This is a genomic window from Solibacillus kalamii, from assembly GCF_002174535.1.
GTDB lineage: Bacteria > Bacillota > Bacilli > Bacillales_A > Planococcaceae > Solibacillus > Solibacillus silvestris.
The window spans coordinates 1-206,193 of record NZ_NHNT01000004.1; the positions used below are offsets into that span (position 1 = coordinate 1).

Below are 206,193 nucleotides of genomic sequence, written 5' to 3' on the forward strand. Positions count from 1 at the left end.
CTGGTTAGAGCGCACGCCTGATAAGCGTGAGGTCGATGGTTCGAGTCCATTTAGGCCCACCATAGTATTATTCCGAAGTAGCTCAGTTGGTAGAGCATCCGGCTGTTAACCGGCAGGTCGCAGGTTCGAGTCCTGCCTTCGGAGCCATTGGCCCGTTGGTCAAGTGGTTAAGACACCGCCCTTTCACGGCGGTAACACGGGTTCGAATCCCGTACGGGTCATATACACTTGAAAGAAAACACATTGCAGATTTTGCAATGTGTTTTTTGTTGTTTAAAAATGAAGTCAACATAGGGAATTATTTGAAATACTGAATGTTAAGGAATTTGAATAAATGAGTATGATAGCCTATATAGGCTTTAATTTTCCGATAAAACTAAATGAAGGTGATGTAGAACATGAATATGAAGTTGACTATGTTTGCCCCGATGCAGAACATCTTAACATAGTTAAACAAAAGCATTTTACGACACCCTATATCTTTGAGATTTTACAATTTGCAAATCCTATTTGGGAATTGACGGACTATAATAAGGCTTATTCTCCACATAACTATGAAAAATCCAAAAAAAAATTTCTCAATTTATGTCATTCTCTAAAAGAATTGCTCCTGAAAGGTGATATTTGTGAAATATACATCTGCTGGGACGGAGAAGAAAATGAAGACCTTGAAGTTGAATTGAAGATTAATTTAAATGATTTACAAATTGAAGCCATTGAAATATATGAAAAGTGCTTTATTCGTGTAGAAAACTAAAGGTTAAATTAGAGTATGAGTATTGTCATGGAAGGAAAATAATTAGAGGAACTTAATTTGTTGAGCACCTCTAATTATTTATTTCAAAATCAACAATTAAATTTAACTGAGCCTTTTATTTAGCAAAGGGAGGGCCATCAATAAAAATGAAGGTTATCTGGTAGACTGTCCAACTGTAATGAGGCCATACAAATAGTAAATCATACAGCTATTACAACTTTATACTTTAATAAAAAACATCCTACAGACAAATCGCTTTCGGCATGGACGATTTATCGATGTAGGATGTTTTTTTGAGATATATTATAAAAGGGATGCGTGGAAAATTGTTCAAAGTTCAATTGTTATACTATGTGATTATAAATGAAGAATTTTACGTTCTATAAAAATTGGGCAGAATTTTTATAGATGCTGCATTAACGGAATGCAGCTTTAAATTCGCCGGTCACTTCCTGGTGACCATTATTCGACTCATACGCTTGCTCGATCTCTAATTCAAAACGATCCATAATCGGAATATCGTTTACAGAAAATAAGTACGAATCTTTTGAAGCATAGTGCTCATACCAAGCCCAGTTTGGAACGACAAAGTAATCGCCTTTTTTCCAGTCAAAGCGTGTACCGTTAATAACTGTATAGCCTTCACCTCTATGCACTTGATAAACAGTAGAATGCGTATGGCGTAAAGCTTTTGTATGCATGCCAGCTGGTAAGTGCTGCATACGTGTACCTAATGTCGGGTTAGCTGCTTTACCTGTAGAAGGGTTAATATATTCAACAGCAAAACCATGATGGGGGTCCGGATCAAATTCCATTAAGCCTTTAATTCCTTCAACCGTACGATCCCATTTATAGTTGGCAAGTGGTGCTACTGTATACTTGTCATCTCCGACAGGGCGTACCATTCCTCCACGATAACGCTTTTCCGTGAAGTTATCCGGAATATTCGGCTCTTGTAAACCGCCTTCATAAGGATCGAAGAAAGTACCGCCGATTCCGTATAAAGTCGGGATATCCAGCGCGTCTGTCCATAACATCGGCTCATCGCCAACGTGTTCATGCCCGTGCCATAAACCTTTAGGTGTAATTAAAAAGTCGCCTTCCTCCATGAAAATACGTTCGCCTTGTACGATTGTGTAGGCGCCTTGTCCTTCAGAAATAAAGCGCAATGCTGATTGAGAGTGACGATGAGATGGGGCTTTTTCACCCGGTAACAGCATTTGTACCGCTACGTAAATCGTTTGTGTAGTAGATGCCCAACCCCATGGCTGACGATATGTTAATCCTGGATTTTGGAAATAGATTGCACGACGTTCTCCACCACGATCTGGTGTAAAGATTTGTGCTGCTTCGCCCATTTTCTTTTTAATTAGTTCATCACTCCAAAGGTAAGCTTGTGCTTGTGGCTTTGGTGTATGATTCATAATTTCCGGAATGGCTTCCCAAAGTGGACCTAAATGATATTGTTCAATATCTTTCGTAAAATCTTTTACCGTGTCACTTTTCATAAACTCTTTTACTTCTTCTGATACTCCTGCCATACATCTTCACTCCTTTAATAGTAATTGTGCATAAAGAATACTAGACCGTATTAAAAGGTTATACACTTACTGGCACATTTGCAGCTGCTACTTTATTTTCCAGTGCACCAACTTTATCGATTTCGATACGGACAACATCGCCGTCTTTCAAGAAAGTCGGAGGATTCATTGCAACACCAACCCCACCTGGAGTACCTGTTAAAATTACATCACCCGGCTCTAATGTCATTAAGTTAGATAGGAAAGCAACTAGCTTTTGTACAGAAAATACTAAGTTAGCCGTATTCGTTTGCTGGCGTACCTCACCATTCACTGTCAATACAACAGATAACCCTGATGGATCCGGTAATTCATCAGCTGTTAATAAATAAGGTCCCATCGGTGCAGAACCGTCTACTGTTTTACCTTGCAGCCATTGTAATGTACGACGTTGGATATCACGGTAAGTCACATCGTTCGTAATTGTATAGCCGGCTACGTAATCCAGGGCGTCTTCTTCTGAAACATTACGGGCTTGTTTACCAATAACAAATGTAAACTCTGCTTCATAATCAAGCTGTTCAGAAATCGGATAGAATGGAATATCATCATCAGGCCCTAAAAGTGTATTTGCAAATTTAGCGAAAATAACTGGATGTGTTGGTAACTCACGGCCCATTTCCAGAATATGCTCACGGTAATTGTGACCTACACAAATGATCTTTCCTGGATTTAATACTGGTGCTCCAACATGTACTTCGTTACGATCAAAAACCGCTTTTGTAATAGAAGCGTTTGGATTCTCTAAAATGAAGTCGACAGCTTGTTGCGCCAATTCAATAGATTTTTTCCCGCCTTCATAAATACCATCTGTAGTTGCCGGCACATAAGCATGGGCAATCTCCTTATAACGGTATTCACCTTCTGCTTGAAGTTTTGCTTCAAAAGCATGGTTTAAATCGATTACTTGTTCCTTCACAATCGCTCCAGCACGTGTAATACCGTTCATTGTATAGTTGACTAATTTCATAATTATCCTCCTTTATCGAAATAGAATACAAAGTTCTCTATTTAAAGAAAATATAAAGTACTTTAGATAGTAAAGTCAATATTTTTCAGAAAAATCTTTTAAATAAGTGATTTAGGACCTATTAAAATCAATAATTATCAGTAAATTTAGAAATATTATTGACAAATGCTTCACTTTTACGATACATTTTCATTATTGGTAAACAAAGTTCTCTATTTATAGAATTGGAGGTAATGAAATGACAAATATTAGCGATGTAATTGTAGTTGGTGGGGGAATTGGTGGTTTAGCGACAGCGCTTTCAATAGTACAACGCACAGATAAAACGGTAGCAGTATTAGAACAAGCACCTGCATTCGGAGAAATAGGAGCAGGTATCCAATTAGCACCTAACGCACTGCATGTATTAGACCAATTAGGTGTTAAAGAAGAAATATTGAATGTAGCGGTCGTACCGAAGCGCTTAGTGCTAAAAGATATTTATACGGCAAAGGAATTAGCTGTACTTGATTTGACTGACGGTTTCCAGGAGCGTTTCAAGCAGCCGTACGTTGTATTGCACCGCTCGGATCTACACCGTGTTTTATATGAAGCATGTTTGAAAAATAACCGTATTTCATTTAAAAACGATGAGCAAATCCAAACAGTATCACAAACGCCAGGTCAAGTAACGATTACAAACCAGCGTGGTGAGTCCTATACAGCAGAAGCAGCAATCGGGGCAGATGGTATTAAATCAAATGTACGTAAGCTATTTTCTCAAGACGAAATGATCTGTTCAGAGTATGTAGCATACCGTGGGACATTACCGATTGAAGAGATTACTGCTGAAGGCGATATTGCAATGGATGATGTGATTATGTGGATTGGACCGAACTTACACTTAGTACAATATCCTGTTCGTCGCGGTGAGTTATATAATCAAGTCGTTGTTTTCAAAACATATGACTATAAACCGGAAGGCGACTGGGGTACTCCGGAAGAAATGCAACAACGCTTTGAAGGTGCACATCCGGATGTAGAGCGTGCGTTAAAATATATTTCGACTCAATTCCGTTGGCCGATGTTCCACCGTCTGCCAATAGAAAACTGGACAGATGAAAATGTAACGCTATTGGGAGATGCAGCTCACCCGATGCTTCAATATTTAGCGCAAGGCGGTGCACAAGCACTTGAAGATGCATATGTATTAGGAGAAGCTTTAGAAAATGAAGCAACGTACAATGAAGCATTTTTACGTTATCAAAAAGAGCGCCAACCGCGTTCAGCAATGGTACAAAATTCAGCACGTCGCTGGGGTGAAATTATTCATGCAGATACAGCTGACGACCTTGACCGTGCGCTTGTGTTATTACGTGATCATTTATTCGGCAGTCACAAGGAAACAAACTATGATGTAGCAGACTTTTTATATAATTACTTCAACACACGCAAAAGTGAAGTTAAGAGCTGAATATCGGAAAATTAAAAAGAGAAAGGGGATTAGTTCCCTTTCTCTTTAAAGCCATATACAGTCGACATTTCTTTACTCATATCAATAATTTGCTGCATCATTTCAGATGAAGTGTCTGTAGGTACGTCCTCTTCAAAGCCAACAACCGTAATAGCGCCGACAAGCTCATTTTTGTAATTGAGTATTGGTAAACCGATAGAGGAAACATGACGGACAAGGGGCTCATGTGCAAACGAAAACCCGTTTTTGCGAATTCCTTTCAGCTCGCGTTGAAAAGCCGCAACATCAAAATTGGCAAGTTCATTTTGCTGAGCTTCAATCCAGTTCGTAATTTCCAAGGAATTAGCATAGGCCGCAAAAATTTTTCCTGTAGATGAATTAATCGGCAGTTTCGTACCGACTTGCGCACCGATACTTAAGCCAAAATTCGTATTCCAAATATTTGTGATAACTGGGGAATCATTCACCCAAAGAGATAGTAGCGTCGTCATATTTGTTAAATTGCTAAGTTCTTTAAAATAGGGTGTAAGGCGTTCGATAAAATCGTCGTTTTGCATGGCAGCATTCCCGTATTCCAAAAATTTATAGCCGAGTGAATAGCTACCGGTCTTTTGATCACGATAAAGCAAATCTAACTGGATAAGTGTATTTAAATATTTATAGAGATTACTTTTAGAAATGCCTGTTTGTTCCTGAATATCGGAAAAACGTAGTGGGTGGTCGCTTTGCGCAACGACATCGATAATTTGAATACCTAATGCTAATGATCCGATTGTAGTACTGCTTGACATAGTATTCTATTCACCTTTCTTAAAAAGTCATTCAAAATAAGGAGATTATATCATGAAAACTAATGTTATGGAAAAGAAGTTTGAAAGTTTCGAGAAAAGCATCAATAGTATGGTTGATCTAATAAGTATAACAGAGACGGAAGTGCTGTATAAAAAACCGTCCGAAGAAAAATGGTCGGTTATGCAAATCGCTACACACATCATCGAAGCAATCGAGTTTTGGGTAGCCGACTTAGAGGCACTCCTAGTCGTACCAGGAGCGAAATGGGGACGTAACCATGAACATGTCCGTCGTTTAGCTGCGGTAGATGAAAATTATGTAGCGACTGTTTCAAAGGAAAAAGCGATTGAAAGGCTCAATGCGCTCATTCCTTTAGTGAACGAAAGCTTTGCAAAAGTGCAACAGGAAGATTTAGAAAAAACAGCACCTAGCTACAACCCGAATTTTGATGGCAAGCCGTTATCATTTTTAATCAACCATCTAATTGTATTGCATGCTGAAAGTCACGTAGGGCAAATGCAGCGTCATTTAGAATTGGTACAGCCGCAAAAGGTCGAGTAATAATGGAAGTATCCACTGTTTGATGTGCGTATAGTAAGGTATTATAAAGATACAATAGAGGGGCTGTCTGGAATGAATTTCGGGGCAAGCCCTTTCTGCGTATAAAACAGTGGAAGCAGGTGGAAAAGTGGATGCAATAATAAAAACAGGGAATAAAGCAGTCTATCCGATTATTTTCCCTTCTGACTATAGTGGATTGGGGAGTATTAACTGTTATGTCTACCAAAATGGAGAAGACTATACATTAATCGATGCGGGCATTAAAAATGAGGAATTTGAGCAGTTTTTTTATCGGAAATTGAAAGAATATAATATAGAAATTAATCAAATTACCCGTATTATTTTAACTCATTTTCATAATGATCATATCGGGGTAGTAAATCAAATTACGAATGAGTACCCGATTCCTGTCTATGCAAGTGAAATTGCCATTCCTCGTTTGAAGTGTGAGGATGATTATTTACAGCAGAAGCTTAGCTTTTACTATGATTTGTATGAGCAATACGGCGTACCGGAATTTGCCCGTGAACGAATGGCAAAAATGGAGAATACTCTTCACAATAAAGAACATGTGATGATCTATCCGCCGATTATGAAACTGGAAGAAGGGCAAGAAATCGGAGGATTACGTGTAATGGCTGCTCCTGGCCATTCACCGGATTCAATTTGTTTGTTTGATGAGGAGACAGGATGGCTATTCGCGGGGGACTTTTTATTGGCTACTGGTATGACGAATGCGTTAATCGATCATGACGAATCAGGAGACATAACGAACCCGATTAGCCAATATATAGACTCGATTGAGAAAATGAAAGCATACAATGTGCGCACCGTATTTGCCGGACATAAAGAGATTTATGAAAACTTGAATGAAGTGATGGAGAAAAGCTTAAGTAAAATAGAATACAAGCTGCAAAAGGTTGTATCCAAAATTAGTGAAGGAAATCATACGGCAAAACAATTGGGAGAAGCAATCTATGGTGCCCGTTTTGCGAAGTATTTTACATTTATAATTTCTGAAATTATCGGATTAACGCTCCTGGCAGAACAGCGCGGTTTAATTGTGCGTGAGTTGCGGGGCGGGGATTGGTGTTTTTCAGTTACAAGTTTGATTGATCAATGAAAACAGCTGCCCGGGAGAGGCAGCTGTTTTTGTTATAGCGTATTATTTCCATCTCACATAAAGTGTCGTCGGAGTCGTTTGAGGTTGATTCCATTTTGCGAAAGCTTTTGTATACTTACTCGTTGTATAAAGATTGTTCAGCGGTTTGTCTGCTACTCTACAGTGAGCGTTCCACTATATGTCGTTCCTTTATCACGGCCGGCTTCACAATAAAACTCGGTTGTTTTAATTGTCTTAATAGTAAGCCGTTCGAATTCAATAACACACCGATCACCATCCGCTGTTTTGGATAACCGCGCTTTTGTATCGGCTGTGAATGTCGCTGTTCCTTCAATCGTGCCGGATGCCCAGCCGTCATACGTATAATAGGTCAACTGGAAACCGGTTTTCGTACTATTAGAGATTGTTAATACACGCCCCTTTGAATCAAGGTCCCCTTTACCGTAAGTATGAAAATACGTATACTCGCCATTCCAAGATTTATTTGGCTTCTTGTCGGCAGTAGGGGACCAGTTTGCACCTGTGCGCAATGATTTATCAAGCATACTGCGGGCGGAAGAAGCACGTTCATAAAGCGGGCTATTACTAGCAAAGCCCTCTTCTGCCATGTCAGAACGATAAAAGAAGTTTTTATTTTGCATGTTATAGAAAAACAGAACAAGCTGTGCACGTGTTAAATTATTTGTTGTACCGAAAAAATGCTGTAAATTAGTTTGCTCATACTTTGCGTTTTGTCCGTTAGAAATATCATGATCCAGTAAAAAACGGATTGCTTTATTTAAAGTCGTTTGTCCATCCGCTATATAGGCAATCGCCTGTGCAACAGTTCCCCGTTTTACAGCTGCACCTCGAATACTGTTATGGAAATAGCCGTTTAAAGGTACTTGATAGGCGGCAAGCGTATTATAGTTTGCATCGGATGGAATCTCTTTCTTTGTGAACTTATCCAGTTCTTCCAAAACAGGTTCCAAATCAAAATAGCTAACTAAAATTTGAGCAAATTGTTGTTCTGTCACGGGTTGGTTTGGACGGAATGTACCGTTAGCATAGCCGTTTATAATATTAAAATCATATGCCCATTTAATTGCGTCATACGCATAATGGTTTGTCGGGACATCTTTAAACACTTGCTTCGCTGCCACCGAGTTAGTTGGAGAAATAAAAAAAGACAGCCCTACAATAATAGAAATAATTGTGAAGTAGAAGCGTTTCATAAAAAAACCTCCTTTATAATTGGATTATTTTTACTTTACCATGACTGCCTCCTGTTTCCACTTACTTTTTATTCTAAAATATGGGATAAGAGCCGATATAATAGATATGGTATATAAAATGAGAGTAGGTAGTGATACATATGAATAAATCAAAGTTAATGCTAGCTGCATTGGCCGCAATCCCGGTAAGTATTGGGATGATAGGGGAAGTAGAGGCAGAGGGAGCAGCTGCGGCTGATATTGTCGCAGCAGATAAAGTCAGAGAAATGATTCAAACGTTAAACGACGAGTCGACTCCTACTGAAATCAGTGCAGCACGAAAAGCATATGATGCATTAAACAGCGAGGCGAAAAAGCTAATTGAGAAACAAGTAGTTACAAACCTTGAATACTTCGAAAGCCGGTTAGCTGTTCAAAAGGCACAAGCTGAAAAAGAAGCGAAAGTCGTGATGGACCGCATTAATCGTATCGACAAAATGAAATATACAGAAGCACAAATTAAAAGTATACGTATGGCGTACAATGCGCTAAGTGATCTTGCGAAGTCGTCTGTAACAAACCTCCACATTTTAATTGATGGTGAGAATTATATTATTTATCAAAATACTGTTGTGAAGCAGGCAAAGCTTGATGCCAACGCATTTGATATATATATGAACAATATTAGTCGCAGCTCGACGACACATGAAATTGCGAGAGCTCGGTCACTATACAACAACTTATCGGCAGAAGCGAAAAGACATGTAACAGCTTTGGAAAAGCTTGTTCGTCTTGAAACAATGTGGAGAGATCCGTATTATATTGAGCTTGTGTATACGTATTATCCTGATTATATCCATGAAATAAAGCCGGGCGGAGTAGTCATTGAGAAGCCGGCATATGATCCGCTTTACATTCCGGATGATTCAAATACAGTTGCGACAACGATTCCGAAAACGCCAACTTGGTCACAATATGAAACGATGAGCTATCAAAATGGCCGCTATACAACGCAAATTACCACTTCTCAAGTGAAAAATATTACAGACCGGAATATGCGTTTAAAAGCGGGAGATATTGAAATCGTTATTCCTACATCGGAAATAAAGTCTTCTACAGCTACTGTTGGTGTGTCTGTAAATGTGGCGAATAATCAGCTACACATCCAATTTACAGAAGGAAATCGTGCAAAAACTTTTGAAAATACAGTAGAAGTTCATGTTCCGGTCTCTAAATTAAAGGCGAATACTTCACAAGTAATTCAACGTGTTCTATCAACTGGTACATCACCGGCATCATTTAAGGTAGATGGCTCGAAATTCATTATCCGTACAGCCACAGGTGGTACATTTAAAGCAGCGAATAGCAGCGTTATTTATACGGATATTCCAAACAATGACCAAGGACGTGCCATTCGAGAGCTGGCAAAGCGCGGCATTCTATTTAATACGAAAAGCCGTCTAGTTCAAACCTATAAACAAGTAAGCAAACTCGATGCAGCGGTAATGATTGCATCGGCACTGGATTTATCAAGTAACGCCAAATCGAAATATCTGGATATAGCAAATGCGCAGCAATTAAAACTAGTCCAGGGGTTATTGGAAGCAGGCATCATGAGTGGTGCAACATCGAGCCGTTTTACACCTAATGCTTCGGTGACAAAGCAAGAAGCAGCCATTATTATTGCCAACATGTACCGCTATTTAAATCAGGATTTGGCGAAAGTATACAATGAATTAAACATTAGCTATCCGGATATTGCAAACCTGACATTTGAAGCGCGTCAAAGCATTGCAATTCTAGAGCTGTTTGGTGTTGTCGATGGGCAAGGTCCATTTAGTCCTGAGAAAACATTATCACGCGGCGAGTTTGCCGAACTTATTTACAATGCGTTAATAGCAATCGACTATTTATAAAATTGATTGGTCCCGGAATGGAAATCAATTTTTATGTACATCGAAAAAACCTCCTTTTTCTCACAAAGAAAAAGGGGGTTTTTGGGGTATGTCTCGCACAGAGTGGAAAATTAGCAATAATAGGTTTGACTGCTAAGCTGAAAACAGAAAAATCCGCAGGAACTTCTGACAATTCCTTTACAAATACGCTATAATTAACTACTACAGCACACATGCACAAAAGGAGTTTTCGCATGGTCTATTTATCGATGATTTTCTTCAAAATTGTTGCACCGATTTTAATTTTACTTATTATAGGTGCTATTTTACAGCGCAAGTTTCAGTTTAACCTTAAAGCATTATCCCACCTCATTACATACTGTTTCATGCCGGCTGCGGTATTTATCAATATTTATGAAACATCCATTGAAATGAGCGTGCTTGGACAAATTACGATTTTTATTATTTTGTTTATCGGTGCGCAAATGCTGTTAAGTCAGCTGCTCACAAAGTTGTTAAAACTTGATAAAAAGGAAGCGGCTGTTTTTAAAAACAGTGTTGTCCTTATAAACTCCGGTAACTATGGGATCCCGGTTGCACAAATGATTTTCGCAACCCAGCCGATCGGGGTAGCGATTCAAGTTATTCTTGTTATTTTTCAAAATATGACGACGTATACATATGGCTTGTATAATTTAATCTCATCAACAAAATCAGGATTAGCGATTGTCCGGGACTTTTTGAAAATGCCGATCGTTCATGCGCTAATTATTGGTGCGGCATTAAATTATTTTAGTGTACCGATCCCGGAAACGTTTAGTATTCCGCTGGAGCATATTGCAGACGGATTTGTGGCGGTTGCACTTATAACATTAGGTGCGCAGCTTTCTACAATCGAAATGCGCTCGATGTTCAATAAAACGATTTTTGTCAGCTGCTTTACACGATTAATAGTCGGCCCGGCAACAGCACTTGTTATTATTTTTGCATTGGGTCTGGACGGGGTAGTGGCACAATCGCTATTTATCGCAAGTGCATTCCCGACATCAAGAAACAGTTCCAGCTTAGCACTTGAGTATGATATTGAATCGGCAACAGCTGCCCAGACAGTGCTGTTTTCAACGATTATCAGCTGTTTAACCGTGACGTTTGTTATTTATTTATCGACGATTTTATTTGTATAGAAAAGGGAATCAAATAGAATTAAAAGTTTGATTGGAAAAGGTTAAAACGAAACGGATACTTTTAAAAATTGATTGGAATGAAGGGCGACTCCAGCGGGAATAGCAAAATTTATTTTGCGACGAAAGCGAAGCGACAGGAGCACCGACGCCTGAGACTTAAGAACAAAAGCTAAGAGCGCCACGTCCTGTGGCAACGCTTTTGTGACCAACATCGTGTTGGCCTAACGCCGTGCCCGCGGAAAGCGTCCCGGAATGGAAATCAATTTTTACGCACAGCTAAAAAACCCATTTTTCTCATAGAGAAAAATGGGTTTTTGGGTTATGTGGCAGCCCTTTTTTCATAAAAAAACCGCAAGTATCCCCTCAGATACTTGCGGCTGTAAGCGATTATAGTTGGATATCAATAACGCTTTCGTAATCTAGTAAACACTAAATTAATGAAAAGCTAGTGAATTTAACAATTTGAGCAAGAAGCTAAATTCATAGAGTACATCTTAGTACATACTTACCGTATTAGAGTATGGGTTTGAAAGGTCCATACCATCTAATGAAAGACCCATTGCCTTCGCTACACCTTCACCATATGCTGGATCAGCTAAGTAGCAGTGTAAAATGTGACGACGTTTGATGAATTCTTCAACACCGTTCATTTCTGCAGCAGTTGTTTCGAATAAACGTTGTTGCTGTTCCGGTGTTTGAAGACGGAATAATTTACCTGGTTGCTCGAAGTAGTTGTTGTCATCTTCACGGAAGTCGTAGATGTCAGCTGGACCATCAAGAGCTAATGCAGGGTCTTTATATTGTGTTTGACCTTGTAATGCGCCATAGCTATTTGGATAGTAAGTAATTGCTGAACCACGGTTTCCATCAGCACGACCTTGACCATCACGGTGATATACCATGAATGGGCATTTTGGTGTGTTTACTGGAATTTGGTGGTGGTTAACACCTAAACGGTAACGAGTTGCATCTTGGTATGCGAATAAACGAGCTTGCAGCATACGGTCTGGTGAGAATGAAATACCAGGTACAACGTTTGATGGAGCGAATGCAGCTTGCTCAACATCAGCGAAGTAGTTTTCCGGGTTACGGTTTAATTCGAACTCTCCAACTTCCATTAATGGGTACTCAGATTTGTACCAAACTTTTGTTAAGTCGAATGGGTTGTCCTTAGAGTTGCGCGCTTGCTCTTCAGTCATCACTTGAATGTACATTTTCCATTTCGGGAAATCGCCTTTTTCGATTGAATCGAATAGGTCACGTTGTGAAGATTCACGGTCTTTACCGATAATTTCAGCAGCTTCTGCACCAGTCAGGTTTTTAATACCTTGTTGTGAACGGAAGTGGAATTTCACGTATACACGTTCGCCAGCTTCGTTGATCATTGAGTAAGTGTGGGATCCGAAACCGTGCATGTTGCGGTAACCTGCTGGAATACCACGGTCAGACATTACGATTGTTACTTGATGTAAAGCTTCTGGTAAAGAAGTCCAGAAGTCCCAGTTCGAGTTGCCGTTATGCATGTTTGTTTTTGGATCACGCTTAACTACGTGGTTTAAATCCGGGAAGTGTAATGGGTCACGGAAGAAGAATACAGGTGTGTTGTTACCAACCATATCCCAGTTACCTTCTTCAGTGTAGAATTTTAATGCGAAACCGCGAATATCACGCTCAGCATCAGCCGCACCGCGCTCACCTGCTACAGTTGAGAAACGTGCGAACATTTCTGTTTGCTTACCAACTTCAGAGAAAATTTTTGCTTTTGTATATTTTGTGATGTCATGCGTTACAGTAAATGTACCGAATGCACCAGAACCTTTTGCGTGCATACGACGCTCAGGAATTACTTCTCGGTTAAAATTCGCTAATTTCTCAATTAGGAATACGTCTTGTAATAAGATCGGGCCACGGCGACCAGCTGTTTGCGAATCATCGTTCGATACTACTGGAGCACCAGTAATTGTTGTTAAACGTTCGTTTGTCATGTATAGTTCCTCCTAAATCTTTTTGAAAAACTCTTCATAAATAATATAACAAATCTAAATCGTAATTTCTACTAGATTATAATAATTCTTTTTAAGTAATCTTTATATTAAAGAACTAGTTATTATATATGGACATTAATGAAAATTCCGATAATATAGTTTTCTAGTAAATTATACCTTTTTCCAGCTTAGAAAGATAAAGATTGCTCCGCATTTTTGGTCAATAACTACTTTTTACTTGTTTATCGACAAATATGGGTAGTTCTTCTATTATTACCTATATAGTAGAGGCAATTACTTTACGAAAGGACATAAGCATGCAACTAACATTAACTTTTATTATTTTGGCAGTTACAATTCTTCTATTTACGACGAATCGATTGCGGGCAGATCTTGTCGCAGTAATGGCGTTATTATCATTTGTCATATTAAATATTTTGACTCCCGCTGAAGCGCTGGCAGGATTTTCGAATTCTGTCGTCATTATGATAGCAGGACTATTTGTTGTCGGGGCAGGTATTTTAAGGACGGGTCTTGCAGGAATGGCAGGAAACCTTCTCTTGAAATGGTCGGGGGATAATGAGCTCCGTCTCTTCATTTTGCTTCTTGTCATTGTCGCAATTGTCGGGGCGTTTATGAGCAATACAGGTACGGTTGCATTAATGCTGCCGATTGTAGTTTCGATAGCAATCAGCATCAAAGTAAGCCCGTCCAAATTTTTAATGCCGCTTTCGTACATTGCGAGCATGTCGGGGCTGATGACATTAATTGCATCGCCGACAAACCTGATTGCTTCGCAAACACTCGTTGATCATGGCTTTGAAAAACTAGGATTTTTTACGATAACTCCAATCGGAATTATCGCAACGATTACCGTCATTATTTATTTAGTATTAGTACGCAATGTGCTGTTGCCGAATGAGGATAACCGTTCGCAATCAAGTGCGGGGTATAAGCTTTCTCCCAAAAAAATTGCCAAGGAATATGATTTACATGATAAATTGTTCCGCGTTGTCGTAAGCGAGCATTCGACCATTTCGGAACAAAAGCTTGCTGATTTGAAACTTCCGGCAACCTATCATATTTATATTATGAAAATAAAACACGGTGCTGTGCAGGAAGGGCTTAATTTACGACCGATGACGTACCAGGAACTTGCGGGTCCGAATAGTGTTATTCATGTAGGAGATGAATTGTATGTTCAAGGTTTTGCCGATGATGTAGCACGGTTTGCCCATGATTTTGCGTTGACGGTTCAGCCGTTCGAAGATCATGCAAAAGAGCTCGTCACGAAAAAAATTGGTGTAGCGGAAGTATTGCTAACACCGCAGTCACGTCTTATCAAGGAATCTGTCAGTAAAATCGGGTTCCGTGAAAAGTACAATTTAAATATTCTGGGAATCAACCGTAAAGGTGATTACTTATTGAAAAACATGGCCGACCAGAAGCTGCGTTTTGGGGATGCGATTTTAGTGCAGGGAACATGGGATGAAATCGAGCTGTTGTCCCGAGAAACGCATGATGTTGTCGTAGTGGGGCAGCCGCGCGAGTTAGCGGGAGCAATTGCAGCAAATGGAAAGGCTCCGATTGCTGGTATCATCATGCTGCTGATGATCGGACTCATGGTATTTGAAGTGTTTGACGCCGTAATTGCTGTATTAATCGGGGCCGTTCTTATGATTATTACAGGCTGTCTGCGCAATATGGATGATGCTTACAGCAAAATGAACTTTGAAAGTATTGTGCTCGTAGCGGCCATGCTTCCGATGGCGACAGCACTCGAGAAGACAGGGGGAATGACGATTCTCGCGGAAGGGATTATCAGTTTGCTCGGAGATTTCGGATCATATGGTGTATTGATGGGGATTTATTTATTAACAGTTGTTTTCGGGCAATTTGTTAGTAATACTGCGACAGCGGTACTGTTTTCGCCGATTGCCATCACTGCAGCACTTGCTATGGATGCGAACCCGTATACATTTATGATAGGGGTAGCAACTGCTGCGAGTATGGCGTTTGCGACTCCGATTGCATCTCCGACAAACTCTCTTGTATTAACAGCGGGCGGCTATAAATTTATGGATTTCGTCAAAGTCGGTGTTCCATTACAGGTTATTATGTTTATCGTCATGATGATTACAGTACCGTTACTGTTTCCATTTTAGTAGGTATAAAGGGGGTATTTGAATGGGATTGTCATTCAAATACCTCTTTATTTTATTGTAACAGCCTGTACAATTTTATTTTCCTGGACGCCTAAATCAATGACACCATCTTCACTTTTAATTTCAAGGCGCATCACATCACCAGGCTGTAAATAGCCGTTATCTTTTTGAGAATTGTAGAACGCCTCTATTTTTTCTTCATAAGGGATGGAGTTATCATAAATGTTTCCTAAAATCTCAGCATTCAGACGTAGACCTACACCAGCAGGAGTACCTGTTAAAACAAGGTCACCAGTTTTCAAATCAAAAATACTCGACATTTCGGTTAATGTTTCAGTCGGTTTAAACAATAGCTGATCTGTTTTCACCTGTTGGCGCGTTTCACCATTTACAGATAAATGGAGCTCTAGCCTTTCTAAATAATCAATCTCGCCGTCTTCCAGTAAATAAATATACGGTCCAGTAGGGCAGAAGCCGCGGTAGCTTTTCCCTTTAAACCATTGTTGTTCAACGATTTGTACATCCCGTGCGGAAACGTCATTCGTATTAACGAAACCGGCTATATAATCTTTTAAATTATGCTCCGTCACTACAACCGCTTCCGTTACATCCTGCTTCATAATAATGCCTAGCTCAATTTCATAGTCGAGTAAGCGAACATGTGCAGGGCATACGATATTTGCTGTTGCAGAAGTTAACGTACTTGGTGCCTTAGTAAATAGTAGATTGTATGGCGGCTTTTGCTGTGAAAAACCGGCTTCGATACGGTGTGCGCTGTAGTTTGTACCCTGACAGTAAATGTTTGCATCATCTGTTACAGGCGAAAGAATGGTAATGTCAGATTGATTGACGATTTGACCTGTTTGTTTTGCAGTAACGACATCCTCCATACCCGTTGTTAAAATATCCCGTAATGTTCGGTAAGAACCATTGACTATATAAAGTTCATCCTCTAAAACACCCCATTGAATCGCATCATCTTGCTGAAAGCGTACTAATTTAATTCCCATTGAAACCCCTCCTTAATAATAGATTACCGTCATTTTATTTTAAAATTTTGGAAATAGTTAGTGGTTAATTAATGGATTTGCGATAGAAAATCAGTAAAAATTAATGAAAGTTTCACGCGGCATCCTAGGAATGCGAATGGTGCGTTGTTTTAAATATCGGCTTAATTAATTGTTGATAATAGTGGTCAATCTCCATTGCCTGAAGATGATTTGCCTCCTGTATCCAGTAGTGATCCAGTGTAAGTAAAGTGGCACGTAAATGTTCAATAAGTAATTGTTCAGGGATGTTGAGATTCGTTGTATATTGCATGGACTTTAAATCTAGAGAAATCGCTTCATACATTAACGGTTCAATGAAGTCTTTCATCGTTTTTGATTTTCTTGATAATTCGGTGGCAATATGTAAAGCATGCACCTGTTTTAGCTCAGCAGAGATACGAAATGGTTCGTAAATACGTTCGACAATCGAATAGTTCATACGTTGCTTTGTTAAAGTGCGGTATAAATATTGAAACAGCGCAAATTTATCCGAGAAATGGGTGTAAAATGTTGTCCGGTGTATGATAGCCTGTTCACAGATTTCATTAATGGTAATCGATTCAAATGAACGCTTTTGGTTATTTAGTAAAGTCATTAAAGCACTACATAATAAATGCTTCGTACGATTTTTAGATGTAATCATCTACAATTCCTCCTGAAATGTATAATTTTTCTACAAATCTATTAATTTGATTCTACCTTCATGTCCCTACGTCCATATATATTTTAAAGAGGGAGGGTAACCAAAATGAAATTACAAAACAAAGTAGCCATCGTAACGGGAAGTACATCTGGTATAGGAAAATATGCCAGCTTTGCACTTGCAAAAGCAGGTGCGCGTGTAACGGTAACCGGCCGTCGTAGTGAAAAAGGTGAACAAGTTGTACAAGAGATTAAAGCAAATGGCGGTCAGGCAATTTTTGTACAAGCAGATATGATGCATGAAGAAAGTTATGAATATTTAGTCAATGAAACATTACAAGCTTTTGGTCAGATTGATATTTTAGTGAATAATGCTGGTAATATCATTGAAAAGTCATTTTTAGAGTTAACGGTAGATGATTTTCAACAATTCATTACGTTAGACGGTTATGCATATTTTCGTATGATGCAAGAAGTCATTCCACATATGAAAAACGGCGGTAGTATTATTAATGTGACTTCACTTGCAGCAATTAATACGATTCCAACCCATTCGCTGTACAGCTTTGTTAAGGCAGGGGTAACACAAATGTCAAAAGGGGTAGCCCAGGAATTTGCTGGACAGAATATACGAGTCAATTGTTTGTTGCCAGGAGCTGTAGATACGGAAATGGTAGCGGGTAACCCAAACAGTGATTTTATCCGCAGCCTAATTCCGATGCAGCGTTTTTCAACACCTGAAGAGCAAGCAAACATAATAGTTTTTTTAGCATCTGATGACTCATCTTACATGACGGGTTCGTCCATCGTTGCGGATGGCGGAGTCCGTGGAATATAAAAGGAGGCAGGAAACATGTTAATTGAACAGAAAGTTGCAATAGTAACAGGTGCAGCAAACGGTATGGGAAAAGCAACTGCCCAGCTTTTTATTGAACATGGTGCAACGGTTGTGCTCGTTGATTATCAGGAGCAACAAGGAATTAAGACCGCGCAAATGTTAGGATCGAATGCATATTATTTCAATCCAGTTGATATCACTAAGCCAGTTCAAATTCAGCAAGTAGTACAAAAAACGATTGCCAAATTTGGCCGTATTGATATTTTAGTTAACTGTGCTGGAGGTGTAATGTCGCCAAATGGTTCGTCCAGCAATATTGATATGAGTGAATGGCAGGCAATGATTGAGTTGAATTTAACTGGAACAATGAATGTTATTATGGAAGTACTTCCTCATATGAAAGAGCAGAAAGCGGGTAAAATCATTAATTTATCATCTCTTGGTGCATTAAATCCATATGTTCCAGTACTTCATTATCATGCTGCCAAAGCTGGAGTTGAGTCGATTACAAAAAACCTCGCCTTTGAATTGGCAAGTAAGAATATCCATGTAAATACAATTGCACCCGGCCCGATTTTAACACCATTTTGGGATAAATTGATGCCACCGGGTGAAGAGCGAGAGGCAATGATTACCGAGCTTGCAAAAAAAGAAGTACCGCTTGGTCGAATTGGGCAACCGGAAGATATCGCCGGCGTCGCACTGTTTTTGGCCTCTTCTTTATCCGACTTTGTAACAGGTCAAAAAATTAATGTCGGGGGAGGCATAGGGAACATAATTTCCATGAATGGTACCTTTACAAACTCACCGGGCAACAAAGAATTTGCTACTTGAAAGTTTTGTGTGAAATAGATAGAAAGGTTGTTCAATAAGGAGCCCTCCTTAATTGAACAACCTTTTATGTTGAGTAATTTTATGCGATTTCTGTCTGACCGTCCGTATCGTTTACTGTTACAGGTGATTTTCTAACTGTTATAATCGCCCAAACAACTGCTAAAACAAATAGACCGATAGAAGCGACAAGCAATGTAGATCTTCCGCCTTCCAATCCAAAAATGCCTAGAACAGTTGCAAACATATAAGGGCTCACAATACCGCCTAAACCTTGACCGGCTGCAGCAATCCCAACGTAAGAAATCCCTTTTGCTAAATTGGATAACTCAGAAACACGTGCCAACACACCTGGAATCACAATTCCCAAGCCCATGCCGCCAAGGACACTTGCTACAAAAATCATTGTTAAGCTGTCCACTGTTGAACACCATAAAATACCTGTAGCCGTAAAAAGTACACCTATTGGAACAATTAGATTAGGCAACATCGAACGCAGTTTACCAAACATGAAGCCCGTTATTAATGTACCTGTTGTAAAGAGTGAAATTGCCAATCCGGCTTCCGTTGCATTCCCTAAGCCTTCAGTTTGAACAATAATAGAGATATTTGTTACATAACCGAAAACAAAAGCTGAAAAAATGATCTGTCCAATTGTAAAGCCGTAAACTGTTTTAGGTGCTTTAAATAAAACATCTTTAATTGACGCATTTGGTACATCCTGTTTTTTCGGTTCCGGTAAAAACATGAACGTAATAGCTAAAATCCAAATAGGGAATAAGTACACTAGGAATCCATAATTCCAACCGTAAGCGTCTGCCAGCATACCACCAACTACTTGGAAGAAGATTGCACCAACACATGCGATTGTCGATGTACCGAATCCGATCAGGAAATCACGTTCACGGCCATCAAAGAAACCAGTAATAATATCAATGGATAAAGGTAAAGTGATACCAACACCAAGGCCTAAAATACCACGGAAAACAATAATTGCGAATAGATTGCTTAAGAAGAATGGCATGATTCCGCCAATTATGAATAAGATTAAACCGGTCGTTAATAATGAACGTTTTGAAAATTTATTCGCTAGCTTACCATAGAAAAGGGAAGGGAAAATTTGAAGCAACCCGGGTATTGTCGCAATTAACATAACAGTAGTAGGGCTGAACTCCGGGAAGGCTACAATAAGGTCTGCCATAATCGATCCAGCTACACCGGCAGCTACGTCTTGGAAGGCAATCAGGACAATTAAAAACTTTAAAAAACCTCTGTTGGATGTTGGAAACATGAAATACCCCCTAATTTTTTATTTATTTGGAACTTAAAAACACAGCATGTTGTGCAAAATACCCCCTCAATCGATTGAATATTCAGATATTATCATGTAAGCCCTTTCACAGGAACGATAATAATTTACGGAAAAGTATTTTCTAATTAAACAAAAATTGTTAAATACCGGAAAAATAATGTTGGCTGAATCAGCTTTTGGCGTATGAAATTAACAATTAATAAAAAAAGTACAAAACTACGGAAATTCCGCTGTTTTGTACGTGAAATTCGGTTATTCTATTTCAATTTCACCTAGAACGATTAACGACTCAATTAAAAGAATTAATTCAAAAAGATTTTTTGAGCTGCGCAGGTTCCGGTCAAGCAGTTCCTCAATTTTTTGAATACGGTAAACAAGCCCGCTCATCGATAAATTCAAGTCAACCATTGTCAAATTAAGGTTTCCGTTATGATTTAAAAATGTGTATAAAGTCTTCAAAAATTCGTCTCTTTTATTTGGTTTTAATGACAAAATGGGATCCAGCTCACGTTGGGCCAATTTCACAATAATATCGCTGTTTTGATGGTTAATTAATGAGCCAAGTATATTCGTATTTTCAAAATATACGATTGTATCCCGCTTATTGATATTTAACGACGAAATTGCCTGGCGATGTGCTTCCGCAATGTCATCAATATCATTAATTACGCGGCTTAAACCAATGCGGAAATCATAATTTCTGAATTTACGCTGTAAGTGCTTCAATATATTTTGATAAATATCCTCGGTATCATCCTTTTTAGGGAACAGAAATACAATTTCATCCTGGAATTCTGTAATGAAAATCGATGTTTGATGCATTTCCAAATAGACGATGACCGACTGAATAATTTTAGAAATGGTGGAAGCTTCATGAACAGGTATTCCCTTTTTGGAGACGCCAAGATTGCCGATATAAAAATCTTCATTTAGATCAATTTGTAGGAGGTAACTGCGGCTGATCATACTTTTCTTCGAAGTATACTGCTGCTGCAGTAACTGTTCAAAAAAGTATGCTTTAATATTTTCAGTCGCTTCCAGACTCGATTTTTCATTTAAATAGCAGAGGGAGATGGAAACGGCTGAGCGTTGTAAATAATGCATTTCTTCTTTATAATTCGTATCCTTCGAAAAATAGATGAAGGAAATATAACCAATAATTTGCTTCTGTACGATTATCGGACTAATTAGCCGCGTATGATTCGGACAATCTACCTGACTTGGCTGCATAGGGTCGATAGGCTGAATTAAAATTTTTCCTGACTTTGTTTGGGGCATTTGCTGAATAAAGTCCTCTTTAATAAATTCCAGCTGTTCCTGTGTCATCCCAATCGAGTGATGTGTATTAAAGCTTAAGTCCTGTACGATAGCAGGTATGTTCAGCGTATTGTAAATTGTTTCTAAAATCTGGTCGATGTGCATTCCTTGTGAAATACCAAGTGTTAGGTTGTTATGGAAAGTTGATACTTTTTCTGTATGTTTCTTCTCTTCGAAAAGCTCCATATATGTTTTGTTCAAGTCATCTATCATACGTGTCTGACTAATTTTCTTTAAGTCGGCTTGAGTTTCGGGATCCCAGTGCTCCAGCATGCGCATTTCAAATGCACAATGTTCATCGCCCTTGGCACGGCACGTCATTTCTACAATATATACTTCTTTTTTCGTTAAATAAGAGGTATAGCCACTTGAATAACCGGCCAGTGTATGGCAAATACAGGAATCACTTTGACTGAAATGTTTCAGGTGTTCTTCAACTTCATAAGAATTTACCCAAATTCCTTTAGCGTACATATACTTCACCGTATCATCAGGGTTTAAATGTAAAACTCTTTCTGAAAGAAGATCTGTAATTTGCCCGGATGCAAGGTGGTATCCGACAGCACTATTTAATTTTTCGGTTAATGTGAGTGGTAAATAATCAACTTCTTTAGCATGAGTAATACCGATATTCCAGCCGTAACGCTGTAAAAAAAATTTTGCGTATTCCAGGCCTAAGCTTTCAATCAGTTCTTTCCTTAAAATTCCAAATGTATTAGTAGTAGTATACAACGCTTTATCTACATAAGATGAGCCAGCCATTTTCAACCTCCTGAATATTCGGAATATTATCTATTTTAAAATGAAACATACCATACTTTACATAGAAATGAGAAGATACTTTTTAATATTTATTAAAAATTAGTAAAGAAATTACTATTTTTAACTTAATATTATTTTCTATAAAAAACTTAAATTTGGTCTGTTATTCCTGCTTTTTGTAATATAACTAAATGAAATTATTATGTCGGAAAGCGGCTTTACACAGAAAAAACGTTTATTTTAATTGGAAAATCGTTTTCCATAAAGATGAAACAAAAAGATTTGAACAATCCATAAAAACCGTATTTTTTATACGAGTGGACGTTTGCTGTCTGATCAAGATTCGTTAATTTTTACTTATATTTGATTGTAAATTCCATAGATATTCACCATATTATTCGAAATTTAAAACCGTAATATTGGATTTAACAAATATAAGGAGTTGAAATGATGACGACAGCGCTTACAGAAAGACAAATTGAAGTAATGAATAAAATGCAGGAGATTGCAGCGAATGTTCGTAAACGTGTAAAGGAAACAGAGGAGATTAGAAGAATACCAGAAGCGACAATGCAGGAATTGAAAGATTCTGGCTTAATGTATATTTTACGTCCGGAACGATACGGCGGTTTGCAAGCAAATGTCGAAACTTACAGCCAGGTCATTATTGAACTATCGAAAGCATGTGCTTCAACTGGATGGATTGCTTCTCTATGTGCGATTCGCGATATTATGGTGGCGGAGTCATTCAATGAAAAGGCCCACTTGGAAATTTTCTCTGACAATCCGCAAGATGTATTATTTGCGGGTGTTTACGAACCAAGATCTTGTACGGTCCGTAAAGTGGAAGGCGGTTACCTTGTAGAGGAAGGTCACTGGATGTTCTGTTCTGGTTCACTGCATGCGACGTGGGGTTACTTTGGCATGTACACAAAAGATGAGAACGACAACATTTTAGAGCAGCTGTTAATGACAGTGCCGTTTGATGTACTGGAAATTGAAGATGACTGGCACACACTAGGTCTTCGTGGAACGGGCAGTAATGCTGTGAGAATGAAAAACGTCTTCGTACCGGAACACCGTGTTACGTCATTTGTGAAAATTTTAGACGGAGATTTCCAATCACTTCATTTACGAGATATTCCGTTATATAATTCTGCACTATTCCCATGTTTAATTTTATCTTTAGGTTTACCAGGTCTGGGTGTTGTAAAAGAGATGCTCGATAATTTTAAACAATCATTGCCATACCGTACCGCTCAGCATATGGGTGTGAAAATGATTAAAGATGCGGCGAGCACACATCATTTATTAGCAACAGCCGAGTTAAAAGTAGAAACTGCTGAACTTTACTTTATGAATTTAGCAAAATCGATTGATGAGTGGGCAGCAAAGGGCGAGATTATGCCAAAAGATTTGCGTCTGAAAGCTTTGGCGGATATTGGCTATGCAAATGAAATGTTAAACGATGCGGTTCAAGTACTTTTAAGAGCGAGCGGATCCGGATTTGTATATGATGCAAGCCCGATGCAGCGTCTCATTCGTGATTTCTTAACATTAAATTCCCACCGTTCATTGTCTCCGGTTATTACGAGAGAAAACTATGGTAGACAATTAGCAGGTTTACAGCCAAATCAGATTCGTTATTAAGTAAAAATTTACTAAATTTTTAGAAAAAACAAAAAAACTTTCTCGTAGTTTAGTAGTGGTGAAGTAAAGTACAGTTACTTTTAAGTAAGGGGGCTAAGAGAATGAAACCAGCAATAGCAAAATTAGGGTATGTAGCGTTACAGTCTTCGAACGTGGAAGCATCATTGCATTTCTTCCAAGATGTTATCGGCCTTGAGCTAACAGAACAGATTGGAGATACGTATTACTTACGGGCGTGGGGGGACTTCCAGCACCATACGCTTTCCATTGCGCCAGGTGAAGCAGGTCGAGTAACTCATATCGGTTTTCGTACAAAGCGCAAAGAGGATGTGGCATTATTCGCGGATCAATTAGGCGGCAAAGGTTATGAAATTGATTATATCGCTGCCTGGGCAACACCAGGTATCGGTGAAGCAATCCGTTTTACGGCACCATCAGGACACCGGTTGGAGCTTTATTATGATATTGAAAAACCGGTTGTGGAAGAAAGCCGTCGCTCTGTCCTGAAAAACCAAACGTATAAATCATACAACAAAGGCGCATCTCCTCGCCGTCTGGACCATGTCAATCTTCATACGGATGCGGATTCAAGTGCCACTTATAAATTCTTTACGGAAGAACTAGGCTTCCGGATCAATGAATGCATTGAAACAGAAGAAGGGGATATTTTAGCCGGATGGATGAGTGTAACACCTTTAGTACATGATGTCGCTTTAGTATCGCATGAAAAACTTGAAACAACAGCGCGATTCCACCACATTTCTTACTGGCAAGACAACTCCGGTGATTTACTGCGAGCTGCAGATATTTGCAAAGAGCACGGACTGCAAATTATAGGACCTGGAAAACATAGCATTTCACAAGCAATTTACTTATATGTAATCGATCCTGGAAGTGGTTGCAGAGTGGAACTGTTTACTGGCGGTTATTTAATTTTCGAGCCGGACTGGGAAACAATCGTATGGCGTCCCGAAGAACGTGCATTTGGAAACACTTATTGGGGGGACAGCATTACAGGTAATCCGCTTATCCAGCCAACAATTGATGCCACAGGGATTAAAGAGACAAAAGCAGTTCCAGCATTAGAAGTATAGGAGGATGGAAAATGACAGTAGCAAATGAAGTGAAAATTAAATCAGGTCACGTGAAAACAGGTAAATATACATCATTTGTCCATGAAGCAGGTTCAAAGACAAATGAAACGATCTTATTTTTACACGGTTCAGGTCCTGGTGTAACGTCAATCGCCAACTGGAGTTATGCATTAAATGACTGTGGGAATGACTTCCACTGTTTAGCACCTGACCTATACGGCTTTGCGGATAGTGATCATCCGGATGAACCGCTTAAAAACCGCCAATTGTGGATGGATTGCTGGGTAGAGCAATTAATTGAGCTGCTAGATTACTATGAAATCGAAAAAGCCCATGTAGTAGGGAACTCGTTAGGCTGTTCCATTGCGCTAGAACTGTTGCTTGAATATCCTGAACGGTTTGACCGCGTTGTATTAATGGGTCCAGGCGGCACACCTAATACGAAACTAAGTTTAGAGTTGGCACGCGCAAAATCGTTCTATGACAATCCTTCTAAAAAACGTCTACAGCAAATTATGGGCTGGTTCGTTTACGACAAGGATGCGATGCAACCGGTTATTGACGGTCTAACAGATGCACGCTATGCCAATGCGATGCGAGAAGAAGTAAAGCGCTCAAATAACTCGATTTTCTCGACAGCAGCTGTACCGATTCCAGTCGTAGCGTTAAACCGCATCAACCATCAGATTTTATTAATCCATGGTCAAAACGATAAAGTATGCTCAATCGAATCAAGCTATTATTTAGCAGAACATATTCCAAACGCACAATTGCATGTATTTCCTCAATGCGGTCACTGGACACAAATTGAGAAAAAAGAATCATTCAATTATTTAATTCAACAATTCTTTAACCGTAAAATTTAATTCCTTCTAAGTGTTTTCCGCTGAATGAAAATAAAGCGCTTACAAAATGAAGTGGAAGTGATTTGAAAATGTTAAATGAACAAGCAGATATCGTCATAGTAGGTGCCGGAAACGCCGCGTTATGCGCGGCCATTTCGGCAGCGGAACATGGCGCAAAAGTAACGGTACTGGAAATTTCCTCTGAAGAAGAAAAGGGAGGAAATACGACTTATACGCACGGATCTATTCGCTTTGCTTTTAAAGATGGAGAAGAGGTTCGGCAATTGCTTCCGGATATGACGGATGAAGAATTTGCGATGACGGATTTCGGCAGCTATCCAAGTGAACAGTTTTTTGACGACGTCTGTACGATGTCAAACTTTCGTACAGATTACGATTTAACATCGATTATGACCGACAAGAGTTTTGAAACGATGCAGTGGTTACTCGATCACAATATTAAATTCATCCCGATCTATGGTCGCCAAGCATATAAAATAGACGGAAAATTCAAATTTTGGGGCAACATGGTCATTGAAGCAGTCGGCGGCGGAAAAGGCTTAGTTGATGCATTACATAATGAAGCCAATCGTTTAGGGATTACTATCCATTACAACACAGCTGCTGTTGATTTAGTAACGGAGCAGCGTAAAGTAAAAGGGATTATCGTCCGTCACGCAGGTGAAGAGCGTCAAATTGACTGCCAGGCGATCGTGCTGGCAAGCGGCGGCTTCCATGCAAATGTGGAAATGCGTACGAAATATTTAGGGCCTGGCTGGGATACGGTTCATACGCGCGGTTGTAAATTTAACGTGGGAGACGGATTACGAATGGCGATGCAGCTTGGTGCCCGTACAACAGGAAACTGGTCTGGTGCACACGCAGTTGGAGGCGACCGTTATTTACCGGACTATAAGGAAGGCTTCCAAAAATTAAGCTATCCATTCGGTATTCTCGTTAATAATGACGGCAAACGCTTTATAGATGAAGGCTCTGATTTTCGAAATTATACGTACGCCAAACTTGGACGTGAAATATTAAAGCAGCCGGGGCAATGTGCATGGCAAATTTTCGATGCCAAAACAAAATCTTTCCTGCGCGAAGAATACGAAGGGCGTCACGTATCGAAAGTGTCCGCACCTACTCTGGAACAATTAGCCGAAAAAATGGACGGCATCAATAAAAATCGTTTCCTGCAGGAAGTTCATGCATTTAATGCAGCTGTCAACCGTGATGCGGTATTCAACCCTAATATATTGGACTGCAAAGCAACAATTGGTTTGGACGTACCGAAGTCCAATTGGGCAAACCCGATTGAAGAAGGTCCGTTTGAAGCGTATGCCATCGGGTGCGGTATCACATTTACGTACGGCGGTTTGAAAATCTCGAAAAAAGCGGAAGTCATTCATAATGATTTCACAATAATAGATGGTTTGTATGCAGCAGGTGAAATTGTCGGTGGTTTGTATTACGACAATTATCCGGGTGGTGCGGGTTTAACTTCCGGCGCGGTATTTGGCCGCATTGCAGGTGAACAGGCCGCAAAATATAGCCGAAGAAAAATTACGATTTAAGGGAGGAAGTTTTATGACAATTATAGAGCGCAAAGTAAAAACAGGCGATTACGAAACATTCATTATGGAGGGCGGTATCGGAAATAAAGATGCGGTTATTTTAATTCACGGATCTGGCCCTGGAGCAAATGGTAAAGCGAACTGGCAATTTGTCATCGATGATTATGCGGAAGATTTCCATGTAGTCGCCCTTGATCTATTCGGTTTCGGCAACACGGACCATCCGGAGGAATATCCGGAAAACGGTGTGCAATGGATGTCGGTACGCGTGAAGCAAGTACTCGACGTAATGGATGCGCTGAACATTGAAAAAGCAAATCTGATCGGAAACTCATTAGGAGGCGTAGTAGCAACATATTTAAATATGGCTGCTCCAGAGCGCTTCAATAAAATTGTGCTAATGGGTGCGGGTGTTTCATTGTCACAGCCAACACCGGAGCTATCAAAACTGGCAAACTTCCATTTAGACCCGACAAAAGAAAACTTGCGAAACTTACTGAGCTGGTTCGTCTATGACTTGGAACGTATGCAGGACTTTGTGGATCAAGTAGTAGAGGCACGTTGGGAAGCATTCCAACGCCCGGAAATTCAGCGTTCTTACCGTGAAAACTTTACACGTTCAACAATGATAGAATTCCAAATTCCGCAAACGGCACTAGAGCGTATGCAAAATGAATTTTTATTAATCCATGGTTACCACGACCGTTTCGTGCCAGTACAAAGCAGCCTTTATGCGCTGGAACACTTACCAAATGCAGAGCTGCACATCTTAAAAAGATGCGGTCACTGGGCAATGATCGAACAGCGTGAAGAATTTTTACACGCGACAAAGCACTATTTCACAAAGGATAAAAAAGAAGTACATTCTTAATCATAATAGGGGGCTATATCATGGGAGAAACAGTAGTAAGTACATTGTCTGTAAGCGAAATGCTTGTTGAGAACGCTCGCCAGCTCATTCCGAAATTACGTGAAGCAACATTGGAAATTGATAGAAACAGCCAAATTCCAAATGAAATCATTCAGGAAATGCGTGAAAAAGGATTATTGAAGGTTTTACGACCAAAAATTTTCGGTGGACATGAAACAAGCATGCAAAATTACTTTGATGTCGTAACTGAAATCAGCCGCGGAAATCCGTCTGCCGGATGGTTCACAGCGTTAAGCAATATTCGCGATTACATGATTTCCTATGTATACGGCGAAAAAGCGCTAGCAGAGATTTTTGGACCAAACCGCGATAATGATGTGATTTTAGCAGGTAACTTCAAACCGATCCGTATCGATATTGAAAAAGTTGATGGCGGTTACTTCATTAAAGACGCACAGTGGCCTTTCGTATCAGGTGCTCCGTATGCTGACTGGTTCTACTGTGGCGCACCGGTTGACGATGGCAATGGCGGAATTGAAATGGCTATTTTAATCGTGCCTCGTGAAGATGTAACAGTTTTGGATGACTGGGATGTAGTCGGATTAAAAGGATCAGGCAGTAACAGTATCGTCATTAAGGAAGTGTTTGTCCCGGATCACCGCATTTCATTAGACCGCTTAGCTCAGCAGCGTCATTATATGATTGATGAATTAAAAGACAATCCGTTATACCGCACACCATTCGTACCGTCACTGACATTATCAATTGCAGCACCGGTATTAGGCACAGCTCTTGGCGGATTTGATGTCCATATGGAACGAGTGAATAAAGCGGGTATCGGCAATACATTCTACAACAAAATGTCAGATGCCCCGCTGACACATTTACAAATAGCGGAAATCGATCTGAAGTTGGAGTGCGCAAGATCGTTATTCGAAAATGCGATTAAAATTTTGGACGATTACTCAACGAGCGGCAAGGAATTCACGCAAAAAGTAAGTATTCGCATTAAGGCACAGTACGGCTATGCCAACCAATTATGTAAGGAAGCCTATGATTTGATGCTGGCGGGATCAGGTTCGGTATTTGCTTACAATAACAACGTATTCCAAGCATTTTACCGCGACTTTATTACGATGCACTTACACGCATTCATTACACCGTCAAGCTTGCTTGAAACACATGGACGTTTAATGGTGGATCTAGAGCCAAACACATATTTTGCATAGATAAATAAATAATCAAAAAAGGGGAATGCACTATGACAAATCCGGAAATTTCAAAACTTGGCCACTTTGGTTTAGTAAGTACAGATTTAGAAAAATCACTTTGGTTTTTTAAAGAAGTTATCGGTCTTGAAGAAACAGAAGAAGCAGACGGTGTTCACTATTTACGTGCATGGGGTGATTTCGAGCATCATACATTAACACTTCGTGCCGGTGAAGAATCTCGCCTTGATCATATTGCATGGCGTACAAAACGACCTGAAGATGTAGATGCTTTTGCTGAAAATCTGCAAAAAGAAGGAATCGAAATCAACTGGGTAGAGGAAGGCACGGAAAGAGGCCAAGGAAAAGCTTTCCGCTTCCAGCTGCCGAGTAAACATACTTTCGAAATTTACTTTGATATGGAGAAAACATTGGCTGCACCGGAAACACGTTCCGTATTAAAAAATCAGACGCATAAATCATGGAATAGAGGCGTATCACCGCGTCGTATTGACCATGTGAATCTATTAAGCTCTATACCTGCAAATGAATTTTCAGATTTTATGATACAACACTTAGGCTTTAACTTACGTGAATATGTGGAAGCACCGGACGGCAGCTATTTAGGCGCATGGTTAAGTGTAACACCACTCGTACACGACATTGCATTCAGCTTTGACCCGCATTCCGCTTCTACACACGAAGTACACCATATTTCATACTGGTTGGATAATGCTCAGGATTTACTGCGTGCAGCGGATATTTTAAAAGAAAACGGTATTGAGTTTAAAGGACCAGGAAAACACGGTATTTCACAGGCGATGTACATTTATGCAATTGACCCTGGTAGTGGCGTACGTCTGGAAATCTTCACAAATGGCTACTTGATTTTCGAGCCGGATTGGGAGCCAATTCGTTGGACATTAGATGAGATGAGCTTAGGTTTCACTTATTGGGGCGATCAAATGGACAATAACCCAGAAAATAACCCGACAATTAAAGCGTAACAATGTTTCGCAGCAAAGCGGATAGTTTACGAAGTGAAAATATGATCTGCAAAGAGGGGGCTTCATTATGATGGATGATCGTTTATTTAGAAATGCGATGGGTAAGTTTGCGACAGGTGTTACCGTCATTACAACAGAGCACGATAAACAAGAGCATGGTATGACAGCGAATGCATTCATGTCTGTTTCTTTAGAGCCGAAACTGGTTGTAATTTCAATCGGAGAAAAGGCACGCTGCCTGCCAAAAATTAAAGAGAGCGGCATTTTTGGTGTAAATATTTTAGCTGAAGATCAACAAGATTATTCAATGGTTTTTGCCGGTCAAAAGAAAGATGAAGTAGTAGAGGTAACTTTTGAGCGATTGGCAGGGGTACCGGTTTTACAAGGGGCCATCGCACAGATCAGCTGTGATGTTGTATCGGAGTATGTCGAAGGTGACCACACATTATTCATCGGCAAAGTACGGGATATTAAGCTGGATGATTCGAAAGAGCCATTATTATTCTACGCGGGCAAATACCGTTCATTAGAAACAATTACTGTATAACAGGGGGATTCAAATTGGATATTCAACAAGCTGCAAGTGCCTTATTAACTGCTGAACGTTCGAAACAGCCAATTGAACCTTTCACGTCGTCAACTGATATTTCAGTTGACGACGCTTATCATATTCAGCTGTTGCAAATTAAGGAGAAATTGAAGGAAGCTGAATTGGTAGGCATGAAGGTTGGATTAACGAGTGAAGTCATGCAAAAAATGTTTAATGTAGATACACCTGATTTTGGCCATATTTTGAGCACGATGGTATATGAAAATAACAGTACTATTTCGAAATCACAATTTATTCAACCGAAAGTAGAGTTCGAAATTGCTTTTTTGTTAAAGGAAGATTTAAAAGGGCCGAATGTGACTGTTGAACAAGTATTACAAGCAACAAAAGCGATTGCACCAGCAATTGAAATCATCGATAGTCGCATTATGGACTGGAAATTTAAATTTGAAGATACGGTAGCAGATAATGGTTCGTCTGCCGGGGCAATTATTGGCACACCATCTGATTTACCATCTTTTGAAGAGCTCGCGAACATTCCGATAGTCGTGAAGAAAAATGGTGAAGTGGTCGATCAAGGTGTGAGCAGCGCAGTAATGGGGAACCCGGCGAAAGCAATTGCCTGGCTTGCCAATATGTTAAGTGAATATGATATCTCACTGAAAGCAGGTCAATTCATTTTAGCAGGCGCAATTACAGCAGCAGTATTTTTCGAAGTGAATGACGAGTTTGAAATTGATTTCGGTAAGTATGGACAGCTAAAAGTACGATTTACAGATTAAGGATTGAGGTGAGCAAATTGACGAAATTAAAAGTAGGCATCATCGGTTCAGGGAATATCGGTACGGATTTAATGTATAAAATTGAGCGTTGTGATGCACTGGAAATGGCGGTTATGGTTGGTATTGATCCGCAATCAGAAGGTTTGGCACGTGCACGTGAACGTGGCTATATAGCAATCGAAAATGGTATTGAAGGATTTAAATCACAGTTAGATCTAGTTGATATCGTTTTTGATGCGACGAGTGCCTATGCTCACAGAGAAAACTACGAGGTAATTAAAGCTGCAGGTAAAAAGATGATTGATTTAACGCCGGCAGCAATAGGACCATTCACTGTTCCGCCAGTAAATTTGAGTGAGCACTTTGAAAAAGACAATGTCAACATGGTAACGTGCGGCGGTCAGGCAACGATTCCGGTTGTGGCAGCAATTTCCCGTGTTGTGCCTGTTGACTATGCCGAAATCGTCGCAACGGTCGCAAGTAAAAGTGCGGGCCCGGGAACACGCGCAAATATCGATGAATTTACACGGACAACGGCAAATGCAATCGAAGTAGTCGGCGGTGCGAAAAAAGGGAAAGCGATTATCATTTTAAATCCTGCAGAACCACCAATTATGATGCGTGATACCGTCCATGCGCTCGTAGCCGAGACTGGGAAAGAAGAAGAAATCCGCGCTTCTATAAAAGAGATGATTGAGGAAGTAAAAACATACGTCCCGGGCTATCGTTTATGCGGTGAACCAATTTTTGAAGGCAATAAAGTATCAGTTCTATTAGAAGTCGAAGGGATTGGCGATTTCTTCCCGCCTTATTCGGGAAATTTGGACATTATGACGGCAGCTGCTGCACGTGTAGCAAATGAATTAGCCAAAAATCTAATAGCGCAAGGAGCGGTTGTGCGATGAGAGACATTCATATTTTAGATGTATCGTTACGAGACGGCAGTCACTCCATGAAGCATCAATATTCCGAGCAACAAGTACGTGACATTGCCAGAGGATTAAATCAGGCAGGTGTAGAATATTTTGAAGTCGCACATGGTGATGGCTTAGGAGGATCGAGCTTGCAGTACGGTCTATCTGCTGTAGACGAACTGAAGTTAATCGAAGCAGCTGCCAATGAATGTACCGATTCAAAAGTAGCTGTCTTACTTATTCCCGGCATCGGGATTAAGGATGATTTAAAAAATGCCGTGAATGCAGGCGCAAAAATGGCACGTGTTGCAACACATGTGACAGAAGCGGATATTTCAGCACAGCATATTGCCTATAGCCGTGAATTGGGACTGAAAACTGCCGGGTTTTTAATGATGGCACATATGGCGCCGACAAGTGTCATTGTCGAGCAGGCAAAATTATTTGAAAGCTACGGCGCCGAAATCGTGTATGTGACGGATTCAGCAGGTTACCTTTTACCAGACCAGGTCACGGAACGTATTCGGGCACTGAAAGAAAACATCGGCTGTGAAATCGGCTTCCACGCACATAATAATATGTCACTGGCGATGGCCAATTCTTTGGCAGCAATTGAAGCGGGCGCTACTTATATTGACGGATCATTGCGTGCACTGGGGGCAGGCAGCGGCAATACGCAAACCGAAGTGTTGGTTGCTGTATTGCAGCGGATGGGCATTCAAACAGGTGTTGATTTATATAATATTATCGATGTCGCAAATGACATCGTCGCACCAATTTTACCTCGTCCTCAGGAAATATCAGGTTCGAGCCTAATTATGGGATATGCAGGCGTGTATTCAAGCTTCTTGCTACATACAGAAAAAGCTTCCAAGCAATTCGGTGTAGATGAGCGCGATATTTTAGTTGAGCTTGGCCGCCGTAAAACAGTCGGCGGACAAGAAGATTTAATTTACGAAGTGGCACAGAGTTTGCGTAAGTAATGAAAAGCTCTGTTGATATTACGATGATAAATGAAATAAACCGATAATGTTGAATGCTACCTTAATATAAATGAGGTAGCTTTTTATTCATCAACTATTTTTAAATACTTTTATAGATAAAGAAGGTGAGTGCATGAAGATTTGTGGGAAATACCGCGCGAAATTTGCAGATGGCCCAATCTGGCATCAGGCATACGGTGTGATTTGGCTCGATATTGCGAATAAAAAAATTATAACTTTCAACCCGGAAACGGAAAAAGAAGATGTGTATGATGCAATGGGCTGGATTCAATCAATCATCCCGACAGCAGAAGGTCAGTTTATTGGAGTTTATAAAGACGGCCTCTATTTAATCAATTTTAAATTAGGCCTGAAAAAACCGTTTGTTTTGCCGCCAGATCTGTCTGAATTACATTTTTTAAATGATTCTAAATGTGGACCAGATGGACGACTATGGGTGGGCTCTTCAGACGGTTTTTTTAAAAAGTTTAAAGAAACACCGCAAACTGCATTTTCTAACTATCCATTCGAAAATGCGAAATTAATTTCCGTTGATGCAGAAGGCGAAATTCAGACGCATCTATCGAAAGTAGCGATATCAAATGGTTTGGAATGGGATCGCAAAACAAATAAATTTTATCACATTGATTCGTCGAAGCATGCAATCTTTCAATATGAATTAACAGAAAGGGGACAGCTGCTTTTTGAAAAAGTTGTTTACACGTTCAAAATGGTCGAAGGGTATCCGGCCGGTATGACGATCGATAGTGAAGGTAATTTATATGTAACGTTATTTAAAAGCGGTCTTATGGCAAAAACAAGTAAGGAACAAACCCGTGTGGTATGTATCAATCCACAGGACCAGCAGATCAAAGAAGAATTTATCATACCCGTCTCCCATGTCACTTCCTGCACAATCGGCGGGAAAAATTTGGACAACTTATATGTAACAACAGCTTATGAATCTTTGCCGGAAGCGCGTATAAAAGAAGAGCCGCTAGCAGGCTATTTACTGCAGTTTCCGTTAAAAACGACAGGTGTATTACCTTACGAGTTTATGTTGGCTAGCAGCGGAAACGATTAGTAAAATTCAGTAATTTTTTACTAAAAGTTAGATTTTTCTGAATAAAAGTTTCCTAGATATCAAAAAGTACATTTTGTAACATTGAAAACAATAAGAAGTTATTCATATACATCATTTTGAGGGGGAATTACAGTGGCACCAGAAATCGCTAAATTAGGCCATGTTGCTTTAGTGTCAACAGATATGGAAAAGTCATTAGTTTTCTTTAAAGAGATTATTGGTTTGGAAGAAACAACGGAAATTGACGGTGTTCACTATCTACGTGCTTACAGTGATTTCCAGCACCATACATTGAGCATTGAAGCCGGTGAAAATGCTCACGTAAAGCATATTGGCTGGCGTACAAAAACAGCTGACTGTGTTCTAGGATTCAAAGAACTTTTAGACGAGCAAGGGATAGCTGTTCAGGAATATCCAAAAGGCACAACACCGGGCATCGGTGATTCGATCCGTTTTCAATTACCAAGCGGACATACATTTGAACTTTATTATGAGGTTGAAAAATCTAAGGCTGCATCAGATAAAGCTTCGATTCTAAAAAACCAAGTATATAAATCATGGAATAAAGGGATTTCGCCTCGTCGATTTGATCATGTAAACATTCATACGACGACAGATGTAGATGAATCCTATGAGTTTTTAATGGAAGTGCTCGGTTTCAATATGCGTGAATATGTACGTGGCGATGACGGTATATTGGCCGGCTGGATGAGTGTGACACCACTTGTGCATGATGTGGCGATGATAAAAAAGGAAACGCTTCCAACACCAGCCCGACTCCATCATATTTCTTACTGGCTGGATGATACACAGGATATTTTACGTGCTGCAGATATTTTAAAAGAAAATAATCTGCCATTTATCGGTCCAGGTAAACACGGTGTATCTCAGGCGATCTACTTATATGTAATGGATCCGGGAAGTGGTTGCCGTGTGGAATTATTTTCGGGGGGTTACCTGATTTTCGAACCAGATTGGGAACCGGTTGAGTGGACATTGGAAGAACGGGCCTTAAGCAATACATATTGGGGCGACAGTGTGCAGGATAAAGAATTAAACAATATTACGATTGAAGCAAGGTAAGGTCTAAAGTGCATAAACCACTAAATTACGCCATCATAGAGAGGTTGTGAAGGAGCATGAAAATAATTATCGTAAATGAAAATAATCTACCGATTGTCCAGCAAAATAGCGAACCGGCAGTAATGGCATTAGGATTTTTTGATGGTGTGCATAAAGGCCATCAGGAAGTGATTTTAGCAGCCCGAAAAAAAGCCCGGAAAAATGGCTTGAAATTGGCTGTGATGAGTTTTTTCCCCCATCCGAAAACGGTCTTTTCAAATGAAGAAGTGGACTATTTAATGCCGATGGAGAAAAAGGCCGAACGCTTTCAGTCCTTAGGTGTCGATCTGTTCTATATTGTGGATTTTACGAAATCGTTTGCTGCTCTTCAGCCGAAGCAATTTGTACAGCAATATTTAGTGGGGCTTCAAGTGCAGTATGCTGTAGCAGGTTTTGACTATACGTACGGAGCTAAAGGAGCCGGTACGACTACTACGATTCACTCTGACAGCGACTGCAAAATTATAGTCGACATTGTGAAGCGTTTTTCCATTTCAGGTAAAAAGGTGAGCTCGACATGCATTCGGGAAAAATTGAAACGGGGCTATGTCGAAGAAGTAACAGCGTTATTAGGAAAGCCGTACAGCGTCCAGTACTCGGTGAAAAACGGTCTGCATGATTACTATACACTTCCTCAATGCGGAGAATACTACGTCACGATTTTAGCCGGCAAGCGCGCTATCTCGCAAAAAGTGTATGTGAAGAATACCGAGGACATTATTTTTTACCATGATTTAAATATTGATGATTGTTCGATTTACTTTCATCAACGCGCAACCCAAAAATACCAAGAAATTAGTTGAGAGGCTGGTTAAACTTGAAAAAAACAGAGATGTTTCAACAGTTATTAGCAAGTAAAGACACATTTATATTACCGGGCGCCTTTGATGCAATGACGGCCCGCATTATCGAAGAAACCGGGTTTAAGGCCATTTATGCAACAGGAGCCGGCATTTCAAATGCGCAGCTTGGCTGGGCGGATGTCGGACTGACGACTTTAACGGAAATCGCCCAGGTTGTTTCCTGGATGAGTGAAGTGACAACGGTTCCGATTGTCGTTGATGCCGATACAGGCTTCGGCAACGCCATCAATATGCAGCGAACAGTAAAGGTACTGGAAAAAGCTGGTGCAGCTGCATTGCAGATTGAAGACCAGGTCATGCCGAAAAAATGCGGTCATTTCAACGGGAAAGAAGTAATATCAAAGGATGAAATGGTCGGCAAAATTAAAGCTGCTCTTGACGCACGTACAGATGATCAGCTAGCGATCATTGCGCGTACGGATGCGTTAGGTGTCCTTGGTTTCGATGAAGCAATTGAACGAGCAAATGCTTATAAAGAGGCAGGTGCACATGCAATTTTTGTGGAAGCGCCAACTACGTATGAGCAATTGTCCCGTATTACAAAAGAGGTACCTGGTATCCCGCATATTATTAATCTTGTAGAAGGTGGTAAAACGCCTTTAGTATCACGTCAGGAAGCACAAAATTTAGGCTTCCAGATTATGCTGTGTGCCAACTCGGCTTTACGTGGTGCGATTAAAGGTGCTACCGATGCAATGCAAATTTTAATGCGGGATGAAAGTCAGGAAAACATTCATGATGTCATTTGCACATGGGAACAACGCCAAGAATTGTTTAAATTAAAAGAAATTCAACAACTGGAAAAACAATATTCTTAATATTCAGAAAGATGGTGTGGATATGAGTGGAGTGGACTATGATTTAGTCATTGTTGGTTGCGGTGCAGCAGGAACAGCATCTGCATTAGCTGCAGCTGAACGAGCGAAGGAACAAAATGAAAATTTAACGATTGCCATTTTAGAGCGTGCACCTTTTGAACAGCGCGGTGGTAATACACGCTGGACGGCTGCTTATATGCGTATGGAAAATATCGATAAGCCGGCAGATGGTCTTGTTGAGGATATGGTCTCATTTTCAGATTCATTCATGGATCGTACCTATGCCGAAACATTACGTGATGAGGCGGGAGAAACATTGCGCTGGGTAGAGTCAAAAGGTGTTGATTTTGACTACCTACCTACGATGTTTTTAACAGCATCAAGACCCCGCCTGTTACCGATTGGCGGAGGACGCGCGATTATTGATGCACTCACTTTACGCGCACGTGCTTTAGGTGTGGAAATCATTTATGAAACAACTGCTTGGGATTTAACGCTCGATGATGAAGGTGCGATCAATGGCATTAAAGTACGTATGGCTGACGGAACATCAATCGTACTGAAAACAACTGCGGTCATTTTAGGTGCAGGCGGTTTCCAAGGAAACAAGGAAATGATGGCACAGTATATCGGCCGCCATGCACATAAAATTCCGCCGGTATCTGAAGGTGGCCTGTTTAATAAAGGCGAGGCAATCCGCATGGCATTAAATATCGGTGCTGCCGGAAAAGGGCAGTTTGATGCTTTCCATGCAGAAACAGTAGACCCGCGCAGTAAACGCGAAGAAGCGGGCGTCATGCTGTTCCCGTATGCCATCCTCGTGAATAAGCAAGGAAAACGCTTTACGGATGAAGGGGTTACAACAATTGATGAACAGTATGAAGAAGTAGCACGCAAAATTTTTTACGAATGTGAAGACCATATTGCTTACATGATTACCGACCAAAAAATGTATAACATTCCGAATTATGAAGAGGCGCTGCAAACCGATATCCCGGCAATCGTCGGAGAAACAATTGAAGATATTGCAAATCAAATTGGTGTGAATGCAGAAAACTTAAAGCACACAATCGATGAATTTAATGCAGCTTGCCCGACAGGTGAATTTATCTACAACCGTGTCGATGGCCTTGCAACAACTGGCTTGGCATTAAATAAATCGAATTGGTCCATTCCGATTAACGAAGGTCCGTTTATTGCATATCCGATTATTTGCTGCAACGTATTTACGAATGGCGGGTTAGCTACAGATTTAAACGGCCGTGTCCTAACGGGTGATGAAGTAGCGATTCCTGGTTTATATGCTGTAGGGGAAACTTCTGGTGTATATTACGGCAAATACCCGGGTGGTACATCGGTACTGCGTTGTTTAGTATTCGGTCGCCGAGCAGGGCATGATGCAGTGCGGTATATCGGGGAAAGAGAAAAGTCGTATCAATAGGGAGGTTTATATGGAATTACTAGGTAAAGTAGCGCTTGTGACAGGCGGCGGTCGGGGAATCGGTAAAGAATCTGCCTTATTACTAGCTTCAAAAGGTGCGAAAGTTGCTGTTTGTGCGCGCAATGAACAAGAATGTGCAGAAGTGCAGCAGCTGATTGAAACAAAATATAATGTCCCGTCCATCGGAATTAAATGCGATGTTTCGGATTATGCACAAGTCCAGGAAGCTGTAGCAGTTGTCGCAAAGGAGCTTGGACCAATCGATATATTGATCAATAATGCTGGGGCGATGGCATTGAAGCCATTTACGGAAACAACGCCCGAAGAATGGATTAAAATGCACGATATTAATGTACATGGCCCTTATTACTTCTGCTATGAAGCGGTTCCTTCGATGATTGAAAGACGTACAGGTGCGATCATCAATATTTCTTCAATATGGGGGACGAAAGGTGGTCCGAACCGTAGTGCCTACATCTCGTCCAAACATGCGGTAATCGGTTTTTCAAAAGCATTGGGTGAAGAGTTAAAGCCATACGGTATACGAGTAAATGCCGTTTGCCCAGGCCCGGTTGATACACAGATGACCAATGAACTTGGAGCAAACTTGAATAAAGACGGCTGGTTGGATGCCATTGATATTGCCAATGTCATCGTGGATCTTGTACTGCCGAAGAGCCGCGCGATTACTGCCACTTCAGTAGAGGCATTCGGATTCGGTGCACCAGTTGGATTAGCTAAATAACAATTAAAAGGGGATATTAAAATGACAGAATTAACGTATTCATTCCAGCAAAACACAGTGACTTTAGATTTAGCGAAGAAAATGTTAGAGAAAGCAGAGATAAAAGGGAAAGAGCTAGGCATGAAGTTCGCAATTTCTATCGTGGACAAAGCCGGAAATTTAAAAGCATTTTCAGCTATGGACGGTGCGCCGGTATTAGCGCTGGAAATCGCACAAAATAAAGCATTCTCGGCAGCAGCATATAATCGTGCTACACATGAATGGTACGACCGACTAAAAGATGATCCACCACTAATGGAAGGTCTTGTTCATACAAATCGTCTCGTTATTTTCGGAGGGGGTTATCCGATTCAATTAAATGGTGAATGCATCGGAGGAATCGGTGTAAGCGGCGGTCACTATACACATGATATGCAAGTCTGTGAAGCCGCTCTTGAACTATTGGCCGAAACAGTTAAGGAGGCGTAGTGCGGATGAGCCGTGACCATCTTATAATTGTTGGTGCGGGTATGGCAGGACTTTGTGCAGCAGTGGAGGCTTCTGCTGCTGGCGCAAAGGTCATTGTCCTGGAAAAACAAGCTGAAATTGGCGGCAGTTCCTTATTAAGCGGCTGTTTTATGGCCTTCGCCGAGACGGATTTTCAGAAGAAGCTCGGTATTGAAGATACGACAGAAAGCTTAATGGAAGATTTCCTAGCTGTAGGTCAATATAAAAACAAACGTACACTCATTGAAGCATACGGTAAACATCAGCTTGCTACATACAACTGGCTTGTCGAACAGGGTGTCCAATTCCAAACATGCCAAGCTGTAAGCGGACATTCCAACCCGCGCGGACATACGATCATTCCTAGCCAGGCAATTGGCCAATTACGTGCAAATGCTGAAGCAAATGGCGCAATAATTAAAACCAATGCACCCGTTGTACGTTTAGTAAAAAATAATGAGCAAGTAGTTGGTGTTGTATACGAAGAGAACGGTGAACAGATCGAACTTACTACGGATTATGGTGTCATGTTAACAGCGGGCGGTTTTTCTCAAAGTGAAGAGCTGCTGGCACAATTTGCTCCGCAGTTAGCGAATACTGTTCGTCTCGGTGGGGCGGGTAATAAAGGCGACGGGATAAAACTTGCGGCTTCGGCAGGTGCATGGCTCGAAGATTTTACTTATTTGAAGGGCACATACGGCTTCCACCCAACATCGACAAATGATAAGAAACGTCAGGCCCATACGTTTTATAAAGGCGGCATCATTGTGAACGAGCTCGGTAAGCGCTTCGTGAATGAATCCATTTCGTATAAGCTGCTTGGTGATGCAGCACTACAACAACCAAATTGCCGGACCTTTCAAGTATGGGATCAGACGGTCATGGACAAAGGTGTCGAAAATGATGCACTTTATGATTTTGATTTACTTTACAAAGAAGGTTTAATTGAAAGCTTTGACACAATTGAACAGTTAGCAGAGAAAGCAGGTCTACCGATAGACGCGCTGCAGCAAACGATTTCCACGTATAATTCCGATGTGAAAAAGGGGCAGGATACAGCATTTGGCCGTACATCGCTCACACATAAATTCGGTACACCAACGGCAATCGAAACAGCTCCGTTTTATATAATGGAAACTGCAACAGCGATGCTTGCTACGTATGCAGGTGTCCAAGTTGATGAACATACGCATGTGCTCAATCCATTCGATGAACCAATCCAAGGTTTATATGCAGCCGGCGAAATGGTCGGAGGTTTCCACGGAGCGGGTTATATGACGGGCAGTTCTTTAGGAAAAGCCGCAATTTTCGGCCGTATAGCTGCAAGAACAGCAATACAAGCCAAAAAGCAGGAGGTACTTAAATGAAAATTTGGCACCAAAGCTTAACATCAATTGAAGATATTCAGGAATATCGCGATGCGGTCATTCAGCATATTTTAAAAATTGCGCGTCCGGATGTAGATGTCGTCCTTCACGGTATGACGAATGATACGTACCCGGAAAATTATCCCGGTCACTATATTACGTACAACTATTTACAAAGCCTGCATAAGGAGCAGTTTATCCGCAATGCATTAATCGCGGAAAAGGCGGGTTATGATGCAGTGTTTATTGGTACGATTCCGGACGTTGGCTTAATCGAGGCACGTGCGCTTGTTGATATCCCGGTGATCGGTTACGGTCAATCGTCGATGCATATGGCATCAATGCTTGGATCGAAAATAGGGATTGTTAACTTCCTGGCACCGTTAGCCGATCAGCTGCGCTTCAATGCACAGCAATACGGGTTATCACAAAAGCTTGGACCGATCGTACAGGCGGACATCGGCTTCTACGATATTATGGAAGGCTATAAAAATCCCCAGCCAATTATCGATAAATTTATTGCAGCTGCTGAAACTGCAATTGCGCAAGGTGCGGATGTTATTATTCCTGGTGAAGGGCCGATGAATATTTTCCTGGCAACCCATCATATTCACCATGTCGGCAATGTCCCGATTATCGATTCTTTTGGTACAGGAATTAAAACGTGTGAATCGCTTGTTGATCTGCAGAAGATAAGCGGTATGACGGTGACACGTGTAGGCTATTACAACGAAAAACCCCCAACGGAAATTGTTGAAAAGTTAAGAGACTATTATAATTTGAAACAAGCAGCAGCTGATATGGATTTCGGCCTATCTGTCCGCGCTACGGCATCTGTATAATTTCTTTTATTTCTCAAAAGTATTTAATTAAATTATTGAAAACCGGAGAAATCAATTGCTATAAGGATTGATTTCTTTTTGTGTGAGGGAGAAAGAAAAAACTGATTGAATAAAGAAAAAAACTAAGTAAGAAAAGGCTATTAAAATTGATTGGAATGGAGGGGCGACTCCTTGGGGATAAGCGTGACGCCTGAGACTACAGGCTCAGGCCACGCCCCCGGAAAGCGTCCCCGGAATGGAAATCAATTTTTGGCTGAGCCGACTGTTTTCCTCACCTTCAGACGGTAGCGGTATGGGGTTAACTGATAGTATTCCCGAAATACTTTAGTGAAGTAATTGCCGTCCGTGAAACCGACCATTTCCGCGATTGTCCCTATCCCTAAACTCGTTTCTATTAATAGCTTTTCGGCTTGCTGTACGCGGTACTGCTGTAAATATTTCCGGAACGGAATACCTCGTTTTTTTGAAAATACATTGCTCAAATAGTTGGTGCTTATATTTAATTTATTCGCTGCATGCTGTAATGTCAGCTCAGCACTTTTATAGTCCCGCTCAATTATTTCGACAGCCAACTCCGTATAGTCAGCAATTTGCTGTAGCTGTAAATTTTTCCGCGCATCCATCAACCGCTGTGTAAATAAAATAAACTCCTGTACAATCGCATATAAAATTGGGTGCTCTAATATAAAATGGAACAGTGCGCGGTATTGCTGTTCGATTTTTGCTTGCTGCTGCAGATGATACTTCATCATAAACCGGCGAATTTGCGCTAAAATACTCGTCAAATGAATACGCACATCATCCTGATGATAATAGGTAGAACTTGTTGTGAGCATATATAAAAAAGTCTTAATTGCTTTTAAATCACCGTTTTCAAGACTCGTAATCCAAAGCTGCTGTTCTTCAGGGGTTAAAAGCGGATCAAGCCTTGTCACATGAAGTGTTTGTGAGCTTTTAAAAATATGGGAATACCCTTTATAAAAGCGCTGAGCCAATTTTTTTTTACATGCCTGATACATTGTCAGCAAAGTTGTCTCCTCGCCGTCATAAACAGCAATATTCAGCGATTCCCCATTGAATTTCTCCCATTCCTGACTCATGATTCTAAGCTGCCTGAATAGATTGGTAAAAACATCGATTTCAGCAATACAAATCACACGGTTTTGCAGCGGCAGGGCTAATAGATTATGAAAAATAGGCAATTCAATGAGCCACTCATACAGCATTAAGTTATGCTCGTAGTCTGCACACTCAATTAAGAAGAAAGACTTTCCATCTAATGAGAAATTCCCAGGCTTATTTAAAAACAAATCCGAATATAATTGAGTTTCGACTGGAATGGTACTGCTTGAAGTTTCTGCCCGCCTAGTCGAAGGGATTTTCAGCAATGCAGACTTTAGCTGCTCCAATGGAACGGGCTTCACAAAAAGATCTATTGCCTTTAAGCGGATTGCTTTCATTGCCTGCTGAAAAATAGGTTCCGCTGTTATTCCGATAACAGGGATCGCCTGCTTTTGTAAAAATTGCTCTATGGATGGAGAAACAAGTTCCATTTCAATAAGTAGTACTTCCGGCCTCGCTTCTTCAAAAGCTTCAATTATTCTACTGCCATCTATTACGCCAATTACTTCAATATCCCGCATAAAATAGTTTTTTAAATACCACTCAATTCCGGCGATTTCCTCAAAATCCCGCTCAGCAATTAAAATTTTCAATCAAACACCACCTTTAAAAATTACTAATTCATATATAAATTCTAAAAATCATTCAAATTAATTTTACTTTATTCAAATATTACTATAATCGATGTTTTTATTCTATTTATTCGGAATTGAAAGAAAACTAAACTGAAAATAACAAAGGGGTGGTTGAATGACAAAGTACCAGGAAGAACATGAACTGTCGAAAATAGGACAGTTTGAAATGAGCATTTTAATTAAAATGGTGATTTGCAGTTTAATCGGGATTTTTAGTTTTTTTATCACATTTGAATGGAATGGGAAAACATCGATTTTAATTGACCATGTTGTAAGCGCTCTCACAACATTTGCACCCGCGTTAGTAAATGGATATGTGTTGATTCTTTTAGTACTCGGCGCATTTTATCCATTTGTCACGAAGAAGTGGAAGACTTCAAAAGTTAACATGGTGCTGTCCATTTTTAAATTAGGCGGACTAGTTGCTGGGGTAATGCTTATTTTTGGATTTGGTCCTGCCTGGTTGTTTAATCCGGATATCGGTCCATTTTTATTAGAAAAACTTATTAAGCCGGTAGGGTTGGTCATTCCGATTGGGTCGGTTTTCTTAGCATTGCTCGTTTGCTATGGCTTGCTTGAATTTATAGGGGTGTTCATGCAGCCGGTAATGAAACCGATTTTCAAAACACCTGGCCGCTCAGCAGTCGATGCCGTAGCTTCATTTGTTGGCAGCTATTCGGTCGGCTTAATATTGACGAACCGTGTGTATAAGGAAGGGAAGTATACAGCGAGAGAATCAGCCATTATTGCTACGGGCTTCTCTACAGTGTCAGCTACCTTTATGGTAGTCGTCGCGAAAACACTGGATTTAATGGAATACTGGAACCTGTTTTTCTGGGTGACATTAGTTGTGACATTCATCGTTACAGCTATTACTGCCCGAATTTATCCGCTAAATAAAATTAAAGATGAGTATTATGAAGGTTCAACTCCTCAGCCTGAAAAGGTTGTAAAAAACGATCGTCTAAAAGTGGCCTGGACAGAAGCGGTGGAAGCAACTAAAACGAACCCGTCTTTACCTAGAAACTTATACATTCATTTAAAAGACGGTTTTATTATGGCGATGGGTGTCATTCCTTCCATTTTATCGATTGGATTATTAGGAATGGTATTAGCAATTTATACACCGCTATTCGATTGGCTGGCATACATTTTTGCGCCATTTACGTATTTACTGCAAATTCCAGATCCGATGCTGACAGCTAAAGCATTGTCATTATCGATTGCGGAAATGTTTCTACCCGCTATGATCGTAACTGAGTCGGTACTTGTAACGAAATTTATCGTAGCCGTCGTTTCGATTTCAGCTATTTTATTCTTCTCAGCTGTCATTCCGGTTATTTTATCGACAGACATCCCGTTATCAATTCGCCAAATGATCATTATCTGGTTTGAGCGAGTTGTCTTAACACTCATTTTCGTTACACCAATAGCATTTATCTTATTCTAACTTCAAATTAAAGGAGAGATTTCTTATGGTATATAAAACAAACATCCGTGCACCACGTGGTTCTGAGCTTTCATGTAAAGGGTGGACACAGGAAGCGGCAATGCGCATGCTGATGAACAATTTAGATCCGGAAGTAGCGGAAAATCCGGATGAGCTAGTTGTATATGGCGGTATCGGGAAAGCGGCACGTGATTGGGAAAGCTATGAAAAACTCATTGCGACATTAAAAGAACTGGAAAATGATGAAACGATGATTGTGCAGTCAGGTAAACCGGTCGCAGTATTTAGAACACATGAAAATGCACCGCGCGTACTGATCGCCAACTCGAACCTGGTGCCTGGCTGGGCGAACTGGGACCATTTCTATGAACTGGAAGAACGTAACTTAATGATGTACGGGCAAATGACGGCAGGCTCCTGGATTTATATTGGGGCACAGGGAATTCTCCAAGGAACATATTTAAGTTTTGTGGAAGCAGGGAAAAAGAAGTTTGGAACAGCCGACCTTCGTGGTAAGTGGATACTAACTGGTGGTATGGGTGGCATGAGTGGTGCCCAGCCATTAGCAGGAAAAATGGCGGGTGCGGTCATTTTAGTTGTTGAAGTGGACCGTGCGCGAATCGAACGGAAAATAAATGAAGGCTACTGTGATTACCTTGTCGAAACAGTAGATGAGGCGATAGAACTTGTAAATAAGTTAACGGCTGCTAAAGAACCAGCATCAATTGGTTTAGTAGGAAACTGTGCGGACATTAACCGTGAGCTGTTGAATCGTGGCATGATTCCGGATTTTGTTACAGACCAGACATCTGCCCACGACCCGATTAACGGCTATATTCCAAACGGGATGACCTTGGAAGAAGCACTTCAATTGCGCAAAACCGATGTGAAAACATATGAACGCCGTGCAAAGGAAACGATGGCAGAGCATGTGCGAACAATGCTTGAATTCCAGCAGGCAGGAGCGGAAACATTCGATTACGGAAACAATATCCGCGCCTATGCAAAGGAAATGGGTGTGGAAAACGCTTTTGACTTCCCGGGATTTGTACCGGCATATATCCGCCCGCTATTCTGTGAAGGAAAAGGACCGTTCCGCTGGGCAGCACTGTCAGGTGACCCGGAGGATATTTACAAAACAGATGCTTTGGCAAAAGAAATGTTTGCTGAAGACACAGCATTAGTAAACTGGATTGATATGGCACAGAAAATGGTGAAATGGCAAGGATTACCTGCCCGTATTTGCTGGCTGGGGTATGGCGACCGCCACCGATTTGCACTAAGAGTGAACGAGATGGTTGCAAACGGTGAATTGAAAGCGCCGATTGTATTCGGCCGTGACCATTTGGACTCCGGATCAGTCGCTTCACCAAACCGTGAAACAGAGGGGATGCAGGACGGATCCGATGCTGTATCAGACTGGCCGTTATTGAATGCGCTCGTCAATACAGCAGGCGGTGCGAGCTGGGTGAGCATTCATCATGGTGGCGGTGTAGGAATGGGGTATTCCCAACATGCCGGCCAAGTACTTGTTGCTGACGGCACAAAGCTGGCAGCAGAAAAAATCAATCGCGTGCTTATTTCAGACCCGGGTATGGGGGTTGTACGCCATGCAGATGCAGGCTACGACATTGCAGTTCGCACAGCAAAAGAAAAAGGTATCAATATGCCGATGCTAAAAGGATGATGAACTTTGGCTATTTTAATAAACAATGCAAATGAAGTATTAACTATGGAAAGTGATGTAAAATTACCTCGCCGTCGTGAGCAGATGAGCGAGCTCGGCCTAAAAACAGAGGTAAGTGTACTAATCGAAGGAGATCGCATTGCAATGATTGCGCCTCTTGATGAAATAAAACAGGAATATCCGCATCTAGTAGGTAGTGCCGAGGTTATTGATGCACGAGGGAAGATTGTCATGCCAGGCCTTGTTGACTGCCATACACATTTAGTGCATGGGGGAACACGTGAACATGAGCTGAATATGCGTCTTGCCGGAAGGTCCTATATGGATATTATGAATGAAGGTGGCGGGATTCACTATACAACGACAAAAACACGTGAAGCGAGTTTTGATGGTTTATACAATAAAACCGTTCAGCACTTAAACGAGTTTTTGCGCCACGGCGTTACGACGGTTGAAGCGAAATCTGGCTATGGTCTTGATCTTGAAAACGAAATCAAACAGCTGTATGTTGTGAAAAAACTGCAGGAAGAACATGCGGTGGATATTGTCTCGACTTTTATGGGCGCACATGCCGTTCCGAAAGAATATAAAGGCAATGAAGATGAATTCGTGAAAATTATAATAGAGCAAATGATTCCAAAAGTGGCGGAGTTAGGGCTAGCGGAATTCAATGATGTCTTTTGCGAAAAAGGAGTGTTCACACCTGCACAATCCCGTCTTATTTTGGAAGCAGGCAAAGCATACGGACTGACACCGAAAATCCATGCAGATGAAATCGAGCCATATGAAGGAGCGGAACTCGCTGCAGAAGTCGGTGCCATCTCCGCAGAGCATTTACTCGTTGCTTCGGATGAAGGGATTGCTGCAATGGCAAAGGCAGGGACAATTGCAGTACTCTTGCCGGGAACCGCATTCTTTTTACGCGCACCGTATGCAAGAGGTCGCCTCATGGTTGATAGTGGTGTACCTGTAGCTATTTCAACGGACTTTAATCCGGGTTCTTCGCCGACAATCAGCTTGCCGTTCATTCAAAATTTGGCGTGCATGAACATGGGAATGACGATGGAAGAAGTGCTTTGTGCAACAACGATCAATGCTGCTCATGCGATAAAACGAGCAGATGAAGTCGGTACACTAGAAAAGGGTAAACAGGCCGATGTACTGATTTTAGATGTTCCGAATTATAAGCAGCTTCAATATTTTTACGGGATGAATCATACAGATACTGTAATTAAAGCAGGAGATGTCGTTGTGAAAGGTGGCAGCTTACTGTGAGCGAGTTTCTAGTAAGCCCGGCAACGTCTTGGAATCGAGTGGAATCTGAAGACATGAAGGTAAAAGACTGGGTAGAACCAAGTTATGGGGAGCTTTCAGAATCCTTTGATGTGGTCATTACCGGTGTCCCGCTGTCCCGTTCGTCAATTAGTGCTTCAGCAGCTTCGGAATATCCGGATTTTTTCCGCAAAAGCTGGAATCTGTTCACAACGTATTCGATTGATGAAGATGTAGATATTCGAGCACTTCGGATTGCTGATGTCGGCGATGTGAAAATGCACGGAACGAATATTTTGCAATGTCATGATAATATCGAACAGGCGATGACAGATATATTGAATGGTTGTCCGGAAAGCTTCTATGTACAGATTGGCGGGGATCATTCGATTACTGCGCCAGTTGTAAGAGCATTTGCCAATTCTTCTGGGCAACGAATCGGTATTTTACAGTTCGATACCCATCTGGATTTACGGGCAACAGAATCGGATGGCCCGACAAACGGTACACCAATCCGCCAGCTGCTTGATGCTGGTGTAGTGAAGGGTGAAGATGTGTACAACATCGGGCTGCACGGTTTTTACAATGCCCCGAGTCTCATACGTGCTGCAGATCATTATGGTGTAAACCGCATTACATTAAAAGATTTCCGTCGTCGTGGCGCGGAGTCGGTAATAGCAAATGTAATGGAGGAGCTTTCCAAAAAAGTAGATGTTGTGTATGTGACAGTAGATATGGATGTACTTGATATTGCATATGCACCGGGAGTCCCTGCCTCTACACCAGGTGGTATGCGGACAGATGAGCTGTTTGATTTGTTGTATGAAGTGGGGAAATACGGGATCGTAAAAGGTATGGATTTCGTCTGTATTGACCCGCATCGTGATACGAAGGAACTGCAAACAGTAAAAGCCGGCGTATACGCGTTTTTAACGATGATGGTATCTAGGTATGTTCATTTGAAGTAACAAAAAATTGGACTGTTTGAAAAGTTTACACGCTTTTCGAATGGTCTTTTTTAATTAAGAGTGGCTTGAGTTTTCTAATAAGTTTGCGATTCATTCTAATATCCGTGCCCAAGTGTCTAATAAAATCGTTATTTTCTAATAAAGCACACGGATTTTCTAATATCGAACCCCGATTTTCAAATATATGGTCAAAAGTTTCAAATACCGTCCACCAGTTTTCTAATATACTCCACTTTCTTCTAATAAAAAGCTAACTGCCATACAGGAAAAATTTATGAAACTTCTCCTCACCCCCACTCGTAAATAGTAACAATTATGTTCGCAAAAGGAGGTTCGGTATGAAACGTAATATCCTGTTCGCATTCATCGGGGCACTGCTCTTACATATTCTATATTTTGCCGCACAGCTGTTAATCGGATTGATTCAAACTTTTTTCTACAAACCGCAATTTGCACCTGATACAGTTGTACTGCAATCCGAAATGGCCTTCGGATTTGTTAACCAAGATTCTCCGATATTTCTGCTTGGAAGCTATATTGGAGTAGCACTTCTTATATACGCTGTACTCAGTTTAAAAAAGAAAGGTGTGAACAGCATTGATTGAGATTAACGGAAAATATACAAACGCTAAAATTTATACGAATACCCCACAGGAAGTTGCGATTCAGCAAATTGATGAACTCGTCAATCAGTCATTTATGGAAGAGACAAAAGTTCGAATAATGCCTGACTATCATGCCGGGAAAGGCTGTGTAATCGGCACAACGATTCAGTTGAATGACCGTGTTGTACCGAATCTCGTCGGTGTTGATGTAGGGTGTGGGGTGCTCGTTTCAGAAATCGGCAAAGATGCAATTGACTTTAATGAACTTGATACAGTAATCCGACGTTTCGTACCGAGTGGCAATGAAATCCATGAAACTGCGCTAAATATAAAGGGGGCTGAACTTTTTGCAAATGAAAATTTCATTGCACGTGGCTTGCAAAATGAATATACAGGACGCTCGCTAGGCACATTAGGAGGCGGCAATCATTTTATTGAGCTTGCAAAAGATGATGCCGGTGTTCATTATTTATTGATCCACACGGGCTCGCGATATGTCGGGGCAAAGGTGGCGAACTGGCATCAGAAGCGCGCATTTGAGTCGTTGCAGCGCGAAGATTTAACCGAAAGAATTGCAGCACTGAAAGAAGCCGGTAACAGCAAGGACATTCAGAAAATGATTAAAGCATATAAGAACGAAAATCCGGTTGTGCCAAAGGACTTGGCTTATTTAGAAGGTGATCTGTTCCAGGATTATATTGCCGACATGAAACTGGCGCAGCGTTTTGCACATGAAAACCGTATGCATATTGCCAAGACAATCGCCGAACATATGAAGTGGGAGTTCGCGGAGCAGTTTGATTCCGTACACAACTACATTGATACGGATGCCATGATTTTGCGTAAAGGGGCAGTGCGTGCGGCAAAGGATGAAAAACTCGTCATTCCGATGAATATGCGGGACGGTTCTCTTATTTGTATCGGAAAAGGGAATGCCGACTGGAATGAATCCGCCCCACATGGAGCTGGCCGCATTTACTCGCGGACAGCCGCAATGAAAAACCTGTCGATGGATGATTTCAAACAGACGATGCAAGGAATTTGGACAACTTCGGTAAGCGAGGAAACGCTCGACGAAGCACCAATGGCCTATAAGCCGATGCAGGAAATTGTTGAGCAAATCGGAGAAACGGTGACAATCCACAAGCACGTGACACCGGTCTATAATTTCAAAGCTAGCGATAAATGGAAGAGATAATTATATTAAATAGGCAACTTTTAAAAAGGACAATGTAGCCACTTGGTACCGTAATTATTCGGCGCCAAGTGGCTATTCGCCTTTGGAATTCTGTATAACCTGAGCTCATTTTGCATATATTGCAGGAGTTTGCCAATTGTTAGAATTAAGAGAAAATTCTTATGCTATAATCATCTAAAGTAATAACTGCCAAAATAGGGGTAATAGCATATGGAAAGAAGCTCATTAAATTTTCGTTTTTTCAAGTACAATACGATTCTAGCCGCCATGATCTTAATAGTAAGTTTAGTTTCAACCTATTTTATTATTGGGGAAATCGTGGAAAAAGAAATAGGTGAGCGTGCACTTGGTGTAGCACAAGTCGCTGCGAAGCATCCGGATATTATAGAGGGATTGAAGCAACCCCAAACATCAGCAGAAATTCAAAAAATTGCACTGCAAATTCAGCAAAGTGTTAATGCCGAATATGTGGTCATTGGTGATGAAAAGGAAATCCGGTATGCCCACCCAGTAAAAGAACGAATCGGTCAAAAAATGGTTGGTGACGATAATGCTAAAGCGCTTATCGATGGAGAAGCTTACATATCAAATGCGGAAGGTACATTAGGTAAAGCATTACGCGGCAAGGCACCTGTAAAAGATGAAAATGGGGAAATCATTGGTGTCGTTTCAGTTGGCTTTTTATTTGCCGATATCTTTTCAGCAAATATCATTTATTCCAAGTATTTAATCATAATATTTTTCATTACGATTGTTTTATCTATTATTCTTTCCACTTATTTTTCCAATAAAACAAAAGCACAATTATTGGATTACGAACCTCAGGAAATCGTTAAAATATTGTCCGAGCGAAATGCGATATTGGAATCGATTCGAGAAGGAATTATTATGGTTGATCGAGAAGGGACCATTACATTGATTAATCATTCTGCGAAGGCGATTTTAAGGAGTGGGGATTCTGAAATAGGCGAAAATATTAGTAAAGTTATTCCGAATACACATTTAATTAAAGTGATGGAATCCGGTCATGAACAATTAGACCGAATGATGACCATTAATGGTGTTAAAACATTAGTAAACCGTGTTCCGATTGTTAATAATGGCGAAGTAACCGGTGCTGTGTCCAGTTTTAGACCGTTTGAAGAAATTGATTTAGTTGCCAATGAGCTGTCACAAGTAAAACAATATATCGAATCGTTACGAGCACAGACACATGAATACAATAACTTTTTATATACGATTTCAGGGTTGATTCAGCTGAAGGAATATGATGAAGCCCTCTATTTGATTCATTCTGAGCGACTTGGGAATCACGCGTTAATATCCTTTTTAAACGAAAAAATACAAGATACGTTTATTTGCGGCCTAATCATCGGGTTTTATAATAGAGCGAAAGAATTAAAGGTTACGTTATTACTAGATGAAGATAGTTTTTGTGGGAAACTGGGTCAACATCTTGAAAAGCATCTACTCATATCAGTACTAGGAAATTTAGTAACAAATGCCTTTGAAGCAGTGGAGCATTTAGATGAAGAAGAACGTATCGTACGAATTTATATTTACGAGGATGAGAAAGAAGTCATTTGTGAAATTGAAGATTCAGGGAATGGGATCGATCAACAAGTGATCAACAATATATTTGAAAAAAAGCAGTCAACAAAAGATAAAGAGCATCGGGGTTATGGCTTGTTTATCGTCGATGAAAACCTGAGAAAATTAAATGGTTCAATTGCAATTGAGAGTGGAGAATTGGGTGGGGCACTATTCATTTTTTCAATTCCAAAAGAGGGGTGAGTCGTATGGGGAATACAATTGAAGTACTAATCGTTGAAGATGATATGCGGATTGCTCAAATACATGAAAAGTTTCTTGAGCAAATTGATGGTTTTAAAACGATAGGAATGTCCCATACAATTGAAGAAGCAAAAATTTGGCTGGATACAATAAAACCGGATTTGATTTTGCTGGATATTTACTTTGCCGATAATTTGGGGACAGAACTAATCGATTATATTAAGCAAAAGGATATGGATACCGATATTATTTTAATCACGGCAGCAGCGGAGGTTGAAATTGTAAAAAAGGCATATGCGAGCGGTGTGATTGATTTTTTATTAAAGCCTTTAACACTACAGCGTTTTAAAGAATGCCTTCTCAAATATAAAGAGAAAAAAACAATACTTAGCTCAACCGACCGTTTACAGGCTGAGGATATAAAAAAACTGTGGAATAACCTTACATATGCGAGTGAACTGGAAAAGGGAAGCAACCCTAAAGGCATTGATTCTGTTACAAAAGAAAAAGTGGTGACCTATATTCAAAATTGCGATGAAGGAATTACTGCTGAAAAACTTGGCAAAGAAATAGGGATCAGCAGAACTACAGCGAGGCGTTATTTGGAGCATCTAATGGATGAAAAAGTAATTTTTGTTGAGCATATTTATGGCTACGTCGGCAGACCAGAGCGCCGGTACTTTATAAAAAAATAAACAAACAAGAGTATGTCGTAATAGGGACATGCTCTTTTTTATGTCGTGAACAATATGAACAATATAGACACTATGAAAATAAAAGACAATAGTTTCGTTATATATAAAAAAGACACAATATCCTTTTTAATTAAGATAACGCTTACATAACGCGTGAGACAGAAGGGGGACTATTTTTATGACAATGAAAAAGAAGCTGCTAACATTATTTTCAGCAGCGGCGTTAACACTGACATTGGCAGCTTGTACTGATAGTGAGGGGACATCATCAGGCGATAAAGACTATCCAACAAGTAACTTAACAATCGTAGCACCATCCGGGGCTGGCGGGGGATGGGATTTAACATCTCGTTCGATTGCAAAAGTTATGAATGAAACAAAATTAATCGAAAAACCGATAACAGTAGAAAACAAACCAGGTGGCGGTGGTGCCGTATTCATGGCAACATACGCGACGAAAGAAGCAAAAAACGACCATATGTTAATGGTAAAATCACCACCGATTTTAATTAATAACTTAAAAGCTGAAGGGAATAGCCCTTACGGATATAAAGATACAACACCTTTAGCACAGCTAACGAAGGATTTTGGTGCAATTGTTGTTCGTGCTGACTCTCCTTACGAGTCGTTAACCGATTTATTGGATGCTATTAAAGCAGATCCAACAGCGCTTACAATGGCTGGCGGTTCCGCTCCAGGTTCAATGGATCACTTAGTTACAATTTTACCTGCATATGAGTACGGCATTGATCCAAAAGCCGTAAAATATGTTTCTTATGACGGCGGCGGGGAAGCGATGGCAGCATTATTAGGGAATAATGCCGATGCGATCGGAACAGATATTTCAACTGTAACACCTTATGTGAAGAGCGGTGACGTTCGAGTATTGGCAGTTACATCACCGGAAAAGTTAGCACTTGAAGGTTTAGAAGAAATCCCGACATTGTATGACTTAGGGATTGAGGCAGAGTTCACAATTTGGCGCGGTATTTTCGGACCTAAAGATATGTCTGATACTGCAAAGGATTATTGGATTGAAAAACTAACAGAGTTAAACGATAAAGAGGAATGGAAAACAGAATTAGAGCGTAACGGCTGGGCTCAAGACTTCCGTGTAGGTGATGATTTCGTGAAATTCCTTGAAGAACAAGAAGGAACGATTACTGAAATTTTAACAGCTTTAGGTATGCAAAAATAATGAAACCTTGATGTGGGCATATTTATTGCCCATATCTTCTTTATAGGAGGTGTACAACGTTGAATTTAAAATTTGACCGTGTTGCTAGTGTTGTGTTTTTAGTGCTAGGAATATTAATTATCGTCGAATCCCAAAAAATATCTACAAGTGCGTACGGCTCTCAAATAGGCCCGAGTACATTTCCGTTTGGATTAGGAATAGCTCTAATTATATTAAGTATTTTACTATTTTTTGAAACGATTCGTCATCAGGCGATGTATAAAATTGCTGAAGATAAAGAAGGGGAGAGCTCCTCTAATTATAAGCGATTCCTGATTATTTTTGTTTCAGCGGTTGCTTATGCATTTTTACTTGAAAAACTAGGTTATTTAGTTACGACCTTTGCATTTTTATTAATCTCATTTCAAACACTTGAACGAGGAAAGTGGGTTAGCTCAATTATAGTGGCAGCCGCATTTTCAGCAATTATTTACTTCGGCTTCGTCAACGTATTAGGCGGATCATTGCCTAAATTCCCACTCTAAATAGAAAGGAGGAGCTAATTTGTCAACGATACAGTACTTATTAGATGGGTTTGCTATTGCTTTTCAATGGCATAATATATTATTCGCATTATTAGGTGTAGTTATTGGAACAGCTGTAGGCGTACTACCAGGGATTGGCCCAATGAGTGGGGTTGCACTATTAATTCCTGTTACGGCTACATTAACGTCAGGGTTACCAATAGAAATGGCTGCAACTAGTTCAATCATATTACTGGCAGGAGTATACTACGGTGCAATGTATGGTGGATCTACAACATCTATTTTATTAAATACACCAGGCGAATCTTCTTCAGTTGTTACGACGCTGGATGGATATCAAATGGCACGGCAAGGAAGAGCTGGAGCCGCCTTATCCATTGCGGCAATCGGTTCTTTTATCGCAGGTATTATTGCGTTAATCGGTTTGGTTTTATTAGCCCGACCATTATCTAAAGTAGCAATAAATTTTGGTCCGGCAGAATATTTTTCGCTAATGCTGTTAGGATTGGCAGCGGTAAGCGGTTTAGCGGGTAAATCGATTACGAAGGCGTTAATTATGACGGTTCTTGGCCTATTATTAGGAACGATTGGAATAGATGCTGTTTCAGGAATAGCCCGATTTACATATGATCAGCCGGTATTATTTAGTGGAATTGAATTTTTAACAGTTGCGGTAGGTTTATTTGCATTAGGTGAAGTATTTAAAACGATTTTCGAGAAGGATGGTAACGATGAACCGATCGCGAAAATTAATCGTATTTTACCTACAAAACAGGATTTAAAAGACAGTGCGGCACCAATTGCCCGTGGCTCATTCCTTGGTTTCTTTTTAGGGGTGCTACCAGGTGCAGGAGCGACGCTTGCTTCATTCTTTGCGTATATTACAGAAAAGAAAATCAGCAAAAATCCAGAATCATTTGGTAAAGGAAACATTGCCGGGGTTGCTTCACCGGAATCTGCAAACAATGCATCGTCGGGTGGAGCGATGATTCCGCTATTAACATTAGGGATCCCGGGATCAGGGACGACAGCTATTTTAATGGGTGCATTCATTATGTACAATATTCAGCCAGGCCCATTATTATTTGAGGAACATCCGGATGTAGCATGGGGCTTGATCGCCAGTATGTTCCTAGGAAATTTAATGCTGCTTGTATTAAACATGCCGTTAGTTCGAGTTTTCGCTAAAATTATACAAACACCGAAAAGATTTTTACTGCCTATTATTATTGCCATTTCATTTTTTGGTGTATATGCAGTTCAATATACGACGTTTGATTTATTCCTGTTATTAGGATGCGGGATTGCAGGCTATTTCTTTGCGAAAAATGATTTCCCTGTTGCCCCTTTAGTTTTAGCGCTTGTGTTAGGCCCAATGATCGAGAACAATATGCGTCGTGCATTAACAATTTCCAATGGAGATTACAGTATTTTCGTAGCAAAACCACTTTCATTAGTCTTTTTAATTATTGCAGTTTTATGGATACTGATTCCGATTCTTATGAAATTACGTGGGAAAAATGTAATTATTAATGAAGAAGGATGAGTTAAGCTACTAAGTGTTGTTTAACGAAGAGTTGCCGTCCGAATCCGGGCGGCAATTTTATTTGAAATAAATAAAGGGGAGTGCGTGAAATGAAAAGTGTGCGTCAATACAAAGCAGGAACGGCAGATGTTTTAATTTTGGAGGATGTAGAAATACCTGCCATTCAACAGGGAGAAGTATTAATACAGGGGCTATATACGAGCGTAAATTATGCGGATATTAAAACGCGCATGGGAAATAAAGGTCAGAGTACATTTCCAATCACATTAGGCTTAGATATTGTAGGGCACGTCATCGAAAGTAAAAGTTCTGCATTTCAAAAAGGAGATTATGTTTTCGCATTCCCTAATGGGGGCTCTTATCAGCAAGTAGTAGCCGCGAAGGAAACATTAACCTTTAAAATTCCCGAAACAATCGATCCCTTACAAGCTGCAGCACTTCCAACCGTGACCATATTATCTGAGATATTACTTAAACAAATTGGAGATGTACAAAAGGAAGATACAATTGTCGTACATAGCGCGGCTGGTGGTGTGGGGACAATGCTTGTGAAGTTGGCAAAACATTATGGTGTGTCAAAAATCATTGGAACTGTCGGTGATTTAAGTAAGAAAGATTATGTTCTGAGTATAGGTGCTGATGATGTGTTTACTTACGACAGCTTTGTAGATGGCGTTAAGCAACATACTAATGGTGAAGGGGCACAAGTGATTTTTGATTCGGTCGCTGGTGATGTTACAAAGGCAAGTCTTGAATGCTTAGCTAATTTTGGCACATTAGTGCAGTTTGGAAACAGTAGTGGAAAAGCTGGTGTAATATCAACAAGCGATGTGCACAATAGCTGCCGAAACATAAAAGGTTTCAGCTTAGGTACAACTCGTAAAGAAGCTCCTGCTCGACTCGCTCCTGTTGTTGAACGGATCATTCCATTGTTCGAAGGTGGAGAATTAAGCGTTCCAATTGCGCGAGTCTTTGATTTGGAGGAAGTTCAGGAGGCGCATCGCCTAATCGAAAGTAGAAAGCATCAAGGTAAGATTTTAATTCGCCTTATAAAAGATAAACATTATGAACAATTTTAGTCATATATGAAAAATACATGTTTTAACCGGTTGTTGTATTGTTGAGATTCCCTATCGAAGGCGCGAAAATGGGATTAGAAGGGGATGAAACAATGGCAACAACGACTACAGTATTGCATGAACGAATAGAATTCCTAACTTTATATAAAAAAGAAACAAAGCAGTCAGAAGAGTGGCTGAAAGAACGGAAGAAAGAGGCGCATCTTCCTGATTTCACTTTAACGACAGATGAGCTTACGCACGGTGCACGGGTTGCATGGCGCAACAGCAATAAATGTATCGGACGCCTGTTTTGGAATAGCTTAAATGTGTTTGATCAGCGCCATTTATTAAATGAGGTCGAAATTTATGAAGCGCTTCTACACCATATCGATTTTGCGACAAACAACGGAAAAATCAGACCTGCCATTACACTGTTTGACCCGAAACGTGTACGGGTGTGGAACCACCAGCTCATTCGCTATGCAGGCTATGAAACAGATGATGGGATTGTTGGAGATTCGGACTCGATTGAGTTTACGAAAATATGTGGAAATCTCGGTTGGCAAGGTGCACGTTCAAACTATGATGTTTTACCGCTTGTCATTCAAGTAGATAACCGGGAGCCAATGTTTTTTGAAATTCCTGAAAAGCATGTGCTGGAAGTAGCAATTACCCATCCGGATTATGATTTTTCAAAGTTAAATATGAAATGGTATGCAGTACCGATTATTTCGAGTATGCGTTTTAATATTGCGGGCGTTGATTTTCAGGCAGCGCCGTTTAACGGGTGGTATATGGGGACGGAAATCGGGGCGCGCAATTTGGCGGATACGTACCGCTATAATTTCCTGCCGAAAGTGGCGGAAGCAATGGGACTGGACACTTCGATGAATGCATCGCTTTGGAAGGACCGTGCACTTGTTGAACTAAATGTTGCGGTTCTACATTCATATAAAAAAGCGGGTGTAAGTATTGTCGATCATCATACCGCTGCCCAGCAATTTCAGCTGTTTCAAAAGCAGGAACATGCAAGCAACCGGGATGTAACGGGAAACTGGGTATGGCTTGTACCGCCATTATCTCCGGCCACAACTGATCTGTATCATGAACCGATTGCCAACACGATAAAAAAACCAAACTACTTGTATCAGCAACAGCCATTTTAAAATAGGTGTGCAGAAAGCGAGAGCCTCTGCACACCTATTTCTTATCTTTTATTTAACATAATTTGAATCAATTCATCACGATCGATTAAATAAACGTCATTGATGTCGGCAAGTTTTTCTGCCTGGCGTGTAAAATGACTGTTTGTGACAACCCATGCCTCTGTTGCTTCATACATTTTTACCGCACCGATAATTTCCTGTACAGCTTTTACACCGACAGTACCGGAATAGCGTTTTGCCTGGACAGCAATAATATCTTTGCCGTCCTTTAAAATAAGGTCGGCACCGTAGTCACCGCTCGTTGCAGTATAGCTCACTTTAAATCCGCGGCGCTTAAATAATTCGCCTAAAAATCTTTCAAAATCTTCACCGGTCATTTTATCGACTTCGCGAATGCCGGACTTCCGCAATTTCCTCGTCTTCAGCGATTTTAGCCAAATTTTAAACGCGATATATAGAACGAAATAAGCGACAATCCCCATACCGATGCCTTCAGCTGTTTTCGTTACATAAAAACCAGCTGTACCAGCCGATGCGATGAAAAATAGCGGGATTACTGGCAGGCGTTTTTTATTCCGTCTTCTCTTTTTACGCAATAGTTCTGTACTCCTTTTATTTACTACCATTATTATATCATAAAAGGGTACATACGTTTGGTTATATTGTACGATTGTCTGAGCTCATAAAGGAAGAGAAAAACAATAGAACAGAAATGAGAATAAACAGCACGATCGGGATTGTCCAGCTGTCCGTCAAATCATGTGCAAAGCCGAATAGAACAGGCCCGATTGCGGCAACAAAATAACCGATTGATTGTGCGAAGCCGGAAAGTTCAGCTGCATCATAGGCTGTCTTTGTGCGCAATGAAAATAACATCAGGACTAAACCAAACGAAGCCCCTCCTGCAAAGCCTAATAAAATCATCCATACGACAGCAAGACTTGTCCATTCCATTAAGACACCAGTAAAACCGACTAAGTAACAAATCGTAAAGAAAATGACGATCGGACGTTGAGAAGCGATTTTCCCTGCAAGAATCGGAATAATAAATGTCATCGGAATTTGTGCAAACTGCATAACGGATACCATCCACCCGGACGCTGTAGCATCAAGGCCTTGGCTAATGAATATTTCCGGCAACCATGCAGACGAGCAGTAAAATATGAACGACTGGAATCCCATTGCTCCAGCGACTGCCCAGGCAAGCGGCGACCTCCACATTTGCGTTTTCTTAGACTGCGATGTCGGCATATTTAATGCAATTTTTTCCTGGCGCAAAATCGGCAGCCAGATTAGTAATGTAAGAATCCCTAAAATAATCGTAATACCTGCTGCGATTTGCCATCCTGTGTTTGCCGCTATAGGGTAACTGAAGCCTGCAGCAATTCCGGAAGAAATGTTCATTGAAACGGAATAAATCCCTGTTAATAATCCGATATGTAATGGGAATTTCCATTTGAAATAGCTAGGGATAAGAACATTCCCGAATGCAATTGCGACCCCGATTAATATTGTTCCTATAACGAGTAAAGATGTTGCCCCTAGCGAACGCAGTAAAATCCCTGCACAAAGTAAAATGACAGAATAAAATAATGTCCATTCAATCCCAAACTTGCGTGCAATACGTGGTGCAAATGGTGAGACGACCGCAAAGGCAATTAAAGGAATGGTCGTTAAAAAGCCTGCAAGAAAGTTCGATATCCCGAGCCCTTCACGTATAAATGAAATAATCGGGCCGATCAATGTAATCGGTGTACGTAATGTGGTCGCAAATAAAAATACGGCTACCATAAAATAGATGAGCGGTCGGTTAGATAGTATTTTTTTGCTATTTTGATTTACTTGTTGTGTGTCCATTTTCGATTCTCCTTTTGTATGTTGATATATGTTTGAGTAGTTTGAATACTCATAAAAAACAGAATAAAGGCGAAGCCATTGCTATCAAAAAAATGTTATGTTAGACTTTTAATCATTGATTCAATTAAATTAAATAAAACATTACCTCATGTAAATTATGAGGTAGAGGTCGCAATCATTAAGACTAGTATAGCTGAGATTAGGAAGAATCGGTGAAGCTTTATGAAAGGAATGGTTGCCGAAGTGTTATTTTTCTTCTTGAAAATAATGCTGGGGCTGTTTCCGATAAGGAACAGAACTGTCACATGTGTGAGCATGTGTTGAGCTATCTTTCAAGTTTGATGAGGTGTAACTATAACCATCACAAAAACTTGTGGTGGTTTTTCTTTTACACTTCACCAACAAAACAAAAAGGGAGTTTTATATTCATGAGTGAGATTAAAATAGATCAGCTCGGTAATAAAAATGAGTTGAAAAAAAGTTTGAAAAGTCGCCATATAACGATGATTTCGCTTGGCGGAACAATCGGTACAGGTTTATTCTTAGCATCAGGTGGTGCCATTGCACAGGCAGGTCCTGGCGGGGCATTGCTCGCATATGCGCTGATCGGCGTTATGGTGTATTTCCTAATGACATCATTAGGGGAAATGGCTGCGTATATGCCAACATCCGGTTCGTTTAGTACGTATGCAACAAAATTTGTTGATCCGGCTTTAGGCTTTGCGCTTGGCTGGAACTATTGGTACAACTGGGCGATTACGATTGCAGCAGAAATTGCGGCTGTTTCGTTAATTATGAAATACTGGTTCCCTGACAGTTCTTCAATGTTGTGGACCATTTTATTTATCGTAGTTGTTTTATCATTTAACTTGGCATCTGTAAAAGCTTTCGGTGAAGCGGAATACTGGTTTGCGATGATTAAAGTCGCGACAGTAATTGTCTTCATCATTGTCAGCTTTTTAATGATTTTCGGGATTTTAGGCGGGAACGATCCGGTCGGCTTCACGAACTTCTTCAAAGATGACGCACCGTTTAATGGCGGCTTCCTTGCATTGTTCGGTATTTTCCTTGCAGCCGGTTTCTCATTCCAAGGTACGGAAATGCTTGGGGTAACGGCAGGGGAAACAGATGATCCAGGCAAAAACATTCCAAAAGCTGTTCGTTCTGTATTCTGGCGTATTCTGCTGTTTTATATTTTTGCGATTGGTGCAATCGGATTACTGATCCCGTATACGGATTCACGTCTTTTATCTGAAGATATTGCGACAAGTCCATTTACATTAGTATTTGAAAACCTGGGTGTTGCGTTTGCGGCATCTGTTATGAATGCGATTATTTTAACGGCTATGTTATCTGCAGGGAACTCAGGATTATATGCAGCTAGTCGTATGCTTTATCAGTTAGCGGTAGACGGAAAAGCGCCGAAACTTTTCATGAAAGTAACATCGCGCGGTATTCCAATGTATGCACTTTTAGCTACATTAGCAGTTGGTTCGTTAGCATTCCTGGCATCGTTTTTCGGTGACGGTGTTGTCTACATTTGGCTGTTGAATGCTTCCGGTATGTCCGGCTTCATCGCTTGGCTCGGTATTGCCATCAGTCATTACCGCTTCCGCCGTGCATATGTCGCACAAGGAAATTCATTGAGTGACTTACCGTATGTATCTAAATTCTTCCCATTCGGACCGCTATTCGCATTTGCCCTATGTATGATTGTCGTGCTAGGTCAAAACTATATGGCATTTACGGGCGGAACAATTGACTGGTACGGTGTCGTCGTTTCATATATCGGCTTACCATTGTTTGCCGCTTTATGGTTTGGCTACAAATTTAAGCATAAAACGAAAATCGTTCCTTTACAGGACTGCGATTTATCAAATAAATAATTTCTGAAACGCAATGCGAGCTTATAGGCTTTCATTGCGTTTTTTGTTGTATTGAGGATTATTTGTCCTGAAGTGAGGAATATACAAAGGGAGTGAGGAATAAGTGAGAGTGATTGAGTATTATGCTAGACTGATTGAGGATAACCAGTAGATTAGTGAGGATTAAATTTCCCGAGTACGATTGCTGCAACAGTGGTATTATAAAAGAAATAAAAAAATGAGTAGCGCTGAAGAATAAGGAAGTGAAAACATGCCTATTTCAAAAGGTTTCTATAAAAAAGTATATCCTTGGTTAACAGGGGAAGATAATAAAAAGGTGATGTATCGACCGTTTCTCACAAAACAGAACCCGTACAAATCCCGTATTTTCCTAGTAAGCTCGCATGCAGTACCGTTATTTAAAGTGGAAGACCGGAGTGAGCAGACTTTTGCAGAGTCATTAGTGAACAGAGATCTTTTCCAGGATCTATATTTAAGTGAAATTAAAGGGGCACCCCGTGAATTTAAAGGCTCATTGCAGTTTGAAAATTGGCTGGAAAACACTCATCACGAATCGCTCATTTATACGTCGCTGAATACATATCAGCTGGAATCAGCCGATGAAGCGAAAGTAGTGAAAAAAGAGGATACCGCTAATTTTGAGCGGGGAAATCACATTTTTAAAGAAGTAATGGATGAGTTTCTGCCGGAAATTATTATTTTGCAAGGGACTGCCGCATACGAGCAATTTAAAGCGCGGTATGCTGACCGTTTAGTGATTTATAATGAAGATGAAACAAAAGTGCAATTACTCGAACAGACCGGCCCGTTTGCGGAAATGGTTTATGAAGATGGCAAAAAGGTATCGATTTTCGTTACGCGCAGCATGAGCTACTTCGGTACGGATGGTTCGAAGTTCGAACAATTCAAAGAAAATTTATCAAAAATTTTACAGAAAAATGCTTAAAACCGAACATTATCCCTAATAAAATTTACTTTTTAACTAAATTTCCGAAAAATAAGAATAATTTTATTATTTAAATGTTATTGCAAACTAGCATTTCCATGATTATAATTGGAACATTCATATTGTTAAATTAAATATTCGCCACTCATATAATAGCAAGGATAAGGCTTGCAAGTTTCTACCGGATTACCGTAAATAAACCGACTATGAGTGAAGCATGCTTAATGAATGTATTTGTCCAATTATTTTATATTTGCACAAAACATTTGTTATTACTTTTGAACTTACTCGGAAGTCTTGCTCCACTCATCGTAGGGAGCTTGCCTTTCGAGTTTTTTGTTTACATTCAAATGGGAAGGAGCTTTTATCATGAAGCTTTTAAAGGAAAAAATAGAAAAAGAGGGCCAAGTGCTTTCAGATACAGTGTTAAAGGTAGATTCGTTTTTAAATCATCAGATTGACCCGTTATTAATGAAAGAAATCGGAGACGAATTTGCGAAACGTTTTTCAGACCAAATCATTACGAAAGTATTGACGATTGAATCATCTGGTATTGCCCCTTCAACTTTTTTAGGCTTAACACTAGGTGCACCTGTTGTGTTTGCACGTAAACGCAAATCACTGACATTGACGGACAACCTGTACACATCGAAAGTACATTCATTCACGAAAAACGAAACGAACGAAATTTCGGTATCAAATAAGTTTATTATAGCGGATGATAATGTCGTAATCATAGATGACTTTTTAGCAAATGGCGAAGCATTGAAAGGCTTAATCGACATTGCGAACCAGGCAGGTGCAACAATTGTCGGAGCCGGCATCGTAATCGAAAAAGGCTTCCAAGAAGGCGGAAAGATTTTACGTGAGCAAGGACTGCGCATCGAATCATTGGCAAATATTAAATCATTGGCAAACGGCAAAGTAGAGTTTTACGATTAATTAAGCAGCACATATTTCTAAAAGGTAATAAAGTTCAAACGATGTAAATTGACTCAGCAAGAGTACACATATATTGGAGGAAAACTTTTTATGAATAACACGAAAGCAACAATGCTTGGAATTCAGCATCTGTTGGCAATGTATGCAGGAGCCATTTTAGTACCGTTAATTATCGGTGGGGCATTAGGATTCAGTTCAGCGCAAATGACGTATTTAGTAGCAATCGATATTTTCATGTGTGGGGTAGCAACACTATTCCAAGTATGGAAGGGTAAAGTAATCGGCATTGGGTTACCGGTTGTATTAGGCTGTACATTTACAGCGGTAAGCCCGATTATCGCAATCGGTTCTGGCGGCGGCTTAGGTGATGTATATGGCGCGATTATCGCATCGGGTATTATCATCGTATTAATCGGTGGTCTTTTCGGGAAATTAATTAAATTCTTCCCGCCAGTTGTAACAGGTTCGGTCGTAACGATTATCGGAATCAGCTTAATTCCAGTAGCCATTAACAATATGGCTGGCGGACAAGGGGCAGCAGACTTTGCATCAGGTTCAAATGTGGCGTTAGCGTTTATTACGTTATTAATTATTTTAGTAATTTACCGCTTCACAGTTGGCTTCGTTCGTGCAATTGCTATTTTACTAGGTATGGTGTCAGGAACAGTAATCGGCATTTTCATGGGCAAGGTTGATTTTACGCCAGTTGCCGAAGCTTCTTGGCTGCACATTATGCAACCATTCTACTTAGCAACACCGACATTCAATGCTTCCGCTATTTTAACGATGACGTTGGTTGCAATGGTATCACTGGTTGAATCAACAGGTGTGTACTATGCATTAAGTGATATTACAAAAAAAGATTTAACTTCAAAAGATTTATCAAAAGGGTACCGTGCAGAAGGACTAGCATCGATTATCGGTGGTATTTTCAACGCCTTCCCGTACACAACATTCTCGCAAAACGTAGGACTGATCCAAATGTCAGGCGTACGCGACCGCAAAGTCATCTTCATTACAGGCGGTATGCTAGTAGCACTTGGATTCCTGCCAAAACTTGCAGCATTAACAACAATCATCCCAACACCAGTACTTGGTGCAGCAATGTTGGCAATGTTCGGTATGGTAATTACACAAGGTGTTAGAATGCTAGCACCGGAAATCGCAAAATCAATGGAAAACGCAATGGTAGCAGCACTAGGCGTTGGTTTAGGAATCGGCGTTGCCACAGTACCAGGCATTTTCGAAAACCTTCCGTCATGGATGTCGATTTTGACTTCTAATGGGATTGTAGCGGGGTCGCTAACGGCGATATTCTTGAATGTGTTGTTTAACATGGTTGGGATGAAGCGTGTTGATCCGATGCATATCGGGGAAGCAAATTAAATAGAAGGTTTTAATGAGTACCCCACATTCTCGTTAGAATTAGAACGTAATCACCTACTTTGACTATTAATTTAGTCGAGGTGGGTGATTTTTTTGCATAGAAAAGTTTATAAAACGTGATTTTGAAGAGGAATCAGAAGTATCTAAGTTTACGTATGACCATTCGTATAGAGTATTTTTGAATGGAAAAAAGGCACTGAATGTGCGTAAACCGACAATAGTTTCTTATGAGGAACAGTACCGTTTCTTTCGTAATTGGTTAACTTAATCGTAAATCTATATATAGTCATAAGGTACTATTTGAATTCGGGAAATAAGATAATTAATATTGACGATTGTTTATAAAATCCTATACACTTAACTTAATTGATAATATTATAGCTTTTTTAAAGGGTATTATATACCTAAATTAATGTATTAAGAACTAATCCCTTATTTTAAACATAAATTATTACACTACCTCTATTGGAAGGACGTTATACGTGTTTAAATTTTTGAAAAATCAAAGAGCTTTTACTCTAGTTGAAATATTAGCAGCATTTGTTTTGTTAGTTGTTGTCATATCTTTTTTTCTAACAAGTCTACCTCAAATGAATAAGTTTAACAATTTGACCGGAGAGAATCTTAATGCTACTCATGTGGCGAAGGATATTTTAGTAAATGTTAAAAAGAAAAAGTTTAACGAATTATATTCGATGACAGCAAACTCAAGTTTAACCCTTCAAGACGGTACTTTAACTATTCTCCAAGTAAACGGAGACGGTACTTCAATAAATCCACTGATTTTAAAAGGGGAATATAAATCTCTCCCTGTAGAAATTATTGTAAAGAATATAGATAATGACTCACAGCTCCGACCTTTTACGATTAATATTAAAAGAGAATCTACAGTAATCACAAAAACACATGGTTATATTAGTAACTGAAAAAAGAGGTGGTTTGTATGAAAATTTTCAAAAATGAAAGTGGTATAACATTAGTGGAGTTACTTGCTGCCATTGTATTATTCGGGATAATATCTATTCTTGCTTGGAGATTTTTTTTTCAATTCACTACTTTCAATGAAAAAGCAGTTACACAAAATCAACTCCAACAAGAAGCGAATATTATTTTAAATACAATGCATACAGTTCATACAAAATGCACTATTCATGATTTAGGTTCCGATGGTTCATATATTGAGATTATATCAAATGGTGCTGATTGTTCATCTATAAATAAGAGATTCGATAACTCAAACATAGAATATAAACTTGAAAAAAGTATTAATAATACCAATGTAAACGTAAAGTTAACTTTGATTTCTAAAAAAGATAAAAAAGTTCAATATAAAACGGCTACGACATTCTTTAAACTTTCTCCTAATTAAATTATAGAGAGGTCGAGAAAATTTGAAAATCATTCAAAATGAAAAAGGATATGCATTATTGCTTACCTTTATAACTATTATACTGATTGTAATTTTAACAATGTCATTTTCATTACGCGCACTCAATCATAATAGATTAGTTGAAAAAACAGACATGTCCTATGAAGCTACAGCAGTTGCAGAAATGGGGGTGGAATATTATCAGGCTAGAGTATTAAATCTAATTAAAGAATATCAAACCCCAGGTACACTAGAATGGACAAAAGTTGAAAAAGAACTTAACCTTTTAAATAATTATATAAAAAGTACACCCACTAAAGATAAGGGAACAGAGATGTATAAACGTACGATCGAGAGCTACATTAACAAAGCTTTAGGGTATTTAGAAGCAGATATTGGGAATTTGTTGAGTTCTAATATAAATTATATGATTCCAGGTACACAATATAAAATTACTAGAGTATTGAGTTCAAATGCGCCTTGGAAAATAGAAATTACTGGATTATCTAAAGAAGATAATCAAGTAATAGATGTTGAATTTCAATTAAAAGATAATAAAGGCAATGACTTTGAGCTAATCGTACTTGGTACAAGTGAAGGAATTATAAATCCCTCATTTCCATCTATAGGAATTACAAAAATTACATTTGATGATTTAATACCTCGAAGGACAAATATAGTGAATTTTGCTGAAAATGTTAATCCTAATACAGCCTTTTCAGGTGATAACTTTATTCTCAATAACAATTTAGAAAATCCAAACAACACAAAAATTCAATCAAAGGGCTCCGTCTCTATTAATGGTATAAATAATATGAGCAGCCTTGATATTTATGCTCTTGACGAAGTAACAATTAAAAATCCTATCCATGCGCAAAATCTCAATATCTATGCAAATAAATTAAACATATCTACTTTAAATTCTTTAAATAAAAGTAAAATAGAAATAGAAAATACAGCTACCTTTAGTGCGATGGGTTCTATTGATAATAGTAAAATACAAGTAAACGGAATTGCCATATTTGACTATTTTAATACTATTACTAATAAAAGTAGTATTAAAATCAAAGGTAATACAAATTTCAAGTATATTAGTAAAATGGAGCAGGGTAGTGAGTTCTTAATCAATGGAAATTTAACAGCATCTGAATATGTACAAAATATAAATGACAATAGTTTGATAAAAGTAATGGGAGCAGCTAATTTTGGTAGATATATAGATGGGATGAGTAATAGTAAAATCCATGTAGCTGGCAGTGTTGAAGTTGGTTATCTTCAAAGTATAAATAATAACAGTGAATTACTAATTGCAGGATCAGCTAATCTCGGGAAATATATACAATCTATGGAAAAGAGCAAAATCCATGTAGGGGGAGCTATGGCTGTTGGTTATATAAATAATTTGAAAAATGGAAGCAGTATAACTGTAAATGGAGATGCGGATTTCGGTACTTGGATTGAATCAATTGAAGGTGGTAGTACGATTAATGTAGGAGGAAAAGCTACTGTTGGTAAAGTTATTATGAAAGATGGGTATATGAATATTGAAGGACAATTGACACTGAATGGTCAAAATCCGACTGTCATTAGTGGAGGGACTGTTGTAGTAAACTCAGTTAATTTTGCTGGGAGCGCAGTTGGGGAAAAAGAAAGTATTTCGGTGAGTGGTGACGGAAAACTTTGTATAAGAGATTTCAATAATACAAGCACAGCGCTGGCGAATAAGAAATCTAAAGCTACTGGTCAAGGTGAAATTATATTTTTAAATACGAGTCGACCAAAAAACTATAATGAAAAAATTGGCTTAGGATCTCTAGATACGGGGAATCATACTCGCGAAGTAGGGATAGATGCATTTAGTAGTTTATGTGGTGTTACCTCTATTCCTACCGAAAATTATATTATCAATACAAATCTTCCATCTGCTGATAATATAACAAAAGCTATTAAATACTATTAACATATGGGTTGTAATAAAATCGAACTATTCAGTGAATTGAGTAGTTCGGTTTTTAGTTAGTTCCCTTTCAATAAGTCAGTATTCAAGTAACTTGTAAAATTAAAATAGGTAAAATAGATTATTTAAAAATAAAAAATATATTTTTATAAAAAACAAATAGTCATAAAGTAATCTATCGTGTATTATAATAGTAACATAAGTAGACATTTGGTAAAAGGGATAAAAATTAGTACATAAAATGAAGTTTATGAGATAATATATTGAATTTATTATAATATTTTCCATGATCTTTATATATAAAATAAATGTAAAGTTTATTTTTTTCTCCATATATCATATTAGGGAATAAATTTTTAGTCGTAAAGTCCTTATTATACATGATGAATTAAAGTGATTAGACGGGGTGAGTTAATGAAAATTATCTTTAGGTCAATAATCCCAATAACTTTGCTGGTAGTGCTTTTATCAATCTGGATTCCTAACTTTATAGTAGATTCGGTTGCATCCGCTGATAATAATGCAGTCGATTCCACAATCGGTGGGGTAGAGACGGGTGATTTGAAGGGTGAGGAGTTAAAAGCATTGCTGTCTAATTCCGTTAACGAATGGTATACCCAAAAACTTACAGTCACGGGCGGGGGGACTTCAGTTGAAGTGAGCTCATCCACATTCCAGTTTGATATTGAGAGTACAGTGGCTAACTATGAGAATCAGGTACATAAGTCATGGTTCGCCTTCTGGGAAGATACGCCGACAGTACATCTCCCACTAATTGTTTTTCCTAGTGAGATTGTGAAAAACGAGATTAGTAATGTTTCGTCATGGGATACGGATTTGACGTATAACAATGTAGAACTGAATGCCGCGTATTTAAAAACAGATCCTGTTGAAGCGGTTGTCATAGACGTGTCGGTACTGGAAACAGATCGGATTTCGTTGTCGGTCGAGCCAATGCCGGAAGGAGCAATGGGCATTAATGAACTGGTTCTTGCATTACATGACACAGTAATAGAACCACAGATTACTTTCTCGATGATTCAAAAATTGGGCGAGACGATGAACTTGGCCAACCGTGAAGCCATTAATTTTGTTGCATCAAATCTATATAATGCAGCACTGAATATTAATGCAGAAATATTGGAACGTCATTCGCAAAATGAAATCCCTTCCTATTTAAAACCTGGATTGGAAGCAAAAGTGGATGCACTGGCAAATGAGGATCTCAAATTTGCAAATACTTCATCCAATACAGTCGTTTTAAAGCTGATTATGGAAGAAGGGAACTTGAAGACCGAAGTATATACACCGGCAAAGGAAACGGAAGTAGATGTGACAGTTTCGCAGGATGAAGAAATCCAGCCCCGTACAATCACACGTTACTCCGCGGACCTGGCAATTGGACGGACGGAACAAGTACAGGAAGGTGCAAAAGGTTTACGCGTCTCGGTATATCGTACAGCGTTTGATGAGCAGAAGCTTGTAAGCCGCGATTATTACCCGCCTGTTGACCGGATTATTGTGAAGTCTTCCAAGCAGCCGGAAGTGCAGACAACATCAGAAAATCTGAACAACGATCCTAACGATCAAGTTGATTTAGATGGCGATGGTTTCCCGGATGATGATACGACGAACGGAAATGGGTCAACTACACCAGTTAGTGGTTCCCAAAATAACAATTCGAATGCATCAAACAATAATCAAGGGGCTGCATCGAACAATTCTGCAAACGGCGATACTAAAGAGGAAAATCTCCCTCCTGGCAGCTATTACGATAAAGGTGGAAATTTAATTACTCCAAAATAAAGGAGGACGTAGATATGAAGGCGAAATCGAGAAAACGCTTAGGAGACTTGCTTTTAGAGTCGGGCGTTATTACCGAAGCACAGCTTACTTACGCACTGGCAAATAAAAGCCGCGACGAAAAACTCGGGGATTTTTTCATTAAAGAAAACATACTGACGGAACAGCAGCTAATTGAAGTGCTGGAGTTTCAGTTGGGTATTCCGCATATTACATTAAGTAAACATGTCATTGCGCCGGAGCTGTTGCAGCTTGTACCGAGAGAACTGGCGAAGCGTACGAATATTATGCCGGTGCGTCGGGATAAAAATAAGCTGCTTATTGCGATGGCAGACCCGATGGATTATTTTGCGATCGAAGAAGTCCGCATGGCGACAGGCTGTCAAATCGAAACGAGTATTGCGACGAAGGACGACCTGTACCGGACAATTACGAAATACTATGACCTGCAGGCTTCGATGGATGCAGCTTTAACTGAAATAGAAGTGAATACACCGGAAGTGCAGCAGGAAATTACCGATGAAGATTCGGCTATTGTCCGGCTCGTAAACCAGATCATCAACAATGGGGTCGCCCAGCGTGCATCCGATATTCACTTTGATCCGCATGAAACTGAATACAGAATTCGATATCGTGTCGACGGGGTGCTTCGTACAGAACGTTCTCTGCCAAAGCATATGCAAAATATGATGACAGCCCGTGTAAAAATTATGGGCGGACTGAATATTACAGAAAATCGTATTCCGCAGGATGGCCGGTTTAAAGTTAATATCGAATTCAAAAGTGTCGACATTCGTCTTTCTACATTACCGACTGTCTACGGCGAGAAAATTGTTATGCGTATATTGGATATAAGCAATGCTGCAACAGACATATCGCATCTAGGATTTACAGAAAATAACGAAGCAATTTTCAGGAAGATGATCGAGAAACCGAATGGCATTGTGCTAATTACAGGTCCGACAGGTTCAGGGAAATCTTCCACGCTATATGCAGCACTTTCCAATTTAAATAATGAGGGTGTCAACATTATTACAGTTGAAGATCCAGTCGAATATCAATTAAATGGTGTAAACCAGATTCAAGTAAAAGAAGAAGTGGGATTAACATTCGCAGCGGGGTTACGTTCAATTTTACGTCAGGATCCTGACATTATTATGATCGGGGAAATCCGCGATCTGGAAACAGCGCAAATTTCAATTCGTGCTTCATTAACAGGGCATCTTGTATTAAGTACATTACATACAAACAGTGCGATTGAATCGATTTCAAGGCTGCAGGATATGGGAATTGAACCGTTTCTCATTTCTACTTCGCTTGTCGGTATTATGGCACAGCGTCTTGTACGTCAAATTTGTCGGGACTGCACGATGGAGATAGAGCCTACGATCAGGGAAAAACAAATTTTTGCGAATAACGGATTAGATGTTAATAAGATTCGAAAAGGTCGCGGCTGTGCAGCATGTGGAAACACAGGCTACCGTGGGCGACTTGCTATTCATGAGCTGTTGCCTGTTGACCGTGGATTGAAGGATTTGATTTTAAACGGGGCAAGCGGCTATGAAATTGGCGATTATATGCAAAACGCCGGACATAACACATTACTGCAGGACGGTTTACTGAAAGTGCTGGCTGGTGTCACGACGACAGAAGAAGTGCTGCGTGTGGCGACGATTGACTAGGGAGGAATGGACATGACATTGAACATACAAGATTTACTGCAGCATGCGTATGACGAAAATGCATCTGATTTGCATGTTACTACCGGCATCCCTCCTGTTTACCGAGTAAATGGTCAGTTGAAGCAATATGGCGATGTAATCGTTACAGCCAAAATGATTGAGCAAATGGTAAAAGATATTTTACCGGCATACAAAGCAGCCGAGTTTGAAGAAAAGGGCGAAACCGATTTCAACTATTCATTGAAAGACTTTTGCCGTTTTCGTGTAAATGCATATCATCAACGAAATGTCGGAGCAATTGCTGCTCGTCTTATTTCGAGTGAAATCCCGACAATTGAATCATTGAATATGCCGAAAGTGCTGTACGATTTAGCTGAAAAACCTCAAGGGCTCATTTTAGTAACTGGTCCAACTGGGTCAGGGAAGTCAACAACACTCGCGGCAATGATTGACTATATTAATGAAACAAAATCAAAGCATATTATTACGCTGGAAGACCCGATTGAATATTTACATTCACATAAGAAATCGGTAGTAAATCAGCGTGAAATCGGAGTGGATACCGGTTCATTTGCAAATGGTTTACGTGCATCGCTCCGTCAAGATCCGGATATTATTCTAGTCGGGGAAATGCGAGATTTAGAGACAATTTCTACAGCGATTACGGCTGCGGAAACTGGGCACTTAGTATTCGGTACACTGCATACGTCAAGTGCACCGACAACAATTGACCGGATTATCGATGTATTCCCACCGCATCAGCAAGGGCAAATCCGGATTCAATTAGCGAATGTATTGCAGGGAATTATTTCACAGCGATTATTCATTCGAAAAGACAAAGCCAGCCGGATTGCCGCGACTGAAGTTTTAGTAAGCGTTCCCGCTGTAACAAATTTGATCCGAAATGAAAAAATACATCAAATTCCAAGTGTTATGCAGACAAACCGGGCGTTAGGGATGCATACATTAGAGACATCCATACAAGCGCTTGTTTCTTCCGGAAAAGTTTCATTGGAGGAAGTGCGACCTTATTTGAATGCGGGTGAGTATATTTGACCGTATTTAAATATGTAGGCCGAACAAAGATGGGGGCAACGCAAAAAGGGACGATTGATGCAGCGAATAAAGCAGCCGCCATTTCAAAGCTTCGCGAAAAGGGCATCAATCCTCGAGAAATCGAAGAATCGAAAAGTTTATTGCATATGGAGGTCAGCCTTGGCAGTAAAAAAGTAAAAACACAAGATTTTGTTATTTACTGCCGTCAGTTCGCGACATTGATTCGGGCCGGTGTTTCACTCGTAGAAGCGACGGATATTTTAGCAAAGCAAGCGACAAGTAAGCCACTGAAAAAAGCACTTGAAGCGGTAGAAGAAGATATTCGTTCAGGTATTCCTTTTTCGGATGCAGTCAGGAAACATCCCAAAGCGTTTCCCGAACTGTTCGTAAATATGATGCGTTCGGGTGAGGCAACAGGTAATATCGACGATACACTGGAACGTTTGGCGAATTCGTACGAAAAGTCCTTCCGTTTAATCAAAAAGGTACAGTCTACGCTGACTTACCCTGCAATGCTTTTAGTAATGATTCTAGTTGTCGTGTTTTTCATGCTTATCTTTATTGTCCCCACATTTGTTGAGTCATTTGAATCGATGGATGCCGAACTCCCGACTTTAACGGTTTGGACAGTAGCATTAGGAGATTGGCTGAGACAATACTGGTGGTTCCCAATCGGAGCCCTGGCTATTGGTGTTGTAGTATTTCAATATCTTTATAGGAATAATGAACAATTTCACTACACTGTCCATTATTTGATGCTGAAGATGCCAATATTTGGTCCGCTTTTACAGAAATCAGCTATTGCGAGGTTAACGCGTAATCTTTCATCTTTATTCAGCAGTGCAGTACCCATATTACAGGCATTAACGATTTCACAAAAAGTTTCCGGAAACCCGGTTGTAGGAAAAGTAGTGCTGGATGCACGTTCGAGTTTAGAAAGAGGTAGCTCATTGACAGAGCCGCTAGAAAAAAGCTGGATTTTCCCACCGATGGTAACGAGTATGACAAGAATTGGCGAGTCGACAGGTTCGCTTGATTATATGCTTGAAAAGATTGCAGATTTTTATGAAGAAGAAGTTGAAAGGACAGTTGATACATTGAAATCGCTGATTGAGCCATTGATGATCGTAATTTTGGCAGGTGCTGTTGGTCTTATCGTAGCGGCAATTTTTTTGCCGATGTTCAGTCTGTACGAAAATATGTAAAAAGGAAAAAGACGTTTTGCAAGGAGGCATCGAAGCGTACAAAGCGTCAGTGCAAAAACAAATATATATAAAATTAGAGGAGGAAATAATATGTTAGAATTTTTGAAGAGACATCTTAAAAATGAGAAAGGTTTATCTTTAGTTGAGCTTTTAGCGGTTATTGTAATTATGGCAATCATTGCTGCGATAGCTATACCGGCAATAGGGAATATTGTTAATAATTCCCGTGATAAGGCGATTTTAACAGAGTCATTAAACATTTTAGCAGGTGCAAAAATTGCATATATGGAAGGTGAATGTACTGCTGCTGGATTATGTGAACAATCCGTTTTAGAATCGTATGTTGATGGAGTTACTAAAACTGCTGATGGTACAGCAGCAACATACTCAGCAACTTTTGCTGATGGAGAATGGACTGTTGATTTTAATAAATTTGATGATATAAAAGGAGATAAATACAAATTAACTGATAAATCGGAAGAAGAAATTAAAACAAAATTAGATGGAGAAGCACCTGCTGCCGGCGGTGGCGGTGGCGACGGGAAATAGATAATTCATCATCCATCAAAGAACATCCAACCCAACAGCGTTTGGGTGTTCCATTGAGTGATGATAGCGCGCTTATAGAGATGTGCTTCTCAAAAAAGGCATTACATTAAAGGCTAAAGGGGAGGGTCCCTCTATGTTCAATATGAAAAGAAAATCGCATGTGTCCATTGTCATCAGTGACTATGTAATGCGTGCACTCGTACTAAAAGGCGCAACAGTGGATCAGCCCGTTATATACGAAACGCCCTTACCGAAAACTGCGGTTCAGGAAGGGGTTATTCTTGATGAGATGGCGATGTATGAATTATTTAAAGTAAATATCCAAAACTGGGGCGGAAGAAAGCAAAATGTGCGCTTCCTTGTACCGGATACATCAATTTTATTAAAAACATTCGAACATCCTGCTGATATTAGCGGTAAAAACCTGAAAGAATTTGTGCAAATGGAGATTGGTCAGTCGATTCATCTGCCGTTTCAGGATCCGCTAATTGATGTCCATGACGCTATTGAAGGGGACGGGAAGGCTGTCCTATTTGCCGCACCGCCTGATGAAGTTGGGAAGATGATCGGTCTGCTGTTGGACAACCATATGAATCCGCAAGTGGCCGATATTCGGGCTTTATGTAATTTACGATTGCTTGAGCATATCGAGTTTATCGATACGAACCGTACATATTTAGTGACAGACTGGTCGATCAATGAATTATCTATCTGCATTTATTCAAACGGGGAAGTCGAGTTTCTGAGATTCCAGACGATCGATACAGATCCGGCTAACTGGCAGCAAACTGTTGTTGAAAATGACGAAGTCGAATTTAACTATACAGCTGATTTGGATGATTTCCGTGCAGCAACGACTGATCAGGTGCTGGAAATCGACCGTATGATGAACTTCTTTAAATTCTCGCTACATAAAGGAGAAAGAGAAGTTGATGAAATCGTCGTTATGGGGGATCACCCGTTACTACAGTCAATTGAAGCACTGCTGAATGAAAATCTTCCGACACCCGTAAGTATTGTCGATGATAAAGTAATCAACGAGCATTTTCCAAACTGCAAAGCAAAGCATGCAACTTTGCTGGGACTTGCTTTAAAGGAGGTTAACGAATGATTCCGGATATTAACCTTCTGCCCAAAATTGAAAAGGGTGCAACGAGTTTAAAGCTCGCCTTTATATTAGTTGGGATTTTATCGGTATTGACTATAGGCTTATTGGCTATCACTTATTTCAGTGCGAGAAGCGAAATTGCAAGTACCATTCCTGAACGTGATTCCTTAGTACTGACAAGAGACGCATTAAATGCGGAATTAGCTTCAGCACAAACAGGGAGTCAAGGTTCATTGGAAGAATCGGTTGCATTTGTTGAACGTGTTTCATATCCCGTCTCGCCGATTATCATCGAGACGAGAAATTTATTGCCGACAGATACATATTTGCGTTCTTATGCCTTTTCTGAGACAGGCGTACAAGTAGCAGTGGATTTCGAAACATTAAATGCTATTTCAGTATATGTAAGTCAGCTGGAAAAAAGTCCGTACTTTGATGATGTACAAGTAGGGACAATCCAAAACTTTGAACTCAACCCTACTGGTGAAGAGGTCAATGATACACAACAATTTACGGAAGTACCTCGATATAGCGTGGAGATTTTCCTCGTAATCGACCAATTGCATGTAGCTGCTGGAGGTGAAGAGTAATGAATTCTATCTCAAGTAGTAAAAACGGTACACTCCTCATTGTTATTGCATTGGCAATGGCTTTGCTCTTTGCAATGTATTACTATGTCGTCAAACCGAAACAGGATGAGGAACAGATGATTCGTTCTGAAATTAACAGTCTTCATACAGAAATCGCTGCAATTGAGGAAACAATTGCAACAAATCAGTCAGAGCAATCTCAAACGAATGTAAATGAATTTGCATTACGCAAAAAAGTGTCGGATAACCGGGAAATTGATGAGCTGATTTTATCGATAGAGGAAATGCAGTATGTAACAGATTCACGTATTCAAAGTATTGATTTCAACAACTATGATGCCCTCGTATCTAGTTCCGGGCTTCAAGACCCGCTTTCTACACCGGAGTCAGAAGAAGGGGTAGTAACTGAATCAACAGAGAGTACTGATCAAACGGAGGATACGGAGGCTTCAGAACAATTGCCTGTTTCCACAATCGCTGTGGAAACACTACCACCTTCACTAAAGTTAGTTACATTTAACATCAATGTTGCTGCACCAAATGACGTAAACTTGCTGCAGTTTATTGAAGAAATTGAAAAGAAAGAACGCGTGATGCGAATCGATATTATTGATTTTGCGCTTCCGGGTGAAGAAGATAAATTTACCGAAGAAGCATCAGAAATCGTAACAGCTGATATCCAAGTCACAACTTTCTACTACGAATAAGGGATTTAGTAGTCAGAACGACAAAATATTTACAGAAGACCGTTGATTGGAATGGAGGGGAGGCGACTCCTAGGGGAACAGCACGAAGCCTGAGCAAAAGGAACAAAAGCTAAGAACGCCACGTCCTGTGGCAACGCTTTTGTGACCAACTTCGTGTTAGCCTCGTGCCCCTGGAAAGCGTCCGACCCGGAATAGAAATCAACACACTTGATTTATAGCAGGTACAAGTAAGGAGCATCTAAAATGGAGATTATGTATACAATATTTGCGGGGATTTTCGGATTGGTTTTCGGTTCGTTCTACAATGTAGTCGGGTTACGGGTGCCGAAAAAAGAGTCGATTGTGACACCGCCATCTCACTGTGTCCATTGCAATCGACGTTTAAGCGCTATTGAACTCGTACCTGTTTTTTCGTACATATTCTTACGAGGGAAATGCCGGACTTGCGGTGTGAAAGTGTCGCCGATTTACGCATTTACGGAGCTGGTTACAGGACTCTTATTTGCGTTTGCTACATGGCAGCTTGGCATCACATGGGAATTGGCAGTAGCCTTACTGTTTATTTCACTATTGGTCATTATTAATGTTTCGGATATTGCGTACATGCTTATTCCGGACAAAATCTTATTGTTTTTCCTGCCGCTATTAATCGTCGGAAGAATCCTTACGCCGCTTGATCCGTGGTGGGATAGTATAATCGGTGCTGCAATCGGATTCTCAATTTTACTGTTAATCGCCATCATTTCTAAAGGTGGAATGGGCGGCGGGGACATTAAGCTGTTTTTACTGATCGGTCTTGTGTTAGGAACATTCAATACGTTATTAACATTATTTTTAGCTTCAGTAATCGGGATGATTGTCGGCATCATCATATTGAAGGTCCGTGGAAAAGGGCGCAAAACACCTGTACCATTCGGACCGTCGATTGCTATTGCAGCGATCATTGTCTACTTTTTCGGTGACCAGCTTATTGATATGTATTTAAATTTACTATAACGATAAAAAGGGGTGTCCTGAATTCATTTTCAAGGCATCCCTTTTAATATGACTTAATAATCTAATATGATTTTCTCAAATGGATGATTGGTCAATAGTTCATGTGTTGCCAGTTCCACTGCTTTTTCCACGGTATCTGCTAAAACTAATATCCGGTAGTTGCCAAAATCATTATAATAGGCATCTGCTTCAACATATTTAGTCGTTTCGCTCTGTATATTTCTGCGAATATTTACGACGATTTCATAACCATCCTTTACAAATTGAATTTTTTTCAATAAAAAACAACCTCCTCAACATTAGTTTATTACTGATAAAAGTAATTGACTAAACTTGTTGGAAGGTTGCGTAGAATCGTTAAAAATTATTCAGCATTTGGATAGATCATCGTTTTTGGATCAACATAACGGTCAAATTCATCTTCTGTTAAAAGACCAGACGCAATAGCAGCTTCTTTTAATGTTGTGCCTTCTTTATGTGCTGTTTTCGCGATTTTCGCCGCATTTTCATAACCGATATACGGGTTTAATGCAGTAACAAGCATTAACGAATTTTTCAGGTTAGCGTCCAATACTTCCATATTCGGCTCGATACCGACTGCGCAATTGTCGTTGAATGATTTCATCGAATCGGCCAAGAGGCGTGCTGATTGCAGGAAGTTGTAGATGATTACCGGTTTAAATACGTTCAATTCGAAATTCCCCTGTGATGCTGCGAAGGCAATTGTTGCGTCATTGCCGACAACCTGAGTTACGACCATTGTCATCGCTTCACTTTGTGTCGGGTTGACTTTCCCTGGCATAATGGATGAACCTGGTTCGTTTTCAGGAATCGTAATCTCACCGATACCGGAGCGCGGACCACTTGCCAGCCAGCGTACATCATTGGCGATTTTCATTAAATCTGCCGCCAATGCCTTTAATGCACCGTGTGCTGTCACAACTTCATCATGACTTGTCAGTGCATGGAATTTATTTTCCGCAGATGTAAATTCAATGCCTGTTAGTTTACTGATTTCTGCAGCTGTGCGGGCACCGAATTCCGGATGGGCATTAATGCCTGTACCAACAGCAGTACCGCCAATTGCAAGCTCCTTCATGAACTGTGTGTTCACCATAATCATTTTTTCGCATTTTAACAGCATATGATGCCAGCCGCCAATTTCCTGTCCAAGTGTAAGCGGTGTTGCATCTTGTAAATGCGTACGGCCAATTTTAATAATATCGTTGAATGCCAGCGCTTTTTCTTTTAATGTCGCCTGTAACAGCTTTAAGCGCGGCATTAAATAGTTTTCTACGATTTCGACTGCAGCAATATGTAGCGCAGTAGGGAATGTATCATTCGAGCTTTGTGACTTGTTGACATCATCATTCGGATGTACTTTTTCATCCGATCCGGCCGCCGCCAGTTTTTCATTGGCTAAGTGGGCAATTGTTTCGTTCACATTCATATTTGTTTGTGTACCGCTGCCTGTTTGCCAGACGACAAGAGGGAAGTGCTCATCCCATTTACCTGCAAGAATTTCATCTGCTGCTTCCACAATCACATTTTTTTTCGTATCGGACAGTTTGCCTAACTTATTATTGGCGATGGCCGCTGCTTTTTTCAAAATGGTCATGGCACGAATAATTTCAATCGGCATTCTTTCTGTCCCAATTTGGAAGTTTTCCTTGCTTCGCTGTGTTTGTGCACCCCAAATTTTGTCTGCTGGTACACGAATTTCACCTAAAGTGTCTTTTTCAATACGGAATTCCAACTAAATCATCTCCTTTAATATATGTATACCCAATTTTCCATGAAAAAATGGCAAATCGTGTGAGGGGATTTGCCATTCTTCCAGGAGAAAAGATCAATCCTTTTAATCTTTTCAAAATATGAGAAAAGTAATTAATGAGTTTCGAATCTGAACTGGGGGGAACAGTATCGAAAAGGTTTTTACTAACCTTACAATGATAATGATAATCTTTATCAATTAGGAAGTCAATAGTTTTATTAAATAAATTTTTAGAAAATTCAATTTGCTGAATCTCCCAATATGTAAAACAACGCCGAAAGCACCGAACCGATAGGATACTTTAGACGTTGTTATTTTCGGTATTCACTTAGGAAGTCATCCCCTTAATTTTGTTAGACTATTTTTACATAAAAATCCCGGCCATTTGTCAGTTCAGGAATTTCTATATTTTTTTCGTTCTTATAATAGTCTGAAATAATATTAGCAAGACCCGCATAGCCATTTAATAATGTTCCTTGTTTAATTTCTTTCGCGATATTATGGAACTCAAAATAGTGAAGTGCATCATCGCTCAGCCCATATAAAATTCTTTCGATATCTGCAAGAGGGATGTTGATGCCTCTCGTATATCGGCACTCACGCTTATACGTATGGTGCGGAATATTGATTGGTGTTGTTTCATTAATCATCGTCAATTGGTTCATAATGTGGCCTCCTTTAATAGTAAAATAATTTGTTTAATATATTATACCCCAAAACGAACAACTGTAGTCAGAATATTTACTAAATTTAGATCTTTACATAATTTTTACCAATCATCTCCTTGCTGCATTTCCTCAGCTACCATTTGTAAATCATAAGCATTGATCATCAATAGCTCGTATTCCTCATGCTGCTCCATATACTTTTGGATGAGGCGAAGCACATACTTTGGGGACCCTTCATTTTCTTCATCGTAGACGAGCAATGTCGCATCTGTATTATCGATAATGAATTTATCCTTTTCGATAAACTGCCATGGTGCTTCATAAGGGCGCTTCGTCACGCTTGTCACAAAATCGGCATTACTTACTATATGCATAAAGGTCTCTTGTTTATGCTCATTCCAATTTTTTTCCTGTTCCAAGAAGGGGGTGATAATGGAGTATTTGAGTTGAGGGTAGTCGTTTTTCAGTTCCAGTACAACTTGTGCTGCCCATGTTTCAACACCTTGCTGGCCGCTGATCACGACCCACTCCAGTCCGTCTTCTATGAGGATGCGCAATTGGTTTTCCAACGCCTTTTTAATAACCGGGACACCGGGATGCTTGACATTGAATATCCCGAGTTCATGTGGACGGTAGCCCGTAATATAAAGTGATTTCATCATAAGTCTCCTTTGCCTAACCATCAATAAAATAAGGGCACTGTGCATAACACAGCGCCCTCTTACTATACACTTTATTCACTAAAAACCGCTTTAATCTGCTCGATTGCCCAATCCAGGTCTTCTTTTGAAATGATCAGCGGTGGGGCAAATCGGATTACCGTGTCATGTGTTTCCTTGCAAAGCAATTTACGTTCAGCCAGTCTTTCACAGTAGGGGCGAGCTGATTCGTTAAGCTCAACGCCTATGAAAAGACCGCGCCCGCGTACTTCTTTAATCACCGGGTTCTCAATTGTCTGAAGCTGTGCTTTAAAGTAGTCGCCAAGCTCCAATGAACGCTCTGTCAGCTTTTCATCTAGTAATACATCAATTGCTGCAATTGATACGGCACATGCAAGCGGGTTACCGCCGAAAGTCGAGCCATGTGACCCTGGATTGAACACGCCAAGAATATCATCATTCGCGACAACTGCTGAAATCGGATAAACTCCGCCTCCAAGCGCTTTACCTAAAATGTAAACGTCCGGTGTAACATCTTCCCATTCACAGGCGAACAGTTTTCCTGTTCGTGATAAACCTGTTTGGATTTCATCTGCAATAAACAGAACATTGTTTTCTTTACATAGTTCATACGCTGCTTTTAAGAAGCCTTCTGTCGGGATGATAATACCTGCTTCTCCCTGGATCGGCTCCACGATAAATGCCGCTGTATTCGGTGTAATGGCTTCCTTTAATGCGTCAATATCACCGTAAGGAATTAATGTGAAGCCTTCCAGCATTGGGCCAAATCCGCGCTTATACTCCGCTTCCGAGGATAGCGACACAGCACCCATTGTACGGCCGTGGAAATTGCCGTTACAGCCGATAATTTGCGCCTTGTTTGCTTCAATGCCTTTTACTTCATATCCCCAGCGGCGGGCTGTTTTAATCGCCGTCTCCACAGCTTCAGCGCCTGTATTCATCGGCAGCACCATATTTTTGCCTGTTAGCTTACTGACCTTTTCATACCAAACACCTAATGTCGCACTATGGAATGCGCGTGACGTAAGTGTCACCGCATCTGCCTGATCTTTTAACGCCTGAATAATTTTCGGATGGCGATGACCCTGGTTTAAAGCAGAATACGCCGAGAGCATATCTAAATAACGGTTGCCTTCAGGGTCTGTCACCCAGGAACCTTCTGCTTTTTCGATTACGATCGGAAGTGGGTGGTAATTATGCGCCCCGAATTTTTCCGTAGTTGAAATAAGTTGTTCTGATTTTGATTTAGTTGTCATGATGAAATCCTCCTTAAGCAAATTTACTTGTAAAACAGATAAATCCATTGCAAAAGACAGAAAAAATTACATATACGATGCAGGTTTCTTCCAAATTAATGTTAACAGAATACCGAAGAAGATGACAACCGTTGCAAAGTAATATGGATAGTTAATATCTATATCGAATAACATCCCGCCTAAAATCGGCCCGAAAATATTCGCCAAGCTTGTAAACATCGAGTTCATCCCGCCGACGAAACCTTGCTCATTGCCGGCAATTTTAGATAAATAGCTCGTAACGGCAGGACGGAATAAGTCAAAGCCGACAAATACGATACATGTTACGAGTAAAATAGCAAAATATGAACTGACAACGGTCATTAAAAATACTAGAACGCCCGATAATATTAAGCTGTAGCGAATAAGCTTAATTTCTCCCCATTTTTGGGCAAGCCGGTCAAACAGCGCAACTTGTGCAATCGCTCCGACAATTGCTCCACCTGTAATAACGATTGCGATATCTGTTGGAGTGAAACTGAATTTATGATCGACAAACAGGCTAAAGAACGATTCGAATGCTGCGAGTCCAAATGATGCGACAAAAATTAAAATAAAGGCGATTAAGTACATTGGTTCTAAAATGCGTTTAAATCCGGATGATTGTACCGGTGCATTTTCTGCATTTTCCACATTGCGTTCTGGTTCACGCAGTAAAATAATAGATAAGATTGCTGCCGTTGTACCGAGCGCCCCTGCAAAGTAGAACGGCACACGTGTACCGAAATCAGCTAAAAATCCGCCGATGCCCGGCCCGATAATGAAACCGGTACTTATTGCCGCACTCATGTAGCCAAGTGCTTTTGGACGCGTTTCCATTGTTGTAATATCCGCGATAAACGCTGTTACAGCTGGCATGATAAACGCCGCACTGATTCCGCCTAAAACACGGGAGATAAAAAGAACTTCTATCGTTTTCCCTAAACCGAACAGAAATTCTGAAATACCGAAAATAAATAATCCGATGACAATCATAATTTTACGTCCATATTTATCAACTGCTTTACCAGCGAGTGGTGAAACAATCAGTTGTGCTATTGCGAATGCTGCTGTTAAATAGCCGACAACGGTGCCGCTTATTTGCAGTTCATTCATTAGAGTAGGAAGTACCGGGATGACTAAACCGATTCCCAGAAAGGCGATGAACAGGTTTAATAAGAGTAACCCTAATGTTATTTTATAGTCTTTCATTGTTATTGCTCCTTATTACGTTGTGAAAAATCGTTAATCCGCACTATCTAACATAAACCCTACAGTAGCTATAGAGTCAATAGAACTGTTTAAAGTATTTGTAAAAATTAGTTAGAGCAGCTTAACTTTTAATTCCACGATGAACTGGTCTTCTCCATTTGGAGAATAGTTTAGAGGCATAAAAATTTCATAGACAACCGGCAAAACTTGTAATTGATGTTCTTCTATATAATGATAAAGCTTTTGGTATTGTGTTAAATACGTGTCCGGTTCAAAAATGAACGCAATGCAAACATATCGTCCGGCAGGTATTGTTTTCACGTCCATATCGGTTGTTAAATGCGTAATATACCGGTCTGTAATGAGCGGTGTGAAAACATGACTGTAATGCAGTTCATCCAGGCTGTCGTATTGCTGGTAAGGAAAAATACACCCATACCGATTGCTCAGCAAGCTGTTTTCGACTTCCAGTGTTTTAATTAAGGAGCTGTAGTACGTGTTTGGAATATAGTACGGTGTCAGTTCATTTGTTTTAATTGATAAAATACGGACCGATTCTTCATTTTTGAAATAGACCGTATCCATTACATCGATTGCCAGCTGTTCTTCCATTTGCCTTTTTGTTTTATATAAAGACTGCTGAATTTCGTACATGCGATTCATTTGCTGTTCAATGACACTTTCCTGCTGCTTCAAAAAGGAGAGAAGTTCAGCGGGGGTAAATTGCTGCGCTGCTTTAATTTCCTCCAATGATACACCGATATACTTCAATGATTTAATAATATCCAAATGATAAAATTGTGAGTCTTTGTAGTAGCGGTAATTTGTTTTAGGATCGACATAGGAAGGTTTGAATAAGCCGATCTGATCGTAGTAGCGTAACGTTTGGATAGAGATATTCGTCAGTTTGGAAACCTCGCCAATTGAATAATGTTTTTCTTCCATAGGATGTCCTCCGAAGTACAATGTTATCGGTATCGTAACATTAATGGGGGATAGGGGTAAATTATTTTGGGGAAATAGAAAAATCACATCTCACTATTTTGCATGAGATGTGATTTAGGTTCAATATTTTATATCCGCAGCTAAATGAACAGGGCTTTTCCTGCTGTAGAAATACCCGACGAGTAACAGTACAAGCGCTAGCGTAACGGTACCTCCTGCAAACAGCAGGGGGGCTTTGAAAGTGCGGAAGTGAGTTTCCAGACGAGACGCAATAACCGGTCCGATAATTTGTCCGATCGCATAAAACGTAGTCAGTATTGATACGATATAGTTGCTTTGCTTTGGAAACAGCTGCCTAGCATAAGCGGTCGACATCGTTACAAGTCCGACAAACGTAAAACCAAATGACATCGCCGACAATAGTACGCTCCATGCCGATTGCGATAGAACAGGAAGCAAAATGCCGATAATTTGCATTGAATAGGCAAGACTCATCATGGAAACTGTTGAAAAACGGGACATGCATTTCATCCAAATCGGTGCAGATGGAATGGCTGCTAATCCCGCTAGTACCCAACTATATCCGGCATAGGCACGTAATGATTCGATATTATAAATAATGTCTACTAAAAAAGTGCCTGTAATAATATAGCCGAGTCCTTCCAATCCATATGCAATGATCAGCCATGGCATAAAGCCGCGCCAAATGTTGTTGTCCGCGGACTTTGGTTCCTTTATGTGATTCTTGACATTTAAATGCCGCCATAAAAATATCGTCGTCGCCAAAAATAAGACGGATAATGCGCCAAGTCCAAGCCAGGATCCTTGCCAGTTAAAGCTTGCTTCAAAGAATGGCACGAAAAGTCCTGATAACGCGATTCCAAATCCAACCCCGCTAAACAAGTAGCCGCTCCAGCGTGTTAATAAATTTGCCGCTAAATAATCCATTACAATACTTGATGTAAGTACAAATATAAAACCGCTCGTTAATCCGGCGATAAAGCGTAAAAGTATCCATATTAAATAGGACTCGATCAATCCCATCAAAAGTATTGAAAAGACATTTATGAATACGTTCAATAATAGAAAATTCTTTTTCGACCTATTAACAAACCCTGCTCCTAAAGCTCCGATGAAGTATCCGATATAATTGCTGGAAGCGAGCCAACCGCCTTGTGTAAAAGATAAATTTTCATCAACACGCATGAACGGTAAAATCGGCGTGAAGGCAAAGCGGCTAATCCCCATTGCAACCGCTAAAAATAAAATGCCTCCTAAAATGATACTGAAATGTTGACGGTTCATGAACATCCCCCCTGGAAAAACATCCCTTACAGTAATTGTAACATTCTTAAATTCAAGAGTAATAGAGAAAATACCCACAGAAATAAGAGAAAAAAGAAAAGAGATGAACCGAAAGTTGATACTTCCGTTTCATCTCTATAGAACCCCTTATGAATGAACAGGTTCTCCCTGTTTCCCTTTGTGTTTTGTACTTGCTTCTTCTTTTGCGCGTTGTTTTTTCATTTTGTTGACATTCGAGCGCATTAATAAAGAAATTCCTAATGAAATTGCAATTAAGAAACTGAATAAGTAAAACAATGGTACATAGCTATTTGCAGCTTCATAAACAGTTGATGCGATTAGTGGACCGAAAATCCCACCAAGTGACCAAGTTGTTAATAAATATCCGTGGATAACACCAAGTTGTTTCGTACCGAATAAATCACTTGCAAATGCTGGTAAATTCGAGAAACCACCGCCATAACAACTAACTACTAAGAATATGAACAATTGTAATAGAATGGCGTTTGTAGTGAATGGTAGTGTAATAAAGGCAATTAATTGAATCGTGAAGAAAATAACGAATACGTTAGAACGCCCGATATAATCTGATCCAGCTGCCCAAAGTAAGCGACCGCCACCATTAAATAAGCCCATTAATCCAACCATTGCTGCAGCTGCAGCTACAGATAAACCTGCAATTTCCTGCGCCATTGGAGAAGCAACAGAAATCAACATTAAACCAGATGTAACATTAATTAAATGCATTGCCCAAAGCATCCAGAACTGCTTTGTACGAACAGCTTCACGAGCAGACATTTGTGCAATTTCAGTTGTTTTTGCTTTTCCTGATGCAACAGCTTCTTCTACTTCGCCCGGTTTAGGCGGAGCAATATAAAGTGCACCAACCATCATTAATACAAAATAGCTAATTCCTAAAATAAAGTAAGTGTTTGAAATACCGAAAGACTCCATTAAGTTTACAGCTACCGGCGCGGTAATTAATGCACCAGATCCGAATCCTAATACTGCCATACCTGTCGCCAGACCTCGACGATTCGGGAACCATTTAACAAGTGTAGATACTGGAGCGATATAACCAATACCCATCCCAAGTCCACTTAATAGTCCGTATGTCAACCAATATAAAACAACCGAATCCATAGCGATTGCAATCCCTGCGCCACCTTGACCCAAACCGAATAGTACCGCTGCAACCATCGCTGCTTTTCTCGGACCTAATTTTTCTACTGTACTACCAAATAGTGCGGCTGCAAAACCTGCTAACCCCATCATAATTGTAAACGCAATTGTAATTTGCGATGCATCCCACCCAAGCTCTTCAGCAATTGGATTTTTATACACGCTATATGCATAAGCTCCACCGATTGAAAGGTGAATAGCGATTGCTGATGCAGCAATTAACCAACGATTCTTTTTCAAAAAATTTCCCCCTCACACGAAAATAAATATCGGTTATACGACATTTCTCTACTTGAAGTAGTTATGTCTAAAGTATGAACGTCCATGTACATTAACTTAACATTAACTTATTATGTTGTGCAAGTAGAATTTCACAAAATATATTATCTCGAAAAAACATATATTTCTCTTTTGGGTAATAAAATTGTACTTAAGGCAATTATTTTTTGATGGTAAAAATGCGCTTTAACGTTGATAAATCAAGGTTTTGCCGGTAGTGAAGTATTAGTTTAATATAGCAATATGTTAAGGGTAGGATAATATTGTAAACTGTAATAAATTCTATTTAAATAACTAAAAATACTTAGTTGTGCAAATAATTTCTCTTAAATGTTCGAAATGGATTAATGGAAAATACTTTTGAACTCATAATATAACAGTTACTAATACACAAAAATAACCTCATAAATAGCTTTATGCACTGATAAATCAACGTTTTTGCTAAAGTTTTTAATCTAAATGGCCTTATTTTTATACGGTTCTTATAGAATGGTGAAACTGTTTATAACAGTTAGTTGAATAGGAAATATTTGAAGTTTCGCTGAAGAATTTTGATTGAAAAAGAAAAATATCTATGAGGAGGTAGAGGGATTTTGTTTCAATAACCTTGAAAAAGCCTATTAAAACGGCTTTTAAATCACACAAAATATGGAACGAATTAAATATGTATAAAAGTATTTGTTCTAATTTAAAATGCAGAAAAACTATTTGACGTGTTGCAATCAGTTCTCTAAAGTCAAATTAGTGATAAGAAAAGAGGCGAGTTTTTATGAAGAAAATTGATCCAAAACAAATATCAGAACGTGAAAATTATAAATTTCTGATAGGTTCCATCATTCCAAGACCAATTGCCTTTGTTACATCGATATCAGAAGATGGGGTTGTGAACGCGGCGCCATTTAGTTTTTTCAATATCGTTTCTTCAAATCCTCCGATGATTTCGGTAAGTATCCAACGGAAAAAAGGGGAGCCAAAAGATACAGCAAGAAATATTCGTGCAAAAGAGCAATTTGTTGTCCATATTGTCGATACTGAAAATGTAGAACAAGTTAATAAAACAGCTGCAAACTTGCCACCGGATGAAAGTGAGATAGCAGTTGCAGGTCTGTCATTAGTAATGAGTGAAAAAATCGATGTTCCGGGTGTAAAGGAAGCAAAAGTCCGACTGGAATGTGTCCTTGAAAAAGCGCTGGAACTTGGCGGCGATGATGAAAATGCAGGCTGTGACCTGATCGTCGGAAAAGTCGTTTACTATCATATAGAAGAAAGTCTGTACGAGGATGGTCGAATTGATCCAAAAGGTCTTGGTGCAATTAGCCGTCTTGCGGGAAATGACTATGCAAAAATCGGTGAGCAATTTACAATCGAGCGCCCGCTTTAAATAAAGGAGAAAAATCAAATGATGCAAATTAAAACAATTGAATTATTTAATATCGAATTACCATTAATTGAACCATTTATCGTGAGCTACGGGACATATCCGAACATGCCGTCTATTATTGTAAAGATAACATCACAATGTGGTTTAGTCGGATGGGGCGAAGCAGTGCCGGACGAACATGTGACAGGTGAAACACTGGAAGGTACTTATGCTGTATTAAAACATACATTGGCACCGGCGATGATTGGGGAAAACCCGATGAACTTTGAAAAAATCCATGCCAAAATGGATGCGCTCATTTACAGTGCACCCGCTGCGAAAGCGGCAATTGATATCGCTTGCTTTGATTTGGCGGGGAAGAAACTTGGTGTACCTGCCTATCAATTGACTGGCGGGCGTTATTATGAAAAGTTCCCGATTACACATGTATTAAGCATCGGAACACCTGAAAAGATGGCAAATGAAGCGGCAGAACGTGTAGAAATGGGGTACAACTCATTCAAAATGAAAGTCGGACGCGATGTTACGAGTGATGTTGCCCGCATAAAAGCAGTGCGTGAACGTGTTGGAAAGGAAATTGCGATTCGTGTTGATGTCAACCAAGGCTGGGTAAACAGTTCAACAACGATGCAAGCAGTTCGTGAACTGGAACATTTGAATATCGACTGGCTGGAACAACCGGTACGTGCGGATGATATTGATGGCATGGTTGAAATTAAATCCAAAACATCAATTCCTGTCATGATTGATGAAGGTTTACGCGGTGTGCGTGAAATGCGCGAAATTATTGCAAAGCGTGCAGCGGACAAGGTAAATATTAAATTGATGAAATGCGGGGGAATGTATCCTGCAATGAAGCTAGCACATATGGCGGAAATGGCAGGGATTGAATGCCAAATCGGTTCAATGGTCGAGTCTTCGGTCGGTTCGGCGGCAGGTTTCCATGTTGCCTTTTCAAATAAAGTATTTACGAGTGTGGAATTAACTGGACCGTTAAAATTCTCAAAAGATATCGGAAACCTTCAATATAATATCCCGTATATTCAGTTGAATGAACGTGCAGGTTTAGGTGTCGATGTTGACGAAGCGGTTTTAGCGGAATTAACACGTGACCATTGTGTGGTGCAGTAAATGATTGCGACAGGATTTTTAGGGAATGAACGATATGTCGTGCAGGTATTGACCGAATCACATATTCCGGAGTTAACCGTTTTGCAGCAGGAAGTGGTCGACGCGCTCCCGAACAAAGCAATATTGCAGCCACTCGATAACGAGGAGTTAAGCTTTATTTTAAGCGGGAACGGACTCATGATCGGAGTTTTCGTTGAAGAAAAACTAATCGCATTTCGAGCACTGCTGGAGCCAATGATTGATGAAGAACATTTAGGCTATGATATTGGTTTGAAAACTGAGAAGGAACTGCGAAAAGTGCTTTATCAGGAAATCTCCAATGTTCATCCGGATTATCGGGGTCATGGCCTGCAGCGTACAATGGCGGAAATCATTATGCAGCAAGTGGATGAATCGAAGTTTCATACCGTTTGTGCAACGGTTATGCCGGGCAATATTGCGAGCTTAAAGGATAAGTTTTCGCAACATATGCATATTGCAGCATTGAAACTGAAGTATGGCGGGAAATTGCGCTATGTATTTATGAAGTCACTTCCTTATAAAGAACATAAGTGGACTGAAGAGCAATTTGTCCCAATGGATAATACGGAGGCACAGCAGCAACTTCTGAAATCAGGCTTTATCGGTATATCGATGAGAGCGGATGGGCCGGACTGGCTTATTCAATATGTAAAATAATAAAGGATGTGGCGATAATCAGTTATTCGCCACATCCTTTATCGATTTAATCCCGTCCATGTCGTTTGAATACTCCTTTAAATATCATTATCGTCAAAGCAGTCTAGATCATAGCAATCACTGTTATCTTCGTATAGGTAAGATACGTCATTTTCGTCGGATGCAATGTAAGTATAGTTTGGCATGTGTATCAGCTCCTTTTCATAATTATAAAATATTCAGAAAATTAAGTAAAGTACTTTTTAAGGCACATGACCTTAGAAAAATAGCGGTAAATACTGATAAATCTATATTTACAGACATTGGTTTCGCTTTCATTTCTCTAAAATGACTATTTATTAACATGGGTTTCATACAGTTTTTCATACATAAATAGCTGAGTGGTTTACTCGCAAATCTCATAGCGTTAACATTATTTGAAACTTTCTTTACTGACGAGTAGTACATATTAAAAGAGAGGAAGTGATTTTGAAGGAGAAAAAACCGTTCAATGATGCCGATGAGCATTATCAAAAGCATGTGGGTACCCCTAGTTCTTATAATATGAAGCAAATGCCCAAACCTATTCGAATAATTGGCTATTTTTTCTTCAGCTTTATGGCAATCGCTGCTACCTTAATAATTTTATTAATTCTTTTGGACAAAATTCTCTAGTTTGGCATAGAGGATTTTTTCTTTTCTTAAATAGTTATAATATTCAACATGAATTATTAATATACTATATATTAGTCGTGTTTTATATAAATCCTGTATTTTGAAGAATAATTTTCTGCTTTATGTTAATATATTTGTAAATTAATTCTAAATGGGGTGGGAAGCATGGAGCAACATATTTTTGTTTCGAAACTGATACCTCCAACACCAGTCAATAACTATTTAAGAAGAGCAAAATTAATGAAAAAGCTTTCGGATTGGCCGCATGCAAAGTGTACCATTTTACATAGTAGCGCAGGTTACGGGAAAACATCACTTATGAGTCAATTTTTAAATGATCAAAAAACAAAATCCTCCTGGTATCAGATTACGCCGGATGATGACTCAATATTTCCGTTTTTGCGTCATTTTATCTATAGTATTCAACAGCATTTCCCGTCGTTCGGCGATAAATTAAAAGGATGGGATGAGACGTTAAAGTTTCACAATATGGAAGAATTACTGCAGCTTTCAAAACAAATTGCAAATGAGCTGCACTATATAAAAGAGCCTTTCTTAATTGTGTTGGACGACTATCACCATGTGTCACATGTATTTCCAATCAACTACATTATGAATCAGCTGCTTCAATTTTTGCCTGCCAATCTCCATATCATTGTCGCCACGAGAAAAATGCCTGAGTGGAGCTGTTTGTTGACGCTTCGCATGAATAATCAGCTGATAGAATGTTTAGAGCCGGAATTTACTTTTGCAGAAGAAGATGTTCAATATTTATTTGAAGCATTTTTTGACCGGCAACTAACGGATGAACAAAGTGAATTTATTATGCAAATGACGGAAGGCTGGGCAATGGCGATCATGCTCCTTGGCTATAAAGCGAAATATAGTCAGGAACAGCTCATCGATATAGCAGAAGGATCGGTCGGGAATTTTTTTGCATATCTTTCCGCGGAAGTATTCGATAAGCTGGATGAGCAACTGCGGCTTCAGCTTCTAAAGCTGGGCATCCATCAAGTGATTTCCCTTGATGTCATTACGGAACTATACGGAGTGGAATGGATCCAGCAAGTAAAGCCGAAGTTAGATGAGCTTGCGTTTATAACGCCATTGGCAGGAGGAACAAAGTACCGGTTCCATGCACTGTTCCAACAGTTTCTGCAGCAGCGGCTGAGCGAATACTATCCGGATCTGCATGAGGAATCTCATGGACAGGCAGCCCGGTATTATGCCAATCAAAATTTAGGTGTATTAGCTGTCACACATGCAACCCAGCTGAAAAATAACCGGTACTATATCGAGTTACTGCTGCAATTTTCACCGCAGTTTATTGAAGCAGGGCAATTTGAATTTTTACTGGAACGGCTGAAAGACTTTGCGATGGAAGAGAAACCGTATCAGCTTTTGTATTATGAAGGGGAATGCCAGCGTTACCGTGCACAATATGAACGGGCAAAAAATGCGTACAATGAATGCTTTATAAAAGCGCAGCTGCAGCAGGACCGGTTGTTTTTAATGCGCTCACAGTTTGGGCTTGCCAATATTTATTTGGATACCCTTCAGCCTGTTTTTGCGGAACATCATCTGCAGCAGGCAATTAGTTTATTGAACGAAGTAGATGTGAGTGATACAGAACGTCATCTTATTAATAGTTTATATACCGAAAATCTGATTAATTTAGGGAAAGCGGGGGAGGCACTGCGCTGGAGCCAGTCGCAAAACCTGGAGTTAAGCATTAATAATATCGATGCGCGTCTTTATTTGCGCCACGGTCAGTTGGAAAAAGCGAAAGAGCTGCTGAATGCGCGTGTGTCAAAACCGTTCCAATGGGAAGAAGCGCACCGCACGACCGATTTACTGCTCGTCTTGATCGATGTGTTAATGGGTGAGAATACGCAGGCATATAGCCGAATTATTGAGGGTGGAAAAGAAGCGCTCGTTGATATGCCGTATACACTTGCCCTGACAAAGCTGCGTAAAGGACTGGCGCTACTTAACATGGAGATGAAAGATTTTGAACGTGCAAAAGGCTGTTTTGATGAGACACTTGATCTCCTCAATCTTATTCACGTAAAGCGTATTACTGCCGAGTGTTATATGGGACTAATTTTGTATCACCGCGATAATGTGTATGAGGCGAAGCGCCATGCACAAATTGGACTGAGGGAAACGAATAAAGTCCAGGATTTCTGGATGTCGGCGTTGTTGTTGACGGCGTTGACGAAAGTTCTGGCAGAAAACAGCCATTTTCAAGAAGCGGTCGATACTGCAAAACAGGCATTATCCTATTATGAGCGCAGTGAGGATACGTACGGTCAGATGATATGTTTCTTTTGGCTGGCGTATTGTTTTGTTAATTTAAATAATCAGCAAGAAGCGTTAACATATTATCGTCGTTTTTGGGATTTATGTGTGAATGATTATCCGTTTTTTATGGAGAAGAAAACCCTTTTCGGACCGCGTTATTTAATTGTATTTGTTCAACTCGCGAAACAGCTGCAGCAGGAGATGCTCGTATTTAACCAGTTAAATATAAATGCCGCACCAAGTACGGAGCTATCATTGACGTTATTTGGTCCTGTACAAGTCTATCGTGAACATGAAATGATTCAAGATAAAGAGTGGAAGCGTTTGAAAGCGAAGGAACTATTTTTCTATTTATATATTCATCGCGAGCAGTTTGTATCACGCCAGCAAATTTGCGACGCGATTTGGCAGCAGGATGAAGAAGCGATGCAACGGGATTTTAAAGTTGTTTTTAACGCGATGTTAAAAACGCTGGAGCCAACAAGATCGGCGCGTGAGGAAAGCAATTTTATTAAACGCCATCAGCATTTATATAAATTGGAAGATCGCTGGATACATAGTGATGTTGCTTATTTTACGTATTATGTCCAGCGCGGACTTGAAGAAAAGACAGCAAAGCTTTCAAATGAATGGCTGAAACTGGCGATGCGTCTTGTAGATGGACCATTTTGTTCTGACATGGAACGGGATTGGCTGGAATCTTTTCAGGCGTATTACAATGAAAAAATCTTGCTCATTTTGGAACGCGTCGCACAAAATTATGTTCGCCTGCAGCAGTTTGAAAAGGTGATCCGGTGGGCAGACCGAATTATTGCTCTTGATGACGGTCATGAAGAAGGTTACCGGCTGTTGATGCTTGCCCATTACTATTTAGGGAACCGCCGGGAAGCGATTAAACATTATGAGCGCTGTGTAGATGTGCTGGACGACCAATATAAAATTACACCGATGGAACCAACCGAGCGACTGTATGAGCTTGTATTGAAAATGTGAATAGATTGATTGAGCGCTATGTTGAAGATGTATTTCAGCATAGCTTTTTTTATTGGTGTGCAGGAGTGTTAATGCCGTTTTATTAGAACAATTGAGCGGGTTATTAGAAGAAGTTAGAGCGTTATTAGAAGAAATGGAGGGGTATTAGAAGTTGGTTGATATTGAACTGAAAAGAAGCGTGAATTGCCGGAAATTGGGGTGGGAAAAGTTTTGCCGTAATTTTATTAGTAAAGTTGAACGGCTTATTAGAAGAAGTAGGTGTGATATTAGAAGATTGGGAACCTTTATTAGCACAATGCTCAGTGATATTAGAACAACCGCACGATATATTAGAAAATCTTCATTTTATTAGAACAAATTTAATTTTATTAGCACAAAACAAATTTTATTAGAACTTTTTGCCCAGCAATTCGCGCTGCCATTCCCCTCATCCCCCTGAATGTAACTCATTTGTAACTTCGCGATGTTACATTACGAATAAGCAGATAGCTATGCTGAAAATTTTGCTAGGAGGGACATTGAATGAAAAAGCGTTTATGGTTAATTTTTGCGGTATTATCGATTTTCTTATTGGTTGCATGTAACAGTGATTCAACAGACGGCGATGATTCATCAACTACAAATTCAGCTGAGCAAGGTGAGAGCGGGACAACAGAAACAGCTGCATCCTCAACTCCGATTAAAGTTGGTGTACTTGCATCGTTAACGGGAGCTCTTGAATCGTACGGTAAGCAAACGAAAAACGGATTCGAGTTAGGTCTTGAATATGCGACAGACGGCACGATGGAAGTAGAAGGACGTAAAATCGAAGTCGTTTGGGAAGATACAGAAACAAAACCGGAAGTAGCCGTTCAAAAGGCAACGAAGCTATTAGAAGATGACGCGGTTGATTTTTTAGTTGGTTCATCAAGTTCAGGTGACACATTGGCAGTACTTCCACTAGCAGAAGAATACGAGAAAATTATGATTGTAGAACCAGCAGTAGCAGACAGTATTACAGGTTCAGAATTTAATCCGTACATTTTCAGAACGGCACGTAACTCTTCACAGGATGCTTATGCAGCGGCAGCCGCAATCGCTGGAGAAGGTGTAAAAATTGCAACGTTTGCACCGGACTACTCATTCGGTTGGGATGGTGTATCGGCATTTAAGGCAGCAGCTGAAGGATTAGGCGCTGAAATTGTGTTGGAAGAATATGCAGACCCGGCTGCAACAGACTTTACGTCAAACTTGCAAAAAATTATTGATGCAAAACCGGACTTTTTATTCGTTGTATGGGCAGGGGCAAACTCTCCTTGGAACCAGATTGCAGATTTAAAACTGCAAGAAAAAGGCATTAAAATTTCAACTGGTGCACCGGACATTATTGCACTTCAATTTATGGAGCCATTAGTAGGAATGGAAGGATTCTCTGTATATCACCATACACTACCGAAAAATGAAGTGAATGATTGGTTAGTAGAAGAACATAAAGCACGATTCAATGGTGAAGTGCCGGATCTATTTACACCGGGCGGATTTACAGCGGCCGTTGCGATTGTAGAAGCCCTGAAAAAATCAGGCGGGGATGCGGACGGAAATACGTTGATTCCATTAATGGAAGGTATGTCATTTGAAACACCGAAAGGAACGATGACATTCCGTGAAGAGGACCACCAGGCATTACAGACGATGTACGCAATCCGCCTTGAAAAAGTAGCGGAATTTGATTATCCGGTACCAGTATTACTGCGCGAATTACTTCCAGAAGAAACGGAACCTCCTATTTTAAACTAGCAAATAAGTGAGGCTGTCTAAAAAGTGTTGAACTTTCAAGACAGCCTTTTGTTATAAGGATCACCATGTAAATGAAAAACGAGAGGGTGAGATGATGGAACCGATTTTAAAAACGAACAATTTATCGATTAAATTCGGCGAGCATAAAGCAGTGGACAGCATTAATTTTGAAATGACAGCAAAGCAGTTTAAATCCATTATTGGGCCAAACGGTGCTGGAAAAACGACTTTCTTCAATTTAATTAGCGGCGAGCTGGAGCCTACTGAAGGAGATGTCTTTTTTAAAGGCCAATCACTTCAAAAAAAGTCATCTGTGGACCGGACGCGATTAGGCATTGGAAGATCATTTCAAATAACAAATGTGTTTCCGAATTTAACCGTGTTGGAAAATGTACGCCTTGCCGTGCAATCGAAACGAAAAGTGCGCTTTCATATGCTCAATCATTTCCTGAAGTATAAAGAAATTACGAATGAAGCGGTTGAAATTTTGGAACAAGTGCTATTAACCGATAAAATGCATCAGGTGGCGAATCAGCTTTCCCATGGCGAAAAAAGAAAACTGGAAATCGGGATGTTACTGGCACTTGATACTGAAATTTTACTGTTGGATGAGCCGACAGCCGGCATGTCATTGGAGGAAGTACCTGCAATATTGGATGTGATTCGTTCGATTAAGGAGCGCGGAGATAAAACGATTTTATTGATCGAGCACAAAATGGATATGATTATCGATTTGTCCGATTCGATTATGGTGCTGTTCAATGGTGCGCTGTTAGCTGACGGGTCACCTGAGGAAATTATGAACAATGAAACGGTACAACAAGCGTATTTAGGAGGCCTTGCGTATGAATAATATTTTAACGCTGGAGCGTGTGGAGACGTTTATTTCACAATATCACATTTTGCAAGGTATCAATTTTGAAGCGAAAGCGGGAGAAGTATCCGTTTTACTAGGGCGGAATGGCGCCGGGAAAACGACGACACTTCGCACGATTATGGGATTGACACCGGCATCGAAAGGAGCGATTCATTTCGACGGGAAAGATATTACGAAAATGACGCCTTATGATATTGCGAACAGTGGAATCGGCTATGTACCGGAAGATCAGGGAATTTTTGGCCAGCTGACGGTAGAGGAAAACATGAAAGTGGCGATTCGAAAAGAAACGAATGCGACAATGCAAAAGCAGGTTTACATTTTAGAGTTATTCCCGGATTTGAAAAAGTTCTGGAAAAAGCAAGGGGGCTATCTATCGGGCGGTCAAAAGCAAATGCTTGCGATGGCAAGGGCTTTCGTCAACGACAGCAAGCTGCTGTTAATCGATGAACCATCGAAAGGGCTTGCGCCAATTGTGATTGAGAAAGTGATGGAAGCCATTACTGAAATGAAAAAGCATACATCGATCGTGCTTGTTGAACAGAACTTTATGATGGCGAGTAAAATCGGCGATACGTTCACATTGATTGATGACGGGCGAACAGTGCAATCAGGAGAAATGCAAGGTTTAATCGAAGACGAACAGCTGAAGCGTAAATATTTAGGAATCGGATAAGGAGGGGAAGCGAATGGAACTAATAATCAGTTTAGCGATAAATGGACTAGCGACAGGAATGCTTATTTTCTTACTGGCAGCCGGATTGACGCTTATATTCGGGTTAATGGATGTGCTGAATTTTGCGCACGGCGGACTGTTCGTATGGGGTGCCTATACAGGGGTATTCACGTATTTATGGAGCAACAGCTTTTTAGTCGGAATTGTTGTCGCGATTCTCACAGGCCTTGTTCTAGGATTTATTACGGAAAAACTTATTATTAAGCCGGTTTACGGAAATCACGTACAGCAGATTTTAATTACGCTCGGATTTATGCTCGTGCTGCAGGAAATGATTAAAGTTGTTTTCGGTCCAAACGGTGTACCTGTTAAAGTTCCTTCTTACTTGGCAGGCAGCTGGCAAATTGGTGATTTAACGATTATTAAATACCGGATTTTTATTATCGTTGTAGGTTTTGCTTTATTTGGTGTTCTGTATTTTATTTTAAATCGGACGAAAATCGGATTGGTCGTTCGGGCTGGGGTTATGAACCGGGAAATGACACAGGCCTTGGGTATCAACATTAAGCGTGTATTTTTAATTGTCTTTATGTGCGGCGCGGCATTGGCGGCATTAGGCGGAATGCTGATGGCTCCGTATTCGGGGGTTGTTTATGCGGAAATGGGAATGGAATATGCGATTTTAGGATTTATCGTTGTAGTCATCGGCGGAATGGGGAGTTTCCAAGGTTCATTGATGGCAGCAATTTTAGTAGGGCTTGCCGGAAGTTTTATGGCATATTATGTGCCGTTTTTATCCGTTGCGGTCAACATGATTTTAATGGCAAGTGTTCTGATTTTCCGTCCACAAGGCTTATTCACAGTTGCGAAGGGGTGATTCTATGTTAAAACAGCCATTAATTTTATCGAAAATGAATTTAGCGTATGCAGTCGTAGTAGGAGTCATGGCCGTATTACCGTTTGTACTGGATTCTCGAACGATGACGATTTTGTTAACGCAGTTTTGTATTTTTGCAATACTGGCGATGAGTTACGATATTTTACTAGGTTACACGGGTATTATTTCATTCGGTCATGCAATGTTTTTCGGGATCGGTGCGTATACGACCGCGATTATGCTGAGCGATTACGGTCCATCAATCGGTATATTCGCTACCTCGGTTGTAGTCGGAATCGCGCTATCTGCCATTATTAGTGTAATAAGCGGTGCATTGACGCTTCGGTTGAAAAGTCACTTTTATGCAATGTTTACGTTAGCAATTTCAGGGTTGTTCTTAGTGTTGGCGGAAAAGTGGCGTACGGTAACGAAGGGGAATGATGGGTTTACTTTCCGAGCACCGGAACTGTTCCGTGAGCGATTGTATTTTTACTTTTTAGTGCTCATCTGTCTAGTTGTCATTTTCATTTTACTGAAACGAATCGTTGCATCACCGTTCGGGAAAGTGCTTGTTGCGATTCGTGAAAATGAGCAGCGTACACGTTCGCTCGGGTTTAAAACGTTGGGGTACAAAATCATTGCTTCCGTTATTGCCGGCGCTGTTGCAAGTTTGGCAGGTTCGCTTTACGCTATATCGCTACGCTTCGTCAATACGAGTGTGCTGACGATGGATATTACGTTGGACGCACTGATGATGACGATTATCGGGGGAGTTGGAACATTAATCGGACCGATCATCGGGGCAGGTGTCATTGAATTTGCGCAACATTACTTATCAGGTCTTGCAAGAGACTATCCCATTTTTGAAAGATGGATTATTTTCTTCGGTATTTTGTACATTTTAGCGGTTATATTCTTCCCGCGAGGCATCGTAGGTACGGTATCAATGCGCTATCACGAGTGGAAGCTGAAAAAAGGGCAAAAAACAAAGGCATCTGTCAAGCTTCGTGAAAAGGAGATACAACGATGATCGGAATAACTGGATTAGGAATGTTTTTACCTGAAGGAAGATTGACCGGTGCCCAAATTGCGGAGAAGGCAAATATTCCGGCAGCTGTCGTTGAAACAAAAATGGGCATTATTGAAAAAGTGGTTGCTGGACCGCATGACCATCCGGTTGAAATGAGTGTAAAAGCGGCAAAGGAAGCGATTTCCGAAGCGCAAGTGGATGCAAAAGATATTGATGTCGTCATTTATATCGGGGAAGAGCATAAAGAGTACCCGTTATGGACGGCTGCCATAAAAATTCAGGAAGAAATCGGGGCGGTGAATGCATGGGCATTTGATGTCCAGCTTCGATGCGGTACGGCCATTATGGCGATGAAAGTAGCAAAAAGTTTAATGCTTGCGGATGATTCCGTCAAGACGGTCCTGTTGGCTGGAGGGTACCGCAACCATGATTTTATCGATTATGAAAACGAGCGGACACGCTTTATGTTCAATCTAGGTGCAGGTGCGGGTGCCATGATTTTACAGAAAAACGCGGGCGGGCACGAAGTACTGGAGGCCTCGCTCATTACAGACGGTTCATTTTCGGAAGATGTTGTTGTTCCGGTAGGCGGCACAAAGGAACCGTTAACGGTTGATCATCTACAGGCAGGCCGCTATATATTGGATGTTCTCGATCCTGAAGGCATGAAGCTTCGTTTGGAGCAGAAATCATTAAGCAATTTTTTAAAGGTAATTCGCCAATCGCTGCAGAAAAGTGGTTATAGCGAAACTAATTTACATTATGTTGCGATGCTTCATATGAAAAAGTCTGCACATGACTATGTATTACAAGAGCTGGGGCTTTCAGAGGAGAAATCGATTTATTTGTCGCATTACGGTCATATCGGACAAATCGATCAGATTTTATCTCTTTGTCTTGCGCGTAAGGAAGGGAAACTGCAGGATGGGCAAATTGTTTCGTTAGTGAGTGCAGGTATAGGCTATGCATGGGGTGCGATTACAGTAAAATGGGGGGCTTAAAATGAATAAGCTGGACGTTTTGGCAAAAGTGGAATTATCAAATGGTGAAACTTTATCATATCGGAAGCGAGAAGGCGGCGATGAACTTGTTCTATTAGTTCATGGCAATATGACAAGTTCGAAACATTGGGATTTGCTGATGGAATCAATGGATGAACGATTCACAATTTATGCGGTAGATATGCGCGGCTTTGGCGAATCCACGTACAATAAACGGATTACATCGATCAAAGACTTCAGCGATGATATTAAGCTTTTCGTTGATGCGCTCGAGTTGAAGGACTTTACAATCATTGGCTGGTCGACAGGCGGTAATGTCGCAATGCAGTTTTGTGCAGATTATCCGGACTATAGTAAAAAGCTCGTATTATTTGCTTCGGGTTCAACACGGGGGTATCCGTTTTATAGTTCAAATGCGGACGGAACACCGGATCTTACAAAGCGTTTAGCAACAATTGAACAAATTGAGCAGGATCCCGTTAAAACAATTCCAATGCAGCAAATGTATGACACGAAAAACCGTGATGGCCTGAAGTTTGTATGGAACAGTGTGATCTATACACAGAACCAGCCGGACGAAGCGCGCTATGAACAATATGTGGATGACATGCTGACACAGCGTAACTTGGCGGATGTGTACCATGCATTAAATACATTCAACATAAGTGCAGTCGATAATGAAGTCGCAAGGGGAACGAATCAAGTAAAAGATATTCACATTCCGACATTTGTTTTATACGGCGATCGCGACTTTGTAGTTACTGGGGAGATGACAACCGAAATTATCGAGGATTTTGCAGGCAGGGCACAAATCATGAAACTGGCAAACTGTGGACACTCGCCGCTAGTCGATAGTTTGGATGAAACGAAAGAGGCAATAGAGGAGTTTATCTTATCTTAAAAGGGGTCGGGGCTATATGCGTTTAGCAAATAAAGTAGCAATTATTACAGGTGGTGCAGGTGGTATTGGCCTTGCAGCGGTAAAGCGTTTTTTGGAAGAAGGCGCAAAAGTGGCCATCGTAGACTATGACAAACAACAAGGTGAAAAAATGGAAGCAGAGCTAGGGGAGAATGTCGCCTTCTTTGCTGTTGATGTATCAAAACTCGCTGAAGTAAAGGAAATGGTTGAGCAAGTTGTTGACCGTTTCGGCAAAATCGATATTTTGATAAATAACGCAGGGATTACCCGTGATGCAACGCTTGTCAAAATGAGCGAAGAGGATTTTGAGAAGGTTATTCAAATTAATTTAAACGGTGTCTACTACTGCACACAAGCAGTAGCACCTCATATGATCGCGCAAGGGTCAGGGAAAATTATCAGCACTTCATCGGTAAGTGGTGTGTATGGTAATTTTGGTCAAACAAACTATGCGGCAACAAAAGCGGCAATTATCGGGATGACAAAAACATGGGCAAAAGAGCTTGGTCGTAAAGGAATCAATGTAAATGCCGTCGCTCCCGGATTTACGGCAACGCCAATGGTCGAAAAGATGCCGGAAAAAGTGCTCCAGCAAATGGAGGGCATTACAAGTTTACAACGATTAGGGAAACCGGAAGATATCGCAAATGCTTATTTATTTTTAGCATCGGATGAAGCGAGTTATATTACAGGTCATGTTCTGCAAGTTGATGGCGGCATTATGATGTAGAAGGTGGGATGGCTAATGCAACAGCTGGACTTTTGGATTGCGAAACGAGCGGGCCAAACACCGGATAAAACGGCTTTAATTCAAATAGAAACAGGTGAAACGTGGACATATAAAGAATTGATGCAGCATGCGAATGGGTGGAGCAGTACATTTTCCAAGCAGCAATTACAGCAAGGAGACCGAGTTGTGACGTTGATGGAAAATTCAATCGAAAGCTTTGCCATTTTAATTGCTTGTCGCTTGAACGAATTGATCTATGTTCCGCTAAATACAAAGTTATCTATATCCGAATTACAGGTTGTTTTATCCGATTGCACACCCGCTTTATTAATTACTGATGATACGCATTGTGAACGTGCGATGCAGCTTTCGCCAGCCAAGTTCTTAACATGCGGTAGCTCGGAATTAATTGAGCCTACTACATATAAGTGGCGTGATGAACCTCAGCTTCCGTGGATGATGATTTACACCGGGGGGACGACCGGTAAACCAAAAGGTGTCGTCTTGTCGTATGAGGCTGTCACTACGAATGCGATAAATACCGTCATTAGCTGGGGGTTAAATGACAAGGACTGCACACTGAATTATATGCCCCTATTTCATACAGGAGGAATTAATGCACTTGCATTACCTATTCTTATGGCAGGCGGGACAGTAGTGATCGGCCAAAAGTTTGATCCGGAAAAAGCGGTTCGGGCAGTTGACGAATATAAAACGACCGTTTCATTGTTTGTACCGACGATGTACCAATCCATTATTGAAACAGACTATTTTAAGCAGTCCTGTTTTCCGACAGTAAAATTATTTTTATCGGGAGGGGCACCTTGTCCAAAGCCTGTTTATGAATGTTTCCAAAAAAGAGGGCTTTTTTTTAAAGAAGGTTACGGTTTAACAGAAGCAGGTCCGAATAACTTTTATATCGATGCAGAAATAGCGATGAACAAAAAGGGTGCGATCGGAAAAAGTATGCTTTTCAACGAAGTGAAAATCATCAATAAAGAAGGTCAGCTATGTGCAGAAGGGGAAGTTGGGGAACTTTGCTTAAAAGGCAGCCATGTTTTTACGCACTACTGGAAAAATGAAGAGGCCACAACCGAGACATTTGAGGGTGGCTGGTTAAAGACAGGTGACTTGGCAAAGTTTGATGAAGACGGCGATTATTATATTGTCGGACGGAAAAAGGAAATGATTATAACGGGCGGAGAAAATGTATATCCGCAAGAAGTCGAACAATGTTTAATCGCCCATGAAGCAGTGCAGGAAGTTTCGGTTATAGGTATTCCCAATGAAAAATGGGGCGAATGTGTTGTAGCGTTTGTAATTTCTGGAGATCCGTCCGAGCAACTTCAATCTGAGCTTTTAAAGTACTGTAAAGAACGCCTCGCCAATTATAAAGTGCCGAAGCAAATTTATTTTCTCCAGGAACTTCCGAAAACAGTTGTCGGTAAAATTGATAAAAAGCAGCTTATGAGTTGTGTGTTTATAACAGAATAGAGCGTATATACCGATGTTTAAACGACCAAAATGTTGATAGGGACATTTTGGCCTTTTTTGAATCAATTTCCTAAGAAGTTTATATGAAGTTCATATAGCTCCTTTATAATGCAGAGGTGTTAAAAAGGAGGATATCGATGAACAAGTTATTAAATCCAATTACAGATTGGGTATCAACAAAACGCGGTGCCTGGATTACACTTATTGTCTGGCTTGTGCTGATGATTGGCTTAAGCGCAGGTCCAATGCTAAGTGAATACAAAGTAACAAACTTCCAATCATTGCCGGACGATGCACAATCAATTATCGCTGAAAATAAATTAAGCGAATACTTCCCGAATGATGAAGGAACACCGGGTATACTCGTTTTCCATAATAAAAATGGGGAAATCAATGTTGACAGCGTGAAGGAAATTCTGAACGCGGTGATTGCAGAAAATATTGAAGGTATTGACCAAATTGTTGATATTTCAAACTTGCCGCCGCAAGCTTTGACAGGGTTCACGTCGGAAGACAAAACGACAATGATCGTACCAATGACATTAGAGCAAGGCCTTGGTAATTCGGCATATGCGGAAATTAACGATTTTGCAACTGAAATCGGAAGTAAAGCAGCTGAAAAAACAGGTGATACACAGTTCTATATTACAGGTCCTGCAGGGATTGCCGGCGATACAGTAAAGCTGTTTGAACAAGCAGACTTACAGCTTATATTCGCAACAATCGGGATTATTTTAATTCTACTAATTGTTATTTACCGTTCACCGCTTTTAGCAATCATTCCATTACTTGCAACGGTAATTGTTTATCAAGTAGTAAATCAGTCGGTTGCTTTAATGGGGGCAGCTGGTCTAGAAATTAATAACTCTACAACATCGATTATGAGTATCCTGTTATTTGCTGCAGTAATCGATTACTCGTTATTCGTATTCTCGCGTTACCGTGAAGAACTGAACCATTACGAAAACAAATATGAAGCAATGAAGTATGCGATGCGTGCAACTGGCGAGCCGGTATTCTTTGCTGGTGGTACAGTACTTGCAGCAATGCTTGTCTTATTTTTTGCAGATTTCCGTGACTACCAAAACTTCGCACCGATATTTGGTACAGCGGTATTTGTTATTATGCTAGGTTCAATCACATTAGTTCCCGCGTTATTCGCATTATTTGGACGTAAAGCATTCTGGCCGAAAGTACCGAAATTCGGCGAAACAAAGGAAGTAAAGCATGGTATTTGGGGAGCAATTGCCAAGTTTGTTGTAAACAAACCTTATTTATCAGGCGGGTTAGTTCTGATTTTCATGATTATTACTTCATTAAATGTGTTCAACCTAGATTATGAATTTGATACGGTAAAATCTTTCCCTGAAGAATTGCCATCACGTGTCGGTTATGAAATCGTGGAGTCCCGCTTTGATAAAGGGGAACTTGCACCGACTTCACTGTTAGTCGAAAGTGAGCAGGCATTAACTGAACAGCAAAAGCAAGATTTAACGGAAGCATTAATGGCCGAAGATGACATTGCATCTGTTCGCCCGTCTGCCGTTTCGGAAGATGATACGAAAATGAAACTAACAATGGCGTTTGATCTAAATCCATATGATCCGGAAGCAATCGATAAACTCGAAGAAATGCGTGACAACAGCGCGGAATATTTAGCGGCAGCCGGTATTAACGGTGAACTGTACTTTGCAGGAACAACGGCAAAATTGCTGGATGAGCGAAATGTAAACAACGCTGACATCATTAAAATTGTAGTTTTAGAAACAATTTTAATTTTAGTACTATTATTTGTCCTTACGAAGTCTTGGAAAATGCCGATTTATATGATGGCAACAATTCTAGTGTCTTATTTATCGGCATTGGGATTAGGGTTATTCCTTGTCGACGTATTATTTGGCTACGATGCAATCAGTACGCGTGTACCTGTTTATGCATTTATATTCCTAGTTGCGTTAGGTATTGACTATAATATTATTTTAGTGTCCCGATTCCTTGAAGAACGCAAACGTACAACAGTAAAACAGGCGCTGGAAATCGCCATTCGCAATACAGGCGGTGTCATTTCATCAGCGGGTGTTATTCTGGCAGCGACTTTCGCGGCATTAATGACGATGCCAATTGCCGATTTATTCGTATTCGGCTTTATCGTTTCAGTAGGCATCCTTATTGATACATTCCTAGTGCGTGGTATGCTGTTACCAATGTTGATATTAACATTTGAAAAAGACAAGAAGTAATGGTTAGATTGAGGGGCATCGAGTAATTCGATGTCTCTTTTTATGGATAGAATGAGAGTAAATTTATATGTAATGGAAATTTAAATAAAAGGCGGTGATCCAATGCGAATATTAGTTGTCGATGACGATGCATTTATAAGAAAATTGATCGGCATCCATTTGAAAAAAGAGGGATTCGAAGCACTGTTTGCAAGTGATGGTATGGAAGCGCTGAATTTATTGCAGCAGGAGCCGGTAGATTTGGCGATTGTCGATGTAATGATGCCGAAAATGGATGGCGTAACATTGACGAAAAACCTAGCCGAAATCGGTGTGCCCGTATTGATGCTTACTGCCAAAACAACGCTGGATGATAAGGAAAAAGGGTTTTTGGCAGGGGCAGATGACTATATGGTGAAGCCATTCGAGCCGAAAGAACTGCTGTTTAGAGTACGTGCAATTTTACGCCGCTTTCAAAAAACTGAACGCAGCCAAATAAAGATCGCCAATATGCTCATTGACCGGCAAACATATGAAGTAAAGGTAGGAGAACAAGTATCGTTACTGCCTTTAAAAGAATTTGAGCTATTAAGCATCCTATGTTCAAGACCGGAAGTGGTATTTACGCGAGACCAGCTAATGGAACAAGTGTGGGGTTATGATTATGACGGGGATGACTTCACACTGACAACACATATTAAGCGTCTACGCAGCCGGTTGGAAGAAGTGAATGCACAAGTGAAAATTCAAACTGTACGAGGAATCGGCTATAAAATAGAGGAATTGAAATGAAAACATTATACAGGCAATATATTGTCGTAACATTGACTGTAATCATTATAAGCATTACGATGTCCATGCTGTTAATCGGTCAAATTTATAAATTCCAAATTCGACCTGATACAGATGCCAAAAATTATGGGGTAGCACAGGAAGTACAGCAGATTTTAAAATCAATGCCAAAAGAGAGTGCGGATGCCTACTTTCAATCCATTGCAAAACTTGGCTATCAAATAGGGGTCATCTATCCCGATGGAAATTTAGTTTCATACGGAAGTGCGTTTAAAAAAACAAATCTCACGCCTGAAATGGTAAGTATTATCGGTAAGGATGAAGTGTATCACGGTATTCGTGATTATTATGGTTCTTCTTACTTTATGAATCATTTCGCGAACGATATTAAAAATACAATTGGTGTGTCGTTTCAACTAGATAATGAGAGCTATGCCTTTTTCATACGGCAGGAAAATGCCACACTCTTTTCTGAAATGCATCTATTGATCGTTAGTTTTATTATTATTACCGCTGTCGTAATTTTATTGACGATGATTTTGCTTGCCCGTCAAATGGTAAGACCATTGAAACAATTACAGCAGGCTACAAAGCAAATTGCCCTTGAAAATTACGATGTTCAATTAACGATTGATCGGAATGATGAGCTTGGGCAGCTTGCAACACAGTTTCAAAAGATGGCCAATCGTCTCGCTGAAAATGATCAGATCAAGAAAGACTTCATCAACAATGTATCGCATGACTTTCAATCGCCTTTGCTCAATATTCAAGGCTATGCGAATGTGCTGAAGGATGCGGAAAATACGGAAGAAGAACGTGTACAGTATTTGGAAATTATAGAACAGGAAACGAAGCGACTTTCCGCATTAACAAAGCAATTGCTATTACTAAGCTCGCTTGACCAGAAAAACTTACCTGTCCAAAAAAAGACCTATTCATTAGATAAACAGTTGAAGGAACGGCTATTTTCGAAGCGATGGAAACTGGATGATAAGCAGATGGAGCTCGTATATGAGCTGGAGCCAGTTGAAGTTTTTGCAGATGAGCAGTTAATGGAACAAGTATGGGACAATTTGCTGTCAAATGCCATTCGTTACAGTGAGGACAAAGGGAAAATTATCGTAACATGCAGTAAAAAGGACAATCAGATTTTTGTGACGATAAAAGATAACGGGATTGGTATTCCAGAACAAGCACTTGAAAAGGTAAAGGAACGATTCTACCGGGTAGACCCTTCGCGCTCGAGTCAAAGCAGCGGATTAGGCTTGGCGATTGTAACAGAAATCGTTAACCGGCATGCGGGACAATTTGTTATTGAAAGTGAGCTTGGGAAGGGAACTAAGGTGACAGTTGTTTTAAATGTACAATAAATAGAAAGAGGGCGTGTTAAAAGCGAAGTGAGACTTTTAACACGCCCTTTTTTTATTATTGAAGTTCTTTTAATGAAGAGAGGGCTTCGATTGCACCGACTTTTTCGCATACTTTTGATGCGGCACGGTTGGCGAATTCGATCACGGTTACCCATTCATTAAACGAGAGATTTGTGTCTTCATATTTACTTAACTGATATAAAACGGCACCGACAAACGCATCACCTGCACCGGTTGTATCAACGGAATTTACGGGAAATGCCGGAACGGTTGTAATTTGCCCGTTTTGAATAAGCATTGTACCAGAAGCGCCTTGTGTAATGGCAATTGTTTTATCATTAAACTGTGTCAGCCATTTAATTGCCTGTTCGAAATTATCTGTTCTTGCGAATAATAACAGTTCTTCATCACTCATCTTAATGAAATTTGCTGCTTCGATAAAAGGTTCGCATTTTCGAATAAATTGTTCAGTATCATGCTTCCACAAGTCAGCCCGGTAATTCGGATCAAAAGAAATAAAATAATCTTGCATTAACATTGTTTGCATTAATTGCTCATATGTTTTACTGAAAGGTTCGCTTAAAAGGGCAGTGGCTGAGCCAAAGTGATACATATCGGATATCATTAGCTGCTGTAAATTCAAATCTTCGATACATAACAACTCATCGGCACCACGATTGAAAATAAAATCCCGCTCCCCATCTTTCTGTCTTGAAACAAAGGCCAAAGTAGTCGGTGCAGACGGATCCATTATAAGTTGATCTGTATGAACACCTGCTTGCTCCAACGTTTGTTTCAAAAAGTGGCCAAATGCATCGTTGCCCACTTTTCCGCAAAAATATGCCTGTCCTCCAAGCATTGCGATGGTTGCTGCTACATTTGCGGGAGCACCGCCTGCCTGCTTTTCAAACGTTTTCGCTTCTATAATGGATACTTCCGTATGCGTTGTAAAAAAATCGATGAGCAATTCGCCAATACAAAGAACTTTTTTCATATCCGTTTCCTCCAAATATATGTATTTCACTAAATTTTGGCATAAAATAACTAGAATTAAAAATATTTACCCTATGAGTTTATAAATTTAGGTTTCAAGTAAATTGTTGATAAATTGCATTGGCTTAACAGGAGTTGATTGGAATGGAGGGCGGCAGACTCCTGCGGGAACAGCGCGAGGGAGAGACTAGGAACAAAAGCTAAGAGCGCCACTTCCTGTGGCAATGCTTTTGTGACCAACATCGTGTTGGCCTCGCGCCCGCGGAAAGCGTCCGCCCGCAATGGAAATCAACGGATTTTATTGAAAAGTACGACAAAAAACGTGAGGTACAGATGTACTCACGTTGTATCTTTTAATCATTTAATTACAATTTTAATATTCAGAGGGTGGTTTTATCTTATAAAATTCTGGGGGAATGTTATAGAGAAAAATGTGACACCTTTTTGAAAATATAAAATTGCACCTTATATATCGAGTATGAATTATTAACTTACCAAATCATATCTGTTAAGATGAATAACAGGGTAGGGCAAAGTAAGCAGCCTAATCCTGTGTAGAAAGTAGCTGTAACGGCGCCATACGGGACCAATCGTACATCCGTTGCAGCTAATCCACCCGTAACACCTGAAGTAGTGCCCATTAATCCACCGTAAACCATTGCAGTTAATGGATTGTTAAGCCCAATGAACCTTGCAATAAATGGTGTACCTACCATTACTAATACCGATTTTACTAACCCTGCTGCAATACTGATTGCAATAACTTCTGAACTTGCACCTAATGCAGCTCCTGTTACTGGACCAACAATATAAGTAACTGTGCCGGCACCGATTGTAGCAAGACTTACAGCATCTGTATAACCGAAAATAAGTGCAAAAATAATACCAACTACAAACGACAATGCTACACCGATAAAGAGTGATGAAATCCCGCGAATACCTGCTTTTTTAATTTCGTCAAAGTTTGCTCCGAATGATGTAGCTACAATAGCAAAGTCACGAAGCATACTACCGCCAAGGAAACCGATTCCCGCGAATAATGAAATATCAGCTAAACCTTTAGTTCCTTCACTGTAAACTCCTCCGAAATAAGCTAATACTAATCCAAGAACAATCGCAATAGCGGAGCCATGAATAAGTCCCTTTGTTAATTTATTCGAAATTAAGTATGCGACATACATTGTAATACCAACAATGACGAATCCTGTGATTAAACCGTTAGATTCTAACGCAGTTTTAAGAGCATCCCACATATTAGTTTACCTCCCCTGTTGCTGCGTTATTTTTATTGAACTCAATGGCAGATTCCTTCGCCTTTTTCCCGCTCAACAATGGAACGCATAACCAACTAATAAGAACAACTGCAATTCCTGCAATGATCGCTAGAGGACCTCCAGTTAATGCACCTAATACATTTTGACTCGCTGCCATTGCAATAACAATCGGGATATACATTGCATTCCAGAAAGCTAAGCCACTTTGAGCAGGCAGACTGATTTTCCCATTCTTCTGTAATTTATCAACGACTACGATTAATAGTAACATCGCAATACCTACGCCACCCACATTCGAATCAATCCCCATTAAAGCGCCGATCAATTCACCGCAAAACATTCCAAATAAGAAACACCCAGCTAAAATGGCAACACCATATATAACCATAATTCCACCCCTTTATATTGTTTAGAACAGTCGACTGTATTCTGAATATAGAATAAACAATAATATTTACATAAGCAAGGAAAATATTATTTTTTTAAGAGAAAAAATGATTATACGATTGAAATTTATGTTTTAAAGATTTAATATGTATTGTATACAGTCGACTATGTTTAGTTAAAAGGAGAAGGTTTAGTTGAATTATTTTGAGAGAGCATTGGACAATGCCTTATCGATTAGAATCGCCAATAACTTGTTGGAACAAGTGTTGAGTGGCGAGTTAAGACCAGGAGATCAAGTCGTTGAATCGATATATGCAGAACAGTATGAAACGAGCCGCTCCCCTGTAAGAGAAGCAATTTATTTATTAGCGACAGAAGGAATTATTGAACGTGTTCCAAGAAAAGGGGCATTCATTAAAGGCTACACATTAGATGATATGAAAGATCTATTGGATGTGCGAAATCATTTGGAAATGCTGGCAGCCGAACGTTTAGAAAATCCAAGTAAAGAAAAAGGCACACTGAAAGAAATGAAAGCTGTCTTAACTAAAATGACAAAAACGAAAAGCTATACAGAATATACGCACTTAAACTATCAATTTCACTTTCTTATATTCAAGTTAAGCAACAGTCCTGTGCTGAATGATATGTACAGTAAAATTGCGCTGCCATTACTGCGAATTCAAGTAATCCATTTTTCCAATAATGAAATTATTGAAAAATCGATTATAGAGCATACAAAAATATATGAATGCTTAAAGAATGATGACTTGGATCAGCTGAAATCCATTTTAAGAAAGCATACAGAGGATGTTATTTTCAGCGTTCGAAATAAGCAGTTATAAAGCAAAGGGAGGGGGAAGTCAACAATGAAACAGGCATGGCTTTTTCCAGGGCAAGGTTCGCAATATGGCGGATTTTTAGAGTCATTTCCTACACACCCCACTATTAAAGAAACCTTGGATGAAGCTTCAGATGTTTTAGAAACAGAAATTAAGCTGCTTGCAACAGCTGAAAAATTAAAGAGCACAAAAAATGTCCAGCTTACTATGCTGACGGCCGGTGTTGCAACAGCCCGCGCTTTACTTAATGAAGGCGCAGCACCCGACTATTTGGCAGGTCACTCGGTTGGCGCATTTGCCGCTGCGGTGACGAGTGAGGTACTAACATTTAAAGATGCCCTGCATTTAGTTTCACTTCGTGGGGAACTGATGGAATCTTTACAGGATGAGGCGTATGGAATGGCAGTTGTTGTAGGCTTACCCGAATCAACTCTTATAGAAATTACACAAAAATTCCATACGGATCAAAAACCGGTCTATGTATCAAATCGCAATGCACCGCAGCAGCTGACTTTATCAGGTCATAAGGAAGCGATGCAAAATGTACTGGACTACGTATCTGGAAAAGGGGCAAGTTCAGCAAAGATGCTGAATGTTTCTACACCATCCCATTGTCCATTGTTTCTACCTGTTCAGGAAAGATTAGCAATGGAAATGGAGAACATAACGCTTCAAAGGCCGAAATATCCGTTGATTTCAAATCGCAATGCACGGGTACTTCGCCAGCCTTCTCATATCGTTCAGGATTTGGCTGAAAGTATTGCTTTACCTGTCAGATGGCATGATGCAACTTCGATTTTATTTGAAAATGGAGTTCGTCAATTTATTGAATTGTCGCCTGGGGATGTGTTAAAAAAACTTGCCAAAAATGCGTTTCCAGAGGCGGATAGTTATAGCGTGGAAAAGAATGGGTTTAATGATTGTCTATATTTAGCGAAAAATGAAGGGGTGTAAATATGGTATTAATTCAACAGCAACGTTCTTGGTCAACAAGATTGGAAGGAAAGAAAAAGAGATTAGCGGAAGTGGAGCATCTAGTAAACGGTGTAACAATTCCTACAGAGAAAATTGTAGATGTACTTGAGTTGCTTATTAAACCGGGGGATCGGGTTGTTTTAGAAGGAAATAATCAAAAGCAGGCGTCATTTTTATCTCAAGCACTCGTAAAGGTCGATCCAGAGCGTGTACATGATTTACATATGATTATGTCCAGTGTGTCACGTCCGGAACATTTAGATATTTTTGAGGAAGGCATTGCTAAAAAAATTGACTTAAGTTTTGCTGGTCCACAAAGTTTGCGCATCGCCCAAATGATTGAGGATGGAAGGTTAGTTTTAGGGGATCTGCACACGTATGTGGAGCTTTATGGAAGATTATTTATCGATTTAATTCCGAATGTAGCGTTAGTTGCAGCTGATAAAGCAGACCGCTTCGGAAATTTATATACAGGACCAAATACAGAAGAAACACCAACAATTGTAGAAGCAGCAGCTTTCCGTGATGGAATTGTAATTGCTCAAGTAAATGAAATTGTGGATGAATTGCCACGTGTCGATATTCCGGGTTCTTGGGTCGATTTCATCGTTGAAGCGGATGAACCATATGAGTTGGAGCCGTTATTTACACGTGACCCGCGCCATATTACAGATATTCAGATTTTACAGGCGATGATGTGTATTCGCGGTATTTATGAAAAACATGGCGTTCAATCATTAAACCATGGGATTGGTTTTAATACAGCTGCAATCGAGCTGCTATTACCTTCATATGGCGAGCAATTGGGCTTGAAGGGGAAAATATGCAAAAACTGGGTTCTTAATCCGCACCCGACATTAATTCCGGCGATTGAAACAGGCTGGGTAGAAAGTGTTCACTGTTTTGGCGGTGAACTAGGGATGGAAAAATATGTGCAGGCACGTCGAGATATTTTCTTCACAGGGAAAGATGGCAGTCTTCGTTCGAATCGGACGTTGGCGCAGCTTGCAGGTCAGTATGCAGTTGATCTATTTATCGGATCGACGTTGCAAATGGATGCATACGGCAATTCTTCGACGGTAACAAAAGGACGCGTTGCAGGTTATGGTGGTGCACCAAATATGGGACATGATCCGGGCGGACGCCGTCACTCAACGGAAGCTTGGTATAACATGATGACGAGTCAGGATGAATTGGCTCGCGGTAAAAAGCTTGTTGTACAAGTTGCCGAAACATTCCAGGATGCCAACACACCTGTTTTTGTTGAACGTTTAGATGCAATTGATGTAAAGAAACAGGCGAATTTAGCAGTTGCCCCGGTCATGATTTATGCGGAAGATGTTACACATGTTGTGACAGAAGAAGGGATTGCCTACCTATATAAAACTGATAGTCCGGCAGAACGTAGAGAAATGATTGCTTCGATTGCAGGGGTAACACCGCTAGGAATGGAAAATGATGTGAAGCGTACAAAATCACTTCGCGAGCGCGGTTTAGTGGCAATGCCGGAAGACTTAAATATTTTACGCGGTGAAGCGAACCGTTCATTGTTGGCAGCAAAAAATATTGATGAGCTTGTTCAATGGTCTGGCGGATTATATGAGCCACCATCGAAATTCAAAAGTTGGTAAGGAGCTGAAGGAATGAAACAGCATGTAATTTGTAAACGGATTGCTGATGAGGCTGTTGCAGCATTAATCGAAGAAGTTCAATTGACACCAAAGCCAGGTTTAGTAGATACAGAAAATAATGGTGCACATCATGATTTATCTTTAATAAAAATGCAGAATTCAGCACATTCTTTGCACAATACGTTTTATCAAATGGCAATGCTGAGTTTCAACCGACAGCCAACAGTAGAAATAAGGGAACAATTTGGCGCAATTGGACGGAATGGTGAAAAGGAAATGTTTGCGGTTACTGAAAATAGTAATACGCATAAAGGGGCGATCTGGTCGATTGGATTACTTTGTTCCGCAATAGCTCGAAGACAGGGCCAAGTGCTCTTTCCACAAGTATTTAATGATGCTGCGGAACTGGCCAATCTTCCGGATCAATATATTCCAAATTCCAAAACAAACGGAAGTAAAGTGAAAAAGAATTATGGGATTCCAGGTGCAAGAGAAGAAGCACAGCAGGCGTTTCCTCATATTCAAAAGTTTAGTTTACCAGCATTTTTACAAGCGGCTCAAAGGATGTCGCTAAGAGATGCGAAACTTCATACGTTACTAGAATTGATTGCAAATTTAAACGACACTTGTTTACTTCATCGAGGCGGTCTGGAAGGATTGGAGTTTGCGAAACAGGAAGCGAAGAAACTCCTAACAAACTTTTCAATTTCAAATATGAAGAAACTAGATGAGTTATATATTAAACACTGGTTATCTCCAGGGGGATCGGCTGATTTGTTGGCGGCCACATTATTCGTAATTAATATGTCAGATAAACTGAAAAGGGGTGCACAGCATGGAAAAGTTGAATTACACGTTTCAGGCAAATCGTCCGGTTACTAAGCAAGCACATATTGGGGTTGTAGGATCGGGGGATTTAGAAATCCTGATCCAGCCAATCGAAGGCCCGGAAACGAAAGTAGAAGTTCGTACAGGTATTACGGGTTATGCTGAAACTTGGCAAAAAGTAGTGGAGCGTTTTGTTTCACAGCAAGATATATTGGCTTCAATTAAGATTAATGATTTTGGGGCAACACCAGGTGTCGTATCGATACGACTTGCACAGGCAGCGGAGGTGGTTTTCGGTGAATAATTCTATTAAATTACCTGTTAGTATAGTAGAGAGTAAGGCAAGAGAACGTGCACTATTACTACTAGATGAAGGAACAGCAAATGAAATATTAGGTCCATTCGACTTTTTTGAATCACCACATTTAGAAGCGCAAAATATCGTACCGCAAAGTGATGACGGGATGATCATAATGCAAGGGACAATTCGAGGTCGCCGTTCATTAGTTATTTCAATAGAAGGAAGTTTCCAAGGTGGGGGAATCGGTGAAGTTTCAGGGGCGAAATTTGCTGGTGCTTTAGAGCGTGCATATGAATCTTGTGAAGCAGGGGAACTGATTTACCCAGTCATCATTTACGATACAGGCGGCGTTCGTCTCCAAGAAGCAAACTACGGGTTGCTTTCGATTGCTGAAATTAGTTCGGCGATTGTTGCTTTGAAAAAGTATGTACCTGTAATCGGCATTATTCCGGGGAAAGTCGGTTCTTTCGGAGGGATGTCTCTAACAGCTGGACTTTGTTCTGCTTTAATCATGACACGAGAAGGTCGACTTGGCATGAATGGCCCTGAAGTAGTTCAGCAAGAAGCGGGTATTCAAGAGCTAAATGCAAAACAAAAACCTTTCATTTGGAAAATGATTGGTGGATCTATGCGCTACAATTCAAATTTGGTGGATGCTGTTATTGAGGATGATGTTGTCAATTACTTAGATACGCTGGAAAACTTATGGACAAATAACAACTTTAAACAAAGAACAGTGGAGTACGATACATTTTTAAATATGCTGAACCATTTGCAGTTTGAACAGAAAATCGGTACTGATGAAGCCCAGGAGATTTTAAGTAACCGATCGGAATTGGCAGCTGGTGAAGCAACGATTGCAGATGGGGAAAATACGAGCAGAGGTCGTACGTGGTTTAATGCATTTACAAATAACGCACCATCAATTTCAGAAACGCCATCTGTTTTAGTGGCAGATGCCCATTTAAATGGAGAAAAAGCTCGTTTCATTGCTGTTGTGCCAAACAGTGAAAATAAATTTTACCGTGCCCGCAATGGGGAGTTTGGTCTGCAGGAAGCTTGGACCGTTGCGAAATATGTTCGTCAGGCAATCGAAGAAGATAAGGATTCAGCAGAAAAAAGATTAATCGTTCCAATTGTCGATGTTCCGGGTCAGGCATTCGGCTACCATGAAGAATTATTCGGCATTTATTTAGCGTGTGCAGCAAGTGTTGAGGCATATGCGGTTGCACGTCAAAGTGGGCATCCAATCGTTACATGTGTTGTAGGAAAAGCAATTTCAGGGGCATTTCTGGCACACGGTATGCAAGGAAACCGTATTATTTCGCTTGATGATTCAGAAGTGCAAGTACATGTAATGTCCAAGAAGTCTGCAGCTCTTGTTACAATGCGTACTGTAGAAGAATTGGATGAATTCGCGAAGTCTGTTCCATCGATGGCGTATGATGTCCATTCATTCAAAACACTAGGTGCATTATATGAGTTAATCGACGGTATTAATGCAGACGAACCATCTAATGAACAAGTTCAAAAAGTCATTCATTCGATTGCATCGGCAAAAGAAGATATTATTCAGTCCGGAGATAGAACGTTGGCAAATCGAATTCAATCAACAATAGCGGTTGAAAATGGTCGTAAGGCATCGATTGCTGTACGTGGGAAAATCGCGCAACAATGGAACTAACTGTACATGATCTAGTGTTTTTGAAGTCCATGGATCAGATTGATTACTTTGGGCAATATCCTAATTGGATGGATGAGGATGAAATGGCTCAAGGCATGGCTGTTGTGAGACGAATGAAAGTAGAGGACGGGAAAGTTGCGATAGGCTTTCGTGGGGACAATCGATCTAAACGATTTGCAGCGATTACAACCATATCTAACATTAAACGGGTAGTTCGGCCGTTTGATGTTCTGGCAAATTCATATCCTGCGACACATGTTCAATCGCTTACGTATATAGAAAAGGTATTGGATGGTTTAAAATGGGGAATTGGCGGAAGTGTTGGTTTTTCGATGGCAACAGGAATCACTGTTTGCCATGAAAACAGTGATATTGATATTATTTTATACTGCAAAAGGTTGCAGGAACTTGATCAATTAACGCCAATTTTTTCTCAGCTGCAGAAAAGTGCTCACCGTGTTGATGTCCAGGTGGAGATTTTAGGCGTTGGGGCGGTTGTTTTAGCTGATTACTTAAACCACTCTTCTTTTATAGTAAGAACGAGTACTGGACCGATTTTGCTTGAAAAAGAGTCATTAATCTATAAGGGATAGCGAATTATTTGAGGGTGGGACATAACCCAAAAATGCCATTTTTCTCTTAGAGAAAAATGGCATTTTTTGCTGAGCGTAAAAATTGATTTCCATTCCGGGACGCTTTCCGCGGGCGTGAGGCCAACAGGATGTTGGTCACAAAAGCGTTGCCACAGGAGGTGGCGTTCTTAGCTTTTGTTCCTAGTCTCAGGCGTCACGCTATTCCCGCAGGAAGCTTTGCTTGTAGCGAAAGGCGTAGCCGTCAGCTAATGTTTTCACAGTGCGAAAGGTGAAACTGTCAGCACGAACACTCGCCCTCCATTCCAATCAATTTTATAAAATATCCGTTTCTTAATAAGGTTTTTCTCCTTAGTTTATGAAATTTCTACTTCTGTCCCAGCCTCTTTTTTGTTTGAGCAAATTTGCAGAGTTACTAAAAATAAAGGCCTATATCTTATTGAAGATACAGGCAGTAGGGAGGGGAACTAAATTAGTCTGTTTTTAATCGTGAGTACATATTGATGTCGATAAAATTTCCTTTAGATTTTTCGTATTGCCTAAGAGTTCCTTCAAACTTGAAACTAAGTTTTTGTAAAACCTTGATTGAATTAACATTTGCGGGTTCTACTTTTGCCTCAATTCTATTCAGTTTTAAAGTTCCGAAAGCACAATCCAGTAATGCACTGATACCTTCAGGTGCAAACCCCATGCCCCAATAGGCTTTAGCGATGTCGTAACCAATCTCCGCCTTCGCATTTTCAAAATCTATAGCGTTAAATCCACACGTACCTATTATTTCATTCGAATCCCGTTCAATCATGCTGAAACGAACAGCTTTACCGGCCTGAGCCAAATCCTCAAGCAGTTCGATCATTTCTTTCGCCTGAGTTTCATGTGTAAAGCTGGATATGTTCATGAATTCAGTTACATGTGGATCAGACCATATTTTAAACAAGCTGGGTGAGTCTGAAATTTCCATTCTTCTCAAATACAATCTTTTAGTATTCAGTTCTTTTATCAATTTAATTACCTCCAATATTTTTTATTCAGTTAGATAAAAAATATTGCCATCTGCGCATAGTTCAGTCCCTTCAAGGTTATAGATTTTATATTCAGATGATACCAGGAAAAGGAAAATAAAAAAACACCTACACATAAATTCGTGTAAGTGTCTGTAAGATGTAATGGCTGTATTGCTTATGTAAGCAGCCACATTGCCGTAGTTATTATAGAAAGTTTTAAACCACCACTCCTCAAAGTGGGTGTTCGCAAATGCTATCCTGTCTATCCTGAAGTCAAAAGAGTCCAGGCACGCCATTCCAACATCGATGTAAAACTCCCTGTATAAGTATAAAGGTTAAAACTTAATATTCGTACGTACAACGTAGCCTTATTGTTATCTTATAGTAAGTTAATGTGGAATGCAATAAAGTATGTTTTAAAAAAAAAGTCAAATGATTTGAATGGTTTTAATGAGGTTTTCGAAAACAAAAGCTGGATTTATTTCCAAAATAAAAAAGCCTTCCTTATATATTAGGAAGCCTTCCGTTATTATTCTGTATGCTGCTGTAAAATATTTTCTGTTAAAAGTGCAATATCGATGACTGTCTTTTCCGTTACAACATCCGATAAAATTTCGTTGCGGAAATAGTCTACAGATACCGGGAGATCGATCAACAGTAACTTGCTTAGTGCAGTTTCATACATATGAACAAATTCTTTGTCGGTATTTCCTCGCTTCAGCTCTGAAAATGACTCGTAAAACTGATCCAGCTTATCGGCGAACTCAAGAAGTCGTCCTTCAATTGTGTGATCTTTGCCTTCTTTCATACGGTCAAAGAATACATCCTGTAAATCAAGCGGAATTTCTTCCAGAATAAATTTTTCCATCATTTTCTCTTCGACATGTGAAAGCATTTGCTTTAGTTCAACGCTTGCATGTTTGACAGGTGTTTTAATATCCCCGATAAACACTTCGGCAAAGTCATGATTAATCGTTTTTTCGTATAACGATTTCCAATCAATTTGACTGCCTGCACGTTCCTCCAATGTTGCGAAAAACATCGCATACTGGGATACCTTCCACGAGTGTGCTGCCACATTGTGCTCTTCAAATTTAAAGCGGCCCGGACAACGGATGATACGCTCTAAATCATTTAAACTGGTAAAAAACGTATGGATACCTATAATAATCACTCCTTTTCGTTTATATCATCATTGTACTATTAGTTATACCCGAAAAATAATTTTTTAAAAGTGTTTAACCGAAATTTAACGTGGGGTTTACATTAAGGGATGATGTTTTCTAATAAAATGATAAAAATTCTAAAAAGCTTATTCAATTGTCCAATTAAAGTTGGATTATCTAATATAGTATGAAGAATTTCTAAAATGTCTCCTCGTTTTTCTAATATGTGATTTAGAAGTGCCAATAACAGGAGCCTAATTTCTAATAACTAAAAAAATCTTCTAATATCTAATTGCAAAACCTGAATTAAAAACAGAAAGGACGCTCACGTAAAATGATGAGCGTCCTTTCTTATTTTTAAAACTAAACCTGGACGTCAATCATTTGTCCTTTATAAGGGTGGGGTGCTGGAGTTGCTTGCGGTTGGGGCATTGCTTCAATCATTTGAAGCGCAGTTGCCGCGCCGGTATTCATTGCCTTGTCTAAAATACTCATCTGCACAGTTTGCTGTAGCGAGGCAAGCTGAGCTGACATGATGGCGTTTAATTCCATAGTAATCCCTCCTTTTCATTTGTACTGCCCGTAAAAGCCCGATTGGTTCAACTAACAACCAGTAGGGGATGAACACCCCTACTGGTTGAAGTTTCACTTTATATCGTCAAAATTGAAAGAATTATTAAAGGAATAGGCGGATTTGTAATAAGTCTGAAAACGAATTTCCCATTTATTATTTCTTCTTTTCCTGTCACTTCGCAAAAAAAATGGAAAATCTATGTATAAATCGCTTCAAATTTAGTAATAATTATCCAAAAGCTCTGCAATGTGCTTGTAATGGAGGGTTCATATCTGCGTCATCGTGTTGCAATGTATTTGCTGTAAGGTTAAAGCAGAGTCAAAACAAATTAAATTTATTTGGGAAATATGGAGGGACAGAAATTTGACAAAGAAAAAATTAATGGCAGTTCTATTGGCAGGAGTATTCGCTACAGGGGGGCTATTTGCATCTCAAGCTTCTGCAGATACTTATACAATCCAACCTGAAGATACACTTTATAAAATAAGTAAACAGTTTCAAACATCAGTTGAAGAGATAAAGGAATTGAACAATTTAAATAGTAATACAATTTTTGTTGGGGATACAATAAAAATTGGTGGTCATGATGAGAAAGTATATACGATTTCACCAGGCGATACGTTGTTCCATATTGCATTGGCCCATGATGCAACAGTTGATCAGCTGCAAAAATGGAACAATATCGATTCAGATTTAATTTACCCGGGTGACGCCATTACAGTATCCGGACCTCAACAGGAGTATGCCAAGAGTGAAGTGAAAAGCGCGACAGGCGGTACACAAGCGAAAACTTCAACAAGTTCAGTTCCTGATACAGGAAGAACAATGACTGTTGAAGCGACAGCATACACAGCCTATTGTGAAGGATGTTCAGGTACAACGGCAAATGGTACGGATTTACGCGCCAATCCAAATTTAAAAGTAATTGCAGTAGACCCACGAATCATTCCGTTAGGGACAAAAGTTTGGGTTGAAGGATATGGGGAAGCCATTGCAGCTGACACAGGCGGGGCAATTAAGGGAAATAAAATTGATGTATTTATTCCAGATTTAGATAACGCCTACGAATGGGGCCGCCGTTCAGTAACAATCAAAATTTTAGACTAATACGAAAGAAGCCACTCAAATTTTGGGTGGCTTTTTTGTATAATCAGCCCTCTTTATTGAAATACTAGCTGCAAGGAGGGGATAGTGTGCGAGTAATTAGCTTATTTGTATGTGTACTATTATTAAGCGGATGTAATTTATTTCAAAAGGAAACCGTCCCGGTAAGTGCACCAGAAGCATTATCTGCGAAGGCGCAGATGTATGATACAAAGAACAACCTAGTTGGTGAAATCTTATTTAAAGAATCATCTAAAGGAGTCGAACTGACTGCTGTTTTAAATAATTTACCTCCGGGTGATCACGGAATCCATCTACATGAGTTTGGGAAGTGTGAACCTCCAAGCTTTGAATCGGCAGGTGCCCATTTCAATCCAACGAAAAAGCAGCATGGCGTCGATAATCCAGCAGGCCCGCATTTAGGGGATCTTCCGAATATTACTGTGGATGATGCAGGTGAAGTAGAATTAAACTTTGTGACAGCCGATTTTACACTTGAAAAAGGGAAAGAAAATTCCCTGTTTGATGAAGATGGCACATCTGTTGTCATTCACGAAAAAGCAGACGATTATAAAACAGACCCATCAGGGAATTCGGGAGCTCGGATTGTTTGTGGGGTAGTCAAGTAAAAATATTATGCTAAAAGTGAAATTCTTTTAGCATAGTATTTTTTTTGCGGAAATTTCTTAAATACTATAGGACAAATATAAGTTTCGAGAAATTTATTATATTCGGAATAATATTTTTGGAGTTGCTTGTATAAGTGGAATTGAGTATTCGCCGTCAATAATATATTTTTGTATTAAACAATAACAACTATTCGAGTATAATCTAAACATAATATAGATAATAAATTATTTACAGTTAATTTCGAATTGTTAAAATAACATTGACTTTTGTATAATTATGTATGTAATATGAATTTATATTTTACTATAAAGGGGGAAACTGCTTATGTTTAAATCTAAAAACCTACTCTTTCTAATGTTATTAAGTGCTTTTGTGCTTATACTGGCGGCTTGTGGTTCTGATGAAGAAGGCTCATCTACAACTGAAACAGATAATGGGGCAAGCTCTGGGGAAGCGACAACGGATGCAGAGTTGGATTTTGAAGGTACAAAGTTTATTAGTATTTTAACTGGTGGTACACAAGGGACTTATTATCCATTAGGAGGTACATTTGCTGATTTAATTACTACAGACACTGGGGTAAAAGCAACTGCTGAAGTTTCACAGGCGTCTGCAGCGAATATGACTTCTCTGGCAAACGGAGATGCAGAAGTTGCATTCGTTCAAACGGATATCGCTTACTATGCTACGAACGGTACACTGATGTTTGAAGGCGAAGCAATTGATTCTGTAGTAGCGTTAGGTGCACTTTATCCAGAAACAGTTCAATTAGTAACATTAGCAGATTCAGGGATTAAAACATTTGCTGACTTAAAAGGTAAAAAAGTTTCTGTAGGGGCTCCAGGATCGGGAACATTCGCAAATGCTGAGCAATTGTTGGAAATCCATGGCTTAACAATGGATGATATCCAAGCCCAAAATTTAGACTTTGGTGAATCGACAGATGGTATTCAATCAGGTCAAATTGACGCAGCATTTATTACGGCTGGTTACCCGACAGGTGCTGTAGAAGCATTAAATGCAACAAATGGCGTATATATCGTTCCGGTTGAGGCAGACAAAGCAGAAGAACTAATTGCAAAATACCCATACTATGCAGTGGATAACATTCCATCTGGCACATATGGTTTAGAGTCTGATATTCCAGCTGTATCAGTAGGCGCAATGTTAGCTGTTAAGAAGGATTTACCGGAAGATTTAGTTTATGCAATGACTAAAGCAATCTATGACAACACAGACAAAATCAGCCACGCAAAAGGCGCATTCATTAAAGCTGAATCTGGCTTAGATGGAATCGGTATTGATGTACACCCAGGTGCACAAAGATACTTTGATGAAGTGAAGTAATTAGCGCGAGGCTGTCTAGAGTGTAATATACTTCTAGGCAGTCTCTTGTTTTCTTTCTGGGGAATCTTGGCTGATAGTTAGATAGAAATTTATTTTAATGTGGGATGTCCATGAATAAACTAATCCGAATTTTATTTGTCATAATCTGTGTAAGCACTGTACTTTGCATGATCCCGTATGAGCGCTCAATTACATTTGTTGAAACCCGTTCAGAAAACTCAATTATTTATTACAGACCACTGGAAAATATTGATGAATTTCAAATTATTTATACACATTCAATTCATTTAACAGATGTTTATGAAAACTATGTCGCGCTGCCTTCAAATGCAATTCAACTGCTTTCGATGGAATATTCGGATGTAGCTATTGGAATGCCGGGTTATGCGGAGGAAGGGCAAACATTACATTATGAAAATGGGATATATAAACTTCAATACGACGATGCAAAAGTAAATAATTTTGTACTACATATTGGAAATGTCGATTATCGATTGGATTTGCAGCATAAAAATGAAACAGTTGAACTGAAAAAAATTTTGACTCGGGGAAAATCTTATGATGTGCAAATTCAAAAACTGTCCTTCTATGAAAAAATGAAAGGAGTCGAGTTAAATGAGCAATAATAGAAAAGAAACAACAGAACCACAACAAGTAGAAGCCTTGTCATTAGAACAGCAGCAAGAGTTACTGGAAAAGTTCGATATCGAATCCAATCAGAGAAACCCACAAAACTTTATGAAATATGTTATATATGGTGGGTTACTCGCATTTTCACTGTTCCAACTTTATACAGCGATCTATGGTCAGTTCCCAGCTCAAATTCAGCGTACTGTTCACTTAGGCTTCGCATTAACTTTTGTCTTTCTGCTATTTCCACTGCGCCGTAATTTTTCAAAAAAATCTATTCCCTTTTATGATTATATTTTAGCAATTTTGTCAGTTGTTATTGGTAGTTACTGGGTGATAAATTACGACCGATTAGTGAGAAGTTTAGGAAAGCTAGAGACTTTGGACTTCTGGGTGGGTTTATTTGCGGTCCTTCTCGTACTGGAAGCTTCACGTCGGGCAGTTGGTCTGCCAATCGCCATTATTGCAGGTCTATTTTTGGCTTACGCATTTTATGGTCCGTATATGCCGGACTTTATGGCACACCGTGGGCAAAATTTAGAGAGTCTTGTAAATCTAATGTTTTACTCAACGGACGGTATATTAGGGACGCCACTTGCTGTTTCAGCAACATATATTTTTGCATTCCTGCTATTTGGGGCTTTTTTGGTAAAAACTGGTGTAGGGGAATACTTTAATGACTTAGCGATTTCAGTTGCAGGAAAATTAGTGGGTGGTCCGGCAAAAGTTGCTATTTTCTCGTCTGCGCTTCAAGGAACAATTTCAGGGAGTTCTGTAGCCAATGTAGTTACTTCAGGTGCCTATACGATTCCGCTCATGAAACGTTTAGGATATGAGAAGAACTTTGCTGGAGCTGTTGAGGCGTCTTCATCTACAGGGGGACAATTAATGCCTCCGATCATGGGTGCCGCAGCGTTTTTAATGGTTGAATTTATCGGCCGCGGTGTTTCATATTGGGATATTGCAAAAGCAGCAGCAATCCCGGCAGTTCTTTACTTTGCGGGTATTTGGATTATGACTCACTTTGAAGCAAAACGTTTAGGGTTACGTGGTTTAACGGATGAAGAAATGCCGGATCGTAAAGAAATATTCAAGAAGTTATATTTATTAATTCCGATTGCATTAATCATTGTAATTATGATGTTTGGTGTTCCGGTTATTCACTCAGCACTTTACGGTATATTGGCTTGTATTATTGTCGGATTTATAAACCCGGATGTTAAATTTGGTGTTAAGGAAATCTTTGATGCATTAGTAGATGGGGCACGTACTGCTGTGCCAGTAGCTGCTGCAACTGCATGTGCAGGTATTATTGTAGGGGTCGTTGTAAAAACAGGACTTGGTTTGTCATTGGCAAACAGCTTAGTAAAACTTGCTGGCGGCAGTATTCTAATTACCCTATTCTTTGTAATGATTGCTTCTTTAATCTTAGGAATGGGTGCCCCGACTACGGCTAACTATGTTATTACATCAACGATCGCAGCACCGGCAATCATTGCCTTGCTTGCACCGGATGTACCGGCAAGTGCAGCACCGATTATCGTTGTATTATCTGCACACTTCTTCGTATTCTATTTCGGGATTATTGCAGATATTACCCCTCCTGTAGCGCTCGCCGCATTTTCAGCCGCTGCGATTTCAGGTGGAGATCCGATAAAAACAGGTATTCATTCTGCCAAGCTGGCTATCGCGGCATTCATTATCCCTTATATGATTATTTTTTCACCGGCATTGCTGATGATTGATGTAACGGTTTGGGAAATCATTTGGGTTGTATTTACAGCGATGATGGGTATGATTGCGATTGGTGCGGGAATCATCGGTTATTGGTATCGCCCGATTAACTGGATTGAACGAATTATTCTAGTTGCTGCAGGTGTTGCTATGATTTATCCGGAGTCCCTATCGGATACGATTGGACTTATTGTATTTGGAATTATGTTCGTGATTCAATACGTTACTAAAAATAGAGAAAACGGTTCAAAAGTGGCCATTTCATAAAAAAGAGAGCGTCTGAAATTACTTTCAGGCGCTTTTCTATTTATCTCGAAAATAGATAGATTTAATACTTTTTATGCATTAAGTACATTTATTTGTTGATTTTCTTGAAAATCCATTATATTATTTAAATTAATTAAAAATTCAAATAATTTAAAGGGGAGAAATGATATGTCAACACTTTTAAAGTCGACGTTTGAAACATACTTATTTGACGAAGAGGTGGAATTTGAGTTAGCCGAGCAACAAGAGGTAACGGAAAGTGAAGAACGCACTCAATATCCGCAAGGGTTTTTCTCAAGCTTATAAAGGAGTTTTTAAAATGAATTTAAAAATATTACGGCGTCTATCCAGCGAAACTATTTGGATAGATGTCGTTTTTTTAGGCACTAATAATGTAGTATGCAAAAATTGTACTGTATAATAGAAGTACTAAATAATATTCGAGGTGCGTTTCATGTTAGCGGTTAATTCTACGGAACAAATGATTTTTGATTGGTTTCAATATTTCCATGCAAACCCTGAAGTAAGCTGGAAAGAGATAAAAACAACAGCAAAATTAGCAAAAATTTTAGATGATATGGGCGTAAGCTATAAAAAATTTGACGATGTGACTGGCCTTGTCGCCGAAATTGGAAAAGGCGAAGAAACAATTGCGGTTCGCGCTGATATTGATGCACTATGGCAGGAAGTGGATGGCGTTATGCAGGCAAATCACTCTTGTGGACATGATGCAAATATATCGATTGTTTTAGGTGCGCTCTATGCATTAAAGAATGAACCTTTGAAAAAGAAAATCCGATTTATTTTTCAACCGGCTGAAGAAACAGGTGGCGGGGCATTGGCGATGATTGATCGCGGTGTAATGGAAAATGTTACCCATTTATTCGGTGTTCATTTACGTCCTATGGAAGAGCTGCCATTAGGGAAAGTATCACCTGCAATCTATCATGGTGCTGCAGCATTCTTAACTGGGACAATTACTGGCATTGATGCACATGGCGCTCGTCCGCACCAGGGGAAAAATGCAATTGATGTCGTCGTAGCGATTCAGCAAATGCTGAAAAATATTCATGTCGATCCATTTGAAGTATACTCTGCGAAGATAACAAAAATTGTAGCAGATGGCGGCAGTGTCAATATTATTCCAGGTAATGCGACCTTCTCGATCGACGTGCGTGCACAGAAAAATGAAGTCTTGGCGCAAGTACAGCAGGAAGTTGATAAAGGCTTGAAACAAATTGCGGAGATGTTCGATACTGGGGTGGCATGGGATTGGATGGATGTTACACCAGGTGCGGAAGTATCATCCGAAGCGGCTGCAATTGCAGAACGCTCGATTGTTGAAGCACTTGGAGAGCAAAGTTTAGCACCGGCAGTAATGACACCGGGAAGCGATGATTTCCACTTCTATACGATCAAAAATACTGAGTTGAAGGCAACGATGATCGGCGTTGGCGCAGATCTTGGTCCTGGACTCCATCATCCGAAAATGACCTTTGATGCAAAGGCATTGCTTGATGGCGCCAAAGTAATAGCAACAACATTGAAAAACAGTGCAACGAAATAAGAAGGTAGGGCGATGCTATGAAGTTTATAGCATCGTTTTTGTTTTGCGCTTGAGTGGTTGCCGTGATATTAGAAAAGATAACCCGGATATTAGACAAACGGCGATACTTATTAGAAGATCGGATACCTATATTTGAACATCTCGGCCCTTTATTGGAACATTGGCTTACTTTATTAGAACATCAGTAGTTTATTAGAACTTTTCAAGCGATATTAGAAAAAGTAAGCCATTTATTAGAAAAACGTGCCTCCAGCAATCCGTCCAAATAAAAAAGTGCCGCGATTACTTGGCGGCACTTAAAACAAAACCTTATTTCATCGGGCAAAATCCGCAAGCCATTAAGCCGGGGATGTCTTTTGAAAAACAGCAGCTTTTGCGGACAGGCTGATTGATGAGAGCGGAAGGGCTTTTTCCGCCTGTATAATTTAGAAACAGCGATTTGTCCGAGAAGTAACGCCAAACATTTTTATCTTCAAGCATGTCCAAGTCCTCGAAAGCGCGGTCAGCCAATGCCGGATTTTCGAGTAATGTATGGAAGTGCCAAAGCATGTATCCGAAAATATTTTCCCATAAAGTAAGCGGCGAAATGGACGTTGTTTTACGTAACTGGCCAATGACGACCGATGTCTTGTATAAAATGTCCGTCATCACTCGTTCGCGCTCATCATCTTCCACATAGCGGAAGTCATTTGGGTTTATATACATCCCGAGTGTATGAATGCCGAACTCCTGTACAATAGCAAAGCGCAGATCTTCCGGCTTGCCGTCCCAAACTTCATCATACGTAGTCAGCATATAAAACTGCATTGCGACAAACATGCCGTAGCGACGTCCGAAGTGGGAAATAGCTGCAGCTTCTGTAGCAGCATTTGTAATGCCCATCATTAAATTGCGGAAATCCGTCAAATAGAAGTCTTTATGTAGATTCGCCAATGTAAATAATGGACGGTCAGGTTCTTCGGTAAAAATACTATAGGAATTTAATTGTCGTACTTGATCATAAGAAAGTGCAGGCATACATATCACCTTTTCTAAAAAAAATATTTATATTTACTATACCATTTCTCTTCCCAAACGAGATGAAAAACGCTAAAATGAATAAAACATATAAGAAAGGTTGGTTTTTAATGACGAAACCGATTTCTATACCAAGACCATTAGTTCGTGTAAATCAGTGGGTAATATTTTTATCAGTCGTTATCACATGGGTGACAGGGCAATACTGGATTTTAGGGATTCCGTTGATTGCAAATTTACTTGGGATTTTCACCGGGTTTAATCCAATTATGCGCTTTGCAAAATTGTTTTTAACAAAAGATGTTAAGTCATATATTCCTGAAGAGATTGGACAGCAAAAGTTCAATTCAGCGATTGCGAGCCTATGTCTGGCAGGCGGAATAGCAGGGTTTGCCTTTAATCTGCCAGTCGTTGGCTATAGCTTTACGATTATGGTGGCAGTTGCATCATTTGTAGCAATTTTAGGCTTTTGTATCGGTTGCTTTATGTTGTTCCAATACAAACAGTACCAATATCGCCGTTCATTAAAAAATACTTAAAAAGATTTTTGGAAATGGGTTGACAATGATACTGATAATCATTATCATTGTAACTGTAGCAAGAGCTTATTTGTAATACAGTACAAATAAGTCTGAGCTAACAACTTTTCTCCAGGAGTTTGTTAGCTCAGCCATAGCGTTCTAAACCCCCTCATTTAGAATGTAAGTTTGACTGTGTGTCAGACACTGAGTTTTTCACCCTTTATATTTTTCTTCTAGTTTTTCTTCCTTTGTTGGGAGACCCATTGCCCGTGTCGCTTACAGATACGGGTATTTTTGTGTATAAAAAAATTTCTGAAACTTTTTTGAAACTTATTTTGCATTTCTCCGTCTGTACGTTGCTTCAATAAAAAACGTAGGCGGAGGAAATGATGAAAAAGTTAATTGCAGTAGGGTTTATCGCTATATGCGTATTATTCCTGACAATTGAATATAGAGGTTCAAGTGAACAGATTGAACGAGCGGTTGCAAACGAAAAGGATATGGCAGGTAGAGAAAATGGAACCCAAATAGAACAGGCAACACATCTATTTGAAAAAGTTATCGTCCTGAATGAGGAACAGCCGATTTATATAAAAGATAATACGCTCACTGAAATTGGAGTGGTACATCCGAATACTTCTTTTGCAATTGTAGGAGAAGATGAGCTTTATTATGAACTACGATTCGGAAAAATTTCAGCCTTCATAAAAAAAGGTAGTGCCACTGTAGAAAAGCGATCGCTTCAGACGTTAGTAAATACAGAAATAACAAACTCAATCAAAACGACAGAACAAACAAAAGTATATGAAGAAAAAAATCTTACGAGCAGTGTGTTGCTGCAGCTTTCACAAGGGTTTCGCTACCCGGTAGTGGGGGAGGTTGATGAGTGGTTTGTCATCAAAGTAGGAGAACGTGCCGGTTATATACATAAATCATCAGTTGAAATAGATGAAGGAATTCCAGTTTTAGTGTATCATCATATTTTGCCGAAAGAAGAAATGGTGACAAATGCAAGTACGGTTTCTGTGCAATCATTTGAACAGCAAATGGCCTTTTTAGCTGAAGAGCAATTTACAACAATTTCGACAACACAGCTTTATGATTATTTGGAAGGTCGCCATATTTTACCTGTTAATTCGATTCTCATTACATTTGATGATGGTTTATTATCGACGAAGGTCTATGCCTATCCAATTTTAAAGGAACATGGATTTTCAGCGGTACAGCATATTATATCTTCTCGTACAGGACGTTTTGAAGGTGAACAAGTATTTGACGGCAAAGGACCGCTCCAATTTTTCACAGCCGAAGAGATGCAGCTAATGACAGATGTGTTTCAGTACGAAGCGCACACACATAACTTGCATCAGTTCAGTAAAGGAGCAGGAATCGCATTAGAGTTGTCATCCGCTGACATTGCGAAGGATTTGCAGCAAAATGTAAACATGCTGCCGAATGCGACTTCTTTAGCGTATCCATTTGGTCATTACGATAAAGATATGATCGCAGCGATGAAGGAAGTAGGGCTGTTAATCGGTTTTACGACAAATGAAGGCTATGCTAATATGCAGCAGTCAAATTATGAGGTCAATCGTTTCGGCATAACGGAAAATAAAACATTTGAACAGTTCACGTCCTTTGTAAAGGGGGTGGACTGGTCTTAAGGATATAAGAAGGTGTTAATCGTTACATGAGAGAATTTGATGCAATTGTTGATGAGCACACGCGTTATCTAGTACGCATTGCTTATTTGTACGTTAAAAATTGGGCTACCGCCGAGGACATCGTACAGGAAGTGTTTGTAACATACTTTCAAAGGAGCGACCAGTTTCGCAATGAGTCGTCATTGAAAACGTATTTAACAAAAATGACAGCCAATCGCGCAAAAGATTATTTACGCTCATGGAAGCATAAAAAGGATGTCGTTTTTGAGACGATCTTTGCTCAAACGAAAGGGACGGACGAAGAGGTCATACAAAAAGAGCATCTTGCATCACTTGAACAAAAGTTATTCCAGCTACCACTGAAATATCGTGAGCCGCTCATTTTATTTTATTATGACGAACAGTCCATTGCCGATATTGCACAGTATTTACAGCTGAATGAAAATACGGTGAAAACACGTTTGCGTCGAGCAAAGCAACAATTGAAAGAGTTTTTTAGCGAAGAGGGATTGGAGGAATGATGCATGGATCCATTTAAAAAACAACTGGATGAAATGATGGGTGATACACGCTTGCAGGAAAGTCGTATTAAGCAACGTGTGAAATCTGAATTGACCCCGCCCGCCCGAAAACAGAAACGTTCATGGCATGTTCAATTAGTGACGGCAGCTGTTGCAGCAGTTGCGGTATTCCTATTTATGACGGCCGTTCCTTTTACGCAAAATTCGGGAAATGAAGGACGGGGTGCCCCTTATGACCCGCTTGATGATTTAGCGGAAATTGCTACTCTTCAAAAAAAGAAGCAATTATCAACAATCGATTATGCTTCCTTTGCACAGCTACCAGTGCTGGAACAATTATCGGATTTACAGTATGTAGATAAAGAAACCTTTACACTTGCAGGGAAAAAGGGACTTTACCATACAGTGATAGAACGTCAGGAAAATTTATTTGATGAAGCTGTATATGAAGCAGGCGATGTTGTACGAACGATGACAAATACGAGCAGTCATTTACCAATTTACGAAAACGCCTATTATGAAGTAGTCGCTGTTCCAGGAGACCGTGTCGTTTTGCAGGACGGCAAGCTAACGGTAAATGGGAAGCCTGTAAGATCGGAATTAAAAGAAATGTATGAGGAAAACGGCAATACGATTGCAGGAGGCTACGATCAATTATTAAATGCGCGTGAATACTTTTTGGTGAATCATTTCCCGGCAGAAAATACAATGCAGGCAGGAACAATTACCGCTGTGCATAAAATTTACGGGGAAGTCGTAGCATTGGCAGAGCAAAGTACAACAGCATCAATTTATTTTGGTTTAGAAAATGACTATTCACCAGAACAATATTTTGATCTTTATTTGTATGATCAGATTTTTGGAGATGGGTCAGTAAGTAAAAGATTATCGGCTAGTGACATTCCATTTCCGCACTCGAACCGTTTAGGCGAACTGTTTTTGGAAGCATCTTACCGAACTGTTACGTATTTATCCGAATCAGAAGTGGAAATACGCTACCAGTACGACCGTGAATCTGTTGGGGAATATGTATTCAAAATGTATAAAGATCCGACCGGCATTTGGCAGTGGGGAATGTAGGAAAAAGGGGTAGTGACGAAGATGTCGCTACCCTTTTTCATTTGCTGCTTGTAATCTTTTATTCATAAGTACTGTGTGATAGCTATGTAGCAGCATGCCGATAATGATGACCGCCAGTCCGATTAAAGCAATCGGCTGCGGGAGTGGTACACTTAGTAAAATCATTTCACCGACCATCGCAAAAAGAACTTCTGTCGATTGTGTTGCTTCAACTGCCGCCAGTTTTCCTTGGTCATGGCGCACACGGTCTGTAGCGATAAAGAATAGTATTGTGGCAATGACGCCCGAAGAAACAGCAACGAGCAGTGATTGATACACTTGGCTCGCGGATGGAAGGCCAACAGTAAACAATGCATAGATTGCAAGCAAGATCCATGCAGGCAAGGAAGCGATTGTCATCCCTAGAACCCGTTGAAACGGATCCACTCTACCGCCGCAAAGTTCCATCATTTTCCGGTTGCCGAGAGGGTAGGCAAATGCCGCAACGACAACGGGTAGTATACCGAGGAGCAGGCTATCCATTGAAACCGATTGTGCTTGCGGAATTTGGATAAGCAAAATCCCGAATAGAATAATGCCTGAGATGCCGAGTGAAATAAGCGGAATTTTTGCCCTGATGTTTTTTCCGGCAATGGTCGTAATGAAAAGAGGGGCAAGCAATACACCTGCTACAATCGTAAATTGCCATGTACCTGATACGAGCCAGCCTGGACCGAATGCCGCGGCAAATGTAAGCGGCGCATAAAATAATACAAACCCGACAAAGCTCCAAATGAGCCACGCACCTGGATGTTCTTTCATTTCACTCGATAAAATACGAAATCCGACTTTTCCCCGAATCGCGACAATGGCAATAAGAAAAGGAAGCATGAAGAAATAGCGGAGCGAAGAACTCCATAGCCAGCTGCCGCCTTCCAATTCCATTGAATGATTCAATACAAATGTAACCGCAAAAAATAAAGCCGCTAAAATGCCAATCAGTATTTCCTTCATCACACACCTCGCTTAATTGTATTGAATTTTCTGTCTATTAAGTATACAAAAAAATGAAGCGAAAGTAATCGCTCCATTCAATTTCAATCATCATAATTTCGCCGTCTAGGCTAAAGCGCCAACTCCTCGGCCATTTCGGTCCCTCCGTGCAAAAGTGGTAAAGCGTTTACTTTTGCGTCGGGCCCTCCAATGTCTGAGGCTCACACGATGTGAGTCATTGGGGGCATGCCACAAAGACGTGGCGTTTTGCCCACTCGGAGTTGGACGGGCGCTTTAGCACTTTTGTTCTAACGCTGTTCAAATAACTGAACAATTTCAATAATGACTTCCGTCGCTTTTTCCATTGTTTCAGCTGATACAAATTCATATTTGCCGTGCATATTTTCGCCGCCTGCAAATATATTCGGTGTCGGCAAGCCCATGTATGAAAGCTGGGAACCATCAGTACCGCCGCGAATTGGCTCAACAATCGGCGTAATATCAAACTTAGAAAACGCTTCTTTTACAATGTCGACGATTTCCATAACAGGCTCGATTTTTTCGCCCATATTATAGTATTGATCCTCAATCGCTACTGTAATTGCTTCCTCACCGTATTTCTCCTGTAACTCTTTGCCGACCTTTGCCATATACGCTTTTTTCTCTTCGAATTTAGCGCGGTCATGGTCACGGATAATGTAAGACATTGTTGTTTCTTCAATGCCGCCGTTGAAATGCATTAAGTGGATAAAGCCTTCATAGCCGTCCGTCTTTTCAGGAACCGCATCTTTTGGCATTTCGTTTTGGAATTCAATCGCCATTGTAATCGAGTTCACCATTTTATTTTTCGCCGAACCCGGGTGGATATTCGTACCGCGTGTTGTTACTTTTACGCCAGCTGCATTAAAGCTTTCGTATTGTAACTCACCAAGCGGACCTCCATCCATCGTGTATGCATAATCCGCACCGAATTTCTCGACATCAAATTTGTGTGGACCGCGCCCGATCTCTTCGTCAGGTGTAAATGCTACACGGATTTTCCCGTGCTTGATTTCCGGATTTTTCACTAAGTATTCCATCGCCGTCATAATTTCAGCGATGCCGGCTTTGTCATCCGCACCAAGCAATGTATTGCCATCTGTTGTGATTAACGTTTGGCCAACATAGTTCTTTAAGTTCGGGAAGTAGTCCGGTGCCATTACTAATCCATTTTTTAATGTAATCGCTTCACCGTCATAGTTATCGATGCGCTGAGGCTGTACATTTGTTCCTGTGTAATCCGATGTTGTATCAACATGCGCTAAAAAGCCGAGTGTCGGTACGTCTTTGTCTGTATTGGATTCAAGTGTTGCAAAAAGGTAGCCATTTTCGTCAAGTGTAATGTCTGTTAAACCGATTGCTGCCAATTCATCTTTTAATACATGTAATAAATCGAATTGCTTCATTGTAGAAGGGGTTGTGTCAGAGTTGAAATCTGATTGTGTATCAATTTTTGCATAGCGTACTAAACGTTCAATTACTTTCTCTTTCATCCGAAAAAGACCTCCTAAATACTTATTGCTTTCATTCTACACTTTTTATTTCGGTTTTTGAACTAATTATCTTCATTCAGCGGCTACTTTAAGTACCCGCTGAATGAAGATAAGCCTCTGGCAGATGTCACAGATTTTTTAAATGAATAATGAAGTCAGCCTAAATACGTCACATCGTGTGACAACGGCTGACTGACCCACATCCTGTGGGTCTAAAAAATCTGGACGCGATTACGCTTTAGCGTAATCGATCATAATCATTTATGCTGAGCATGAGGAAAAACTGTGCGCCGTAATACGTAAACATAATCAGGATATGTGAATAAGCAACATCAAACATAAAACGGTTAATGGCCAAAACCGAATCCGACATGATAAAGAGGATGGCGCCGATGACAGCAAACTTACTGCCTGTTCGGAACGATGTCCATCCCATCGTTAAAATCACTAAAATATAAGCAATCACTGCAACGGCAAGTACAGTTTCTCCTTTTTGAAGCAGACTTCCTGCAATCCAGAACATCATAACCGCACCATATAAAGCTAAAAAAATCTTTACGTACAGTGGTGTATTCTGCTGATTTGTTGAGCGGAAAGCAAAAATATAGAAAATATGACCGACCAGAAAAAAGCTCAGTCCAATGATGAACCACTGCAATGTATAGTCGCCAACCGCACAGAAAATTAAACCAATAGAAATCAGCCAGTAATATGGAGACTTCACATGTACTTTCGTTAAAAATGCGAGCACTATAAGGAAAATCATTGGCAAAAGCTTAAAGACCATTTTTAGTGAACTATCGATCGTTTCAAAAAAGAACACATAGTACAAGCCAAGCCCGAAGAAAAGTAAAATCAGAACTTTACGAGCCATCTATTAACCCCCTAAGTAAAAATATTTATATAAAATTACTGAAAAACCAAACTATCATTTTATAAAAATGCAATATATGCTCTATTATGCCAGAAATTATGCAGTTTTACTTGTTTATGAATCTTTTTGGGAGGTTATTCGTACATAGTAAGTAAGAGAGGGTGATTGTTATGGGACAATTATTGCTAATAACGGCAATTGGATCACTTTTGATCACATTATTATTAATGCCGTTATCAAAGAAAGTTCGCAATAAGGAGCTTTCATCAAAAACATTTACGAGCTTATTCATTACGACATTTATTGTAAGCTTTATTTCAGTATTCTTAACAGTATATATTTCAAAAATCGATCTAAGCTGGACGATTTTCTTATACGTAATACCTGTTGTAGCGATTATTGGGGCAATATTTGCTGTTGGTAAGGAGCAAAAAATTAAATCAGCCATCGTGCTTGTTGGCATTATTGGGATCGGCTATTTAGTAAGTGCACCATTTTTAAATGCAAATGAAAAATTCAAATCTTCAGAGATGAAAGAAAAAACGGAAATTTCGTCGTTTGATGAGACGAAAACACCGGCAAGTGTACCGCCAAAATTTGTTAAAAACAAAATGAAAAAAGCGTTTGGACAGGTGCCAAACACGAGCTATTATGAATTAGGAAACCTGCAAATTCAAAAAGTAAATGATCAGTATGTTTACATTGCACCTGTAGAGTTTTCAGGATTCTTTAAATGGTTCAATGGAAAAACAACACCTGGTTATTTCACGATGAGTGCTACAGATTCAAGCGATAATCCAAAGTTTGTGAAGGCTGAAATGAGCTATGTTCCATCTGCTTATTTAAATAAAAACCTGGAGCGTCATATTCGTCTTCAAAATCCATCATTAATTTTCTACGGAGATCCGCAGCTTGAAATTGATGAGGATGGTAAACCGTATTACATCCGTTCTTACGGGGAATTTATTTCGGCACGTAACGGCTTTGATGTAAAAGGGGTTGTACTTGTTGATGCGGAGACGGGTGCAACAGAGAAAATCGCGATTGCAGATGTACCGGCATTTATCGATGGTGCGGTATCACCTGAAGCGGTAAGTTTGCAAAATAGTTATTACGGTAACTATGTGCACGGGTTCTGGAACAGTCTAGTCGGTAAAAAGGATGTTAAGTTGCCGAGTGATGAAGGTACGGAAGCAAATGTAAGTCCGATCTTTATGGAAGATGGGGAAATGTATTATTTCACTGATTTTACAAGTCCGAAAGAGGGCGTTGACTCGATGCTTGGTTATGCATTAACACATGCACGTACCGGTGAAGCGACGTACTATACCGGAAATTTGGAAGAGTCTTATATGGATTCCCAAGGCGCTCTTGAAATTATCGAGAAAAAGTTCATCGAAAAAGAATGGGAAGGTGAAATGCCGATCCTTTACAACTTCTACGGTGAAGCGAGCTGGCTGTCAGCTGTACTCGATGCGAACGGATTCCTGCAAAATTACTTTATCGTGTCAGCAGCAAATCCTGAAATTTCGGCGTATGGTACAACACCAAATGAAGCGTTAAGACTTTATAAAACAGCGCTAAGCCGTGGCGGAAGTACGGTAGACGGTACTTCAAATGCCGAAGAAGCAAAGGCGACGGTAAAAGTCGTGCGTGTTTATAAAGAGCGTGTAGGTGATTTCACGATCGTATCATTCCTGGCAAATACAGGTGAAAACTTCATTGTTTCTACAGAAGTTGCACCGTTTGCAATTTACTTGCAAGAAGGCGATCAGGCGACCATTACGTATGCGAAAACAGGGGAAGATTTCCAGCCAGTAAAAGCATTGCAAATTGAAGGATTGAAATAAATAAAGAAATTTGGGCAGAAGTAGAAGTACCGCTGGATAAGAAGAAAACCCTTATTAAGAAACGGATACTTTGTAAAATTGATTGGAATGTAGGGCGACTCCGGCGGGAACAGCACGACGCCTGAGACTACAGGCTCAGGCCGTGCCCGCGGAAAGCGTCCCGGAATGGAAATCAATTTTTAACGCTCAGCAAAAAATGCTATTTTTCTCATAGAGAAAAATAGCATTTTTGGTTTATTAGCCTACTTCCAAGTGAAACCTTGTGAAGCGAGAAACTCTTTCATATGTGGACGATTTTGTTCTACTAAGTAATCAGCCATTTGCTTCGTCCATGTTGCCGTCTTTTGATTTGAAGATCGGCTGCTGTAATAGTCTTCCATAATCCCATCATACTCATCTAGAAGCGTATCGTATTTATCAACATCATAGCCATTTTCATGCAATACCGCAGCTACTGGTAAACGTGGTTTTGTTTCATTGCGTTTTGTCGGTGTACCAATCGTCATCGCAAATAGCGGGAAAACATATTCCGGTAAATTGAACAGCTCGCTAATTTCCTTAGGATTTGTACGGGCACCGCCAATATAGCAAATGCCATAACCCATTGATTCAGCTGCAATAACAAAGTTTTGGGCAAATAATGCAACGTCTGCTACACCTACAAGCACGTTTTCAGCCGTGTCAGCAGAAATATCGACTCCGTGTTTTTGACCAGCTACCTGCAAACGTTTGAAATCTACGCAAAACAAGAAAGAGGCACCAGCTGTTTTGAATTGGAATTCGTTTTTAGACAGTTCACCCAGCTTAGTTTTCTTTTCTTCATCCGTTACCCAGATAACACTGTATGCCTGCACAAAATGCGAGCTTGCCGCCATTTGTGCTGTTTCAATTAAATCGATGACAGTTTCTTTTGAAATTTCCTCACCTGTATATTTGCGAACAGATGTGTGACTGCGTAATAATTCTTTTGTATTCACGTGAACATCTCCCTTTTATGTAATAAAAAACTTGATTGTATATCCTTCAAGCTTATTTTAGTCAATATTTTAGTTGAAGTCGATTATAAGCGTCTATTCAATTCATAGGGAGGGGATTTTTGCATATCGTTAAATACAGATAAGAGTAATCAGAATAGAAATCAGAATAGAAATCAGAAAATTTTAATTTTTTGTGTTGACATATAGGATTAGTATGTTTTATACTGAGACTCAACGATGGAACACAAATCACATAACTCTTATCAAGAGCGGCGGAGGGAATAGGCCCTGAGATGCCCGGCAACCAGTAAGTGATGAACTGACTAAGGTGCTAAATCCTACAAAATGGACAATCATTTTGAAAGATAAGAGGAGGCAAACTTGCTCATGCGCAACCCTCTTCTTAACTGAAGAGGGTTTTTTTCATTTAAAAAATCCTCCTCAAAAACACCGATTTCACCATCGATTAAATTTTTGGGGGTATTAAAATGACAAATTTAAGACCAGAAACATTATTATTACACGGGGGTCAAAAGCCAGACCCGGAAACAGGAGCAATTGCAGTTCCGGTTTACCGTACAACGGCCTATGCATTTAATGACACAGCTCATGCGCAACGTCTATTTGCATTACAGGAAACAGGCAATATTTATTCAAGAATTATGAACCCGACAGTCGGGGCATTTGAGGAACGGGTTGCTTTATTAGAAGGGGGCACAGCTGCAGTAGGGCTTTCATCTGGCGCAGCAGCAGTAGCATTTTCTATTTTAAACGTAGCCGGTGCAGGGGATGAAATTGTTGCGGCAGGTTCACTTTACGGTGGGACTTATAATTTATTCGCGACAACATTGCCTCGTTACGGCATTACAGTAAAATTCGTAGATGAATCAAAGCCTGAAAATTTCCAAGCGGCAATCACTGATAAAACGAAGGCAATCTTTGCTGAAATTATCGGAAATCCAAGCTTGAAAGTACTGGATATTGAAGCGGTAGCAAACATCGCCCATGACAATGGTCTTCCTTTATTAATCGACAGCACATTTGCTTCCCCATATGGAAGTAATCCGATTGAATTCGGCGCGGATGTTGTCATTCATTCTGCAACAAAATGGATTGGCGGTCATGGAACGACGATTGGAGGAATTGTCGTTGATGCCGGGAAGTTTGACTGGACGCAAGGAAGACATCCAGGATTTACAGAACCGGATACTTCTTACCATGGTCTACGCTACGGAATTGACACAGCAGGCGCTGCATTTGCGACAAAGCTTCGTGTTCAACTATTGCGTGATTTTGGTCCAACATTATCTGCTGACGCGGCATTTAATTTCCTGCAAGGACTTGAAACGCTTCATTTGCGTATTGTCCGACACAATGAAAATACACAGAAAGTTGCCGAGTATTTAAGAAACCACCCATTTGTGGAGTACGTGAATTACAACGGCTTTGAAGATTTTGCGACACATGATTTAGCGAAAAAGTATTTGAAAAACGGATTCGGATCAATCATTACGTTCGGTATTAAAGGGGGACGTGAAGCTGGCCGCCAAGTAATCGATAACGTGGAATTGTTCTCACATGTAGCGAACGTTGGCGATGCCCGTTCATTAATTATTCATCCTGCGAGCACAACACACCAACAGTTATCTGCGGAAGAATTAAAAACTGCTGGCGTATCGGAAGAGCTCATTCGCTTATCGATCGGGTTAGAAGCAGCGGAAGATATTATCGCGGATTTAGAGCAGGCATTAGCGAAAGTTGCAGCGGAAGTTGGAGTAGAAACAAACGCATAATGCTTTAAAAAAAGCTTAGCTTTTCCCATTCGAAAAGCTAAGCAATTTTTAGAAAATTAATCCCTACTATTTTTATAAGTTTTATTGACAAATTAAATACCTAGTAATACAATTGGGATAATTATATTACCAACCAGAAAAATTTAAAGTGATGTTGCAGCATCATTGGAAGAAAAGGAGTTGTTCAACATGGGGAAAGTATACAGTGCACAAAACGTTGCAGCCTATATTATTTATGAACTAAATGACGTAAAGGAATTTGTGAATGCTTGTGCGATCCAGCAAATTTTGGCGGATGTGAATACGATGTGGCAGCATGTTTTCGGACACAGTGCTTTCTCAGAACAAGCTCACGATCTTGCCACAGCGGGTTATGTTGTAAAAGAAGTCGCCGAGGAATACAAAATTCATGGTACAGCCCATATTTTGTCACCAGCTAGAGAGTGGTTCTTAAAATATGGGGAATTTCAGTTAGTAGAGCGCCCATACGCGGTCCCTGACTTCTCGGCAAAAGAGGAAATCGTCATGACCAAGATTTTAACTGCCTATCGTTTACGGGCATATAATGATATAAACGAGGCAGTATAAAATAATTCCGGAACACTAGCGAGCCCCCTTGCTAGTGTTTTTTTTATTTGGTGATTTTTTCGTACGATGTATGGGGTTTATTAGAATTATGAAAACGGTTATTAGAAGAAGTTTTGGGGATATTAGAAGAAAAGTAGATGTTATTAGAATTTGGGTGAACTTGAAGGTTGGGTACGTATATTTTCCGGGCAAGAAACGGGTGCTGAAACCGGTGTTGGCGATTTATTAGAACAATGATGAGTGATATTAGAAGAAGTGTGAGCGATATTCGCAAATTGAGCGAGGATATTAGCAAATTGCGACCCCATTTTAGAACATTATCCGGTTATATTAGAAGATCGCAATTTTATTAGAACATTTCAAAATATATTAGACGAATTCCGAATATATTAGAAAATAACAAAACGCTCTCAACCGCTTAGCCCCAAACACAAGTAGTGACTGGAAATATTACCATCATAGTCTCCAAATTAGCTCTTAAAAAATAAAATTTGAATGAATATTGACCGTTTACAGTAAACAAATGTCCTTCTAGGCGAGATTATCCTTGTTTTCATGTATTATATAGGATAGAATTTTCTTTAAGATAAATTTTTCGAATTATTCGTTAATATATGCGTGTTAAGAATTTGGAGGAGAAAGGCAATGGCAACAATCAAGGCAGCGATCTTAGGATTTGGCACAGTAGGTCAGGGAATTTACCATATTTTAAATGAAAAGAGGCAGGAGCTTCGCGAAAAGCTGGGTGTTGAACTGGAGGTCGCGAAGATTTTAGTAACCGATGCAAGCCGTGAGCGTGTACCGGGCACAAAACATTTAATGACGGAATCAATGGATGACGTACTGGCGGAAAATAATCTGCAAGTTGTATTTGAAGCGATTGTAAATGAAGAGCCTGCATTCACTTACTTAAAACGTGCTGTTGAGGCAAAATGTCATGTCGTTACAGCGAATAAAGTAATGCTTGCAAAACGGGGCGAGGAGCTCGAAGCATTGGCGAAAGTAAATGGTGTATTCGTCGGCTTTGAGGCAACGGTAGCAGGTGGTGTGCCTATTATTAAAACAATGAAAAATATTCTTCTGGTCAACGAAGTAAGCTGCGTTCAAGGAATTTTAAATGGAACGACAAACTATATTTTAACAAAGATGCGTGCAGAGGGCTGGAGCTTTGAACAAGCATTAAGAGAAGCACAGCAATTAGGATATGCAGAAGCGGATCCATTTAACGATGTATCGGGTCAGGATGCATTTAAAAAGCTGATGATTTTATCGAGCCTTGCATTTGGGGAACAGCCAAATTGGGCAGATGTAGAAGTGATCGGAATTGATACAATTTCATCAGAACAAGTAGCGGAAGCAACAGCGCAAGGTCTTCGCTATCGTCATGTGGCGGAAGTGGAAAAACTCGAAGACGGTACAATTCATGCAAAAGTGGCACCACTATTAGTGAACAATGAACATCCGCTTTACCCTGTAGATGATGTGTTCAATGCGGTGACGATGGAGACAAACTATATCGGAACATTATCCGTAATTGGGCCTGGCGCCGGGATGTATCCGACAGCAAGTGTAATGGTAGAGGATTATGCTGAAATTATCGGGAAACGTGCAGGGTTTACAGTCACTATTTAATAAGAAGAGATTAAAAAGAAGCGAACTCGATGAACGAATTCGCTTCTTTTCTATTAGTCCTCATCTTTTATATCGACATCTTCGGGAATCGGAGTGTTTTTCCAAATTTCAATTTCTTCTTTAATTCGTTCGAGTTGCTGATGGTACGTATCAAATTGCGCACTATTAATTAAAAAGTGTTCACCATCATGCACTGCTTTAATGCGACCGGCATAAATGTACTGTAAAACCTGATGTTCAGGCATGCCTATATCTGCTGCAGTTTGTTCTACTGTTTTAAACATCATGATGCCTCCTTTTTAGTTTTAGTTAATCTTATTATAAATCGATTTTAACAAAACTTCATCTCGTATGGACTTCTAACGTATGATAGCATAATTAATAAAAATGGGGTGTAGGATGTGAATATTTTACCGTATGTGTTTGTGCTTTTGGCCGCCATGCTTTGGGGGACAGTCGGAACAACACAAACCTTTTTAACGCAAGGGATTTCTTCGTTTGCGGTAGCATGTGTAAGGTCGGGTATTGGCGGAGGCGTTTTACTTGTTGCAGTTTTGGCAATGCGGAAAATTTCCTTTCGTAATTGGTCATGGAAGTGGACCATTTTAGCGGCGATCGCCATTGCTCTATTCCAAAGTCTGTTTTTCACATCTGTCCGCTTTACAGGAGTTGCAGTAGGAACGGTCGTAACAATCGGCAGCGCGCCTGTATTTGCGGGATTCATCGAGTGGATCTTTTGGAAAGTACGGCCAACTCTCGTATGGGCAATTGCAACAGTGCTCGCCATCGTCGGCTGCCTGCTGTTATTTATGAATCAAGGTGAGACGGCAATCAACCCGCTTGGCATAGGGTTAGCATTGGCTGCAGGTTCCATGTTTGCCCTTTATACGAATGTGAGTAAGCAGTTGATGAAACGGGAAGAAACATTGCCTGCTGTTGCAATGACTTTTTCAATTTGCGCCTTGTTTTTATTGCCGTTCGCAGCAAAAGACGGTTTTGGCTGGCTGACAGAAGGCGTGAATATATGGCCGATTCTTTTTATGGCACTTGCTGCTACAAGTTTGGCATACATATTATTTTTAGGCGGCTTGAAGAAAATCAGTTCGTCGGCCGCGGTAACATTGAGCTTAGCCGAACCTTTAACAGCCGCATTACTCGGTGTGTTTTTAGTAGGGGAACATTTAACATTTGTTTCATGGATTGGTGTTAGTCTGTTATTAGGTGGAATAATTGTGTTAACATTCGGCACAAAGAAAGCTGCTTCATAGGAGGCAGTTTTTTTGCTTTGTTGTGAAAAAAATTACTGATGTGGCACTGTGGCTGAGTTTATTAGCCGATACTGTGTTGAAAGTAGAAAGTTCTGGCCCGAAAGTGGAACCATTTAAATGAAAAGTAGAATCTTTAGCGGTGAAAGTAGAACAAAACGCGTGAAAAGTAGAACCCGCTGTTTTATTAGCCGATACTGTGTTGAAAGTAGAAAGTTCTGGCCCGAAAGTGGAACTTTTTAAATGAAAAGTAGAATGTTTAGCGGTGAAAGTAGAACCGGCTATTTTTATTAGACAATACTTCCTCTAAAGTAAAATCTCATTTAATGTAAAATAAGAAATCTTAAGAATTTCTTCAGATTTACAGTAGTTAGATGTTAAGAAATGGGCTTTATTATAAACTTATAAGAAAAAGTTGGCTCTTCATTAAATAGTGGAGATGATAAGAAGGTTGATTGGAATGTAGGGGAGGCGACTCCAGCTGGAACAGCACGAGCGAGAGACTACAGGCTCGAGCCGTGCCCGCGGAAAGTGTCCGACCCGGAATGGAAATCAACCACTTGCTATGATGGAGAACAAGAAAGTTGTGAGGTGAGCAAGATGAATCAGCTGACGGTGCTCGTAACAGATGACGATCAGGACATCCGGGACGGCATAGAAATTTATTTGAAAAATGAAGGTTACCGGGTGTTAAAAGCGGCAGACGGGCTTGAGGCAATCGAACTGCTTGAACAAAATGAAGTACACTGTATGATTTTAGACATCATGATGCCGAAGATGGATGGGATTACCGCCACATTCAAAATTCGTGCAGAACGCAATATCCCGATTATTATGCTCAGTGCAAAGGCGGAACAAAGCGATAAAATTCATGGGCTTTCAGTAGGTGCGGACGATTATATTACAAAGCCGTTCCACCCGCTTGAACTGATGGCACGCGTCAAGTCCCAGCTAAGACGCTATGTCAACTTCGGCACGGCAGGAGAAGCCGCTCCGCTTGTTGAAGGACTGGAGCTGGATGCTGCAGCCCGGGAAATCCGTGTGGACGGAGAACCTGTCAAACTGACACCGACTGAGTATAAAATAACTGAGCTTCTACTAAAAAATGCGGGGCGCGTCTATTCAATCAGCGATATTTACGAACTCGTATGGAATGAACCCGCGTATAACGCAGAGAATATTGTTGCCGTGCATATCCGGAAAATCCGTGAAAAAATCGAAGCCGATCCGAAAAATCCCCGTTATTTAAAAGTGGTGTGGGGATTGGGTTATAAAATTGAAAAGTAAAATTTTTTCTTGGGTTGGAGCTCTCGGCGCGGTGATCGGTTTTTATTTTATCGGGACTTATTTTATCGACTATTTGACAGGGCGATTCGTGCCCTTAGTAAAGCAATTCCTATATTTTCTATAATTAAGTGAGGAGGAAGGAAAAATGAAAAACAATAAATTATACCTCCAGCTTTTTCTTATGTTTGTGGTGGCAACTGCACTCAGTTTAATTTTTACTAATGGCGGTCGTTATTTAGGAAAAACTTTTTATGAATCGCAAAACTATAACAACGAGGCAGAGAACTTAGTTTACGAGTTCTCGCAATATGTGTTTAACACGCCGACGGAAGAGGAATTTAAAGGGGCTTTAACAGTATCGGATGAGGAAATGTACGATTACCGTACATATTACGGCTCCCTTGCTGAGCAAATTCAAAATATTAAAGAGCAGTATTCAAGCGAAATAAACGCAACACAAGATCAGGAAGTAATTGAGGCAATCGAACAAGAACGTGATGCCAAAATTGCTGACATTAAGAAAAACTTTGAAGATGATGAGTATGTAAAAGAAAAAATACTAGTAATTAAGAAAAAAGCAATTCAGCAGAAGCTAAAAGAAATTGAAAGAGAAAAGAAAGAAGTTTTGAGCAAATACAATCACTTTGCTTATGAATTTAAAGATGAAAAAACCGGAGAAGTTTACCGTAATGGCGATATTAGTGAAAAGAGTGTCTTTAAAAAACAAGTAAATAATGTAGGGAAAAACCTCTCAGGTCTCTATCCGCTTAATTATTATGAGTATGATAGCATGGGGATTCTGCAAGATAGCTATACACTTGAGCAGGATTTATCGGATATTTCGGGTGTTGTAACTGTGCCGGCTAGTTGGATCGCAAACACTCATATAAGCAATGAAAAAAGTGCGTTTATCATTACGAAATATGTGTATTACGGCATTATTCTTGGGGGAATTATCAGTTTCGTTTTATTGATGACTTCTTTAAAACCGACGCTTGAACAGTTCAATCGTAAGTTCCAGCTACGTGAATTATTTGAACGTTTCCCTATTGATATTCGCATCGTAGCAACGCTTATTGCAACATACTTCGCGTTTATATTTAATGATTCTTTTACAGGATCCATACAGAAGCTAATTTATTACTATACTGATAATCGTTCCGGTTTTCTTACGGATTTCATCGTAACAGGCGTTATCAGTTTTGCGCTTATTGTTGCAATTGTCTTTATGGTTGTCTCCATATGGGTAAGTTTAAAAGAGCAGCGTGACTTGGAGAAAATCTGGCCGGAGACATTTACGGCGAAGTTTGTAGATGGTGCCATCTCAATGTTTGAAAATCGTTCAATCGGGATGCAGTCACTAATATTGCTTCTTGTTGTTTTCCTTGGAGGCTTTGGATTTGCCGTTGTTATGACAGCAGGCAGTTTCGGTGTTTTCCTGTTCTATATGTTTTTATTTGTAGTGTTCTTTATTCCGGCACTTTACATTTTTATGCGTCGTATGGGCTACCTGAACCGTATTATGCAGCATACTGAAAACATGGCGCATGGCCGTCTCACAAAAGATTTAAAAGTGAAAGGGAAATCTCCGTTAGCGAGACATGCCGAAAATTTAAATGGGCTTCGTGAAGGTGTCCGTAACAGTATGAATGAACAGGCAAAAAGTGAGCAGATGAAAACAGAGCTCATTACGAATGTCAGCCATGATTTGCGTACACCGCTCACATCAATTATTACGTATACGGATTTACTGAAGAATCCAGCAATCACAGAGGAAGAGCGAAAAAAATATATCGACATTTTAGATGCGAAATCGAATCGTTTAAAAACATTAATTGAAGATTTATTTGAAGTATCGAAAATGGCAAGCGGCAATGTAGAAATTACGAAACAGCGCATCGACTTAGCACAACTGTTGCAGCAGGCAGTCGGTGAGCATGGAGAAGACTTTGCAGCAGCCAATTTGGATTTGCGTATCAATATCGCAGAACAGCCGATTTATGCTCGTGTGGACGGGCAAAAATGGTGGCGTGTCATTGATAACTTAATTATTAACGCACGTAAATATTCGTTGGAAGGCACACGTGTTTACGTCAACTTGAAGTCGCATGAGGGGAATGCCGAATTGACTGTGAAAAATGTAGCGAAATACGAGCTGAACGAGGAAGCGTCCCAGTTAATCGAGCGTTTCAAACGTGCCGATACATCACGTCATACAGAAGGCTCAGGACTGGGGCTAGCCATTGCACAGTCAATTGTTGATTTGCATGACGGGCAACTGGACATCGCAGTTGATGGGGATCTGTTTAAAGTGACGGTTAGTATTCCAACAGATAAATAAGGAATGAAAACTGCAGCGAGGGGTGTGTGCCTTGCTGTAGTTTTTTATTTTGGTGGTGCGCGTGGGATATATTGGAAGAAAAAAGTATTATTAAAAAAGTGCATCGGATATTTGAAATTTCGGATCTGTTATTCGAAAAGTTCATGCACATATTAGAAAATCCGGCGAGGCTATTAGAAAACCCGGTTTTATTAGAACAAGTGAATGCCATATTAGAAAAAAGCCGGATTTATTAGAAAACCGCAACAGATCGTCTTTGACTTTTTAAAAGATGATAATATTATTGACTAACGCCATAAGTCCAAAATATAGTAAAATAGCACATTGTAGATAAAAAATAAGTTAGGAGCAACATTCCGATGCGTATACTTTTAGGAATAGTAGCATTAGCGATATACAGTGGTCTCACTTTTTATCTTGGCTGGAATTTTAGGGCATGGCTGTTGTCGATTCAGCAATTTCGCTGGCCAATTATTTATTGGACAGTGCTGTTTCTCGTATCATACGGTTATTTTATAGGAAAGCTCCATCCACTGTTCACGCCCTTCTCGGTGCTCGGCAGCTATTGGATGTTCTTTTTGCAGTACGGGCTCTTCCTTTGTATCATCGCCAACTTAATCATCAAGTTTACACCGCTTACAACGAAAATGGTCGGTACAGGGGTTGTTGGTTTACTCGTTGTTTTATTGATTGCAGGTACATATTTTGCTTATTCACCGGTAGTTCGAAATGCGACAATCAACATCGATAAACCTGGAGATGATATGCGTATCGTGATGGCATCGGATTTCCACCTCGGTTTGTTGTCAGGGAAAGGACATTTGGAGAAATTTGTTGCGCTTTCAAATGAACAAAATCCTGATTTAGTGCTTCTTCCGGGTGATATTGTCGATGATAGTCCAAAGCGCTTTGTCGAAAAAGACATGGGCGAAGTGATGAAAAATTTAAAGGCGACATATGGTGTATACGGAGTACTGGGTAACCATGAATATTACGGTAATGAAATACCGGAATTTAAAAAGGAAATGGCTGAAGCAAACGTTAAAATTTTAATGGATGAAACAATTTTAGTGGCGAATCGTTTTTATTTAACAGGGCGGGAAGATGTGACGAACAAAAACCGTTTAGCCTTAAATGAGATGCAGCCCGAAAAGGAAAACTTGCCTTGGTTTGTTATGAACCATACGCCGCTGGATTTGGATGAGCCGGCTCGTTTAGGAGTGGATCTCCATGTTTCGGGACATACGCACCGCGGTCAAATGTGGCCAAACCACCTCATAACAGAAAGAACTTTTGAGTTGGATTACGGCCTTCTCAAAAAAGAGCAGTTACATGCGCTTGTTTCGAGCGGCTTTGGTTTTTGGGGGCCTCCGACACGTATTGGCAGTCGCTCCGAATTATGGGTAATAGATGTAAAATTTAGCGAATAAGAAAGCAAAAAGGGGAACAGAAAATGGAATGGATTGAGCTATTAAAAGCTTTAATTTTAGGGTTTGTCGAAGGGATGACCGAATTTGCGCCAGTTTCCTCAACAGGACATATGATTATTGTTGATGATATGTGGTTGCAGACGAAGGAATTTTTAGGATCAGGTTCGGCAAATACATTTAAAATTGTTATTCAGCTAGGATCGATATTGGCAGTCGTTTTCGTTATGTGGAAACGATTACTAAGTTTAGTTGGATTATATAAAATAGAAGGACAGAAGAAGACTCGTTTTAATCTGGGACATGTGATTATCGGTATTATTCCAGCAGGTATTTTTGGAGTACTGTTTGAAGATTTTATCGATGAAAATCTATTCAGCATCAAAACCGTAATTGTAGGATTAATTATCGGAGCGATCTTTATGATTATTGCTGATAAATTTGGACCTAAAAAGCCGGCCATTACGTCACTGGATGATATTTCGTACAGTAAAGCATTGAAAATAGGACTTATCCAATGTCTATCGCTTTGGCCAGGGTTTTCACGTTCTGGCTCAACGATTTCAGGCGGGGTACTTCTTGGGTTGGATCATAAAACAGCTGCGGACTTTACGTTCATTATGGCCGTACCGATTATGGCGGGGGCAAGCGGATTGTCTCTTGTTAAGAACTGGGATCAAATTAACGCCGATCACTTTTGGTTTTATGTAGTCGGCTTTGTGAGCGCATTTGTATTTGCACTTATTTCGATTAAATTCTTCCTGAAGCTGATTTCTAAAGTGAAATTAACGCCATTCGCGATTTACCGAATTGTGCTGGCACTTATATTAATCATCGTTTTAGCTGTATAACAAGTAAAAGGAGCTGTCTCGCAATAATATGCGCGGGACAGCTCCTTTTTGCCTTTATTTATTGAACAGATCAAATAATCCGCCGATGCCGCCTTCACCTGCGTCTTTACCGCCACCACCTTGAGAAATCGGTGCTGCAGCAAACACACGGCTTGCCAGACGGCTGAATGGCAATGATTGTACCCAAACTGTACCAGGACCGGAAAGCGTTGCAAAGAATAAACCTTCTCCACCGAATAAAGCCGTTTTAATGCCGCTTACCATTTCGATATTGTAGTTTACATCTTGTGTCATCGCAACTAGACAGCCTGTATCAATGCGCAATGTTTCGCCTGGCTGAAGTTTACGTTCATAAATTGTACCGCCTGCATGCACAAAAGCCATACCGTCTCCTTCAAGCTTTTGCATAATAAACCCTTCACCACCGAAGAATCCTGTACCTAATTTCTTCTGGAATTCTACGCCAACCGATACACCTTTTGCCGCAGCTAAAAATGCGTCTTTTTGACAGATGATTTTGCCGTCCAATTCGCTTAAATTCATAGGAATGATTTTACCTGGATATGGAGAAGCAAAATACACTTTACGCTTGCCCATGCCGTTGTTAGTGAACGTTGTCATGAATAAGCTTTCACCTGTAATTAAACGTTTTCCTGCGCCAAGTAATTTCCCCATCAATCCGGAGCCCTGACTTGCAGAGCCATCACCAAATACTGTTTCCATCTGGATTTGATCTTCCATCATCATTAAACTTCCGGCTTCCGCTACAACCGTCTCCTGTGGGTCAAGCTCCACCTCTACAAACTGCATATCATCGCCGTGTAAAACGTAGTCGATTTCGTGATTTTTCATTTTTATGTCCCCTTACAATTCAATTTAATATTTACAATAATAGATACGCTTAAAGATTCCAAAAGTTTCAAAACGGTGGAAATAATATTTGGCAATGAATAATATTCGTTCGTTATTCTTTTTGAGAGAAAAAGGGAATAAAGTAGAGAATGTCGAATAATAAAAAGGTAAATGAGAATTTGTGAGGTGGAGAAATGAAGCTGTTAAATTTTATTGGTGGAGAATGGATAGAAGACAATTCATTGCAAACGATGCCTGTGATCAATCCTGCAAATGGTGAACAGTTAGGAACGATACCACTTTCGACAAAATTCCAAGTCGAACTTGCTGCACAAAAGGCGAAAGAGGCCCAAAAACAATGGGCGCTTGTCCCTGCGCCAAAGCGTGCGGATTATTTATATGAAATTGCATTTAAACTGAAAGAAAAGAAAGAACATCTTGCGCAAATATTAACGAAGGAAATGGGCAAGGTCATTGAAGAAGCACGCGGGGAAGTACAAGAAGGAATCGACATGGCACTTTATATGGCAGCGGAGGGAAGACGTTTATTTGGAGAAACGGTCCCGTCGGAATTGCCGAATAAGTTTGCGATGAGTGTACGCGCACCGATTGGAGTGGCTGGACTTATTACGCCGTGGAATTTCCCGATTGCAATTGCAACATGGAAGTCTTTCCCTGCACTCGTTGCCGGTAATACGGTTGTATGGAAGCCTTCTAACGAAACTCCTTTTATGGCTTACGAGCTTGCCAAAATAGTTGAAGAGGTTGGCTTACCGCCTGGTGTCGTCAACGTTGTATTCGGTTCTGGTCCTACGGTGGGAACAGCAATCGTCGAGCATCCGGACATCAGAGTGATTTCCTTTACGGGATCAACAACGACAGGAAGCAAAGTAGCCGAGCTTGGCGGAAAACATCTGAAAAAAGTTTCGCTTGAAATGGGCGGAAAAAATGCGGTCATTGTAATGGATGATGCTAATTTGGATTTAGCGCTTGAAGGTATTTTATGGAGTGCTTTTGGTACGGCTGGGCAGCGCTGTACAGCATGTAGCCGTGTAATCGTGCATAAAAATGTAAAACAGGAGTTGGAAAATCGTCTTGTGGAAGCAACGAAGCAGCTGACAATAGGAGATGGATTGGATCCTTCAGTTAAAGTAGGGCCAGTCATTAATAAGGCCGCGCTGGAAAAAATTAATCATTATGTACAGATCGGTAAGCAGCAAGGCGCAAACTTGCTGATTGGCGGAGAAATTTTATCAGAAGGCGAATTGTCAAAAGGCTATTACTATGCCCCGACAATTTTTACCGATGTGGAGGCAACTAGTATTCTTGCACAGGAGGAAATTTTCGGTCCTGTTATTAGTATTATTGAAGTTAGCAGTTTGGAAGAGGCGATTGAAGTAAATAACGGTGTGAAGTTTGGCTTATCAAGCTCGATTTTCTCACAAGATATCAACAAAATTTTCAAAGCACAGCAGTTGCTTGATACAGGAATTGTTTATGTAAATGCCGGTACAACAGGTGCGGAAATTCACTTGCCGTTTGGCGGTACAAAAGGTACAGGAAATGGCCACCGCGATTCAGGGCAGGCAGCGCTTGATGTGTATACGGAGTGGAAGAGTATTTATGTAGACTACAGCGGCAAGTTGCAACGTGCCCAAATCGATAATAACGCTTGATGATTCATCTATTCGAATCATCACATCTCAAAAAATATATGGACGCAATCACGCTGATGCGTAATTGACTTAATAAAAAGGGGATGTTTACATGAAAGTAGTAGTGTTAGGTGCAGGATTGATGGGGAAAGAAGTAGCACGCGATTTAGTCCGTAGTGAAGATGTGAAGAAGATTTTTTTAGCCGATGTTTCAACAGCTCCTGCAAAGGAATTCGTTAATTCATTAAATACAGATAAGGTGGAAGTTGTACAGCTTGATGCAGAAGATGACAAAGCATTGCGTGATGTCATCAGCCACGGCGATGTAGTAGTGAATGCGCTGTTCTATAAGTTTAATGAACGTGTGGCAAAAGCGGCAATTGATGCAGGGGTACATTCAGTAGACTTAGGAGGCCACATTGGAGGGATTACAGAATCTATTTTCGAGCTGCACGGTCAGGCAGTCGATAAAGGTGTCACGATTATTCCGGATTTAGGTGTAGCACCGGGAATGATTAATATTTTGACAGGTTATGGGGCGACAAAGATTGATTCGGTAGAGTCGATCAAACTTTATGTAGGTGGAATTCCAACAACACCACAGCCTCCATTACATTATATTCGTGTGTTCTCGCTGGATGGAGTATTCGATCACTATACAGAGCCTTCGAAAATGATTCAAAAGGGTGTGCTTGCTGAGGTCGAGTCTTTAACTGGACTGGAGCCGATCTACTTTGACGAGTTTGGAGTATTGGAGGCGTTCTACACATCAGGCGGAATTTCAACTTTATATAAAACATTCCCTCATGTGAAAACACTCGAATACAAGACGATCCGATATAAAGGGCATGCCGAGCAGTTTAAACTGCTTGCTGACTTAGGCTTCCTTGATAAAAACAATACCGTTGAAGCTGGCGGTCGTGAAGTAAATGTCCGAGAAGTAACAAGAGAAGTATTAGAGAAAAAACTGGATATCGGCAATAATGTCGATGCCGTATTATTACGTGCAATTATTTCAGGTGAAAAATCAGAAGAGCAAATTACGTATGAATATGAAATGGTCGTACGAAAAGATACAGAGCAAAACGTGACAGCGATGGCCCGTGCGACAGCAAATACGATTTCAATCGTGGCCCAAATGATCGGCAAAGGACTGATTGGAGAGCGCGGTGTATTTGCACCGGAAACTGTTGTACCAGGTCGTGAGTTTATTCAGGAAATGGCAAGCCGTGGTGTTGACATTAAAGAAACATCACACCGTTCATCGATGATTGTAAAGTGGTAGGGGTGAAGGGATGAATTTCGAGTTCACAGAAGAACAGACACTTTTACGAAAAACTGTAAGGCAATTCGTTGATGCAGAGATTATCCCTTATATTGCGGAATGGGATGCGGGCGGTGGTTTTGACCCGAAAATATGGAAGCGTCTCGCCGAACTGGGCTTAATGGGAGTTTGTGTACCGGAGAAGTACGGCGGAGCAGGAATGGACTATAATTCGCTTGCAATTGTCTGTGAGGAGCTGGAGCGCGGAGATACGGCATTTCGTACAGCCGTTTCCGTGCATACTGGCTTGAATAGTATGACGCTCATGCAATGGGGAACAGAAGAACAGAAGGAAAAATATTTGCTGCCCCAGGCAAAGGGAGAGAAAATCGGCGCGTTCGGTCTGACAGAACCTGGTGCCGGCTCGGATGTTGCGGCGATGAGTTCATTTGCGAAGCGCAATGGGGACCATTATATTTTAAACGGTCAAAAGACATGGATTTCCTTATGTGATATTGCGGATCATTTCCTTGTCTTTGCGTATACAGATAAGGAAAAAGCGCATCACGGGATTTCCGCATTTATCGTCGAGCGTGAATGGGCAGGGTTTAGCTCAAAGGCGATAAAGGGCAAATACGGTATTCGTGCAGGCAATACAGGTGAACTGTTCTTTGAGGACGTCAAAGTACCGGCAGAAAATTTGCTCGGTGAAGAAGGGGAAGGGTTTAAAATTGCGATGTCCGCACTGGATAATGGCCGTTTTACTGTTGCTGCAGGCGCGGTTGGCTTAATACAGTCGTGTATCGAAGCGAGCGTCAAGTACTGCAAAGAACGGGAAACTTTCGGTAAGCCGATTGGTGAGCATCAACTAGTCGGTCAAATGCTCGCAAAAATGGAAGCAGGCTATGAAATGAGTCGCTTGCTCGTGTATCGTGCAGGTGAGCTGAAAAATAAAGGCGTGCGCAACACTAGGGAAACATCTCTCGCCAAATGGCAGGCGTGCGACTTTGCGAATAAAGCTGCGGATGATGCAGTTCAAATCCACGGGGCGTACGGTTATTCCGATGAGTACCCGGTAGCCCGTTATTTACGCAATTCCAAAGCACCGGTCATTTATGAAGGGACACGTGAAATCCATACAATGATGCAGGCAGATTATGTGCTTGGCAAACGCGCGGATAAGAAATTACGCCGGATGCTGCAAAGCTGGCCGTTTGAATAACTTCATGAAGCGGAAGGGTTATGCAGACCTTTCGCTTTTTTTATATTGTAAGCAGCAGACAGGTGATTCGGCCGGATTGACGAAGATAAAGGTAATAGTGGCTAATAAAAAATAAATACGGCTAATATATTTCAAATTGGCGAATACCTTGCTGGATTTGACGATTATGTTAAGTGAAATGACGAATATGAAAAGGAAAGTGACGAATAAGTCAGTCCAAGTGGCGATTACTGCCTAGAAATGGTCCAATACATTTATACTGTCGAGTAAATTAGGCGTCTTTGCCATTTGGAAATTCATGTTAATATAAAATTGAAATAATGAATCAGTATTAAAGGGGAGATTTGAAGTGGCAATAATTCGGACAATGCATGTTGAAGACATACCTCAAGTTCAGGATGTGGCAAAAAAATCTTGGAATGCTACATATGAAGGAATCATTCCTTTTGAGATCCAAGAAAAATTCCTGAAGGTTGCCTACAATGACGACAGGATGAAACAACGATTGGAACGTTCTTTTCTTTTTGTAGCTGAAATTGACAGTAATGTTGTAGGGTTCGCGAATTTCTCTCCTGTTAATGATGAGGGGAAAGCGGAACTCGGGGCGATCTACCTTTATCCAGAATATCAGGGAAAAGGGATTGGCTCTGCTTTATTGCAAAAAGGAATTAATGAACTGGAAGGCGTAGAGGAAATTTATATAAACGTCGAAAGGGACAATGAAATTGGCAAGAGCTTTTATGACGCAAAAGGCTTTCAGGTTTTGAAAGAGTTCGATGATGATTTTGAGGGATATACATTAAAAACAGTGCGAATGGTTTTAAATGTATAGCTTTGTCATTAAAGATAATCAAAGGGGGAAATAAATATGAATACTGAAGTTCAAAACCTATACAATAAACTCATTGATGCCTGGAATAGACGTGATGCTCAAGGGATGTCTGATCCATTTGCAGAACATGGAGTCCAAATTGGATTTGACGGAAGTAAGCTGATAGGCAAAGAAGAAATTTTCTCGCATCTTTTAACTATTTTCGAAAACCATCCAACCGCTCCATTTATAACGAAAGTAAAAGAGATACGTTCGCTGGGAACTGATGCAGCAATTTTATATGCTATTGCTGGAATGATTCCTTCTGGAAAATCAGATATTGAACCCGCAGTAAATGCCCATCAAACACTAGTCGCTGTGAAAAAAGACAACGGTTGGCAAGTTGAGCTATTTCAAAATACCCCTGCACAGTTTCATGGAAGACCGGAATTAGTGGAGGAAATGACGGAAGAATTAAGGAAGTTGCTTTAGTTTTAGTGGAGAGTGATAGGAATGGTTGATTGGGAGAAGAATAAGGGAGTGCTGGGTGCGGTCGTTTTATGTGGTGTGATTTGGTTTGCCCATCCGGCACAAGTACAGGTAAACGAATTGGAAGTACAAATAAGTGCTCAATATACAAACGCAAATTCTTTATTGAGAGATACAGTGAAAGAGCTTCTGAAATGGAACTTTAGTGAACCTATAACGGATGAAAATGAAGTGGAGTTTAGTAGGCTAATTAAGGCATATGTGGACGTAACCAGTCTGTTTTTCAGTGGAGATTCTGTACATTTTGAATGGGAGGATAAGGTAGATGATACGAAAATCTATTTCATGAATTATGCGGATGGTTCTCTGCTTTCAGAAGAAGAGGCTACAGATTTGTATCAAATATTGAATGCTACTCGTTATATTTCCAGAGACTTCATGGATTATACGAAGGATAGTGAATTCTATGATGCGATGCATTCAAAGAATCATGAAATGGTGGAAAGAGTTAAAAAGCGACTAGCTGAAAAATATTAAAAGTAGGAGGAGTTCATATGTCTTTAAAAATAGGGGATATTATTACGTTTAAACGTTCGTTTACAATGAAGGATGTTCAATTGTTTACGGAAGTTTCTTGTGATGAGGGGGCGCATCATATTACTCCGGATGAACAAGGGAGACTCGTAATCCAGGGACTACTTACAGCGACATTGCCGACGAAAATTGGCGGAGATGCAAATGTATTGGCTAGAACAATGAATTTCGAGTTTATAAGACCTGTCTATACCGGAGATACAATTAAATGCGAAGTGGAGATTCTGGAATACGAGTGGCATGAAAATAAAAACAGAACGTCAATCGGTACAATCTTTATGTGCAGAAACCAGGATGGAATAGAGGTATTGAAAGGAAGTTTTTCAGGAGTAATTCTTTAGATTATACATAGTGTTTGGGTGGTTTGAGAGTGAAAAGGGCGAGCTTAGCATACTGAGCTTGCTTTTTTATTTTATAAAATGAATAGCAATCAATGTTTTAAATAAGCCGAAAGAGCGAATGCTAAATGAAGTATAAATGACTAAAAGAAGTGTAAATTATGATTCTATATATGGATAAAGAAATAGGTTATATTAACCGAATATTGATATTTCAGTATATTTATTTGGATAATAAAATTATATATGGAATAATTTTATTATTCTAGAGATAAGAGGGGTTACAGAAGATGAAGAAACATGGATACTTATTTTTAGCGATGTTCTCAAGTTTGATGCTTGCCGCATGCGCGGAACAAAAAAGTGAAGAGAAAGAAGTAATTACAACAACTGCTGATCAGAGTGACTGGTCCTATGAGGAATCGACTGGACCTGAACACTGGGGAGAACTCCATCCCAGTAATTTAGCATGTGTGAATGGAAGTGAACAATCGCCGATTAATGTTGAATTTCCCGAAGTGAAAGCAGATGGAAATTTAAAAGGGAATGAGATTCACTATGAACCAACACCGTATACTCTCGAAAATAACGGTCATACGATACAGGCGAATGCCACAACAGAAAGCAATCACATTATTATTGAAGATAATGAGTACAAGCTTTCACAATTTCATTTTCATACACCAAGCGAGCACCAGTTTAACGGTCAAAACTATGATATGGAACTGCATTTAGTACATAGTGACAAGGATGGAAAGCTGGCTGTTATTGGGTTGATGATTCAAGAAGGAAATGAAAATAAACAGTTTGCATCGATGTGGGATGAACTACCGACAGATAAAATGGCAAAAGGTAATTCTGAAAAACATATTATTGACTTACAGGCTTTACTGCCAGAGAATGAAACGACTTTCCAATATGCCGGCTCATTAACGACACCTCCTTGTACAGAAGAAGTACAATGGATTGTTTTTGAGCAGCCGATTGAAATGTCAAAAGCACAAATAGAAGCATTCCAGCAAATTTTCCCGGACAACCACCGTCCTGTTCAGCCGATAAATGAACGGGAAATCAATAAAAGCGGAGAATGAAAAGTTTAGTAAAAGCACGCAAACCATTGTTTGCGTGCTTTTGTATTAATGTTACCGAATCAAAATACATAGCGGATTCTTTTTATTTACTGTATAATTATCTTGAATTCAAGATAAAATATTTCAACGATGGAAAGGTGATTCAGAGTGATTGTACATAATCCTTCTACTAAGCGATTTACAGCAAAGAATGAATGGCAAGAAACCCATTTTAGTTTTTCATTTGGTCCGTATTATGATGAAGAAAATATTCAATTCGGTCCATTGCGTGTTTTAAATGATGATATCGTTAAACCGAACAAAGGGTTTGGCATTCATCCACATAGGGATGCAGAAATTGTATCGATTGTTTTAAAAGGGCAGTTAATGCATGAAGATAATTTAGGGAATGTGGGAACACTTCAGTACGGCAATGTACAAAGAATGACAGCTGGTACGGGGGTACTTCATTCGGAAGTGAATCCAACAGAAGATGAGGATACTCACTTTTTACAATTATGGATTTTGCCAAATGAAAAGCAATTAACGCCATCATATGAAGATATTACATTTGACCATGACAAATTAAGAAATGAACTGTTACCAGTCGTATCTCATAATGCAGAGGAAAGTGTAGCGATGATCCATCAGGATGTTACGCTGTATCTTTCAAAAATAGATGCGGAAAAAGAAATTCAGTTCCAGCAAGAAGAAGGACGTAAAATATATGTATTTGTCATCGAAGGAGAAGTTTCTCTTAACGGTGATGTTACATTACAAAGACGTGATGATGCACGAATCACCGAACTTCATTCGTTAACATTAAAAGCAAAACAGGATGCATTTATCCTTTTAATTGATCTTCCTGGAGGTGAAGGATAAATGCTATATGTTCGTCACACTGTCGGCAGCAGACTATTCTGCGAAACTAAAGAACATGAAATTAATCCCGTAAAAAACAGTTGGGAAATTTCTTTTAAAACCAATAAAGAAACCGCCAATAAGTTATTGAAATTCCGAGATGAACTCAATATTTTTTATGTAGAAGAAGATAACCAAAATCAAAAAACATGGTTCTATTCATCAGAAGGGGATGTCCATTTCTTGGAGGATGAAAGTAAATGTATAATTATTTGTGATCATAAGACTGTTTACCCGGTATAATTATAAAAAGAGGGTCCTGCCTAATAGTTAGACAGGACCCTCTTTCGTTTATTTCAGCATTGTCGTTTTTAAAAATTCTTGAGTTCGCTCTTGTTTCGGATGGTTGAAAAATTGATCAGGGTCGCCGCGCTCGATAATTTTCCCATCATGCATATACACGATCCAGTCAGCCACTTCTCTGGCAAATCCCATTTCATGGGTTACAACAACCATTGTCATTCCTTCTTGAGCCAATTCTTTCATCGTTGTTAAAACCTCTCCCACAAGCTCTGGATCAAGTGCAGATGTCGGTTCATCAAATAGCATAATGTCTGGTTCCATTGCAAGTGCTCTAGCAATTGCTACCCGTTGCTTTTGCCCGCCGGATAGTTTATTAGGGTAGACATCGGCCTTATCTTCCAAGCCGACTTTTTCCAGGAGTTGTTTTGCTTTTGAGATTGCCTCCTTTTTGTCAATGCCCTTAACCATAACTGGGGCCTCAATAATATTTTCCAAAACAGTTTTGTGGGGGAATAAATTGAAATGTTGAAACACCATTCCTACCTTTTCCCTTATGTTGTTAAGGTTATCATTTTTAGGGTCGACTTCTTTTCCACCTATAGTAATACTGCCGCTATCTTTTCTTTCTAAAAAATTCAGACATCGGAGGAGAGTACTTTTCCCTGAGCCACTCGATCCTATTAAACAAACAACATCGCTTTCGTAAACGGTCATATCGATATTTTTTAATACATGCAAGTCGCCAAATGACTTATTCAATTGATTAATTTTAATCATTTCTTTTGCTTCCATTGCTTACGCCTCCTACCTGTCGCTAATTGCTAATCTCTTTTCGAAACGGTTTACTATCAATGTTAACAACGCCACTAATACTAAGTAGTAGATTGCAACAATCAGTAAATAGGTCATTTCGTCAAAGTTATTAGATCCTAGCGTTGTCGCTACATTAAAGAGTTCATTCATCGAAATAAATGCGGCTAACGAAGAATCTTTCAAACCGATTATAAATTGGTTACCCAATGGAGGGAGCGCACGGCGGAAAGCCTGCGGAAGAATAATTCTTCTTAATGTCAGAACTTTTGTCATCCCTAAAGAGCGTCCAGCCTCCATCTGACCTTTATCGACTCCTTGGATAGTACCTCGAAGAATTTCAGAAATGTATGCGCCATTATGAAGCGCCAAAGCTAATGAAGCAGCCCAAAAATCGGGAAGAAGGAAAAGCCCGCTAAGTCCGAAGTAGAGGATAAAGATTTGAACAATTAGCGGTGTTCCGCGGACTAAAAAGACATATATATCTGAAATGAGTTCTAATACTTTTATTTTAGAAATTTTCATCAGGGCAAAGAAAAGCCCGATTACAATACCTATTAAGATGGATACAACCGTCAGCTCCAATGTTAAGAGCATGGCTTTAAGAAAAACATCTTTTGTATCGATTAATACTTCTATAAAATGTGAAAAACTTGGCACTGTACCTACTTCCTTTCTTATAAGAGGATTGAATTATTCAGGTTTTTTTGTGATGTCCTCACCAAAATACTCCATGCTAATCCGAGAAAGTGTTCCATCTTCCCGGAGTTTTTCCAGCGCCTCGTTAACTCGCTTCAATAGGTTGGGGTTATCTTTAGGCAGTACAATTGCTTGTTCACTGCGTTCGATTAATTGCTGCCCTTCTACTTTAAACCCTTCTTTTGCAGCGTTTTTTCCGGTAACAAAATCGGTGATGACCGCATCATGACGACCACTGTTTAACGCCTGTAAAGCTGTGATGTCGCTGTCATAGGTTTTAACATTGTCGGTATATCTGGAGGCTGTATCAGCATAGGTTGACCCTTTTGCTACAGCTACTTCTTTTCCGGCTAAATCATCGACAGTTTTAATATCACTATCAGGTCGGGTAAAAATTTGCGGTCCGGAATAATAATAGGGGGTAGAGAAAGCAACATGTTTGCTTCGCTGTGGATTAATCGTGTGGCTGGCAACAGCTACATCTGCACGGCCAGTTTTGACTCCTTCTACAATTCCTTTAAATTTAATCCGCTTTTGAACCGGTTCCAGACCGAGTTCTTTTGCGATCGCTTCGCCAACTTCGATGTCAAATCCTGACATCGTAAGATCCTCATTATTTACATAGCTAAATGGCTTAAACTCGCCAGAAGCAGCAAAAACAAATTGATCTTTATGTATCAGTTCTGATCCGTCGGCAAGCTTTTCCTTTTCCGCACAAGCAGATAAGAAGCAAGCCGCGATAAAACTGAAAATCAATATTAACTTCTTTTCCAACCGCATATTACGTATCAACTCCTCTCATGTATTTCTACAATCTATTTTGCTAAGTATCTTACTAATAAGTGTGAATACCCTTTTAATTCCTCTAATAAACAACGAGTGTCATAAGAAGTACAAATTTAATACGATTTTTTTCAGCTGAAAATGTCGAGTATTCTTATAATTGCTTTGCTAATATGTATCCATGAAGGAGGGATATGTTGCTAAAAGAATTAAATCAGGTAATTGAATATATTGAAGAACATTTAACCGAGGACTTGTCTCTTGAAAGCATTGCGCACTATGCCGGGGTTTCCGACTACCACTTTAGAACAGTATTTTTTCACCTATCAGGGATGACATTAAATGAGTATGTAAAGAACAGAAAACTATCGGAAGCGAATAAAGATTTATTAAATGGAGAAAAGGTAACAGATGTTGCGTTTAATTATGGTTACCAGTCAGTCGACGGTTTTACTAGAGCATTTAAAAAATGGTGTGATTGCTTACCTTCGGATGTCATCAAAAAGAAAATAAGCAAATCATTCCCTAAACTCACATTTGTTATTACTGTAAAAGGAGGAGTTTCGATGGAATGGAGAATTGAAGATAAACAAGCTTTTAATTTAGCGGGGGTAAGTAAGCGTGTGCCTATGCAGTTTGAAGGGGTAAATCAGGAAATTGTAAAGCTGGCCCAAAGCATAACGGAAGAACAAAGAAAAGAAATGCGAGCACTGCAAAATATAGAGCCTTTTGAAATTGTGAATGCATCTTATCATGCTGATGAAAATTTCCTGAAAGAAGAAGGGGAGTTAACGCACTTGATCGGTGTCTTAACGACTGAAACAAAAGTTAGTAATCGATTAAATAAAGTGCCAGTTGAAGCATGTACGTGGGCGGTATTTCCAAATGAAGGGCCGTTTCCTTCTACGTTACAAGAAACAATGGCCAAAACATACTCGGAATGGTTTCCTACTTCCGATTATGAAATTATCCAAGCACCTACGTTTTCGTTTACTAAAATAGATGAAAATAAAAAGAATTATGCTTATAGTGAAATTTGGCTCCCTGTTCGGAAAAAATAATAGGCAGGATATCCTTGCAGTAAGGCAGAACAAGGCTAACAATTAGAAGGAGGGGATAGATTGGCACTAACTCCGAAATGTATGAAATGTAATAATGAAATTAAGGGTGACGAAAAAGTGTTGGTTCAAATGCGTTACCCGAAGCGAAAAGGGTTTACGGAAGTCAAAGCTTATTTGAATCTGGAAGGCAAATTTATTTGTGAAAAGTGCTCAACAAAAATTAATATTTAAATATATAAAAGTTGCTCCATTGGTAAATGAGCCTGGAGCAACTTTTCTTAAGTTTAGGCAATTTTTTTACATGCTTCTGCACATTTAAAGCACGCTTCCGCACATTTTTGGCAATGGTCATGGTTGTGCTTTTTACATTCATTTCCACATGCTTCACAAATTTTGGCACAAACGGCAGCCAGCTCGGAAATAAACGGTGTGCCTCTGGAAATCGCCTGTTCCAAGTAGTTGCAAATATCTGCGCACTCTCTGTCCAAACGGATACATTCCGTCATCATCTGAACATGATCCTCTTTTAAGCAGGCGTCAAAACAATGGTTGCATGCTGCCATACACTCATGTAAAGTTTGCAGCAATTGTTGATGTTGCTCATGTGACATTTCCCATTCCTCCTTGTTAAGTTTTTACATTCTAATTTTCCCGTTATTTTGTCCAGTAAACTAACCTCAATAGATTCTTAAAAATTTGTAAGGTTATTAAATACCTTGTAGGGGTATAATGAATTGAGGGAGAAAATTAAAAAAGGAGAAATGCAGCGATGAAAAAAAAGAGATTAGTAACAGGGGCGCTCGTTTTAAGTACAGCGCTCGTTTTAGCGGCTTGTGGTGGAAAAGAAGAAGAGTCAAACTCTACAGAAGAAATGGATCATTCAAATATGGAACACGCTCAAATGGACCATTCTAGTTCAGGTGAAGTCCCTGAAGGATTGGCGGATGCGGAAAACCCTACATATCCAGTTGGCAGTGAAGCAATAATTAATGCCGATCATATGGGCGGTATGAATGGCGCAAAAGCAACCATTACCGGAGCATTTGATACAACTGTTTATATGGTTACGTATACTCCAACAACGGGTGGCGAGCCAGTTGAAAATCACAAATGGGTTATTCATGAAGAGCTTGAAGACGCTGGAGAAGCACCATTCAATTCCGGTGAAGAGGTCGTATTAAATGCGGAACATATGGACGGGATGGATGGCGCGGCCGCTGCAATTGATTCGGCTGAGCAAACGACCGTATATATGGTGAGCTATAAAGATACTGAAACAGGTGAGGAAGTAACGCATCATAAATGGGTTACAGAAAGTGAACTTTCCCCTGTGGAATAAAGCCCAAAAAATAATTAAGCCTTAGTTAATAAATAGGTAAGGTCCTTCACATAATGGAGTGAAGGGCTTTTTACATATTGAATAAAGCGGTAAATTACATGAACTAGTGTATTTAATGTTAAACTCAATAAATAAACATATAGTGAATATAAAAAGACGAATTTTATTACGAGCGATATAGAATCCCTTTAAAAGTAATTGGATCATGTATTTTTCTTTTAACACTGATGAAGGGAAAGATGATATGGTAAAAGACTTCGAAAAAGTAATGGAAACTCTCTCAAAAATAAATGTATTATCCAATCCGAACAATGAGCCAGTTACGATTATTGGTGAAGCAGAGAATTTGAAATGTGTCGGAATCGGGACGGACGCGGCAGTTTTTTGGTCCGAACACACCCCGGCGTATGCATTCAAACTATATGCGAAAGATAAATCAGCCAAAGTAATGGTGGAAGAAAGTGTTTACCGGAAGTTAGGCAATTCGCCTTTCTTTTCAACCTGTTTTGGTTCGAACGACAATTGCCTCGTATTAAGTTACGAGGAAGGGAAGACGCTATTTGAATGTATCCTTGAAGGCATCCATATTCCGGAACAGGCGATAAATGATGTCGAAGAAGCAAGAGAATATGCGCGCAGTAAGGGCCTGAATCCGCGTGATATTCATTTGAAAAATATACTGCTGCAAAACGGCAGAGCTAAAATAATCGATGTTTCCGAATATACGATGTCAGGAAATGATTGTCGATGGGAACATTTAAAAAAAGGGTATGAGCAATACTATCATTTAATAGACGGGAAATCCGTGCCGATCGGGGTAGTTGAAACCGTTCGAAAGTGGTATAACAGGCGAGGGAAGAAATCATTGTCATTTGAAGAAATTACAACACCTATTTTAAAACTTTTCTTTAAAAATTGATAAGTTATTTATGCCAATATACAAATAAAAGCCTCGCATTTTGATGATATATTCATCTGAATGCGTGGCTTATTTAAATAGATCCATTTCGTACTTTTTCAATCAGTGAAGAAATCCATTCACCTTCATTATTAAAACGACTTGTAAAATAGCCGGTTAAAAAATCCCCGCCTTCTTTTTTAGAACCTTCCAGCTTAACTTGCATATTCAAACTTGTAATATAATCTCTTTTCTTTTCAAGCTTTTTTAATTTCTCTTCAAGAATCATAATGATTTTTGCACGATCTACAAAGTCCAGATTCATCAATCCAACAATTGTATCTGAGAGAGAATCGGCTTTTTCAAAAAGCTGATAAATTTTTTGTGGAAGTAATGCTAGGCCCTGTTCGGTAATGGCGAAAACTTGCTTATCGGGCCGATTCTCTTCTTTAATGATCTCTGTTGGTTCGATAAGGCCCTGTTTTGTCAAAGATTCAAAATGATAATAGAGCTTGCTTTCCGTCAGGTGCGCCAATTTATCAAAAGGAATCGGTGCTGACAGCTCTTTTTTTAGTTTATATGGATAGCTGCTTTCTTTCGCTAACTTGCTCAATATATAAATTTGGATGGACATAGTATTCTCCTATACTTTATACATTTTAATCTCCGCTTATATAAATACAACTCGTGCTAAAAATAGCACGAGTTGTATTTTTTCTTAGTTTAACAAAGTTATGCCATAACTTCATCCGCTTTTTTTAAAGAAGCTGGTTGTTCAGCTGGAGCATCAACTGGAAGCGGCTTATGGAAAATCCAAACAATGATAATATTAATAAACATTGCTCCGGCTCCCACTGCAGCTAATCCCCATAGGTATGGGGCAGGGCTGATCGAACCAAACATAATCGCTAAATACGATTGAACAGAATGGTACATCGGCGTAATATAGCTAAACCATTCATATGGTGCGTACATCATATCACGTGGAATCGTAGCACCGTTCGCCAACGTTTGCATAAGCAGAATCGGAATGTTAAGAATCATACCGCCTTCACCAAGGATAAAGATTGGAATCGCACACACATTAAAAGCAGCCATATATAATAAAATCTGCTGTCCGGCAACAGGTAACAATACCGATGTGTCGACATCTGCAATTAGAAAGGCAACAGTTAATGAAGCGATAGTTGAAAGTATCGCAATTATTAAAGCAGTCAACTGTACATAAAAAAATAATCTTGTTTTACTCGCCTTACCACGGCTAGCTTTAAATGAACCGACTAACTGCATTCCTGCAATCATTGCACCTACATAACAAGCCATTGTTAAAAACATTGGCAGCATACTATTATGCATTCCCGTTGGCACATCATTCATAATGACATAGTTACCAGTGTAGCTATTTTCGATTTGCTCAGCCATTTCGGCAGCCTGTTCTTTCGGAAGGTTGAAGTTCATTAAAATTCCTTGAGCTGTTTGTTGTGAGAAATTTGCACTTAACTCATTATTAATTTGAGTAACTACAGATGACATAGAAGAGGAAACCATTGTAGATGAGGCTTCATTTACTGTGAAGTCAATGTTTGTTCCTTTACCGCTTTGTGCATCCGCTGAGAAGTTTTCAGGGATATGAATAACTAATGCAAGTTCATTGTGCTCTAAATCTTTCAGAGCTTGTTTATTTGTTAAGTCTGTTTCGATTGTCTTAAATGGTAAGCTTTCGCCTAGTTGCCCAGCGATCTGATTACCAGATTCGCCTTTGTCTTCATTTACGATGGCAATTTTTAATTCATCCATATTGCCAGGGATTGCTGTGTATCCAGGTAAAAAGATTCCAAGCATCGCTACCGCATAAAATATTCCCATAAAAATAGAAGCAATTGCCCCTTTTGATTTTAAAAACTGTTTAAATTTCACGTATTGTTTCCTCTCTTATACAATCTTTAATTTAAGTACTCTAATTAAAGTACTTTGTTTTTAGTATTCTATATTATTAGTGATTTACCTGTAAAGTAATAAGTAGGTCATAAATATTACGATAATGTGAACGGTTAGAAATACAAAACATGATTTATAAAGAGAAGATTACTTTATAAAAATTGAAAAATTCTGTAACTTTTACACTTTTTCTAAGTCTAATTAAATACAAAGTATGGAAAAGGAGGATTTAACATGAAGAATGGCAAACTTTTTGGAATGGCGCTTGTCACTTCACTCGTTGCGGTTTTTGCGCTAGGTTATTTTATGTTCTTCAAAAACACGGAAGTGCAGGCAACCGGTATTTTATTCGAAGGGGAAACGTATTCCATTACGTTAAAGCAGCCAATTACTGAAAAAAGTTTAACAGATGGGTCCATTCTAGTAGTCGGTGAAAACGATAAAAGCGCAAAGGCGAAATTGTCGGTTGATAAAGCCGGGACTACTATATCTGTCGATGGACTGAGTGTAGGGAAATATACGCTTCAAATTAAGCAAACAGCATACGCAAAGAAAGCAAAATCGCAGCAGGAACAGTCGGTTGCACTTGAAGTTGTAAGGAAAGTGGAAAAACTTACGTCAACGGAAGATTTAAAAGATTATTTTAGAGCGTTTGTAGCGCAAGAAAATGCGGCATCTAGTCGCTCTAATGATATGGTAAAAGAGGAATCGGCAATGTCGATGGAAAACAGTGATTTAAGTAGTGGCGGACCGAGTTATTCTACTACAAACAACCAGGTGGAGGGTATTGAAGAAGGGGACATTACAATAACGGACGGTCAGTCCATTTATACGATTGTCGACAATAAAGTAGTCATTGTTGATGCCAAAACTTTGCAGGTGATGAAGCGTTTAAAGATCGGTAAAGATATTTATCCAACACATTTAATGCTGCATGACCAAACATTAATTGTAGGCTACACAAAGTATGTAGAAACACAAAGAGAGCCGCATTATGACGGGAAATCGGTAACGAAAATTGCTTTCTATGATGTAAAGGATGCAAAAAATCCGACGCTAGTGCGCGAAGTGGGGCATGACGGGGATATTACGAGTATTCGTAAAGCAGGCAACTATTTGTACGTTGTATCAAGCCGTATGCCGAACTACTGGCTGCTGCAGGAAACACCGGATGTAGAGCTCCGTCCATCCACGTACGATGGGGAAAAGGAAACCATTATGCCGATCGATAAAATCCGTATGCTCCCTGAAAGCAATGAGCCGAACTATTTGATCGTATCTGCAATCGATGTAAGCAATGTGAAGTCGAATGCATGGAAAACAGAGAGCTTCCTAGGCAACAGCGGTCAACTGTATATGTCTGAAAATGCAATCTATATTGCGTCGATGAATTATTACGGGTTCTGGGCGGGAATCGAGCGCACATCTCTTGATGACACGGTTTCTAGTACAATGCCGGCGAGACAAAATAATGAAACGACAATCTACAAAATCTCGATTGATAAAACAGCGGTAAAGATGACAGCGCAAGGTAAAGTGCCTGGGTCAGTATTGAATCAATTTTCAATGGATGAGCATGATGGGCATGTACGGATAGCTACAACAGAAGGCAGTGCATGGGGAACAACGGCCAATTCAAAAAACCATCTATTCATTTTGGATGAAAACTTAGAACAAGTTGGGGCGGTCAATGATTTGGCGAAAGGGGAACGCATTTACTCAGCTCGCTTTATGGGAGATAAAGCGTATTTAGTGACATTTAAAGAAACAGATCCACTCTTTGTCATAGATACGAAAGATCCAACTGCGCCGAAAGTGTTAGGGGAGCTGAAAATTCCGGGCTTCAGCAATTACTTGCATCCAATTGGCGAAAATCACCTCCTTGGTATTGGCTATGATACGGAAGTGAAGATGGAAGAAGGTTCAAAAGAGCCGGTTGTCTATACAAATGGCATGAAACTGAGCCTGTTTGATGTAACTGATTTCAATAAACCAAAAGAACAGCAGGCGGTTGTAATTGGTGGTCGCGGAACCAACTCTCCTGTGCAATATGACCATAAAGCTCTATTCAGAGATCCACGCCAAAATTATTATGGCTTCCCTGTTACAATTTACTCGCCAACAGATGAGGAAGAGCAGCTGAAATATGAAGGAACAGGTGCTCATATTTACAAGGTAACACCAAAAGGGATTGAGCTTGTAGCCGACATGATCGAAAAGGCGCGTCCTGGTGAACAATATGAAGATTCGTATAATGTCGTACAGCGTCTACTCTATATTGATGATGAGCTGTTTACTGTATCTCGTTCCAAAGTGACGAGCTTCGACGGAAAAACATTTGAAAAGCAACAGATGGTCGGTTTCTAATTAAGTCCTAACCACAAGCACAGGTGGAATTGTGCTTGTGGTTTTTTCATGTCTGGAAAAGAAGTTAAAGGGGTATTCATGATTTCTTAAGAATTTCTTAATATTTAGCCTTTCTAAATATTAAGATTTGCCCTTTACACTAAAGTTAAGTGAAAAGGAGTGAGCGATGATGATTAAAGTAAAGAACTTACAACATACATTTTCCATCGGTAAAAGCGGAAAGGAAAGACAGGTTCCGGTACTTAAAGATGTATCATTTGATGTGGAAAAGGGGGAAATCGTAGCGGTCGTCGGTAAAAGCGGATCAGGTAAATCGACACTGCTTCAGATTTTGGCGGGTTTTATGAAACCGGAACACGGTTCAATTGTAGTAAATGCACAGGAAATTGCAGGATTTAATGAGATTCAGAGTGCAAAATTTCGTTTGGAAAACTTCGGCTTCATCTTTCAAAACTTTCAGCTGATGCCGAGTTTGACGGCATTTGAGAACATTGAATTGCCACTAAAGCTGCAAGGGATGAACGTTTCAGAACGCAGAAAACGAGTTGAAGTAATTATGAAAAAGGTTGGTTTAACTGAAGTGACCGACCATTACCCGAACGAGCTATCGGGCGGACAGCAACAGCGGGTAAGTATTGCCCGTGCTCTTGTGACGAACGCGCCGATTTTGTTGGCGGATGAACCGACAGGAAGCCTTGATTCAGAGACAGAGCAAGATATTTTAATGCTCATCCAGCAGCTGAACCGCGAATTGGATTTGACATTTATTATTATTACGCATGATGAGGAAGTGGCAATGATTGCGGACAAGCGCTTTCGTATGCATGACGGTCAATTGGTGAAAGAAGGTGAACACAATGCTATTTAAAGATCAGGTGGATTTTGTGATGCAGCATATTAGAAAAAATAAGCTGCGTGTTTTTATGACGGTATTGGCCGCAACAATGGGCTGTGCGTTTTTAATTGTGCTAGCCTCGATTGGATTTGGATTACAAGATTCGATTGAAGATGAAATTCTATCAAGTGAGACGGTGACACAAATAGAAGTGCTCGGTAGTCAAGCGCTGTTTACAGCAGAGGAGATAGCAGACATTGAAGCAGTGGAAAATGTGCAGACAGTGTTAAAAACTACGAGTGTGGATGCTAATGTAGAAGGCTATATGGGGGATCGCGATACATTTACATCATTGCGTTTAGTAGACTTTACTGATTATGCATCGATAGCAAAACCGTTAGCGGAAGGAAAATATCCGGAAAACGAGAATGAGATTGTTGTCGGATATCATTTTGGACAAACTTTATTAAATGAAGCAGACCGCAAATTAATTGAGGAAAAATCAAAGGCAGCAGAAGCAGAAGGTACTTATTACGACGGTGCTGATGAAGGGTACAAGGAATCGCTGATCGGTAAGGAAGTGGAAATTGCTTTAAGTACGAATGAACAGCCGGATGAGCTGTCGGAACGTATGACGTATAAAATTGTTGGTGTTATGCCAAAGCCGGCATATGAATGGGCAGTCGAAAACCGAATTTATATGATGGACGAGCAACGTGAAGCGATTGAAAACACTTATAACCAAGTAGTTGCAGAAGAAGAGGGAGCAAGCGATTTCCAGCTGTTTTCAGAGCGTTTTGATATTTATGCGGAAAGCTTGGAGTATGTGAAGCCGATTTTAGAAGAGTTACGTGAAAAAGGCTACGGCGTATATTCAGTTACAGAACAGTTGGATGAGTTGAATGTCTTTTTCCTAGTATTAAAAGCAGGGCTCGTTTTCGTTGGAACAATTGCTGTGCTGATCGCATCGATCGGTATCTTTAATACGATGACAATGGCAGTTACGGAACGTACACGTGAGATTGGGGTATTAAAAGCAATTGGTGCAAGTCCGAAACTGATTCAACGACTATTTCTAATGGAGAGTACCTTTATTGGAGTCATTGGAACAGTTCTGGCCATTGCAATTTCTTATGTTGTAAGCTTTGCAGCGAATGCACTATTGCCACTCATTTTAAAAGCAGCAACAGGTGAAGATGGCTTCAATAATGTACAGTTTTCAGCGATTCCATGGCAGCTGGTAGTCATTGCTGGAGCGATCAGTATCGGAGTAGCGATGATTTCTGGATTACGCCCGGCACGTAAAGCAACGAAAATTGAAGTAATGCAGGCGTTAAGACAGGAATTGTAAAATGGAAATGCATGTTATTGGAAATAATTTTATGTAGATCAAATTAGAAAATAATTAAATGAAGTTAAGGACCAAACATATTTTTATATGGTTTGGTCCTTTTTAACCTTCAATGAGAAATTGGATATTTATATTATTTACCTTCGTTTTTAGATATTACAGAAAATTTTATCTTTAAAAGTCTTCAAATTTCTTCTTTGCTTTCTGTTTTAATTTAAAACCAAACCGACCTGTATGCTCATCGTTTTTAACCAATAATTGATATGCGGAAAGAATAGTAAGAGTACGAACCGATATATAAAGACCAACAGCTATTAAAAACACAAAAATCGGATAATAAGGAACCAAGATTCCCATCTCTAATTTTTCCTCCAAGGCAAAAGCTAAGAATCCCACCGCCAGTAAACAAGCACCAATCACCATTATTCCAGAATGTTTTCTTTTAAAGCCCTCATATCTCCCTGTTAATTCTTTAAAATAATTTGAATCAAATAATAAAACTTCTTTTTTGAGAATTGAATATTGTCCTTGATCAAAACCTAATGTCGCAAAAGAAATGATCCCTAAAGCCGCAATGGCAATAATCAAAAGAACCCCAAGCATTGAATTTGTCCCCATAATTAAGTACGGTTCAAACGCCAATGCAAAAAGTCCAAAACCTAACCCAATATGTTTAGCAGTTTTTTGAGTGCTTAACAAAAAACCTTCTGCCATCTCTTTGCTTACATAATAACCTGCTTCATTTCCTTCATTGTTCTCAACAGAATCTTTCAATAAGTAATCAATAGATACCTCAAAGAGATTTCCAATCATTAAGATCTTTTCTGTTTCGGGAAATCCTTGCCCATTTTCCCATTTGCTAATTGCCTGTCTTGAGGTATTTAGTTTTTCAGCTAAAGTTTCTTGAGAATATCCTTTTTCCTTTCTTAGCTTAAATAGTTTTTCACCAAATCCCATTTATTTCAACTCCATTCATTTTGTTAGTTATAATGTATAAAAACATGGCCGTTCTTTCTATCACGTGGTGGATGCAAATTGTCAACTTGAGGTTGCATTGTTGTTATAACGGGCTTTTAAAGCCTTTTCTCTACATATCTTTAGAAAGCGTTTTACAACAAAAGGTGATCAATTAATGATCCTTTCATTTTTCATTATAGGGCATATAGAGGGGTAACTTTAAAAGGAATTGGAAATTTATGTTATAAATAGTTTTAATTATTTATAAAGAATTATCTTTGAATTAATAGAGCTTTTACCACACTTTTTAGCAAGACCACAAATTTAAGTAGCCTTGCTAATTAAGTGCTAAAACTGGTGCGAATAAGCTACCCAGTCATGATAATAAAACCTCTAATAGTGATAGCTATTAAACTTAATATTCCTAGGGAAGATAAAAGTACAGTAATTGTTTTTAAACGTCCTTTAATACTAAATATTGCAGTGAAAAATGAAAGGATTAGCATTGATATTAGTATCAATATATCCCATGAATCAGGTAATGGTTGCAATACTTGTGGGATAATAAAACCAAAAACAATAAATGATATTATCATTATCAATGAAATCATACTTAAATATTTTCTCAACTATTCATCACCCCTCCGTAATGTATAATTCTACCACATTGTTTAGGTGCTATTTCTACAAATATTCATAACACCTTTTTAAGGTTTTTCTCTCCATTAACAGAACTAAGAGTTACGTCTGGGAGAGGTTATTTGATATGGATTGGCTTAAGAGTTGTCCTAAAGAATGGGCAGGCAATTTTGATGATGAGTGGATGCAGGGTGTTACTCCAAAAATTACAATGGATCAGATTGTTAAAGTGGAACGATTTATAGCTAAGTAATAGGTTCTTTATATTGATGCGTTAATAAGTATCAACAATCGGGTGCAATTGTTGAATAGAACGATCTATACATATTGATTTCACGGAGTGGGGGATTGTTAAGTATAGTAAGAACAAAGTAAAAGCGGCCCTCCCCAAATTAAATTGAGGAGGGCCGCTTTAATGTTTACATCTAATTCACTTAGATAAATAAAAAGATGTATTAAGCTTACGAAGCTCTACGCATTGATTTCATAATAAAGCTTACAACGAACACAAGTATAATGGCACCTATGATAGCAGGGAAGATATAGAAATCAGAAACTTTAGGTCCCCAACTTCCTAGAAGCATACCGCCAATCCATGCACCGATAATACCTGCAATAATATTACCAATAATTCCACCTGGGATATCTTTACCCAAAATGACTCCTGCAAGCCAACCGATAACTCCACCAATTATTAAAAACCAAAGAAAACTCATACTGTCCATCTCCTATTTCTTATTTTAATTATTTCGCGATAGTGGTTTATAACCTTTATTAGCTTTCTTCAAACATTTCAGAGGAAAAAAATTTCGAAAATTTTAAAGGAGCTAGCGTTTGATACCAATGAACAGTTGAGAAATGTCTAGTTTTGCAAAAGGGTTTCCAACAAGCGCAGCTGCTGCTCCAGCTGAAAATAGGCCTGTTCCGCCTGTTTGATTGTAACAATTTCGAAATGGATGGACTGTTTCGGGCCAAGCTGTGCGACCCGGTGCAAATCGGCCGTAATGATTTGTGCGATTTTAGGATAGCCGCCTGTTGTTTGTCGATCCGCCATAAGCAAAATCGGCTGTCCACTTGGCGGGCGGATGGTACATTAACATCCCGCACTATGCCAAATGCACTCATTACTGATGAATCAAAAGCGATTAAACAAATTATCGAAATGGTGAAAGAGGGGACAGTGACATCTGTTCAGCAAACGAAAGTAGCGCTCCAGGCACATAGTATTTGTGTGCATGGAGACGGAGCGCATGCAGTGCAATTTGCAAAACATGCACGTCAGGAACTAGAACAGCAGGGGGTAACGGTTCAGGCATTTCGTTCATTTAAGTGAGGACTTGCCTGTTCAAATATTGAATTGAGGATTATTAGGTGAAATGTGAGGATTATCTTGATGGAAATGAGGGTTAATTGCCCTCAAGTGAGGATTAAATGCAGGCATCTGAGGATTTTCCCGAAATAGTGAGGATTAACGCAAAAAAGAGTGGCGAATATAAATCCCCACTCTTCTTAAAATTCACTTTTACTTAATGATATGGCAAAATCTCAGAAACCGTTAAAAACTCATAACCTTCTTTTTGTAAGTAGGCAAGGACTGGCTCCAGTCCATCTGCTGTAGATTGGTGGATGTCATGCATTAACACAATTGCGTTATTATGCAATGCTTCTTTTACCATCGGAAACAGCTTTTCTGAATCTCGATATTTCCAGTCAAGAGTATCAATCGTCCAGTTGACAGATTTACATGGGATTGCGTTACGAACATCATCGTTAATCGCACCGTAAGGAGGACGGAATACTGTAGAATTTTCACCGATCGCATGGATAATTGCTTCCTCTGTGGAATTGTACTCCTTTTCAATATCAGTAATAGACATTTTCGTTAAAACGGGATGTGTCCATGTATGATTACCGATTTCATGACCGCTATCACGTACTTGCCGTACTAAGCCCGGATAATATTGTGCACGGTTTCCAAGCATAAAGAATGTTGCTTTTGCATTGTACTTTTCCAGAAGCGCTAAAATCTGTTTTGTTACTTCCGGGTGTGGACCATCATCAAATGTAAGGGCGATCCGTTTTTTAGATGAGCCCTTATCACTTTTAGGAATAATCGTTTTTTCGGATTGCATTGCAATTTGGAAATCAGATGCTAAAAGCGGGTTGATGAATGATAAAGGAATTTCAACTACTGGTATACCTGCTTCCGGTTTTGTCACTTCCCCTTCATTAAAATAAATGAATAGAGAGTCATTTTTCAATGCAAAATGTTTAAATAAACGCCATTTCGGCTCTGTAGCGAATGCAAGCTCCTTTTCTAATACATACTCTTTGTACGCCGGATTTTTAAGCATTTCCGATTGGATGTGTGCTGCAAATGTTTTCAGACTTTCTAAATCCTTATTTAATAGGGCGCGAAAATCAATCAGCCCGCCTGTTTCATAATCAATTAAAAATGTTTCAACCGTTGTTTGCCTCTCGTCGGCATTTAAAATCATTTTATTTGTTAAAACAAAGGAGTAATAATGATCGTGCTCGAATGTTTCAACAGTAATCGTCAGATGGCCTGTTAACTTCTTAGTTTCTTGCTGCAGACGCATCATGTTTATGTAATATTGTTTTGATTGTTCTATATAAGTCGTAATTTCTTTATTAAAAGCTTCATATTCCGTTAAAGGATATTGAACGGTATAAGGCATTTTTTTGTTGTCTGAACGATCTGTGACAATTTTTATTCCCGGGAATTTTGATGCTTCCTCCGTAATGGTATGCTCTTTAGCGGATGTTTTGTCACTGTGCGGAAAAATCGGATCATCGCTTAAAAAAGTTAAAAAAACGATAATGGCACCTAAAAAACCGATAGCACCAATAAGAGTTAAATCAATCCAAGGACCACGCCGTTTTCTGTAAGGGTTTGTCATGATGCATCGGGTTCCTTTCTAAATGGGGTAATCTATATCATATCGACCAAAATGATGGTCACTGTAAATATTAAGGAAATACGCTGTTCTGTCAGCATAAATTGCATGAAAAAAGACTGTTATTTTCCGAGTGCTTCAAGTAATATGAGCTAAGAAGTGGAAGGGGGTCCCTTAAATGAATGCTGAAAATACTGAACTGGCGCTTGACTGCTTTTTGCTTGCAGGTCGTATTATGATTGAAAGCGGTGCTGAAACATATCGAGTGGAAGACACGATGCTACGAATGGCCCGTTCTCAAAATATGATGAATGCACAAAGCTATGTTACGCCAACAGGTATTATTTTCTCTCTAGGTAAAACACAGCCAACTCAAATTACATCGATTCCAACACGAATTACGGATTTACATCAAATTGTACTTGTAAACAATGTTTCACGTAAGCTTACATCTCAAATGATAACACTAGAGCAGGCGTATGACGAGTTAAAGAAGATCGAAAAAACAAATTATTTCCTCCCTATTTCCATTCAAGTTTTGGCTGCATGTTTAGCGAGCAGTGCGTTCTTAATGCTGTTTAAAGGAACATTATCGGATATCCCAGCTGCCTTTGTTGCAGGGGGCGTCGGTTTATATATTGTGACGATACTTCATAATATGACCCGCGTGAAATTTTTCTCCGAGTTTTTAGCATCGGTAGGGGTAGGCGTTATTGCATCCCTCGCAGTGCATTTTAATGTCGGTACGGAAATCGACAAGATTATAATCGGATCGGTCATGCCTCTTGTGCCTGGTCTGCTCATTACGAATGCAGTCCGTGATTTAATGGCAGGACATTTCACAGCAGGGATGGCAAAGGGTGCCGAAGCCTTTTTAACAGCTTTTGCGATTGGTTCAGGTGTTGCGCTTGTGCTTTCGCTCTAGTTAGTGAATCAATTTCGGAGTGCGATCATTCCAAGGTATGATCGATTGGAAGGAGCGTTCGTTGGTGGAGCATGTTTTAGCTCAAATCGTTATCAGTTTTATAGCGACCGCCTGTTTTGGTGTCATTTTTAATGCCCCGATCAAAACGATTCCGGCATGTGGCTTCGTCGGTGCTGTAGGGTGGGCAGTATATTATGTTCTGTTTGAAGGCGGACTGGATGATGTTCGAGCATCCTTTGTTGGGGCATTTGTCGTCTCATTAGTAGCATATTTCTTTGCACGCAAGTTTAGGATGCCGATGATCATATTTAGTGTGTCTGGTATTATTCCGCTTGTCCCTGGTGGCATTGCATACAGCACGATGCGAAATGTGATGGAGCTCGACTATATTGCAGGTTTGGAAAATGGAATGCGTGCATTTATGATTTCCGGAGCGATTGCGATGGGACTTGTATTTGCTGAAGTAATAATGCAGATCATTCTGCGTTTAATGAGAAAAGGAAGGACTTCGATTCAATCCTTTACTAAAGTAAAAAAGAAAAGCTCGTAAAGCACTGATCGTCAGTTGCCTTACGAGCTTTTTGATTACAGTAAAAACGAAGAAATTTCTTCTGTAGAGCTTGGTTTGCTTACAAAGTAACCTTGGATGAAATCACAGCCGATGCTTGTCAGGAATTGCATTTGTTCTTCTGTTTCCACACCTTCAGCAACGACCGTCAGATTCATTGATTTTCCTAGTTGTACCATACCGTTTACGAGCTGCTGGTTTTTTTTCGATTTCAGCGAGTGGATAAATGTCTGGTCGATTTTTATAATGGAAATAGGTAAAAGCTGCATGTAACGGAATGAGCCATAACCTGTACCAAAGTCATCAAGCACAAAGACGATGCCTTCTTTTTCAAGTGCACGCATTTGCTTAATAATTCCTGTTTCGGCTTCAGCTTCCAATGCAAACTTTTCGGTAATTTCGATTTGCAGTAAATTTGCCGGACAGCCAGTACGTTCAAGTGTTTCCAAAATTGACTTGGCCATATTTTTATCACGGAATTCGCGTACAGAAGAGTTGATGCTCACTTTAATTGCATGGCCCGCATTTTTCCATAGGACCGCCTGTTCACATGCTTTTTCCAGCATAAACGAACCGATATTATTTATTAGACCTGTCTCTTCAGCGATAGGGATCAGTTCATCAGGTGATACTGCGCCGATTTCCTCATCATCCCAACGCACTAATGCCTCAACAGCTGTAATATTACCACCTTTTAAATCAACTTGAGGCTGGTATAGAACATGAAGATTTTTCTGATCTAATGCAAGCAGTAATCGCTTTTCAACAATAGATCTGCGGTTTAATGCAGCATGTGAAGATTTTGATAAAGAGACGATGCTGTCACCGCCCGCACTGCGTACAGAAGCTATCGTAGCCAATGATGCCTTCATTAATTGAGAGAAAGTCATTTGATCTTCCGGGAAGCGTGTAATCCCGCCGCTTAATGAAAGAGGAACTGCCACATTTCCGCTGTAGATTGGATTTTGCTGTAAATAATTCAGGAAACCTTGTGTAAACCATTCTGGTAATGGTGTAATTACGACAAATTCACTTTCATTAATACGAGCCATCGTACTATCTTGGAAATACATTTTCATGCGTTTCGTAAATTCTACGATAAGAGAATTTCCGGCTACGCCATCATGCAAATCCTTAATTGTGTAAAACTTATCAATACTTAAGTAAACAAATGAAAAATGCCGGTCTTCTTCAATCATTTCCCCGATAATTTGTTCCAGACGATGAACATTCATCATTCCTGTTTCTGTATCAATATATGCGATTTTCTCCAGCTGAAACTGAATTTTTTTTTCTTTTGTAATATTTCGCTCAATCAGCAAATACTCGTTCTTTTCAGATGTTTGACCCATCATTGGAATGGCCGTTAAATGTACCCAGTAAAGTTGCTCATCCTTTGTCAATTTCTCGACTTCACCTTGCCAAACTTGTCCGTTTTGCAATGTTTTCCAAATTTCTAAAACAACTTTTTCTGATTCGGGATTTTGCGGGAACAATTGCCACAATGTTTTACCGATGACCCGTTTTGGTGTCCAGCGGCTTGCTGTTAAAAATTGCTGATTTGTTTGAGTGATAAAGCCGTCCTGGTCAAGTGTAACAGTCATGAATGATTGGTGGATCCCATTTTTAAGGTCCACTAAATGTTGCTGTTCTTCATCCATTAAACGGACTTCTTCATTTGGAATACAAAGAACAGAAATCGCTTGTTCATTTAAGAAAACTGTCGGCTTTGTATAAAGAGTACATATTTTGGAAGATTGTCCTTTTAATGAAAGAGGGATGTTGTGCAAACATAACGCTACCGAACCGGTTAAAATGGTTTCAATGACATCGTCACCTACTTCTGAAAAAAGCGTGTCGTGTATGGACTTACCTATTAGTTCTTTTGTCTCTTTTAATATATAGTCCAAATGACTGATATTTTCGTGAACAAGTGTGCCATTAGGTGAGAGTACAAAAGAAGGGAAAGGGGTATCTAGTAGTGGCTCAGTACTAGTAGAATAGATTTGTTCTTTTGTCATAAGTTAAGTCTCCTTAATTAATTAATTCATATTGCAATTATAATTAAATAACATAGTTTAGTCATTTAAGATGAATTTTTATTTGTAAAAATTAATCATGCATAGGATTATTATACCTTATTATTGGGTAATAAGTAGTTAAATTTATGCATCTTTACTAGAATAATTGTATCAGGAAGTTTTTTTGTTTTTAATGAAAAGAATATTTGTGGAAAGATAAATTTGAAGGGATTCATGCGCGAGTATTGCGTTACTTCGATAGCTTTACTAAAATAAAGAAATTATAGTAGTTAGAATTGGAGTAGAAAGAATGAATTTATCGGCAATAACAGTGTCGTTTCCTTTAGATGAAGAAACATATGAAGAAGTACAGAAATTATGTAAAACAGCGGCCGTTTGTGATGGCGTATTATTAAATCAAGTAATGAATTTACCGATAGCGAAAAGCTATGAAATACGGGGATTTTATGTTCTTGTATATGATGATGAAAAGAATTTGTTGGTCGGAGCAGGTACTGCTGTCGATTTGATGGGATTAAATACGTATGAATGGTCGATGCTCGTTGCACCAATGTACCGTCACCTTGGAATTGGCACGGCAATTTTGAATGTGCTGAAAGATGGCATGGCGATGCGTGAAAGTGAAGGAGAACTCGCATTAATCATGGAAGGTTCTCATTACGGCAAAGAATTTCTTCAAAAGAATGGGTATTTATACAGCTTTTCTGAAGCGACATTGGAAGCCCGTGCAGAAGTTCTGCAAACAGATGGAGCTGTTACCTTACGCCCATTTATGCAAAAGGATACCGAAGCACTTGTCGCGATTTTCAGTGATGCGTTTGGCGATATGCGTGAGGAGTCATTGGAATTAATCGAGTTTAATACAACGACTGAAGGCCTAGTCATGTGGACAGCTGAAATTGATGGTGAAGTTGTTGGAACAGTGACGACTCGTAAAGAAGGCGAAGTACAATGGATTACGGCATTTGCTGTTTCCCCAAAAAGACAGCGCCAAGGAATCGGTACACAAATTTTAAACTTCGTGAAAGATTATGCACTTCGATCTGGAGACAAGACAATTTTACTCGATGTGGAAGTCGAAAACATGGCAGCCCTTCATGTATATGAAAAAGCCGGTTTTATGAAGTCCTCCCAGCTTGATTATTATATTTATATTGGATTGTAAGCCAGTGGATTCAAGTGCTTACGAAGTAAACGTTCATGATTATATGAAAGTTTGAACGGTTATGGTTAGTTCATTCCTAAAAGTAAAGCATCAATCGCAATTTATGGCATGCGATTGATGCTTTTAAGTTAATAACCCACTCCCAATCACTTCATTAAAAAAGCCTCTTTCGAAGGGCCAACCAAATAAAGCTCGTGCATGGCGCGGGTTAAGGCTACATACAGCAGTTTCCGGTCAAGAGGGTTGTCATCATACGGTGTATCAAATGACGTTAGAATGACTGCATCAAACTCTAACCCTTTTGCCAAGTGACTTGGGATGACGAGAAGTTTTTGCTGATCGATTGCTGAATTCTCATCGAGTAACTGAGCCGGAACATCGGAGTTTTCAAGCTGTCCGATTAACTGAACGGCTTCATGTGTCGTCTTGCAAATAAGCGCAATGGATTGATGCTGATTGTCGCGGATCTTTACAAGCACGTCTTGAATAATAGCGGAATCAAACCCTTCCGCAACGATAAATTCAGGCTCTTTTCCATGACGGACAACAGGTTCAACTAGAGGTAAATCCTCATCCATCTGCATTAGGATTTCATTGGCAACATCCATAATTTCAATTGTTGTTCGGTAGCTTTTTTGAAGTGTTGCATACGTTGCGCGCGGGAAAAGAGAAAGTATGGGCTGCCACTCTGTCAAGGACCGGTAGCTGTGGATTCCTTGCGCGAGATCGCCAACCATTGTAAACATATCCGTTTCAAGGCCGGCTTTTAAGGCAGCAAGCTGAAAATAGCTGTAATCCTGTACTTCGTCGATAAACACGACGCGCATTTTCCACTTATCATCAATGCCTTTGATCTTTGCCTGCAAAAAGTAAAGGGCAGCCAAATCTTCCAGCACCCACCGTTCTTTCTGGTGTGCCTTTATAAAATGGGCAACTTCTTCCAAAGGCCATTCAGGAGCCACTTCACCCAATAATTCACGGTTCGTCAAAAGCTCTCGGTACAACTGCTTCACTTTCACTTTTTGGAACTTTTTCATATAGACTGTTGCAACGGATTTTGCTTCCTGCTTAATTTTTGGAACGCGGGCATCCCTTTCGTCGATTAGCTTTGTCACTGTACGACGACGTTTCTCTGCGTCACGCATCCCATTTAGCGCACGACCGATTGCATCTTCATAGCGCGTATTCAATGTAGCGAGCACTGCTGCGGTTTTCCGCTTTACCTCTGTTTGAATAACCTTTTTAATACGTTCAAGCCGTTTTTCCACAGGCATATAATGAAATTCTACCAAAAACAGCTTTCGTAAATGCTCGCCTTTCATAATGCGGTATTTTTCAATGAATACATCATCAAACAATGCTGCAAGTTGCTGTTCATAGTGCTCGATATAGCGGTTCATCATGAGCTCGTAAAATGGACTGCCTTTTGTTTTCGAAATCATGGCATACTCTTGCTGTACGGAAGGGTTTGCAATGAGTTGCTCGAGTTGTTCATTCGGATTCTGGAGTTTTAATTTTAATTTCAGTGCATCAAGCACATATTGCGCATATGTTGTCTGGCAAATTTTATCGACGCCAAGCTCCGGTAATACATCGGCAATATAATCGATAAATAACCGGTTCGGTGCGAGAATCATTAACTGTTCTGGATTGAAATGCTCGCCCATCGTGTAAAGGAAATACGAAATCCGGTGGAGGGCAATTGTTGTTTTACCTGAACCTGCCGCACCTTGTACAAGAATCGGCTGGCGTAGATGTGCACGAATAATTTCATTTTGTTCTTTTTGGATAGTGGAGACGATTTCCGTTAACCGGACATCGGCTTTTCCTTCGAGCGCTTCCTGGAGGAGCTCATCATTTGTTGTTAAATCGACATCACGGTAATTGATCAGCTCGCCATTTTCAATTTTATATTGGCGCTTGGCAAACAAATGACCGGAATGTGTTTCATCCCGGACATCGTATGTAATATCGCCAAGCCGGCCATCGTAGTAAACGTTTGCGACAGGGGAGCGCCAATCAACAATGATCGGTTCGTGTGTTTCGCTGTGGAAAAGCGAGGTTTTTCCGATATAAAGAAATTCCTCATCTTCGTTTTCACGCTGAAAATGGATTCGTGCAAAATACGGTTTTTGACGAATCGCTTCCAACCCTTCTTTTTGATTACGGGCAAGCTCGAAAAAACGGGTATTCATTAAAATGTTCAGGAAGCTGTCACTGGAATCCAAATATTCCACATTGGCCATCGCAGTACGAATATTTTCCTGGGCCGTCTCAATATCTTTTTTTGAGCTATTTAAAATCCGGTCCATATAATGGATCGTTTCGTGCAGGCGCTGTTGTTCCTGTTTAAAATCTTGAGCTGTCATTAAATTTCCCCCCTAACGCGTTACCACTTTGCAACATGTTCTTCAATGCAGCCAAGCATTTGCTGGATGTGCAGTGTTTTGCCATCATCAAGCTGAATAAATCCATCATAATAACCGACCATTTGGTGGACAGAGGAAACGATGAGTTTAGCATTCGTTTCTGCTACACGTTCAAAAAATGGTGTGAAAGTTAAGTTGACGCGTCCGCTAAATTTCGTTTTGATCGTCCACGGGTGCATGAAATTGGTGCGATCATAGTGAAACAGAACATCTTCATGAATTTTCGTCATATGCCCGTCGATAAAAATGGCATTTTCGGTCATGCCTGTTCCATCCGTCCATTTACCGCCAAAGTTCAAACCGATCCGCTGACCGCGAACTTTCTGTGATGCCATTCCCCAGTTCCAAGTTGCTTCACGAGGCCAAACACCGCGGCCATAATCGAGTACAGCAAAGCTTTCTTCCGGTGTAAACGTAAAGGTGCGGTTCCCGATTTTTACCGAACCCGAAGTTGGTAACGTGTGATGTTTCGCCGTAAATTGGAATGTACGGCGATTCCATGGAATGACTACATTGAGGGAGTCATCGCCTTTCGGATGTGCAATTGTGAGCTCTGCATGCAAAGGGTCACCATCAAAATCAGGAGCGGTCACTGTTAAATGGGTCTCGCGATTGAAGTATGTAAGTTGGATGGACATTTCCGTATTTTTATATTGAATTGTTTCGAGCACTTGCGTCGGCATTTTTACTTTTGCCCCAAGTGGAATTAAAATTGTTTTTTCAAAGTAACGTTGTGTCTCGTATTCGAGGAAATAAACAAAGCATACAGCCGCATAATCCATATGACTGATTGTCGCGGAAAATAAGATCTCCTCGCCATATACACACCAGTAATTCCATTTTTTCTTGCGCATAAGATGCCCTGACAAATTACTGTCGATAATAGGTCTACGTGCAAAACCGATTGCTTCCGGATTTAAATTCCCTTTTTTATCGCAAAGGGCTATAGGAAGAAAAATTTCCCTTTCTGCATGTTGTGTCATCATAATTCCCCCTAACCGTTTCATAATTTCAATAAAATAATTGTATCAAAGATTTACAAAAACAGGGGATTTTTGCTCTACATTCACAACACTTTCATAATTAGAAAGTACTCGACATACGCTGTGAAAAAAGGAGAAGATTGTTGCCTACTTATAATCGGATGGCTGCTGTTGCTTATGCAAATAGATGGTGGGACAGCTTTAATCCTGAATATCCGATATTTCGGGATGACTGTACGAACTTTATTTCCCAATGTTTACGTGCTGGAGGGGCTCCAATGCGGGGGGCACCGAATCGTGGGCAAGGCTGGTGGATGATCGGACAACCGGAGCGCTGGAGTTATAGCTGGTCTGTTGCACACTCCCTTCGCTGGTATTTGGAAACGTCCACGCAAGGCTTACGCGCGACAAGAGTAAGCTCTGCAAGTGAACTGCAGCTTGGGGATGTCATTTTTTATGATTTTACGGGGGATGGTCGGATAGATCATAGTACAATTGTGACGCGAATTGAGCAGGGGGTCCCGTATGTAAATGCCCACACATCCAACAGCAGCGACCGCATCTATACGTATGAAGACTCCACCGCCTATACTCCGAACATGCAGTACTACTATTACCATATTGAAGATGAGTTTTGAAGGGCTATAGGGAGGGGAAAGGAATAAGCGGAATTTTCCCGCCTGTTTAATACGTGGCTTAACTGAATTGTGGTAACCTGCCTTATAATGAACCTTTTTAATAGAATTCCCTCAATGTAATATGTTAAATAGAGATCATTCATGCTAATGTAATAGTAGTAATTGAAGGAGGATTTGGCGATGACTTTATCAGTAAGAGACGCAGTATTGCAACGTCGTTCGATTAAACTGTTTAACGGACAGCAGGTTGACAAAAAGGCAGTAATGGAAATTTTGGATGATGCAAAATGGGCACCGAATCACGGCAACCGTCAGCCATGGCGCATTGTAGTAGGTGCAGAGGAGCAGCTGCCAAAAGTACATGAACTGCTTCGAGACCTTGCAGTTCCGAAATGGCAGGAGCTTTCAGAAGATGCGCTTGCTATACAAATGAAAAAATTCACATTGGCCGGTGCGTACGCTTTTGTGCTAGTAACAGAAGATGTTCGTCAAAAAGAACGGTTGGAAGACTATGCGGCAGCCGCTTGCTATCTGCAAAATGTGCAACTACTGGCGTGGGAAAAAGGGATCGGCACGTGCTGGAAAACACCGGGCTTCTTAGACAATCCGAAATTCCGTGAAGCATTAAATGCACAGCCACATGAGCGTGTCATTTCGATGTTCCAGTTCGGTTATTACGATAATGTGCCAAATGTAAGAACACGAAAAGACCTTTCTGAATTCGTAACGGAGTTTGGCCAATAATGGATTGAATGCATGAGGAAGCGGTGACTTCCTCATGCATTTTTTTATGGAAACCTACTCAAATACTTAAATATTATATTTATGCAACAATATTTACTTATACTTAATTGGGAATCGAGATAGTTACATTATAAAATTGAATGTTGTATATAAAAATAATAGATGAGAAATTCATTCGGGTATACGGAGAGATTTCACCAAAGGAGATACTATGCAATTTAAAAGTTTAAAAACCCGGCTAATGATAATCTTGTTGTTAGTTGGAATTATTCCTGTGTTTACTACGGTTACGTACAATTATTTTGCAACATCAAACAGCTTCGAAGACATTCAATTTGATAAGCAAAATGAAATAGAACAAGGTGTTTCACAATACTTTGAGAAAACCGCAGCCGACTTGCAATATTTAGCAGAGCTGTACGCCAAAGATCCGGAAATTCAGCAATTGCTCATGAATACTGATCGTGCTGCTGTTCAATCTGCTGGCGAAGCACTGTTTAATAAATTAAATGCGCAACATAAACTGGCCGTCATGGAAATTGGCGATGAAAAAGGCAAAGTATATTTAAGAGGTCATAACCCTACAAAATTCGGTGATGACAAGTCAGATATTCCCGCAATTCAAGGCGCACTTGAAGGAAATGCTTACAGCGGATTTGAGTATGGTTCAAGCGGATTGGCTGTACGAGCATTTGCCCCGATAGAGGTGAATGAGCAAATCGTCGGGACATTGCAAATAGGCCTTGGCAATGAGTTTATTGCAGAAGTTCAAAATTTATTCCCGGGTATGTCACTTCAACTTCTTAATGGAGAGGGCGAAATTGTTGAATCATCCGAACAAGCAAATATTGGCGCCAAGCTAAACGGTCAGGCAGTTTCGGATGTTCTTGCCGGAAAATCAAGTCATTATAAAAATGATGGTGACCATATAATCGAAAGCTTTTTACCAATGGAAGACCCGGCTGCAGTTTCGGTAATCGGCGGCATTCATCTCATACAAAATATAGAAAAAACGCAATCCGCAATGGCCAGCATGATCAACATGAGTGCTGCGATTTTAATCATCACAATCATTCTTGCTGTCCTTGTTGCATTTTTCTTTAGTCGCTCAATAACAAAACCAATCATTCATACATCAAAACTGATGCATGTACTAAGTAGAGGCGTTTTGACGCAGCGTATGGATGATCATAATCGTCACGATGAAATTGGAAGGTTAATGACGGATATGAAAGTGATGCAAGAACAGTTGCATGGGACAATATCGGAAGTTTCTTTTGCATCAAGTAGTGTCAAAGCGCAAAGTACAATGCTTGCTCAATCGACAAATGAAGTATCTACTGGAGCACTGGCGATTGCCGAAACGATGGAGGCACTGTCGCGCGGGATTGAGACTCAAACGAATGAAATCACCGAAGTATATGAAGCGGTAACAGATTTTTCTCAAACATTGAAGGAAACAACCGAGCAAGGAACAAAGCTTGAAACGCTATCGTATAACGTTCTTTCCCTTTCATCGGAAGGTACAAAAATGATGGGAACTTCAAATGGACAGATGGAACAGATTCATGAAATGATGCAGACGGCCATTGAAAAAATGGGGGATTTAGGACAACGTGTTGGACAGATTTCATCATTTGTGAAAATTATTGAAGATGTCGCAAACCAGACGAATCTGCTTGCATTAAATGCGTCAATCGAGGCAGCTCGTGCCGGTGAACATGGTAAAGGGTTTGCCGTTGTTGCCGAAGAAGTGCGCAAACTTGCCGAGCAGGTAGCCAAATCGGTAACGGAAATTACAACGATTGTCGGTACAATTCAGTATGGAACGAAAGAATTGAGCAATTCATTACAGCAAGGCTTTACGACAGTTGAAGCAGGTTCATCGCAGCTTGCAGATACGGCCGAAACGTTCAGGGAAATCGAACACTCTGTACTTAAAATGGATCAGTTTATGAAGCAAGTGCTTGTTCAACTAGAAGCGATGAACAAGGAAGGGCAGAATATCAATGATTCCATGCAGGAAATTTCAGCCATTACAGAAGAAACTACAGCCAGCGTAGAAGAAACTACGGCTACAGTTGTTCAAACAAGTGCCACGATGGAAAATGTTGCGGCAACGACAGAGCAACTCGCTGAACTGGCCGAGAAGTTGGATGCTATTGTGAAAGAATATAAAGTGTAAATATTCTAAAAAGCAAAAGGAGTTGCCACATCGTGCTGGCAGCTCCTTTAATTATTCTCTTCCGAATAATTTGGAAGGTTTGATGGTAACGTAGTATACAATTCTTCTAAGAAAGGGTGAGATATAAATGAAAAAAGTATTATTTCTGCTCGGGCTTCTATTATTCGCAGGGTGTTCGGAGGAAATAGTCGCGTATGAAGGGATGCCGTTAAAAATTGCTGTTTTAGGGGAGTTCAACGACAGTTACAATACAAATATAGATATTGTAGAAATTACATTTGAAACACTTGAAGAAGCGGTTTCGAATCCGGCTTTGGAATATGATGCACTTTTTATAACGCCTACTGTATTTGAACAAGCTTCCCAGGATGAATATATTAAGATATATAAGGATGCACAGATTCCGATCATCTATTATGGTGCAGCGAAAGGGCATTTTGCTTTTACGAAAGAAAACATAACTTACGATACACTGCACTTTCAAAATCTGATAAACGGTTCACATTCAACGCTTTATTTACATAATGAAATACTAGTAGGAGATGAATTGTCAGAAATCAAATGCGATGTCGACATATTCAATTTTTACTTAAACGGAGATCGTTATGATATTATGCTGAAAGAAATTTATGAAAAAATCGAAACGCTAACTTGAATTGATTGGGGCAAAAATCCTTTATGCTATTTTTGAAAAGGTTTTGTATGAGGGAGATGGGGAAAAGGTACTTACGAATAATTTAATGGAGGGATGCAAATGTTTTTTGATGAGCCGAAACAGAAAATTGATGTTGCCTATACGAAACAGGAATTGCTAGAAAAACTCCAGGAATTACGTAGACCGGACAATGAATTGGAAGGTACACATATTTACGTTTTAACAAAAGATGTGGACGAATTTCACTCCATCGCACGTGATCAGCAAGTGTCGCTTATCACAACAAATGGTGTCCGCAGTATATTGAAAACAGCATTGACGAAGGAATCGCCAATTGAAGAGAAAATTCGCCGCCTCGGTTTACCGGAAAACAAGCGGCTTGAATATGAAAAAATAATTGAAGATGGCGGGAAATTGCTCATAACAGGTACCGACCCGTTTGATGAAGAAGATTGGACAGGCCATACACTCGATGACTGGATTACAAACCGCTCCAATCCATCGAACCTCATTCGCAAAGATGTAATGGATGAGCGCCCTGTACCATTTGAGCCTGAAAAAAAGTATGAAGCGCTACCGAATACAAGTGTTGCAGGAGATTTTGGACGCAGCAATGATGTGGATGATCCGGATATTATTCCGTTAAAAGACGATCAGCGCATTGTTCGCGACCCGAATACAAAAGAAATTGGAATTTATCAGGCACCGCATGAAAAGCAAAATTAAAATGGAGAGTCAGACTGTTCTTTAGGGCGGTTTGGCTTTTTTATTTGGGGTGGGGTGGAATTTATTAGAAAAATTGAAAGGGTTATTAGAAAATGTGGGAGCGTTATTAGAAAATCGATGGTGTTTTTGTCAGCGTAGACTGTATTTTTGCTCGGATCAGGTGTTAGGAAAGGCGGGAGCGGATTTTATTAGAAAAGTTGAGGAGGTTATTAGAAGAACGGAGGGGGATATTAGATAATGAGCCGAGGATATTAGAACAAAGGACGGACATTTTAGAACATCCCGGGAATATATTAGAAAACCGGCAGTTTATTAGAACAAATCAAAATATATTAGAAAACAAATCAGGATTTATTAGAAAACTGCCGCTTAAACCGCCAAACCGCAAATAGAAAAATAGATTTTTAGAGGGAATCCAGTCTTTTTGTAGAATATTTTGTATGGATGTGAAAGGGGATAAGGATATGGACAAAGTAGTAGCTTCTGTACAACAGGCGATTCAGGCAATAGACGATGGAGCTGTATTATTAGTGGGGGGCTTCGGGTTATGCGGTATTCCGGAAAATCTAATTCAGGCGGTAAAAGATAAAGGAACAAAAAATCTGACGGTTGTCAGCAATAACTGCGGTGTCGATGATTTCGGGCTCGGCATTCTGTTACAAGACAAGCAGATTACGAAAATCATTGCTTCCTATGTAGGGGAAAATAAAACATTCGAACAGCAATATTTAAACGGTGAGCTTGAAGTGGAATTGACACCACAGGGCACATTGGCAGAACGCATTCGTGCGGGCGGTGCAGGGATACCAGGATTTTATACGGCAACAGGTGTTGGTACGCCGATCGCAGAGGGAAAAGAGACGAAGGAGTTCGACGGCAAGGCATATTTGCTTGAACGCGCGATTACAGGGGATTTTGCGCTTGTGAAAGCATGGAAAGCGGATCGCTCCGGAAATCTTGTGTTCCGTAAAACATCGCGCAACTTTAACCCGCTTTGTGCGACAGCAGGTAAAGTGACGATAGTCGAAGTGGAGCAGCTTGTCGAAACAGGCGAACTGGATCCGGACGAAATTCATCTGCCGGGCATTTATGTGCAGCATATCGTCCATAGCGAGTCATTTGAAAAACGCATTGAACGCCGCACTGTAAGGGAGGAAGCATAATGGATGCACGCATGAAAATTATCCGACGCGCGGTGAAGGAAATACAGGACGGGACATATGTGAATTTAGGTATCGGCATGCCAACTCTAATCGCAAATGAAATTCCTGAGCATTATAATGTGATGCTGCAGTCGGAAAACGGACTGCTCGGAATAGGGCCATACCCGACTGAAACAGAAGTCGATGCAGACCTGATCAATGCCGGGAAGGAAACGGTCACAGCAAAAGTAGGCGCTACATTTTTTGATAGCGCGGAAAGCTTTGCGATGATTCGTGGCGGGCATATTGATTTAGCTATTCTCGGCGGAATGGAAGTGTCGGAAGCGGGAGACTTGGCTAACTGGATGATTCCCGGAAAAGTAGTAAAAGGGATGGGCGGGGCGATGGACTTAGTTGTCGGCGCGAAAAAGGTCATCGTCATCATGGAACATACGAACAAATACGGTGAGTCCAAAGTAAAACGTGAATGCTCATTGCCGTTGACAGGAAAAAGCGTCGTTCACCGGTTAATTACTGATTTGGCAGTATTTGATTTTCAAGATGGCAAGATGCAGCTGGTGGAGCTTCAGGATGGTGTGACATTAGAGGAAGTGCAGGAAAAAACAGAGGCTATGTTTGAAGTGAAACTGTAAAATAATGCGCAAAAAGCAGCTCAGCTTTTTGTGCATTTTTAATTACCTCACATCTGTTTAGTGACTTTTACTCTATAAAAACTTGAAAAGAACAACGAAATAGTGAGTAAAATAATATACACCATTAATGGTAAATTAAAACAATCGCTCTATGTTTGATGCAATTAAATTGATAGATTCCCTCTATATACGATTATCGAATTGGTGGATATTCTTAAAGTATGAATTATTATTTTAATAATTTTGAAAATTAAAGTAATGGAGGGGTCTTATGAAAAAGAAAGCATTAGCACTATCCTTAACGGGTATTTTGGCACTGGGAGCTGTTACACCAGCTTCATTAACTGCCTATGCTGTAGGTGAAGGACCGAACTATGGTGGAAGTGAATCGATTCAAACGTCAATCCTATATACGTACGATGAAATGGTTAATTATCTTAAAAAGCAAGATGCGAAACAAGATGCTATGCAACTTGAGGTGATTGGTCAAACGGTAAAAAAGCGAGATATTTACATGGCAAAATATATTAAAAATCCAAATAACCCGACAATCCTATTTTTGACACAACAGCATGGTAATGAACAATTAACGACAGAAGGTGCACTAGAATTTATCAAGCATCTTGGAACAGGTAAAACAAAAGGCGTTCTGGATAATATCAATATACTTATAGTGCCTATGTTAAATGCAGATGGTGCGATGGGAGATGTCGATTTTTCTCTTGATGATTACATCGCTGATGGTGGACGAAATTTAACACGATACAATGCAGTTGGGGCAGACTTAAATCGTGACCATGTTGATAAAGTGCACCCGGAAACTCAGTCTCTTCATAAAAATGTTTTACAAAAGTATAAAATTGATTACATGATTGACCTGCATCATCAAGGCACTCAAGCAAGACGAGACGGGAGATTAGTATCAGGTTCTATGCTTTATCCTACAAATGATAAAGTAAAACCGGAAGTACTAGAGAAGTCGAAAAAATTGGGGGCCGTTGTATTTAATGCTGTTGATTCTACTGGATGGGGACATTTAGCTAAATATAATGGCGGTAATGGTGAGAATATCGGCCGTAATGGTGCCGCAGTTCAATATGATATTGCTACACTGCTATTTGAAATGCGCGGAATGTCCGATCACTTTAATGAATCGGCAGTTATCGGTCAAAAAAGTAATGGTTACTTAATCAAACAAACGATTACAACACTTGATGCTGCGGTTCAAGCAATAGCAGATCGTTCAATTGAAAATGCAGATATCAGTTTCTGGGACACATTGGATACTCAAAGATAACGGGAAAATGGAGCCAAAAGCCGTAACCGTTTTTACGGCACTTGTATCTTGATGAACTGAAAAAGGAGCAAGAGAGTCTTGTTATGGACATCTTTTGCTCCTTTTCTCTATTCACTGTTAATCTGCGTTGTTCATTAATTTAGCATCTAGTGATAATGGTGAACGATCTGCGAACATGAAATAAATGCCTAGAGCTACGTAAACAACCTCTAATTCATATCCAGCGTAAGTACCGTCACCAAATAATCCAAGTGATAATTTAGCTGTGAAGATTGCACCAACCATAATCACTGCAAATACTGCGCCGATTACACGAGTACCAAGTCCAAGAATTAATAATAAACCACCGACTAATTCAACAGTTGCTACTACAAAGGCAAGACCACTCATTAAACCAAGTGATTCGAAGTAACCTGCTGTATTCTCGATGCCTCCTTGAAACTTAACAAATCCATGGTAAAAGAACATAAAACCAACCACCACTCGTACAAGTAATGATACCCATTGTTGTCTTGTCATAAAAAATTCCTCCTAATAACCTTTTGTAAATTACTTATTTAAAGTAAGCGTAAAGGTGTAAAATAAAGTGATCTACAATAATGTAGGTCACACCTAATTGATTACTTTTCGTAACTTAGTGTAATAAAGTAATCTTATTGTTTCAATAATATAAGCCTAACTAAAAGAAAAATGGGTATTTTCGACAAAGAGATAGCGGTTAAGGGCGATATTCTGAGATATTGTTTAGATTTGTAAGGGGGCAATGATATCTGTAAAGGGTTAGTTATAAAAATTTATTTACCGACCCCCTTAAAACGTAAATGCTATCCGAATAACTGGTATGTCCAAAATGGGGCAAAAAAATATTGAGGTGATTGACAATGCAAAAATGGAAACATACAAGTGTAGCATTACTTATTGCAGGGTTAGCGGTAACTGGGACAAGCTATGCGTTAGCTGATGAAAAAGAGAATGAAGCTATTGAAATGACTCAACAAGAAAATGAATTGACTACGGATTTAGTGAGAGAGCCAATTGAAACTGTTCAATTGCCAGTTGTTGAAAAGGTTGAAACAGACAAAGCAACAGAAGAAAAGGCAACAGATGAAAAAGTAACTGAAGATAAAGCGACAGAAGATAAGGAAGTAGAAGAAAATGTGCTTCCAGAAGCTCCGGAAGGGTATACAGCTGGAAATCTGGATGCGCTTGGAAAAGCCTATGAAAAGGTTCAAAATCCAACTGCTAAAGCAGCAATTAAACGGAATATGGAACGTTCCATTGAAAAATGGGAGAATAAACAGTCAGAAACTAATGAACAGCCAAAAGTGGAAGCTCCTGAACAACCGGAAACAATAGTTCCTGAGCAAACAGAGGTAAAACAAGAAACAGTGAAGCAAGAAGTGCCGTCAAAACAAGAACAGCCTGCTAAAGTGAAACAGGAGAAAGCTGAAAAAACTGAAAAGGCTCCTGCTCCTCAAGCACAATTAAATGCACAACAAAGAGAACAAAGACAAGAGCTGAGAGCAACTCAAAAAGCAGAGCGTGAAGCTTTAAAAGAAGAACGTAAAGCGAATAAAGAATAATAAAAGAATTGGAAAAATGAAAAGAAAAGCAGATTTTTAATATAAAATTACTTTTCAATTTAAGTTATACCCATTAAAATCAGGGCAATCGATACTAATGGGAACGGAGGGAAATCTATGTTTTTGTCATTCATGCAAGAAGTATTCAATAAAAAATCATATGCAGCATTGAATGAGCTTGTATTGAAGGCAAAGAATGGGGATGAGAGGGTCATGAATGACCTTCTCATTGAATTTACTCCGTTTATGAAAAAAACGGCTTCTTTCGTATGCAAACGATCCATTGATGAGCATGATGACGAATTCAGTATTGCAATGAGTGGATTTCATGAAGCAGTATTACAATTCAATCCGGCAGAGAATTCATCGTTAACGACATTTTCACATTTGATCATAAAGCGGAGGCTTATCGATTATTTTCGAAAAGAAGCAACGAGAAACGATGTCATTCATTTATTGAAAGACGAGAATGAAACTTCAGGCTTAGATGTCCAACAGTACGTATTTGATCGATCGTCAATCGTCTCCTATTCAAAAGAACAACAGGCGGAAGAACGTCGTGAAGAGATCATAGAATATACCAAACTTTTAAAGAATTATGGTCTATCATTTCAAGAGCTGGCCATGTCATCTCCAAAACATACAGACTCAAGGAAGATGGCTATTCATATTGCGCAAGTCATCGCAGAAACACCTGAATTCTATCATTACCTTATTGCAAATAAAAAATTGCCGGTAAAAGAACTTGAATCGACTGTGGAGGTTTCAAGAAAGACGATCGAGCGACAGCGGAAATATATAATCGCAGTTGTATTACTGCTTAATAGTCACTTTGTGTACATAAAGGAATATATAAAAGGGGAACTTATATGATGCGGACATACAGGGGTGTTGTTTTCGAAATAGAAAAAAAATATACTGTATTTCTAACGGAAAAAGGCGAATTTTTACGTGGAATTCCAATTGGTGGACCGCCGAATATTGGAGATGAAGTCGATTTTCATCTAATAAATACGCCTTCTCTTTTTAGTGGAAGAGTGAAGCCGCGATTATTTGGAACAGTTATGATAGCGGCAGTCCTTCTTCTTTCTATCGTAGCATCTTTAATTCCTATGGGTGATGAAGTGATGGCCTACGTTCAATTGGAATCAGATACGGCAGTGGAACTTGGTGTTAATGAGTTAGGAGAGGTCATTGTTTTACGATCTTTGAATGGTACATCTGTTGAGACTGAAAAGAGCCTTGATCATTGGAAAGGTGACTCAATCAGTAAAGTGCTGGACACAGCTTTGAAGAAATTAACGGCAAAAGGTATTAGTGAGCAAGTAAATATTACAATTATCTATGAAAATAGCAAAAACCAACAGAAGGTACAAAAAATCGTTGGAAATGCAGTTCGTGATGTACAAAGCGCAAATAAAGAATTGACTATGAAAATTGGCGAAAGCACAGCGGAAGAAAGAGCGATGGCCAATATGCAGGAAATGTCGGTTTATAAATTCAAGGAAAGCCAACAAGTTAATCCGGCGATGGAAATAAAGCCGTCTTCGGAAATCGATGAGGATATAAAAAACAATCCAGCAAATGAGCAAAGAGAAATGGAGACTCCTATCAATAAGGAATCATTCCCTTCAGTGCCGGCTAATGAGAAGGTTAACGGGAACGAAAATGCGAAGGAATCAAGCGGAAATAAAGTTCAAAAATCGAACGGAACTGTTGAAAAGCCAATTAGGGAGCAAAAGGAAAAACCCAAGGAGACTCCTGTAGAGAAGGGGAAATCAAGTAACCCTGAACTAGGAAATGGAAATTCCAATAAAGGTAACCAAAGCCCTGCACCACAGCAACCTAAAGAAAATAAAAATGAACAGAAGCAATCGGGAAACGATAATTCAGCAAATGCTGCTTCAAAAAACAAAGACCAACCTAATTCACCTTAAGTGTGCTTTAGTTTAATAAATAGATTGGCAATATAGAAGTACTGAAACGGGCTCTTATCCTTGAACAGGATAGGGGCTCATTTTTCATTTTATGGGCGGTTAGTTTAATAAGGATACTAAAAATAAAAGGAATCTTATTTAGAATGCCGAATAATTAATGAGCCCGAAATTGAAAAGGCAGGTGTTCTATGAATAATCCTATCTTAAAACAGATTGGCACAGTCTTTATCCCGGTAAGCAATATTGAAAACGCACGCGATTGGTACTGTGATATTCTAGGGGTGACAGCAGATGGAGAAATTCAGTTTGGTCATCTTTATGTTCTACCAATGGAAGGTACAGGAATTGTGTTAGATAGCAAAATTTATTCAGTAGACAGGGTATTTAAAACTCCAGCGTTCCACTTAAATACGAAAAACATCGAAGAGGCGTTTCACTTTATGAGGGAAAAAGGCATTGAATTGATTACAGAAATTAAACATAACCACTATTTTAATTTCAAAGACCCGGATGGGAATATCTTAATGATTTGCCAATGTTGAATGGGGTATAACTTTTTTAGGATTATGATCTGGTGAAAAAACTCCACTACCTACGAATGTAAGTGGTGGAGTAATTTTTAATTAAACAATTTAATCCTCATTTGCAATAACATAATCCTCAGTGGATTCCAAATAATCCTCAACTTCCACTTTATAATCCTCATTGGGCTGAAATTAATCCTCAAAATTCGAATATAATCCTCACCTATGTCACTAGGGCGAGGGCAGCTCAAAACTTACTTCGGATATGTCTGACACACACGTCCAATTTGCCCGTCAGTTAAGCGCACTTTAATGCCGTGGGGATGGGAGCTGCTGTTTGTCAGTAAATCCTTTACGATACCCCGTGTTGTTTTGCCTGTACGCTGGTCTTTTTTTAGTACGATATCAACTTCCAACCCAGGATAGACATCGCTTCGATTTTTGCCGTTCATAGTAAAACGTCCTCTCATTCATAAGTTTCTTTAGTATAGCACGAAACGGTAAAGGATCTGATACTGCACGCTATTTCGGCAAATGCTTTAAAAAATTCGCAGACGCAAACCCGCGTACTTCCTGTTCACTATAATGCTTTAACAGCTCATTAATGAGGTTTTGATGCATCCCGGCATGTTCGAGATGGGGGATCTTCACATCAATCCCGTCAAAATCTGAACCAAGGCCAATCAAATGCTTCCCGCCAAGTGAGCAAATATAGTCAATATGACGAATCAAGTCCGTCATGCTCGCTCTGTTTGTTCCGTTTATAAATTCAGGATAATACACAACATGAATCGGCGCGTTTTTTTCAATCATTACTTTTATTTGTGCATCGTTCAAATTGCGCTCATGATTGCAAATAGCCATTGCGTTTGAATGAGAAGCAATTACATAATCGGCATGCTCGATGACATCCCAAAAGCTTCGTTCATGTAGATGGGTAACATCGGTGAATAGTCTGTGCTCATTATTCAGCTTGATGATTTCTTTGCCAAACGGTGTAACGCCAATCTGTGATGTACTATGTAAGCCGTCAGCTGCTTCATTGGAGTAATTCCATGTAAGCCCGATCGACAATACGCCAAGCTCACGGAACTGATGCCAAAAATCAATGTCGCCACCGAAGAAATCAACGCCTTCAATTGTTAAAAAAGCGCCAGTTTGTCCTGGACGGAGTTTATCAAAATCCGTCCATTTCTTAATATGCACAACGTGTTCACTTAGCACTTCCTGCTGAAAATGCGCAATCTGTTTGAAAGCAGCAGCCCGTTTTTCCTCCAAAGTTAAAGTAGGGTAAACATAAACCGCAAACGCCTGTGCCATTACATTTCCTTCGCGAAGTTTATCGACATTTACATCAAGCAGGCCATCGTCAAACCGGTGACCATCCTGCTGCATGCGCCATAATGCATCACAATGTAAATCAATTACTGGAATATTCATCAAAAAACCCCCTCCATTATGGTGAAAAAAAGGTGAATGACCGCAATCATCCACCTGATCTTAATACTAATCTTTATGCATGATGGAGCCCTGCAAAAATACCGCCTTTTGCGACAAGCTCTTCATATGTCCCTTGCTCTTCAATGCCATTTGGTGTAACAACGAAAATATAGTCCGCATCGCGAATGGTCGCTAAACGGTGCGCAATGATCAATGTCGTCCGGTTTTTCGCCAAATCATTCAACGACTGCTGGATAATCCGCTCAGTCGCCGTATCTAAGGCAGATGTAGCCTCATCCAAAATTAAAATTGGAGGGTTTTTCAGGAACATGCGCGCAATCGCAAGACGCTGTTTTTGTCCGCCTGATAATTTCAGACCACGCTCACCGATTTCCGTCTCAAAGCCATCGGGTAAATTCTCGATAAATTCTAGCAAGTTTGCCTGCTCGGCTGCTGCTTTAATGTCCTCGAAGCTTGCGCCTAATTTACCATATTCGATATTTTCACGAATAGTACCTGTAAATAAAAATACATCCTGCTGTACTGTACCTATTTGCTTGCGGAGCGATTGCTGTGTTAAATCTCGGATATCATATCCGTCAATTGTAATCGCACCGTCCGTAATATCGTAAAAGCGGGGGATCAGTGCACTGATCGTCGTTTTCCCTGAACCGGATGGACCGACAAAGGCAACCGTTTTTCCTGCTTCCACCTTGAACGATAGATTGTTCAGAACTTGCTTGCTGTCCGCATATTTGAAGTCCACGTTTTTAAACTCGATATCGCCGTTTAATTGGTCAACATCAATTGCATTTGGGCGGTCGACAATCGTCGGCTCCTGGTCAAGCAAATCACAGAAACGTTTAAAGCCGGCCATTCCTTTTGGATACATTTCAAGTAATGCACTGATTTTATCGATTGGTCTAATTAATACATTCGTAAATAAAATAAAGCTCGCAAACTCCCCGGCTGAAAGATTGTCGTTAAATGAAAGCCAAGCGCCAACGACAAGCACGAGCAATGTAAGTAGACGTGTTAAAAAGTAAATGCTTGAATGCGTACCGGCCATTACCTTGTAGGCGTAGATTTTCGCTTTACGGAATAGAGCGTTCTGATCTTTAAAACGGTTTGTTTCAAATTCTTCATTTGTAAATGATTTCACAACGCGAATACCGGAGAAGCTGTCTTCCACACGGCCATTGACGTTTGCAATTTCACTATACATAACGCTCCAGCCTTTTTTCATTCTTCTGTTGCTCCAATACATGACCGCAATTAAAAACGGAACGAAAATCAGAATAATTGTCGCAAGGGTTGCGTTAATATTGAACATTATTGTAAACGCTCCGATAAATGTCATCATTGCGATGAACAAATCTTCCGGACCATGATGTGCAAACTCCCCGATATCGAATAAGTCATTCGTTATACGACTCATTAAATGACCTGTTTTCATATTATCGAAAAACGTATATGGCTGGCGCTGTACATGATTGAACAGCTGCTGGCGCATATCCGTTTCGATATTGACTCCGAGCTTATGCCCTAAATAGTTCACGACAAAGTTCATGCCTGTACTTAAAATATACGTCAGTAAAAGAAGCGCACTGATTTTTGTAATCATGCCCCAATCGTTCGTCGGGAGCAGATCATCGATAAACCATTGCACAGCCATCGGGAAAAGCAATTCCAAAACGGCCACAAATACCGCACACGAGAAGTCGATAATGAACAATCGCTTATGCGGCTTATAATACGTAAAAAATCTTGCTAGCATTGTAGTTCCTTTCTGTTAAACAACTCAAAACTGAGTGCAACCGGTTGTATTAGTTAGTGAAAATGATTCTTACTCGAATTATAACATTTTTTAGGAGTTTTTCGAGGGGCGAAATAGTGGGAAATGGAAAAAATTGAAATTATATCTCAAGTAATGCTTGGGTAGAGAATATATAAACGTTGAATTTATTTTTAAGCATGTTAGTTATGGTAAGAAAAAAGAAATGGTACACTTAAAGAAAGAAAAGAAGTGAAGGTGTATGTATGAATTTTTATATAGTAATGCAAGGGCGTACATACGATGAGGCGAAGGAAAAGCAGGTCGTATGGTGCTCAATTTTAGATAGTAGTGGACAAACACCCCATTCTTGGGAGCGGATGAGGGAAGTAAGGAAGGGCGATGCGATTTTTCACTGTGTTAAAGGGGAAATCGTCGCGATTAGTACCGCTCAGGAAGATTGCGGGGAAGGTGTGAATCCTCTTGATCATTCGGGAGTAGTTGGGTACCAATTCCCGGCAGTATACGAGGAATTAGATTTTCCGGTTTCAATAAAAGAACATTTTGATGAAATTCAGCCACTGCTTCCAGTAAAATATTCACCGTTCCAACAAAATGGTGACGGCAACCAAGGCTTTTTATATCCATGTAATGAAATGCTCGCGATCAAGCTGCTGGAGCTTATGAGTGATGCCAATATTTATGAGGAAAATGAAGAGCAACTGGAATTTGCAATTGGTCTCATTGCGCAAAAAGAACGCAATACGCTGGCGCCTGTATTGATCGAAACAGAAGCAGAAGCGAAAGTGAAAATCCGTAAAGGCCAACAAAAATTTAGAAAGCAACTGATGCCATTATGGGACAATCAATGTGCATTATGTGGCATCTCGTTACCTGGATTATTACGTGCAAGCCATTCAAAACCATGGAAAGATGCAATGAATGACGAGCGACTTGATCCATACAACGGTATTCTACTTTGCCATAATCATGATGCGTTATACGACCAAGGCTATATCGCGTTTGATGGAACAGGTAAAATCCACATTTCCTCTGAAATTGACCAGATGGATTATGTGAAATATGGGATTTATGAAAAAATGCGTGTTGCGAGAGTGGAAGAGAATAAGAAATATTTTAAGTGGCATAAACGGGAGATATTTAGAGGTAATGAATAATTAATAAAAAAAGCAAGGTGTTTGCCAAAAACTTAAATGGTAGCACCTTGCTTTATTTTATTCTTCTACTAAATAGTGATAGATGTCGTATTGAATCGGTTGTTCGAGTACCATTTCCATTGTAACGACGGGGTAATATTTTCCTTTATCCAAAATTCTTTCGGGCTTTGCAGAGCCTGGATTTACAGCACACCGACCAAGGTAATAGAAATCTTTACCTTCACCATTGTCTTTTTTTACAAACAGGTACACGTTTGTCCCATTTTCAACAGAGTGGATAAGAATTTGCATTTCCATGGATTTATCGATATATCGATTTTTTGTTGAGCACCATTTAAATGTATCTTCTGATAAAAATTCATCCATATAATTTGTTTCAAGATTGTTTTTATCATTTTTATGATAATTTACGAAAATAGGGAAATCGCCATTTTTCGGTCGACCACCATTTAATGTACCTTCCTCGTTCTTTTCCCAGTCTAGTAAGCGGCATACTTCGCGGCGTGAGTATTTTTCATATAGTTTGAATGGCTCGTGATTATTAAATTGTTTGTTTTTAATAAAGGCACATTCAAGTAAATCAACAAAGTATTGTTTGAAATTTATGTCTCGTAGTGAAAGTTGCAATTCCTCATTAAACAAATAGCATGAATTCGATTTAATAATTAAAGGTTTATTTCCGAATTTTTTATTGTCAGTCTCTACGAAAAAGTTTAAAGAAAACACATTTTCAATGCTTTCAATTGTACCTTTATGAATATAAGCATTATGAGCTTGCAATCCTGAAAGATAGCTTTTTTCTGTAATAGATTCTTCTTCTAAAAGAAGCTGTAATAATAAAATTTCATGAATTCTTTTCCCTGATAAAAAATCCTTTCCTATTAATGCGAGGACAGACTTTTCATAATCGGTAATTGAGGAGATATTTTCTTTCATTTTCAATAAAAACTCATAATAGGTAGGAGTGTAGCTAATAATGACTTCGGGATCTAACGAATTTTGTTCAATAAAATCCTTAAGCATCGGAATACGTCCAATTCGATTTTTAAGCTCAGAATAGCTATCCTTTAACATTTTTAATGTGGATAAATTAGCGTTATTTATCGCATCAAAAATTTGTTTCTTCGCGATTTCCTCAAAATTAATTGTTGAAACCCCTTGAATATAATCTGTGTTTACTGTGTTGCGGCGAACATTATCTTTATTCATCGACTTATCACCAGATAGGGCGATCGGAATTAAATAGTTATTTTTATAGTTGCCGATAAAATCAATGATCGTTACATATTCTTTTACAACATGCTTCCGTAATCCACGACCAAGCTGCTGAATGAAGATGATGCTAGATTGTGTCTGGCGGAGCATGACGATTTGATTTAAGAATGGGATATCGATACCTTCATTAAAAATATCTACCGTTAAAATATACTCTAGCTCACCATTTTCTAATTTAGCAATCGCTTCTTCACGTTCTTCTTGAGAGTGGTCTCCAGTCAATGCGGTCGTTTTATAACCGCGCATATTCAGTAAATTGGAAAGGATACGTGCTTCTTCCTTCGTACTGCAAAACATTAATCCACGAACTCGATCCCCAGAAAACCCGTAATACGAAATTTTTTCGATAATATGGTCAATTCGCTCCTGTTGAATGAGCTTTTGTAAATCTGCTGTTTCATCGATGAGCTCACCATCAAGCTCATAGTCGGTCACACCAAAATAGTGGAAGGGGCAGAGCATTTCTTCTTCTAATGCTGCTTGAAGACGTATTTCATACGCCACATTATAGTCAAATAGTTCATAGATATTGAAATTATCTGTACGTTCCGGTGTAGCCGTCATCCCTAATAGAAATTGGGGTTTAAAGTAATTCATAATTTTTAAATACGATTCCGCACCTGCTCGGTGAACTTCATCAATTAAAATGTAGTCAAAATGATCTTTAGCAAACTGTTGTAAATAAGGGTCACGTGAAATAGTCTGGACCGTTGCAAATAAATAACGTGCATTTAGATCCTTTGAATTTCCTGATAAAATCCCATAATCTTGAGGGTCACCTAATAAAATATTGCGGAAATCATGCATCGTTTTCTTCAAAATTTGTTCGCGGTGCACGACGAAGAGCATGCGTTTTGGTGCAGCATTTCGAACGTCAAACGCAGATAAATAGGTTTTACCTGTCCCAGTTGCTGAAATAATGAGACCACGGTTTGCACCACTTTGACGAAGGAGCTTTAACTGCTCAAGCGCGGCTGTTTGCATTTTATTAGGCTGTATTTTTAAACTTTCTTTTAATGGATTCGTTATATATAAAGGAGGAGAGGCTACTTTATTATTAAATTCCGGCTTCTCATAATTGATTTGATATTGCGCAATCCATTCGTCATTTAATGGCATCGCACTGTTCCATTGCTGTTCAAATTGATATTTGAAATGGTTAATAACTTCACCATTTTCAAGAGATGTTAAATAAACATTCCATTCAAAATTTGCCTTCAATGCACTATCCGTTAAGTTAGAGCTCCCAACTATTAATGAATAATGTTGGTCGTGCTCGAAAATATAGCCTTTTGAGTGAAAGCCTTTTACATCAGTAACGCGAACTTCTACATTCGTTAATTTGAGTAGCTCTTTAAACATTTTTGGTTGGTTAAAGCTTAAAAATGTAGAGGTCAAAATGCGTCCACGAATGCCTTTTCTCTCAAGGTCATATAACATTGTTTTGATTGTCGCCAATCCGCCTTCAGTAATAAATGCCACAGAAAAGGTGAATGTTTTACATGTTTTCATTTCTTGTAAAAGTGATGAAAGGACATTTTCATGTGCTTTATTGGATAATAATTTCGGTTTAAATTGTGATGAGGCGGCCTTTGATTGATTGATAAAACCTTTATGTAAAGAGGCTTCAAGTTTTTTAATTAACTGTTCCATAAAAGCACCACCTTTAATTATTTCAATAATTTTTCAACTGCGGGAATATCTGCTGGAGCAAAGTCTAGTTCATTGAGTGATGTACGTTTTACCCACTTCGTATTAGAGTGCTCTAAAGCAACTGGTATTCCATTCACAATTTTCGCCATATATGTTTCAAGACGAACGATAAACGTACCGTAATCATATGTTGTATCTTCCACTTTTTCACCTACAGCAATTTCACAAGTGAATTCTTCTAAAATTTCACGTTTTAACGCTTGTTGCGGTGTCTCATCTTTTTCAATCTTTCCACCTGGGAATTCCCAATAGTTTGGTAATGACATTTGAGGGCTACGTTGTGCACAGTATATTTCCTGTTTATCGTTTTCAATAATAGCTCCAACTACGTGTACTTGTTTTTTCATATTACATCCATCCTATCTCCTATCTATTGATCCTCTCTATAATATAGCCGATCGGGGGAGAATTTGCTGCCAATTAAATTTTATATGATGAATGTTTTAGAGCTAAGTAACTTATTTATTAACTAAAATTAGCTGATGAAGAAACGAATTAAGTGAGATTCAACAGCTAATTTTAAATTATTTTTCGAAGATATATAATAGGAAGGAAATAGAGATGAATAAAAAAGATGAAAAAAGTTTTTTAAAACTGTTGACGTTTAATAGAAATGGATGTATAGTTATACAAGTCGCCGGGAGTTACCGCGACAAACGAAACAAAATGAACCTTGAAAACTGAACAAGCAACGTTAATGAAACAAGCTTCTTAAATGAAGTAAACAATAGATTTCAACTTCTAACGAAGTTGGATCGCTAGCAAAGCAAATGAGCTTTCAAACTACTTTTATGGAGAGTTTGATCCTGGCTCAGGACGAACGCTGGCGGCGTGCCTAATACATGCAAGTCGAGCGGRAATTTTATTGGTGCTTGCACCTTTAAAATTTTAGCGGCGGACGGGTGAGTAACACGTGGGTAACCTACCTTATAGATTGGGATAACTCCGGGAAACCGGGGCTAATACCGAATAATACTTTTTAACACATGTTTGAAAGTTGAAAGACG

General features: G+C 39.8%; 190 protein-coding genes, 2 tRNA genes, 1 rRNA gene, 1 other RNA gene and 3 riboswitches. Of the genes, 140 read left to right on the top strand and 54 right to left on the bottom strand.

Annotated elements, in window-relative coordinates:
* Window positions 1-71: 71 nt before the first annotated feature.
* The 3 genes from CBM15_RS08060 (at window position 72) to CBM15_RS08070 (ending at window position 757) form a co-directional block, all read left to right on the top strand.
* Window positions 72-147: transfer RNA gene (locus tag CBM15_RS08060), tRNA-Asn, on the top strand.
* A 2-nt stretch (window positions 148-149) separates the two neighbouring features.
* Window positions 150-221 (top strand) — tRNA-Glu (locus tag CBM15_RS08065).
* A 113-nt stretch (window positions 222-334) separates the two neighbouring features.
* Window positions 335-757, top strand: a complete 423-nt coding sequence (locus CBM15_RS08070) for a hypothetical protein (RefSeq protein ID WP_087617014.1) — start codon at window positions 335-337, stop codon at window positions 755-757.
* 416 nt (window positions 758-1,173) lie between these two features.
* Here CBM15_RS08070 and CBM15_RS08075 read toward each other — a convergent pair whose 3' ends face one another.
* The gene (locus CBM15_RS08075) at window positions 1,174-2,298 is read right to left on the bottom strand and encodes a cupin domain-containing protein (RefSeq protein ID WP_087617016.1); all 1,125 of its coding nucleotides are present in this window, start codon (window positions 2,296-2,298) and stop codon (window positions 1,174-1,176) included.
* Window positions 2,299-2,356: 58 nt separating this feature from the next.
* Window positions 2,357-3,307, bottom strand: coding sequence for a fumarylacetoacetate hydrolase family protein (locus CBM15_RS08080; protein WP_087617019.1), 951 nt, complete (start codon window positions 3,305-3,307; stop codon window positions 2,357-2,359).
* A gap of 238 nt (window positions 3,308-3,545) precedes the next feature.
* Here CBM15_RS08080 and CBM15_RS08085 point away from each other — a divergent pair, with 238 nt between their 5' ends.
* Complete coding sequence (locus CBM15_RS08085; protein WP_087617022.1) at window positions 3,546-4,760, top strand: FAD-dependent monooxygenase; 1,215 nt, start codon at window positions 3,546-3,548, stop codon at window positions 4,758-4,760.
* Window positions 4,761-4,789: 29 nt separating this feature from the next.
* On the opposite strand, the gene CBM15_RS08090 is transcribed toward CBM15_RS08085, so the two are convergent.
* Window positions 4,790-5,551 carry an IclR family transcriptional regulator gene (locus CBM15_RS08090; protein ID WP_014824986.1) on the bottom strand — a complete coding sequence of 254 codons (762 nt, stop codon included), beginning with the start codon at window positions 5,549-5,551 and terminating at the stop codon, window positions 4,790-4,792.
* Window positions 5,552-5,603: 52 nt separating this feature from the next.
* On the opposite strand from CBM15_RS08090, the gene CBM15_RS08095 reads away from it, so the two are divergent.
* Both CBM15_RS08095 and CBM15_RS08100 read left to right on the top strand, forming a co-directional pair.
* The gene (locus tag CBM15_RS08095) at window positions 5,604-6,113 is read left to right on the top strand and encodes a DinB family protein (RefSeq protein ID WP_087617025.1); all 510 of its coding nucleotides are present in this window, start codon (window positions 5,604-5,606) and stop codon (window positions 6,111-6,113) included.
* Between the two features lie 127 nt (window positions 6,114-6,240).
* Complete coding sequence (locus CBM15_RS08100; RefSeq protein WP_087617027.1) at window positions 6,241-7,236, top strand: MBL fold metallo-hydrolase; 996 nt, start codon at window positions 6,241-6,243, stop codon at window positions 7,234-7,236.
* A 152-nt stretch (window positions 7,237-7,388) separates the two neighbouring features.
* Here the strand turns inward: CBM15_RS08100 and CBM15_RS08105 are convergent, their stop codons facing one another.
* Entirely contained in the window at window positions 7,389-8,450 is a 1,062-nt protein-coding gene (locus tag CBM15_RS08105) for an S-layer homology domain-containing protein (protein WP_087617030.1), read from the bottom strand.
* A 140-nt stretch (window positions 8,451-8,590) separates the two neighbouring features.
* Here CBM15_RS08105 and CBM15_RS08110 point away from each other — a divergent pair, with 140 nt between their 5' ends.
* Together CBM15_RS08110 and CBM15_RS08115 are read left to right on the top strand one after the other, a co-directional pair.
* A complete protein-coding gene (locus tag CBM15_RS08110; protein WP_239534776.1) occupies window positions 8,591-10,345 on the top strand; it encodes an S-layer homology domain-containing protein in 1,755 nt (584 codons plus the stop codon).
* A 233-nt stretch (window positions 10,346-10,578) separates the two neighbouring features.
* On the top strand, window positions 10,579-11,508 hold the full coding sequence (locus CBM15_RS08115; RefSeq protein WP_087617032.1) for an AEC family transporter: 930 nt from the start codon (window positions 10,579-10,581) through the stop codon (window positions 11,506-11,508).
* A 494-nt stretch (window positions 11,509-12,002) separates the two neighbouring features.
* Here the strand turns inward: CBM15_RS08115 and CBM15_RS08120 are convergent, their stop codons facing one another.
* A complete protein-coding gene (locus CBM15_RS08120) occupies window positions 12,003-13,493 on the bottom strand; it encodes a catalase (protein WP_087617034.1) in 1,491 nt (496 codons plus the stop codon).
* Between the two features lie 317 nt (window positions 13,494-13,810).
* On the opposite strand from CBM15_RS08120, the gene CBM15_RS08125 reads away from it, so the two are divergent.
* On the top strand, window positions 13,811-15,658 hold the full coding sequence (locus tag CBM15_RS08125) for an SLC13 family permease (protein WP_087617036.1): 1,848 nt from the start codon (window positions 13,811-13,813) through the stop codon (window positions 15,656-15,658).
* A 47-nt stretch (window positions 15,659-15,705) separates the two neighbouring features.
* Here the strand turns inward: CBM15_RS08125 and CBM15_RS08130 are convergent, their stop codons facing one another.
* The gene (locus tag CBM15_RS08130) at window positions 15,706-16,668 is read right to left on the bottom strand and encodes a fumarylacetoacetate hydrolase family protein (protein WP_087617038.1); all 963 of its coding nucleotides are present in this window, start codon (window positions 16,666-16,668) and stop codon (window positions 15,706-15,708) included.
* Between the two features lie 124 nt (window positions 16,669-16,792).
* A complete protein-coding gene (locus CBM15_RS08135) occupies window positions 16,793-17,350 on the bottom strand; it encodes a TetR/AcrR family transcriptional regulator (protein WP_087617041.1) in 558 nt (185 codons plus the stop codon).
* Window positions 17,351-17,455: 105 nt separating this feature from the next.
* Between CBM15_RS08135 and CBM15_RS08140 the strand changes: the two genes are divergently transcribed.
* Both CBM15_RS08140 and CBM15_RS08145 read left to right on the top strand, forming a co-directional pair.
* Entirely contained in the window at window positions 17,456-18,187 is a 732-nt protein-coding gene (locus tag CBM15_RS08140; RefSeq protein WP_087617044.1) for an SDR family NAD(P)-dependent oxidoreductase, read from the top strand.
* Window positions 18,188-18,202: 15 nt separating this feature from the next.
* Entirely contained in the window at window positions 18,203-19,021 is an 819-nt protein-coding gene (locus tag CBM15_RS08145; RefSeq protein WP_087617046.1) for an SDR family NAD(P)-dependent oxidoreductase, read from the top strand.
* 79 nt (window positions 19,022-19,100) lie between these two features.
* Here the strand turns inward: CBM15_RS08145 and CBM15_RS08150 are convergent, their stop codons facing one another.
* A complete protein-coding gene (locus CBM15_RS08150) occupies window positions 19,101-20,309 on the bottom strand; it encodes an MFS transporter (RefSeq protein ID WP_087617049.1) in 1,209 nt (402 codons plus the stop codon).
* Window positions 20,310-20,582: 273 nt separating this feature from the next.
* Window positions 20,583-22,409 carry a helix-turn-helix domain-containing protein gene (locus CBM15_RS08155; RefSeq protein WP_087617050.1) on the bottom strand — a complete coding sequence of 609 codons (1,827 nt, stop codon included), beginning with the start codon at window positions 22,407-22,409 and terminating at the stop codon, window positions 20,583-20,585.
* Window positions 22,410-22,859: 450 nt separating this feature from the next.
* Here CBM15_RS08155 and CBM15_RS08160 point away from each other — a divergent pair, with 450 nt between their 5' ends.
* The 20 genes from CBM15_RS08160 (at window position 22,860) to CBM15_RS08255 (ending at window position 42,655) form a co-directional block, all read left to right on the top strand.
* Window positions 22,860-24,059: an acyl-CoA dehydrogenase family protein gene (locus CBM15_RS08160; RefSeq protein WP_193433772.1), complete on the top strand. Its 1,200-nt coding sequence runs from the start codon at window positions 22,860-22,862 to the stop codon at window positions 24,057-24,059.
* Between the two features lie 101 nt (window positions 24,060-24,160).
* Window positions 24,161-25,153, top strand: coding sequence for a VOC family protein (locus tag CBM15_RS08165; protein WP_087617054.1), 993 nt, complete (start codon window positions 24,161-24,163; stop codon window positions 25,151-25,153).
* 11 nt (window positions 25,154-25,164) lie between these two features.
* Window positions 25,165-26,019, top strand: coding sequence for an alpha/beta fold hydrolase (locus CBM15_RS08170; protein ID WP_087617057.1), 855 nt, complete (start codon window positions 25,165-25,167; stop codon window positions 26,017-26,019).
* Between the two features lie 68 nt (window positions 26,020-26,087).
* Window positions 26,088-27,572, top strand: a complete 1,485-nt coding sequence (gene tcuA, locus CBM15_RS08175) for an FAD-dependent tricarballylate dehydrogenase TcuA (RefSeq protein WP_087617059.1) — start codon at window positions 26,088-26,090, stop codon at window positions 27,570-27,572.
* 13 nt (window positions 27,573-27,585) lie between these two features.
* The gene (locus CBM15_RS08180) at window positions 27,586-28,443 is read left to right on the top strand and encodes an alpha/beta fold hydrolase (RefSeq protein ID WP_087617061.1); all 858 of its coding nucleotides are present in this window, start codon (window positions 27,586-27,588) and stop codon (window positions 28,441-28,443) included.
* Window positions 28,444-28,463: 20 nt separating this feature from the next.
* Window positions 28,464-29,672 (top strand): acyl-CoA dehydrogenase family protein, encoded by a 1,209-nt coding sequence (locus CBM15_RS08185; protein ID WP_087617063.1) that lies wholly within the window; start codon window positions 28,464-28,466, stop codon window positions 29,670-29,672.
* Window positions 29,673-29,704: 32 nt separating this feature from the next.
* Window positions 29,705-30,658, top strand: coding sequence for a VOC family protein (locus CBM15_RS08190; protein WP_008407963.1), 954 nt, complete (start codon window positions 29,705-29,707; stop codon window positions 30,656-30,658).
* Between the two features lie 70 nt (window positions 30,659-30,728).
* The gene (locus CBM15_RS08195) at window positions 30,729-31,205 is read left to right on the top strand and encodes a flavin reductase family protein (RefSeq protein ID WP_179946262.1); all 477 of its coding nucleotides are present in this window, start codon (window positions 30,729-30,731) and stop codon (window positions 31,203-31,205) included.
* A 14-nt stretch (window positions 31,206-31,219) separates the two neighbouring features.
* Window positions 31,220-31,990 (top strand): 2-keto-4-pentenoate hydratase, encoded by a 771-nt coding sequence (locus CBM15_RS08200; RefSeq protein ID WP_087617065.1) that lies wholly within the window; start codon window positions 31,220-31,222, stop codon window positions 31,988-31,990.
* 17 nt (window positions 31,991-32,007) lie between these two features.
* Window positions 32,008-32,895: an acetaldehyde dehydrogenase (acetylating) gene (locus CBM15_RS08205; RefSeq protein WP_087617067.1), complete on the top strand. Its 888-nt coding sequence runs from the start codon at window positions 32,008-32,010 to the stop codon at window positions 32,893-32,895.
* Complete coding sequence (gene dmpG, locus CBM15_RS08210) at window positions 32,892-33,887, top strand: 4-hydroxy-2-oxovalerate aldolase (protein WP_008407967.1); 996 nt, start codon at window positions 32,892-32,894, stop codon at window positions 33,885-33,887. The genes CBM15_RS08205 and dmpG overlap by 4 nt, the downstream gene beginning before the upstream one ends.
* Window positions 33,888-34,020: 133 nt before the next feature.
* Window positions 34,021-34,971 (top strand): SMP-30/gluconolactonase/LRE family protein, encoded by a 951-nt coding sequence (locus CBM15_RS08215; protein ID WP_087617069.1) that lies wholly within the window; start codon window positions 34,021-34,023, stop codon window positions 34,969-34,971.
* Window positions 34,972-35,103: 132 nt separating this feature from the next.
* Window positions 35,104-36,054 carry a VOC family protein gene (locus tag CBM15_RS08220; protein ID WP_087617072.1) on the top strand — a complete coding sequence of 317 codons (951 nt, stop codon included), beginning with the start codon at window positions 35,104-35,106 and terminating at the stop codon, window positions 36,052-36,054.
* 56 nt (window positions 36,055-36,110) lie between these two features.
* Window positions 36,111-36,896 (top strand): FAD synthetase family protein, encoded by a 786-nt coding sequence (locus CBM15_RS08225; RefSeq protein WP_087617074.1) that lies wholly within the window; start codon window positions 36,111-36,113, stop codon window positions 36,894-36,896.
* Between the two features lie 14 nt (window positions 36,897-36,910).
* A complete protein-coding gene (locus CBM15_RS08230) occupies window positions 36,911-37,774 on the top strand; it encodes an isocitrate lyase/PEP mutase family protein (RefSeq protein WP_087617076.1) in 864 nt (287 codons plus the stop codon).
* Window positions 37,775-37,796: 22 nt separating this feature from the next.
* Window positions 37,797-39,215, top strand: coding sequence for an FAD-dependent oxidoreductase (locus tag CBM15_RS08235; protein WP_087617077.1), 1,419 nt, complete (start codon window positions 37,797-37,799; stop codon window positions 39,213-39,215).
* 10 nt (window positions 39,216-39,225) lie between these two features.
* On the top strand, window positions 39,226-39,960 hold the full coding sequence (locus CBM15_RS08240) for an SDR family NAD(P)-dependent oxidoreductase (protein ID WP_087617078.1): 735 nt from the start codon (window positions 39,226-39,228) through the stop codon (window positions 39,958-39,960).
* A 21-nt stretch (window positions 39,961-39,981) separates the two neighbouring features.
* Complete coding sequence (locus CBM15_RS08245) at window positions 39,982-40,428, top strand: GlcG/HbpS family heme-binding protein (RefSeq protein ID WP_087617079.1); 447 nt, start codon at window positions 39,982-39,984, stop codon at window positions 40,426-40,428.
* A gap of 5 nt (window positions 40,429-40,433) precedes the next feature.
* Window positions 40,434-41,813 (top strand): FAD-dependent oxidoreductase, encoded by a 1,380-nt coding sequence (locus CBM15_RS08250; protein ID WP_087617080.1) that lies wholly within the window; start codon window positions 40,434-40,436, stop codon window positions 41,811-41,813.
* Window positions 41,810-42,655 (top strand): aspartate/glutamate racemase family protein, encoded by an 846-nt coding sequence (locus CBM15_RS08255; protein ID WP_087617081.1) that lies wholly within the window; start codon window positions 41,810-41,812, stop codon window positions 42,653-42,655. Before CBM15_RS08250 ends, CBM15_RS08255 begins: the two co-directional genes overlap by 4 nt.
* A 242-nt stretch (window positions 42,656-42,897) precedes the next feature.
* Here CBM15_RS08255 and CBM15_RS08260 read toward each other — a convergent pair whose 3' ends face one another.
* Window positions 42,898-44,370, bottom strand: a complete 1,473-nt coding sequence (locus tag CBM15_RS08260; protein WP_087617082.1) for a helix-turn-helix domain-containing protein — start codon at window positions 44,368-44,370, stop codon at window positions 42,898-42,900.
* Window positions 44,371-44,527: 157 nt separating this feature from the next.
* Between CBM15_RS08260 and CBM15_RS08265 the strand changes: the two genes are divergently transcribed.
* The 13 genes from CBM15_RS08265 (at window position 44,528) to CBM15_RS08325 (ending at window position 59,576) form a co-directional block, all read left to right on the top strand.
* Window positions 44,528-45,862, top strand: a complete 1,335-nt coding sequence (locus CBM15_RS08265; protein ID WP_087617083.1) for a YjiH family protein — start codon at window positions 44,528-44,530, stop codon at window positions 45,860-45,862.
* Window positions 45,863-45,887: 25 nt separating this feature from the next.
* Window positions 45,888-47,549, top strand: a complete 1,662-nt coding sequence (gene hutU / locus CBM15_RS08270; protein ID WP_087617084.1) for a urocanate hydratase — start codon at window positions 45,888-45,890, stop codon at window positions 47,547-47,549.
* 45 nt (window positions 47,550-47,594) lie between these two features.
* Window positions 47,595-48,824 (top strand): imidazolonepropionase, encoded by a 1,230-nt coding sequence (gene hutI, locus CBM15_RS08275; RefSeq protein ID WP_239534781.1) that lies wholly within the window; start codon window positions 47,595-47,597, stop codon window positions 48,822-48,824.
* Window positions 48,821-49,789: an agmatinase family protein gene (locus tag CBM15_RS08280; RefSeq protein WP_087617086.1), complete on the top strand. Its 969-nt coding sequence runs from the start codon at window positions 48,821-48,823 to the stop codon at window positions 49,787-49,789. The genes hutI and CBM15_RS08280 overlap by 4 nt, the downstream gene beginning before the upstream one ends.
* Window positions 49,790-50,127: 338 nt before the next feature.
* A complete protein-coding gene (locus CBM15_RS08285) occupies window positions 50,128-50,394 on the top strand; it encodes a hypothetical protein (RefSeq protein WP_087617087.1) in 267 nt (88 codons plus the stop codon).
* The gene (locus CBM15_RS08290; RefSeq protein ID WP_087617088.1) at window positions 50,387-51,592 is read left to right on the top strand and encodes an RtcB family protein; all 1,206 of its coding nucleotides are present in this window, start codon (window positions 50,387-50,389) and stop codon (window positions 51,590-51,592) included. Before CBM15_RS08285 ends, CBM15_RS08290 begins: the two co-directional genes overlap by 8 nt.
* Window positions 51,593-51,802: 210 nt before the next feature.
* Window positions 51,803-53,386 carry an ATP-binding protein gene (locus CBM15_RS08295; RefSeq protein ID WP_087617089.1) on the top strand — a complete coding sequence of 528 codons (1,584 nt, stop codon included), beginning with the start codon at window positions 51,803-51,805 and terminating at the stop codon, window positions 53,384-53,386.
* 5 nt (window positions 53,387-53,391) lie between these two features.
* The gene (locus CBM15_RS08300) at window positions 53,392-54,081 is read left to right on the top strand and encodes a response regulator (protein ID WP_008407992.1); all 690 of its coding nucleotides are present in this window, start codon (window positions 53,392-53,394) and stop codon (window positions 54,079-54,081) included.
* Between the two features lie 178 nt (window positions 54,082-54,259).
* Window positions 54,260-55,279, top strand: a complete 1,020-nt coding sequence (locus CBM15_RS08305) for a tripartite tricarboxylate transporter substrate binding protein (protein WP_087617090.1) — start codon at window positions 54,260-54,262, stop codon at window positions 55,277-55,279.
* Window positions 55,280-55,338: 59 nt separating this feature from the next.
* Window positions 55,339-55,803, top strand: a complete 465-nt coding sequence (locus CBM15_RS08310; RefSeq protein ID WP_087617091.1) for a tripartite tricarboxylate transporter TctB family protein — start codon at window positions 55,339-55,341, stop codon at window positions 55,801-55,803.
* 19 nt (window positions 55,804-55,822) lie between these two features.
* Window positions 55,823-57,349: a tripartite tricarboxylate transporter permease gene (locus CBM15_RS08315; protein ID WP_087617092.1), complete on the top strand. Its 1,527-nt coding sequence runs from the start codon at window positions 55,823-55,825 to the stop codon at window positions 57,347-57,349.
* Window positions 57,350-57,438: 89 nt separating this feature from the next.
* Window positions 57,439-58,428, top strand: coding sequence for a quinone oxidoreductase family protein (locus CBM15_RS08320; protein ID WP_087617093.1), 990 nt, complete (start codon window positions 57,439-57,441; stop codon window positions 58,426-58,428).
* A gap of 92 nt (window positions 58,429-58,520) precedes the next feature.
* A complete protein-coding gene (locus tag CBM15_RS08325) occupies window positions 58,521-59,576 on the top strand; it encodes a nitric oxide synthase oxygenase (protein ID WP_087617211.1) in 1,056 nt (351 codons plus the stop codon).
* A gap of 41 nt (window positions 59,577-59,617) precedes the next feature.
* Here the strand turns inward: CBM15_RS08325 and CBM15_RS08330 are convergent, their stop codons facing one another.
* Both CBM15_RS08330 and CBM15_RS08335 read right to left on the bottom strand, forming a co-directional pair.
* Window positions 59,618-60,172, bottom strand: a complete 555-nt coding sequence (locus CBM15_RS08330) for a restriction endonuclease (RefSeq protein WP_008408000.1) — start codon at window positions 60,170-60,172, stop codon at window positions 59,618-59,620.
* A 61-nt stretch (window positions 60,173-60,233) separates the two neighbouring features.
* Window positions 60,234-61,463, bottom strand: coding sequence for a CynX/NimT family MFS transporter (locus CBM15_RS08335; RefSeq protein WP_338057546.1), 1,230 nt, complete (start codon window positions 61,461-61,463; stop codon window positions 60,234-60,236).
* A 125-nt stretch (window positions 61,464-61,588) separates the two neighbouring features.
* Window positions 61,589-61,769, top strand: a riboswitch (Lysine riboswitch).
* Window positions 61,770-61,861: 92 nt separating this feature from the next.
* Between CBM15_RS08335 and CBM15_RS08340 the strand changes: the two genes are divergently transcribed.
* From CBM15_RS08340 to CBM15_RS08415, 16 genes are all read left to right on the top strand, one after another.
* Window positions 61,862-63,319, top strand: coding sequence for an amino acid permease (locus tag CBM15_RS08340; RefSeq protein ID WP_087617095.1), 1,458 nt, complete (start codon window positions 61,862-61,864; stop codon window positions 63,317-63,319).
* 250 nt (window positions 63,320-63,569) lie between these two features.
* On the top strand, window positions 63,570-64,265 hold the full coding sequence (locus CBM15_RS08345; RefSeq protein ID WP_087617096.1) for an RNA 2'-phosphotransferase: 696 nt from the start codon (window positions 63,570-63,572) through the stop codon (window positions 64,263-64,265).
* A gap of 125 nt (window positions 64,266-64,390) precedes the next feature.
* Window positions 64,391-64,492: riboswitch (purine riboswitch) on the top strand.
* Window positions 64,493-64,634: 142 nt separating this feature from the next.
* Window positions 64,635-65,207, top strand: coding sequence for a xanthine phosphoribosyltransferase (locus CBM15_RS08350; RefSeq protein ID WP_087617097.1), 573 nt, complete (start codon window positions 64,635-64,637; stop codon window positions 65,205-65,207).
* A 90-nt stretch (window positions 65,208-65,297) separates the two neighbouring features.
* Window positions 65,298-66,593 carry a nucleobase:cation symporter-2 family protein gene (locus CBM15_RS08355; RefSeq protein ID WP_087617098.1) on the top strand — a complete coding sequence of 432 codons (1,296 nt, stop codon included), beginning with the start codon at window positions 65,298-65,300 and terminating at the stop codon, window positions 66,591-66,593.
* A 482-nt stretch (window positions 66,594-67,075) separates the two neighbouring features.
* A complete protein-coding gene (locus CBM15_RS08360; RefSeq protein ID WP_158100196.1) occupies window positions 67,076-67,519 on the top strand; it encodes a type IV pilus modification PilV family protein in 444 nt (147 codons plus the stop codon).
* A 17-nt stretch (window positions 67,520-67,536) separates the two neighbouring features.
* Complete coding sequence (locus CBM15_RS08365; RefSeq protein WP_087617100.1) at window positions 67,537-67,962, top strand: PulJ/GspJ family protein; 426 nt, start codon at window positions 67,537-67,539, stop codon at window positions 67,960-67,962.
* A 22-nt stretch (window positions 67,963-67,984) separates the two neighbouring features.
* Complete coding sequence (locus CBM15_RS08370; protein WP_087617101.1) at window positions 67,985-69,922, top strand: hypothetical protein; 1,938 nt, start codon at window positions 67,985-67,987, stop codon at window positions 69,920-69,922.
* A 411-nt stretch (window positions 69,923-70,333) separates the two neighbouring features.
* Window positions 70,334-71,725: a VanW family protein gene (locus tag CBM15_RS08375; RefSeq protein WP_087617102.1), complete on the top strand. Its 1,392-nt coding sequence runs from the start codon at window positions 70,334-70,336 to the stop codon at window positions 71,723-71,725.
* 14 nt (window positions 71,726-71,739) lie between these two features.
* Window positions 71,740-73,404: a GspE/PulE family protein gene (locus CBM15_RS08380; protein ID WP_087617103.1), complete on the top strand. Its 1,665-nt coding sequence runs from the start codon at window positions 71,740-71,742 to the stop codon at window positions 73,402-73,404.
* Window positions 73,405-73,416: 12 nt separating this feature from the next.
* Window positions 73,417-74,460, top strand: a complete 1,044-nt coding sequence (locus CBM15_RS08385; protein WP_087617104.1) for a type IV pilus twitching motility protein PilT — start codon at window positions 73,417-73,419, stop codon at window positions 74,458-74,460.
* Window positions 74,457-75,665 (top strand): type II secretion system F family protein, encoded by a 1,209-nt coding sequence (locus tag CBM15_RS08390; RefSeq protein ID WP_158100197.1) that lies wholly within the window; start codon window positions 74,457-74,459, stop codon window positions 75,663-75,665. The genes CBM15_RS08385 and CBM15_RS08390 overlap by 4 nt, the downstream gene beginning before the upstream one ends.
* 90 nt (window positions 75,666-75,755) lie before the next feature.
* A complete protein-coding gene (locus tag CBM15_RS08395; RefSeq protein ID WP_087617105.1) occupies window positions 75,756-76,214 on the top strand; it encodes a prepilin-type N-terminal cleavage/methylation domain-containing protein in 459 nt (152 codons plus the stop codon).
* Between the two features lie 133 nt (window positions 76,215-76,347).
* The gene (pilM, locus tag CBM15_RS08400) at window positions 76,348-77,325 is read left to right on the top strand and encodes a type IV pilus biogenesis protein PilM (RefSeq protein ID WP_087617106.1); all 978 of its coding nucleotides are present in this window, start codon (window positions 76,348-76,350) and stop codon (window positions 77,323-77,325) included.
* Window positions 77,322-77,912, top strand: a complete 591-nt coding sequence (locus CBM15_RS08405; RefSeq protein WP_087617107.1) for a PilN domain-containing protein — start codon at window positions 77,322-77,324, stop codon at window positions 77,910-77,912. The genes pilM and CBM15_RS08405 overlap by 4 nt, the downstream gene beginning before the upstream one ends.
* Complete coding sequence (locus CBM15_RS08410) at window positions 77,912-78,619, top strand: potassium transporter (protein ID WP_087617108.1); 708 nt, start codon at window positions 77,912-77,914, stop codon at window positions 78,617-78,619. The genes CBM15_RS08405 and CBM15_RS08410 overlap by 1 nt, the downstream gene beginning before the upstream one ends.
* A gap of 243 nt (window positions 78,620-78,862) precedes the next feature.
* Window positions 78,863-79,615 carry a prepilin peptidase gene (locus CBM15_RS08415; protein WP_087617109.1) on the top strand — a complete coding sequence of 251 codons (753 nt, stop codon included), beginning with the start codon at window positions 78,863-78,865 and terminating at the stop codon, window positions 79,613-79,615.
* A 53-nt stretch (window positions 79,616-79,668) separates the two neighbouring features.
* On the opposite strand, the gene CBM15_RS08420 is transcribed toward CBM15_RS08415, so the two are convergent.
* From CBM15_RS08420 to CBM15_RS08460, 9 genes are all read right to left on the bottom strand, one after another.
* Window positions 79,669-79,893, bottom strand: coding sequence for a hypothetical protein (locus tag CBM15_RS08420; protein ID WP_087617110.1), 225 nt, complete (start codon window positions 79,891-79,893; stop codon window positions 79,669-79,671).
* Between the two features lie 86 nt (window positions 79,894-79,979).
* Entirely contained in the window at window positions 79,980-81,371 is a 1,392-nt protein-coding gene (gene fumC / locus CBM15_RS08425) for a class II fumarate hydratase (protein ID WP_008406176.1), read from the bottom strand.
* 371 nt (window positions 81,372-81,742) lie between these two features.
* Window positions 81,743-82,054 carry a hypothetical protein gene (locus CBM15_RS08430; protein WP_008406178.1) on the bottom strand — a complete coding sequence of 104 codons (312 nt, stop codon included), beginning with the start codon at window positions 82,052-82,054 and terminating at the stop codon, window positions 81,743-81,745.
* A gap of 104 nt (window positions 82,055-82,158) precedes the next feature.
* The gene (locus tag CBM15_RS08435) at window positions 82,159-82,719 is read right to left on the bottom strand and encodes an SLOG family protein (RefSeq protein WP_087617111.1); all 561 of its coding nucleotides are present in this window, start codon (window positions 82,717-82,719) and stop codon (window positions 82,159-82,161) included.
* 71 nt (window positions 82,720-82,790) lie between these two features.
* Window positions 82,791-83,993: an ornithine--oxo-acid transaminase gene (locus tag CBM15_RS08440; protein ID WP_087617112.1), complete on the bottom strand. Its 1,203-nt coding sequence runs from the start codon at window positions 83,991-83,993 to the stop codon at window positions 82,791-82,793.
* Window positions 83,994-84,059: 66 nt separating this feature from the next.
* The gene (locus tag CBM15_RS08445; protein WP_087617113.1) at window positions 84,060-85,223 is read right to left on the bottom strand and encodes an MFS transporter; all 1,164 of its coding nucleotides are present in this window, start codon (window positions 85,221-85,223) and stop codon (window positions 84,060-84,062) included.
* 111 nt (window positions 85,224-85,334) lie between these two features.
* On the bottom strand, window positions 85,335-86,168 hold the full coding sequence (locus tag CBM15_RS08450; RefSeq protein WP_008406183.1) for a MerR family transcriptional regulator: 834 nt from the start codon (window positions 86,166-86,168) through the stop codon (window positions 85,335-85,337).
* A gap of 120 nt (window positions 86,169-86,288) precedes the next feature.
* The gene (locus CBM15_RS08455; protein WP_087617114.1) at window positions 86,289-87,473 is read right to left on the bottom strand and encodes a YbfB/YjiJ family MFS transporter; all 1,185 of its coding nucleotides are present in this window, start codon (window positions 87,471-87,473) and stop codon (window positions 86,289-86,291) included.
* Window positions 87,474-87,620: 147 nt separating this feature from the next.
* Window positions 87,621-88,895 (bottom strand): L-lactate MFS transporter, encoded by a 1,275-nt coding sequence (locus CBM15_RS08460; protein ID WP_087617115.1) that lies wholly within the window; start codon window positions 88,893-88,895, stop codon window positions 87,621-87,623.
* 808 nt (window positions 88,896-89,703) lie between these two features.
* Between CBM15_RS08460 and CBM15_RS08465 the strand changes: the two genes are divergently transcribed.
* The 17 genes from CBM15_RS08465 to CBM15_RS08545 all read left to right on the top strand — a co-directional run bounded on the left by CBM15_RS08465 (window position 89,704) and on the right by CBM15_RS08545 (window position 109,836).
* A complete protein-coding gene (locus CBM15_RS08465; protein WP_087617116.1) occupies window positions 89,704-90,315 on the top strand; it encodes a flavin reductase family protein in 612 nt (203 codons plus the stop codon).
* A 21-nt stretch (window positions 90,316-90,336) separates the two neighbouring features.
* Window positions 90,337-91,446, top strand: a complete 1,110-nt coding sequence (locus tag CBM15_RS08470; protein WP_087617213.1) for a mandelate racemase/muconate lactonizing enzyme family protein — start codon at window positions 90,337-90,339, stop codon at window positions 91,444-91,446.
* Complete coding sequence (locus tag CBM15_RS08475; protein WP_087617117.1) at window positions 91,447-92,124, top strand: GNAT family N-acetyltransferase; 678 nt, start codon at window positions 91,447-91,449, stop codon at window positions 92,122-92,124.
* A 468-nt stretch (window positions 92,125-92,592) separates the two neighbouring features.
* Window positions 92,593-92,778 carry an amino acid transporter gene (locus tag CBM15_RS08480; RefSeq protein WP_087617118.1) on the top strand — a complete coding sequence of 62 codons (186 nt, stop codon included), beginning with the start codon at window positions 92,593-92,595 and terminating at the stop codon, window positions 92,776-92,778.
* Between the two features lie 165 nt (window positions 92,779-92,943).
* Window positions 92,944-96,075 carry an AfsR/SARP family transcriptional regulator gene (locus CBM15_RS08485; protein ID WP_087617119.1) on the top strand — a complete coding sequence of 1,044 codons (3,132 nt, stop codon included), beginning with the start codon at window positions 92,944-92,946 and terminating at the stop codon, window positions 96,073-96,075.
* 522 nt (window positions 96,076-96,597) lie between these two features.
* Window positions 96,598-97,851 carry a substrate-binding domain-containing protein gene (locus tag CBM15_RS08490; RefSeq protein WP_087617120.1) on the top strand — a complete coding sequence of 418 codons (1,254 nt, stop codon included), beginning with the start codon at window positions 96,598-96,600 and terminating at the stop codon, window positions 97,849-97,851.
* 94 nt (window positions 97,852-97,945) lie between these two features.
* The gene (locus tag CBM15_RS08495; RefSeq protein WP_087617121.1) at window positions 97,946-98,704 is read left to right on the top strand and encodes an ABC transporter ATP-binding protein; all 759 of its coding nucleotides are present in this window, start codon (window positions 97,946-97,948) and stop codon (window positions 98,702-98,704) included.
* A complete protein-coding gene (locus CBM15_RS08500) occupies window positions 98,697-99,404 on the top strand; it encodes an ABC transporter ATP-binding protein (RefSeq protein WP_087617122.1) in 708 nt (235 codons plus the stop codon). The genes CBM15_RS08495 and CBM15_RS08500 overlap by 8 nt, the downstream gene beginning before the upstream one ends.
* 13 nt (window positions 99,405-99,417) lie before the next feature.
* Window positions 99,418-100,281 carry a branched-chain amino acid ABC transporter permease gene (locus CBM15_RS08505; protein ID WP_087617123.1) on the top strand — a complete coding sequence of 288 codons (864 nt, stop codon included), beginning with the start codon at window positions 99,418-99,420 and terminating at the stop codon, window positions 100,279-100,281.
* Between the two features lie 4 nt (window positions 100,282-100,285).
* Window positions 100,286-101,311: a branched-chain amino acid ABC transporter permease gene (locus CBM15_RS08510; protein WP_087617124.1), complete on the top strand. Its 1,026-nt coding sequence runs from the start codon at window positions 100,286-100,288 to the stop codon at window positions 101,309-101,311.
* Window positions 101,308-102,312 carry a 3-oxoacyl-ACP synthase gene (locus tag CBM15_RS08515; RefSeq protein ID WP_087617125.1) on the top strand — a complete coding sequence of 335 codons (1,005 nt, stop codon included), beginning with the start codon at window positions 101,308-101,310 and terminating at the stop codon, window positions 102,310-102,312. Before CBM15_RS08510 ends, CBM15_RS08515 begins: the two co-directional genes overlap by 4 nt.
* A 1-nt stretch (window position 102,313) precedes the next feature.
* Complete coding sequence (phaZ, locus tag CBM15_RS08520) at window positions 102,314-103,213, top strand: intracellular short-chain-length polyhydroxyalkanoate depolymerase (RefSeq protein WP_087617126.1); 900 nt, start codon at window positions 102,314-102,316, stop codon at window positions 103,211-103,213.
* A 16-nt stretch (window positions 103,214-103,229) separates the two neighbouring features.
* Window positions 103,230-103,961: a 3-oxoacyl-ACP reductase FabG gene (fabG, locus tag CBM15_RS08525; RefSeq protein WP_008406204.1), complete on the top strand. Its 732-nt coding sequence runs from the start codon at window positions 103,230-103,232 to the stop codon at window positions 103,959-103,961.
* A 15-nt stretch (window positions 103,962-103,976) separates the two neighbouring features.
* Window positions 103,977-105,455, top strand: coding sequence for a class I adenylate-forming enzyme family protein (locus tag CBM15_RS08530; protein ID WP_087617127.1), 1,479 nt, complete (start codon window positions 103,977-103,979; stop codon window positions 105,453-105,455).
* Between the two features lie 137 nt (window positions 105,456-105,592).
* The gene (locus tag CBM15_RS08535; protein WP_087617128.1) at window positions 105,593-107,695 is read left to right on the top strand and encodes an MMPL family transporter; all 2,103 of its coding nucleotides are present in this window, start codon (window positions 105,593-105,595) and stop codon (window positions 107,693-107,695) included.
* Between the two features lie 102 nt (window positions 107,696-107,797).
* Window positions 107,798-108,466, top strand: a complete 669-nt coding sequence (locus CBM15_RS08540; RefSeq protein WP_039966977.1) for a response regulator transcription factor — start codon at window positions 107,798-107,800, stop codon at window positions 108,464-108,466.
* Window positions 108,463-109,836: a sensor histidine kinase gene (locus CBM15_RS08545; RefSeq protein WP_087617129.1), complete on the top strand. Its 1,374-nt coding sequence runs from the start codon at window positions 108,463-108,465 to the stop codon at window positions 109,834-109,836. Before CBM15_RS08540 ends, CBM15_RS08545 begins: the two co-directional genes overlap by 4 nt.
* Window positions 109,837-109,891: 55 nt before the next feature.
* Here CBM15_RS08545 and CBM15_RS08550 read toward each other — a convergent pair whose 3' ends face one another.
* From CBM15_RS08550 to madL, 3 genes are all read right to left on the bottom strand, one after another.
* Complete coding sequence (locus CBM15_RS08550; RefSeq protein ID WP_087617130.1) at window positions 109,892-110,830, bottom strand: carbohydrate kinase family protein; 939 nt, start codon at window positions 110,828-110,830, stop codon at window positions 109,892-109,894.
* 490 nt (window positions 110,831-111,320) lie between these two features.
* Window positions 111,321-112,082: a malonate transporter subunit MadM gene (madM, locus tag CBM15_RS08555; RefSeq protein WP_087617131.1), complete on the bottom strand. Its 762-nt coding sequence runs from the start codon at window positions 112,080-112,082 to the stop codon at window positions 111,321-111,323.
* Window position 112,083: 1 nt separating this feature from the next.
* Window positions 112,084-112,491, bottom strand: coding sequence for a malonate transporter subunit MadL (madL, locus tag CBM15_RS08560; RefSeq protein ID WP_008406216.1), 408 nt, complete (start codon window positions 112,489-112,491; stop codon window positions 112,084-112,086).
* Between the two features lie 193 nt (window positions 112,492-112,684).
* Between madL and CBM15_RS08565 the strand changes: the two genes are divergently transcribed.
* Genes CBM15_RS08565 through CBM15_RS08595 form a run of 7 tightly spaced genes read left to right on the top strand, consistent with a single transcriptional unit; the run spans window position 112,685 to window position 119,344 of the window.
* A complete protein-coding gene (locus CBM15_RS08565) occupies window positions 112,685-113,335 on the top strand; it encodes a GntR family transcriptional regulator (protein ID WP_008406217.1) in 651 nt (216 codons plus the stop codon).
* A 24-nt stretch (window positions 113,336-113,359) separates the two neighbouring features.
* Window positions 113,360-114,286 (top strand): ACP S-malonyltransferase, encoded by a 927-nt coding sequence (locus tag CBM15_RS08570; protein ID WP_087617132.1) that lies wholly within the window; start codon window positions 113,360-113,362, stop codon window positions 114,284-114,286.
* 2 nt (window positions 114,287-114,288) lie between these two features.
* A complete protein-coding gene (gene mdcA, locus CBM15_RS08575) occupies window positions 114,289-115,938 on the top strand; it encodes a malonate decarboxylase subunit alpha (RefSeq protein ID WP_087617133.1) in 1,650 nt (549 codons plus the stop codon).
* Window positions 115,939-115,950: 12 nt separating this feature from the next.
* Window positions 115,951-116,820 carry a triphosphoribosyl-dephospho-CoA synthase gene (locus tag CBM15_RS08580; RefSeq protein WP_087617134.1) on the top strand — a complete coding sequence of 290 codons (870 nt, stop codon included), beginning with the start codon at window positions 115,951-115,953 and terminating at the stop codon, window positions 116,818-116,820.
* Window positions 116,774-117,070 (top strand): malonate decarboxylase subunit delta, encoded by a 297-nt coding sequence (locus tag CBM15_RS08585; RefSeq protein WP_087617135.1) that lies wholly within the window; start codon window positions 116,774-116,776, stop codon window positions 117,068-117,070. The genes CBM15_RS08580 and CBM15_RS08585 overlap by 47 nt, the downstream gene beginning before the upstream one ends.
* The gene (locus CBM15_RS08590; protein ID WP_087617136.1) at window positions 117,063-118,751 is read left to right on the top strand and encodes a biotin-independent malonate decarboxylase subunit beta; all 1,689 of its coding nucleotides are present in this window, start codon (window positions 117,063-117,065) and stop codon (window positions 118,749-118,751) included. Before CBM15_RS08585 ends, CBM15_RS08590 begins: the two co-directional genes overlap by 8 nt.
* Window positions 118,742-119,344, top strand: coding sequence for a malonate decarboxylase holo-ACP synthase (locus CBM15_RS08595; protein WP_087617137.1), 603 nt, complete (start codon window positions 118,742-118,744; stop codon window positions 119,342-119,344). The genes CBM15_RS08590 and CBM15_RS08595 overlap by 10 nt, the downstream gene beginning before the upstream one ends.
* 469 nt (window positions 119,345-119,813) lie before the next feature.
* On the opposite strand, the gene CBM15_RS08600 is transcribed toward CBM15_RS08595, so the two are convergent.
* The 4 genes from CBM15_RS08600 to CBM15_RS08615 all read right to left on the bottom strand — a co-directional run bounded on the left by CBM15_RS08600 (window position 119,814) and on the right by CBM15_RS08615 (window position 122,063).
* Window positions 119,814-120,344: a GNAT family N-acetyltransferase gene (locus CBM15_RS08600; protein WP_087617138.1), complete on the bottom strand. Its 531-nt coding sequence runs from the start codon at window positions 120,342-120,344 to the stop codon at window positions 119,814-119,816.
* 181 nt (window positions 120,345-120,525) lie between these two features.
* A non-coding RNA gene (gene ssrS, locus CBM15_RS08605) (6S RNA) lies at window positions 120,526-120,717 on the bottom strand.
* A gap of 157 nt (window positions 120,718-120,874) precedes the next feature.
* Entirely contained in the window at window positions 120,875-121,519 is a 645-nt protein-coding gene (locus tag CBM15_RS08610) for a YfbR-like 5'-deoxynucleotidase (RefSeq protein WP_008406231.1), read from the bottom strand.
* Between the two features lie 355 nt (window positions 121,520-121,874).
* Window positions 121,875-122,063, bottom strand: coding sequence for a YjfB family protein (locus CBM15_RS08615; RefSeq protein ID WP_087617139.1), 189 nt, complete (start codon window positions 122,061-122,063; stop codon window positions 121,875-121,877).
* 385 nt (window positions 122,064-122,448) lie between these two features.
* Here CBM15_RS08615 and CBM15_RS08620 point away from each other — a divergent pair, with 385 nt between their 5' ends.
* From CBM15_RS08620 to CBM15_RS08645, 7 genes are all read left to right on the top strand, one after another.
* A complete protein-coding gene (locus CBM15_RS08620; RefSeq protein ID WP_087617140.1) occupies window positions 122,449-123,192 on the top strand; it encodes a LysM peptidoglycan-binding and 3D domain-containing protein in 744 nt (247 codons plus the stop codon).
* Between the two features lie 86 nt (window positions 123,193-123,278).
* Window positions 123,279-123,818 carry a superoxide dismutase family protein gene (locus tag CBM15_RS08625; RefSeq protein WP_087617141.1) on the top strand — a complete coding sequence of 180 codons (540 nt, stop codon included), beginning with the start codon at window positions 123,279-123,281 and terminating at the stop codon, window positions 123,816-123,818.
* A gap of 325 nt (window positions 123,819-124,143) precedes the next feature.
* Window positions 124,144-125,166 carry a TAXI family TRAP transporter solute-binding subunit gene (locus tag CBM15_RS08630; protein WP_087617142.1) on the top strand — a complete coding sequence of 341 codons (1,023 nt, stop codon included), beginning with the start codon at window positions 124,144-124,146 and terminating at the stop codon, window positions 125,164-125,166.
* A 110-nt stretch (window positions 125,167-125,276) separates the two neighbouring features.
* Entirely contained in the window at window positions 125,277-125,792 is a 516-nt protein-coding gene (locus tag CBM15_RS08635; RefSeq protein ID WP_087617143.1) for a DUF1850 domain-containing protein, read from the top strand.
* Complete coding sequence (locus CBM15_RS08640; RefSeq protein ID WP_087617144.1) at window positions 125,782-127,797, top strand: TRAP transporter permease; 2,016 nt, start codon at window positions 125,782-125,784, stop codon at window positions 127,795-127,797. Before CBM15_RS08635 ends, CBM15_RS08640 begins: the two co-directional genes overlap by 11 nt.
* Before the next feature lie 168 nt (window positions 127,798-127,965).
* Window positions 127,966-128,103: a hypothetical protein gene (locus CBM15_RS19350; RefSeq protein WP_014824892.1), complete on the top strand. Its 138-nt coding sequence runs from the start codon at window positions 127,966-127,968 to the stop codon at window positions 128,101-128,103.
* Between the two features lie 148 nt (window positions 128,104-128,251).
* Complete coding sequence (locus CBM15_RS08645; protein ID WP_087617145.1) at window positions 128,252-129,364, top strand: amidohydrolase; 1,113 nt, start codon at window positions 128,252-128,254, stop codon at window positions 129,362-129,364.
* Window positions 129,365-129,673: 309 nt separating this feature from the next.
* Here the strand turns inward: CBM15_RS08645 and CBM15_RS08650 are convergent, their stop codons facing one another.
* Window positions 129,674-130,381, bottom strand: a complete 708-nt coding sequence (locus CBM15_RS08650) for a Fe-S oxidoreductase (RefSeq protein WP_014824888.1) — start codon at window positions 130,379-130,381, stop codon at window positions 129,674-129,676.
* A 110-nt stretch (window positions 130,382-130,491) separates the two neighbouring features.
* On the opposite strand from CBM15_RS08650, the gene CBM15_RS08655 reads away from it, so the two are divergent.
* From CBM15_RS08655 to CBM15_RS08670, 4 genes are all read left to right on the top strand, one after another.
* The gene (locus tag CBM15_RS08655; protein ID WP_087617146.1) at window positions 130,492-130,920 is read left to right on the top strand and encodes a DUF4395 domain-containing protein; all 429 of its coding nucleotides are present in this window, start codon (window positions 130,492-130,494) and stop codon (window positions 130,918-130,920) included.
* Between the two features lie 371 nt (window positions 130,921-131,291).
* Window positions 131,292-132,566 carry a polysaccharide deacetylase family protein gene (locus CBM15_RS08660; protein ID WP_087617147.1) on the top strand — a complete coding sequence of 425 codons (1,275 nt, stop codon included), beginning with the start codon at window positions 131,292-131,294 and terminating at the stop codon, window positions 132,564-132,566.
* A gap of 26 nt (window positions 132,567-132,592) precedes the next feature.
* On the top strand, window positions 132,593-133,087 hold the full coding sequence (locus tag CBM15_RS08665) for a sigma-70 family RNA polymerase sigma factor (protein ID WP_087617148.1): 495 nt from the start codon (window positions 132,593-132,595) through the stop codon (window positions 133,085-133,087).
* A gap of 3 nt (window positions 133,088-133,090) precedes the next feature.
* Window positions 133,091-134,167 carry a S26 family signal peptidase gene (locus CBM15_RS08670; RefSeq protein WP_087617149.1) on the top strand — a complete coding sequence of 359 codons (1,077 nt, stop codon included), beginning with the start codon at window positions 133,091-133,093 and terminating at the stop codon, window positions 134,165-134,167.
* Window positions 134,168-134,194: 27 nt separating this feature from the next.
* Here the strand turns inward: CBM15_RS08670 and CBM15_RS08675 are convergent, their stop codons facing one another.
* The 3 genes from CBM15_RS08675 to CBM15_RS08685 all read right to left on the bottom strand — a co-directional run bounded on the left by CBM15_RS08675 (window position 134,195) and on the right by CBM15_RS08685 (window position 137,545).
* Window positions 134,195-135,160, bottom strand: coding sequence for a DMT family transporter (locus CBM15_RS08675; RefSeq protein ID WP_087617150.1), 966 nt, complete (start codon window positions 135,158-135,160; stop codon window positions 134,195-134,197).
* A 287-nt stretch (window positions 135,161-135,447) separates the two neighbouring features.
* Window positions 135,448-136,671: a peptidase T gene (gene pepT / locus CBM15_RS08680; protein WP_087617151.1), complete on the bottom strand. Its 1,224-nt coding sequence runs from the start codon at window positions 136,669-136,671 to the stop codon at window positions 135,448-135,450.
* A gap of 238 nt (window positions 136,672-136,909) precedes the next feature.
* Window positions 136,910-137,545, bottom strand: coding sequence for a lysoplasmalogenase (locus CBM15_RS08685; RefSeq protein ID WP_087617152.1), 636 nt, complete (start codon window positions 137,543-137,545; stop codon window positions 136,910-136,912).
* A 170-nt stretch (window positions 137,546-137,715) separates the two neighbouring features.
* Between CBM15_RS08685 and CBM15_RS08690 the strand changes: the two genes are divergently transcribed.
* Window positions 137,716-139,395: a hypothetical protein gene (locus CBM15_RS08690; RefSeq protein WP_008406252.1), complete on the top strand. Its 1,680-nt coding sequence runs from the start codon at window positions 137,716-137,718 to the stop codon at window positions 139,393-139,395.
* Between the two features lie 242 nt (window positions 139,396-139,637).
* Here CBM15_RS08690 and nfsA read toward each other — a convergent pair whose 3' ends face one another.
* Window positions 139,638-140,372 (bottom strand): oxygen-insensitive NADPH nitroreductase, encoded by a 735-nt coding sequence (gene nfsA / locus CBM15_RS08695; protein WP_087617153.1) that lies wholly within the window; start codon window positions 140,370-140,372, stop codon window positions 139,638-139,640.
* 257 nt (window positions 140,373-140,629) lie between these two features.
* Window positions 140,630-140,744: riboswitch (SAM riboswitch) on the top strand.
* A gap of 116 nt (window positions 140,745-140,860) precedes the next feature.
* Here nfsA and CBM15_RS08700 point away from each other — a divergent pair.
* The 3 genes from CBM15_RS08700 to CBM15_RS08710 all read left to right on the top strand — a co-directional run bounded on the left by CBM15_RS08700 (window position 140,861) and on the right by CBM15_RS08710 (window position 144,385).
* Window positions 140,861-142,165 (top strand): O-acetylhomoserine aminocarboxypropyltransferase/cysteine synthase family protein, encoded by a 1,305-nt coding sequence (locus CBM15_RS08700; protein ID WP_087617154.1) that lies wholly within the window; start codon window positions 140,861-140,863, stop codon window positions 142,163-142,165.
* Between the two features lie 189 nt (window positions 142,166-142,354).
* Entirely contained in the window at window positions 142,355-142,753 is a 399-nt protein-coding gene (locus CBM15_RS08705; RefSeq protein ID WP_087617155.1) for a hypothetical protein, read from the top strand.
* A gap of 645 nt (window positions 142,754-143,398) precedes the next feature.
* Window positions 143,399-144,385 carry a homoserine dehydrogenase gene (locus CBM15_RS08710; protein ID WP_087617156.1) on the top strand — a complete coding sequence of 329 codons (987 nt, stop codon included), beginning with the start codon at window positions 143,399-143,401 and terminating at the stop codon, window positions 144,383-144,385.
* 53 nt (window positions 144,386-144,438) lie between these two features.
* On the opposite strand, the gene CBM15_RS08715 is transcribed toward CBM15_RS08710, so the two are convergent.
* Entirely contained in the window at window positions 144,439-144,669 is a 231-nt protein-coding gene (locus CBM15_RS08715) for a MerR family transcriptional regulator (protein ID WP_008406258.1), read from the bottom strand.
* Between the two features lie 117 nt (window positions 144,670-144,786).
* On the opposite strand from CBM15_RS08715, the gene CBM15_RS08720 reads away from it, so the two are divergent.
* The 5 genes from CBM15_RS08720 (at window position 144,787) to CBM15_RS08740 (ending at window position 151,556) form a co-directional block, all read left to right on the top strand.
* A complete protein-coding gene (locus CBM15_RS08720; RefSeq protein ID WP_087617157.1) occupies window positions 144,787-145,653 on the top strand; it encodes an EamA family transporter in 867 nt (288 codons plus the stop codon).
* Between the two features lie 597 nt (window positions 145,654-146,250).
* Complete coding sequence (locus tag CBM15_RS08725; RefSeq protein ID WP_014824875.1) at window positions 146,251-146,937, top strand: response regulator transcription factor; 687 nt, start codon at window positions 146,251-146,253, stop codon at window positions 146,935-146,937.
* A 145-nt stretch (window positions 146,938-147,082) separates the two neighbouring features.
* Entirely contained in the window at window positions 147,083-149,278 is a 2,196-nt protein-coding gene (locus CBM15_RS08730) for a sensor histidine kinase (RefSeq protein ID WP_087617158.1), read from the top strand.
* A 359-nt stretch (window positions 149,279-149,637) separates the two neighbouring features.
* The gene (locus tag CBM15_RS08735) at window positions 149,638-150,708 is read left to right on the top strand and encodes a metallophosphoesterase (protein WP_087617159.1); all 1,071 of its coding nucleotides are present in this window, start codon (window positions 149,638-149,640) and stop codon (window positions 150,706-150,708) included.
* A 23-nt stretch (window positions 150,709-150,731) separates the two neighbouring features.
* Window positions 150,732-151,556: an undecaprenyl-diphosphate phosphatase gene (locus CBM15_RS08740; RefSeq protein ID WP_087617160.1), complete on the top strand. Its 825-nt coding sequence runs from the start codon at window positions 150,732-150,734 to the stop codon at window positions 151,554-151,556.
* Between the two features lie 54 nt (window positions 151,557-151,610).
* On the opposite strand, the gene CBM15_RS08745 is transcribed toward CBM15_RS08740, so the two are convergent.
* Entirely contained in the window at window positions 151,611-152,408 is a 798-nt protein-coding gene (locus CBM15_RS08745; protein WP_087617161.1) for a TIGR00266 family protein, read from the bottom strand.
* A gap of 194 nt (window positions 152,409-152,602) precedes the next feature.
* On the opposite strand from CBM15_RS08745, the gene CBM15_RS08750 reads away from it, so the two are divergent.
* The 10 genes from CBM15_RS08750 to CBM15_RS08795 all read left to right on the top strand — a co-directional run bounded on the left by CBM15_RS08750 (window position 152,603) and on the right by CBM15_RS08795 (window position 161,015).
* Window positions 152,603-154,084 carry an aldehyde dehydrogenase family protein gene (locus CBM15_RS08750; protein ID WP_087617162.1) on the top strand — a complete coding sequence of 494 codons (1,482 nt, stop codon included), beginning with the start codon at window positions 152,603-152,605 and terminating at the stop codon, window positions 154,082-154,084.
* 91 nt (window positions 154,085-154,175) lie between these two features.
* Window positions 154,176-155,348: a saccharopine dehydrogenase family protein gene (locus tag CBM15_RS08755; RefSeq protein WP_087617163.1), complete on the top strand. Its 1,173-nt coding sequence runs from the start codon at window positions 154,176-154,178 to the stop codon at window positions 155,346-155,348.
* A 10-nt stretch (window positions 155,349-155,358) separates the two neighbouring features.
* Window positions 155,359-156,549, top strand: coding sequence for an acyl-CoA dehydrogenase family protein (locus tag CBM15_RS08760; RefSeq protein ID WP_087617164.1), 1,191 nt, complete (start codon window positions 155,359-155,361; stop codon window positions 156,547-156,549).
* A gap of 349 nt (window positions 156,550-156,898) precedes the next feature.
* Window positions 156,899-157,381 (top strand): GNAT family N-acetyltransferase, encoded by a 483-nt coding sequence (locus CBM15_RS08765; protein ID WP_087617165.1) that lies wholly within the window; start codon window positions 156,899-156,901, stop codon window positions 157,379-157,381.
* 36 nt (window positions 157,382-157,417) lie between these two features.
* Complete coding sequence (locus tag CBM15_RS08770) at window positions 157,418-157,852, top strand: SgcJ/EcaC family oxidoreductase (protein ID WP_087617166.1); 435 nt, start codon at window positions 157,418-157,420, stop codon at window positions 157,850-157,852.
* Between the two features lie 21 nt (window positions 157,853-157,873).
* Complete coding sequence (locus CBM15_RS08775; RefSeq protein WP_087617167.1) at window positions 157,874-158,386, top strand: hypothetical protein; 513 nt, start codon at window positions 157,874-157,876, stop codon at window positions 158,384-158,386.
* 17 nt (window positions 158,387-158,403) lie between these two features.
* Window positions 158,404-158,784 carry a hotdog family protein gene (locus tag CBM15_RS08780; RefSeq protein ID WP_087617168.1) on the top strand — a complete coding sequence of 127 codons (381 nt, stop codon included), beginning with the start codon at window positions 158,404-158,406 and terminating at the stop codon, window positions 158,782-158,784.
* Window positions 158,785-159,071: 287 nt separating this feature from the next.
* Window positions 159,072-159,872 carry a carbonic anhydrase gene (locus CBM15_RS08785; protein ID WP_087617169.1) on the top strand — a complete coding sequence of 267 codons (801 nt, stop codon included), beginning with the start codon at window positions 159,072-159,074 and terminating at the stop codon, window positions 159,870-159,872.
* A gap of 147 nt (window positions 159,873-160,019) precedes the next feature.
* Window positions 160,020-160,733 (top strand): pirin family protein, encoded by a 714-nt coding sequence (locus tag CBM15_RS08790; RefSeq protein WP_087617170.1) that lies wholly within the window; start codon window positions 160,020-160,022, stop codon window positions 160,731-160,733.
* Complete coding sequence (locus tag CBM15_RS08795; protein WP_087617171.1) at window positions 160,734-161,015, top strand: hypothetical protein; 282 nt, start codon at window positions 160,734-160,736, stop codon at window positions 161,013-161,015.
* Window positions 161,016-161,063: 48 nt separating this feature from the next.
* Here the strand turns inward: CBM15_RS08795 and CBM15_RS08800 are convergent, their stop codons facing one another.
* The 3 genes from CBM15_RS08800 to CBM15_RS08810 are packed head-to-tail and all read right to left on the bottom strand — an operon-like array spanning window position 161,064 to window position 163,304.
* The gene (locus CBM15_RS08800) at window positions 161,064-161,807 is read right to left on the bottom strand and encodes an amino acid ABC transporter ATP-binding protein (RefSeq protein ID WP_087617172.1); all 744 of its coding nucleotides are present in this window, start codon (window positions 161,805-161,807) and stop codon (window positions 161,064-161,066) included.
* Window positions 161,808-161,819: 12 nt separating this feature from the next.
* Entirely contained in the window at window positions 161,820-162,485 is a 666-nt protein-coding gene (locus CBM15_RS08805) for an amino acid ABC transporter permease (RefSeq protein ID WP_008406276.1), read from the bottom strand.
* A gap of 33 nt (window positions 162,486-162,518) precedes the next feature.
* The gene (locus tag CBM15_RS08810) at window positions 162,519-163,304 is read right to left on the bottom strand and encodes a transporter substrate-binding domain-containing protein (RefSeq protein WP_087617173.1); all 786 of its coding nucleotides are present in this window, start codon (window positions 163,302-163,304) and stop codon (window positions 162,519-162,521) included.
* A gap of 200 nt (window positions 163,305-163,504) precedes the next feature.
* Here CBM15_RS08810 and CBM15_RS08815 point away from each other — a divergent pair, with 200 nt between their 5' ends.
* Window positions 163,505-164,368, top strand: coding sequence for an AraC family transcriptional regulator (locus CBM15_RS08815; RefSeq protein ID WP_087617174.1), 864 nt, complete (start codon window positions 163,505-163,507; stop codon window positions 164,366-164,368).
* A gap of 81 nt (window positions 164,369-164,449) precedes the next feature.
* On the top strand, window positions 164,450-164,599 hold the full coding sequence (locus CBM15_RS08820) for a Fe3+ hydroxamate ABC transporter substrate-binding protein (protein WP_087617214.1): 150 nt from the start codon (window positions 164,450-164,452) through the stop codon (window positions 164,597-164,599).
* A 53-nt stretch (window positions 164,600-164,652) separates the two neighbouring features.
* Here the strand turns inward: CBM15_RS08820 and CBM15_RS08825 are convergent, their stop codons facing one another.
* Window positions 164,653-164,979 (bottom strand): four-helix bundle copper-binding protein, encoded by a 327-nt coding sequence (locus CBM15_RS08825; protein WP_087617175.1) that lies wholly within the window; start codon window positions 164,977-164,979, stop codon window positions 164,653-164,655.
* 158 nt (window positions 164,980-165,137) lie between these two features.
* On the opposite strand from CBM15_RS08825, the gene CBM15_RS08830 reads away from it, so the two are divergent.
* Both CBM15_RS08830 and CBM15_RS08835 read left to right on the top strand, forming a co-directional pair.
* A complete protein-coding gene (locus CBM15_RS08830) occupies window positions 165,138-165,707 on the top strand; it encodes a YdhK family protein (protein ID WP_087617176.1) in 570 nt (189 codons plus the stop codon).
* Window positions 165,708-165,951: 244 nt separating this feature from the next.
* Complete coding sequence (locus tag CBM15_RS08835; protein ID WP_065217559.1) at window positions 165,952-166,626, top strand: serine/threonine protein kinase; 675 nt, start codon at window positions 165,952-165,954, stop codon at window positions 166,624-166,626.
* Window positions 166,627-166,699: 73 nt separating this feature from the next.
* On the opposite strand, the gene CBM15_RS08840 is transcribed toward CBM15_RS08835, so the two are convergent.
* Together CBM15_RS08840 and CBM15_RS08845 are read right to left on the bottom strand one after the other, a co-directional pair.
* On the bottom strand, window positions 166,700-167,239 hold the full coding sequence (locus CBM15_RS08840) for a PadR family transcriptional regulator (protein WP_087617177.1): 540 nt from the start codon (window positions 167,237-167,239) through the stop codon (window positions 166,700-166,702).
* A 98-nt stretch (window positions 167,240-167,337) separates the two neighbouring features.
* Window positions 167,338-168,522, bottom strand: coding sequence for a YhgE/Pip domain-containing protein (locus CBM15_RS08845; RefSeq protein WP_087617178.1), 1,185 nt, complete (start codon window positions 168,520-168,522; stop codon window positions 167,338-167,340).
* A gap of 255 nt (window positions 168,523-168,777) precedes the next feature.
* Here CBM15_RS08845 and CBM15_RS08850 point away from each other — a divergent pair, with 255 nt between their 5' ends.
* From CBM15_RS08850 to CBM15_RS08860, 3 genes are all read left to right on the top strand, one after another.
* Window positions 168,778-170,910 (top strand): beta-propeller domain-containing protein, encoded by a 2,133-nt coding sequence (locus CBM15_RS08850; RefSeq protein WP_087617179.1) that lies wholly within the window; start codon window positions 168,778-168,780, stop codon window positions 170,908-170,910.
* A gap of 169 nt (window positions 170,911-171,079) precedes the next feature.
* The gene (locus tag CBM15_RS08855) at window positions 171,080-171,778 is read left to right on the top strand and encodes an ABC transporter ATP-binding protein (protein WP_087617180.1); all 699 of its coding nucleotides are present in this window, start codon (window positions 171,080-171,082) and stop codon (window positions 171,776-171,778) included.
* A complete protein-coding gene (locus tag CBM15_RS08860) occupies window positions 171,768-173,096 on the top strand; it encodes an ABC transporter permease (protein WP_087617181.1) in 1,329 nt (442 codons plus the stop codon). The genes CBM15_RS08855 and CBM15_RS08860 overlap by 11 nt, the downstream gene beginning before the upstream one ends.
* Window positions 173,097-173,270: 174 nt before the next feature.
* Here CBM15_RS08860 and CBM15_RS08865 read toward each other — a convergent pair whose 3' ends face one another.
* Window positions 173,271-174,053 carry a helix-turn-helix domain-containing protein gene (locus CBM15_RS08865; RefSeq protein WP_087617182.1) on the bottom strand — a complete coding sequence of 261 codons (783 nt, stop codon included), beginning with the start codon at window positions 174,051-174,053 and terminating at the stop codon, window positions 173,271-173,273.
* Window positions 174,054-174,819: 766 nt separating this feature from the next.
* On the opposite strand from CBM15_RS08865, the gene CBM15_RS19615 reads away from it, so the two are divergent.
* On the top strand, window positions 174,820-174,945 hold the full coding sequence (locus CBM15_RS19615) for a hypothetical protein (protein ID WP_275584033.1): 126 nt from the start codon (window positions 174,820-174,822) through the stop codon (window positions 174,943-174,945).
* Window positions 174,946-175,153: 208 nt separating this feature from the next.
* Here CBM15_RS19615 and CBM15_RS08875 read toward each other — a convergent pair whose 3' ends face one another.
* On the bottom strand, window positions 175,154-175,408 hold the full coding sequence (locus CBM15_RS08875) for a GlsB/YeaQ/YmgE family stress response membrane protein (protein WP_008406295.1): 255 nt from the start codon (window positions 175,406-175,408) through the stop codon (window positions 175,154-175,156).
* 146 nt (window positions 175,409-175,554) lie between these two features.
* Entirely contained in the window at window positions 175,555-175,746 is a 192-nt protein-coding gene (locus CBM15_RS08880) for a hypothetical protein (RefSeq protein WP_140405558.1), read from the bottom strand.
* Between CBM15_RS08880 and CBM15_RS08885 the strand changes: the two genes are divergently transcribed.
* Window positions 175,732-176,025, top strand: a complete 294-nt coding sequence (locus CBM15_RS08885) for a LamB/YcsF family protein (RefSeq protein ID WP_158100198.1) — start codon at window positions 175,732-175,734, stop codon at window positions 176,023-176,025. The two genes, CBM15_RS08880 and CBM15_RS08885, sit on opposite strands and share 15 nt — an antisense overlap.
* Before the next feature lie 193 nt (window positions 176,026-176,218).
* Here the strand turns inward: CBM15_RS08885 and CBM15_RS08890 are convergent, their stop codons facing one another.
* Window positions 176,219-177,613: a polysaccharide deacetylase family protein gene (locus CBM15_RS08890; protein ID WP_087617185.1), complete on the bottom strand. Its 1,395-nt coding sequence runs from the start codon at window positions 177,611-177,613 to the stop codon at window positions 176,219-176,221.
* A gap of 175 nt (window positions 177,614-177,788) precedes the next feature.
* Here CBM15_RS08890 and CBM15_RS08895 point away from each other — a divergent pair, with 175 nt between their 5' ends.
* Together CBM15_RS08895 and CBM15_RS08900 are read left to right on the top strand one after the other, a co-directional pair.
* Window positions 177,789-178,535 carry a threonine/serine exporter family protein gene (locus CBM15_RS08895; protein ID WP_087617186.1) on the top strand — a complete coding sequence of 249 codons (747 nt, stop codon included), beginning with the start codon at window positions 177,789-177,791 and terminating at the stop codon, window positions 178,533-178,535.
* A gap of 64 nt (window positions 178,536-178,599) precedes the next feature.
* The gene (locus CBM15_RS08900; protein ID WP_087617187.1) at window positions 178,600-179,085 is read left to right on the top strand and encodes a threonine/serine exporter family protein; all 486 of its coding nucleotides are present in this window, start codon (window positions 178,600-178,602) and stop codon (window positions 179,083-179,085) included.
* 35 nt (window positions 179,086-179,120) lie between these two features.
* Here the strand turns inward: CBM15_RS08900 and CBM15_RS08905 are convergent, their stop codons facing one another.
* Window positions 179,121-181,124, bottom strand: a complete 2,004-nt coding sequence (locus CBM15_RS08905; RefSeq protein ID WP_087617188.1) for a sensor domain-containing protein — start codon at window positions 181,122-181,124, stop codon at window positions 179,121-179,123.
* A 310-nt stretch (window positions 181,125-181,434) separates the two neighbouring features.
* On the opposite strand from CBM15_RS08905, the gene CBM15_RS08910 reads away from it, so the two are divergent.
* Window positions 181,435-182,310 (top strand): GNAT family N-acetyltransferase, encoded by an 876-nt coding sequence (locus CBM15_RS08910; RefSeq protein WP_087617189.1) that lies wholly within the window; start codon window positions 181,435-181,437, stop codon window positions 182,308-182,310.
* Between the two features lie 146 nt (window positions 182,311-182,456).
* Here the strand turns inward: CBM15_RS08910 and helD are convergent, their stop codons facing one another.
* Entirely contained in the window at window positions 182,457-184,679 is a 2,223-nt protein-coding gene (gene helD / locus CBM15_RS08915; protein WP_087617190.1) for an RNA polymerase recycling motor HelD, read from the bottom strand.
* A 20-nt stretch (window positions 184,680-184,699) separates the two neighbouring features.
* Window positions 184,700-185,722: a DUF2804 domain-containing protein gene (locus tag CBM15_RS08920; protein WP_087617191.1), complete on the bottom strand. Its 1,023-nt coding sequence runs from the start codon at window positions 185,720-185,722 to the stop codon at window positions 184,700-184,702.
* Between the two features lie 140 nt (window positions 185,723-185,862).
* On the opposite strand from CBM15_RS08920, the gene CBM15_RS08925 reads away from it, so the two are divergent.
* From CBM15_RS08925 to CBM15_RS08965, 8 genes are all read left to right on the top strand, one after another.
* Entirely contained in the window at window positions 185,863-186,360 is a 498-nt protein-coding gene (locus CBM15_RS08925; protein WP_087617192.1) for an amidase domain-containing protein, read from the top strand.
* A 180-nt stretch (window positions 186,361-186,540) separates the two neighbouring features.
* Window positions 186,541-187,104, top strand: a complete 564-nt coding sequence (locus CBM15_RS08930) for a nitroreductase family protein (protein ID WP_014824839.1) — start codon at window positions 186,541-186,543, stop codon at window positions 187,102-187,104.
* A 211-nt stretch (window positions 187,105-187,315) separates the two neighbouring features.
* Window positions 187,316-189,289, top strand: a complete 1,974-nt coding sequence (locus CBM15_RS08935; protein ID WP_087617193.1) for a methyl-accepting chemotaxis protein — start codon at window positions 187,316-187,318, stop codon at window positions 189,287-189,289.
* A 127-nt stretch (window positions 189,290-189,416) separates the two neighbouring features.
* A complete protein-coding gene (locus tag CBM15_RS08940) occupies window positions 189,417-189,944 on the top strand; it encodes a hypothetical protein (protein ID WP_087617194.1) in 528 nt (175 codons plus the stop codon).
* Window positions 189,945-190,043: 99 nt separating this feature from the next.
* Window positions 190,044-190,670 (top strand): YflT domain-containing protein, encoded by a 627-nt coding sequence (locus tag CBM15_RS08945; protein ID WP_087617195.1) that lies wholly within the window; start codon window positions 190,044-190,046, stop codon window positions 190,668-190,670.
* 464 nt (window positions 190,671-191,134) lie between these two features.
* Complete coding sequence (locus CBM15_RS08955) at window positions 191,135-191,833, top strand: CoA transferase subunit A (protein WP_087617197.1); 699 nt, start codon at window positions 191,135-191,137, stop codon at window positions 191,831-191,833.
* The gene (locus tag CBM15_RS08960; RefSeq protein WP_239534778.1) at window positions 191,833-192,465 is read left to right on the top strand and encodes a 3-oxoacid CoA-transferase subunit B; all 633 of its coding nucleotides are present in this window, start codon (window positions 191,833-191,835) and stop codon (window positions 192,463-192,465) included. The genes CBM15_RS08955 and CBM15_RS08960 overlap by 1 nt, the downstream gene beginning before the upstream one ends.
* 271 nt (window positions 192,466-192,736) lie before the next feature.
* Entirely contained in the window at window positions 192,737-193,762 is a 1,026-nt protein-coding gene (locus tag CBM15_RS08965) for a M14 family zinc carboxypeptidase (protein WP_087617199.1), read from the top strand.
* Between the two features lie 117 nt (window positions 193,763-193,879).
* Here CBM15_RS08965 and CBM15_RS08970 read toward each other — a convergent pair whose 3' ends face one another.
* The gene (locus tag CBM15_RS08970; RefSeq protein ID WP_087617200.1) at window positions 193,880-194,281 is read right to left on the bottom strand and encodes a DoxX family protein; all 402 of its coding nucleotides are present in this window, start codon (window positions 194,279-194,281) and stop codon (window positions 193,880-193,882) included.
* 362 nt (window positions 194,282-194,643) lie between these two features.
* Between CBM15_RS08970 and CBM15_RS08975 the strand changes: the two genes are divergently transcribed.
* The 4 genes from CBM15_RS08975 (at window position 194,644) to CBM15_RS08990 (ending at window position 197,824) form a co-directional block, all read left to right on the top strand.
* A complete protein-coding gene (locus CBM15_RS08975) occupies window positions 194,644-195,345 on the top strand; it encodes a hypothetical protein (protein ID WP_087617201.1) in 702 nt (233 codons plus the stop codon).
* 117 nt (window positions 195,346-195,462) lie between these two features.
* Complete coding sequence (sigI, locus tag CBM15_RS08980) at window positions 195,463-196,218, top strand: RNA polymerase sigma-I factor (RefSeq protein ID WP_087617202.1); 756 nt, start codon at window positions 195,463-195,465, stop codon at window positions 196,216-196,218.
* Window positions 196,218-197,282 (top strand): anti-sigma factor domain-containing protein, encoded by a 1,065-nt coding sequence (locus CBM15_RS08985; protein WP_158100199.1) that lies wholly within the window; start codon window positions 196,218-196,220, stop codon window positions 197,280-197,282. The genes sigI and CBM15_RS08985 overlap by 1 nt, the downstream gene beginning before the upstream one ends.
* 188 nt (window positions 197,283-197,470) lie before the next feature.
* Window positions 197,471-197,824 (top strand): VOC family protein, encoded by a 354-nt coding sequence (locus CBM15_RS08990; protein WP_087617204.1) that lies wholly within the window; start codon window positions 197,471-197,473, stop codon window positions 197,822-197,824.
* 236 nt (window positions 197,825-198,060) lie between these two features.
* On the opposite strand, the gene CBM15_RS08995 is transcribed toward CBM15_RS08990, so the two are convergent.
* The 3 genes from CBM15_RS08995 to CBM15_RS09005 all read right to left on the bottom strand — a co-directional run bounded on the left by CBM15_RS08995 (window position 198,061) and on the right by CBM15_RS09005 (window position 201,023).
* A complete protein-coding gene (locus CBM15_RS08995) occupies window positions 198,061-198,258 on the bottom strand; it encodes a YwbE family protein (protein ID WP_087617205.1) in 198 nt (65 codons plus the stop codon).
* Between the two features lie 70 nt (window positions 198,259-198,328).
* Window positions 198,329-199,246 carry a dipeptidase gene (locus tag CBM15_RS09000; RefSeq protein ID WP_087617206.1) on the bottom strand — a complete coding sequence of 306 codons (918 nt, stop codon included), beginning with the start codon at window positions 199,244-199,246 and terminating at the stop codon, window positions 198,329-198,331.
* 73 nt (window positions 199,247-199,319) lie between these two features.
* Window positions 199,320-201,023: an ABC transporter ATP-binding protein gene (locus CBM15_RS09005; RefSeq protein WP_087617207.1), complete on the bottom strand. Its 1,704-nt coding sequence runs from the start codon at window positions 201,021-201,023 to the stop codon at window positions 199,320-199,322.
* A gap of 263 nt (window positions 201,024-201,286) precedes the next feature.
* On the opposite strand from CBM15_RS09005, the gene CBM15_RS09010 reads away from it, so the two are divergent.
* Window positions 201,287-202,198 (top strand): HNH endonuclease, encoded by a 912-nt coding sequence (locus CBM15_RS09010; protein WP_087617208.1) that lies wholly within the window; start codon window positions 201,287-201,289, stop codon window positions 202,196-202,198.
* 57 nt (window positions 202,199-202,255) lie between these two features.
* Here the strand turns inward: CBM15_RS09010 and CBM15_RS09015 are convergent, their stop codons facing one another.
* The gene (locus CBM15_RS09015) at window positions 202,256-205,126 is read right to left on the bottom strand and encodes a DEAD/DEAH box helicase (RefSeq protein WP_087617209.1); all 2,871 of its coding nucleotides are present in this window, start codon (window positions 205,124-205,126) and stop codon (window positions 202,256-202,258) included.
* 17 nt (window positions 205,127-205,143) lie between these two features.
* Window positions 205,144-205,533, bottom strand: coding sequence for a (deoxy)nucleoside triphosphate pyrophosphohydrolase (locus tag CBM15_RS09020; protein ID WP_014824823.1), 390 nt, complete (start codon window positions 205,531-205,533; stop codon window positions 205,144-205,146).
* Between the two features lie 441 nt (window positions 205,534-205,974).
* On the opposite strand from CBM15_RS09020, the gene CBM15_RS09025 reads away from it, so the two are divergent.
* Window positions 205,975-206,193, top strand: a 16S ribosomal RNA gene (locus CBM15_RS09025); the annotation flags it as partial.

Excerpts from the sequence above, each read along its gene's own strand:
- CBM15_RS08070 (WP_087617014.1), top strand. The coding sequence starts at position 335 with ATGAGTATGATAGCCTATATAGGCTTTAATTTTCCGATAAAACTAAAT.
- CBM15_RS08075 (WP_087617016.1), bottom strand. The coding sequence starts at position 2,298 with ATGGCAGGAGTATCAGAAGAAGTAAAAGAGTTTATGAAAAGTGACACG.
- CBM15_RS08080 (WP_087617019.1), bottom strand. The coding sequence starts at position 3,307 with ATGAAATTAGTCAACTATACAATGAACGGTATTACACGTGCTGGAGCG.
- CBM15_RS08085 (WP_087617022.1), top strand. The coding sequence starts at position 3,546 with ATGACAAATATTAGCGATGTAATTGTAGTTGGTGGGGGAATTGGTGGT.
- CBM15_RS08090 (WP_014824986.1), bottom strand. The coding sequence starts at position 5,551 with ATGTCAAGCAGTACTACAATCGGATCATTAGCATTAGGTATTCAAATT.
- CBM15_RS08095 (WP_087617025.1), top strand. The coding sequence starts at position 5,604 with ATGAAAACTAATGTTATGGAAAAGAAGTTTGAAAGTTTCGAGAAAAGC.
- CBM15_RS08105 (WP_087617030.1), bottom strand. The coding sequence starts at position 8,450 with ATGAAACGCTTCTACTTCACAATTATTTCTATTATTGTAGGGCTGTCT.
- CBM15_RS08110 (WP_239534776.1), top strand. The coding sequence starts at position 8,591 with ATGAATAAATCAAAGTTAATGCTAGCTGCATTGGCCGCAATCCCGGTA.
- CBM15_RS08115 (WP_087617032.1), top strand. The coding sequence starts at position 10,579 with ATGGTCTATTTATCGATGATTTTCTTCAAAATTGTTGCACCGATTTTA.
- CBM15_RS08120 (WP_087617034.1), bottom strand. The coding sequence starts at position 13,493 with ATGACAAACGAACGTTTAACAACAATTACTGGTGCTCCAGTAGTATCG.
- CBM15_RS08125 (WP_087617036.1), top strand. The coding sequence starts at position 13,811 with ATGCAACTAACATTAACTTTTATTATTTTGGCAGTTACAATTCTTCTA.
- CBM15_RS08130 (WP_087617038.1), bottom strand. The coding sequence starts at position 16,668 with ATGGGAATTAAATTAGTACGCTTTCAGCAAGATGATGCGATTCAATGG.
- CBM15_RS08135 (WP_087617041.1), bottom strand. The coding sequence starts at position 17,350 with ATGATTACATCTAAAAATCGTACGAAGCATTTATTATGTAGTGCTTTA.
- CBM15_RS08140 (WP_087617044.1), top strand. The coding sequence starts at position 17,456 with ATGAAATTACAAAACAAAGTAGCCATCGTAACGGGAAGTACATCTGGT.
- CBM15_RS08145 (WP_087617046.1), top strand. The coding sequence starts at position 18,203 with ATGTTAATTGAACAGAAAGTTGCAATAGTAACAGGTGCAGCAAACGGT.
- CBM15_RS08150 (WP_087617049.1), bottom strand. The coding sequence starts at position 20,309 with ATGTTTCCAACATCCAACAGAGGTTTTTTAAAGTTTTTAATTGTCCTG.
- CBM15_RS08155 (WP_087617050.1), bottom strand. The coding sequence starts at position 22,409 with ATGGCTGGCTCATCTTATGTAGATAAAGCGTTGTATACTACTACTAAT.
- CBM15_RS08160 (WP_193433772.1), top strand. The coding sequence starts at position 22,860 with ATGACGACAGCGCTTACAGAAAGACAAATTGAAGTAATGAATAAAATG.
- CBM15_RS08165 (WP_087617054.1), top strand. The coding sequence starts at position 24,161 with ATGAAACCAGCAATAGCAAAATTAGGGTATGTAGCGTTACAGTCTTCG.
- CBM15_RS08170 (WP_087617057.1), top strand. The coding sequence starts at position 25,165 with ATGACAGTAGCAAATGAAGTGAAAATTAAATCAGGTCACGTGAAAACA.
- tcuA (WP_087617059.1), top strand. The coding sequence starts at position 26,088 with ATGTTAAATGAACAAGCAGATATCGTCATAGTAGGTGCCGGAAACGCC.
- CBM15_RS08180 (WP_087617061.1), top strand. The coding sequence starts at position 27,586 with ATGACAATTATAGAGCGCAAAGTAAAAACAGGCGATTACGAAACATTC.
- CBM15_RS08185 (WP_087617063.1), top strand. The coding sequence starts at position 28,464 with ATGGGAGAAACAGTAGTAAGTACATTGTCTGTAAGCGAAATGCTTGTT.
- CBM15_RS08190 (WP_008407963.1), top strand. The coding sequence starts at position 29,705 with ATGACAAATCCGGAAATTTCAAAACTTGGCCACTTTGGTTTAGTAAGT.
- CBM15_RS08195 (WP_179946262.1), top strand. The coding sequence starts at position 30,729 with ATGGATGATCGTTTATTTAGAAATGCGATGGGTAAGTTTGCGACAGGT.
- dmpG (WP_008407967.1), top strand. The coding sequence starts at position 32,892 with ATGAGAGACATTCATATTTTAGATGTATCGTTACGAGACGGCAGTCAC.
- CBM15_RS08215 (WP_087617069.1), top strand. The coding sequence starts at position 34,021 with ATGAAGATTTGTGGGAAATACCGCGCGAAATTTGCAGATGGCCCAATC.
- CBM15_RS08225 (WP_087617074.1), top strand. The coding sequence starts at position 36,111 with ATGAAAATAATTATCGTAAATGAAAATAATCTACCGATTGTCCAGCAA.
- CBM15_RS08235 (WP_087617077.1), top strand. The coding sequence starts at position 37,797 with ATGAGTGGAGTGGACTATGATTTAGTCATTGTTGGTTGCGGTGCAGCA.
- CBM15_RS08240 (WP_087617078.1), top strand. The coding sequence starts at position 39,226 with ATGGAATTACTAGGTAAAGTAGCGCTTGTGACAGGCGGCGGTCGGGGA.
- CBM15_RS08245 (WP_087617079.1), top strand. The coding sequence starts at position 39,982 with ATGACAGAATTAACGTATTCATTCCAGCAAAACACAGTGACTTTAGAT.
- CBM15_RS08250 (WP_087617080.1), top strand. The coding sequence starts at position 40,434 with ATGAGCCGTGACCATCTTATAATTGTTGGTGCGGGTATGGCAGGACTT.
- CBM15_RS08255 (WP_087617081.1), top strand. The coding sequence starts at position 41,810 with ATGAAAATTTGGCACCAAAGCTTAACATCAATTGAAGATATTCAGGAA.
- CBM15_RS08265 (WP_087617083.1), top strand. The coding sequence starts at position 44,528 with ATGACAAAGTACCAGGAAGAACATGAACTGTCGAAAATAGGACAGTTT.
- hutU (WP_087617084.1), top strand. The coding sequence starts at position 45,888 with ATGGTATATAAAACAAACATCCGTGCACCACGTGGTTCTGAGCTTTCA.
- hutI (WP_239534781.1), top strand. The coding sequence starts at position 47,595 with ATGGAAAGTGATGTAAAATTACCTCGCCGTCGTGAGCAGATGAGCGAG.
- CBM15_RS08285 (WP_087617087.1), top strand. The coding sequence starts at position 50,128 with ATGAAACGTAATATCCTGTTCGCATTCATCGGGGCACTGCTCTTACAT.
- CBM15_RS08295 (WP_087617089.1), top strand. The coding sequence starts at position 51,803 with ATGGAAAGAAGCTCATTAAATTTTCGTTTTTTCAAGTACAATACGATT.
- CBM15_RS08300 (WP_008407992.1), top strand. The coding sequence starts at position 53,392 with ATGGGGAATACAATTGAAGTACTAATCGTTGAAGATGATATGCGGATT.
- CBM15_RS08305 (WP_087617090.1), top strand. The coding sequence starts at position 54,260 with ATGACAATGAAAAAGAAGCTGCTAACATTATTTTCAGCAGCGGCGTTA.
- CBM15_RS08320 (WP_087617093.1), top strand. The coding sequence starts at position 57,439 with ATGAAAAGTGTGCGTCAATACAAAGCAGGAACGGCAGATGTTTTAATT.
- CBM15_RS08325 (WP_087617211.1), top strand. The coding sequence starts at position 58,521 with ATGGCAACAACGACTACAGTATTGCATGAACGAATAGAATTCCTAACT.
- CBM15_RS08340 (WP_087617095.1), top strand. The coding sequence starts at position 61,862 with ATGAGTGAGATTAAAATAGATCAGCTCGGTAATAAAAATGAGTTGAAA.
- CBM15_RS08345 (WP_087617096.1), top strand. The coding sequence starts at position 63,570 with ATGCCTATTTCAAAAGGTTTCTATAAAAAAGTATATCCTTGGTTAACA.
- CBM15_RS08350 (WP_087617097.1), top strand. The coding sequence starts at position 64,635 with ATGAAGCTTTTAAAGGAAAAAATAGAAAAAGAGGGCCAAGTGCTTTCA.
- CBM15_RS08355 (WP_087617098.1), top strand. The coding sequence starts at position 65,298 with ATGAATAACACGAAAGCAACAATGCTTGGAATTCAGCATCTGTTGGCA.
- CBM15_RS08365 (WP_087617100.1), top strand. The coding sequence starts at position 67,537 with ATGAAAATTTTCAAAAATGAAAGTGGTATAACATTAGTGGAGTTACTT.
- CBM15_RS08375 (WP_087617102.1), top strand. The coding sequence starts at position 70,334 with ATGAAAATTATCTTTAGGTCAATAATCCCAATAACTTTGCTGGTAGTG.
- CBM15_RS08380 (WP_087617103.1), top strand. The coding sequence starts at position 71,740 with ATGAAGGCGAAATCGAGAAAACGCTTAGGAGACTTGCTTTTAGAGTCG.
- CBM15_RS08385 (WP_087617104.1), top strand. The coding sequence starts at position 73,417 with ATGACATTGAACATACAAGATTTACTGCAGCATGCGTATGACGAAAAT.
- CBM15_RS08395 (WP_087617105.1), top strand. The coding sequence starts at position 75,756 with ATGTTAGAATTTTTGAAGAGACATCTTAAAAATGAGAAAGGTTTATCT.
- pilM (WP_087617106.1), top strand. The coding sequence starts at position 76,348 with ATGTTCAATATGAAAAGAAAATCGCATGTGTCCATTGTCATCAGTGAC.
- CBM15_RS08405 (WP_087617107.1), top strand. The coding sequence starts at position 77,322 with ATGATTCCGGATATTAACCTTCTGCCCAAAATTGAAAAGGGTGCAACG.
- CBM15_RS08410 (WP_087617108.1), top strand. The coding sequence starts at position 77,912 with ATGAATTCTATCTCAAGTAGTAAAAACGGTACACTCCTCATTGTTATT.
- CBM15_RS08415 (WP_087617109.1), top strand. The coding sequence starts at position 78,863 with ATGGAGATTATGTATACAATATTTGCGGGGATTTTCGGATTGGTTTTC.
- CBM15_RS08430 (WP_008406178.1), bottom strand. The coding sequence starts at position 82,054 with ATGAACCAATTGACGATGATTAATGAAACAACACCAATCAATATTCCG.
- CBM15_RS08435 (WP_087617111.1), bottom strand. The coding sequence starts at position 82,719 with ATGATGAAATCACTTTATATTACGGGCTACCGTCCACATGAACTCGGG.
- CBM15_RS08440 (WP_087617112.1), bottom strand. The coding sequence starts at position 83,993 with ATGACAACTAAATCAAAATCAGAACAACTTATTTCAACTACGGAAAAA.
- CBM15_RS08445 (WP_087617113.1), bottom strand. The coding sequence starts at position 85,223 with ATGAAAGACTATAAAATAACATTAGGGTTACTCTTATTAAACCTGTTC.
- CBM15_RS08450 (WP_008406183.1), bottom strand. The coding sequence starts at position 86,168 with ATGGAAGAAAAACATTATTCAATTGGCGAGGTTTCCAAACTGACGAAT.
- CBM15_RS08455 (WP_087617114.1), bottom strand. The coding sequence starts at position 87,473 with ATGAACCGTCAACATTTCAGTATCATTTTAGGAGGCATTTTATTTTTA.
- CBM15_RS08465 (WP_087617116.1), top strand. The coding sequence starts at position 89,704 with ATGAAGAAAATTGATCCAAAACAAATATCAGAACGTGAAAATTATAAA.
- CBM15_RS08470 (WP_087617213.1), top strand. The coding sequence starts at position 90,337 with ATGCAAATTAAAACAATTGAATTATTTAATATCGAATTACCATTAATT.
- CBM15_RS08475 (WP_087617117.1), top strand. The coding sequence starts at position 91,447 with ATGATTGCGACAGGATTTTTAGGGAATGAACGATATGTCGTGCAGGTA.
- CBM15_RS08485 (WP_087617119.1), top strand. The coding sequence starts at position 92,944 with ATGGAGCAACATATTTTTGTTTCGAAACTGATACCTCCAACACCAGTC.
- CBM15_RS08490 (WP_087617120.1), top strand. The coding sequence starts at position 96,598 with ATGAAAAAGCGTTTATGGTTAATTTTTGCGGTATTATCGATTTTCTTA.
- CBM15_RS08495 (WP_087617121.1), top strand. The coding sequence starts at position 97,946 with ATGGAACCGATTTTAAAAACGAACAATTTATCGATTAAATTCGGCGAG.
- CBM15_RS08500 (WP_087617122.1), top strand. The coding sequence starts at position 98,697 with ATGAATAATATTTTAACGCTGGAGCGTGTGGAGACGTTTATTTCACAA.
- CBM15_RS08505 (WP_087617123.1), top strand. The coding sequence starts at position 99,418 with ATGGAACTAATAATCAGTTTAGCGATAAATGGACTAGCGACAGGAATG.
- CBM15_RS08510 (WP_087617124.1), top strand. The coding sequence starts at position 100,286 with ATGTTAAAACAGCCATTAATTTTATCGAAAATGAATTTAGCGTATGCA.
- CBM15_RS08515 (WP_087617125.1), top strand. The coding sequence starts at position 101,308 with ATGATCGGAATAACTGGATTAGGAATGTTTTTACCTGAAGGAAGATTG.
- phaZ (WP_087617126.1), top strand. The coding sequence starts at position 102,314 with ATGAATAAGCTGGACGTTTTGGCAAAAGTGGAATTATCAAATGGTGAA.
- fabG (WP_008406204.1), top strand. The coding sequence starts at position 103,230 with ATGCGTTTAGCAAATAAAGTAGCAATTATTACAGGTGGTGCAGGTGGT.
- CBM15_RS08530 (WP_087617127.1), top strand. The coding sequence starts at position 103,977 with ATGCAACAGCTGGACTTTTGGATTGCGAAACGAGCGGGCCAAACACCG.
- CBM15_RS08535 (WP_087617128.1), top strand. The coding sequence starts at position 105,593 with ATGAACAAGTTATTAAATCCAATTACAGATTGGGTATCAACAAAACGC.
- CBM15_RS08540 (WP_039966977.1), top strand. The coding sequence starts at position 107,798 with ATGCGAATATTAGTTGTCGATGACGATGCATTTATAAGAAAATTGATC.
- CBM15_RS08545 (WP_087617129.1), top strand. The coding sequence starts at position 108,463 with ATGAAAACATTATACAGGCAATATATTGTCGTAACATTGACTGTAATC.
- CBM15_RS08550 (WP_087617130.1), bottom strand. The coding sequence starts at position 110,830 with ATGAAAAAAGTTCTTTGTATTGGCGAATTGCTCATCGATTTTTTTACA.
- madM (WP_087617131.1), bottom strand. The coding sequence starts at position 112,082 with ATGTGGGATGCTCTTAAAACTGCGTTAGAATCTAACGGTTTAATCACA.
- madL (WP_008406216.1), bottom strand. The coding sequence starts at position 112,491 with ATGGTTATATATGGTGTTGCCATTTTAGCTGGGTGTTTCTTATTTGGA.
- CBM15_RS08570 (WP_087617132.1), top strand. The coding sequence starts at position 113,360 with ATGAAACAGGCATGGCTTTTTCCAGGGCAAGGTTCGCAATATGGCGGA.
- mdcA (WP_087617133.1), top strand. The coding sequence starts at position 114,289 with ATGGTATTAATTCAACAGCAACGTTCTTGGTCAACAAGATTGGAAGGA.
- CBM15_RS08580 (WP_087617134.1), top strand. The coding sequence starts at position 115,951 with ATGAAACAGCATGTAATTTGTAAACGGATTGCTGATGAGGCTGTTGCA.
- CBM15_RS08585 (WP_087617135.1), top strand. The coding sequence starts at position 116,774 with ATGGAAAAGTTGAATTACACGTTTCAGGCAAATCGTCCGGTTACTAAG.
- CBM15_RS08595 (WP_087617137.1), top strand. The coding sequence starts at position 118,742 with ATGGAACTAACTGTACATGATCTAGTGTTTTTGAAGTCCATGGATCAG.
- CBM15_RS08615 (WP_087617139.1), bottom strand. The coding sequence starts at position 122,063 with ATGGAATTAAACGCCATCATGTCAGCTCAGCTTGCCTCGCTACAGCAA.
- CBM15_RS08630 (WP_087617142.1), top strand. The coding sequence starts at position 124,144 with ATGTTTAAATCTAAAAACCTACTCTTTCTAATGTTATTAAGTGCTTTT.
- CBM15_RS08635 (WP_087617143.1), top strand. The coding sequence starts at position 125,277 with ATGAATAAACTAATCCGAATTTTATTTGTCATAATCTGTGTAAGCACT.
- CBM15_RS08640 (WP_087617144.1), top strand. The coding sequence starts at position 125,782 with ATGAGCAATAATAGAAAAGAAACAACAGAACCACAACAAGTAGAAGCC.
- CBM15_RS19350 (WP_014824892.1), top strand. The coding sequence starts at position 127,966 with ATGTCAACACTTTTAAAGTCGACGTTTGAAACATACTTATTTGACGAA.
- CBM15_RS08645 (WP_087617145.1), top strand. The coding sequence starts at position 128,252 with ATGTTAGCGGTTAATTCTACGGAACAAATGATTTTTGATTGGTTTCAA.
- CBM15_RS08650 (WP_014824888.1), bottom strand. The coding sequence starts at position 130,381 with ATGCCTGCACTTTCTTATGATCAAGTACGACAATTAAATTCCTATAGT.
- CBM15_RS08655 (WP_087617146.1), top strand. The coding sequence starts at position 130,492 with ATGACGAAACCGATTTCTATACCAAGACCATTAGTTCGTGTAAATCAG.
- CBM15_RS08660 (WP_087617147.1), top strand. The coding sequence starts at position 131,292 with ATGAAAAAGTTAATTGCAGTAGGGTTTATCGCTATATGCGTATTATTC.
- CBM15_RS08665 (WP_087617148.1), top strand. The coding sequence starts at position 132,593 with ATGAGAGAATTTGATGCAATTGTTGATGAGCACACGCGTTATCTAGTA.
- CBM15_RS08670 (WP_087617149.1), top strand. The coding sequence starts at position 133,091 with ATGGATCCATTTAAAAAACAACTGGATGAAATGATGGGTGATACACGC.
- CBM15_RS08675 (WP_087617150.1), bottom strand. The coding sequence starts at position 135,160 with ATGAAGGAAATACTGATTGGCATTTTAGCGGCTTTATTTTTTGCGGTT.
- pepT (WP_087617151.1), bottom strand. The coding sequence starts at position 136,671 with ATGAAAGAGAAAGTAATTGAACGTTTAGTACGCTATGCAAAAATTGAT.
- CBM15_RS08685 (WP_087617152.1), bottom strand. The coding sequence starts at position 137,545 with ATGGCTCGTAAAGTTCTGATTTTACTTTTCTTCGGGCTTGGCTTGTAC.
- CBM15_RS08690 (WP_008406252.1), top strand. The coding sequence starts at position 137,716 with ATGGGACAATTATTGCTAATAACGGCAATTGGATCACTTTTGATCACA.
- CBM15_RS08700 (WP_087617154.1), top strand. The coding sequence starts at position 140,861 with ATGACAAATTTAAGACCAGAAACATTATTATTACACGGGGGTCAAAAG.
- CBM15_RS08705 (WP_087617155.1), top strand. The coding sequence starts at position 142,355 with ATGGGGAAAGTATACAGTGCACAAAACGTTGCAGCCTATATTATTTAT.
- CBM15_RS08710 (WP_087617156.1), top strand. The coding sequence starts at position 143,399 with ATGGCAACAATCAAGGCAGCGATCTTAGGATTTGGCACAGTAGGTCAG.
- CBM15_RS08715 (WP_008406258.1), bottom strand. The coding sequence starts at position 144,669 with ATGTTTAAAACAGTAGAACAAACTGCAGCAGATATAGGCATGCCTGAA.
- CBM15_RS08725 (WP_014824875.1), top strand. The coding sequence starts at position 146,251 with ATGAATCAGCTGACGGTGCTCGTAACAGATGACGATCAGGACATCCGG.
- CBM15_RS08730 (WP_087617158.1), top strand. The coding sequence starts at position 147,083 with ATGAAAAACAATAAATTATACCTCCAGCTTTTTCTTATGTTTGTGGTG.
- CBM15_RS08735 (WP_087617159.1), top strand. The coding sequence starts at position 149,638 with ATGCGTATACTTTTAGGAATAGTAGCATTAGCGATATACAGTGGTCTC.
- CBM15_RS08740 (WP_087617160.1), top strand. The coding sequence starts at position 150,732 with ATGGAATGGATTGAGCTATTAAAAGCTTTAATTTTAGGGTTTGTCGAA.
- CBM15_RS08745 (WP_087617161.1), bottom strand. The coding sequence starts at position 152,408 with ATGAAAAATCACGAAATCGACTACGTTTTACACGGCGATGATATGCAG.
- CBM15_RS08750 (WP_087617162.1), top strand. The coding sequence starts at position 152,603 with ATGAAGCTGTTAAATTTTATTGGTGGAGAATGGATAGAAGACAATTCA.
- CBM15_RS08755 (WP_087617163.1), top strand. The coding sequence starts at position 154,176 with ATGAAAGTAGTAGTGTTAGGTGCAGGATTGATGGGGAAAGAAGTAGCA.
- CBM15_RS08760 (WP_087617164.1), top strand. The coding sequence starts at position 155,359 with ATGAATTTCGAGTTCACAGAAGAACAGACACTTTTACGAAAAACTGTA.
- CBM15_RS08770 (WP_087617166.1), top strand. The coding sequence starts at position 157,418 with ATGAATACTGAAGTTCAAAACCTATACAATAAACTCATTGATGCCTGG.
- CBM15_RS08775 (WP_087617167.1), top strand. The coding sequence starts at position 157,874 with ATGGTTGATTGGGAGAAGAATAAGGGAGTGCTGGGTGCGGTCGTTTTA.
- CBM15_RS08780 (WP_087617168.1), top strand. The coding sequence starts at position 158,404 with ATGTCTTTAAAAATAGGGGATATTATTACGTTTAAACGTTCGTTTACA.
- CBM15_RS08785 (WP_087617169.1), top strand. The coding sequence starts at position 159,072 with ATGAAGAAACATGGATACTTATTTTTAGCGATGTTCTCAAGTTTGATG.
- CBM15_RS08795 (WP_087617171.1), top strand. The coding sequence starts at position 160,734 with ATGCTATATGTTCGTCACACTGTCGGCAGCAGACTATTCTGCGAAACT.
- CBM15_RS08800 (WP_087617172.1), bottom strand. The coding sequence starts at position 161,807 with ATGGAAGCAAAAGAAATGATTAAAATTAATCAATTGAATAAGTCATTT.
- CBM15_RS08810 (WP_087617173.1), bottom strand. The coding sequence starts at position 163,304 with ATGCGGTTGGAAAAGAAGTTAATATTGATTTTCAGTTTTATCGCGGCT.
- CBM15_RS08820 (WP_087617214.1), top strand. The coding sequence starts at position 164,450 with ATGAAATGTAATAATGAAATTAAGGGTGACGAAAAAGTGTTGGTTCAA.
- CBM15_RS08825 (WP_087617175.1), bottom strand. The coding sequence starts at position 164,979 with ATGTCACATGAGCAACATCAACAATTGCTGCAAACTTTACATGAGTGT.
- CBM15_RS08830 (WP_087617176.1), top strand. The coding sequence starts at position 165,138 with ATGAAAAAAAAGAGATTAGTAACAGGGGCGCTCGTTTTAAGTACAGCG.
- CBM15_RS08835 (WP_065217559.1), top strand. The coding sequence starts at position 165,952 with ATGGTAAAAGACTTCGAAAAAGTAATGGAAACTCTCTCAAAAATAAAT.
- CBM15_RS08840 (WP_087617177.1), bottom strand. The coding sequence starts at position 167,239 with ATGTCCATCCAAATTTATATATTGAGCAAGTTAGCGAAAGAAAGCAGC.
- CBM15_RS08850 (WP_087617179.1), top strand. The coding sequence starts at position 168,778 with ATGAAGAATGGCAAACTTTTTGGAATGGCGCTTGTCACTTCACTCGTT.
- CBM15_RS08855 (WP_087617180.1), top strand. The coding sequence starts at position 171,080 with ATGATTAAAGTAAAGAACTTACAACATACATTTTCCATCGGTAAAAGC.
- CBM15_RS08860 (WP_087617181.1), top strand. The coding sequence starts at position 171,768 with ATGCTATTTAAAGATCAGGTGGATTTTGTGATGCAGCATATTAGAAAA.
- CBM15_RS08865 (WP_087617182.1), bottom strand. The coding sequence starts at position 174,053 with ATGGGATTTGGTGAAAAACTATTTAAGCTAAGAAAGGAAAAAGGATAT.
- CBM15_RS19615 (WP_275584033.1), top strand. The coding sequence starts at position 174,820 with ATGGATTGGCTTAAGAGTTGTCCTAAAGAATGGGCAGGCAATTTTGAT.
- CBM15_RS08875 (WP_008406295.1), bottom strand. The coding sequence starts at position 175,408 with ATGAGTTTTCTTTGGTTTTTAATAATTGGTGGAGTTATCGGTTGGCTT.
- CBM15_RS08880 (WP_140405558.1), bottom strand. The coding sequence starts at position 175,746 with ATGGCGGATCGACAAACAACAGGCGGCTATCCTAAAATCGCACAAATC.
- CBM15_RS08890 (WP_087617185.1), bottom strand. The coding sequence starts at position 177,613 with ATGACAAACCCTTACAGAAAACGGCGTGGTCCTTGGATTGATTTAACT.
- CBM15_RS08895 (WP_087617186.1), top strand. The coding sequence starts at position 177,789 with ATGAATGCTGAAAATACTGAACTGGCGCTTGACTGCTTTTTGCTTGCA.
- CBM15_RS08905 (WP_087617188.1), bottom strand. The coding sequence starts at position 181,124 with ATGACAAAAGAACAAATCTATTCTACTAGTACTGAGCCACTACTAGAT.
- CBM15_RS08910 (WP_087617189.1), top strand. The coding sequence starts at position 181,435 with ATGAATTTATCGGCAATAACAGTGTCGTTTCCTTTAGATGAAGAAACA.
- helD (WP_087617190.1), bottom strand. The coding sequence starts at position 184,679 with ATGACAGCTCAAGATTTTAAACAGGAACAACAGCGCCTGCACGAAACG.
- CBM15_RS08920 (WP_087617191.1), bottom strand. The coding sequence starts at position 185,722 with ATGACACAACATGCAGAAAGGGAAATTTTTCTTCCTATAGCCCTTTGC.
- CBM15_RS08930 (WP_014824839.1), top strand. The coding sequence starts at position 186,541 with ATGACTTTATCAGTAAGAGACGCAGTATTGCAACGTCGTTCGATTAAA.
- CBM15_RS08935 (WP_087617193.1), top strand. The coding sequence starts at position 187,316 with ATGCAATTTAAAAGTTTAAAAACCCGGCTAATGATAATCTTGTTGTTA.
- CBM15_RS08940 (WP_087617194.1), top strand. The coding sequence starts at position 189,417 with ATGAAAAAAGTATTATTTCTGCTCGGGCTTCTATTATTCGCAGGGTGT.
- CBM15_RS08945 (WP_087617195.1), top strand. The coding sequence starts at position 190,044 with ATGTTTTTTGATGAGCCGAAACAGAAAATTGATGTTGCCTATACGAAA.
- CBM15_RS08955 (WP_087617197.1), top strand. The coding sequence starts at position 191,135 with ATGGACAAAGTAGTAGCTTCTGTACAACAGGCGATTCAGGCAATAGAC.
- CBM15_RS08960 (WP_239534778.1), top strand. The coding sequence starts at position 191,833 with ATGGATGCACGCATGAAAATTATCCGACGCGCGGTGAAGGAAATACAG.
- CBM15_RS08965 (WP_087617199.1), top strand. The coding sequence starts at position 192,737 with ATGAAAAAGAAAGCATTAGCACTATCCTTAACGGGTATTTTGGCACTG.
- CBM15_RS08970 (WP_087617200.1), bottom strand. The coding sequence starts at position 194,281 with ATGACAAGACAACAATGGGTATCATTACTTGTACGAGTGGTGGTTGGT.
- CBM15_RS08975 (WP_087617201.1), top strand. The coding sequence starts at position 194,644 with ATGCAAAAATGGAAACATACAAGTGTAGCATTACTTATTGCAGGGTTA.
- sigI (WP_087617202.1), top strand. The coding sequence starts at position 195,463 with ATGTTTTTGTCATTCATGCAAGAAGTATTCAATAAAAAATCATATGCA.
- CBM15_RS08985 (WP_158100199.1), top strand. The coding sequence starts at position 196,218 with ATGCGGACATACAGGGGTGTTGTTTTCGAAATAGAAAAAAAATATACT.
- CBM15_RS08990 (WP_087617204.1), top strand. The coding sequence starts at position 197,471 with ATGAATAATCCTATCTTAAAACAGATTGGCACAGTCTTTATCCCGGTA.
- CBM15_RS08995 (WP_087617205.1), bottom strand. The coding sequence starts at position 198,258 with ATGAACGGCAAAAATCGAAGCGATGTCTATCCTGGGTTGGAAGTTGAT.
- CBM15_RS09000 (WP_087617206.1), bottom strand. The coding sequence starts at position 199,246 with ATGAATATTCCAGTAATTGATTTACATTGTGATGCATTATGGCGCATG.
- CBM15_RS09005 (WP_087617207.1), bottom strand. The coding sequence starts at position 201,023 with ATGCTAGCAAGATTTTTTACGTATTATAAGCCGCATAAGCGATTGTTC.
- CBM15_RS09010 (WP_087617208.1), top strand. The coding sequence starts at position 201,287 with ATGAATTTTTATATAGTAATGCAAGGGCGTACATACGATGAGGCGAAG.
- CBM15_RS09015 (WP_087617209.1), bottom strand. The coding sequence starts at position 205,126 with ATGGAACAGTTAATTAAAAAACTTGAAGCCTCTTTACATAAAGGTTTT.
- CBM15_RS09020 (WP_014824823.1), bottom strand. The coding sequence starts at position 205,533 with ATGAAAAAACAAGTACACGTAGTTGGAGCTATTATTGAAAACGATAAA.